General features: G+C 43.8%; 221 protein-coding genes, 1 tRNA gene and 1 other RNA gene (2 of these 223 only partly in view). 92 read left to right on the forward strand and 131 right to left on the reverse strand.

Annotated elements, in window-relative coordinates:
- The 5 genes from EO131_RS15755 to EO131_RS15775 all read left to right on the forward strand — a co-directional run.
- A protein-coding gene (locus EO131_RS15755) for a SusC/RagA family TonB-linked outer membrane protein (RefSeq protein WP_127024430.1) crosses the window boundary here: on the forward strand, positions 1 to 379 show its 3' portion. 2,702 nt of this gene lie to the left of the window's left edge; the window shows 379 of its 3,081 coding nt (coding positions 2,703–3,081); its start codon lies off the left edge, out of view; the stop codon is at positions 377 to 379.
- A gap of 10 nt (positions 380 to 389) precedes the next feature.
- Positions 390 to 1,940: a RagB/SusD family nutrient uptake outer membrane protein gene (locus EO131_RS15760; RefSeq protein WP_127024433.1), complete on the forward strand. Its 1,551-nt coding sequence runs from the start codon at positions 390 to 392 to the stop codon at positions 1,938 to 1,940.
- Positions 1,941 to 1,954: 14 nt separating this feature from the next.
- Entirely contained in the window at positions 1,955 to 3,355 is a 1,401-nt protein-coding gene (locus tag EO131_RS15765) for a SusF/SusE family carbohydrate-binding protein (protein ID WP_127024436.1), read from the forward strand.
- A 75-nt stretch (positions 3,356 to 3,430) separates the two neighbouring features.
- Complete coding sequence (locus tag EO131_RS15770; RefSeq protein WP_127024437.1) at positions 3,431 to 6,796, forward strand: alpha-amylase family glycosyl hydrolase; 3,366 nt, start codon at positions 3,431 to 3,433, stop codon at positions 6,794 to 6,796.
- Positions 6,793 to 7,500: a fibronectin type III domain-containing protein gene (locus EO131_RS15775; protein WP_127024442.1), complete on the forward strand. Its 708-nt coding sequence runs from the start codon at positions 6,793 to 6,795 to the stop codon at positions 7,498 to 7,500. The genes EO131_RS15770 and EO131_RS15775 overlap by 4 nt, the downstream gene beginning before the upstream one ends.
- A 66-nt stretch (positions 7,501 to 7,566) precedes the next feature.
- On the opposite strand, the gene purU is transcribed toward EO131_RS15775, so the two are convergent.
- A complete protein-coding gene (gene purU / locus EO131_RS15780; protein ID WP_127024445.1) occupies positions 7,567 to 8,415 on the reverse strand; it encodes a formyltetrahydrofolate deformylase in 849 nt (282 codons plus the stop codon).
- Positions 8,416 to 8,556: 141 nt separating this feature from the next.
- Between purU and EO131_RS15785 the strand changes: the two genes are divergently transcribed.
- Positions 8,557 to 12,015: a methylmalonyl-CoA mutase family protein gene (locus EO131_RS15785; RefSeq protein WP_127024448.1), complete on the forward strand. Its 3,459-nt coding sequence runs from the start codon at positions 8,557 to 8,559 to the stop codon at positions 12,013 to 12,015.
- A gap of 5 nt (positions 12,016 to 12,020) precedes the next feature.
- Here the strand turns inward: EO131_RS15785 and EO131_RS15790 are convergent, their stop codons facing one another.
- Positions 12,021 to 12,422 carry a hypothetical protein gene (locus tag EO131_RS15790; RefSeq protein ID WP_127024451.1) on the reverse strand — a complete coding sequence of 134 codons (402 nt, stop codon included), beginning with the start codon at positions 12,420 to 12,422 and terminating at the stop codon, positions 12,021 to 12,023.
- Between the two features lie 122 nt (positions 12,423 to 12,544).
- Here EO131_RS15790 and EO131_RS15795 point away from each other — a divergent pair, with 122 nt between their 5' ends.
- From EO131_RS15795 to EO131_RS15805, 3 genes are all read left to right on the forward strand, one after another.
- Positions 12,545 to 12,997: an Lrp/AsnC family transcriptional regulator gene (locus EO131_RS15795; RefSeq protein WP_127024454.1), complete on the forward strand. Its 453-nt coding sequence runs from the start codon at positions 12,545 to 12,547 to the stop codon at positions 12,995 to 12,997.
- Positions 12,998 to 13,058: 61 nt separating this feature from the next.
- Positions 13,059 to 14,474 carry an alpha/beta hydrolase gene (locus EO131_RS15800; protein WP_127024457.1) on the forward strand — a complete coding sequence of 472 codons (1,416 nt, stop codon included), beginning with the start codon at positions 13,059 to 13,061 and terminating at the stop codon, positions 14,472 to 14,474.
- Positions 14,475 to 14,504: 30 nt separating this feature from the next.
- A complete protein-coding gene (locus EO131_RS15805; RefSeq protein WP_127024460.1) occupies positions 14,505 to 15,140 on the forward strand; it encodes a DUF1684 domain-containing protein in 636 nt (211 codons plus the stop codon).
- Between the two features lie 55 nt (positions 15,141 to 15,195).
- Here EO131_RS15805 and EO131_RS15810 read toward each other — a convergent pair whose 3' ends face one another.
- From EO131_RS15810 to EO131_RS15830, 5 genes are all read right to left on the reverse strand, one after another.
- Entirely contained in the window at positions 15,196 to 16,254 is a 1,059-nt protein-coding gene (locus EO131_RS15810) for a porin (protein ID WP_127024463.1), read from the reverse strand.
- Between the two features lie 116 nt (positions 16,255 to 16,370).
- Positions 16,371 to 17,654 (reverse strand): ammonium transporter, encoded by a 1,284-nt coding sequence (locus EO131_RS15815; protein WP_127024465.1) that lies wholly within the window; start codon positions 17,652 to 17,654, stop codon positions 16,371 to 16,373.
- Between the two features lie 37 nt (positions 17,655 to 17,691).
- The gene (locus tag EO131_RS15820) at positions 17,692 to 18,030 is read right to left on the reverse strand and encodes a P-II family nitrogen regulator (RefSeq protein WP_127024468.1); all 339 of its coding nucleotides are present in this window, start codon (positions 18,028 to 18,030) and stop codon (positions 17,692 to 17,694) included.
- Positions 18,031 to 18,299: 269 nt separating this feature from the next.
- Positions 18,300 to 18,674, reverse strand: a complete 375-nt coding sequence (crcB, locus tag EO131_RS15825) for a fluoride efflux transporter CrcB (RefSeq protein ID WP_127024471.1) — start codon at positions 18,672 to 18,674, stop codon at positions 18,300 to 18,302.
- Between the two features lie 16 nt (positions 18,675 to 18,690).
- On the reverse strand, positions 18,691 to 18,870 hold the full coding sequence (locus tag EO131_RS15830) for a hypothetical protein (RefSeq protein ID WP_127024474.1): 180 nt from the start codon (positions 18,868 to 18,870) through the stop codon (positions 18,691 to 18,693).
- 347 nt (positions 18,871 to 19,217) lie between these two features.
- Between EO131_RS15830 and EO131_RS15840 the strand changes: the two genes are divergently transcribed.
- Positions 19,218 to 19,604 (forward strand): pyrophosphohydrolase domain-containing protein, encoded by a 387-nt coding sequence (locus EO131_RS15840; RefSeq protein ID WP_127024480.1) that lies wholly within the window; start codon positions 19,218 to 19,220, stop codon positions 19,602 to 19,604.
- A gap of 49 nt (positions 19,605 to 19,653) precedes the next feature.
- Here the strand turns inward: EO131_RS15840 and EO131_RS15845 are convergent, their stop codons facing one another.
- Positions 19,654 to 20,721, reverse strand: coding sequence for a branched-chain amino acid aminotransferase (locus tag EO131_RS15845; protein ID WP_127024483.1), 1,068 nt, complete (start codon positions 20,719 to 20,721; stop codon positions 19,654 to 19,656).
- A gap of 154 nt (positions 20,722 to 20,875) precedes the next feature.
- Between EO131_RS15845 and EO131_RS15850 the strand changes: the two genes are divergently transcribed.
- The 10 genes from EO131_RS15850 (at position 20,876) to EO131_RS15895 (ending at position 30,315) form a co-directional block, all read left to right on the forward strand.
- Positions 20,876 to 21,298 (forward strand): DUF4920 domain-containing protein, encoded by a 423-nt coding sequence (locus EO131_RS15850; RefSeq protein WP_241243877.1) that lies wholly within the window; start codon positions 20,876 to 20,878, stop codon positions 21,296 to 21,298.
- A gap of 2 nt (positions 21,299 to 21,300) precedes the next feature.
- Positions 21,301 to 21,963, forward strand: a complete 663-nt coding sequence (gene mnmC2 / locus EO131_RS15855; RefSeq protein ID WP_127024488.1) for a tRNA (5-methylaminomethyl-2-thiouridine)(34)-methyltransferase MnmC2 — start codon at positions 21,301 to 21,303, stop codon at positions 21,961 to 21,963.
- Between the two features lie 135 nt (positions 21,964 to 22,098).
- Entirely contained in the window at positions 22,099 to 23,061 is a 963-nt protein-coding gene (locus tag EO131_RS15860; protein WP_127024491.1) for a TIGR01777 family oxidoreductase, read from the forward strand.
- 134 nt (positions 23,062 to 23,195) lie between these two features.
- Entirely contained in the window at positions 23,196 to 23,768 is a 573-nt protein-coding gene (locus EO131_RS15865; RefSeq protein ID WP_127024494.1) for a nucleotide exchange factor GrpE, read from the forward strand.
- Positions 23,769 to 23,774: 6 nt separating this feature from the next.
- Positions 23,775 to 24,890 carry a molecular chaperone DnaJ gene (gene dnaJ, locus EO131_RS15870; protein ID WP_127024497.1) on the forward strand — a complete coding sequence of 372 codons (1,116 nt, stop codon included), beginning with the start codon at positions 23,775 to 23,777 and terminating at the stop codon, positions 24,888 to 24,890.
- Between the two features lie 182 nt (positions 24,891 to 25,072).
- Positions 25,073 to 26,011: an ABC transporter ATP-binding protein gene (locus EO131_RS15875; RefSeq protein ID WP_206512908.1), complete on the forward strand. Its 939-nt coding sequence runs from the start codon at positions 25,073 to 25,075 to the stop codon at positions 26,009 to 26,011.
- Positions 26,001 to 27,341: an ABC transporter permease gene (locus EO131_RS15880; protein ID WP_127024500.1), complete on the forward strand. Its 1,341-nt coding sequence runs from the start codon at positions 26,001 to 26,003 to the stop codon at positions 27,339 to 27,341. The genes EO131_RS15875 and EO131_RS15880 overlap by 11 nt, the downstream gene beginning before the upstream one ends.
- Before the next feature lie 6 nt (positions 27,342 to 27,347).
- Positions 27,348 to 28,235, forward strand: coding sequence for a mechanosensitive ion channel family protein (locus tag EO131_RS15885; RefSeq protein ID WP_127024503.1), 888 nt, complete (start codon positions 27,348 to 27,350; stop codon positions 28,233 to 28,235).
- Positions 28,236 to 28,280: 45 nt separating this feature from the next.
- On the forward strand, positions 28,281 to 29,141 hold the full coding sequence (locus EO131_RS15890; protein WP_241243878.1) for a DUF6268 family outer membrane beta-barrel protein: 861 nt from the start codon (positions 28,281 to 28,283) through the stop codon (positions 29,139 to 29,141).
- A gap of 10 nt (positions 29,142 to 29,151) precedes the next feature.
- A complete protein-coding gene (locus EO131_RS15895; RefSeq protein ID WP_127024510.1) occupies positions 29,152 to 30,315 on the forward strand; it encodes a sigma-54-dependent transcriptional regulator in 1,164 nt (387 codons plus the stop codon).
- A gap of 3 nt (positions 30,316 to 30,318) precedes the next feature.
- Here EO131_RS15895 and EO131_RS15900 read toward each other — a convergent pair whose 3' ends face one another.
- Positions 30,319 to 31,029 (reverse strand): hypothetical protein, encoded by a 711-nt coding sequence (locus EO131_RS15900; RefSeq protein ID WP_127024513.1) that lies wholly within the window; start codon positions 31,027 to 31,029, stop codon positions 30,319 to 30,321.
- A gap of 256 nt (positions 31,030 to 31,285) precedes the next feature.
- Here EO131_RS15900 and EO131_RS15905 point away from each other — a divergent pair, with 256 nt between their 5' ends.
- The 3 genes from EO131_RS15905 (at position 31,286) to EO131_RS15915 (ending at position 34,003) form a co-directional block, all read left to right on the forward strand.
- Positions 31,286 to 31,660, forward strand: a complete 375-nt coding sequence (locus EO131_RS15905; RefSeq protein WP_127024516.1) for a hypothetical protein — start codon at positions 31,286 to 31,288, stop codon at positions 31,658 to 31,660.
- Positions 31,661 to 31,724: 64 nt separating this feature from the next.
- Complete coding sequence (locus EO131_RS15910; RefSeq protein WP_127024519.1) at positions 31,725 to 32,609, forward strand: PPK2 family polyphosphate kinase; 885 nt, start codon at positions 31,725 to 31,727, stop codon at positions 32,607 to 32,609.
- Positions 32,606 to 34,003, forward strand: coding sequence for a M20/M25/M40 family metallo-hydrolase (locus tag EO131_RS15915; RefSeq protein ID WP_127024522.1), 1,398 nt, complete (start codon positions 32,606 to 32,608; stop codon positions 34,001 to 34,003). The genes EO131_RS15910 and EO131_RS15915 overlap by 4 nt, the downstream gene beginning before the upstream one ends.
- 4 nt (positions 34,004 to 34,007) lie before the next feature.
- Here the strand turns inward: EO131_RS15915 and EO131_RS15920 are convergent, their stop codons facing one another.
- From EO131_RS15920 to EO131_RS15945, 6 genes are all read right to left on the reverse strand, one after another.
- Positions 34,008 to 34,571 (reverse strand): PepSY-associated TM helix domain-containing protein, encoded by a 564-nt coding sequence (locus tag EO131_RS15920; RefSeq protein ID WP_127024525.1) that lies wholly within the window; start codon positions 34,569 to 34,571, stop codon positions 34,008 to 34,010.
- Positions 34,572 to 34,679: 108 nt separating this feature from the next.
- A complete protein-coding gene (locus EO131_RS15925) occupies positions 34,680 to 34,967 on the reverse strand; it encodes a hypothetical protein (protein WP_127024528.1) in 288 nt (95 codons plus the stop codon).
- Between the two features lie 112 nt (positions 34,968 to 35,079).
- A complete protein-coding gene (locus EO131_RS15930; protein WP_127024530.1) occupies positions 35,080 to 35,505 on the reverse strand; it encodes a VOC family protein in 426 nt (141 codons plus the stop codon).
- A gap of 15 nt (positions 35,506 to 35,520) precedes the next feature.
- Entirely contained in the window at positions 35,521 to 35,970 is a 450-nt protein-coding gene (locus EO131_RS15935; protein WP_127024533.1) for a PH domain-containing protein, read from the reverse strand.
- 90 nt (positions 35,971 to 36,060) lie between these two features.
- Complete coding sequence (locus tag EO131_RS15940; RefSeq protein WP_127024536.1) at positions 36,061 to 36,420, reverse strand: DUF2200 domain-containing protein; 360 nt, start codon at positions 36,418 to 36,420, stop codon at positions 36,061 to 36,063.
- Between the two features lie 35 nt (positions 36,421 to 36,455).
- On the reverse strand, positions 36,456 to 37,982 hold the full coding sequence (locus EO131_RS15945) for a carbon-nitrogen hydrolase family protein (RefSeq protein WP_127024539.1): 1,527 nt from the start codon (positions 37,980 to 37,982) through the stop codon (positions 36,456 to 36,458).
- 290 nt (positions 37,983 to 38,272) lie between these two features.
- Between EO131_RS15945 and EO131_RS15950 the strand changes: the two genes are divergently transcribed.
- Entirely contained in the window at positions 38,273 to 39,205 is a 933-nt protein-coding gene (locus EO131_RS15950) for a peptidylprolyl isomerase (RefSeq protein ID WP_127024542.1), read from the forward strand.
- A 433-nt stretch (positions 39,206 to 39,638) separates the two neighbouring features.
- Here EO131_RS15950 and EO131_RS15955 read toward each other — a convergent pair whose 3' ends face one another.
- Positions 39,639 to 39,833, reverse strand: coding sequence for a cold-shock protein (locus EO131_RS15955; protein ID WP_127024545.1), 195 nt, complete (start codon positions 39,831 to 39,833; stop codon positions 39,639 to 39,641).
- Positions 39,834 to 39,916: 83 nt separating this feature from the next.
- Complete coding sequence (locus EO131_RS15960; RefSeq protein WP_127024548.1) at positions 39,917 to 40,555, reverse strand: peroxiredoxin; 639 nt, start codon at positions 40,553 to 40,555, stop codon at positions 39,917 to 39,919.
- Between the two features lie 156 nt (positions 40,556 to 40,711).
- Between EO131_RS15960 and EO131_RS15965 the strand changes: the two genes are divergently transcribed.
- Positions 40,712 to 41,254, forward strand: a complete 543-nt coding sequence (locus EO131_RS15965; RefSeq protein ID WP_127024550.1) for a YfiT family bacillithiol transferase — start codon at positions 40,712 to 40,714, stop codon at positions 41,252 to 41,254.
- On the opposite strand, the gene EO131_RS15970 is transcribed toward EO131_RS15965, so the two are convergent.
- The 4 genes from EO131_RS15970 to EO131_RS15985 form a co-directional block, all read right to left on the reverse strand.
- Positions 41,255 to 41,797, reverse strand: coding sequence for a GNAT family N-acetyltransferase (locus tag EO131_RS15970; RefSeq protein ID WP_127024553.1), 543 nt, complete (start codon positions 41,795 to 41,797; stop codon positions 41,255 to 41,257). It lies immediately after the preceding gene.
- A gap of 16 nt (positions 41,798 to 41,813) precedes the next feature.
- Positions 41,814 to 42,368 (reverse strand): thioredoxin family protein, encoded by a 555-nt coding sequence (locus EO131_RS15975; RefSeq protein ID WP_127024556.1) that lies wholly within the window; start codon positions 42,366 to 42,368, stop codon positions 41,814 to 41,816.
- A gap of 81 nt (positions 42,369 to 42,449) precedes the next feature.
- Positions 42,450 to 42,821 carry a PUR family DNA/RNA-binding protein gene (locus EO131_RS15980; RefSeq protein ID WP_127024559.1) on the reverse strand — a complete coding sequence of 124 codons (372 nt, stop codon included), beginning with the start codon at positions 42,819 to 42,821 and terminating at the stop codon, positions 42,450 to 42,452.
- Positions 42,822 to 42,896: 75 nt separating this feature from the next.
- Complete coding sequence (locus EO131_RS15985) at positions 42,897 to 44,651, reverse strand: ABC transporter ATP-binding protein (RefSeq protein ID WP_127024562.1); 1,755 nt, start codon at positions 44,649 to 44,651, stop codon at positions 42,897 to 42,899.
- 179 nt (positions 44,652 to 44,830) lie between these two features.
- Between EO131_RS15985 and nusB the strand changes: the two genes are divergently transcribed.
- The 4 genes from nusB to EO131_RS16005 all read left to right on the forward strand — a co-directional run bounded on the left by nusB (position 44,831) and on the right by EO131_RS16005 (position 48,044).
- Positions 44,831 to 45,778 carry a transcription antitermination factor NusB gene (gene nusB / locus EO131_RS15990; protein WP_127024565.1) on the forward strand — a complete coding sequence of 316 codons (948 nt, stop codon included), beginning with the start codon at positions 44,831 to 44,833 and terminating at the stop codon, positions 45,776 to 45,778.
- 38 nt (positions 45,779 to 45,816) lie between these two features.
- Positions 45,817 to 46,311 (forward strand): DUF1573 domain-containing protein, encoded by a 495-nt coding sequence (locus tag EO131_RS15995; protein ID WP_127024568.1) that lies wholly within the window; start codon positions 45,817 to 45,819, stop codon positions 46,309 to 46,311.
- 6 nt (positions 46,312 to 46,317) lie between these two features.
- On the forward strand, positions 46,318 to 46,608 hold the full coding sequence (yajC, locus tag EO131_RS16000) for a preprotein translocase subunit YajC (protein WP_127024571.1): 291 nt from the start codon (positions 46,318 to 46,320) through the stop codon (positions 46,606 to 46,608).
- A gap of 86 nt (positions 46,609 to 46,694) precedes the next feature.
- Positions 46,695 to 48,044, forward strand: coding sequence for a Gfo/Idh/MocA family protein (locus EO131_RS16005; protein WP_127024574.1), 1,350 nt, complete (start codon positions 46,695 to 46,697; stop codon positions 48,042 to 48,044).
- Between the two features lies 1 nt (position 48,045).
- On the opposite strand, the gene EO131_RS16010 is transcribed toward EO131_RS16005, so the two are convergent.
- The 7 genes from EO131_RS16010 to pepT form a co-directional block, all read right to left on the reverse strand.
- Positions 48,046 to 48,588, reverse strand: a complete 543-nt coding sequence (locus tag EO131_RS16010) for a hypothetical protein (protein ID WP_127024577.1) — start codon at positions 48,586 to 48,588, stop codon at positions 48,046 to 48,048.
- A gap of 214 nt (positions 48,589 to 48,802) precedes the next feature.
- The gene (locus EO131_RS16015; RefSeq protein WP_127024580.1) at positions 48,803 to 49,540 is read right to left on the reverse strand and encodes a DUF6090 family protein; all 738 of its coding nucleotides are present in this window, start codon (positions 49,538 to 49,540) and stop codon (positions 48,803 to 48,805) included.
- Between the two features lie 72 nt (positions 49,541 to 49,612).
- Entirely contained in the window at positions 49,613 to 50,362 is a 750-nt protein-coding gene (locus EO131_RS16020; RefSeq protein ID WP_127024583.1) for a hypothetical protein, read from the reverse strand.
- A gap of 101 nt (positions 50,363 to 50,463) precedes the next feature.
- Entirely contained in the window at positions 50,464 to 50,943 is a 480-nt protein-coding gene (locus tag EO131_RS16025) for a hypothetical protein (protein ID WP_127024586.1), read from the reverse strand.
- A gap of 308 nt (positions 50,944 to 51,251) precedes the next feature.
- On the reverse strand, positions 51,252 to 51,605 hold the full coding sequence (locus tag EO131_RS16030) for a hypothetical protein (protein ID WP_164731718.1): 354 nt from the start codon (positions 51,603 to 51,605) through the stop codon (positions 51,252 to 51,254).
- 199 nt (positions 51,606 to 51,804) lie between these two features.
- The gene (locus EO131_RS16035; protein WP_127024592.1) at positions 51,805 to 52,395 is read right to left on the reverse strand and encodes a YdeI/OmpD-associated family protein; all 591 of its coding nucleotides are present in this window, start codon (positions 52,393 to 52,395) and stop codon (positions 51,805 to 51,807) included.
- 1 nt (position 52,396) lies between these two features.
- The gene (pepT, locus tag EO131_RS16040) at positions 52,397 to 53,626 is read right to left on the reverse strand and encodes a peptidase T (RefSeq protein WP_127024595.1); all 1,230 of its coding nucleotides are present in this window, start codon (positions 53,624 to 53,626) and stop codon (positions 52,397 to 52,399) included.
- 95 nt (positions 53,627 to 53,721) lie between these two features.
- On the opposite strand from pepT, the gene EO131_RS16045 reads away from it, so the two are divergent.
- Genes EO131_RS16045 through EO131_RS16060 form a run of 4 tightly spaced genes read left to right on the forward strand, consistent with a single transcriptional unit; the run spans position 53,722 to position 56,780 of the window.
- Entirely contained in the window at positions 53,722 to 54,141 is a 420-nt protein-coding gene (locus EO131_RS16045) for a hypothetical protein (protein ID WP_127024598.1), read from the forward strand.
- 54 nt (positions 54,142 to 54,195) lie between these two features.
- Positions 54,196 to 55,236, forward strand: coding sequence for a quinone-dependent dihydroorotate dehydrogenase (locus EO131_RS16050; RefSeq protein ID WP_127024601.1), 1,041 nt, complete (start codon positions 54,196 to 54,198; stop codon positions 55,234 to 55,236).
- Between the two features lie 3 nt (positions 55,237 to 55,239).
- Positions 55,240 to 55,896, forward strand: a complete 657-nt coding sequence (locus tag EO131_RS16055; protein ID WP_127024604.1) for a LysE family translocator — start codon at positions 55,240 to 55,242, stop codon at positions 55,894 to 55,896.
- Positions 55,897 to 55,916: 20 nt separating this feature from the next.
- Positions 55,917 to 56,780: a hydroxymethylglutaryl-CoA lyase gene (locus EO131_RS16060; RefSeq protein WP_127024607.1), complete on the forward strand. Its 864-nt coding sequence runs from the start codon at positions 55,917 to 55,919 to the stop codon at positions 56,778 to 56,780.
- 48 nt (positions 56,781 to 56,828) lie between these two features.
- Here EO131_RS16060 and EO131_RS16065 read toward each other — a convergent pair whose 3' ends face one another.
- Positions 56,829 to 59,051 carry a TonB-dependent receptor family protein gene (locus tag EO131_RS16065; protein ID WP_127024610.1) on the reverse strand — a complete coding sequence of 741 codons (2,223 nt, stop codon included), beginning with the start codon at positions 59,049 to 59,051 and terminating at the stop codon, positions 56,829 to 56,831.
- Between the two features lie 244 nt (positions 59,052 to 59,295).
- Here EO131_RS16065 and guaB point away from each other — a divergent pair, with 244 nt between their 5' ends.
- Positions 59,296 to 60,768 carry an IMP dehydrogenase gene (gene guaB / locus EO131_RS16070; protein ID WP_127024613.1) on the forward strand — a complete coding sequence of 491 codons (1,473 nt, stop codon included), beginning with the start codon at positions 59,296 to 59,298 and terminating at the stop codon, positions 60,766 to 60,768.
- A gap of 21 nt (positions 60,769 to 60,789) precedes the next feature.
- Here guaB and EO131_RS16075 read toward each other — a convergent pair whose 3' ends face one another.
- From EO131_RS16075 to lysA, 3 genes are all read right to left on the reverse strand, one after another.
- Positions 60,790 to 61,305 (reverse strand): thioredoxin family protein, encoded by a 516-nt coding sequence (locus tag EO131_RS16075; RefSeq protein ID WP_127025183.1) that lies wholly within the window; start codon positions 61,303 to 61,305, stop codon positions 60,790 to 60,792.
- 69 nt (positions 61,306 to 61,374) lie between these two features.
- Positions 61,375 to 61,788, reverse strand: a complete 414-nt coding sequence (locus EO131_RS16080; RefSeq protein ID WP_127024616.1) for a DUF3995 domain-containing protein — start codon at positions 61,786 to 61,788, stop codon at positions 61,375 to 61,377.
- Position 61,789: 1 nt separating this feature from the next.
- Positions 61,790 to 63,028: a diaminopimelate decarboxylase gene (gene lysA, locus EO131_RS16085; protein WP_127024619.1), complete on the reverse strand. Its 1,239-nt coding sequence runs from the start codon at positions 63,026 to 63,028 to the stop codon at positions 61,790 to 61,792.
- A 167-nt stretch (positions 63,029 to 63,195) separates the two neighbouring features.
- Between lysA and EO131_RS16090 the strand changes: the two genes are divergently transcribed.
- The 5 genes from EO131_RS16090 to EO131_RS16110 all read left to right on the forward strand — a co-directional run bounded on the left by EO131_RS16090 (position 63,196) and on the right by EO131_RS16110 (position 66,884).
- On the forward strand, positions 63,196 to 63,834 hold the full coding sequence (locus tag EO131_RS16090; RefSeq protein ID WP_127024622.1) for an LON peptidase substrate-binding domain-containing protein: 639 nt from the start codon (positions 63,196 to 63,198) through the stop codon (positions 63,832 to 63,834).
- Between the two features lie 107 nt (positions 63,835 to 63,941).
- On the forward strand, positions 63,942 to 65,135 hold the full coding sequence (sucC, locus tag EO131_RS16095; protein WP_127024625.1) for an ADP-forming succinate--CoA ligase subunit beta: 1,194 nt from the start codon (positions 63,942 to 63,944) through the stop codon (positions 65,133 to 65,135).
- A 352-nt stretch (positions 65,136 to 65,487) separates the two neighbouring features.
- Positions 65,488 to 65,823, forward strand: a complete 336-nt coding sequence (locus EO131_RS16100; protein ID WP_127024628.1) for a hypothetical protein — start codon at positions 65,488 to 65,490, stop codon at positions 65,821 to 65,823.
- Positions 65,824 to 65,940: 117 nt separating this feature from the next.
- Positions 65,941 to 66,342, forward strand: coding sequence for a tellurite resistance TerB family protein (locus EO131_RS16105; RefSeq protein WP_127024630.1), 402 nt, complete (start codon positions 65,941 to 65,943; stop codon positions 66,340 to 66,342).
- 116 nt (positions 66,343 to 66,458) lie between these two features.
- Positions 66,459 to 66,884: an Hsp20/alpha crystallin family protein gene (locus EO131_RS16110; RefSeq protein WP_127024633.1), complete on the forward strand. Its 426-nt coding sequence runs from the start codon at positions 66,459 to 66,461 to the stop codon at positions 66,882 to 66,884.
- Positions 66,885 to 66,981: 97 nt separating this feature from the next.
- On the opposite strand, the gene uvrB is transcribed toward EO131_RS16110, so the two are convergent.
- The 3 genes from uvrB to EO131_RS16125 form a co-directional block, all read right to left on the reverse strand.
- Positions 66,982 to 68,970, reverse strand: a complete 1,989-nt coding sequence (uvrB, locus tag EO131_RS16115; protein WP_127024636.1) for an excinuclease ABC subunit UvrB — start codon at positions 68,968 to 68,970, stop codon at positions 66,982 to 66,984.
- A gap of 146 nt (positions 68,971 to 69,116) precedes the next feature.
- Positions 69,117 to 69,947 (reverse strand): ABC transporter permease, encoded by an 831-nt coding sequence (locus tag EO131_RS16120; RefSeq protein WP_127024639.1) that lies wholly within the window; start codon positions 69,945 to 69,947, stop codon positions 69,117 to 69,119.
- Between the two features lie 11 nt (positions 69,948 to 69,958).
- Positions 69,959 to 70,855, reverse strand: a complete 897-nt coding sequence (locus tag EO131_RS16125) for an ABC transporter ATP-binding protein (RefSeq protein WP_127024642.1) — start codon at positions 70,853 to 70,855, stop codon at positions 69,959 to 69,961.
- A gap of 78 nt (positions 70,856 to 70,933) precedes the next feature.
- Between EO131_RS16125 and EO131_RS16130 the strand changes: the two genes are divergently transcribed.
- Complete coding sequence (locus EO131_RS16130) at positions 70,934 to 72,010, forward strand: hypothetical protein (RefSeq protein WP_127024645.1); 1,077 nt, start codon at positions 70,934 to 70,936, stop codon at positions 72,008 to 72,010.
- Here EO131_RS16130 and EO131_RS16135 read toward each other — a convergent pair.
- The 11 genes from EO131_RS16135 to EO131_RS16185 form a co-directional block, all read right to left on the reverse strand.
- A complete protein-coding gene (locus EO131_RS16135) occupies positions 72,007 to 73,065 on the reverse strand; it encodes a nucleoid-associated protein (RefSeq protein WP_127024648.1) in 1,059 nt (352 codons plus the stop codon). The two genes, EO131_RS16130 and EO131_RS16135, sit on opposite strands and share 4 nt — an antisense overlap.
- 64 nt (positions 73,066 to 73,129) lie before the next feature.
- Positions 73,130 to 73,633 (reverse strand): IS1096 element passenger TnpR family protein, encoded by a 504-nt coding sequence (locus EO131_RS16140; RefSeq protein WP_127024651.1) that lies wholly within the window; start codon positions 73,631 to 73,633, stop codon positions 73,130 to 73,132.
- Between the two features lie 43 nt (positions 73,634 to 73,676).
- Entirely contained in the window at positions 73,677 to 74,690 is a 1,014-nt protein-coding gene (locus EO131_RS16145; RefSeq protein WP_127024655.1) for a COX15/CtaA family protein, read from the reverse strand.
- Positions 74,687 to 76,117: a CCA tRNA nucleotidyltransferase gene (locus tag EO131_RS16150; RefSeq protein ID WP_127024658.1), complete on the reverse strand. Its 1,431-nt coding sequence runs from the start codon at positions 76,115 to 76,117 to the stop codon at positions 74,687 to 74,689. Before EO131_RS16150 ends, EO131_RS16145 begins: the two co-directional genes overlap by 4 nt.
- 3 nt (positions 76,118 to 76,120) lie before the next feature.
- Complete coding sequence (locus tag EO131_RS16155) at positions 76,121 to 76,690, reverse strand: L-threonylcarbamoyladenylate synthase (protein ID WP_127024660.1); 570 nt, start codon at positions 76,688 to 76,690, stop codon at positions 76,121 to 76,123.
- A 2-nt stretch (positions 76,691 to 76,692) separates the two neighbouring features.
- Complete coding sequence (locus tag EO131_RS16160) at positions 76,693 to 77,466, reverse strand: glycosyltransferase family 2 protein (protein WP_127024663.1); 774 nt, start codon at positions 77,464 to 77,466, stop codon at positions 76,693 to 76,695.
- Positions 77,456 to 78,544, reverse strand: a complete 1,089-nt coding sequence (locus tag EO131_RS16165; protein WP_127024665.1) for a glycosyltransferase — start codon at positions 78,542 to 78,544, stop codon at positions 77,456 to 77,458. Before EO131_RS16165 ends, EO131_RS16160 begins: the two co-directional genes overlap by 11 nt.
- Positions 78,544 to 79,656: a glycosyltransferase family 4 protein gene (locus tag EO131_RS16170; RefSeq protein WP_127024668.1), complete on the reverse strand. Its 1,113-nt coding sequence runs from the start codon at positions 79,654 to 79,656 to the stop codon at positions 78,544 to 78,546. The genes EO131_RS16165 and EO131_RS16170 overlap by 1 nt, the downstream gene beginning before the upstream one ends.
- A gap of 105 nt (positions 79,657 to 79,761) precedes the next feature.
- On the reverse strand, positions 79,762 to 80,850 hold the full coding sequence (locus tag EO131_RS16175; protein WP_127024671.1) for a glycosyltransferase family 4 protein: 1,089 nt from the start codon (positions 80,848 to 80,850) through the stop codon (positions 79,762 to 79,764).
- A 71-nt stretch (positions 80,851 to 80,921) separates the two neighbouring features.
- The gene (locus tag EO131_RS16180; protein ID WP_127024674.1) at positions 80,922 to 81,776 is read right to left on the reverse strand and encodes a glycosyltransferase family 2 protein; all 855 of its coding nucleotides are present in this window, start codon (positions 81,774 to 81,776) and stop codon (positions 80,922 to 80,924) included.
- A 235-nt stretch (positions 81,777 to 82,011) separates the two neighbouring features.
- Positions 82,012 to 82,827: a 2,3,4,5-tetrahydropyridine-2,6-dicarboxylate N-succinyltransferase gene (locus tag EO131_RS16185; protein ID WP_127024677.1), complete on the reverse strand. Its 816-nt coding sequence runs from the start codon at positions 82,825 to 82,827 to the stop codon at positions 82,012 to 82,014.
- 100 nt (positions 82,828 to 82,927) lie between these two features.
- Between EO131_RS16185 and ruvX the strand changes: the two genes are divergently transcribed.
- Genes ruvX through EO131_RS16200 form a run of 3 tightly spaced genes read left to right on the forward strand, consistent with a single transcriptional unit; the run spans position 82,928 to position 84,436 of the window.
- On the forward strand, positions 82,928 to 83,338 hold the full coding sequence (gene ruvX / locus EO131_RS16190) for a Holliday junction resolvase RuvX (RefSeq protein ID WP_127024680.1): 411 nt from the start codon (positions 82,928 to 82,930) through the stop codon (positions 83,336 to 83,338).
- Positions 83,339 to 83,341: 3 nt separating this feature from the next.
- Positions 83,342 to 83,932: a peptide deformylase gene (def, locus tag EO131_RS16195; RefSeq protein WP_127024683.1), complete on the forward strand. Its 591-nt coding sequence runs from the start codon at positions 83,342 to 83,344 to the stop codon at positions 83,930 to 83,932.
- 54 nt (positions 83,933 to 83,986) lie between these two features.
- Positions 83,987 to 84,436 carry a DUF5606 family protein gene (locus EO131_RS16200; RefSeq protein WP_127024686.1) on the forward strand — a complete coding sequence of 150 codons (450 nt, stop codon included), beginning with the start codon at positions 83,987 to 83,989 and terminating at the stop codon, positions 84,434 to 84,436.
- A 3-nt stretch (positions 84,437 to 84,439) separates the two neighbouring features.
- Here the strand turns inward: EO131_RS16200 and EO131_RS16205 are convergent, their stop codons facing one another.
- From EO131_RS16205 to bglX, 3 genes are read right to left on the reverse strand one after another with little or no spacing between them, the layout of a single operon-like run.
- Positions 84,440 to 86,014, reverse strand: coding sequence for a family 20 glycosylhydrolase (locus EO131_RS16205; protein ID WP_127024690.1), 1,575 nt, complete (start codon positions 86,012 to 86,014; stop codon positions 84,440 to 84,442).
- A gap of 13 nt (positions 86,015 to 86,027) precedes the next feature.
- Positions 86,028 to 86,672 (reverse strand): GDSL-type esterase/lipase family protein, encoded by a 645-nt coding sequence (locus EO131_RS16210; protein WP_127024693.1) that lies wholly within the window; start codon positions 86,670 to 86,672, stop codon positions 86,028 to 86,030.
- 7 nt (positions 86,673 to 86,679) lie between these two features.
- Positions 86,680 to 88,935, reverse strand: a complete 2,256-nt coding sequence (gene bglX, locus EO131_RS16215; RefSeq protein WP_127024696.1) for a beta-glucosidase BglX — start codon at positions 88,933 to 88,935, stop codon at positions 86,680 to 86,682.
- Between the two features lie 106 nt (positions 88,936 to 89,041).
- On the opposite strand from bglX, the gene mazG reads away from it, so the two are divergent.
- Positions 89,042 to 89,815 carry a nucleoside triphosphate pyrophosphohydrolase gene (gene mazG, locus EO131_RS16220; RefSeq protein WP_127024701.1) on the forward strand — a complete coding sequence of 258 codons (774 nt, stop codon included), beginning with the start codon at positions 89,042 to 89,044 and terminating at the stop codon, positions 89,813 to 89,815.
- A gap of 38 nt (positions 89,816 to 89,853) precedes the next feature.
- Here mazG and EO131_RS16225 read toward each other — a convergent pair whose 3' ends face one another.
- Positions 89,854 to 90,414 carry a hypothetical protein gene (locus EO131_RS16225; RefSeq protein WP_127024704.1) on the reverse strand — a complete coding sequence of 187 codons (561 nt, stop codon included), beginning with the start codon at positions 90,412 to 90,414 and terminating at the stop codon, positions 89,854 to 89,856.
- 81 nt (positions 90,415 to 90,495) lie between these two features.
- Positions 90,496 to 91,071, reverse strand: a complete 576-nt coding sequence (locus tag EO131_RS16230; RefSeq protein ID WP_127024706.1) for an outer membrane beta-barrel protein — start codon at positions 91,069 to 91,071, stop codon at positions 90,496 to 90,498.
- Between the two features lie 256 nt (positions 91,072 to 91,327).
- On the opposite strand from EO131_RS16230, the gene EO131_RS16235 reads away from it, so the two are divergent.
- Genes EO131_RS16235 through EO131_RS16250 form a run of 4 tightly spaced genes read left to right on the forward strand, consistent with a single transcriptional unit; the run spans position 91,328 to position 95,184 of the window.
- Positions 91,328 to 92,695 carry an MATE family efflux transporter gene (locus EO131_RS16235; protein WP_127024709.1) on the forward strand — a complete coding sequence of 456 codons (1,368 nt, stop codon included), beginning with the start codon at positions 91,328 to 91,330 and terminating at the stop codon, positions 92,693 to 92,695.
- Positions 92,696 to 92,732: 37 nt separating this feature from the next.
- Positions 92,733 to 92,960 carry a hypothetical protein gene (locus tag EO131_RS16240; RefSeq protein WP_127024712.1) on the forward strand — a complete coding sequence of 76 codons (228 nt, stop codon included), beginning with the start codon at positions 92,733 to 92,735 and terminating at the stop codon, positions 92,958 to 92,960.
- The gene (locus EO131_RS16245; protein ID WP_127024715.1) at positions 92,960 to 93,529 is read left to right on the forward strand and encodes a phosphatase PAP2 family protein; all 570 of its coding nucleotides are present in this window, start codon (positions 92,960 to 92,962) and stop codon (positions 93,527 to 93,529) included. Before EO131_RS16240 ends, EO131_RS16245 begins: the two co-directional genes overlap by 1 nt.
- Positions 93,526 to 95,184, forward strand: a complete 1,659-nt coding sequence (locus EO131_RS16250; protein ID WP_127024718.1) for an ArnT family glycosyltransferase — start codon at positions 93,526 to 93,528, stop codon at positions 95,182 to 95,184. Before EO131_RS16245 ends, EO131_RS16250 begins: the two co-directional genes overlap by 4 nt.
- Here EO131_RS16250 and EO131_RS16255 read toward each other — a convergent pair.
- From EO131_RS16255 to meaB, 3 genes are read right to left on the reverse strand one after another with little or no spacing between them, the layout of a single operon-like run.
- Positions 95,172 to 96,053, reverse strand: coding sequence for a lysylphosphatidylglycerol synthase transmembrane domain-containing protein (locus EO131_RS16255; protein ID WP_127024721.1), 882 nt, complete (start codon positions 96,051 to 96,053; stop codon positions 95,172 to 95,174). The two genes, EO131_RS16250 and EO131_RS16255, sit on opposite strands and share 13 nt — an antisense overlap.
- Positions 96,034 to 96,996, reverse strand: coding sequence for a glycosyltransferase family 2 protein (locus EO131_RS16260; protein ID WP_127024724.1), 963 nt, complete (start codon positions 96,994 to 96,996; stop codon positions 96,034 to 96,036). Before EO131_RS16260 ends, EO131_RS16255 begins: the two co-directional genes overlap by 20 nt.
- 35 nt (positions 96,997 to 97,031) lie before the next feature.
- Complete coding sequence (gene meaB / locus EO131_RS16265; protein ID WP_127024727.1) at positions 97,032 to 98,075, reverse strand: methylmalonyl Co-A mutase-associated GTPase MeaB; 1,044 nt, start codon at positions 98,073 to 98,075, stop codon at positions 97,032 to 97,034.
- 209 nt (positions 98,076 to 98,284) lie between these two features.
- Between meaB and EO131_RS16270 the strand changes: the two genes are divergently transcribed.
- From EO131_RS16270 to EO131_RS16285, 4 genes are all read left to right on the forward strand, one after another.
- The gene (locus tag EO131_RS16270; RefSeq protein ID WP_127024730.1) at positions 98,285 to 98,710 is read left to right on the forward strand and encodes an Ohr family peroxiredoxin; all 426 of its coding nucleotides are present in this window, start codon (positions 98,285 to 98,287) and stop codon (positions 98,708 to 98,710) included.
- 150 nt (positions 98,711 to 98,860) lie between these two features.
- The gene (locus tag EO131_RS16275; protein ID WP_127024733.1) at positions 98,861 to 99,397 is read left to right on the forward strand and encodes an RNA polymerase sigma factor; all 537 of its coding nucleotides are present in this window, start codon (positions 98,861 to 98,863) and stop codon (positions 99,395 to 99,397) included.
- On the forward strand, positions 99,387 to 99,989 hold the full coding sequence (locus tag EO131_RS16280) for a hypothetical protein (RefSeq protein WP_127024736.1): 603 nt from the start codon (positions 99,387 to 99,389) through the stop codon (positions 99,987 to 99,989). The genes EO131_RS16275 and EO131_RS16280 overlap by 11 nt, the downstream gene beginning before the upstream one ends.
- Positions 99,961 to 101,400 (forward strand): hypothetical protein, encoded by a 1,440-nt coding sequence (locus EO131_RS16285; protein ID WP_127024739.1) that lies wholly within the window; start codon positions 99,961 to 99,963, stop codon positions 101,398 to 101,400. The genes EO131_RS16280 and EO131_RS16285 overlap by 29 nt, the downstream gene beginning before the upstream one ends.
- Before the next feature lie 107 nt (positions 101,401 to 101,507).
- On the opposite strand, the gene msrA is transcribed toward EO131_RS16285, so the two are convergent.
- Positions 101,508 to 102,200, reverse strand: coding sequence for a peptide-methionine (S)-S-oxide reductase MsrA (gene msrA, locus EO131_RS16290; protein WP_127024742.1), 693 nt, complete (start codon positions 102,198 to 102,200; stop codon positions 101,508 to 101,510).
- A 387-nt stretch (positions 102,201 to 102,587) separates the two neighbouring features.
- Here msrA and EO131_RS16295 point away from each other — a divergent pair, with 387 nt between their 5' ends.
- Positions 102,588 to 102,824, forward strand: a complete 237-nt coding sequence (locus tag EO131_RS16295) for a hypothetical protein (protein ID WP_127024745.1) — start codon at positions 102,588 to 102,590, stop codon at positions 102,822 to 102,824.
- Positions 102,825 to 102,987: 163 nt separating this feature from the next.
- Here EO131_RS16295 and EO131_RS16300 read toward each other — a convergent pair whose 3' ends face one another.
- The 7 genes from EO131_RS16300 to EO131_RS16330 all read right to left on the reverse strand — a co-directional run bounded on the left by EO131_RS16300 (position 102,988) and on the right by EO131_RS16330 (position 112,596).
- Entirely contained in the window at positions 102,988 to 104,208 is a 1,221-nt protein-coding gene (locus EO131_RS16300; RefSeq protein ID WP_127024748.1) for a sensor histidine kinase, read from the reverse strand.
- 165 nt (positions 104,209 to 104,373) lie between these two features.
- Complete coding sequence (gene secA, locus EO131_RS16305) at positions 104,374 to 107,736, reverse strand: preprotein translocase subunit SecA (RefSeq protein WP_127024751.1); 3,363 nt, start codon at positions 107,734 to 107,736, stop codon at positions 104,374 to 104,376.
- Between the two features lie 135 nt (positions 107,737 to 107,871).
- Positions 107,872 to 108,096 carry a DUF2795 domain-containing protein gene (locus tag EO131_RS16310; RefSeq protein ID WP_013551418.1) on the reverse strand — a complete coding sequence of 75 codons (225 nt, stop codon included), beginning with the start codon at positions 108,094 to 108,096 and terminating at the stop codon, positions 107,872 to 107,874.
- 125 nt (positions 108,097 to 108,221) lie between these two features.
- The gene (locus EO131_RS16315; protein ID WP_127024754.1) at positions 108,222 to 108,779 is read right to left on the reverse strand and encodes a cob(I)yrinic acid a,c-diamide adenosyltransferase; all 558 of its coding nucleotides are present in this window, start codon (positions 108,777 to 108,779) and stop codon (positions 108,222 to 108,224) included.
- A 236-nt stretch (positions 108,780 to 109,015) separates the two neighbouring features.
- Positions 109,016 to 109,513, reverse strand: coding sequence for a hypothetical protein (locus tag EO131_RS16320; protein ID WP_127024757.1), 498 nt, complete (start codon positions 109,511 to 109,513; stop codon positions 109,016 to 109,018).
- A 23-nt stretch (positions 109,514 to 109,536) separates the two neighbouring features.
- Positions 109,537 to 111,408 (reverse strand): ABC-F family ATP-binding cassette domain-containing protein, encoded by a 1,872-nt coding sequence (locus EO131_RS16325; RefSeq protein WP_127024760.1) that lies wholly within the window; start codon positions 111,406 to 111,408, stop codon positions 109,537 to 109,539.
- A gap of 18 nt (positions 111,409 to 111,426) precedes the next feature.
- A complete protein-coding gene (locus EO131_RS16330) occupies positions 111,427 to 112,596 on the reverse strand; it encodes a lipoprotein N-acyltransferase Lnb domain-containing protein (RefSeq protein ID WP_127024763.1) in 1,170 nt (389 codons plus the stop codon).
- A 101-nt stretch (positions 112,597 to 112,697) separates the two neighbouring features.
- Here EO131_RS16330 and EO131_RS16335 point away from each other — a divergent pair, with 101 nt between their 5' ends.
- A complete protein-coding gene (locus tag EO131_RS16335) occupies positions 112,698 to 113,447 on the forward strand; it encodes a CDP-alcohol phosphatidyltransferase family protein (RefSeq protein WP_127024766.1) in 750 nt (249 codons plus the stop codon).
- A 2-nt stretch (positions 113,448 to 113,449) separates the two neighbouring features.
- On the opposite strand, the gene lptB is transcribed toward EO131_RS16335, so the two are convergent.
- The 4 genes from lptB to EO131_RS16355 are packed head-to-tail and all read right to left on the reverse strand — an operon-like array spanning position 113,450 to position 116,395.
- Positions 113,450 to 114,190 (reverse strand): LPS export ABC transporter ATP-binding protein, encoded by a 741-nt coding sequence (gene lptB / locus EO131_RS16340; protein WP_127024769.1) that lies wholly within the window; start codon positions 114,188 to 114,190, stop codon positions 113,450 to 113,452.
- Positions 114,191 to 114,247: 57 nt separating this feature from the next.
- Complete coding sequence (locus EO131_RS16345; protein WP_127024772.1) at positions 114,248 to 114,598, reverse strand: carboxymuconolactone decarboxylase family protein; 351 nt, start codon at positions 114,596 to 114,598, stop codon at positions 114,248 to 114,250.
- Positions 114,588 to 115,430, reverse strand: coding sequence for a twin-arginine translocase subunit TatC (tatC, locus tag EO131_RS16350; protein WP_127024775.1), 843 nt, complete (start codon positions 115,428 to 115,430; stop codon positions 114,588 to 114,590). Before tatC ends, EO131_RS16345 begins: the two co-directional genes overlap by 11 nt.
- Positions 115,430 to 116,395, reverse strand: a complete 966-nt coding sequence (locus EO131_RS16355) for a KpsF/GutQ family sugar-phosphate isomerase (protein WP_127024778.1) — start codon at positions 116,393 to 116,395, stop codon at positions 115,430 to 115,432. Before EO131_RS16355 ends, tatC begins: the two co-directional genes overlap by 1 nt.
- 183 nt (positions 116,396 to 116,578) lie before the next feature.
- Between EO131_RS16355 and recQ the strand changes: the two genes are divergently transcribed.
- Positions 116,579 to 118,780 carry a DNA helicase RecQ gene (recQ, locus tag EO131_RS16360; RefSeq protein ID WP_127024781.1) on the forward strand — a complete coding sequence of 734 codons (2,202 nt, stop codon included), beginning with the start codon at positions 116,579 to 116,581 and terminating at the stop codon, positions 118,778 to 118,780.
- Here the strand turns inward: recQ and EO131_RS16365 are convergent.
- The 3 genes from EO131_RS16365 to EO131_RS16375 are packed head-to-tail and all read right to left on the reverse strand — an operon-like array spanning position 118,777 to position 119,757.
- The gene (locus EO131_RS16365; RefSeq protein WP_127024784.1) at positions 118,777 to 119,088 is read right to left on the reverse strand and encodes a CCC motif membrane protein; all 312 of its coding nucleotides are present in this window, start codon (positions 119,086 to 119,088) and stop codon (positions 118,777 to 118,779) included. The two genes, recQ and EO131_RS16365, sit on opposite strands and share 4 nt — an antisense overlap.
- Positions 119,089 to 119,097: 9 nt before the next feature.
- The gene (locus EO131_RS16370; RefSeq protein ID WP_127024787.1) at positions 119,098 to 119,424 is read right to left on the reverse strand and encodes a CCC motif membrane protein; all 327 of its coding nucleotides are present in this window, start codon (positions 119,422 to 119,424) and stop codon (positions 119,098 to 119,100) included.
- Positions 119,425 to 119,436: 12 nt separating this feature from the next.
- Positions 119,437 to 119,757 (reverse strand): DUF2752 domain-containing protein, encoded by a 321-nt coding sequence (locus EO131_RS16375; RefSeq protein WP_241243879.1) that lies wholly within the window; start codon positions 119,755 to 119,757, stop codon positions 119,437 to 119,439.
- A gap of 70 nt (positions 119,758 to 119,827) precedes the next feature.
- Here EO131_RS16375 and EO131_RS16380 point away from each other — a divergent pair, with 70 nt between their 5' ends.
- Entirely contained in the window at positions 119,828 to 120,376 is a 549-nt protein-coding gene (locus tag EO131_RS16380; RefSeq protein ID WP_127024790.1) for a Smr/MutS family protein, read from the forward strand.
- Here EO131_RS16380 and EO131_RS16385 read toward each other — a convergent pair.
- Positions 120,373 to 120,894 (reverse strand): hypothetical protein, encoded by a 522-nt coding sequence (locus EO131_RS16385; protein ID WP_127024793.1) that lies wholly within the window; start codon positions 120,892 to 120,894, stop codon positions 120,373 to 120,375. The genes EO131_RS16380 and EO131_RS16385 overlap by 4 nt on opposite strands.
- 110 nt (positions 120,895 to 121,004) lie before the next feature.
- Here EO131_RS16385 and EO131_RS16390 point away from each other — a divergent pair, with 110 nt between their 5' ends.
- A complete protein-coding gene (locus EO131_RS16390) occupies positions 121,005 to 122,153 on the forward strand; it encodes a cysteine desulfurase family protein (protein ID WP_127024796.1) in 1,149 nt (382 codons plus the stop codon).
- Here the strand turns inward: EO131_RS16390 and EO131_RS16395 are convergent, their stop codons facing one another.
- Together EO131_RS16395 and EO131_RS16400 are read right to left on the reverse strand one after the other, a co-directional pair.
- On the reverse strand, positions 122,154 to 122,804 hold the full coding sequence (locus EO131_RS16395) for a hypothetical protein (protein WP_127025189.1): 651 nt from the start codon (positions 122,802 to 122,804) through the stop codon (positions 122,154 to 122,156).
- 121 nt (positions 122,805 to 122,925) lie between these two features.
- Positions 122,926 to 124,617, reverse strand: coding sequence for a M23 family metallopeptidase (locus EO131_RS16400; RefSeq protein ID WP_127024799.1), 1,692 nt, complete (start codon positions 124,615 to 124,617; stop codon positions 122,926 to 122,928).
- A gap of 167 nt (positions 124,618 to 124,784) precedes the next feature.
- Here EO131_RS16400 and EO131_RS16405 point away from each other — a divergent pair, with 167 nt between their 5' ends.
- The 4 genes from EO131_RS16405 (at position 124,785) to rny (ending at position 127,171) form a co-directional block, all read left to right on the forward strand.
- Positions 124,785 to 125,075 (forward strand): hypothetical protein, encoded by a 291-nt coding sequence (locus tag EO131_RS16405; protein ID WP_127024802.1) that lies wholly within the window; start codon positions 124,785 to 124,787, stop codon positions 125,073 to 125,075.
- Positions 125,076 to 125,088: 13 nt separating this feature from the next.
- Entirely contained in the window at positions 125,089 to 125,382 is a 294-nt protein-coding gene (locus EO131_RS16410; protein WP_127024804.1) for a cell division protein ZapA, read from the forward strand.
- Between the two features lie 54 nt (positions 125,383 to 125,436).
- Positions 125,437 to 125,546, forward strand: a non-coding RNA gene (ssrS, locus tag EO131_RS16415) — 6S RNA.
- Positions 125,547 to 125,599: 53 nt separating this feature from the next.
- Positions 125,600 to 127,171, forward strand: coding sequence for a ribonuclease Y (rny, locus tag EO131_RS16420; protein ID WP_127024807.1), 1,572 nt, complete (start codon positions 125,600 to 125,602; stop codon positions 127,169 to 127,171).
- A gap of 8 nt (positions 127,172 to 127,179) precedes the next feature.
- On the opposite strand, the gene EO131_RS16425 is transcribed toward rny, so the two are convergent.
- The gene (locus tag EO131_RS16425; RefSeq protein WP_127024810.1) at positions 127,180 to 128,439 is read right to left on the reverse strand and encodes a DUF7477 domain-containing protein; all 1,260 of its coding nucleotides are present in this window, start codon (positions 128,437 to 128,439) and stop codon (positions 127,180 to 127,182) included.
- Between the two features lie 247 nt (positions 128,440 to 128,686).
- Between EO131_RS16425 and EO131_RS16430 the strand changes: the two genes are divergently transcribed.
- Positions 128,687 to 129,106: a CBS domain-containing protein gene (locus EO131_RS16430; RefSeq protein WP_127024813.1), complete on the forward strand. Its 420-nt coding sequence runs from the start codon at positions 128,687 to 128,689 to the stop codon at positions 129,104 to 129,106.
- Positions 129,107 to 129,184: 78 nt separating this feature from the next.
- Here EO131_RS16430 and EO131_RS16435 read toward each other — a convergent pair whose 3' ends face one another.
- From EO131_RS16435 to EO131_RS16495, 13 genes are all read right to left on the reverse strand, one after another.
- Entirely contained in the window at positions 129,185 to 131,254 is a 2,070-nt protein-coding gene (locus EO131_RS16435; RefSeq protein ID WP_127024816.1) for a DUF349 domain-containing protein, read from the reverse strand.
- 144 nt (positions 131,255 to 131,398) lie between these two features.
- Positions 131,399 to 132,151, reverse strand: a complete 753-nt coding sequence (locus tag EO131_RS16440) for a shikimate dehydrogenase family protein (RefSeq protein ID WP_127024818.1) — start codon at positions 132,149 to 132,151, stop codon at positions 131,399 to 131,401.
- On the reverse strand, positions 132,105 to 133,142 hold the full coding sequence (locus tag EO131_RS16445) for a DUF368 domain-containing protein (protein WP_127024821.1): 1,038 nt from the start codon (positions 133,140 to 133,142) through the stop codon (positions 132,105 to 132,107). Before EO131_RS16445 ends, EO131_RS16440 begins: the two co-directional genes overlap by 47 nt.
- A gap of 19 nt (positions 133,143 to 133,161) precedes the next feature.
- On the reverse strand, positions 133,162 to 134,079 hold the full coding sequence (locus EO131_RS16450; RefSeq protein ID WP_127024824.1) for a polyprenyl-phosphate transporter: 918 nt from the start codon (positions 134,077 to 134,079) through the stop codon (positions 133,162 to 133,164).
- Between the two features lie 23 nt (positions 134,080 to 134,102).
- Complete coding sequence (locus tag EO131_RS16455; protein WP_127024827.1) at positions 134,103 to 135,503, reverse strand: tetratricopeptide repeat protein; 1,401 nt, start codon at positions 135,501 to 135,503, stop codon at positions 134,103 to 134,105.
- A gap of 86 nt (positions 135,504 to 135,589) precedes the next feature.
- Positions 135,590 to 136,786, reverse strand: a complete 1,197-nt coding sequence (locus EO131_RS16460) for an aspartate aminotransferase family protein (RefSeq protein WP_127024830.1) — start codon at positions 136,784 to 136,786, stop codon at positions 135,590 to 135,592.
- Complete coding sequence (locus EO131_RS16465; RefSeq protein ID WP_127024833.1) at positions 136,787 to 138,502, reverse strand: OstA-like protein; 1,716 nt, start codon at positions 138,500 to 138,502, stop codon at positions 136,787 to 136,789.
- A 162-nt stretch (positions 138,503 to 138,664) separates the two neighbouring features.
- Positions 138,665 to 140,773, reverse strand: coding sequence for a glycoside hydrolase family 97 protein (locus EO131_RS16470; protein ID WP_127024835.1), 2,109 nt, complete (start codon positions 140,771 to 140,773; stop codon positions 138,665 to 138,667).
- A gap of 107 nt (positions 140,774 to 140,880) precedes the next feature.
- Positions 140,881 to 142,149 carry an adenylosuccinate synthase gene (locus tag EO131_RS16475; RefSeq protein WP_127024838.1) on the reverse strand — a complete coding sequence of 423 codons (1,269 nt, stop codon included), beginning with the start codon at positions 142,147 to 142,149 and terminating at the stop codon, positions 140,881 to 140,883.
- Between the two features lie 12 nt (positions 142,150 to 142,161).
- Complete coding sequence (locus tag EO131_RS16480; RefSeq protein WP_127024841.1) at positions 142,162 to 142,620, reverse strand: Fur family transcriptional regulator; 459 nt, start codon at positions 142,618 to 142,620, stop codon at positions 142,162 to 142,164.
- Between the two features lie 41 nt (positions 142,621 to 142,661).
- Complete coding sequence (locus EO131_RS16485) at positions 142,662 to 144,866, reverse strand: RelA/SpoT family protein (protein WP_127024844.1); 2,205 nt, start codon at positions 144,864 to 144,866, stop codon at positions 142,662 to 142,664.
- Positions 144,867 to 144,910: 44 nt separating this feature from the next.
- Entirely contained in the window at positions 144,911 to 146,143 is a 1,233-nt protein-coding gene (locus EO131_RS16490) for a M48 family metallopeptidase (protein WP_127024847.1), read from the reverse strand.
- Positions 146,144 to 146,146: 3 nt separating this feature from the next.
- Positions 146,147 to 146,947, reverse strand: a complete 801-nt coding sequence (locus EO131_RS16495; RefSeq protein WP_127024850.1) for a TrmH family RNA methyltransferase — start codon at positions 146,945 to 146,947, stop codon at positions 146,147 to 146,149.
- A 69-nt stretch (positions 146,948 to 147,016) separates the two neighbouring features.
- Here EO131_RS16495 and EO131_RS16500 point away from each other — a divergent pair, with 69 nt between their 5' ends.
- Positions 147,017 to 147,808: a DUF6503 family protein gene (locus EO131_RS16500; RefSeq protein WP_127024853.1), complete on the forward strand. Its 792-nt coding sequence runs from the start codon at positions 147,017 to 147,019 to the stop codon at positions 147,806 to 147,808.
- Between the two features lie 56 nt (positions 147,809 to 147,864).
- Here EO131_RS16500 and EO131_RS16505 read toward each other — a convergent pair whose 3' ends face one another.
- From EO131_RS16505 to EO131_RS16530, 6 genes are all read right to left on the reverse strand, one after another.
- Entirely contained in the window at positions 147,865 to 149,163 is a 1,299-nt protein-coding gene (locus EO131_RS16505; protein WP_127024856.1) for an amidohydrolase family protein, read from the reverse strand.
- 10 nt (positions 149,164 to 149,173) lie between these two features.
- Positions 149,174 to 152,113, reverse strand: coding sequence for an amidohydrolase family protein (locus tag EO131_RS16510; protein WP_127024859.1), 2,940 nt, complete (start codon positions 152,111 to 152,113; stop codon positions 149,174 to 149,176).
- Positions 152,114 to 152,164: 51 nt separating this feature from the next.
- A complete protein-coding gene (locus tag EO131_RS16515) occupies positions 152,165 to 153,247 on the reverse strand; it encodes a DUF3810 domain-containing protein (RefSeq protein WP_127024862.1) in 1,083 nt (360 codons plus the stop codon).
- A gap of 84 nt (positions 153,248 to 153,331) precedes the next feature.
- Complete coding sequence (locus EO131_RS16520; protein WP_127024866.1) at positions 153,332 to 154,438, reverse strand: peptidylprolyl isomerase; 1,107 nt, start codon at positions 154,436 to 154,438, stop codon at positions 153,332 to 153,334.
- Positions 154,439 to 154,448: 10 nt separating this feature from the next.
- Positions 154,449 to 154,997, reverse strand: a complete 549-nt coding sequence (gldI, locus tag EO131_RS16525) for a gliding motility-associated peptidyl-prolyl isomerase GldI (RefSeq protein ID WP_127024869.1) — start codon at positions 154,995 to 154,997, stop codon at positions 154,449 to 154,451.
- The gene (locus EO131_RS16530) at positions 154,994 to 156,010 is read right to left on the reverse strand and encodes a DHH family phosphoesterase (protein WP_127024872.1); all 1,017 of its coding nucleotides are present in this window, start codon (positions 156,008 to 156,010) and stop codon (positions 154,994 to 154,996) included. Before EO131_RS16530 ends, gldI begins: the two co-directional genes overlap by 4 nt.
- 74 nt (positions 156,011 to 156,084) lie before the next feature.
- Here EO131_RS16530 and EO131_RS16535 point away from each other — a divergent pair, with 74 nt between their 5' ends.
- Both EO131_RS16535 and EO131_RS16540 read left to right on the forward strand, forming a co-directional pair.
- On the forward strand, positions 156,085 to 157,119 hold the full coding sequence (locus EO131_RS16535; RefSeq protein ID WP_127024875.1) for an alkaline phosphatase D family protein: 1,035 nt from the start codon (positions 156,085 to 156,087) through the stop codon (positions 157,117 to 157,119).
- Positions 157,120 to 157,170: 51 nt separating this feature from the next.
- A complete protein-coding gene (locus EO131_RS16540; protein ID WP_127024878.1) occupies positions 157,171 to 157,590 on the forward strand; it encodes a nucleoside-diphosphate kinase in 420 nt (139 codons plus the stop codon).
- Positions 157,591 to 157,644: 54 nt separating this feature from the next.
- Here EO131_RS16540 and EO131_RS16545 read toward each other — a convergent pair whose 3' ends face one another.
- The 3 genes from EO131_RS16545 to recF are packed head-to-tail and all read right to left on the reverse strand — an operon-like array spanning position 157,645 to position 159,447.
- Positions 157,645 to 157,941 carry a DciA family protein gene (locus EO131_RS16545; protein WP_127024883.1) on the reverse strand — a complete coding sequence of 99 codons (297 nt, stop codon included), beginning with the start codon at positions 157,939 to 157,941 and terminating at the stop codon, positions 157,645 to 157,647.
- Positions 157,941 to 158,363, reverse strand: coding sequence for a hypothetical protein (locus tag EO131_RS16550; protein ID WP_127024886.1), 423 nt, complete (start codon positions 158,361 to 158,363; stop codon positions 157,941 to 157,943). The genes EO131_RS16545 and EO131_RS16550 overlap by 1 nt, the downstream gene beginning before the upstream one ends.
- 4 nt (positions 158,364 to 158,367) lie before the next feature.
- Positions 158,368 to 159,447, reverse strand: coding sequence for a DNA replication/repair protein RecF (gene recF / locus EO131_RS16555; RefSeq protein ID WP_127025192.1), 1,080 nt, complete (start codon positions 159,445 to 159,447; stop codon positions 158,368 to 158,370).
- Between the two features lie 125 nt (positions 159,448 to 159,572).
- Between recF and EO131_RS16560 the strand changes: the two genes are divergently transcribed.
- From EO131_RS16560 to EO131_RS16590, 7 genes are all read left to right on the forward strand, one after another.
- Positions 159,573 to 160,334: a tetratricopeptide repeat protein gene (locus EO131_RS16560; RefSeq protein ID WP_127024889.1), complete on the forward strand. Its 762-nt coding sequence runs from the start codon at positions 159,573 to 159,575 to the stop codon at positions 160,332 to 160,334.
- 3 nt (positions 160,335 to 160,337) lie between these two features.
- Entirely contained in the window at positions 160,338 to 160,820 is a 483-nt protein-coding gene (gene ribH / locus EO131_RS16565) for a 6,7-dimethyl-8-ribityllumazine synthase (RefSeq protein WP_127024892.1), read from the forward strand.
- A gap of 140 nt (positions 160,821 to 160,960) precedes the next feature.
- Positions 160,961 to 161,245, forward strand: a complete 285-nt coding sequence (locus EO131_RS16570; protein WP_127025195.1) for a riboflavin synthase subunit beta — start codon at positions 160,961 to 160,963, stop codon at positions 161,243 to 161,245.
- Positions 161,245 to 163,092 (forward strand): DNA mismatch repair endonuclease MutL, encoded by a 1,848-nt coding sequence (mutL, locus tag EO131_RS16575; protein WP_127024895.1) that lies wholly within the window; start codon positions 161,245 to 161,247, stop codon positions 163,090 to 163,092. The genes EO131_RS16570 and mutL overlap by 1 nt, the downstream gene beginning before the upstream one ends.
- Positions 163,093 to 163,890 (forward strand): rhomboid family intramembrane serine protease, encoded by a 798-nt coding sequence (locus EO131_RS16580; RefSeq protein ID WP_127024898.1) that lies wholly within the window; start codon positions 163,093 to 163,095, stop codon positions 163,888 to 163,890.
- A 3-nt stretch (positions 163,891 to 163,893) separates the two neighbouring features.
- Positions 163,894 to 164,751 carry a rhomboid family intramembrane serine protease gene (locus tag EO131_RS16585; protein WP_127024901.1) on the forward strand — a complete coding sequence of 286 codons (858 nt, stop codon included), beginning with the start codon at positions 163,894 to 163,896 and terminating at the stop codon, positions 164,749 to 164,751.
- Positions 164,752 to 164,753: 2 nt separating this feature from the next.
- A complete protein-coding gene (locus tag EO131_RS16590; RefSeq protein ID WP_127024904.1) occupies positions 164,754 to 165,791 on the forward strand; it encodes an endonuclease/exonuclease/phosphatase family protein in 1,038 nt (345 codons plus the stop codon).
- On the opposite strand, the gene EO131_RS16595 is transcribed toward EO131_RS16590, so the two are convergent.
- The 11 genes from EO131_RS16595 to udk all read right to left on the reverse strand — a co-directional run bounded on the left by EO131_RS16595 (position 165,780) and on the right by udk (position 176,073).
- On the reverse strand, positions 165,780 to 166,088 hold the full coding sequence (locus EO131_RS16595) for a DUF6122 family protein (protein WP_127024907.1): 309 nt from the start codon (positions 166,086 to 166,088) through the stop codon (positions 165,780 to 165,782). The genes EO131_RS16590 and EO131_RS16595 overlap by 12 nt on opposite strands.
- On the reverse strand, positions 166,081 to 166,713 hold the full coding sequence (locus tag EO131_RS16600) for a WbqC family protein (protein ID WP_164731719.1): 633 nt from the start codon (positions 166,711 to 166,713) through the stop codon (positions 166,081 to 166,083). The genes EO131_RS16595 and EO131_RS16600 overlap by 8 nt, the downstream gene beginning before the upstream one ends.
- A 20-nt stretch (positions 166,714 to 166,733) precedes the next feature.
- On the reverse strand, positions 166,734 to 168,476 hold the full coding sequence (gene lepB, locus EO131_RS16605; protein WP_127024910.1) for a signal peptidase I: 1,743 nt from the start codon (positions 168,474 to 168,476) through the stop codon (positions 166,734 to 166,736).
- A gap of 47 nt (positions 168,477 to 168,523) precedes the next feature.
- Complete coding sequence (gene dapB / locus EO131_RS16610) at positions 168,524 to 169,225, reverse strand: 4-hydroxy-tetrahydrodipicolinate reductase (RefSeq protein ID WP_127024914.1); 702 nt, start codon at positions 169,223 to 169,225, stop codon at positions 168,524 to 168,526.
- A gap of 3 nt (positions 169,226 to 169,228) precedes the next feature.
- Entirely contained in the window at positions 169,229 to 169,873 is a 645-nt protein-coding gene (locus EO131_RS16615; protein WP_241243881.1) for a DUF5683 domain-containing protein, read from the reverse strand.
- Entirely contained in the window at positions 169,866 to 170,774 is a 909-nt protein-coding gene (locus tag EO131_RS16620) for a ParB/RepB/Spo0J family partition protein (RefSeq protein ID WP_127024917.1), read from the reverse strand. Before EO131_RS16620 ends, EO131_RS16615 begins: the two co-directional genes overlap by 8 nt.
- Positions 170,775 to 171,548: a ParA family protein gene (locus EO131_RS16625; RefSeq protein ID WP_127024919.1), complete on the reverse strand. Its 774-nt coding sequence runs from the start codon at positions 171,546 to 171,548 to the stop codon at positions 170,775 to 170,777.
- A 135-nt stretch (positions 171,549 to 171,683) separates the two neighbouring features.
- Positions 171,684 to 173,756 (reverse strand): methylmalonyl-CoA mutase, encoded by a 2,073-nt coding sequence (gene scpA / locus EO131_RS16630; RefSeq protein ID WP_127024922.1) that lies wholly within the window; start codon positions 173,754 to 173,756, stop codon positions 171,684 to 171,686.
- Positions 173,749 to 175,137 (reverse strand): methylmalonyl-CoA mutase subunit beta, encoded by a 1,389-nt coding sequence (locus tag EO131_RS16635; RefSeq protein ID WP_127024925.1) that lies wholly within the window; start codon positions 175,135 to 175,137, stop codon positions 173,749 to 173,751. The genes scpA and EO131_RS16635 overlap by 8 nt, the downstream gene beginning before the upstream one ends.
- Positions 175,130 to 175,462: an FtsB family cell division protein gene (locus tag EO131_RS16640; RefSeq protein ID WP_127024928.1), complete on the reverse strand. Its 333-nt coding sequence runs from the start codon at positions 175,460 to 175,462 to the stop codon at positions 175,130 to 175,132. Before EO131_RS16640 ends, EO131_RS16635 begins: the two co-directional genes overlap by 8 nt.
- Positions 175,453 to 176,073 (reverse strand): uridine kinase, encoded by a 621-nt coding sequence (udk, locus tag EO131_RS16645; RefSeq protein ID WP_127024931.1) that lies wholly within the window; start codon positions 176,071 to 176,073, stop codon positions 175,453 to 175,455. Before udk ends, EO131_RS16640 begins: the two co-directional genes overlap by 10 nt.
- A gap of 177 nt (positions 176,074 to 176,250) precedes the next feature.
- On the opposite strand from udk, the gene EO131_RS16650 reads away from it, so the two are divergent.
- The 3 genes from EO131_RS16650 to EO131_RS16660 are packed head-to-tail and all read left to right on the forward strand — an operon-like array spanning position 176,251 to position 179,747.
- Entirely contained in the window at positions 176,251 to 176,751 is a 501-nt protein-coding gene (locus tag EO131_RS16650) for an acyl-CoA carboxylase biotin carboxyl carrier protein subunit (protein ID WP_127024934.1), read from the forward strand.
- 6 nt (positions 176,752 to 176,757) lie between these two features.
- On the forward strand, positions 176,758 to 178,200 hold the full coding sequence (gene accC / locus EO131_RS16655; RefSeq protein ID WP_127024937.1) for an acetyl-CoA carboxylase biotin carboxylase subunit: 1,443 nt from the start codon (positions 176,758 to 176,760) through the stop codon (positions 178,198 to 178,200).
- A gap of 5 nt (positions 178,201 to 178,205) precedes the next feature.
- Positions 178,206 to 179,747 (forward strand): acyl-CoA carboxylase subunit beta, encoded by a 1,542-nt coding sequence (locus EO131_RS16660; protein WP_127024940.1) that lies wholly within the window; start codon positions 178,206 to 178,208, stop codon positions 179,745 to 179,747.
- Positions 179,748 to 180,057: 310 nt separating this feature from the next.
- Here the strand turns inward: EO131_RS16660 and EO131_RS16665 are convergent, their stop codons facing one another.
- Both EO131_RS16665 and EO131_RS16670 read right to left on the reverse strand, forming a co-directional pair.
- Complete coding sequence (locus EO131_RS16665; RefSeq protein ID WP_127024943.1) at positions 180,058 to 180,378, reverse strand: GIY-YIG nuclease family protein; 321 nt, start codon at positions 180,376 to 180,378, stop codon at positions 180,058 to 180,060.
- 93 nt (positions 180,379 to 180,471) lie between these two features.
- Complete coding sequence (locus EO131_RS16670; protein ID WP_127024946.1) at positions 180,472 to 181,533, reverse strand: Gfo/Idh/MocA family protein; 1,062 nt, start codon at positions 181,531 to 181,533, stop codon at positions 180,472 to 180,474.
- 188 nt (positions 181,534 to 181,721) lie between these two features.
- Here EO131_RS16670 and EO131_RS16675 point away from each other — a divergent pair, with 188 nt between their 5' ends.
- On the forward strand, positions 181,722 to 182,933 hold the full coding sequence (locus tag EO131_RS16675; RefSeq protein WP_127024949.1) for a multidrug effflux MFS transporter: 1,212 nt from the start codon (positions 181,722 to 181,724) through the stop codon (positions 182,931 to 182,933).
- Here the strand turns inward: EO131_RS16675 and EO131_RS16680 are convergent, their stop codons facing one another.
- The 4 genes from EO131_RS16680 to nagB form a co-directional block, all read right to left on the reverse strand.
- Positions 182,934 to 184,016, reverse strand: coding sequence for an anhydro-N-acetylmuramic acid kinase (locus tag EO131_RS16680; RefSeq protein ID WP_127024952.1), 1,083 nt, complete (start codon positions 184,014 to 184,016; stop codon positions 182,934 to 182,936).
- Positions 184,013 to 185,623 (reverse strand): glycoside hydrolase family 3 protein, encoded by a 1,611-nt coding sequence (locus EO131_RS16685; RefSeq protein WP_241243883.1) that lies wholly within the window; start codon positions 185,621 to 185,623, stop codon positions 184,013 to 184,015. The genes EO131_RS16680 and EO131_RS16685 overlap by 4 nt, the downstream gene beginning before the upstream one ends.
- On the reverse strand, positions 185,589 to 186,893 hold the full coding sequence (locus EO131_RS16690; protein WP_127024955.1) for an MFS transporter: 1,305 nt from the start codon (positions 186,891 to 186,893) through the stop codon (positions 185,589 to 185,591). Before EO131_RS16690 ends, EO131_RS16685 begins: the two co-directional genes overlap by 35 nt.
- A gap of 135 nt (positions 186,894 to 187,028) precedes the next feature.
- Positions 187,029 to 188,939 (reverse strand): glucosamine-6-phosphate deaminase, encoded by a 1,911-nt coding sequence (gene nagB, locus EO131_RS16695; RefSeq protein ID WP_127024958.1) that lies wholly within the window; start codon positions 188,937 to 188,939, stop codon positions 187,029 to 187,031.
- A 191-nt stretch (positions 188,940 to 189,130) separates the two neighbouring features.
- Between nagB and EO131_RS16700 the strand changes: the two genes are divergently transcribed.
- Both EO131_RS16700 and murQ read left to right on the forward strand, forming a co-directional pair.
- The gene (locus tag EO131_RS16700) at positions 189,131 to 189,880 is read left to right on the forward strand and encodes a DeoR/GlpR family DNA-binding transcription regulator (protein WP_127024961.1); all 750 of its coding nucleotides are present in this window, start codon (positions 189,131 to 189,133) and stop codon (positions 189,878 to 189,880) included.
- 3 nt (positions 189,881 to 189,883) lie between these two features.
- A complete protein-coding gene (gene murQ / locus EO131_RS16705) occupies positions 189,884 to 190,699 on the forward strand; it encodes an N-acetylmuramic acid 6-phosphate etherase (RefSeq protein ID WP_127024964.1) in 816 nt (271 codons plus the stop codon).
- A 7-nt stretch (positions 190,700 to 190,706) separates the two neighbouring features.
- On the opposite strand, the gene EO131_RS16710 is transcribed toward murQ, so the two are convergent.
- The gene (locus EO131_RS16710; RefSeq protein WP_127024967.1) at positions 190,707 to 191,825 is read right to left on the reverse strand and encodes a PQQ-dependent sugar dehydrogenase; all 1,119 of its coding nucleotides are present in this window, start codon (positions 191,823 to 191,825) and stop codon (positions 190,707 to 190,709) included.
- Between the two features lie 157 nt (positions 191,826 to 191,982).
- Here EO131_RS16710 and EO131_RS16715 point away from each other — a divergent pair, with 157 nt between their 5' ends.
- Complete coding sequence (locus EO131_RS16715; RefSeq protein ID WP_127024970.1) at positions 191,983 to 200,289, forward strand: T9SS type B sorting domain-containing protein; 8,307 nt, start codon at positions 191,983 to 191,985, stop codon at positions 200,287 to 200,289.
- An 89-nt stretch (positions 200,290 to 200,378) separates the two neighbouring features.
- On the forward strand, positions 200,379 to 200,837 hold the full coding sequence (locus EO131_RS16720; protein ID WP_241243884.1) for a DUF2267 domain-containing protein: 459 nt from the start codon (positions 200,379 to 200,381) through the stop codon (positions 200,835 to 200,837).
- 34 nt (positions 200,838 to 200,871) lie between these two features.
- Here EO131_RS16720 and EO131_RS16725 read toward each other — a convergent pair whose 3' ends face one another.
- Positions 200,872 to 201,507: a phosphoribosyltransferase gene (locus tag EO131_RS16725; protein WP_127024973.1), complete on the reverse strand. Its 636-nt coding sequence runs from the start codon at positions 201,505 to 201,507 to the stop codon at positions 200,872 to 200,874.
- A gap of 6 nt (positions 201,508 to 201,513) precedes the next feature.
- A complete protein-coding gene (locus tag EO131_RS16730) occupies positions 201,514 to 202,152 on the reverse strand; it encodes a dienelactone hydrolase family protein (RefSeq protein ID WP_127024976.1) in 639 nt (212 codons plus the stop codon).
- Positions 202,153 to 202,428: 276 nt separating this feature from the next.
- On the opposite strand from EO131_RS16730, the gene EO131_RS16735 reads away from it, so the two are divergent.
- Together EO131_RS16735 and EO131_RS16740 are read left to right on the forward strand one after the other, a co-directional pair.
- Positions 202,429 to 202,502, forward strand: a tRNA-Pro gene (locus EO131_RS16735).
- A gap of 222 nt (positions 202,503 to 202,724) precedes the next feature.
- Complete coding sequence (locus EO131_RS16740; protein ID WP_127024979.1) at positions 202,725 to 203,999, forward strand: site-specific integrase; 1,275 nt, start codon at positions 202,725 to 202,727, stop codon at positions 203,997 to 203,999.
- A gap of 126 nt (positions 204,000 to 204,125) precedes the next feature.
- Here EO131_RS16740 and EO131_RS16745 read toward each other — a convergent pair whose 3' ends face one another.
- On the reverse strand, positions 204,126 to 206,303 hold the full coding sequence (locus EO131_RS16745; RefSeq protein WP_127024982.1) for a TonB-dependent receptor: 2,178 nt from the start codon (positions 206,301 to 206,303) through the stop codon (positions 204,126 to 204,128).
- Between the two features lie 67 nt (positions 206,304 to 206,370).
- On the reverse strand, positions 206,371 to 206,700 hold the full coding sequence (locus EO131_RS16750) for a hypothetical protein (protein WP_127024985.1): 330 nt from the start codon (positions 206,698 to 206,700) through the stop codon (positions 206,371 to 206,373).
- Positions 206,701 to 206,943: 243 nt separating this feature from the next.
- On the opposite strand from EO131_RS16750, the gene EO131_RS16755 reads away from it, so the two are divergent.
- Positions 206,944 to 208,740, forward strand: a complete 1,797-nt coding sequence (locus tag EO131_RS16755) for a ParB/RepB/Spo0J family partition protein (protein ID WP_127024988.1) — start codon at positions 206,944 to 206,946, stop codon at positions 208,738 to 208,740.
- A gap of 129 nt (positions 208,741 to 208,869) precedes the next feature.
- Here the strand turns inward: EO131_RS16755 and EO131_RS16760 are convergent, their stop codons facing one another.
- The 10 genes from EO131_RS16760 to EO131_RS16805 all read right to left on the reverse strand — a co-directional run bounded on the left by EO131_RS16760 (position 208,870) and on the right by EO131_RS16805 (position 217,829).
- Positions 208,870 to 210,417, reverse strand: coding sequence for a Fic family protein (locus tag EO131_RS16760; protein WP_127024991.1), 1,548 nt, complete (start codon positions 210,415 to 210,417; stop codon positions 208,870 to 208,872).
- A gap of 154 nt (positions 210,418 to 210,571) precedes the next feature.
- Positions 210,572 to 211,384 carry a DUF4138 domain-containing protein gene (locus EO131_RS16765; RefSeq protein ID WP_127024994.1) on the reverse strand — a complete coding sequence of 271 codons (813 nt, stop codon included), beginning with the start codon at positions 211,382 to 211,384 and terminating at the stop codon, positions 210,572 to 210,574.
- A 2-nt stretch (positions 211,385 to 211,386) separates the two neighbouring features.
- A complete protein-coding gene (gene traM, locus EO131_RS16770; protein WP_127024997.1) occupies positions 211,387 to 212,307 on the reverse strand; it encodes a conjugative transposon protein TraM in 921 nt (306 codons plus the stop codon).
- Positions 212,288 to 212,914, reverse strand: a complete 627-nt coding sequence (locus EO131_RS16775) for a conjugal transfer protein TraK (protein WP_127024999.1) — start codon at positions 212,912 to 212,914, stop codon at positions 212,288 to 212,290. Before EO131_RS16775 ends, traM begins: the two co-directional genes overlap by 20 nt.
- A 12-nt stretch (positions 212,915 to 212,926) precedes the next feature.
- Positions 212,927 to 213,766, reverse strand: coding sequence for a hypothetical protein (locus EO131_RS16780; protein WP_206512909.1), 840 nt, complete (start codon positions 213,764 to 213,766; stop codon positions 212,927 to 212,929).
- The gene (locus tag EO131_RS16785; RefSeq protein ID WP_241243885.1) at positions 213,766 to 214,371 is read right to left on the reverse strand and encodes a conjugal transfer protein; all 606 of its coding nucleotides are present in this window, start codon (positions 214,369 to 214,371) and stop codon (positions 213,766 to 213,768) included. Before EO131_RS16785 ends, EO131_RS16780 begins: the two co-directional genes overlap by 1 nt.
- Positions 214,368 to 216,779 carry a TraG family conjugative transposon ATPase gene (locus EO131_RS16790; RefSeq protein ID WP_127025005.1) on the reverse strand — a complete coding sequence of 804 codons (2,412 nt, stop codon included), beginning with the start codon at positions 216,777 to 216,779 and terminating at the stop codon, positions 214,368 to 214,370. The genes EO131_RS16785 and EO131_RS16790 overlap by 4 nt, the downstream gene beginning before the upstream one ends.
- Positions 216,772 to 217,050: a hypothetical protein gene (locus tag EO131_RS16795; protein ID WP_127025008.1), complete on the reverse strand. Its 279-nt coding sequence runs from the start codon at positions 217,048 to 217,050 to the stop codon at positions 216,772 to 216,774. The genes EO131_RS16790 and EO131_RS16795 overlap by 8 nt, the downstream gene beginning before the upstream one ends.
- A 1-nt stretch (position 217,051) precedes the next feature.
- Complete coding sequence (locus EO131_RS16800) at positions 217,052 to 217,339, reverse strand: hypothetical protein (RefSeq protein ID WP_127025011.1); 288 nt, start codon at positions 217,337 to 217,339, stop codon at positions 217,052 to 217,054.
- A gap of 277 nt (positions 217,340 to 217,616) precedes the next feature.
- Positions 217,617 to 217,829 (reverse strand): hypothetical protein, encoded by a 213-nt coding sequence (locus tag EO131_RS16805; RefSeq protein WP_127025013.1) that lies wholly within the window; start codon positions 217,827 to 217,829, stop codon positions 217,617 to 217,619.
- A 399-nt stretch (positions 217,830 to 218,228) separates the two neighbouring features.
- Here EO131_RS16805 and EO131_RS16810 point away from each other — a divergent pair, with 399 nt between their 5' ends.
- The 8 genes from EO131_RS16810 to EO131_RS16840 all read left to right on the forward strand — a co-directional run bounded on the left by EO131_RS16810 (position 218,229) and on the right by EO131_RS16840 (position 226,119).
- Positions 218,229 to 219,260, forward strand: coding sequence for a nucleoid-associated protein (locus EO131_RS16810; RefSeq protein WP_127025016.1), 1,032 nt, complete (start codon positions 218,229 to 218,231; stop codon positions 219,258 to 219,260).
- The gene (locus EO131_RS16815; RefSeq protein WP_127025019.1) at positions 219,238 to 220,632 is read left to right on the forward strand and encodes a hypothetical protein; all 1,395 of its coding nucleotides are present in this window, start codon (positions 219,238 to 219,240) and stop codon (positions 220,630 to 220,632) included. The genes EO131_RS16810 and EO131_RS16815 overlap by 23 nt, the downstream gene beginning before the upstream one ends.
- A gap of 699 nt (positions 220,633 to 221,331) precedes the next feature.
- On the forward strand, positions 221,332 to 221,676 hold the full coding sequence (locus tag EO131_RS16820) for a single-stranded DNA-binding protein (RefSeq protein ID WP_127025022.1): 345 nt from the start codon (positions 221,332 to 221,334) through the stop codon (positions 221,674 to 221,676).
- Between the two features lie 64 nt (positions 221,677 to 221,740).
- Positions 221,741 to 222,190: a JAB domain-containing protein gene (locus tag EO131_RS16825; RefSeq protein ID WP_127025025.1), complete on the forward strand. Its 450-nt coding sequence runs from the start codon at positions 221,741 to 221,743 to the stop codon at positions 222,188 to 222,190.
- 60 nt (positions 222,191 to 222,250) lie between these two features.
- Positions 222,251 to 222,406 carry a hypothetical protein gene (locus EO131_RS17230; protein WP_164731720.1) on the forward strand — a complete coding sequence of 52 codons (156 nt, stop codon included), beginning with the start codon at positions 222,251 to 222,253 and terminating at the stop codon, positions 222,404 to 222,406.
- Positions 222,407 to 222,915: 509 nt separating this feature from the next.
- Positions 222,916 to 223,503 carry a BfmA/BtgA family mobilization protein gene (locus EO131_RS16830; RefSeq protein ID WP_127025028.1) on the forward strand — a complete coding sequence of 196 codons (588 nt, stop codon included), beginning with the start codon at positions 222,916 to 222,918 and terminating at the stop codon, positions 223,501 to 223,503.
- 2 nt (positions 223,504 to 223,505) lie between these two features.
- Entirely contained in the window at positions 223,506 to 224,525 is a 1,020-nt protein-coding gene (mobB, locus tag EO131_RS16835; protein WP_127025031.1) for a MobB family relaxase, read from the forward strand.
- A gap of 16 nt (positions 224,526 to 224,541) precedes the next feature.
- Positions 224,542 to 226,119 (forward strand): type IV secretory system conjugative DNA transfer family protein, encoded by a 1,578-nt coding sequence (locus EO131_RS16840; RefSeq protein WP_127025034.1) that lies wholly within the window; start codon positions 224,542 to 224,544, stop codon positions 226,117 to 226,119.
- 249 nt (positions 226,120 to 226,368) lie between these two features.
- Here the strand turns inward: EO131_RS16840 and EO131_RS16845 are convergent, their stop codons facing one another.
- The 4 genes from EO131_RS16845 to EO131_RS16860 are packed head-to-tail and all read right to left on the reverse strand — an operon-like array spanning position 226,369 to position 228,311.
- Positions 226,369 to 226,983, reverse strand: a complete 615-nt coding sequence (locus EO131_RS16845) for a MarR family transcriptional regulator (RefSeq protein WP_127025037.1) — start codon at positions 226,981 to 226,983, stop codon at positions 226,369 to 226,371.
- 53 nt (positions 226,984 to 227,036) lie between these two features.
- Positions 227,037 to 227,300, reverse strand: a complete 264-nt coding sequence (locus tag EO131_RS16850) for a DUF2024 family protein (RefSeq protein WP_127025040.1) — start codon at positions 227,298 to 227,300, stop codon at positions 227,037 to 227,039.
- 4 nt (positions 227,301 to 227,304) lie between these two features.
- Entirely contained in the window at positions 227,305 to 228,027 is a 723-nt protein-coding gene (locus EO131_RS16855) for a hypothetical protein (protein ID WP_127025043.1), read from the reverse strand.
- A gap of 50 nt (positions 228,028 to 228,077) precedes the next feature.
- The gene (locus EO131_RS16860) at positions 228,078 to 228,311 is read right to left on the reverse strand and encodes a thioredoxin family protein (RefSeq protein WP_127025046.1); all 234 of its coding nucleotides are present in this window, start codon (positions 228,309 to 228,311) and stop codon (positions 228,078 to 228,080) included.
- Positions 228,312 to 228,875: 564 nt separating this feature from the next.
- Between EO131_RS16860 and EO131_RS16865 the strand changes: the two genes are divergently transcribed.
- Positions 228,876 to 230,686: the start of a RecQ family ATP-dependent DNA helicase gene (locus EO131_RS16865; protein ID WP_127025049.1), read on the forward strand. It continues 2,995 nt past the right edge of the window; 1,811 of the gene's 4,806 nt are visible here — the first part of the coding sequence; it begins with the start codon at positions 228,876 to 228,878; its stop codon lies off the right edge, out of view.

Consider the following 230,686-nt stretch of genomic DNA (forward strand, 5'->3'; position numbering starts at 1 on the left):
AGGCCAGGTATACAATTCCAGAAGATTGACCTCTGGATGGGTGGACAAGGCCATTCCGAACAACTCGAACAGCCTATCCAATGTGCTCGACTTTTACAGTGGTGCCGCCAATTTCAATTTTGTGAACGTGCAGGGTAATGTGCCTTTTTCGGATTATTTCTTGGAAGACGCCACTTTCTTGAGATGTGAGAACATTGTTTTGGGGTATCGATTGGATAATGCGTTGCCCAATGTTTCCATGCGTTTCTACGGTGCGTTGAACAATCCGTTCATCATCACCAAGTACGATGGTCAAGACCCTGAAAATTTCAATTCAATTGACAATAATTTTTACCCAAGGCCTCGATCCTTTACAGTTGGGGTGAATGTGGACTTTTAAGATATTCAACATGAAAAAAATAACAGCTATATTTCTATTGATAGTTCCCTTGGTAGTTTTTATCCAGGGATGTACCAAGGATTTGGACACTGAGCCAAGAGTGGAGCTCACTTTGGACGAGTTGCTGAATCAAGACCCCCAGGCCGTTAATGGTATTTTGTCCAGATTGTACGCTTCTTTTGCGCTTTCTGGACCAGACGGGCCCGGTAGTTCGGATATTGACGACGATGCTGGGGAATCCCCATTTTTAAGGGGGATCGTCAACCTTCAGGATTTTACGGCAGATGCCATGAAAAACAGATGGGGTGATGATGGTCTGGACCAATTGACCACCACTTCCAACTGGGATGAGAACAACAAGTTTTTCCGTTACCTCTACAACAGGATTTACTATACAATTCCACAGGCAAACAACCTGCTATTGGTTTTGGGTGCTGTCGATCTTGAAGGTAAGGATGGTATACAGGGTGAAGTGCGTTTCATTCGTGCATTGGCTTACTATTACTTGATCGACTGTTTCGGCAAGGGCGTATTGGCCACCGAAGAGAATTATGGGGCTTCGGACCCCCTACCAGAAGTGGACCGACAAACATTGTTCGCTTATGTGGAAAGCGAATTGTTGGCCGCAGAGGAATTGTTGCCCGATACCAACGAATATGGTAGGGCCAATAAAACTGTAGCAAGAATGTTGTTGGCCAAATTGTATATGAACGCGGCCGTTTATACCGGAACACAACGTTTTGACGATGCCGCAACCTATGTTACAAAGGTCATAGATCAGGGGAGCTATTCTTTGGACCCCGATTTTGTTGCTATTTTTTCCGGGGATAACAATTTGTCCAATGAAATTATCTTTCCGCTTATTGCAGATGCACAAACCAGCCAAAGTTACGGGAACACTACCTACATTGTAAACGGTAGTTTGGGAACCGAGACCATGACCCTTAGTGATTATGGAGCTGAGGAAGGATGGAGTGGCCACCGATCTACAAAAGCCTGGTATGGATTGTTCAATGATGGCGATTTGGCCAATAGTACCGATGTTAGGGCCTCCCTATTCTGGACTGAGGGCCATAGCTACGAAATGACAGATTACAAAAAATGGACGGATGGTTATCCTGCCATAAAATTTAGGAACACTAACTTTTACAGTGCTTCCAATCCAACCAGTTTTTCAAGTACTGATTTCCCATTGTTCCGATTGGCCGATGCCTATTTGATGTATGCAGAATGTGCTATCAGGGGAGCCGCGGGAGCCAGTATGTCAACCGCCCTAGGCTATGTAAATGCGGTTAGGACCCGTTCCAATGCATCTACGGTGGCACAGGCCGACCTTACCTTGGATTTCATTTTGGACGAAAGGGCAAGGGAACTCAATTTTGAAGGACACAGACGAAGCGATTTGATTCGTTTTGGCAAGTTTACCGGTGGCGATTACCTATGGCCATGGAAGGGCAATACCTTAAACGGCACTTCCATACCGGATACCTATAATTTATTTCCAATACCATTGACCGCCTTGGAGGCCAATGAAAATCTAACTCAAAATCCAGGATACTAATTAAAACGACTCTCATGAAAAATATAAAAACACTTATAGCACGAGTTTTAGGGGTGGTAATGGCCCTGACCGTTTTTTCAGCATGTGAAAATGATGACCTCGTTCCCGAGTTTACGGTGCAACCCGCTTCGGAGAACATAGCATTCCAAAATCAATTTTTAACGGACTATCTACTTTCCAAGGAAACGTCTGCGAATATCGCTGAACGCTTTGTTTGGAACCCCGTTGATTTTGGTGTGCCAACCGAAATTTCCTATCAATTGGAAGGGTCCATTTCCGAAAATTTTGATGCAGATCCAGAATTCGAATTTGATTCCGGAGCTTTGTCAGAGACCAATGCCTCGGTTTCCGTAGATCAATTGTTGGATATGGCAGCAGGTTTGGAATTGGACGATGATCCATCCACAACGGATTCTTCAGGAAAGCCAAATAATGTGGGAACCGTTTATTTTAAGGTTACTGCCTTTGCTGGAAGTGGCCAAGGAACCGATGCCACATCAACAACATCAGATGTTGTGGCGTTGACCATTAATTTGGTGGAAAAAACTGTCGAAGCTGGAACAGCGACTGAAATCTCCACTTGGGGAGTTGTTGGCTCTGGATATAACGATTGGGGTGCGTTTGCCGACGCTCCATTCTATACTACAGGTACCGATGGGGTATATGTGGCCTATGTAAACCTATTGGATGGTGAAATCAAGTTCCGTGAAAACAACGATTGGACCAACAACTTTGGGGATACCGGTGCAGACGGAACTTTGGATGCCGGTGGCGACAACATTGCGGTTACAGCTGGAGATTATAAAATCACTTTGAACTTAAATGACAATACATATACCATTGAAGCCTATACTTGGGGTGTGGTTGGTTCCGGATATAACGATTGGGGTGGCGCAGGACCAGACGCCAAATTCTTCTACGATTATACCACCGATACATTTAAAGTTGGCGTGGAGTTGATCGATGGAGAGATCAAATTCCGTTTGAACAACGATTGGGGTACCAATTTTGGTGATACCAGTGCTGATGGTACTTTGGATAATGGAGGTGATAACATTGTTGTAACGGCAGGTTATTACATGATTACCTTGGATTTCAATGCAGGCACCTATACTATGGAGCCCGGAAACATTTACGGAGTTGTGGGTAGCGGTTACAATGATTGGGGCGCAACCAATGATTTTATGTTCACCGAAGTGAACCCTGGAATATGGATTGCCGAAAATGTAACATTGATCGATGGGGAAATCAAGTTTAGGGTCAATGAGGCATGGGATATAAACTATGGTGATACCGGTGCTGATGGTGTGTTGGATGCCGGTGGCGATAATATCGCTGTAACGGCTGGAACCTACATCATTACATTGGATTTTACCGATGAGGCTTCCCCGACCTATTCACTTATCGCACGATAAGGTAAAAGTCATTTTTTTTGGATTGAAACAAGGGGGAACGGCATGTCCATTTCCCCTTGTTCATAAAAGTATGATATGAAAAAAGTGTTGTTTTTGTTGGGAATGTTTTGGTCCCTTACCACCATGGCCCAGGTTACCATTGAACCCTTTCCCTTTTCGGTGGGGGAAGCGATAACCGTTACAGTGGATGCCACTAGCGGCGATACGGATTGTAATGGTTTTACTGCCCCTTCAAAGGTATATCTGCATTCGGGAATTGGTACCGATGTTGATCCATGGGGTTATTCCGTAGTTGGAAACTGGGGACAGGACGACGGTATGGGACAGATGACGGATAATGGAAATGGCACGTGGAGCATCACCTTCACGCCAGAAACCTATTATAATCTTTCACCAACACAAGCTGCAAATGCAACCAAAATGGGAATGGTTTTTCGCAATGAATCCGGTTCCCAGGAATTAAAAGATAATGGTTGTTCCGATTTCTTTTTCGATGTAGGCAGTTTTCAATTGCAACTTAACAGCCCTACTGAAAGCCTTACCCTATTAACATCCGGACAAACACTATCCATTTCAGCGACCACATCACTTTCTGCGGATTTCACATTGACGGCAAATGGAAACCTTTTGGATTCCGCAAATGGTACCACCACATACACATTTGATCATACCAACATCACAGAAAATACCCAATACACGTTGGAGGCTACCAATGGGGTCGATGTGGTTTCACGGAATTTTATGGTGGTTGTCGATGTGGTGGAAGAACCCGTTCCCGTAGGTATGTTGGATGGAATCAATCTAGATCCTTTGGATGATACGAAGGCCACCTTGGTATTTTATGCCCCTGGAAAGCAAGTGGTGCATTTGATCGGGGATTTCAACAATTGGACCATCGATAATACCTATTTATTGAAAAAGGATAGTGGTCAAGACCGTTTTTGGATAGAGCTCACTGGTTTAACACCGCAAACCAACCATATGTATCAATATGTGGTGGATGGGGAAATTACCGTGGCAGACCCGTATTCCACTTTGATATTGGATGAATACAACGACGTCTACATCGACAACATAACGTATCCTGATTTGCCCACTTACCCAACCGGACAGACCAACCATGCGGTTACGGTACTCCGAACAGGGGATGCAGCATACAGTTGGACCAACTTAAACTATACTATTCCCACCAAGACCGATTTGGTGATTTACGAACTGTTGATCCGCGATTTTGATGAGCTGCACAGTTTTGATGCCGTTCGTAACCGTTTGGATTACTTGCAGACCCTTGGGGTAAACGCCATCGAGTTGATGCCCGTTTCAGAATTTGACGGAAATGAAAGTTGGGGCTATAATCCTTCTTTCCACATGGCTTTGGACAAATACTATGGAACGGCGGATGCCCTAAAACAGTTGATAGATGAATGCCATGGAAGAGGGATGGCCGTTATTTTGGATGTAGTGTACAACCATGCTTCCGGCCAAAATCCATATTACCGTTTGTGGAATACCGATAATGGTGGTTATAATGGTCAGGCAAGCAACGATAGTCCCTTTTTTAATCCAGTGGCCACCCATTCCTATAGTGTGTTCAACGATTTTGACCATAGCCAACAACCAACCAGGGATTATGTAAAACGTACTGTGCAGTATTGGTTGGATGAATTCAAATTGGATGGTTTTCGTTGGGACCTCACCAAAGGATTTACCCAAAATTGTACACCTTCAGATGAAGGTTGTACAGGCAGCTATCAAGCCGATAGGGTAGCTGTGCTCAAAGAATATGCAGATTATCAATGGGAAGTGAATCCCGACTTTTATGTGATTTTTGAGCATTTGGGTACCGTAGCAGAAGAAACCGAATGGGCAGAATACCGACTTGATGAAGGTAAGGGCATTATGCTCTGGAACAATCTGAACGGTCCGTACAATGAGGCGACCATGGGTTGGAACGATTCTTCCAATTTCTCACAGGTTTCCTATTTGGAGCGAAATTGGACAGTGCCTTCCAATATATCCTATATGGAAAGCCATGATGAGGAACGGTTGATGTACAAAAACCTAAATTTTGGAAATGCCTCTGGTGATTACAGTACACAAGACTTGGCGACAGCTTTAGATCGTTTGGAGTTGGCGGGTGCTTTTTACTTTACCGTGCCCGGACCCAAAATGATATGGCAATTTGGGGAATTGGGATATGATATCTCCATTGATTATAACGGTAGAACCGGGAACAAGCCCATTTTATGGGGCTATTTTGATCAACCCGATCGAAAGGCCGTGTACAATACCTGGTCCGATCTGAACAAATTGGCCGTAAACGAGCCCATATTTGAAACAGCCGACTTTAGCTTGGATGTTGCAAATTCCAACGGATTGAAAACCATTCATTTAACTGACCCCTCTGCCGACGCAAATGGTATTGGATTTGTGACCATAGTTGGGAATTTTGGAGTAGAGGAACAATCCATAGATCCAGCTTTTCAGGAAACAGGGGTATGGTATGAATTTTTGGCGAACAATCTGAAACATATCGTCACCAATGTTAATGAACCTTTGGTTTTGGCACCCGGTGAATTTCGCATATTCGGCAACAATCCAACCAGTCTGTTTCCGAACGACAATCCGCCCGATGCGGATTCCGATGGCGTGGTAGATGCCAACGATTTATGCCCCGATACCCCTTTGGGAGCTACCGTGGATGTTGATGGATGTGAAGTGTTTAGTTTGCCCGAGGATAATTTTAACGTTCTTGTCGAAGGTGAATCGTGTAGGGGCAGTAATAATGGCAGTATTCAAATCACGGCCCTCGCCGCACTATCCTATACGGCAAGTTTGACCGGATCGACCAACGAGTCCAAACAATTTACAACCAGTACTTCTTTTGAAGGATTGGCTGCTGGAAATTATGATTTGTGTATTACCGTTGCCGGACAAGCTGGGTATGAACTGTGTTATTCAGTAGTGGTTTCCGAACCTTTACCATTATCGGTATATGCCGACCTGTCAGGTACAAATCTGGTGACCTTAGAGTTGGAAGGCGGGAATTGGTATACCATCCAATTGAACAATAAACAATACGTAACGGACAAAAGTTCGATCACGCTGAAGTTGGAACAAGCCTTGAACAGGGTTGTGGTGACAACCGATAAGGAGTGTCAAGGGTTGTTTGAGGAAACGTTCAAGTTAAGCGACAAGGCTTCTGCATATCCCAATCCCATGGTGTATACCAATGTTGTCTCCATCGATTTGGGAGTGGAGACAGTGGAGACTTTGGAGGTCCAAATCTACGGTCTAAATGGAAAATTGCTTAAATCGACCACGAAGACTTCAGTGTTCGGAAAATTGGAGGTTGACCTGTCTTCCTATGCAAATGGGATGTATCTGGTCAAGGTTATTGAAGGAGCAAATTCCCATGAATTCAAAATTATAAAGCAATGAGATGTTTGAATAGTTTTTTGGGCTTATCCATGACATTGTTATTGGTGTCATGCAGTGGAGGAGGGGATGATCCCACACCAACCCCACAACCTGAAGTGCCGGCACCAGTGGCTACAACACTTGTTTTTCCAGCCAATAATGAGGAATGTAACGAAGGTGCCATCATTTCGGATACTGAAAGTCAGGTAGTATTTCAATGGGCCGCTTCCGAGAATACAGATTCCTATACCTTAAAGTTGAAAGATTTGGAGTTGGGGTCAGAAATTACCCTAAACACTACCAACACCCAATTACCTGTCGATATACTGCGCGGCAATGCCTATGCATGGTCCGTGGTTTCCAAAGCAAATGGCACCAACCAAACCGCAGAAAGCGATACTTGGCGATTTTATAATGCAGGCCCTGGGGTTCAAAATTATGCCCCATTTCCTGCTTATGATCCCACACCTGCCATGGGAGTAGCCATTGCGGCAGGTGAAATAACCTTGAGTTGGAAAAGCAGTGATTTGGATGGCGACCCCCTCAGTTTTACCGTTTATTTGGATACAACCTCGCCGCCTTTGACATTACTGGGACAAACAAACACAAATAGCTATACAACTACTATTAACGCTAACACCATTTACTATTGGAGAGTTGTTGCTTCCGATTCGGCAGGCAACTCTTCACAATCCGAAATTTTCGAGTTCAGGACCAATCCATAGCATTACGAGGGCTATTGGTCTTTGAGGTTTGTAGTTAGGAAAATAGGGGCAATTGCCCCTATTTTTTTATGAAAAAATAACCGTTTTGTTATTGTAGACCATGGTTTTGCGAGCCACATGCAACTGTACGGCCCGGGATAGCACCAAACGTTCCAAGTCCCGCCCCTTTGCGATAAAATCATGTACCGAATGAATATGTGAAACAGCGGTTACATCCTGCTCAATAATGGGACCTGCGTCGAGTTCCGAGGTAACATAATGGCTTGTGGCACCAATGATCTTCACCCCGCGCTCAAAAGCCGCATGATAGGGTTTGGCGCCGACAAAGGCAGGTAAAAACGAATGGTGGATGTTGATGATTTTCTGGGGATATACATCAATGATCTTAGGGGAAACAATCTGCATGTACCGTGCCAACACAATAAAATCTATTTCATGTTGCTGCAATAATTGCAGTTGGGTTTCTTCAGCCTCCATTTTGGTTTCTTTAGTAACCGGTACATGGTAAAATGGGATGTCGAACTGTTCTGCCACATATTCCAAATCGCGATGGTTGCTCAATATAAAGGGGATATCCACCTTCAGCTCCCCCGATTTGTATCGACTCAATAGATCGTAAAGACAATGATTGTATTTGGAAACAAAAAGGGCCATTTTTGGGCGGTATTCATCCGTGTGGATATCCCATTCCATTAGAAAAGGTTTACCCAATTGTTCGCCAAATTGTTTTCGAAAATCATTTAGGTCCAATTCAGCATCGAACTCACTTTGAATACGCATAAAAAAAACACCGGCCTGCTTGTCCACATGTTGATCCAAGTAAATGACATTTCCCTTCTGTTCGTGTATAAAAGTGGTCACGGATCGTATAATACCCGGTTGATCGGCACAATGGATGAGCAAGGTAATTTTCATGCAGTAAATTGAAGGGTTAAAATTATGGTATTCAAAAAAGGAACCCCAATGACTGCAATGTTTTTGTAAAATTCTAATCAAAAGATAAAATGAGTTGCATTTTCTGTAAATTGCAAGGCAAAATCAGACCTATTATTGCAGATGGAACAAATTCAGCCCTATAAGCCCAAGCATAAAATCCGGATTGTTACCGCGGCTTCCCTTTTTGATGGCCATGATGCGGCCATAAATATTATGAGAAGAATCATTCAAGCCACTGGTGTTGAAGTGATTCACTTGGGCCATGATCGCAGTGTGGCCGAAGTGGTGGACTGTGCCATTCAGGAGGATGCCAACGCTATTGCTATGACATCCTACCAAGGCGGACACAACGAATATTTCCGATACATGTACGATTTGTTGCAGGAAAGGGGCGCTGGGCACATAAAAATATTTGGTGGCGGTGGCGGTGTTATACTTCCTGAGGAAATCAAAGAATTGATGGATTATGGAATTGAACGCATCTATTCTCCAGATGATGGCCGTGAAATGGGGCTGCAAGGCATGATCAATGATTTGGTGAAGCGATGTGATACGGCTGTTCCTGATTTGGATTTGCCTGAAAAGGGGACTTTGACTTCATTGCTCGATGAAAGAAACCCCAACACCTTGGCGCGATTGATTTCTTTGGCCGAGAATCGTCATGATGCCTATGAAAAATTTGTCCAAGAAATTGCGGACAGACAGGGCGATATCCCAGTTTTAGGTATTACGGGTACCGGTGGGGCCGGTAAATCCAGTTTGGTGGATGAATTGGTCCGCAGGTTTTTAATAGACTTTCCTGAGAAGCACATTGGGATTATTTCAGTAGATCCCTCAAAACGCAAAACTGGTGGAGCTTTGCTCGGGGACAGAATCCGAATGAATGCCATCAACAATGAAAGAGTTTACATGCGTTCCTTGGCTACGCGTCAATCCAACCTGGCCCTATCCAAACACGTGGCAGAAGCGGTAGAGGTGTTAAAAGCAGCCAATTACGATCTTATCATTTTGGAAACTTCAGGAATTGGGCAATCCGATACTGAAATTTTGGAACACAGTGATGTTTCCCTCTATGTGATGACCCCCGAATTTGGTGCGGCTACCCAGTTGGAAAAAATTGACATGCTGGATTTTGCCGATATAGTTGCCATCAACAAGTTCGATAAAAGAGGGGCATTGGATGCACTTCGAGATGTGAAAAAACAATATGCCCGCAATCACGGATTGTGGCATACCAACGAAGATGAATTGCCCATTTTTGGTACCATTGCCTCCCAGTTCAATGATCCGGGGATGAACAGCCTGTACAAAAAGGTGATGGACACTTTGGTGGAAAAAGCGGGATCAAAACTAATCTCGAATATGGCGGTGAGTCGGGAGATGGCTGAAAAGATTTATGTGATTCCACCGGCACGCACAAGATACCTTTCCGAGATTTCAGAAAACAACCGGGCTTACGATGCCAAGTCCAAAACACAGTCGGAGGTTGCCCAACGATTATATGGCGTATTTCTAACCTTGGCCTCGGTAGTGGGCTTGGATGCCGAGGAGGCACAGGAAAAACTGTTGCATAAATCGGGTCTTGATGAATCCACCCTAAAAAATTTAACGAAAAGCAACGAAACTGCGGCCCTGGTCGATCTGCTCATCAAGGAGTTTGATAAGGTCAAAATGCAGTTGATGCCCCAACATTGGGATGCCCTGTTAAAATGGAACGAAAAGGTGAACCAATACAAATCCGAAATGTTTGTGTTCAAGGTACGGGATAGGGAAGTCAAGATTAAAACCCATACCGAATCCCTGTCGCACAGTCAAATTCCGAAAGTGGTGTTGCCCAAATACAAGGCTTGGGGCGATATTTTGCAATGGATCCTTCAAGAAAATGTGCCGGGCGAGTTTCCTTATACGGCCGGGATTTATCCGTTCAAAAGGGAAGGCGAAGATCCTACCCGAATGTTTGCTGGTGAGGGAGGGCCAGAGCGAACCAACAGACGTTTTCATTATGTGAGTATGGATATGCCCGCCAAACGGTTGTCCACAGCGTTCGATTCGGTGACGCTCTACGGAAACGATCCGGACCATAGACCCGATATTTATGGAAAAATTGGTAATGCAGGCGTTTCCATCTGTTGTTTGGACGATGCAAAAAAACTCTACTCTGGATTTGATCTTAGCGACCCGATGACCTCAGTGAGTATGACGATCAATGGGCCGGCTCCAATGCTTTTGGCCTTTTTCATGAATGCGGCAATCGACCAAAACTGCGAAAAATACATCAAGGAAAATGGACTCGTAGCTGAGGTTGAGCAAAAAATCAAAGCCTTGTACCAAGCAAAGGGTGTTGAGCGACCCAAATATCTTGGTGAACTCCCACCCGGTAATGACGGATTGGGGCTGTTTTTGCTCGGGGTAACAGGTGATCAGGTTTTGCCTGTCGATGTGTATCAAAAAATCAAGAAGGAAACCCTGAGTCAGGTGCGCGGAACGGTACAAGCCGACATTTTAAAAGAAGATCAGGCGCAAAACACCTGCATTTTTTCAACCGAGTTTGCACTACGTTTGATGGGCGACGTGCAGGAATACTTCATTGAAAATAATGTCCGCAATTTCTATTCGGTTTCCATTTCTGGCTACCATATTGCCGAGGCTGGGGCGAATCCCATTACCCAGTTGGCATTTACGCTCTCCAACGGCTTTACTTATGTGGAATATTACTTGAGCCGCGGTATGGATATCGACAAATTCGGTCCAAACCTTTCGTTCTTCTTTTCCAATGGGGTGGACCCCGAATATGCAGTTATCGGCCGGGTGGCCCGAAGAATTTGGGCAAAGGCCCTCAAAGAAAAATATGGCGCCAATGCGAGGGCACAAATGTTAAAATACCACATTCAAACCTCAGGCAGGAGTTTGCACGCCCAAGAAATTGATTTCAACGACATCCGAACCACGCTCCAGGCCCTTTATGCCATTTACGATAACTGTAACTCACTGCATACCAATGCTTATGATGAGGCCATAACGACCCCAACGGAAGAATCGGTACGTAGGGCCATGGCCATCCAATTGATCATCAACAAGGAATTGGGATTGGCCAAAAATGAGAATCCGATGCAAGGATCTTTCATCATTGAAGAATTGACGGATTTGGTGGAAGAGGCCGTGTTGATGGAGTTTGATCGAATCACCGAACGTGGCGGTGTTTTAGGCGCCATGGAAACCATGTACCAACGTTCCAAGATCCAAGAAGAAAGTTTGCATTATGAAACACTGAAGCACTCGGGGGAATATCCCATCATTGGTGTGAACACCTTTTTGAGCTCCAAAGGTTCGCCTACCGTTTTACCGGCGGAAGTAATCCGCGCCACGGAAGAGGAAAAACAACATCAGATCAATACCCTTCAAAATTTACATAAAAGAGAAGCGGAAAAAGCCAAAACACAGTTGGACGCGCTGCAACAAACGGCAATCAACAATGAAAACCTCTTCGAAAAATTGATGGAAGTGGCCAAATATTGTTCCCTAGGTCAAATAACAGAGGCTTTGTTCCAAGTGGGAGGGCAATATCGAAGAAATATGTAGTGGAATCAGTCGTTCCTATTGATCAGTGATTTCCGCCATTTTTTAAAGGAGACGCGGAATATCCGAATTTCACGACGCAATAGGTTGAGGTACTCCTTTTCCTTTACACCATCCCGTTCCAGGCCGTTGCAATAGGCCAAAATGTTACGGGTCATGATGTTTACATAGGATAGGCTGCGCATGCGAACCGAATGGGAATTGCTCAAGGCGGCCTGCTCCACCTCTTTGGTGATTAAATGGGCATCGGCCAACAACGATTTGGAGATGTCATCCCGGAAACAATCGATCTTGCGAAGTGACAGGATTTCCCTATTCTCGGAAAAATAGGTAGCCACTGCTTCACTCAAATCGCGGAGCGCCAAAGATTTGCGGTATACAACCAAAGAATTTAGGGAGTTTCTCTCCATTTTTCAAAAGCAATTTTGTACTATAAAATTACGGACGAAACAAAAATTCTTACTTTTGTTACTAAGGCGGAATTGCAATTTTGCTTTGGATTATAAAAAATAACATCATTTTTTCTTTGTAAATGAAAATAGATGAGTTGAATTGGCAGATACTGGGGCATTTGCAGCGAAATGCAAGGGAATCCTTTGCCAATATTGGCAGAAAGGTAGGTCTTACCCCTCCGGCTGTTGCCGAGCGCGTAAAGAAGATGGAAGACCTGGGTATCATAGAAGGATATAGAGCCAGTATTTCCTACGTCGAAGCTGGCCATCAATTGAAGGCAATCATAATGCTACGGGCTTTTATGGGTAAATTGAAACCCTTTTTGGATAAAGTTAAAACCTTCCAGGAAGTGGTAAACTGCTATCGGATCACAGGTAACGAAAACATCATCATGGAAGTGGTGCTGCGTGATCAGTCCCATTTGGAAAAATTTATTGACGAACTGATCGTTTATGGAGAGTGTAGAACGCATATTGTGTTGTCCAATGTGGTGGCCAATGCACCGATAAAAAATAATCGGGCCATCAAATAAAAATGGATTAATTTTAATGTGGTCGGCCACATTTTGGCCAGATTTTTGTGAGATGATTGCTATGAAAAACACATACCTCCCGTTACTCCTTTTTGTTGCATCGATAACCACCGTTTTTTCACAACAATTGGTTTTGAAGAAAGGTGAGATAATTGATTCGCTGCCCGTTCAGGATTCCACCAACACTACCTATTCACTGTATTTACCGACCAACTTCAATACTGAAACCAAATGGCCCTTGATGGTGGTTTTTGATATGGATGGCAAGGAAAAACAGGCGATGTCGATGTTTGTGGTGGCTGCTGAAAAAGAGGGGTATATACTTGCTTCACCAAAAATGATCGATTCATTGTCTTTGACGAAAAATGTGCTGGCCAGCAGTAGGGTTGTTGAAAAGGTGGCTAATCTTTTTCCTGTGGACCCCAATCGGGTGTATACCGCCGGTGCTGCAAAAGCGGGTCGATTTGCTAGTTTAATTCCAGTGCTTATGGATGGTGTCAAAGGAGTGATGACCATTGGGGCATCCTTGGCCAATAGAGAGTTGTTGAATATTAAGGAGCCATTTCATTTTATCGGCATGGTCAATAAGAACGACTTTAACTACACCTCCATGCTCACAGATGCCAAATTGTTGGATAAGCTCAAGTTTCCGAACCAAGTTTTGTTATTCGATGCCAACGGAGAATGGCCGGGTGTGGATTATATTCAAAAGGGGATGCAACTTTTTACATTGGATGCCATGGGAAGAAGTTTGATTCCCAAGGATTCCATATTTATTTCGAGTTCCTTTAAAAAAGACCTTGACAAGGTCAATCAATTGAAGAATAGGGGTGACCTGCTTTGGGCCGAACAATACTTGACCGAAATGATGTCCATCTACGGGGCCCATAAAAATTTGGATTCGTTGCGAAATGTGCAAAAGGAGCTTCGTAGGGACAAACAATATAGGGAGATGAACCGTGCCGAAAATGCTGTGTTTTTAAAGGAGTCCATCCTTAAGGAAGACTTTCAATATTATATGGAAGAAGATTTCTACACCCATAATTTCAACAATTTGGGTTGGTGGACATATCAAATTAGTGAATTACAGAAATATATAAACAGTGCCAAACCCCTCGAGCAACAAATGGGGCATCGGTTGTTGGGTTTTGTAAATGCCTTGGCCGAAGATAATATCGATTTGGTACTATCTGAAGCTGCTTTGGATGAGGATGCCCTGGCGTTTTTGTACATGCTCAAAACCATTTTGGAACCGGACAATTTCGAATATTATCTAAATACCATTTCCCTGAGCGCCAAAAACGAAGATTTTGGAACTTCATTGTTCTATTTGGAGGAGGTCTTGAAGAAGGGTTTTAAGGATAAGGAAAAATTGTATGGTTTGGAAGGCACGGCTTTGCTTCGCATTACCCCTGAATTCAATGAATTGGTCGCCAAATATTTGGACGATGCCCGTTACCTGATCGAAAAAAACTGATTTCCCCTATTTTTGTAGCAAATCAATTTTATGCGCTACGGTTTGCTTTTTATGTTGCTTTTGGCCATTTCCTGTGGTCAAGGCAAAAAGTACCACGATGAAACTACTTCGGTAAGTACCTCTGGCTTGGTTGCCGACATTGTGGAGTTTCAAGAAGAGTTGAACGAAAGTTTCCGAGATCCGGATACTTCTCCATTGCCGGATAAATATAGAAAAGACTTTGAGGGGCTCGAATTTTTTGAGCCGGATACCAGCTATGTAGTTGTTGCCCAATTTGTGCGTACCCCCGATGCCATTCCCTTTATGATGCCAACCACTACCAATAGGGAATCGCCAGAGGTCGTTTATGGGATTGCCCATTTTATGCTCAATGGAACCGAGCACCAATTAGAGGTGTACCAAAGTCTGGATTTGATGGACCAAGAGGAATATGTGGATTACCTTTTCTTGCCTTTTTTAGATGAGACAAACGGGGAAGAAACTTATGGAGGTGGTCGTTATATTGATTTAACGATTCCTGAAGGGGATTCAATCGTTATTGATTTCAATAAGGCGTATAATCCCTATTGTGCCTATAACAAAAAGTACTCCTGCCCTCTAGTGCCAAGGCAAAATTATTTGAGAACTAGGGTGAGAGCAGGAGTGAAAAATTTTAAAAAAGACTAAAAAAAAGCCTTGATCCCGAAGGAAAAAGGCTTTGTTGGTGTCCACGCTACAAATTCTAGAAAGAGTAGATTGCAGCGAAAAGTACAGATGCCAAACTTTTGGTCGGTGCCAGGTCGTTATCGATGAAAGCTTCCTCTGCGGAGCTGTCCAATCTGATTTCAGGCTTCAAGATCAAATCACCAATGGTAGCACTGCCGGTCAAAGTCAATGCCAATACACTGCCGTCGCCATCAATATCGGAACCGATTCCGGTAGCGTTGCCCAAGAAGTCATTGGTCATGAAATATTCACCACGAAGACCAAGGCTGAACGTTTCAGAAACCGCGTATTGTGGATAAAGGGCCACACCGGTAAAAGAACCGCCATCGTCCTCTACGCTGAAATGCGCGGCATTGATTCCCAAGAAGAATTCTTCGGAAACATCAAATCCACCTGTAAAGTCGATTTCAAAGCTACCTTGACTATACACAAAGTTCAAGAACTGGCCAGAGTAGCCCAATTGTGCCCCAACGGCATAGTCCCCGGTTGGGTTGAACTCGGTAAGGTCGGTTGGGTTCATAACGGCCAACATGGCAGACCATTCGTTGCCCAAATCAAAATCGGCCTTTAAACCTGTGTGGCTAAAAGGTCCGTAAGAGAATAGGTAAGAGGTGCTGTAGTTGAAGTTGGATGCGGGAGAGATCACTTCATAACCCAAGAAGGTGTTGAAGTTACCAAAGGTCAAGGTCACATCATCACTAACACTCCAGTATACATACAATTGGTTTACAATGTTACCGGTGGCGGAATACATGGGAGAGGCGAAAACTGCATCAGTACCCCGTGGACCGAATACCAAATCGGCAACAAAACCTACTTTTTCACCTTCATAGGCCGCAATTACGTTGGCCATACCCAAGGAAAAACCGGGTAGGTTGGCAAACGATGATCCAGGAGCAATGGCCTCCTCGTCATTGGGCGCAGTAAGGTTGGCGCGGTAATACGCATCAACAGATCCACTTAAGCTAAATTTTGGTTTGGTTTCCTCTTCTTGCGCAAAAGCAGAAATTGATAACAATGAAACCATGGCAATAGCCAAATTTTTTCCGAAATTTGTTGTTATAATCGTTTTCATATCATAATCATTTTGAGTTGTCCTTTTGGGACAATTTGTTGTTTAAATTGTGAGTTTGATTGAAAAGGTTACTAACGGAGCGTTTGGCAGAACGCTCCGTTTCCTTTTTTGTGAGTTTAATTGTTTTGTGATGAAATATGTTCTGGGTAGCATTCTACCCCGTGCTCATGAAGGTCAAGACCATCAATTTCCTCTTCTGCGGAAACACGTAGTCCGATGGTTTTCTTCAGGATGAAAAGTACCACGAATGTGGCCAATGCGGCCCAAACGATATAGGCAAGGGAGCCATAGGTCTGCACCCAAAGCAATTTACCGCCACCACCGTAGAAAAGGCCACCGTCCAGAGCGAAGAAACCAATCAATACCGTACCCAAGAATCCACAAACCCCATGTACGGAAATGGCACCCACAGGATCATCGATCTTCAATTTTTTGTCGATGAATTCAATGGACAATACTACAACTACACCGCAAATCAATCCAATGGCCAAACTACCAAGTGCGCTAACGGCTCCACATCCGGCCGTAATACCCACCAAGCCGGCCAAAGCACCGTTCAGAGTCATGGAAATATCCGCTTTACCATACTTGAACCACGTAAAGAATAGTGCGGCGATGGCGCCTGCTGCAGCAGCGAGGTTGGTGTTGATGATCACGCTGGTAGCGCCAACGGTATCGTCACCGCCCCAAGCCAATTGGGAACCTCCGTTAAATCCGAACCAGCCCAACCAAAGGATAAATACCCCAAGGGCGCCGAACATCATATTGTGGCCTGGAATGGCCTGTGCCTTACCGTCCACATATTTTCCAATTCTGGGTCCGACCAAGATGGCGGCAACCAAGGCGGCGGCACCACCTACGGCATGAACCACCGATGAACCGGCAAAATCGATGAAACCTGCTGTGTTCAACCAAGCATCGTCATCAAAAGGCCAGTACCAGCTACCGGAAATAGGGTAGATGATGGTTGTTAAAACCGCAGAGAATATCAAATACGTTGAAAATTTGGTCCTTCCTGCGATAGCTCCTGATACAATCGTGGCAGCGGTTGCACAGAAAACGGTTTGGAAGAAAAGGTTGTACCAATCCGATGCGCTGAATAAGAAATACCCTTGATCGGCAGGGCTGGTCCTGAAAAATCCACCGGCAACCACTCCGCTACCGTACATAATGCCGTAACCTACGGCCCAAAACATGACCGAGCCAATGGCAAGGTCCATAAAGTTTTTCATAATGATGTTACCTGAATTCTTACTACGTGTGAATCCAACTTCCACCAATGTGAATCCTGCTTGCATGAAGAAAACCAAAACAGCGGCAATGGTGATCCATAGAGCACCCATATCGCCTGTGATGGCCTCAACAGCTTTATCTATTGCTTCTTGTTCTTGTAAAATCATAATCTAATTTTTTGAGTTGTTTTTTGGTTAATCGTTTTTAGTTGATTCCGGCGTGGCCGCTTTCCTTGGTTCGGATCCTGTAAGCTTCGATCATGTCGGAAACGAAAATTTTTCCATCTCCCACATTACCGGTGGATGCGGTGTCCAATAAAACATTCACGGTTCTTTCCAGGAAGTCATCGGATACCACGATAACCAAATACCTTCTCTGTATATCACTTGTGCTATACGAAATACCACGATATACATGTCCTTGTTTCTCATTGCCAACCCCTGTTACGTCCCAGTAACTGAAAAAGTTGACCTCAATTTGATGGAGGGCTTTTTTAACCTCATCAAACTTTGATTTTCTAATAATTGCCTCGACTTTTTTCATAATTAAGTAGTTAATTGATGTGCCAAATATATAGGAATTGATAAAAGACCACCCAATTGAAGGGGTTATATGTTTTATTTTTATGGCTATAAAAAAAATACCCCTAAAAATTTAGGGGTATCTGATTTTAAAGAAGTTTTTGTTGTCTTTTTGTTGATTAATATTTAACAATGACGTAAAACGGATGAAGTTTATTCATCAAAAAGGTTTTTTTGAATGAATAATGTTTAAGAATTAACAAAAATTAACTGAAAAAATGTAAAATGTAACTAACCCATTTGTTTGGATAGCCAAAGACCGAGAATAACGGCCAAAACACCTACGATGATACTGGAAACCATATAAATGGCAAGATTAAGGAAGTCTCCATTTTTTAGGAAATGATGCTTTTCAAAGGCAAATGCGGAAAAGGTGGTGAAGCCGCCACAAAAACCGGTGGCAAGAAATAAGGTGTTGTTGTAGGATAGCACATTGCCTTTTGAAGAAAGTCCAAGTACAAACCCAATGAGCAGACAGCCAATAATATTGACTAAAAACGTGCCAACAAAAAAGTTTTGGGATAAAGCATTCATGGGTTTGGAGATAAGAAAGCGCAATACGCTACCGAATCCTCCGCCCAAAAAAACAAGAAAGGCCTGTTTCATCCCCTAAAGGTACAAACTAAACCGCTTCCTTGTATTTGGTTTCCGAAGTCTCTCTGGGGAGCATTTTGGTAATGGAGCTTCCTGATATTTTTCGAACTTGTTTGGTGTTCCGTTCTTTGGCACCATTGACACTGAAGAGCAATAACACGGCATTGACGGCAAGTAAAATGAAAAATAGACTAAGAAATGTGGTCATTTGTCAAAACTGGTTAGGTTCGATGCAAAAGTACGTATTTTCTTATGTTAAGCGAATCAAAGTGAACCTAATGTTGTGAATATGAGCATTTTTGTGGTTAACACAATTTACCTGTTAATTTTTGAGAAAATGCTTGATCAGGAACAATATAATTATGAAAGAAATAAACGAAATCAAGATCCATTTTGAAGAACCTTTATAATTGCGTTGGTGCAACTTTTTGTCTTTTTGATACGAAAGAACAATGACAATGACAAAGGCCACAAAAAAGAGAATGGCAAAAACGAGCTGTCCCGTACTGAACATATTTTATATTTTTACGCAAAGCTAAATCAAAAACTTAGGGAATGGAAAGAAAAATACGGGCTGTGGAGCTCTTCCACCATTCATTTGGTCTCGGGGTAAACCATGAACCCATAGCTAATTTGGGTGCGGACAAAAACAAATTGCGTTTCGATTTGATGGACGAGGAAAACCAGGAATACCTTGAGGCGGCCAATAATGGTGATCTAGTGGAGGTGGCCGATGCCTTGGGGGATATGCTCTACATTCTTTGCGGCACCATTTTGGAGCATGGCATGCAATATAAAATTGAAGAGGTGTTTGAAGAAATCCAACGAAGCAATATGAGTAAGTTGGGCGCCGATGGAAAACCCATTTATCGAGAAGATGGCAAAGTGTTGAAGGGCCCCAATTATTTTAAACCGGATATCCAATCCATTATGCACAAATAAAAAAGCGCACCCATCGGTGCGCTTTTTTATTTGAGTACTTACCATAATTTTATTCAACAGGATAACGCCAACCGAATTTGTCTTCGGCCCGGTTATATTGGATATCGGTAATTCGCTTTTTCAACTGGTCTGCATAACTGTTGGCCACTTCGGGCAGTTCATAGTCCTTGCCGTGGTAACCAAAACCGGAAATGGGTGAAACAACCGCAGCGGTCCCCGCGCCGAACATTTCTTTGAGTGTTCCATTATTCGCGGCTTCGACCAATTCATGAACGGAGATTTTGCGCACTTCTGTCTTGATGCCCATGTCGTTGGCAATGTCAAGAATACTCTTTCTGGTGATACCATCCAGAATACGATCGCTGGTGGGTGCCGTCATCAAGGTGTCGTTTATGCGAACAAATACGTTCATGGCTCCGGCCTCCTCAATAAATTCATGGGTGTTGTCATCGGTCCAGATTACTTGTTGGTAACCCTTCTCCGCGGCCAATTTGGTAGGGTAGAACTGACCGGCATAGTTACCACCCGCCTTGGCGTAACCTACACCGCCGTTTGCAGCACGTGAATAGGTTTCTTCAATAAGCACTTTTACCTTTCCTGAGAAATAAGAACCGGATGGGGCGCAAGCGATAATGAACTTGTATTCATTGGCAGGGGATGCGTGAAAGCCTTTCCCCGATGCAAACATAAAAGGTCTTATGTATAAGGAACTTCCTGGGTTTTGTGGTACCCAATCGCTTTCCAAATTAATAAGGGCCAATAAACCATCCATAAAATGGGATTCGGGCAATTCGGGAATGGCAAGTCGTTCAGCAGATTTATTGAATCGTTTAAAGTTTTCCAAAGGGCGGAACAACCATACTTTGCCATCCTCATCCTTGTAGGCCTTCATTCCTTCAAAAATGGATTGGCCATAATGGAATATTTTAGCGGAAGGATCTAGCGTAATGGGTTGGTAAGGGACAATCTTTGGGGTCATCCACTTCCCATCTTTATAATCGCAGACCAACATGTGGTCAGTGTACACACTTCCAAAAGATAGATTGTCAAAGTCAACATCATGTATTTTGGAATTCTTTACCTTCTCTATTGCTACATTGTTCAACGTTGTTTCCATATGATTAACATTTCGAATGTTAAAATTAGCTATTTATTGTTAGTTTTGAGGCATGTACAAATCTAAATATCATACTTAATCTACAAACATTTAAATGTTATTAAAAATGAAGCATTTTAACACTTTTGCTGTTGTATTACTAGTTTTTCTAGGAATGATCTCTTGCAAGGAAGAGACCATGAAAGGGGATTTTTATGGACAAGAGTTCGAGGTATCCCGAAAAGCCGACAAAACGGCCGAAACGTATACGAACCTTTCCGCCAAGGATTCGGTCCAGACCCAATTGATCGGGGAGATAACCGAAGTCTGCCAGTCCAAGGGCTGTTGGATGAAAGTAAAATTGGATGCCGATAATGAGGTTTTTGTAAGGTTCAAGGACTATGGTTTCTTTGTGCCAAAAGATGCTGCGGGTAAAAAAGTGGCCATGAACGGCGCTGCTTTTTTGGAAGAAATGTCGGTGGAGGACCAAAGACATTTTGCAGAGGATGAAGGTGCATCGGAAGATGAGATAGCCTTGATCACGGCACCCAAAAAAACCCTTCGTTTTGAGGCAGATGGTGTGTTGATCTCCAACTAATTTTGAAACGCAGGATCATCGTGACCGGGGATGGTTCAAAAACCATCCAAATTGAGGATTGGGACGAACAGTACCACTCCAAGCATGGGGCCGTCCAAGAAGCCTACCATGTGTTTATTGAACACGGATTACGATTGTTTGCCGATCAGCGGGTGCATATCCTTGAAATTGGTTTCGGCACAGGCCTGAATGCCCTGATCACTTATTTGGAAGCCCCAAAATTGAATGTTACCATCGACTATGTGGGCGTTGAAGCCTTTCCAGTTTCCATGGAAGAAGCGTTGTGCTTGGATTATGGAAAACAATTGGATTTGAAAGGCTCCAATGCGATTTTTGAACGTTTGCATAGTTACCCATGGGATGAAAGGTTCGATATTTCCGATGATTTTGTATTGACCAAACAAAAAAAGGATTTCAGGGACATTCAAGACCAAAATTTGTTCAACCTCATTTATTTTGATGCTTTTGGTGCCCGTGTGCAGCCTGAATTATGGACCGAAGAAGTTTTTTCCATCATGTTTAAGGCGCTAAAAAGTGGGGGTGTACTGGTCACCTATGCCGCCAAAGGCAGTGTGCGCAGGGCAATGCAAGCGGTAGGATTTTCAGTTGAACGATTGCCGGGTCCACCAGGAAAGCGGGAAATGCTTCGCGGAATTAAAGAATGAACTTCCCAAAAATTTGTTAACCAATCAATTATGTCCAGTCATAAATTGTTTTAAAGTTTGAACATTTGTGTTAAACCTAAATTAACGTCTCACAAACGGGGGTCCAATAGATTAAATTTGTGGTAAATTGGTAGTATGAGAGTGTTGATTACAGGAGCGACCGGATTGGTGGGGCAAGAGATAACAAGCCTCCTACAAGAAAAAGGCATCCCCGTAAATTATTTGACAACCAGTAAGGAAAAAATTACCAAGGACAACGACTACAAAGGGTTCTATTGGAATCCGTCCAAAGGTAAAATAGACCTCGATTGTTTCGAAGGTGTGCAGGCCATTATTAATCTTGCGGGAACCACAATTGCTAAAAGATGGACGCCAGCCCACAAAAAAAAGGTGCTTTCAAGCAGGATCAAAAGTATAAGCACCCTTAAAAAAGGATTGGAAGAATTCGGGGCAAGCGATGTGGAGTGTTTTGTTTCCGCATCGGCAATTGGTATTTATCCAGACTCACCCTCCAATTTTTACGAAGAAGATACAAATCAAGTTGCCAATGGTTTTTTGGGGGAAGTGGTAGAAAAATGGGAAGCTGGGACAGATACCCTAAGCGAATTGGATATGAAAGTGGCCAAAATTCGAATAGGTGTGGTGCTTTCCCGTGAAGGTGGTGCCTTGCCCAAAATGGCAATGCCCATCAAGAATTTTGTGGGGGCACCCATCGGTCATGGAAATCAGTGGCAATCCTGGATACATATAAAGGATTTGGCCCAAATGTTCGTGTTCATTGTGGAGAACAACCTGAGTGGCGTTTATAATGGGGTTGCACCAAACCCTGTCACCAATACCAAATTGACCAAAGAGTTGGCCAGGGTGATGGACCGTCCGCTGTGGATGCCCAATGTACCTGCGTTTGTCCTAAAAGCACTGCTTGGAAAAATGTCCCAGTTGTTGTTGGCGAGCCAAAGGGTAAGCAGCAAGAAAATAGAGAATGAAGGTTTTACATTTCAGTTTGCCAACATTTGTACCGCATTGGAAAATTTGTACCACAATGCCCATGCAAACGAAATGGCCCCAATGGAGACTGCAGAAAACGAATTGGTATAGCCAATTTTTCTGGGTATAATAAGTAACAATCCGCCTTTGGCGGATTTTTTAATGTTTTGTGGTGACATTTTGACATTTTTCCACAATTGGCAGTACTTTTGCCGTTTCAAATCGGTAACAAAATAAACGAGCATATGAGCGATAAGAGTAAGGTTGAGGAAATGGAGGAGCCAACAAATGGCCAAGCCTCTGAAAGTACTGAGCTGAACGGGGATAACAACGAATCTGGAAATTCCGGGGATGGCATGGAAGAACTTTCTGTGGAAGAACAACTTCGCGAAGACCTTGCCAAGGAAAAGGACAAGTTTTTGAGACTTTTTGCCGAGTTCGAAAATTTTAAAAAGCGTACCTCAAAAGAGCGTATGGATCTTTTTAAAACCGCTGGTCAGGAAGTCATTGTGGCACTATTGCCGGTTATGGACGATTTTGATAGGGCCCTTAAAGAACTGTCCAAATCCGAGGACACCGAAATGTTCAAAGGTGTGGAGTTGATCAGCAATAAATTCAAGGAAACCCTAAAGAACAAGGGGTTGGAGCAAATCGAAGTGCAGGCTGGCGATGTTTTTGATGCCGAGGTACACGATGCCATTACCCAAATACCCGCTCCCGATAAAAAAATGAAAGGTAAGATCATAGATGTGGTTGAAAAAGGATTTAAATTGGGAGACCGCATTATTAGACATCCTAAAGTGGTCGTTGGAAACTAATTGTGTATGAAGGAGGACTATTACGACATATTGGGTGTCTCCAAAGGAGCATCCGAAGCTGAAATCAAAAAAGCCTATCGAAAGAAGGCCATAGAATTTCACCCCGATAAAAATCCCGGTGATGCCAAGGCCGAGGAAATGTTCAAGAAAGCAGCCGAAGCCTATGAGGTATTGAGCGATCCGGACAAACGTGCCAAGTACGACCGGTTTGGTCATTCCGCTTTTGATGGTAGCGGCGGTTTTGGTGGCGGAGGTATGAACATGGACGACATATTCAGCCAGTTCGGTGATATTTTTGGTGGTGCCTTCGGTGGTGGATTTGGTGGATTCGGCGGATTTGGTGGTGGTCAACGCCGCATGAAAGGAAGCAATCTGCGAATCCGCGTGAAACTTACGTTGGAAGAAGTGGCCAATGGGGTGGAGAAAAAGGTTAAGGTGCGCCGAAAGGTACAGGCCGATGGGGTTACCTATAAAACCTGTCCGACATGTCATGGTACCGGTCAGATTACTAAAATCACCAATACGATATTGGGTAGAATGCAAACGGCCACGGCATGTACCAGTTGTGGTGGTTCGGGCCAGACCATCGATCAAAAGCCCCATGGTGCCGATGCACAGGGATTGAAGGTGGAAGAGGAAACCGTATCCATTAAAATTCCGCCAGGTGTAGAGGATGGCATGCAGTTGAAGGTTGCCGGAAAGGGTAACGAAGCCCCAGGAAATGGAGTGCCCGGCGATTTGTTGGTTGCCATAGAAACCGTGGAGCACGAAACCTTGAAACGAGAAGGGGACAACCTGCATTATGATTTGTACATCAGCATATCCGAAGCGGTTTTGGGCAGTTCCAAAGAAATTGATGCCGTGGGCGGAAAGGTCCGCATCAAATTGGAACCCGGAATCCAGTCCGGAAAAATATTGCGCTTGCGGGGTAAAGGTATCAGCAGTTTGAACGGTTATGGAAGCGGGGACCTTTTGGTTCATGTAAACGTATGGACCCCAAAAGTGACCAGCAAGGAGCAACGGGAGTTTTTCGAAAGAATGCAGAACGATGAAAATTTCGCGCCAAAACCCGAAAAATCCGACAAATCTTTCTTTGAAAAAGTAAAAGATATGTTCTCTTGAGCATAAAATTCTTGCTGTTTAAATAAAAAACGTATATTTGAAACTGATGTTGGGTGACCGATATCTAATTTTCTTTTTCATAGCAATTTTTTTCCCATCCTTAAATTTTTTGAGGGTGGGTTTTTGTTTTTAAGGAATTCACTGGTAACTGTCAAATACATATCTTTGAAAAAATAGTTTACATGGATCATATCCTTGTTGCCAAAAATGTTTCCAAAACCTATGGGGACTACACTGCATTGAGCAACATTTCATTGGAAATCCCGAAAAATTGTATTTACGGTCTTTTGGGCCCGAACGGGGCAGGGAAGACCTCCTTTATACGCATCATCAACCAGATTACCCATCAAGATGCTGGGGAAATTTTGTTCAATGGCGAACCCTTGGGCCCGGAACATATTGCCCAAATCGGATATTTGCCCGAAGAGCGCGGACTGTACAAAAGCATGAAGGTAGGGGAGCAGGCCCTCTACTTGGCGCAATTGAAGGGGTTGCCCAAGCAAGTGGCCAAGGAACGCCTAAAATATTGGTTCGATAGGCTTAATATCGGTGACTGGTGGAACAAGAAAATCCAGGAACTTTCCAAAGGAATGGCGCAGAAGATACAATTCATCGTAACCGTACTGCACGAGCCCAAGTTGCTGATTTTCGACGAACCTTTCAGTGGATTCGATCCCATTAATGCCAACATCATCAAAGATGAAATTTTACAGTTGAAGGAAAAAGGGACCTCTATCATTTTTTCCACACACCGCATGGAATCGGTTGAAGAACTGTGTGAATACATTGCCCTGATCCATAAATCGGAAAAAATATTGGATGGAAAACTTTCCGATATCAAAAATGCCTACAAGAACAATATGTACAGTATTGGTATGCATGTGGATGGGGACATTCAACCACTAATTGCCCAACTGAATGAAGAAGCGGAAGTGATCACCTCCAATTTGGATATCAAGGACAATCAATGGGACCTAAAAGTTCAACTACCCTCCGAAGATACGGCTACCATCCTATCCAAGCTGACCAAAATGGGAAATGTGAACCGATTTGACGAGTTGGTGCCTTCGGCAAACGACATATTTATACAAACCGTAAACAACAAGGAAAATGGCAAGTAAGCTGGGACTCATCATTAAACGGGAGTATTTGGCCAAGGTGCGCAACCGGTCCTTTATTGTCATGACCATTCTGAGCCCTTTGTTGATTGTGGGTATGATCGTGCTGATCGCCTATTTGGCCAAGGTCAACGACGAGGACGTACGTGTGGTCACTGTTTTGAACGAAAGCGATTTTTTTCAGGAGGATTTTACACCAACCAAAAGCGTATCATTCGTAAACTTCCATAACCTGAACTTGGAACAGGCCAAGGATTCCACGAATGCCTTGGAATATTATGGTTTGTTGTACCTGCCTAAAGGAGCAAGTTTGGAAGAAGTGGCCCATCAAAGTTATCTGTTTACCAAGAACAACCCCAATACCACGGTGACCCAACAGCTGGAACGTATTTTTCAGCGGCAGTTGCGCCAAGATCGATTAAAAAGACTGGGCGTATCGTCGGAACAGTTTTCCAGTGTGGAAGAGCCATTCGAGATCAATCTTTCCACCTTTGAAGGCGAAAGGAGCATGAAGGGCATCAACGAACTTAAGGCCTTTATCGGTGGTGGGTTTGGCTATGCGATCATGATGTTCATTATCATTTATGGTGGTTTTGTTATGCGCAGCGTTATTGAGGAGAAGACCAGCCGAATCATTGAGGTGATCATTTCTTCCGTTAAACCATTTCAATTGATGCTGGGCAAGATCATTGGTACCTCTCTGGCCGGATTGACCCAATTTGCCATTTGGATCGTTTCCGCTTCGGCCCTTTTGTTGTTGGTGGTGATGCTTTTCGGAGTGGATATTTCGGCCCTTTCCCAAGATCCAAATATGTCGGGAGCATCCATGCCAGGCATGTCGCAACTGGCACCCATGGATAGCGATATGATGTTGTATGCCAAGGAAATTCTGGACATTCCATGGGGGTTGATGATCTTCTCGTTCTTGATCTATTTTGTACTGGGCTATTTAATTTATAGTTCCATTTATGCTGCCATTGGTGCCGCAGTGGACAATGAAACGGATACGCAGCAATTTATTTTTCCCATAATTTTGCCCTTGATGTTGGCCATTTACGTGGGCTTTTTCTCGGTTTTCAGCAATCCCCATGGACCCATTGCCGTCGGGTTTTCACTGTTTCCGTTGACCTCGCCCATTGTTATGCTGATGCGATTGCCGGGTGGAATTGGAGAAGGTGCAGTACCTTTATGGCAGTTTTTGTTGTCCATATTCCTATTGATCGTTACCTTTTTAGGGATTGTAACGCTGGCGGCAAAAGTGTATAGGGTCGGTATCTTGATGTATGGCAAAAAACCGACCTACAAAGAATTGGTAAAATGGTTGAGATATTAAGTTAAGATGCAGGAAGGCACCGAAGACATCAAAGAGATCATCAAGGAAGATATCTGGGGCTCCATTAAGAATTTTTTGGATATCGGTTTCCATATTGGTGAAGGTGACAAAACCATCAATCTAACGTTGGGGTTGTTACTGTTATTGACCGTGGCATTGATTGGTACCAAATTCTTGTTGAAATGGTTGCGCCACATCATCACCCGAAAAATGGAGCAGGAAGACAAGCAAAAATTTACCAGTGTCTTCAAGTTCAGCAATTATGTGGTGTATTTGGTTGCCGTGCTGATCACCTTGAGTGCGGCAGGGGTAGATATCACCTTGGTCATCACCGCTTCCGCGGCATTATTTGTGGGGTTGGGCCTTGCCTTGCAAGAATTGTTCAAGGATGTTTTGGGTGGAATTTTCATCATTATTGACAAATCGTTGCAAGTGGGCGATGTGGTTGAGGTGGATGGTAAAGTCGGTAAGGTGTTCGAGATCAAATTGCGTACCACCCGTGCCATCACCCGAGATGATAAGGTGTTGATCTTGCCCAATCACAAGTTCATCAGCGATATTGTGTACAACTACACCCAAAACCATAAAACCACTCGGGAAAAAGTGGATGTCGGGGTAGCTTATGGTAGCGATGTGGAATTGGTGACCAAAATATTGATGCAGATAACCACGGAACAAAAAAATATATTGAAGAATCCAAAACCGTTTGTACTTTTTGAAGATTTTGGAGATTCCGCACTCTTGTTTTCCATCAATTTTTTTACCAATGACAGTTTCAGGGACCCAAGGATCAAAAGTGAGCTCCGATATAAAATAAATGCCAAGTTCAAGGAGAACAATATTACCATTCCGTTCCCTCAGCGCGACGTACATATTATTCAGCCAAAACCGTAGAAAGCAATAAAAACCTCGACACACCATATTGCAATTTGGAAACCCTTGGTTTTCATTGTAATTCTCTTTGGCCAAGTGGGATGGGCACAGAGCACGGATATTTTTCGAATAGAATACCTGAACATTCCAGAGAATGATACCGGGATAATGACCCAACGTTATAAGGGACTGTTCAACCTGCCCATCAAATTGAACGAAAAAAAGGATTACCTCATTACGGGTCTGGAATATAACCGGTTCGATATGGGCTATTCGCGAAATCTCCCCTTCGATAAGAGTGAACTGATCCGGTTTCATATCATTGATTTGAATGTGGGACTATTGACCAAATGGAACGAAAATTGGAACTTGGTCGGTATTTTGACGCCCCGGTTGGCATCCAATTTTATCAGTGGTGGCGTGGCCACCGAAGATTTTTTCATGAATGCCACGGTAACCTTTTGGAAAGAGCGCATGGATGCGGATAGACCTTTTCGGTTGGTACTGGGGTTGACCTATAATAGTACAACAGGTCTTCCGGTACCTTTGCCCTTGATCAACTACTACCGAAGGTTTCACCCCGATTGGTCGTTTACCTTAGGCATACCGAGAACGGACCTGAGACGATACTTTGGCAAAAAGCATTTTGTGGAATTGGCACTGTTCTTGGATGGATATTTCATAAATCTCCAAAATGATATCCCCATGATGAATGGTGAATTGGCCTCAAAAATATCGTTGACATCTTTGTATGGCGCTTTTGGGTATCAGTACAATGTGTCCAAAAAAATGGCCTTTTTTGCCATGGTGGGACGGTCCATTGTACAGGAAGGAAAGTTGAGGAACAACGACCAGGGAGATGTTTTTTTATTGAATGACGAGTCAAATCTTTATATTCGGACTGGGTTCAAAATTGGAATATTTTAAATAAGGTACTATGTCAAAAATTTTGGTAATTGAAGATGAGTCGGCCATTAGAAGGGTCTTGGTAAAGATATTAAGTGAAGAAAGCGATACCTATAATGTGCAGGAGGCCGAAGATGGTTTGGCTGGCATGGAAGTGATTAAAAAAGAAGATTTTGATCTGGTTCTTTGTGATATTAAAATGCCCAAGATGGACGGTGTGGAAGTTTTGGAGGCCGCCAAAAAAATCAAACCTGAGATTCCGTTTATCATGATTTCCGGTCACGGAGACCTTGACACGGCCGTAAACACCATGCGCATGGGCGCTTTCGATTACATCTCCAAACCGCCGGATTTGAACCGTTTGTTGACCACGGTCCGAAATGCCTTGGACAAAAAGGAACTGGTAGTGGAAAACAAGATTTTGAAGAAAAAAGTCTCCAAAAACTATGAAATGGTCGGTGAAAGTGAGGAGATCGGGACGATAAAGGAAATGATTGAAAAGGTGGCCCCGACCGATGCCAGGGTGTTGATCACAGGGTCTAACGGAACCGGAAAGGAGCTTGTGGCCCATTGGTTGCACGAAAAAAGTCCAAGATCATCAGAGCCCTTTATTGAGGTGAACTGTGCCGCCATTCCTTCCGAGTTGATCGAAAGTGAATTGTTCGGCCATGTAAAGGGGGCATTTACCTCTGCGGTAAAAGATAGGGCCGGTAAGTTTGAAGCGGCCAATAAGGGAACCATCTTTTTGGATGAAATTGGCGATATGAGTCTTTCTGCACAGGCCAAGGTGCTTCGTGCCCTGCAGGAAAACAAAATTTCAAGGGTTGGATCTGATAAGGACATCAAAGTGGATGTGCGCGTGTTGGCGGCCACGAACAAGGACCTGAAAAAAGAGATTGAAGATGGAAAATTCAGGGAAGATTTGTACCACCGTTTGGCGGTGATACTCATTAAAGTTCCGGCGTTGAACGACAGACGCGACGATATTCCGTTGTTAATCGACCATTTTTCCAAAAAAATTGCGGAAGAGCAGGGTACCGCCCAAAAGAATTTCTCGAAAAAAGCCATCGATATGCTCAAGAGCTACGATTGGACCGGAAACATACGTGAGCTTCGCAACGTGGTGGAACGATTGATCATTCTGGGCGGAAAGGAAGTCTCCGAAGAGGATGTAAAACTGTTTGCCAGCAAATAGAGTCTAGGGATTACAATCGCCCAACTTTTCCAGGGCTTCTTGGGACAATAGTTTAACCCGATTGTGATACTCTTTTTTGTGGGGCGATAGGCCGGTGTTCAATAAAATGAGCCGGGATTCTTCGTGAATATTGGTGATGAACCGTCGCGCATCCTCGCAATCGACCTCATTGATTGCTTTTTCCAACGAAGATTCAAAACCCAATAGGCAACTGTGTACCTGCCTTTTTACCTCTTTTTCATTGGTTTGGAACATTGTAGCGGGATCCGAAAGGGATTCCTTGGTATTGAGCACCAGTACCTCATTGCCAAAGTCGTTGGCATTTTCCTGTTCAAACACTGCAAGTACTTTCATGCCGATCATGGTACTTTCCAGGGCACGGTGCAATTCAATTTTGGATGCCTCCAAAGTTTCGGCCCGGGTTGCCGATTTTAATTCGATCAATGCAGATTCCAAACTTTCAATAGTGCCCTCGCAACCGCAATCCTCAAAGTTTTTCCGGGTTTTTTCAATGCCATTTAACGCTTTGTAGGCATGGTACTTTGCCATTTTAAGGTCTTGGGCCACTACGGCCGACTCAATTTTACTTTTGATGTACTCCAGATTGGAGCTGGCATACGCACAGGCATTGTAGGTCGAAAAAGAAGCCATCAACCATAGGCCGAGCACGCCTAAGATGAAGACTATGAACAAGATAATCTTTCTGTTTTTCATAACGCTTAACGATTTGGGACAACGCGTCAATCATTTTCAACTAAGTTACTTGTAAGGTATTTTGTACAGGAAATTATTCGATAAAACGATCAGCAAACGCTATAAGTCGTTCAAAATACCGATGAAAAACACTTTTTGGGAATGGAAGGAATGCGCAAAAACATGTATATTCAAGCCTATGGGGAAGAGTCTCGAATTCTTAAGAGTTTGAGAGTCGATTTTAATAAAGAAATGAAAATGTAAGTTCAAATAAACGATGAAAATATTCGGGAAAGCTAAAAACAATATTGATTCTAAAAAGGAATTCTTTTTAAAAATTGAAAGAAAACTATTGGATTTGGCCAATGGCAAAGTTCCCTATCAAACTATAAATGAATTATGCGAGCATCTGACCGAGATACTCTATGATTCCTACAAGCATGCTAGAAAGAAATATCCCAAGTCAAAACTTAGATATTCAAAATTAAGGATTGAAGACTTGAATAATCCATATTACCAATACCTAATTTTTGATTTTCTAAGGAATAAAAATGATACGTTATTTGTGCCCTACACTAGGCAATTATTAAACTTGACTGAAAAAGAATTTAATGAATTTAGAGTTCGAAAAAATCAATTCGAAAGTATGTAGAAGCATTTTATGAATCTATTCTTTTTAAAATTCCTATCTTAAAATACTAAAGTTCAAACAACCAATGCAAAACTTAAACGCGGATAACTATCGAGTGAAGCAGTCCGTTGCCCTTTCAACGGTGGATACCTATGATGACCTCGGCGCTTCAGAAAAACAACTGAAAAAACAGCTAAAGAAAATCCGAAAGGACCTGGGCGAGTTTCAGGACACCATGTATGCCCATGCCAAATATGGGGTGCTGGTCTGTTTGCAAGGTATGGATACGGCAGGAAAGGACAGCCTTATTCGGGAGGTGTTCAAGGATTTCAACGTGCGGGGTGTGGTGGTCCACAGTTTTAAGGTGCCCTCAACCTTGGAACGCAAGCACGATTATTTATGGCGCCATTATATCGCCTTGCCGGAACGGGGTAAGTTTTCGGTGTTCAATCGCACCCATTATGAAAATGTATTGGTGACCAAAGTGCATCCCGAATACATTTTGGGCGAAAATTTACCCAGGGTCGAATCCGTGGCGGACATCAACGAGGATTTTTGGGCCAAACGCTACCAGCAGATCAATGAGTTCGAGGAACATGTGGCCCAAAATGGCATCATCATTTTCAAGTTTTTCCTGCATTTATCCAAAGAAGAACAGCGCAACCGCCTGTTACGTCGCATTGAGTTGAAACAAAAGAACTGGAAATTCTCTCCTGGTGATTTGGAAGAAAGACAACTATGGGGCAAATACCAAGCCTGTTATGAAGAAGCTTTGGCAAAGACTTCCAAGGACCATGCCCCTTGGTTTGTGATTCCAGCCGACAATAAGGAGGCGGCCCGGGTGATTGTGGCCTCGATCATGTTGGAAGCGTTAAAAAAGTACAAAGATATTGAGGAGCCAGAGTTGGATGATGAAATAAAAGCTAACTTAGAAATCTTTAAACAAGAACTGGAAAAAGAATCCAAATGAGACTAACCCTATTATTGGCCTTTTTATTGGTCAGTACCCCATTTTTTTCACAATCCGAAGACGAAAAGCAATTAAAGGCCATTTACGATAAGGCCCTCACCGACGGTAAAGCCTACGATTGGCTCAATTACCTATCTAACCAAATCGGCGGTCGACTTTCAGGTTCGGTGCAGGCACAGGAAGCTGTTGAATATACCAAGGCCCAATTGGAATCCTTGGGATTGGACCGTGTTTGGCTGCAACCGGTCATGGTGCCCAAATGGGTAAGGGGCATTCCCGAATTTGCCTATTTTGAGACCAAACCTGGATTGACCACCAACGTGCCGATATGTGCCCTTGGAGGATCTGTGGCCACGCCCGATGGCGGATTAAAGGCCAATGTGGTGGAAATCCAGGGCATTGAAGATTTGGAAAAACTTGGCAGGGCCAAGATTGAAGGGAAAATCGTGTTCTACAACCGACCGATGGACCCTACATTGATCAATACATTTGCTTCCTATTCCGGTTGTGTGGACCAACGCTACTCCGGCGCAGCGGAAGCTGCCAAATTTGGAGCAAAAGGGGTGATAGTACGTTCCATGAACCTCCGATTGGACGATTATCCACATACGGGATCCATGGGTTATGGGGATACTCCCGTAAATCAACGCATTCCAGCCGCGGCCATAAGCACCAAAGGAGCGGAATTGTTGAGCACTACCCTAAAATTGAATCCAGATACCAAGTTTTATTTTAAACAGAGCTGTAAACAATACGAAGATGTGCAATCCTACAATGTGATCGGGGAGATCACGGGAAGCACCTATCCCAATGAAGTGATGGTCGTTGGCGGCCATTTGGATTCTTGGGACTTGGGGGATGGCTCGCACGATGATGGTGCCGGTTGTGTCCAGAGCATGGATGTGCTTCGGTTGCTGAAGGAAACAGGCTATCGTCCAAAACGAACCTTACGGGTAGTCTTGTTCATGAACGAAGAAAATGGCATGCGGGGCGGCAATAAGTACGCCGAAGTGGCCAAAAACAATAACGAAACCCATGTGTTCGCACTCGAAAGTGACTCGGGCGGATTTACGCCACGCGGATTTTCCATCGATGCCTCGGATGAAAACATTGCCCAAATTCAAGGATGGCGAGACCTGTTTGAACCCTATTTGATCCACATGTTTTACAAAGGCGGCAGTGGGGCCGATATTGGCCCGCTTAAGGAAGAAGGCATGGTGTTGGTGGGCTTACGACCCGATACCCAGCGCTATTTTGATCATCACCATGCCGAAAACGATACCTTCGAACACGTGAACAAACGCGAACTGGAACTTGGTGCTGCCACCATGGCCAGTTTGGTCTATCTGATTGACAAATACGGAACGGTTCCGGTTAAAAAAATAAAGGGGTAGGGTCCTAGCTTTTCCCTGCTTTGCGCATGCGCTTTGGGCCGTACCATAACCAAAAACCGGTAATGGTGAACACCAACAGCGCAATGCCCATAACATTGGTATAGATCAATTTAATATAGCCACCTGTACCCAAGTATCGGTCCAGAATGGAACCGTCGTGCACATGTTCAAAAAAATCGGAATGCCGTTGGCCAATGGACAACACGGAACCGGTTGCCCCATCCAATTGCACCTCATAAAAGTGGTCCACAAAAACAAACTTCACCGAACCTTTTTCCTTACGGACATCGATACGGTCAAGTTCCAAGGAATAATCCGATGAGACTTTATCATGCAGGGTGTAGCAAGCAATGGTATGCAAACTGTCAAGGGGCAACCATTCCTTTAAATCGGCAGTGGTGCCTTTTTGGGTTTTGGGCAAAATAACACCGTTGGAATTCTTTTTCCAGCCCAAAATCAGTCCCGTAACCGAAACAAAAAAGAAAAAAATGAACAATAAAGCTCCTGTGGTACGATGGATTTTCCTGAAAATACGTAGTGTTTTGGCCTGTTGTTTTCGTTTGCCCATTTCGATGGATTAAAAACCCTAAAGATCATCAAAAATTAGGAGATGCCAAAGTGGAACCAACTTGGTTGCACTGCGGACTTTGATTTGGATTTTTAGGTGGTCAATGGTTTAACTTCCGGCAATCGGGGAACCAAACAAACCGACTGCGATTTCTACCCAAATGAGAAGGAATAGCAAAGCTATGGCTGCAATCAAAAGGAATCTACGATTTACCGATTTTGTTTTTCTGATGACAAAGTCAATGGCAAATCCGGTAATGGTCAACATGCCACCGGCGACCACAAAGTCAAAAACGGACCAGTGTACCTCATTGGAAATTTGCATGCCAATGAAGGGAATCAACAATAAAAGGGCAATAATGGAAAGAATGATCAATGGTCGTCTAAGGGTCAACATGAGTGCTATGATTTCTACCTCTAAAATAGGTAATATTCAGTGCTTTAAAAAGATTTGCAGATAAGTTTAACAAACCGGAGGTTGATTTATTCGGTTTTCTCAATGGTGGCGATCAACCCCTGTAAAACGAATCCGCATCGACCATTAAGGTGGTCAGTTCCACCACATGCCCATCCGGATCTTTGGTATAAATGGATTGGAAATAATGGTGGTCTTGGATGTTGTACTCTAACCCAAGTGCATGGTATCGATTTTTTGCCTTTTCAAAATTTTCGTTCGTAACGTTAAAGGCAAAGTGGTCGATTTTTACGTTTCGGGAGTCCCTATCCAACTTGGGATGGTCCAAATGGGCAGGGAATAAGGCAATCCCGCTCTTGCCCACAAACATAAAAATGGGAAAATCGCCCCATTCGGGCAGCTGATATTTCTTTAGGCCAAGCACCTTTTGGTACCAAGCAATCGACGCTTCCATATCGGCAACCCGTATGGCCACATGGTCCAAAAATGCTATTGAGAATTCTGTTTCACGTTGCTCCATGAGTTTTTTTGTTCGTTATTCGCTAATGATGATATCAGGTTTCAGTTCCAAAATTTTGGCAATAAAAGCTTCATTGGTCTGCGGGCTGATATAAATTTCATTGAACTTATCGAACTTTAGGATCAACCCTTTCCTCGAGGTGGCGGGTCGAAATCCGACCCATAACGTTCTGCCCTTTACGATTTCCCGAATTCTTTCCAGGGCAATGGACCCCTTAATTGGGCCACATTGGTAGAAAAGCCTTTCCGATGACAGCTCGTACTTGGTGCCAAAAAACATCCAAAACAAGAGGATGACAACCCCCAGGACCAAGGGGACCACCCAATACAAATGGGTATTGGCATTGCCCTTGGATATCCCATAACCAACAATGACGAGGATAAAGATATTTGTCCCAAAGATGGCCAAGGTAAAGAGAAGATCCTTGCGACTTGAAAAATTAGTTTGTCCATTGAGATCGTTCAAAGTGTGCAAATTTTATAAAGGTTGAAGCATTGATTCTTTTGTATCAAATCTTAAGGCCAGTGATAATGGAAAAGATATCCAACATTCGCCTTACCTTAAAATTTTTTCCATTTTCCTGCCTTTGGCCAGTTCATCCACCAACTTATCGAGGTAGCGAACTTTTTGGGTCAATGGGTTTTCAATGTCCTCAATGCGATACCCGCAGATGACCCCTTTGATCAATTCAGCATGCGGATGCAACGAAGCTTCCTCAAAAAAGCGTTCAAAAGTGGCTTTTTCGTTGATGAGCTCCTGAATTTTTTGGTCGTCAAAACCGGTAAGCCAGGTAATCACTTGATGCAATTCTTCCTTGGTCCGGTTCTTCTTTTCCACCTTGGTCAGGTAATGGGGGTATACCGATCCAAAAATCATTTTTGCTATGCGTTCGTCTTGTTTGGAGGATGGGTTCATTGGACGTTGTAGTTAGCGGATTATACTAGGTAAACCTATCTTTTTTTCAGTTCGAAAATATCTTTTCTACGGTCACGAAGGTTGCGCACGCTACCAAACTGGTGCAGTTCCCTCAACAGGTCGATGTCCACATCGGCAATCAAGATCATTTCCGTGTTCGGAGTGGCCTCGGCTTTTATGCCATTGGTCGGGAATGCGAAATCGCAAGGGGTGAACACCATGGATTGTGCAAATTGGATGTCCATGTTATGCACATTCGGCAAATTGCCCACACTACCGGCAATGGCCACATAGCATTCGTTTTCAATGGCCCGGGCCTGGGCACAGTTACGTACCCTTGAATAACCGTTTTGGGTATCCGTTAAAAACGGAACAAATAATATGTCCATGCCTTCATCGGCGAGCAATCGGCTCAATTCAGGAAATTCCGAATCGTAACAGATCAAGACACCAATCTTACCGCAATCGGTGTCAAATACCTTAAGTTCCTGGCCTCCCTGCATGCCCCAAACCTTGGCTTCGTCGGGGGTAACATGCAGTTTTTCATAGCGTTCGATAGTACCGTTCCTTTTGCACAGAAAGCCCACGTTGTACAGTTTGCCATCCCTAATTTGGGGCATACTCCCCGCTATGATGTTGATGTTGTAGGAAATGGAAAAATCGGAAAACCGTTGAACGATATCATCGGTGTGCTGGGCCAGTGCCCTAATGGCTTCGGCCTCACCCAAATGATTGTTTTGGGCCATCAGCGGCGCATTGAAAAATTCCGGGAAAAGGGCAAAGTCCGATCGGTAACCGGATACGGCATCGATAAAGTATTCGGCTTGCTGCAACAACGATTCAATGTCACGGTACGGTCGCATCTGCCACTGAATCAGTCCTAATCGAACCACTTTCTTTTTTATTGCCGCTTTTTTAGCCGGTTTTTCGTAAAAAATGTTGTCCCATTCCAACAAAACGGCAAATTCCTTGGATGCCACATCCCCTTCCAAGTATCCTTTAATGATTCTAACGGGATGGAAATCATTGGATATCTGAAAATTCAGTACAGGATCGTGGATTTCCTTTCGCCTAACTTTTTCGATGTACTCCTTTGGGGTCATTTGTTGGGAATATTTGTGGTAATTGGGAATTCGACCTCCAAATGCAATGCCCTTGAGGTTCATTTTTTCACAAAGTTCCTTTCGATAATCGTACAATCTTCTACCCAGCCGGAGACCCCTAAATTCGGGCTTAATGAATACATCGATCCCATATAGTACATCCCCATCGCTTTTATGGGATTCGAAGGTATAATCCGCCGTGATTTCCCGATAGGTGTGGTTGTCCTCAAATTGGTCGTGGTCGATTATGATGGAAAGGGCACATCCTGCAATTTGGTCATTGACTTTTATCACCACCTGGCCCTCTGGGAATTTTTCAAGTAAAGATTTTATGTGATGTTCTTTCCAATAGGCTTCGGGCATGGATGTATAGGCGGAAACCATTACATCTTTTAACTCCAAATAATCTTCGAATTGGAAATATTGCAATTCAATTTTGTCGATATCGCTTAGTTTCATCAAATAGGTTTTACCGTTGGGATTGATTAATTCTTAATTATTCTTATCCTTTAAATTTACGGTAATTTTAGATCAATCCATTGTTGGGCTTGTTGGGATGACCATGTAGTTCAATGTTGCCATGGTGTTATTAACGGAATACAAGCAGTTGATTTAACTATGGGGGATAGGTGCTTTGTTTGCCTTCAAATTCCAGTTACCTTAAGGTATTGCCCCATAAAACTCCTACCTTTGCATTTTTATAAAAATCAAACTTTCGAGAAATCGAATAACCGTTTAAACACAAAAACATGCAAGACGGAATCTACGCAAAGTTCAATACCCCAAAAGGGGAAATATTGGTAAAGCTGACCCATGATAAAACCCCGGGAACCGTGGGCAACTTTGTTGCCTTGGCAGAGGGCAATATGGAAAACAGCGCCAAACCACAGGGTAAACCTTATTACGATGGACTGAAGTTCCACAGGGTAATTGCCGATTTTATGATCCAAGGAGGGTGTCCTTTAGGTACGGGAACGGGTGATCCTGGGTACAAATTTGACGATGAGTTCCATCCCGAACTGCAACACAGTGGCCCCGGAGTACTTTCCATGGCCAATGCGGGTCCAGGTACCAATGGCAGCCAATTTTTCATTACCCATGTGGCAACCCCTTGGTTGGACAACAAACATACCGTGTTCGGTAATGTGGTGGAAGGCCAGGATGTTGTGGATGCCATTGCCCAAGGTGATACCATCGAAAGCTTGGAAATCATCAGGGTAGGGGACGATGCCAAAAACTGGAATGCCATAGAAGCCTTCCGCACCTTCGAAGGAGCTAGGGAGAAGCGCATTGCTGAGGCCAAGGCCATGGCAGAGGCGCAAATGGAAAAATTGGCCGCTGGGTTCGATAAGACCAATAGTGGACTTCGTTACAAAATCATCCAAAAGGGTAGTGGACCCAAAGCAGAGAAAGGAAAAACGGTTTCCGTGCATTACGAAGGTGCATTGGACAACGGACAAGTTTTCGATTCCTCCTACAAAAGAAACCAGCCCATAGATTTTACACTGGGTATCGGACAAGTGATCCCGGGTTGGGATGAAGGGATAGGTTTGTTACAAGTGGGAGATAAGGCCCGGTTTGTGATTCCTTCACATTTGGCCTACGGCAGTACTGGTGCCGGCGGGGTTATTCCACCAAATGCAACCCTGATCTTCGATGTGGAATTGATGGGTGTGAAATAAACAATAAATACTTCTTGAAATAAAAAAAGCTCCTAGAAATGGGAGCTTTTTTTATTTGGACCGGTTTACGCTGATCAAAAGGAGAAAAGCGTTCAAGGCCAATAAAACGATTAACGTGCCGAAAAAGGTATTCATGATAATGGTGTGTTTCTTGTATAACAATCCAACGGTAAAAAACCCTACCTATTGCCCAAATAATGGAAAATTCTCACTTTTTGGAATTGTTCACGCTCAAAACCAGCAATAGTGCATTAACAATCAACAAAAATGTAAGTAGGCCAAAAAAAGTATTCATGTATGTACGGTTAAACAGTTTTGGGGAACGTGTTTATAGCTTAGATTGTGATTTCGCAATTGGTTGCGTGGAGAAAAGAAAAAAATAAAAAGCCTGAGTAAAAACTCAGGCTTTCGTATAAAAAAGTGTGCTGTTTACTTAGTCTAGTACTTGTACATTAACCGCGTTCAATCCTTTTTTACCTTGCTGTAGTTCGAATTCTACAGCGTCACCTTCTCTAATTTCGTCGATTAAACCTGAAACGTGTACGAAGTGATCTGTGTTTGAACCATCTTCAGTGATAAAGCCGTAGCCTTTGGAATCATTGAAGAACTTTACTGTTCCTTTACTCATAATAAAAATTAAATAATTAAATAAGCCACAAAGGTACGGCTAATTTATTGGGAAACAGCATTTTTGATTAAAATAATCAAAAATTAAGCCGTAGGGTCCGGTGTCAACCGAAGATAAGGTTTGATTTCTTCCACCCCTTTTGCAAACATACCCTTGGCCTGTTCTGTTGGAATTGAAGGACTTACCACTACCTTTTCACCATGTTGCCAGTTGGCAGGGGTAGCTACTTTATGGTGTGCGGTCAATTGAAGGGAATCCACAACGCGCAACAATTCATAAAAGTTTCTACCAGTGGAAGCCGGGTAGGTAAGGATCAATTTAATCTTTTTATCCGGGCCGATGATAAATACGGAACGAACCGTAAGGGTGTCGTCGGCATTGGGATGAATCATATCATACAAGTCTGAAACCTTGCGGTCCTCATCGGCAATGATGGGGAAATTCACCGTGGTGTGCTGGGTTTCATTGATGTCCTTGATCCATTCCTTATGGGAAGCTGCGCCATCCACGCTCAAAGCCATCATTTTAACATTGCGTTTGTCAAATTCGTCTTTGAACTTGGCCGCTGTACCCAGTTCAGTGGTACATACCGGCGTAAAATCGGCAGGGTGTGAAAACAGAATGCCCCAACCGTCGCCCAAATAATCATAAAAATTAAGGGTGCCCTCGGAAGTGACCGCTGTAAAATCGGGGGCAGTATCGCCCAATCGTAGAGTTGCCATATATTTTGATTTTAGGATGAATAAACTATCCTACAAAAGTAATGGATTAAATGGGTTGTATGATTATTTTAGGTTAAAACTGTTTTAAAGTTTAGATTTCACTTATTGAATGGTATTAAATGGGTGCATTATTACCAAAACCATGTAATTTTGAATATGGAAAAAGATAACTTGGAACAATTACGGTATCCCATCGGAAAATTTGAAGTACCCAAAACCATCACCGATGCCCAATTGAAGGAATGGATCTCGGTACTTGAAGAGTTGCCCAAACGCTTGGAATTGATGGTGACCCCTCTCACGGCAACACAATTGGAGATCCCATATCGTCCGGGTGGATGGACCGTTCGTCAATTGGTGCACCATATTTCCGATAGCCACCATAACAGCTACATCCGGTTCAAATGGGCATTGACCGAGGATAATCCGGTCATAAAACCGTATGATGAAAAGGCGTGGGCCGATTTGTTCGATACCCGTATAGCACCCATTCAGCTTTCATTGGACCACCTAAAGGCCGTCCATGCCAAACTGGTCTATTTGTTGCGTGGCCTTTCCAGCGAACAATTGAAGCGCACATTTGTACATCCCGATGGCAATACCCTTTCTACCTTGGAAGATAATATTGGCAGGTATGCTTGGCACAGCAACCATCATTTTGCCCATATCGCCAATTTGATTCGTCGAGAAGGCTGGTAGTTACAAAGCTTTGGTCAAAATCCACATGGGTTTCTCTTCGGGCTTGGCATTCGGTAGCGTTACCTCGCTCTCCCTTTTAATGACATATCCGTTCTTTTGGTAGAAGAAGATGGGGTTTCCCCTTTGCATGGTATCCAACCAAATGTATTTTTTGCCGTTATCACGCGCAATATCTTCAATAAATTGAAGCACCTGTTTCCCATAGCCCTTTCCGGAATGCTCTTTTAGGAAGTAAATTTTTTCCGCTTTTAGGGCTTCTTCATCGGTCAATTCGTCTATACCACAATCCTTGACCAATTTAAGAATGCCCACGGTGGTATTTTCCTGATTGATCAAATAATTCAGGGCGTTGGAATTTGCGATTTCTTGCAAAACCACTTCTTTGGTCAAACCATGGTTGATGTAGGGCGATGGGTCTTCATTTTCCCAAAGGTGCAAGTAATGTTGACAATAGGAAGTAGTGCCCACCTGAAGATAGGTTTCCAGATTTTCAGGACTTACTGGTACCAAATCTATTTTTTGAACAGATAATGCGGTTGACATGGATGTGGGATTACGTTTATTTCCATTTTATGTTGCACCCCAAGCTTGGTTTTTGCTCTGGGTCGATTGCCGTTCCTGTCAAAAGCGCATCCATGGCCTTTCTGAGATCTTCGCCAGTTAAGGGGAGCCCGTTTCCGGGTCGTGAATTGTCCAATTGGCCACGGTAGACCAGTTTCAAATCGGCATCAAAAAGATAAAAATCGGGTGTACAGGCAGCATCATAGGCCTTGGCCACTCTCTGGGTTTCATCATAGAGGTATGGGAACGGGTATCCTTCTTCCTTTGCCTTTTCTTTCATCAAATGCGGTGCATCCTGGGGGTAATTTTCCACATCATTGCTGGAAATGGCGATAAAGCCGATTCCTTTGTCCTGGTATTCCCCTGCCAAACGCGTAATCTCTGGATTTACATGCACCACAAACGGGCAGTGGTTGCAGATAAACATGACCACGGTCCCTTTGTTACCTTTGATCTCCTTCAAAGACAGCTTGTTGTCGCTTATCGTGTCCAATAGTTCAAAATCGGGTGCCGTGGTGCCCAAAGGAAGCATGTTACTGGGGGTTCTTGCCATGGTGTTACTGCTTTTGTTCTATACAAAAATAAAAAACGGCCTGCTAACAAACAGGCCGTTTCAATTATTTTGGAACTTGGATTAAATGTCATCAAAATCCACATCGGTAAAGTTGCCCGTTGCGGATCCGTTTTCACTAAAACTGGTTTCTTCCTTTTTAAAATCTTTTTGATGCCGTTCAGAAATCACTTCTTGTCCTTTTTCGTCGATGATGTAATCCATCATTTCTTCCATTATTTCCTTAAAAGCGGTGAAATCTTCTTTATATAAATAGATTTTGTGCTTTTTGTAATGGAAAGACCCATCATCATGGGTGAACTTTTTGCTTTCGGTTATGGTAAGGTAGTAATCACCGGCCTTCGTGCTTCTAACGTCAAAAAAATAGGTTCTTCTCCCTGCCCGTAAGACTTTAGAATAAATCTCTTCCTGGTCCATTAAATCTTTCTCTCCCATATGGTCTAGTGTATTTGGTATAATGTTGAATTACGCTACCAAAAATGTAAAAAAAATGCTAATTCAGCAACTTTTTTATGATTCTTTACCCGAGAGCTGGTTTAGATAAAGCTCTTTATAATAGCCTTCTATGTTGTTCAACTCTTCGTGGGTGCCCTCTTGAATGATGCGCCCCCTGTCCAAAACAATGATCCTGTCCGCATTTTTGGCGGAGGATACCCTGTGGCTTACGATCAAGGTGGTCTTGCTTTCCGATACTTTTTTTAGATTGTTCAATATTTCTTCTTCGGTTTCGGTATCAACGGCGGAAAGGCAATCATCGAACAAATAGATCTTGGGGTCCTTTAATAGGGCACGGGCAATGGAAACCCGCTGTTTTTGCCCTCCACTAAGCGTTATTCCCCGTTCGCCAAGGATGGTATCGTATTTTTTGGCAAAGCCTTCAATATTTTTGTGTACCACCGCTTTTTTGGCTACGGCCACAATGTCTTCAAATGTGGCATTTTCGTTGCCAAAACGGATATTGTTCTCAATTGTGTCCGAAAAGAGGAACGCATCTTGGGGTACAGCCCCTATCGCTTGACGTAGGCTATCAAGGTTCAGTTGTTGCACGGGAACGCCATCAACCAAAACTTGGCCCGAAGTGGTATCGTATAAGCGTGCCACAAGATCCAGAATGGTGGATTTTCCCGCCCCCGTTTTTCCCAAAATGGCTACGGTTTCCCCGGCATTTACCTTGAACGAAACGTTATTAAGGGCAGTGATATTGGTGTCCTCGTAGGTGAAAGTCACATTCTTGAACTCGATATCGCCGGTAATGGGTGTTGGTTTGGTAACCACATTTTGAATGGACGGTTCCTCTTGTAAAAACTCATTGATCCGTTTCTGGGAGGCTTCCGCCCTTTGTATGATGGAAGTTAACCAACCCACAATGGCCACGGGCCACGTAAGCATGTTCACATAAAGGATAAACTCGGCAATAATGCCCACGGATTCGATATCTCCATTGATGTATTGGCGTCCTCCGATGTAGATTACAAAAATGTTACTGATTCCGATCAATAGGATCATTAAAGGGAAAAACCAAGCATTTACCTTGGCCAAGGCCATACTGGTATCCTTTCCTTCATTGGAAAGGTCACGAAGTTCGGCATTGATCCGTGGTTCTATGCTATACGCTTTGATCACCGATATCCCCGAAAAGGATTCTTGGGTGAACGTAGACAATGTGGACAAAAATTCCTGGACTTTGGTACTGCGCTTATGGATCACCTTGCTGATTTGATAAATCAACACCGATAAAATGGGCAAGGGCAATAGGGTATAGGCTGCCAATGTGGGTGCCTTAATAAACATAAGGGGAATCAAACAAACAAAGAGGGTCAAGGTCTGAATACCGTACATAATGGCTGGACCACCGTACATCCGAACTTGACTGACATCCTCGCTGATACGGTTCATCAGGTCGCCAATGCGGTTTTTCTTATAAAAATTGAGACTCAGCAATTGGTAATGATCGAAAACCTCATTTTTAAGATCGTATTCAATGTAGCGGGATACGTTGATGATGGTCTGCCGCATCAAAAAAGTGAAAACTCCCGATAAAATGGCCGTTCCCACAATAATGAGGATGTATTGCAGCAGCATATCCTTGGCCTCGGTCAACGAAATGGCTTTGGACATAAACGACTCGATAGCTTGTATCGATTTGTTTACATAAGAAGGCATAACCAACGAGAAAATGCGCGCTACTATGGTGATCAAAATACCGACAAGCAATTTTAACCAGTATTTTTTGAAGTATTTGTTCAGGTGTTTGAGTTCCTTCATAAAAGGGAAAGGTGGTTTTTGACGGTCCTTTTTTGGTGGACAATCCAGCAAATATATACCATTGCCCACAAAGTAAATGTTATAAAACTGATAAGAAAGCAACTTTGGTGGGCAAGATTGAAATATAAGATTATTTTTGCGGAGTGAAAGCCAATCAACGACTTTAAAAGTTCTTTAAAATGCTTACCAGAAGGCATATCAGAGTAAAGGTGATGCAATGCATTTATGCATTGGTCCAGTCCAAGGACGATTCCTTGGCCAAACAGGAGAAATTCCTAAGAGTAAGTATGGAAAACATGTATGTGCTGTACTTGCTGATGTTGAGCCTTTTGGTGGAACTCCACAAAATGGCCGTAATGCATGTGGGGCATGCTTCCAAAAAATACTTGGCCACGGCCGATGACAACTTTCCCGACCGTGAAAAATTCATCAAAAACCGTTTGTTGCTCCAAATAGCCAACAACGAATCCCTGAACAATGAACTTGCCAAAAGGAAATTGAACCAGTGGTACCTTAATGAGGAATATATCAAAATCATTTATAAGGCCGTTGTGGCCAGCGATGTGTACCAAGCGTACATGAACAATGGCAAGGATAGCTATGAGGATGATCGGGATGTGGTACTGCACTTGTTCCGTGAAATTATAGCCCCGAATGAAAAACTGTATGAATTCTTTGAGGACGAAAAGTTGACCTGGGTTGATGATCTCCCCATTGTGAACACCTATTTGGTGAAACGTTTGAAGAAGGCCAACGAAAATTCTGGGGAGCGATTTTTCCTCCCAGCATTGTTAAAGGATCAAGCAGATATGGATTACGCCAATGAACTGTTGACCAAAACTTTGCTCAACGACGCCAAATGGGAAAAGGAAATTGAAGGAAAGACCCCAAACTGGGACAATGACCGAATTGCTGAAATCGATTCCATTATCCTTAAAATGGCCATTTGTGAATTGTTAAACTTCCCTTCCATTCCCGAAAAGGTTACCCTAAACGAGTATCTTGAGATTGCGAAGGAGTACTCTACCCCCAAAAGTAGTATTTTCATCAATGGGGTTTTGGACAAGCTTGCCAAGGAGTATAAATCCACGGGAAGGCTGCAAAAAATCGGAAGGGGACTTCAATAAACATTTTTGTATTATTTTTGGAAAAACAAATTTTTATCATGAAAAGAATACCAACATTTTTTAGTTTGATCTTGGCCGTTGCTCTTGTTGGAGTGTCATGTAAGGACAAAGCCTCGAACAAAATAGTTGCGGACAATGTAGAAAGTGCCACCGTTAGGGATGAAGCACAAAAAATGGTACCCGTAATGACTTTCGAAAAAGTAGAGCACGACTTCGGAACCATCGAAAGGGGAACTCCTCAGGAAACTGTATTTAAATTTACGAATACCGGCAATGCACCTTTATTGATTACCAGTGCAAAAAGTAGCTGTGGTTGTACGGTTCCAAACCCACCAAAAGATCCGATTGCTCCAGGAGAGACGGGCGAGTTGTTGGTGAAATTCAATGGTTCTGGACAAAACCAAGTGACCAAGACCATTACGGTAACGGCCAATACAGCGAAGGGATCGGAGATATTGAGGATCAAGGCATTTGTGAACTCACCTGATGGAGCACAGGCCGCCCTGCCATCAATCCCACTTAAAAAGTCATAATACTTAATGGAAAACCTAGGACAGTTTTTACCACTGATCATGATTTTTGCGGTGGCGTACTTTTTTATGATACGCCCGCAGATCAAACGTCAGAAGGATGAGAAAAAATTTGCATCGGAGTTAAAAAAGGGAGATAAAATCATAACCAAAAGTGGTCTGCACGGTAAAATCGTGGAACTCAATGACAAGGATTTTTCCTGTGTTATTGAAACCATGGCCGGTCGCCTCAAGTTTGATCGTTCGGCCATTTCCATGGAAATGAGCAAAAAATTGAACGCTCCAGAGGAGAAAAAATAAAACTCCAACATACAATTTTTAAACACCCCTTGAAGATTCATTTTTCAAGGGGTGTTTTTTTGTAACTTATCCCAAATTCCAAAAGCATGAACACTCGTAGGCAATTTGTAAAAAGAAGCTCCTTGGGAATGGCTGGACTAGGGGCCACCTTCCTGTTCCCGACCGAAATGTTGGCCATGGTGCGCAAGACCGTTAGTGCGAACGATAAAATCCAAGTGGGGCTCATTGGCTGCAACGGGATGGGATTTTCCGACTTGAATTCCATGCTGCAGAATAGTGAAGTAGAAGTGGTTGCCCTCTGTGATGTGGATGAAAATGTATTGCGTGAGAAAACGGCAGAACTGGAAAAAGGGGGCATCAAAAAACCCAAATGGTACACCGACTACCGAAAAATGCTCGAGGACAAGGATATTGATATTGTGATCATAGGTACACCAGACCATTGGCATTGCCTACAGTTGACGGATTCCATTGACGCAGGTAAGGATGTGTACTGTGAAAAGCCCATTGCCAACTCCGTAGCCGAGAGCGAGGTGATGTTGGCCAAAGTGAATGCCAGTGACCGTATGGTACAAATTGGGCAGTGGCAACGTAGCGAGCCCCATTTTGTGGATGCCATCAATTACGTACACTCGGGTAAACTGGGACAGATACGATTGGTAAAAGCTTGGGCCTACCAAGGATGGATGCAATCCGTTCCTGTGGTGCCCGACAGTGCCGTGCCCGCAGGGGTCGATTACGAAATGTGGTTGGGACCCGCACAAAGCCGGCCGTTCAACAAGAATAGGTTTCACTTTAACTTCAGGTGGTTTTGGGACTATGCGGGTGGACTAATGACGGATTGGGGCGTGCACTTGATCGATTATGCCCTTTTTGGCATGAAAGCATCCACTCCCAAATCCGTAATGGCCATGGGCGGTAAGTTTGCCTATCCCGGAGATGCCGCCGAAACACCGGATACGTTGCAGACCGTTTACGATTTTGGTGACTTTTCCCTGCTTTGGGAACATGCTACGGGCATCGATGGAGGTAATTATGGACGAAACCATGGCATTGCCTATATCGGCAACAATGGAACCTTGGTGTTGGATCGTGGCGGTTGGGAAGTAATTCCAGAACATGACAGACCCCACTGGAGCCAAGACTTGGGGCCAAAAATAGAAGCGGTTCCCTTACAACCTGGAATAGGGCAAGGGTTGGGATTGCACACCCAAAATTTCTTGGAAGCCGTAAAAACCCGTGATGCCTCTATCTTAAAAGCACCCATCAAAGTAGGTTACGATGCCGCAATGGTGAGCCACTTGGGCAATATTGCCTATAAAACGGGTGAACGGTTGTTCTGGGATGCAGCAAACAAAAAGTTCAACCACGCGGCCGCAGATGCTTTGTTGGCCAATGCTTACCATAATGGTTGGGCTTTTCCTAAAATAGGTTAGTCTATTCTAATTTTATAAGATTTCTACGCTTTCCATATAAGGGGTGGGATCCAAGAATGGCATCATTGGTGGTTTCATCAACAAAACCGCTTTCTTGTCCGGCCATTTTACCATCATATTCAAAGTAGGTGATGGTTTTGGGCAGGTTGAACCGTTTCTTGATTTTTTCGGCATCAAAATAGCAATCGTAATAAACCATTTCGCCACAAATACCTTCTCGGTCGTTTTTGCTTCTACTTAACTCTTTAATTAAACGCTTTTGGCAGTATTGGTCCAGTTTGATGAGATGTTCCGAAGTTATTTTTGGTTTTAACCCAAAAGACCCAACGCTCAATGGATTGGTTTGAAAATCTAATTGGAAAGTTTCCCCACAACTACTGCATTTGAAAATCTTGAAGTATATATCCGGATTTTTGCTTAGATCTTGCTCAAGAATAAAACTGCCTCGCTCCATTAACCAAGAAGTTAATTTTAAAAACTGTTGTAACTGTTTTTTGGTGGTAATGTATTCTCGGCAGGCATACGCTTGGCATTTGCAGTTCATTTTAAGCTTAATTTTATATATGTCCCAAGTTGAAATTATAGGTTCAAAAATGAAGTTCAAAAAATGAATTGAATAAAAAGCAGGAGAATTGACCAATGTATTAAATGGATTGGTGGATGTTGCAAAGGGTACCACAATGGGCGGGTGTTCCCAAAAGTGAGGTAAATAATTCGTCTGTGGAATAGTTTTTGATCTTTGGCTTAGGCTGGCTAAATCAATGCAAGTTGGTTTCCTGCAAGATTTTATTGATTAAGACCTTTGCGCGTCCGTAGTCGTTTTTCGCTTCGATAAGAACATATAACTTATCATCAATATAATTTTCGAATTGTAGGTTTTGTAAAAGGAATGTGTTATCGATTTTGAGTTGGGAGGGTGCATAATCAAAAGCCTTGGATTGGATGTCAATGTTCCGCAGCGACCCATTTTCCCTAATAAACCCGATCAGGTTGATATTCGTTTGTTCCAGCTGGGCCATGGTCTCTTGCAGCTCTTTGAAGAAACGGGACCATTTGAACAATTGCAGTTTAAGTTTCTTATTGTTTAGTTTGGAGAGTCCCCCAGAGTTTTGAAGGTCGTTCAGGACAAACTCACTTGGTTTCCAAGAAGGACTTTCAATGGCCAGTTGCAACAAACTATCAATATCTGTGTATGCTTGGATCGGTTCTTCTTGGATCCTATTAAAAATCTTTTGGGTTGCCCCAATGGTATGCAGCAGAATGTCATTTACCGAATCCAAATCCCGTAAATTCTCACGAAATTCGGTATTCAGGTTTTGTATAACGACCTTTTCCTGGTTCAATGCCAAGCGTTCCTCGTTCCAATTGTTTATTTGAAGGGCAATCAAAATCCCGATGACCACAAGAATGATTTCTCCAATAGCGTAGGCAACGTATTTTCTGAATTTATTTTCGGTAAGCAATCGTTCACGAATTTTTCTAAAGAATTTGATCATAGGTTTTTGGTTGGTCCTTAGTGCTACATCTGAATTGCACAAAAGCAGGTGCTTGAAATGGTCGTAGTAAAATCATGGTCGTTTACTTTGCCCGTCAATTTGTTCTATAAGCTTTTCGGTACTTTGTTTAAGCGTTTTCCAATAGGATTCGTTTACAGAATTATAGTTGTAAAATTCAGCTAGTCGTTTTCTGTTTTCTTCATCGTTTTGAAGATATTCAATAAACCGTGGGTCATATATGCCCAAGGCCCAGTTTTCAAACCATGCGTATTGTTTGTAGTCCTGAATATTTCGCTTGGATAACTCAACAGTCACTTTGTTATACTCTGGAAGAACGGTTTTTAACTGTGTGTAATAATTCATGATACTGTTGGTCAAGGAGTCGTTCACCAACTCTTTATTGTTGAGTGCTGTAAGTAGGTCGTAACCTTTGGTGTTCGGTAAAAAGGCCACAAAATCAGTGCATAAACTTCTTAAGGGTCTAACATCAGCATCATCATAGGTTGTTTCGTTTATAGCAGTGTAAAAGGAATCGGGAATTTTGTTTGCAAGGATATCGATGATGTAACGATTGGTGGTTTCTATTTTCTTGATATCAATGCCCAACTTAAAGCTATCGTTGACCAGGTCTTTTCGTATTTGTTCAAAAATACTGAGGGTATATTGCTGTTGTTGAAGTTCTTCCCTGCTGGTATTGATATACAATGCAATTAAAATTCCAATTACAACCAAGATAATTTCTCCCACGGCATAGACCAGATATTTACGGAACTTATTTTCGGAAAGTAATCGTTGCCGAATTTTTCGGAAGAATTTGAACATAGGAGGTTGGTTTTTCTAAAGATAGCACTTTTAACCCATTGGAAATTAAGGAATAATTCCCTGGAGGAAGGTGCTTGCCCAAAGAGGCTAATCTAAAATCCCTATGAACGTACAAAAATGAAATGGATGGTACATGCCTCAAAATCTCCATCATTGTCAAAATCGTATTCCCCAGAATCCGGGCCTCCGTTAATGCTTAAGGTGGTGCCATCGTACGTGTGCCCGAAGGTGTCCCAATCATTGGGTTCATCGTCCCAGGTTACGGCAAAATAGTAGGTTCCCTGCCATTCTTCCCAGAAAATCTCCCCACTAACCGTGTAGGCATCACGATCTATGGGGTCTAAGGTCAAAGTAAATCGACCGCTCGATTGTACGGTCATGGTTACGGTGCCCCCATCGTCCACCACATCCACTGATGTGGAACTTACACTGAATTTGGCCTTGGTAGCTTCCCAATTTCCGCTTAGTTCACTGATGGCGAATGGTCCCTCCTTGGTCAGAACATCCTCGTCGTCTTCCTTGCTACAGGCAACATTCAAGGAAACTAATCCGATCAAACAAATAAAGAACAACTTTTTCATGGCGATAGATTTTTGAAAGAGGGGAATACTTCCAACTTTCTGTTTTTCACCATAAATTATTTTGATCTAAAAGGGTATGCAATGACGCGGGGCATTCGACTTTAAGAAATGATTTAAAACAGGAATTGGTTGGTTTTTCTATGGTGTTGTGGTTTTGGGATTGCACTTATCGGTCTCGGCTATGATTTGTGGCGGCGTTGGAAATCGTCAGATTTTCAGCTGTGGCAAATCCAGCTGTTGATGGCTTATGGGTTTCAAGTTAGCGAAAAGAAGCTATAAATTATAGCCAATGTTGTGTATAGTATTTTTTAACTCATTGGCATAATAGTGGCCCAAACTGCATGATCAAATTCACTACGGGTATAACTACTTTTATTAAGCGAAATCTTTGGTAAAAGCACATGAACATCGATTCGTTTTTTTGATCCGATATATCTAGCATAATGCCTTTCTTTAACAATCAGCGTTTTGAATGTATTTCCGTCATAGTTGAAAAAATCTTCCAGTTCCAGAGTGAAGAAAGTCCCATTGTCAATTTTTAATTTGCTTTTTATAATTCCAGTTTTTGGAAAAATAGACTGGAAAATTGTATTATGATCTGCGTAATCTACGGTTACCTTCTGCCCAATTGCATTCCTGTGCTGGATAGCTTTTTTAAACATTAAAAAGACAATTTGAATTATTACAATCCCAATTATAGTATAAATCCAATTCATTTTTCAATATTATGCACAACGGTTAACTAAACATCGTTTCAATGATTTTTAGCGTACGATACCTGCCTTTCGGCAGACAGGAGTGAAGTGTTTTTTTCGGGTTAAAATGCCTTTGTTCATTGATAATTGGATATTGTTCATTGATTTACCGATACCCATCATTCAACCCAACACCCTTTTCGATCATGGGCAGGATTTTCTCCAATCGCCGTAATTGGGTCTTTTCTTGTTTGGCCTCGGCGATATATTCGCAGAATTCTTTTTGCTTGTAGGGCGTAAAGGAGGCAAAACCGCTTTTTAAAACACCGTTCTTGTCCAGTTCCACTTGCAGTAACGCCGGAATGTGCACTTTTTTGGTCTTTTCGGCTTTTACCTCGAGCCCTTTCTCTTGGTTGGCCAACGCTTCCAACATATAAGCCAACACTCCCTTTTCATCAATGTCATCCACCGAATGGAACTTCCAATGGCGCATGCCCTTGGTCTTGCCTTCTTGGGCATTTTCCAACACGTTTTTGGGGTCCTTCAAAAACACCCCGTTAAAAAACCATACCCCAAAATGGTTCTTGAACTTACAGATGCCGAACACATTTTTGCCTTGGTAGGTATACACAGGAAATTGCCATTTAAAATCCTCCTGTGCGCCCGATTGCAAGGCCAATTCCCGCAATTGGGCAATGCCATCCCTAAAGGGATGTTCGGCATCATAATACGCATGCAGTTTTTCGGATTTTTCCACCTTACCGGATTTGACTAGCAGTAAGTTCGCAAATTTTTACGATAACCTGTACCGCTTTTTGCATACTTTCCAAGGGAACGTATTCGTACTTCCCATGAAAATTATGGCCACCGGCGAATATGTTGGGGCAGGGCAGACCCATAAAGCTTAATTGGGAGCCATCAGTACCACCACGAATGGGTTTTATGATCGGTTCAATGCCCAAGGACTCCATGGCTTCTTCGGCTATCTCCACGATATGGAACAATGGTTCCACTTTCTCGCGCATGTTACGGTATTGGTCCTCGATTTCCACCTGCACATAATCGCCATGCTTTTGGTTCATTTTATCAGCAATGTCCTGAATGAGGGATTTTCGAGCTTCAAAATGAGTGGCATCATGATCACGGATGATCAGCTCCAAGGTCGTTTTTTCAATCTCTCCTTTTATTTTGTGTACATGGAAAAAGCCTTCGATGCCCGAGGTGTGTTCGGGGACTTCCCGTGGGGGCAACAGGCTCAGGAACTCATTGGCCAAACCAATGGCATTCACCATTTTGTTCTTGGCATAACCGGGGTGCACACTTTTTCCAGTTACGGTAACTTCCGCTTTGGCCGCATTGAAATTTTCATATTCCAGTTCACCTACTTGGCTGCCATCGATGGTGTAGGCCCATTCGGCCCCAAATTTTTCCACATCGAACTTGTGGGCGCCCCGCCCGATTTCTTCATCGGGGGTAAAGGCTACCCTAATTTTACCGTGTTTGATTTCAGGTTGTTGGATCAAATATTCCATGGCAGTAATGATCTCGGCAATACCCGCTTTGTCATCGGCACCCAGTAGCGTGGTGCCGTCCGTGGTAATTAAAGTTTGCCCTTTGTATTGTAACAGGTCTTCAAAATAGTCGGGGGACAATACAATGTTTTTTTGCTTGTTCAGGATAATGTCCCCGCCATCATAATTTTCTATGACCTGTGGTTTTACGTTTTTTCCGGAGAAATCCGGAGAAGTATCAAAATGGGAAATAAAACCGATGGTGGGCACTTTTTTGTCCATATTGCTGGGCAGGGTGGCCATGATGTAGGCATTCTCATCAATGGACACCTCCTGCATGCCTATTTGGTGTAGTTCCATGACCAGTTTCTTGGCCAGGTCCCATTGCTTTTCTGTACTCGGGGTGGTTTTGGAATAAGGATCGCTTTGGGTGTCGGTGGTTACATATTCCAAAAAGCGGGACAGCAATTTTTCCATTTTGTTTTTTTTCAAAAATAGGATTTATCGCTTGGTCAAGTTCTATCCATTTCCTGAAAAACGGTATCTTTCACAAACTTTTAAATCAACCGCAATTGAAAAGAGCCATCTTCTTGTTGTTCCTCCTGTCCGGATATGCCGCATTTGCCCAATTGGAATGTATTTTGGGAGTTGGAGGGAAGGATAATGAGGCCATTACCAAGGTGTTTGAACTCACGGAAGAACAACAGGAAAATCTGAAGAATTGGAGCGCGGAGCTCAAGGTGCGAAATCAGTGGTTGGAAGACAAGGCAAAGTACCTCATGAAAAAGCATGAAGAAAGTTCCCCGGAGATCCTGGTCACGGTTTCTGAGGAATACAAAAGGCTTATTGACAGCATGAGGCAGAACATTCGAATGATAGATAAGCGGCTGCTGGGTACCTTTAATGAAGTGCAATACGAACGGTACCTTAAGATATGCAATCAAATGTCCCTGCTCCCTATCCATGTTAATAGGTCGGTTGACGAAAAATGAAGGAAACACCCATTCCTGGAACCAGAGTTTTTATTTTTGTCCAAAATCTTTTGAATGTACAAAATCCTTATCCGGCCGATACTTTTTTTGTTTGATCCAGAAACTGCCCATCATTTTTCATTTTGGGCCATACGATTGCTAACAAGGTTGGGCATCAATCGGATTTTTAGGGGATTATTTGCCCAAAACGACCCAAAATTGGAACGCGAGGTTTTTGGGTTGAAATTCAAGAATCCCGTGGGTCTTGCGGCAGGTTTTGATAAGGATGCGAAGCTATTCAATGAGTTTTCCGATTTTGGTTTTGGATTTGTGGAAATAGGGACCGTTACCCCAAAGCCCCAACCGGGAAATCCCAAAAAGCGATTGTTTCGGTTGGTGCAGGACAAGGCCATCATCAATCGTATGGGCTTTAACAACAAAGGTGTTTATGAAGCAGTGGAACAGCTGATGAAAAAACACCGTGTCATCGTAGGCGGTAACATTGGTAAAAACAAGGTCACCCCAAACGAAGAGGCCATCAAGGATTATCTGATCTGTTTTGATGCCCTTTTTGCGCATGTGGATTATTTTGTAGTCAATGTAAGTTCGCCCAATACACCAGGGTTACGGGAGCTACAGGACAAACAGCCCTTGACCCATCTGCTCAAAAAACTGAAAAAGGAGAATGCCAAACAGGCGAAACTGCACAAAGGCAAAGAAAAGCCCATCTTGTTGAAGATAGCCCCAGACCTTACCGATGCACAGCTTTTGGACATTATCGAAATTGTGGACGATACTAAAATTGATGGGGTGATCGCCACCAATACGACCATAGAAAGAAAAGGGTTGAAGTCGCACTTGATACTTACCGAAGAACAGGGTGGGTTAAGTGGTAAACCCTTGCGAGAAAGAAGTACCGAAGTAATTCGGTTTTTGGCGGAGAAAAGCAATAAGGCATTTCCAATCATTGGTGTGGGAGGGATTCATTCCGCCGAGGATGCTTTGGAAAAGTTGGATGCCGGTGCCGATTTGGTGCAACTGTATACGGGCTTCATTTATGAAGGCCCCGGTCTCATCAAGAAAATCAACAAAGCGGTTTTGGCGCGAACCACCTAACCCATGGAGAGTTTATTCATGCTGGCATCGGAGACCATTAAATACCCCATTTTGATCGGGTTTTTTGTTTCTTCCCTGGCATTGGCCATTTCGCCTGGACCTGATAATATCTTTGTGCTCACCCAAAGCATCAGCAACGGGGTAAAATCGGGATTGGCAACCGTTTTGGGACTTGTGAGTGGCTGTTTGGTGCATACGACCCTGTTGGCGTTCGGGGTATCCGAAATCATTAAAAGAAGCGATACCCTTTTCTTTGCCATCAAACTTTTTGGTGCGGCCTATTTGTTGTATTTGGCTTACAAGGTTTTCAAAAGTGATGCTTCCATTGTATTGAGCAGCGATAACAGCTCAAGGTCTTCCAAAAAATTGTTTTGGACTGGCTTTACCATGAATGTGTTGAATCCAAAGGTGACTATTTTCTTTTTGGCCTTTTTCCCCGGGTTTTTATTTAGCGATACCTTGAACACAGTGCTTCAATTTTACATTTTGGGCCTCTTGTTCATGTTTTCCGCCTTTTTGGTATTTGGCACCATTGCCGTGCTTGCGGGTAAAATATCTTCCTATTTAACCAACCACCAAAGCGCGGGATGGTGCCTGAAATGGGTGCAGATCATCGTTTTTGTAGGCATTGCTATCTATCTGGTCATATCGGATAAATAGTACTATTTTTACCACTGCCTATGTCCAAGATCAAGCTCATAGAATGTCCACGGGATGCCATGCAGGGCATAAAGACCTTCATTCCTACGGATGAAAAGGTCAAGTACATCCAATCCTTGTTGGGCTGCGGTTTTGATACCATCGATTTTGGAAGTTTTGTATCCCCCAAGGCCATTCCCCAAATGCAGGATACCGCTGAAGTATTGGCCAAATTGGACCTGTCGCGGACCAAAAGCAAACTATTGGCCATCGTGGCCAACGTACGTGGGGCAGAAGATGCCTGTCAGTACCAAGCCATTGATTATTTGGGATTCCCTTTTTCCATATCCGAAAACTTTCAAATGCGGAACACGCATAAGACCATTGCCCAATCCGTGGAAACATTGAAGGGCATTTTGGATTTGGCCAATGCACACGATAAAGAGGTGGTGACCTATATTTCTATGGGATTTGGCAATCCGTATGGGGATCCCTGGGATGTGGACATTGTAGGGGAATGGACCGAAAAATTGGCGGCCATGGGCACCAAGATCTTATCCCTCTCCGATACCATTGGCAGTTCCACACCTGAAGTGATTGATCATCTGTTTTCCAACCTGATTCCCAAATATCCCGATATTGAGTTTGGGGCGCATTTGCACACCACACCGACCAAGTGGCACGAAAAAGTGGATGCCGCCTTTAAGGCGGGGTGTCGTCGTTTTGATGGCGCAGTTCAAGGATTTGGCGGTTGTCCTATGGCCAAGGATGAGTTGACGGGCAACATGCCCACCGAAAAAATGTTATCCTACTTTACAGCCGAAAGGGCAGATACCGGGGTCAATTGGATGGTATTTGAGGCCGCCTTTAACAAGGCCACCGAATTGTTTACCGTCTACCATTAAAAAAGGGCACCTTTTTGAGGCACCCTTTAATCACTTCACAAGTAAAGATCAATAGCGAATCTCTATTCCGGCATATACACCAAAGGGATGTCCTGGTCGAAGACCTGCGGGCACTCGGGCCACAGCATAGGTTTCATCCAATAGGTTGATGGCATTTGCTGTAACGGCAATGTGGTCATTGAATTTGTAGCGGCCACCCAAGTCGATGATGAAATTGGAAGCAACCTTTTCGTCAGCAGGTATGGTCCCATTGCCCGCCATGGTCCTGAAGGCACCATTGTAACGACCGCTTAGGTTCACTTCAAATTTTTGATGCTCCAATGACAAGGAGGCATTGAACTGGTGCTTGGCAATATAGGGCAGTTCGTCACCGGCGGTTACTTCACCCCAAATATCATTTTCACTGCCAAAGCTGTTCAAGAACTCAGTGTCGGTCAACGTGTAACCAAAAGTAAAGGGCAGTTGAAAACTGTCGTTGTTCTCCAAAAAGTTATAATTGAGCAGCAATTCCACTCCTTGTACCTTAACTTCACCGGCATTGAATTGATCCAAAGAACCTGTTCCACCGGTTGCAGCGAGATCACTTCCCAAAAGGTTGCTGTAATCGTTGTAAAAACCAACTACTTCACCCGAAATACCGGCAAAAGAGAAACGGCTACCCAACTCATAGTTGATGCTTTCCTCGGGATTTTCGCCAGGCTGGTTGCTTGGCGGTGAAAATCCTTTGTGCACACCACCAAAAATGGACAGGGCATCAAAATTATAGTTGAAACCGATACCGGGGATGAACACATCCACTTTGTTTTGTCTTTCGGAAAGGTTGCTTCCGGTGCGGTCCACATCGTTGGTACCGTAATCCAAACGTTCCAACGTAATGTTTTCATAACGAAGGCCAGGGGTCAAGGTAAGTTCGTTGATTTTTAATTTGTACATGGCATAGGTGGCAAAGGCTTTTGCGCTGCTAACTCTGTTGGCGTTGGTGCCGGGAATACCAGCGTTGACCAATTGCAAGTTTCCATTCACCATGGCGTAATCGTCCAACCACTGAAAACGGTCCTCTTCATCATAATGGTATCGGAGGCCCACTTCCAGATCATGATAGGTATTTTCGCCATTCCAGTGGTAATCCAACTTGGTCTGTACTCCGGTGGAAAGATAATCCCGGTTATTGTTTCTCGCATTTAGGGTATCGTCGGCACCACTATTGGTGGTTCCTTTAACCAAATCCAAGTAAGGGGCATAGGTTGTTGGGTCACCGAAAATGGTGCCAATTCCTTGTCGTTCGCCATTGATGGTCACAAAATCGACTTTGTACCAGTTTCGGCTAAAATCGTTGAGATAGCCCACGGTGGTAATCTGGAATTGATCACTGAATTTTAAAGCGTGGGTTCCCATGATCTGGAAATGATCGGCATTCATTTGGTCGTTTTGGGAGCCGGCATAACGGCTGAAGGGATTGGCATCAAAATCTTCCTGGGTCAATCCCAAGTAGGTTTCATTGGAAGTTTCGTCGGAGTATTGAAACTTGACCTCAAACTCTTGCCCGATTTTGGCCTCGGGATTGGTGTTCACCTTGAATTTGGCCACCAAGTCGTTCTTATCGAAACCGGTATTGGCACCATTTTCAAGGTTTTTAAAGCCATTGGAATTGTAGTTGAGGTATTCCACGGAATACCCAAAATTTTTACGGCTATCACCCAATTGTGCATGGATGCGACCACTTTGGAAACTACCATAGCTACTGTTCAAGAAAATTCCAAAATTATCGGGAATCTCGGTGGAGATCATGTTGATGGCACCACCCGTGGTATACGGACCAAATTGCACCTGGCTGCTTCCTTTCAAAATTTCAACAGCCTGCATACGGGCAATGGTTGGAAAATAGTAGGCAGAAGGGGCACTGTAGGGTGCCGGAGCGATAAGAACCCCGTCCTCCATTAAGGTAATTTTGGAACTCCGTTCGGGTGATGTACCTCGCAAACTGATGTTCGGGCGAAGACCAAAACCATCTTCCTCATACACGTTGACCCCAGGTACTGTGCGTAAGGTTCGGTTGATATCGGTGTAATTGAATTTTTTGATTTCCTCGGGGGAAAGGTAGTAGGAAGAACCGGTTCGGTTTTTGGCGACAAACTTGCTTCCAAAAATTACTTTGGCGGAAAGAACCACCTCATCCAACTTGATCAAGGAAGAATCGTTGCTGATCTGATTTTGTTGTGCAGAAAGAAACAGGCAACTAAAAAGGGCTGTTAGTAAAGTATATCGTTGCATTGTATTAATTAAGACTGATTACAAATAATGAATTAATTTTGCTGCAAATGTAGGGTGTGGAATCAATAATTCAAATTTTATTTAGAACAAATAAAAATAAAATTCACGAATTTATTGATTGTCAACGGGTGGGGTGTATAAATTTGTGGGGGGTAAGGAATTACTAATTATGCAGAAAGTAAGTTGCATGCCATACATTGATTAAAATAGTGGTATATTTGCACGCAATTAATCGGTAATTGCAATGGAAGCCCACCTTAACAAAATTGTTGGCGAAGGACTTACTTATGATGACGTTCTTCTTGTGCCTGCTTACTCAGAAATTCTTCCCAGGGAAGTAAACATCCAATCCAAATTCACCAGAAATATTACGATCAATGTGCCCATTGTCTCTGCGGCCATGGATACGGTGACCGAATCGCGTATGGCCATTGCCATGGCACGTGAGGGAGGTATTGGGGTGCTGCACAAGAACATGACTATAGAGCAGCAAGCGCTTAAGGTAAGAAAGGTGAAACGTGCCGAGAGTGGTATGATCATGGACCCCGTGACACTTCCGTTAAATTCCACAGTTCGCGATGCCAAGGCAAGTATGAAGGAGCATAGTATTGGTGGAATTCCAATTGTGGATGATAAGAAAAAATTGATAGGTATTGTCACCAACCGGGACCTACGTTTTGAGAAGGACAACGATAGACCGATTTCCGAGGTGATGACTTCGGAAAATTTGGTAACAGTGGCTGAGGGGACTTCCTTGGAACAAGCTGAAGTGATCTTGCAGGAAAACAAGATTGAAAAACTCCCGGTGGTCAATGATAACGACGAACTTATCGGATTGATCACATTTCGGGATATTACCAAATTGACCCAAAAACCCATTGCCAATAAAGACCAATACGGCCGTTTGCGGGTAGCCGCAGCCATCGGGGTTACTGCCGATGCGGTGGAACGTGCAGGTGCCTTGGTAAATGCAGGGGTTGATGCCATTGTTATAGATACAGCCCATGGTCATACAAAAGGAGTAATCAGTATTTTGAAATCGGTCAAAAAATCCTACCCTGAGTTGGATGTGGTAGTGGGGAACATTGCCACCGCGGAGGCTGCCAAATATTTGGTGGAGGCCGGTGCCGATGCGGTGAAGGTGGGTATTGGACCAGGTTCCATTTGTACCACACGTGTGGTAGCAGGTGTTGGTTTTCCACAGTTTTCTGCGGTTTTGGAAGTGGCTGCAGCCATTAAGGGCAGTGGTGTTCCTGTTATCGCTGATGGTGGTATCCGATATACCGGTGATATTCCCAAAGCCATTGCAGCAGGTGCCGATACGGTAATGCTGGGCTCATTATTGGCCGGTACCAAAGAATCACCAGGTGAAACCATTATTTACGAGGGAAGAAAATTCAAATCGTACCGGGGTATGGGTTCTGTGGAAGCCATGAAAGAAGGTTCCAAAGACCGTTATTTCCAAGATGTGGAAGATGATATCAAAAAATTGGTACCAGAAGGCATTGTGGGCCGAGTGCCGTACAAAGGTGATCTTTACGAAAGCATGCACCAATTTATAGGTGGACTGCGTGCTGGAATGGGTTACTGTGGGGCGATGGATATTGCTGCATTGAAAGAAAAAGGGCGTTTTGTGAAGATTACCTCAAGTGGTATTCACGAAAGCCATCCACATAATGTGACCATCACCAAAGAAAGCCCGAATTATAGTAGATAAATAAGGGTTGGAAGAAGCCTGTTATTTGCCGGCGTAGCTCTGCCAGTCCTTGTCCTTGTAGATGTTATCGCCAAAATATTTGGCAATCTGCAAGAATGGACCCACTTGCTGGTATCCGGGTACCGGGGACAACATGTTCATTTCCTCATCCAAAAAAACCACGGTAGGGTAGCTCATTTTGCCTTGCAATAGGGCTGCGGCCAACTCATGGTAGCCTCTTCGGCCAGAGGGAACATACTTGAATGTATTGCCTTTGTATTCAATGGGGTCTTTTCCTTCTGCATCCATTTTCACCATGTAGAAGTTCTCTTGCATGTACTTGGCCACTTCAGGATGTTGAAAGGTTTCCTTATCCATTTTTTTACACCATCCACACCAGTCGGTATAGACGTCGATAAACATCTTTTTGGGTTTGGCATCGGTTTGGGATAGCTGAACAGCCTCTTCCCAGGATAACCATTTTATGTCTTGGGCACTGGCCTGTGAGCCAATAAGAAGTAGAAAAAATAAGCTGATTTGGGTAATTGTTGCGCGCATCATCTCGGTTTTGGACATAATAGTCGTTCGTTCAATACAAATCTAACGAAAATTGTGCCAAAATAGTATTCAGCCCCACAGCTCCAAAGCCAAAATTAAAAGGCTGACAACCAATGCTAAGGGAGCATAGTACCTTTGGTCCATTGTTGAAAATCGAGTTCCTTTAATGGATTTAAAAAAGCCCACATACTTAAAATCCCCAATGGACCGCAACAAAAACAAAATTCCGATACCCGTTGAAATGTATTGTAATCCATCAAAATGAAAGAAATTCAACACCTTATTCAGGTAAATGGAAGCGAAAAATGCCAGAAATAGGGCAACCAGTATTGTTCCCAATTTACCAGGTCGCATCTTTAAGCTTCCATCGGTATCGGCAGGAAGTACCGATGCCGGGTCCTTTAAACCAAAAAGGGCCCAATACAAATGGAGCCCTGATAAGAAAATGAATATGATGGCAAGTATCAAGGAAATCACTTCCATGCTACTTTACGGTTTCTGTTTTTGTTGTTTCGAAAAGTGCTTTTTGATCTACTTGATTTTTGATAATGTCATCAAAGGTCTCACGCTCCCGAATCAAGTGCGCCTTTCCTTTGTACCACAAAACTTCTGCAGGTCGGTACCTGGAGTTGTAATTGCTGGCCATGGTAAAGCAATAGGCGCCGGCATTTTTAAAACAGAGGATATCGCCTTCGGATATCTCATTGATTCTTCGGTTGCTGCCAAACGTATCGGTTTCACAGATATAACCCACAACGGAATAGTAGCGTTCGCGGCCCTCCGGGTTTGAAATGTTCACGATTTCATGACTGGAACCATACAACATGGGTCGAATTAAGTGGTTAAATCCTGAATCCACACTGGCAAAAACAGTGGATGTGGTTTGTTTTACCACATTTACCTTGGCCAAAAAATACCCTGCCTCACTTACCAAAAATTTTCCGGGCTCGAAGGCCAAGGTCAGATCTTTGCCATATTCTTGACAGAACTCGTTGAATCTGGTTGTCAACTTTTTACCAAGCTCCTCCACATTGGTCTGGATATCACCTTCTTTGTATGGAACTTTAAAGCCACTTCCAAAGTCGATGAACTCAAGGTCTTTGAAATTTTTGGCTGTTTCGAACAGAATTTCCGAAGCATACAAAAAGACATCGATGTCCAGGATATCACTTCCCGTATGCATGTGGATGCCGTTGATGTTCATCTTGGTCAATTCCACAATGCGCAGCAAATGGGGAATTTGATGAATGCTGATCCCAAACTTGGAATCGATATGTCCCACAGAAATTTTCGTGTTACCGCCCGCCATCACGTGTGGATTGATACGGATGCAAACAGGAATGTCCGGATGTTTGCTGCCAAACTGTTCCAAAATGGAAAGATTGTCAATATTCACCTGAACCCCAAGCGATGCAGCTTCCTCGATCTCTTCCAAGGAAACGCCGTTAGGGGTAAAAATGATGGATTCCGGTTTAAAACCGGCCATTAGCCCAAGTTTTACCTCTTGAATCGAAACCGTGTCCAGGCCACTGCCCAAACTGTTCATCAATCTAAGAATGCTAATGTTGGAGAGTGCCTTCGCGGCATAGTTCAATCGTAAATGGGGTACACCTTCAAAAGCCTTGGTCAATCTTTTATATTGGGAAGTAATCTTATCCGCATCGTACACATATAAGGGAGCGCCAAATTGCCCAACAAGTTTCAATAAATCCTTGGAATTCATGCTATATCAGTCTTAAAACAACAAAACTAAAGGATGTTGGGCTGTTACACAAGAATAAAAAACAAATAATATATTTATTTAACATTAAGTTGTATATATAACATTGTTCTTTTGTGGAGGCTTGGTGCTTTCGGGTCAGCATTGTATTTTTAAGCAAATTGTTGAACATGAAACTGCCGTTATTTCCATTGCAATCTGTTTTTTATCCGGGAGAAACTGTGCCGCTCCACATTTTTGAGGAACGTTATAAACAGTTGATAAACGATTGCAGAAAAGAGGCGCTTACCTTTGGGATTCCAGTTTTTATAGATAATGGGATAAAATTTGGAACGGAAGTACAATTGGTAGAGGTGGTGAATACCTATCCCAACGGAGAAATGGATGTTGTCTGTGTGGCGCGCCAAATTTTCAAGGTACGCTCCTATGAAAGGCAGATGCAAGGAAAATTGTATGGTGGTGGTGAAGTAGACTTTTTGGATATGGAAAACGATGCTTCGGATGAGCTCCGTTTGGAAGTGCTCCAAAAGGTGGAAGAGCTATATGATTTAATGGACGTACCCTTCACCAGAACACCGCCCAAACAATTCAACAGCTATTCATTGGCCCATAAAATGGGTTTGTCTTTCCATCAAGAATACGAATTGCTACAAATGCGCAGGGAGTCGGATCGGTTGATGTTTATCAAAAGCCATTTGGAAGCCACTGCCCATGTGTTGACAGAGGTAAACCGAACCAAGACAGTCATCGAAATGAACGGTCACTTTAAAAATTTTGACCCCTTGGACTTCCCAGATTTTAAAATATAGTACCGCTTGGGCGAAATACTGCCTTTAATTGGTAATTATTCATTTATCGACTTCAATTTGTCGGCGTTGTTTTCTATTTTTGTCGGCAAACAAAAGTAAATTCACAGATGAACCTTCACGAATATCAAGGAAAAGAGATTTTAGCCAGTTTCGGAGTAAGGGTGCAAAGAGGAATCGTTGCCCGAAATGCCAAGGAGGCGGTGGATGCCGCAAAACAGCTCACCCAAGAAACCGGTACCGGATGGCACGTTATAAAAGCCCAGGTACATGCAGGAGGCCGAGGAAAGGGTGGCGGTGTAAAGCTGGCCAAAAACTTGAAGGAGGTCGAGGAGTTGGCAGGTAGCATTATTGGAATGAACCTGGTAACACCACAAACTTCCGCTGAAGGCAAAAAAGTACATCAAGTTTTGGTGGCCGAGGATGTGTATTATCCCGGTGATAGTGAAACCAACGAATTTTACATGTCCGTGTTGTTGAACAGGGGCACTGGAAAAAATATGGTCATGTATTCCACCGAAGGGGGAATGGATATTGAGGAAGTGGCCGAAAAAACACCACACTTGATTTTTACAGAGGAGATAGACCCAGGGCTGGGACTTTTGCCATTCCAGGCCAGACGCATTGCCTTTAATTTGGGCTTGTCCGGAACAGCTTTCAAGGAAATGGTAAAATTCGTTTCTGCCTTGTACAGGGCTTATGTGGAGAGTGATGCCAGCCTTTTCGAAATCAACCCGGTTTTGAAGACTTCTGACGATAAAATCATGGCCGTTGATGCCAAGGTGACCATAGACGACAACGCATTGTACAGAAGAAAGGCTTATGCCGAAATGCGCGATCTTCGGGAAGAAAATCCAATCGAGGTGGAAGCTAGGGAAGTTGGATTGAATTATGTCGATCTTGATGGTAACGTGGGCTGTATGGTAAATGGAGCCGGTTTGGCCATGGCAACCATGGACTTGATCAAAATGGCCGGTGGTGAGCCAGCCAACTTTTTGGATGTTGGAGGAACAGCTGATGCCAAAAGGGTAGAGGAAGCTTTCAGGATCATCCTTAAAGATCCCAACGTAAAAGCCATCCTGATCAATATTTTTGGTGGTATCGTTCGTTGCGACCGTGTTGCCCAAGGTGTTGTGGATGCCTATAAAAATATGGGAGATGCCATTAAAGTGCCCATCATTGTAAGATTGCAGGGTACCAATGCCGAATTGGCCAAGGAAATTATCGACAACTCTGGATTGGCGGTACACTCTGCAGTGCAATTCCAAGAAGCGGCTGATAAAGTAAAAGAAGTATTGGGATAACTAACAATCCTAAAAAAATAACACTTAAAGGGTGACATTTTTTAATGTCGCCCTTTTTTTTTTTTTTTGATATTTTTTCGGGGCTAAACCATACAATAATTTAGTTAAAAAATTGAAAAATTATAAAATTCCTCAACTTTCCGGGAAAATGTTAAATAATTCGCAAACGCTAAATTTGACGGGCATTTGAACAGATCCACCCTAAAAACAAGATCGTTAAACTTCGGTTAAATCCGATTTGACCTGTAACAATTCATTTTTTTTCCAGTCTTATAATTGTGAAGTCATTTAAATCAATGCATTTTTTTGACAGAACAACAAATCATTCATCAATACATCAAAAAACAAAATCATGAGAAAAATTAAAGCTGTAATGGTAGCTGCCATGCTATTTGCTGCCGTAGGTGTGTTTGCCAACATGGGCAACGAAGAAGTTCCAGTAAAAAGCCTATCCTCACAAATTTATGAGATGCTGAAAAAGAATCAATTCAACGTGGAAGCGGATGAGTTGAAAGCAGAAGTGCGTTTTATCATTAATGAAGACGCCGAATTGATTGTACTTTCTGTCGACACCAAAAATGAAACCTTGGAAGGTTTTGTTAAAAATCGATTGAACTATCAAAAAGTTGAATTGGATAAAATTGTACCTGGCAAAGTTTACGAAGTGCCGGTACGAATCACTGAATAATTGTAAAAATTATTCGAATTAGCTAGTAAGGCCTTGGAACCCCAAGGCCTTTTTTGTGCACTAAAATGAAGGTTTTGGAGTTATGTATTAGAGGAACGTCTTCCAAAACAAAGATTTATGAGCACCTACGAAGAAAAGTTGAGCATACTTTCTGAGATGATTGCCTTTGCCAGGGTGGACCATACGTTAAAACAATCCGAGTATGAATTTTTGCTCAAGGTTGCGAATAACCTTGGGGTTGATGAGGCTACTTTCGAAGGTCTTCTCAGGCAAAAATCACCCAAAGTGCCCCTCAAGACCCAAGCGGAGCGCATTGTACAGTTCCATAGGTTGTTGTTGTTGATGAATGTAGACCAAGAACAACATAAAAAGGAGATCAATACCCTTTACAATATAGGGCTTAAAATGGGCCTTCCGCCTGTTGCCATTGGCCAGGTTTTGGAAGTGATGCACAAATACCCAGACAACGTGGTTCCGCCGGATGTGCTGATTGACATCTTCAAAGCACATTACAATTAATGTCAAAATGACATGTTTTTTTCTTTCTATAAATGCCATAAAGGCAGTTTAATGGTATTGGTATGCCTTTTGTCCTATACAGGTTGATTTAAATGTTTAACTAAAATTGAATCGCCATGAGTATAGTAAAAAGAAACAACCTGTTTTTTCCATCCTTGATGAACGAGTTTATGGGTCCTGATTGGTTCGGTGGAACGGAAAAGTGGAATACTTCTGTTCCTGCGGTCAATATAAAGGACAATACCGAAAATTTTGAATTGGAACTTGCAGTTCCCGGTATGAAAAAGGACGATTTCAGCGTAGAGATCGATAATGATGTATTGACCATTTCCAGTGAGGTCCAGACCGAGAACGAAGAAAACAAGGACAATTACACACGTAAAGAATTTTCATTCACTTCCTTTAAAAGAGCTTTTACCCTTCCCGATACAGTGGATGGGGCAAAAATTGATGCAAAATATGAGGATGGTATTTTGAGATTGACATTGCCCAAAAAACAAGAGGCATTGCCCAAACCAAAGCGAATGATTGAAATTGCTTAAGGTAAAAATACACCAACTATAGGTGTTTCATGATGGTTGGATTAGTTGGTTAGTTTGATGGCGCCCTCCTGCAGAAATGTTCGGGGGGCGCTGTCTTTTATTCCTTTTCCTGCAACATTTTGATTTCGTCCCTTAGCTTTGCCGCTTCCATAAAGTTGAGTTCTTTGGCCGCTTTCTCCATGGCCTTGCGTTTTTCCCGAATCAATTTTTCTTTTTGATCCTGGGTCAAATAGGCCAAATCCGGTTCTGCGGCACGCAATTCTTCCTTTTGAAAATGATAGGTGGACACCGAATTCCTCGCCAGGGCATTGTCCAAGTTTTTGTTCAACGCCTTGGGTGTAATACCGCGTTCTTTGTTATAGGCCATTTGTTTGTCCCTTCGGTAGTTGGTTTCATCAATGGTTTTTTGCATACTATCCGTAATGGTATCGGCATACATAATGGCTTTACCGTTCAAATTTCGGGCTGCCCTGCCCACGGTTTGGGTCAACGAGCGATTACTGCGTAAAAAACCTTCTTTGTCCGCATCCAGAATAGCTACCAACGAAACTTCGGGCAAATCTAGTCCCTCCCGTAACAAGTTAACCCCTATCAGGACATCAAAAAGGCCCTTTCGCAGATCCTGCATGATCTCTACCCGCTCCAACGTATCCACATCACTATGGATGTAGCGACATCGAATATCGATTCGGGTCAGATACTTGGTCAGTTCCTCGGCCATCCGTTTTGTCAGGGTGGTCACCAAGGTCCGTTCATCCAATTCCACCCGTTGCTGTATCTCCTCCACCAAATCATCAATTTGATTGGCACTGGGCCGTACCTCGATGATGGGGTCCAACAATCCGGTCGGTCGGATCACCTGTTCCACATAAACCCCTTGGCTGAGTTCCAGTTCGTAATCAGCTGGTGTAGCACTCACATAGATCACTTGGTTCTGAAGTGCTTCGAATTCCTCAAACTTAAGGGGGCGGTTGTCCATGGCAGCGGGCAAACGAAACCCATATTCCACCAAATTTTCCTTCCGGGAGCGGTCCCCGCCATACATGGCATGTACTTGGGGAATGGTCACGTGGCTTTCATCGATGACCATCAAATAATCGTTCGGAAAGTAGTCCAATAGGCAGAACGGCCGTGTCCCTGGCTCCCTGCCATCCAAATACCTGGAGTAATTTTCGATACCCGAACAGTAGCCGAGCTCCCGAATCATTTCCAGATCAAAATTGGTGCGCTCCTCCAAGCGTTTGGCTTCCAATGGTCGGCCTATTTCCTTAAAGTAGTCCACTTGTTTCACCAGATCATCCTGAATTTCCCGAATGGCATTTTGAAGGATGTCCGGCGAGGTAACGAACATGTTAGCTGGATAAATGTTCAACGAATCATATACTTCAATTACCCTATTGTTGAAGGGGTCAAGAGCTTCTATTTCTTCGATTTCATCGCCAAAAAAATGAATGCGGAAGGCGTGGTCGGCATAGCCCGGAAACACATCGACCACATCACCCTTTACCCTAAAATTCCCATTTCTGAAATCTGCCGTGGTCCGGGAATAAAGGCTTTGTACCAGTTGTTTCAAAAATTTGGTACGCGCTATTACTTGATCTCGGTGGATCGTGATCACGTTCTTTTGAAACTCTATCGGGTTCCCGATACCATAAAGACAGGATACCGAAGCGACCACCAAAACATCCCTTCGTCCGGAGAGCAAAGAAGAAGTGGCACTCAAACGTAACTTTTCAATATCCTCATTGATGGACAGGTCTTTTTCAATATATAGGCCACTGGCCGGAATATAGGCTTCCGGTTGGTAGTAGTCATAGTAGGATACAAAGTATTCCACCGCGTTGTTCGGGAAAAATTGCTTGAATTCCGAGTACAACTGGGCGGCCAAGGTCTTATTGTGGGCCAGCACCAATGTAGGCCGTTGTACTGTTTCCACCACATTGGCCACCGTAAAGGTTTTACCGGAACCTGTAACCCCCAATAAGGTTTGATGGGGTACACCACCTTCAATACCTTCGACCAATTGCCGAATAGCCTCTGGCTGGTCCCCAGTGGGCTTAAAATCCGATACTACCTGAAATTTCATTCGGTAAAAATACTAAAGGGATCAGCCAAAATGAAACAAAGGGAATACAATTAATGCCAAGGAGAAAAGAGCTTTACATTACTTGTTACATCATCAAGAAAAATGAAGACCGATCTGTTAAGTTGTTTTGCGTACTCGATAGCGTACTACAAATCACGCTTTTTCAACAAGGCATAGGATAAATAGATGAATAATGCCGTCCAAACCAAGACAATCAAAAATTCATACCAATGTGTTGAATAATCTTTAGTGAAGTTTTCACCTATTTGTTGTGCAACTGATTGTACAGCATTAAAACGTGTAAAAGGCTCCTTTATAAGATTTGCCATTGATTCCAAAGGTAGAAACGGCATAACAGATTCTGATGATTTTTGTCCGAATAGCCACCATACCAAAAATCGAATGCCTAAATTCTCCATTATATACCAAAGTATCAAAAAACCCAATGCAAAAGCAGAGCGTTTTACCCAGATACCTAAAAAAATACAAAAGCTGAAGAACGCAAATATTTTAATGAAATAACTCAGAAGATAATATAAATCTGAAAAAATTATCGAGGGTTGGTTGTAGTCAGAATATATTAATCCTAAAATCAAGGTCACCAAAAAAACAAATAAGGTAGATATTATTGAAAAGGCAAATACCATTGAAAGTTTTGATTTTAAAAACTCTTTCTTAGATAGGCCATCGATCAAATTTTGTTTAATGGTCTTGTTACTGTACTCGTTGGATATCATGGAGACAATAACAATGGCAAAAAATAACTTTAATAGAGATGCAATGAAGGTATTTAAATGCCATATATATGGGAAATTAAAAATCCCTAAATCTGCAAGTCTAATGCCTTCGCCAAAGGGAAATTTTATTACAGATATAAGTGCGATACAGCATATCAGAATGAAATAGGAAAAAATTAAAATTTTGCTTGCCCTGTTGTTCCAGAGTTTAATGAATTCTATTTGAAGGAGACGTAACATTCGTTTTTTGATTAGTTGTTTTTGGTCAGGGTTAGGAATTGTTCTTCGAGGCTTTCTTTACGTTTTACCAGATGGGACAGCACGATACCTTTTTCAAAAAGCATTTTGTTCAGCGATTCGGCATCCATTTCCTCTTTTAAATAGGCGGTAAGCGTACCATTGAAATTTTCGATTTTCCCAAAACTGGCATTTTTTTCCAACAGTTCCTTCAGTTTGTCGAGGTCGCTACAGCGCAGCTCAAAGAAACCGTGACTGGCCAGCATGCTTTCCACAGGACCCGAATACAGGTTTTCCCCTTTGCGAAGGATCACTACATGGGAACACACTTTTTCCACTTCATCCAAAAGGTGGGAAGCGAGCAGAATGGTAGTGCCCTGACTTGCAATTTGTTTAATTATTTCCCTGATCTGGTGGATTCCTTGCGGATCCAAACCATTTGTAGGCTCATCCAAAATCAAGATTTCTGGGTCGTTGAGTAGGGCAGAGGCAATGGCCAAACGCTGTTTCATACCCAACGAATAGGTTTTGAACTTACTGTTCCGACGATCCCAAAGTCCGACCAACTCCAATTTCTCCTGAATTTTGGTATCCGGCACTTCCTTGATCTTACATACCAATTTTAAATTTTGGATGGCGGTCATGTACGGATAAAAGTTGGGCCGTTCTATTATGGCCCCAACTTTTTTGAGTGCTTCGTGGGTGGAGGTGTTGCCATCGAACCAACTAAAATCGCCCGATGTGCGATTGACCACGTTGAGGATGATTCCCAAGGTTGTGGATTTACCACTACCATTTGGCCCCAAAATGCCATAGACATTTCCTTTTTCAATGGTGAAGGAAAGGTCCTTAACGGCGGTGAGGTAGCCAAATTTCTTGGTGAGATGGTTTACGGTCAGAATTGTTTCCAAAGGATGCTGTCGTTTTTTTGAATGGTTTATACTAACTTGACGATGTTTATACCGATTTGTTACAAAAAGTCCCATACAATGTCCGAAGAAAAATTGATGTCCAAAAAAAAACCGGCGTATCCGATAAGTAAAGAGCTGGATGAATATTTGGATTATTACAATCGAAAAATTGAGATTCCCATCCATTACGAAGACCTGCTTCGGTTTTCGGGCAGTGTGGCGGTATATGACGCTGAGGACGAAGATACCCTTTGGGTACGTGTGTATTATGCCGAATACGATCGGGACGAGATCGACCTGGCACTTAAACGGGTATATTCCATTTTCGTATCCGATGGTAGCGATACCATTTTGCAGTATTTGAACGTGGATTATGTGGATTATTGCACCTTTGGGAACTCCAAACCGTTCCGGATCAAGGTCAGGAACATCCTCAACGATAACTATACTTTGCTTTATGTAAAGAAAACAGATGCTTCTCGGGTGTACGGACTGGAACTGGAACACATGCTTTCGCCTTACAACCTCAACTTCGTGATCTACGAGAATACCCTTATTGAGGAACATATTGTGGGGATACCGGGCGATGTCTTCATCAAAAAAAACCTGCCCGAACTCTCAGAATTCGATAAAGCCCAGATTGCCAAGGAATTTGTGAAGTTCAATGAACGGAGCATGATACGTTTGTTGGGCGACATGCGCTCCTACAATTATGTGGTGGTGCCTACCCACGATTTTGATAGCGTGGTCTATAAAATACGTGCCATCGATTTTGACCAACAGTGCTACGAAGGCAAATTAAAGGTATACCGACCCCAGTTCTTCAAGGAGAACAAGGTTATGGTGGATATGGTGCAGAATAAATTAAAATTGGACTCGGTGAACCAATATATAGTTGAGGAACGGTCCATTATTGCCAAGCGGATTTTGAGCTGGGGACAACGGTTGTCCGCCCTGTTGGAAGCCTGTCGCAAAGATGTTATTTCCACTCCCGAAAATATTGAACTACTAAAGGCCCAACTATTGGAACTTACGGGAGACATCAATTTTCGTGACAGCAAGAACATGGGCGAAATATTGACCTATGCCCTCGATTTTGTTAAACGTAACTATGAGGATGTCAGCATGAAACAGATCATCGAGAAAAAATTCTAGCTTTTCTGCTCCTTGTTGAAATAAACCAGGTAGTAGTACATCTGTCGCTCCTCATCCCAACCTTTTTCCACAAATTTTTCGGCAGATTCCGGGTTGATGAAATCCAACTTGATCTGAATATTGGTATCGAGGTTGATCACATTCTTGATTTTCCTTCGGGCATCGCTCACGGCCTTGTTGGCAATATCAAAGTTGGATACATCCTCAATACTGTATTTGGGACCCTTCTCGACCTTATAATGTTTGAACTCAGGAATTAAATCGGGGTTTTCCATCACCTCGTTCAAAAATGAGGTTTCCTCAAAGGCATCGTTCTTGGCAAAATGGTTCACGGCCCGGTTCATGAACAACACCTCTTGTTGTTTGTCCTCGGCCGGTAAAACCACATCTTTCGCGAAATTTTGACAGAACTTCAGGTAATTTTTGGTGTAAAAGTTCTCATCGGTCAACGGAACCAAACCTAAAAAGTTTTCCAACCAATATTTGGCATCGTAGCGGTTGCTGTCCACCGATAGCACTTTATAGCCTTCTTCCTTTTCCAGATTGAAGACAATGCAGCCCTTGTCCAATTTGTTGATGTTGATGCCTTGACGGATCAATATCTCCAAATTCTGCTCGGTTTCCTTAAACTGAAGAAAATCGTGTTTCAACTCGCTCTTGAAGATCCCAACAGCATCTGTTTTTTTGTTGTCGACGACCATGTCGGTAAAATGCACCACATACACCTCACCACTTTTGATATGCGGATGGTTAGATTGTTCAAACAAATGGGTGGTGATTTTTTTGGAAAGTTCATGTCCCTTGGATGGATTTTCAAAAAGCTCGGCAACCGACTTGAAGACCTCATTGAACTCTACATCCACATCATTTGCAAAACGGTAATAGTTTTCCTCTTTTTCCCGAAAGGGTTTAAAAAAATATTCCTTAAGCAATCCAGACATTTCATCGTTCAACGTAAAAGGCTCCGCAGACAAAAAGGCGGTCTCGTTCTTGCTCTTATTGCCGACACGGTGCAATGAAATACTTTCAATTTGGGCGTTGTATAGGTTTAGCATTTTTGGGTATAAGGTATTGGGTTAATGGCAAAAGGTTAATGGTGAAAGACTTGGAAAAATATGTTCAATTCCAGTTTTCGTCGAAATCCATATCGTCGTAGTTGTCGAGATAATCATCAAAATTCTCATCTTCCTCGCCGGGTTCGGCTTCAAATTTTTTCTCAGGTGGCGAATCCGGGAGTTCACCAAAACTGAAGAGTAGGTCCGGATAAACTTTTCCATCTTCTTTTTCAACGATATCGGCCAGTTCCACAAAAAAGGTCCACATGCTGAAAAAATCGTACACATAGATCATTTTGGGATTTTCCTCACTCAACACATCTTCAATTGTGGTCTCGTTCATCAGTCGGATATCGGACCCATTCTCGCTCATGTCGAACAACGCAATTTCCTCTTCTTGGTTCCATTCCTCGTCACACGTATAAAATGAGGCCATTTCACCGCCCCCAAAACCGAAGGATTGCGTAATGGCATTGTGGAAATCTTCCAAAGTATTGTTGTCCTCTATCGCAATATCCCGAAAAATATCTTCCTCAGCATCAAGTATTATCCTGATTTTATAAATCATCCATTAAATTTTTGAGTGGGCACAAAGGTACAATAAATAGCCCTTATTTGGTGAATCGGTGCAGGGTAAAGGTCATGGCCGCCAAAAGGAAAAATGCACCGATTTGGTGTGCAATGCCCAACCATAAGGGCACGGCATAGATCAAAGTGAGCACGCCCAATACAAACTGCACAAAAACGAGAGCCAAAAGCATTTTCAATCCTTTTTCTTGGAGGGCCGTACGTTGTGTTTGTCCTGTCTTGAACCAGATATACACAATGATTCCTACAACCACATAGGCTAAATAGCGGTGGATGAACTGTACCCCGCTTTTCCCTTCAAAAAAGTTTTTGATTACGGGCTGATGTTCAATAAAGACCGTTTCGTGGATCAATTTACCATCGCTCATCAATGGCCAATGGTTGTGGATAAAGCCCGCATCCAATCCGGCGACAAAGGCGCCCCAGATAATTTGGATGAGCAAAACGACCAATCCAAAACGGATGAGGTTTCTGATTTTAGTATTCACTTCTTTTTTATCCGGATAGATCAAATCCAGAGCCACCCAAAAGCTATAGGCAAAAGTGATAAAGGCCGTGGTCAAATGGGCTGCCAATCGAAAATGGGAGACATCTGGCCGATCTACCAGGCCACTTTTGACCATATACCAACCCAAAAAGCCCTGAAAACCACCCATGATCAATAGGATAATGGCTTTTTTGGTGGTTGGTCCGTCCAATTTTTTGGTGAACAGGAAATATAGGAAGGGTACAATAAACACGATTCCGATAAACCTGCCGATGACACGGTGGAGCCATTCCCAAAAATAGATGTCCTTAAAATCTTCCAAATCAAAATGATTGTTCAATTTTTGGTATTCGGGATATTGCTTATACAGCTCAAAGGCCTCTTGCCACTCCTGTTCGTTCATTGGGGGCAGAGTGCCATGGATCAATTTATAATCCGAAATGGATAGTCCGGAATGCGTCAATCGGGTGATTCCACCGACTAGGACCATGATAAAAATAAGTGCACATCCCGTTAACAACCAATACACTACATATTTGTTTTTTTTCATTTTGAATGGACTTTTAAATTCATGGATTTGCCCTTTTCGAGCATAAATTGATGGGCCGCTTCGTACTCGTTCGGAATTTCACCTTCCAAAATGGCCTCTTTAATGGCCTCTTTTATGATACCGATCTCTTTGGAAGGTTTCAAATTGAAGGTTTGCATGATCTCCTCACCCGATACTGGCGGTTGAAAGTTTCGTACATGATCTCGTTCTTCAACCTCCACAATTTTTTGCCGAACAATCAAAAAGTTGTTCTTGTATTTTTTCTGTTTACGTGGATTTTTGGTAGTAATGTCCGCCTCGCATAGCGTCATCAGGTCGTCCACATGGTCCCCGGCATCAAAGACCAAGCGGCGTACCGCAGAATCGGTGACATGGTCTTCCGAAAGGATGATCGGACGGGAGCTCATCAACACCATTTTCTGTACAAACTTCATTTTTTCGTTCAAGGGCATCCGTAACCTTTTGAAGAGTTTGTACACCATTTTTGAACCCACAAATTCGTGGCCGTGAAAGGTCCAACCGATTTTCTTATGGAATTTTTTGGTCGGTGCCTTGCCAATATCATGCAAAAGGGCGGCCCAACGCAACCAAAGGTTATCTGTGGCCTCCGAGATATTATCCACCACTTCCAAGGTATGCCAAAAGTTGTCCTTATGGCGTTGGCCTTCCACTTCTTCAATTCCCTGCAGGGCTGTCAATTCCGGTAAAATAATAGGCAGCAATCCCGTTTGGTGCATGAGTTTAAATCCCATGGAGGGTTTGGGACTCAACAAGATTTTATGGAGTTCGTCCACAATTCGCTCCTCGGAAACAATCTTGATCCGCTCCTTATTTTCAGTTATCGCTTGGAGCGATTTCAGTTCAATGGTAAAATTCAACTGGGTGGCGAACCGGATGGCACGCATCATACGCAAAGGATCATCGGAGTAGGTAATACCCGGTTCCAATGGGGTGCGGAGGATTTGTTCATGCAAATCGGAAATGCCATCAAAGGGGTCAAGAAGTTTACCGAACGTATCCTTGTTCAGGGTAATGGCCATGGCATTTATGGTAAAATCGCGCCTGTTTTGATCGTCTTCCAAAGTACCGTCCTCCACTATGGGTTTACGGCTATCACGATGGTAACTTTCTTTTCGGGCACCCACAAATTCAAGTTCCAGATCATGGTGTTTGATCATGGCCGTGCCGAAATTTTTAAAAACGGAAATCTCGGGTTTACCCTTCAATTTGGAAGCTACTTTTTTGGCAAGTTCGATTCCACTTCCGATAGCGACAATATCAATATCCTTGGGCGTACCCCGTTTCAAAAAATAGTCGCGGACGAACCCGCCGATCACATAGGCATCCACACCCAACTCATCGGAGGCTTCACCAATCAGTTTAAAAATGGGATGTTGTATGGCTTCTGTATGAAACTCCTGCGTCATGTTTTATTCCCGGATTACCTTCACCTGGCCATCGTTGCCCAGTTTAATGATCGAGGATGGCGAAGGATCTTTATTTACGTCCGGCAAATTTACCACATAGTCCACTCCTTTTAAAATTTCGGGGGCGATATCCGCAAATCGTTTTGGGGTTGGCTCTCCCGATATGTTGGCGGAGGTGGATACAATGGGTTTGCCAAACTTGTTGATGAGGTATTGGCAGAACTTATCCGATGCTACGCGAATCGCAAGCGTGTTGTCTTCCGCAATCAGATTTTTGGCCACGCCTTTTGGATCATCAAATACAATGGTGGTGGGTTTGGTGGCAAGATCAATGATATCGTAAGCCACATCGGGAACCTCTTGCACATGGCGTTCCAACATGGCTTGGTTGCCCACCAAACAAATAAGGGCCTTGGTATCTTCACGGTTTTTGAGCTGATACACTTTTTTTACAGCCTCTGGGTTGGTGGCATCGCACCCAATGCCCCAAACGGTGTCGGTGGGATATAGAATTAGGCCACCATCCTTTAGTACAGCATAACATTGATTGATTTCGTGTTGAAATGTATCCATGATCAGTCTTGTTTGTTCAATCGTTTTAATTCCTTGAATTTCGCATGTACGCCGAGGGCATTGAGATAACAGATGATGATGCCTTTTTTGCCATCCAAAAACCCAAGCCGCAGAATATAGTGGTTAAAAAATTTATAAGTTGGTCTAAAAACACTGTGGAACCAACTGCCTTTCTTCCCTTTCTTAAACTCATCCCGAGCCTTCATGGTGCCATATTTGATCATTTTGCCTTTATAATCCTCATAGCTGGAGTAAGAGTAGTGGATCAAGCGGTTTTTTAGGGTTTTCGACTCCCCATCGACCACCAAAGTTTCATGCACAATACGATTCTGGGCAAAATGCACTTTACTTTTTCTAAAAAGGCGGTAGTTTTTATCCGTTTGCCAACCACTGAAGCGAAGCACTTGATCTTGGAACATGAAAGTTCTTAGAAAATAGTAGGCTGATGCTGTTTCCGTTTCAGAATTTACGATGTCCAGGATTTCATCTTTTAGTTCCGGGGTTACACGCTCATCTGCATCAAGAAAAAGGATCCAATCATGGGTGGCTTGTTCCATGGCAAACCCCTTTTGATCGGTATAATTTTTAAAGGCTCGTTGTATGAGTTTGGCCTTTCCGTTTTCCTTCACTTTTTGTGCGGTACTATCTGAACTGAAAGAATCCACAACAATGATCTCATTGGCAAAACTCAGATTATCCAAGATCTCCTCCATGTTTTTCTCCTCGTTCAGGGTAATGAGCAATGCGGATATTTTTTGGGACTTTTTATGCACCATTTATCAAGTAAGCTTCAATTTTTTTGATTTGTTTCTTTTTGTCAAAATGGGTGGTTATGTGTTGATACCCTGCCTCACCCATTTTGGTTCGCAGGTCAGGTTGGTTGTAAAGGGTAATCACTTTGTCGGCAAAGGAATCCAGATCGTTCAAGGGCACCAAAAAACCTGTTTTTTGATGGACAACGAGTTCTGGATTGCTACTGATATCAAAAGCGATTATCGGTTTTTTACAGAGGGCGGCTTCGGCCAGCACATACCCGAATCCTTCCCAAAGGGACGACAGTAAAAAAACATCACCTTTTTGCATGAAAGGGATGGGGTTGTCAATAAAACCTGCCAGTTCAACGGTGTCGGTCACTTCAAGTTGTCGGACTATATGCTCCAACTTTTCTTTTAGTCTGCCAGCACCCCCAATGATCATTTTATGGGGAACATTTTTATCTTTCAATTTTTTGGAAAGCCGCACCAAAAACTCCTGGTTTTTTTGAAATTCCAGTCTGCCCAGGTTTACCAATTTGATTTCTTTTTGCTGCGAAGAATCTTCGTTTGCCGCAGTTTGATTTATGGAGTCAATATCGATTCCGTTATAAATGACCTTGATTTTATCCGCCGGAAACAATTTTGGGTTGTTTTCCAAAATGGTCTTTTTGGTCGCTTCGGAATTGGCAAGTACCTCGGTCAGTATATTTTTGAAGTAATGGCGGTTCAAAATGGTGTTCTTAATCGGGATGGCACTGCCCCGTCGGTAAATGATCCTGGCAATATTGACTTTTTTGGCGCAGGGCCCGGCAATTTTGATGTCACGGGAAAGATTCATCACTATGGTTTCGAAATTCCCCTTTTGTAACATTTTTTGGATGGACCACCGTTTGAATGGGTTCAAAAAGCTCAGGTTGGTAATGTGGACGCCTTCTGATGGAATGCCCGCTTCTTGGAGGCGTTGGAGCAAAACACTATCCTTTCGGGCAAAAACTTTTACATTATGTCCTTTTTGATGCAGGTAACTGCTCACCTCAAAATGCCATTTTTCGCCTCCGCCCCAAGCCTTTGCCGTATTGAAAAAACAAATTGCCCCCACTATAGCACTTTTTGGTAAACTTCCATCAGGTTTTGCGCTACTTTTTCGTCGGAGAAGCGCTGAACATAATCATATCCCTTTGCTGCAATTTTTGCCCGCTCCTCTGGGTCATCAAACAATTTTTCAATCTGGTTTCTGATGTCCACGGGATCGTTTGGATCTATATAAATGGAATTGGGCCCCGCCGCTTCAGGAAAGCAGCCATCTTTTGTGGTAATGACAGGAACCCTACTGTACAATGCTTCGATGATCGGAATCCCAAAACCTTCACAAAATGACGGATAGCAAAATACCGTGGCATCTTGATAAATGGCCACGAGTTGCTCCAAATTGGCATCCTTAATAAAAGTAACCTGCGATTGGAGTTGGTACTGTTTCACATAAGCATACAGCTTTTGCGCATATTTCTTTTCCTTGCCCACTAAGACTACGTGTTGTTGGGTACCATGAATGGCCTTGATCAGGTTCAAGGCGTTTTTGCGGTCTTGGAGCGTTCCCACATACAAAACATACGATTCCGGGAGATTGTATTTTGTTTTGACCTCAAGTTTCTTTGAAGACGCCATTGCCGTTTTGAATAGGGCATGGCAGCCTTGGTATACCACCGATATTTTGTTTGGATCAATCTTAAAATATTTGACGATCTCCTTTTTTGTCTGTTCGCTTATGGCAATGATATGGTCGCTGATCCTGCAAGCGTACCGGAATTTGAGTTTATATATGATTCGGTCCCAAAGGTTGTAATAATGAGGGTGGCTCAAGAAAATAAGGTCATGGATAGTAACCACTCTGGGGACCCTGTTTGTTTTGAAACTGTATGGAATCTCCCCCGATAGACCATGGTACAAGTCCAAATTGTTTTCGTTGATTTGTTTCCATTGGCCCAACAAACGCCAGAGGGAAGGAATTTTTTTCCAAAGCCAACCTTTCGGAAAAACAATGGTCGCTTTGTCCATTGGGACGGCGTTCTCCCTATTCGATTTTTTAGTATTGAACAGAAAAAAATGCGAAATGTCGTTCCGTGAATTTAGAATTCGCACAACATCCCTACCATAGTTTCCAAGTCCCGTGGAATTGTGAAAAATACGCTTGGCGTCGAAGCCTATTCTCATGTTCGATTGACTTTCTTGGGGGTTCGGTCAAAAATAAGACAAAAATGACGACCCACTGCCGAAAGGCCAATATTCTTGGCCGACAAACCTTCAACCGTAACCAAATCAGAGATATTGCTTGTAAACATCCACGGTCATTTGCGCCGTTCGTTGCCAGGTATGTTGCTCTGCATAGGATTTGGCCGATTTCAATCGATTGGCGTCCAAAGTGTCCAGTTGGTCAATTCCATCACCAATATGTTCAGGGCTGAAGGGATCGACCAATATGGCATGTCCCCCCGATGTTTCCGGTGCGGCTCCTGTTGTGCTCGTCAGAACCGGTAATCCGTGGTGCATGGCTTCCAAGATGGGTATGCCAAAACCTTCATAAAATGTTGGGAAAAGAAAAGCCTTGGCATGTGAATATAGGTCTTGCACCGCTCCTTTTTCGAGGTAATTGGTAATGATCACATCTTCTTCAAGGTTGTTCTTGGCAATAAACTCCCTTACTTTTTGCCCACAGTCATCCTGAATTTTTCCGGTAATGACCAATTTGAAATCGTTCTTGGATTTTGAAAAATGGTACCCTTTTATCAAATTGAGGGTGTTCTTGCGCAAGGAGACACCTCCAACAAATAGGAAATATCCTTTATCCGTTAATCCAAATCGATTAAGAATCCCATCGGAAGCAACAGTTGTTGTCGATATGCTGAATTTGGAGGGGGCCAAGGGCACGGCGTGGATTTGCTCTTCAGGGTAATCGAAAAAACGTAAAAAATCGCTTTTGGTTGCCTCGCTCACTGTGATGATGGCATCCGCTTTCTTGGTAAATTCTTCAAATAGTTTGAATCGTTTGTCCTTAAAATATGGACTCGCAAAATTATACGAATCAAATTCAGGGAGATGCACGGCTAGGTCGTGGACGGTGGCCACTTTCAGGGAGCCCTTCAAATTGAGAAATGGCGTATGCAGGGTATGTGCAACCGCTGCCTTTTGATAAGGTATCAGCAAATTGTTCACGTACCAAACATGTGGATGACCCAAAAGTTCTTTGAGGGGGTCACTTTTCTTTTTGAAAAGATTTTTAAGTCTAAATCCCAAAATTGGATCAACTTCCTTATGCTCCAAAAGTGCTCGGTGTAGGTTGAGGATGTAAAATGGAATGCCGGTATATTCCTTAAAAAATAAGGAGGAACTTTCTAGTACTACTTTCATGTTATCAAAACCCTATTGCTAAAGTATGATAATTTAGGGAGGAAGTGGTTGCCTGTTTTAGAAAAGCAGATTTATTGGGAAACCAAAGTTTTCTTATCGCCACTGAGCAATCTTTTGGATTTTGAATATCCTTTGAAATTGATGGCTTTTTTGAACTGTTGTTCCAAAAAGTACAAGTGTTGGTATCGAACAGCGACACTCAAGGCGTTCAAATAACAAACTGAAACACCCTTTTTTAAGTCCAAGAATCCCAGACGAATGATATAATTATGGAAAAATTTCCAAGCTGGTTTAATGGCTAATTTGAGATAGTTGAAACTTTTTCCATTAATGAATTCCTGTTGGGCCTTTAATTGCCCGTAGCTAACCATTTTGCTTTTGTAGTCCTGATAATTCTTGAAACAATAGTGGGTCAGTCTCTCTTTGAAAATGCCAGAGGTACCCTGAACCTCCAATGTCTCGTGCACCAATTTATGTTTGGCAAATCGAACTCTGCTTTTGCGGAACAATCGATGGTTTTTATCGGTTTGCCAGCCACTGAAATGTAGCGGTTGGTTTTGGTACATGAACTTTCTGTAAAACCAGTACGCTTCATGTGCAAATGGATTGTTTATTGTTGCCAGAATCTCTTTTTGGAGCATTTCGCTCACCACTTCATCGGCATCCAGAAAAAGCACCCAATCATGGTTGGCCTGTGCCAGGGTAAAGGATTTTTGTGCTGTAAAATTTTCGAACGGATGTTGGATTACCTGAACTTTTGGGTGATTCTTAAGATATTCGAAGGTGCCATCAGTACTGAAAGAGTCCACTACAATAATTTCATCGGCAAAGGTGATGGAATCAATGCATCGCTCAATGTAACCCATTTCGTTGTAGGTGATGATGAGTGCTGATAATTTTTGCTTTGGGGTGCTCAATTCAGCCATATTTTTTTGGTATCGTGTTTACTCTGGCATTTATTATAACATCAAAAAGGGTTGAAAATTGTTCTGAGGCCTATATTTCTTATAACAATCCAAACCTTAAATTCCCTACCCGATTCGTGTTAAATTCCAATAATCGTATTGGTATGTACCCACTAGAGTACAAAAATAAAATAGGGTTGCTTCATTTTAACAAAAAAAGTAACCCTATTCTTACAATAGTATAATAAACGAAAATTTAAACCGCTACATTGTGTTCCCTAAGTGCATTGTTCAGTGAAGTTTTTTTATCGGTACTTTCCTTTCTCTTACCAATGATCAAGGCACATGGTACCTGATATTCCCCTGCAGGAAACTTTTTGGTATAGCTGCCAGGGATTACAACAGATCGAGCGGGTACCCTTCCTTTAAGTTCTATAGGTTCGTCTCCGGTAACGTCGATAATTTTGGTTGAAGCGGTCAATACCACATTGGCACCCAAAACCGCTTCTTTTTCGACACGAACGCCTTCCACAACGATACATCGTGAACCGATAAAGGCATTGTCTTCGATGATTACGGGCGCAGCTTGCAAGGGTTCCAAGACGCCACCAATACCCACACCACCACTTAAGTGCACATTTTTTCCGATCTGTGCGCAACTACCAACCGTTGCCCATGTGTCCACCATGGTACCTTCATCCACATAAGCGCCAATGTTCACGTAACTCGGCATCAAAATCGTGCCACTGGATATGTAGGCTCCATGACGTGCAACCGCGTGGGGCACTACCCGCACTCCCTTCTCCTTATAGCCCTTTTTTAAGGGAATTTTATCGTGATATTCAAAAATTCCAGCTTCCAAAACCTCCATTTTTTGGATCGGGAAGTATAGTACCACTGCTTTTTTTACCCATTCGTTGATCTGCCATCCATCACCTTTGGGTTCGGCACAGCGAAGTTCACCCATATCTATCAATTCGATCACTTCGCGGATGGCCACTTGGGTCCGTTCTTCTTCCAGGAGGGCTCTGTTGTCCCACGCTTCTTCTATCAGCGTCCTTAAATTGGTCATTTTTCTTAAATTTTGCACAAAGATACGCCCCCCTTCAGAATATTGACTGCCAATTTTAAGGCTATAACATTTTTAGGGTTATTTTTGCCAAAAAAATTTCTTGGCTAGAATTTTGGCGTTGGATTATGGAACAGTAAGAACCGGAATCGCAGTAACCGATGAGTTGCAGTTGATTGCTTCCGGACTTACCACGGTGGAGACCAAGGAGCTCATCCCTTTCCTTGATAATTATTTGAAAAAGGAATCGGTGGAACGCATTGTGGTGGGCCTACCGAAACAAATGGACAACACCGCATCCGAATCGGAGGAGTCAATCCAGGAGTTTTTGAAAAAGTTGGAGGCCAAGTTTCCTTCCATGCCATTGGAACGACAGGATGAACGCTTTACCTCCAAGATGGCATTTCAATCCATGTTGGACAGTGGCATGAAAAAGAAAAAGCGAAGGGACAAGGCCTTGGTGGACGAAATTAGTGCCACCTTGATTTTACAGGCATATTTAAATAGAATTTGATTTATGATTTTACCCATAGTGGCGTACGGTGACCCCGTATTGCGGAAAGTGGCAAAGGATATTGGAACGGATTACCCCAAGTTGAACGAATTGTTGGAAAATATGTGGGAGACCATGTACAATGCCCATGGTGTTGGTTTGGCGGCTCCGCAAGTTGGCCTGCCCATTCGGGTTTTCGTGATCGACACCACTCCGTTTTCGGATGATGATGACCTAACCGAGGCCGAACAAAAGGCGTTGAACGGTTTTAAAAAAGTATTCATCAATGCCAAGATAGAGGAGGAGAGTGGAAAAGAATGGGAATTCAATGAAGGATGCCTTAGTATTCCCGATATTAGGGAGGATGTAAAACGCAAGCCGGAAATTACCATTAGCTATGTGGATGAACACTTCAAGCCCCATAAGGAAACCTATGACGGGCTTTTGGCACGGGTAATTCAGCATGAATACGACCATATCGAAGGCGTTTTGTTCACCGATAAATTGTCGTCCCTAAAAAAACGGTTGCTGAAAAGCCGTTTGGAGAAAATTTCCAAGGGAAAAATTGACGTGGATTACCGAATGCGTTTCCCGAATGTCAAAAAAGGGCGTTAAAAAAATCGCGGTTTCCTAGAAAAACATATTTTTGCGCGCATAAATTGATATTGCATGGCACTTGACAAGATTTTATCCATTGGAGGTAAACCTGGACTTTACAAATTATTGACCCAGACCCGAAGTGGTTTTGTGGGCGAATCCCTTTTGGATGGCAAGCGGGTAACCGTTGGTATCCGAAGCAATGTAAGCGTATTGTCCGAGATTGCCATTTATACCTTGGAGGAAGAAATGCCGCTCCGAGAAGTGTTCCAAAAAATCAAGGAAAAGGAAGATGGCAATAAGACTTCCATTAGCCACAAGGCCGAAAAAATAGAATTGGAAGAATATTTCTTCGAAGTATTGCCGAATTATGATGAGGATAGGGTGTATGCCAGTGATATCAAAAAAATCATCCAGTGGTACAACATTCTTGTGGACAATAATATCACTGAATTTGTTGAGGTAGAAGTAAAAGAAGAAGAGGCACCAGCTGCCGCCGATGCCTCTATTGAGGAAGAATAATTCTTAATCCTTTTTCCAGTCGATCAATTTACTTGGGTAATAATTGATGTTCATTTTCTCCAGATAGGCAGCCTGTTTGGCCAACCTTTCTTTATAGTCTTCCCAATTCAAATGCTCGGTAGGGGACCAGCCCAGTTCGGCATAGCCAATTAATCTAGGGAACGCCAAGTATTCCAGTTCTGCAATGTTACTAATGGTTTCTGACCAAAGTGGGGCTTCAATGCCCAAAATACTTTCCTTCGGTAAATTCTCCACTATGGTTTCGGGATCCCAATTGTATCCCACGTCAACAGGAATATAGGAGGCCCAATGTAATCCAAACTTGGTTAGGGAGTCGTATTGCATGTCCAAGTAGGCTTTGTGTGCAGGCGACATGATTATTTTTGAGCCGTTAGCTGCCGCATTTTCCGCATCCTTTGGATTGCTCCAAAGTTGGGCAATGGTAGATGGGTCAATTTTAGCCTGGGCAATTTCGTTCCATCCAACCATTCGCTTGCCGTGTTTTTGGACTATTTTTTCCACTTTTTCAATGAACAGTATGTAATCACTTTTTTTGGTCACATGGCTTTCGTCCCCTCCAATATGGAAATAAGGGCCCGGAGACATCGCGGCAATTTCACCGATTACATCATCCAAAAAGCTGTACACCGTATCTTTTTGCGCATCAAAGGTGCTGAATCCTACTTGAGTTCCGGTGTACGGTTCTACTTTTTTTCCATTTCCATTCAAAAATGGATAGCTTACCGAAGCTGCATTGGTATGGCCGGGCATATCAATTTCCGGAACAATGGTGATGTGGTGTTTTGCCGCGTAGGCAACCAAATCCTTATAATCCTCTTGGGTATAAAAACCGCCCTCACCACCACCAACTTCGGTAGCCCCACCAACTTCGGTGAGTTTTGGCCAGGATTTGATCTCGATGCGCCATCCTTGGTCATCGGAAAGGTGAAGATGTAAGGTATTCATTTTGTAGTAGGCCATGGCATCGATATATTTTTTAACCTCGTCCACGGAAAAGAAATGGCGTGAAACATCGAGCATGCTACCGCGATAGGCATATTTTGGAGCATCCATGATCTTACCTGATGGAATCACCCAAAGCGGATGGTCTGTCAAGGTATCGTTGCTTTGTTCGGGAATCAATTGTCGTAGGGTCTGGATTCCCCGAAATGCGCCTTCGGCTGTTTTGGCGTTCAGTAAAATGGAGTCCTTTTTAATGTACAATTGATAGGATTCCGGGGTGGCCAAATCGGTGCTGTCGGATTGGTTGATAAAGATCAACCGTTCCACAGTAGCATCCGAAGTATTGTTCACAGCAAGATCCAAACCGGTTTTGCCCTTTATTTTCTCGGACAAAAATTGCCCCACTGCTTCAAAAGCTGGGTCATTGGTCGACGTATAGATGGCTGTTTGTGCATCCAAACCAAAAGCACTTTGGGTAGCAATGGTTTTAACGGGTTTCGGAATCAGGGGTGCCGCCACCAAATCCGTTTTCGGATAATTGATTTCTTTTTTTTGGGGCTGGCAAGCTGCCAAAGCGATGATGGCAACAAATACGAATAGGGTTCTGTAAATCACGGTTGTTTAATTTTTATTGTACATAATCTTTAATGACATCGTACCAGATGTCATATCCTTTTTTGTTCATGTGAAGGCCATCTTCCACAAAGATATCCTGTTTTACCTTGCGCTTGTCCAGCATGGGGTACCAAACATCCACAAAATCGATGCCTTCGGTTTCGTGGGCCAATTTTTCCAATTTACGGTTCAAACGACGGTATTTTCCGCGAAATTTCCATCGGGAAATACTTGGTTTGGCAGATATCAGGACAATTTCCATTCCAGGGCTTTTTTGCTGTAATTGCCCCAGAATTTTTTGGGCCGTTTTCAAGATATTTCGGGGTCGTTTTTTGGAAAAAATGTCGTTGTCACCTTCATAGATGAACACTTTTACCGGTCTGTAATCCAATATCAACTCATCCAGATAAAGAGCAAGGTCGGAAAATTGGGAGCCCCCAAACCCCGTGTTCAATACTTGTTGCCTCGGAAAGCGTTCTTGGATATCTTTCCAAAACCGAATGCTGGAACTTCCGGTGAAAACGATGGTTTCCTTGCTTTGGTCCCAAATGGACCGGGTGTGTTGTTCAATTTCCTTCACTTCTTTTGCAAAGGGAAGTTGTTCCTGTGCACAAAGTGTGCCCAAGCCAATAAGAAAAATCAGAAAATATCGAATCATTTTTACATCAATTTAGGGTAAAACTGCCCTGCAGACCCAACTGGGAATTGGTGCCCACCATTATGTCAAAGGTACCCGATTCCACAACAAACTCATAGGCATTGTTATAAAATCCCAATTCCTTGTCGGTTAGATTGAACTGGACCTTTTGGGATGCTTTGGGAGCCAGATTGATTTTTTGGAAGCCTTTCAATTCTTTGACCGGTCTCACTATACTGGCCACCTTGTCGTGGATGTATAATTGGACCACTTCTTCACCTTCCCTTTCCCCCATATTGGTTACGGTGACCTCAACCTTTATGTTGTTTTTGTCACTGGTGTCAATTTTAAGGTCGGAATAGGCAAAGGTAGTATAGCTTAGACCATATCCAAATGGGAACAGGGGTTCATTCTTTTCATCACTGTAATGGGACCAAAACACATTGGGTTGGGGATTTGGTCTACCAGTACTGTTGTGATTGTAATAAATGGGAACCTGTCCTACGCTACGGGGAAAGGTCATAGGGAGTTTACCGCTGGGATTGTAATCCCCGAAAACTACTTGGGCTATGGCGTTCCCGGTTTGTGTGCCCAATTGCCACGTTTCCAAAATGGCCGGTATGTTTTCGGCTTCCCATTCTAGGGTCAGCGGCCTTCCGTTCATAAGCACCAAAACTGCATTTTTGTTTACTTTGTAAACTTCTTGCAATAGTTTTAATTGAAGCCCCGGCAATCCCAATTTGGTACGACTTCGTCCTTCGCCACTTTGAAAACCGTGTTCGCCCAGTACAATCAATACAACATCGGATTCCTTGGCCAAAGCCACGGCCTCATCCATCCCTGTCTCGTCTGATTCGTTGATTTTTACGTGGTTCAGAAAACTGGCTTCCGGGTCAAATACTTTTGGTCCTCTGGCATAGGTTATGTTGGAAGAAAACTTTTTTAAGCCTTCCAATACAGAAACTGCCGTGTTGTTGTCCGATCCCAAACGCCAACTGCCCAATGGACTGTTATTGTCATTTGCCAATTCCCCAATGACTGCGATTTTGGGTTGGTTCTTTTTGATGGGTAACAAATTGCCCTCATTTTTGAGCAGTACGATGGATTTTTTGGCCATATCCAGGACACCGGCATGGTGTTCCTTGTGGTTCAAACGTTCCTTTTCACGTTGTGCGTTGCAATAGCGATAAGGGTCATCAAAGAGGCCTAGCTCATATTTGACGGTCAAAATACGGCGTACAGCATCATCAATGTGGCTTTCGCTAACCTTTCCCGCTTTAACTTTATCCGCCAAATGGGTCACATAAGCGGTGGCTTCCATATCCATATCGGAACCAGCATTTGCTGCAATTTCGGCCGCTTGGGCCAAATTTTCCGCAAATCCATGAGGCACCAACTCACCAATCGAGGCCCAATCCGAAATCACGAAGCCATCAAAGCCCCATTTTTCTTTTAAAATATCCCGTTGTAAATAGCTATCACCAGTAACCGGAACCCCATTGAGCACATTGAATCCATTCATAACTGTTTTTACATCGGCATCCACTGCTGCCTTAAACGGTGGGAGTACTGTGTTGAACAGTGTAGAGGTACCAAAATCTGCAGTATTGTAATCCCGTCCTGCTTCTGCGAAGCCGTATCCGGCAAAATGCTTGGCACAGGCTGCAATGGTATTGTTGCTGGTCAAATCATCACCCTGAAAACCCTTTACACGGGCCTTAGCGATTTGCATTCCGAGGTAGGTGTCCTCACCCGCTCCTTCCATGACCCTTCCCCAGCGTGCATCGCGGGATATATCGACCATGGGGGCAAACGTCCAGTTGATACCCACAGCTGCAGCTTCGTCGGCGGCAATTTGGGCCGATCTTTTTATGGCATCCAAATCCCAACTGGCGGCTTCCGCCAAGGGAATGGGGGCAACGGTCTTGTATCCATGGATTACATCAAATCCAAAAATTAAAGGAATGCCCAATCTTGATTCCTCAACCACCAGTTTTTGAAGTTTCCGAACATTTTCCACTCCGGTAACGTTGAGCATGGAACCTACCCAGCCTTTTTTCAAATGTTCGTATTTAATGGCTGCATTTCCTTCTTCAGGAACAGGTCCCGTAACATCCCAAAAACCGTTGTACTGATTCATTTGACCCACTTTTTCCTCAAGGGTCATCAAGTTTAACAAGGAGTCCACCTTTTGGGTAATGGTTTTGTTTTGGGCCATGTTAGGTATGCTATACAATGCAAAATAGGCAAGAAATACCAACGAATGCTTTAAACGAGGTTTCATATTAGCTTTTGGTGTTAAAAAGTTGGTTGTAAGTCTTCTAAATTAAGCCAAAATTCCCTCATGCCCTAATAAGTGATCTTCGTACTTTTGAACAAAATAAAATTCGATGAATACCCGATCAGAACAATTGGCCGCTTTCGATAGGTTGTTAACCATTATGGATGAGCTCCGTGCACAGTGCCCATGGGATAAAAAGCAGACCATCCAAACACTCCGTCATCTTACTATTGAGGAAACCTATGAATTGGGCGATGCCATTTTGGACAATGATCTGGATGAGGTGAAAAAGGAACTCGGCGATTTGCTGCTCCATATTGTCTTTTATGCCAAAATAGGTTCCGAGACCCAAGATTTTGACATTGCCGATGTGGCCAATGGGATTTGCGAAAAACTCATCAACAGGCATCCCCATATTTATGGTGACGTAAAAGTCGAGAATGAGGAGGAAGTGAAGCAGAATTGGGAAAACATCAAACTGAAGGAAGGCAAAAAAAGTGTACTGGAGGGAGTGCCCAACAGTTTGCCGGCCTTGGTGAAGGCCAACCGAATACAGGAAAAAGTAGCCGGAGTGGGGTTTGATTGGGAGCATCCGGAACAGGTATTTGAAAAATTAAAAGAGGAACTGGGGGAGCTACAAGATGAGGTGAAGCACCAAAATGCCGATAAAATGGAGTCTGAATTTGGCGATGTGTTGTTTTCGATGGTGAATTATGCCCGTTTTCTCAAGATCAATCCGGAAAACGCTTTGGAACGCACCAATAAAAAATTTATCGGAAGGTTTCAGTATTTGGAAAAAAAGGCAAAAGAGTTGGGCATGAGCCTTAAGGAAATGACCTTGGCTGAGATGGATGTTTTTTGGGAAGAGGCCAAAATGCAATAAATTAATTCTTATTCATGAGATATTGTTCATTTGATTTTTTAGAGGTGTTCATTTATGCAATTGGCTCCTTTGTAAATAGCTTTTATTTTTTTCTTACTTCTTTTATTTTTGGCGGATATGTCAACAAATTCCATCGCATCTGTGTCAGGTATTCTTATAATTTCAATTTTTGATTCTGCCAGTTTTTTTAGCTCCTCATTTGTCAAAATGAAAGCAAATGAATAGACTGTATATTTTTTTGCATTTGATATTACTATTCCACTTCCAAAACCACCATATAGATTAGTGGAAGAATTCTGTTCTTCAATTTTAGGAAGTGATTTCCGTATGGTTTTTAAAGCAAGTTTGGTTCCATTTTCTAGCTTAATTTGAATTTCAGTTTTTTCTTCAAACTCCTTGTTTCTTTCTCCCCAATAATTAAATAATATTTCAAAGAAAATTCTCTCTCCTTTCTTTTGAAAGAAGACGGTTTGATAATCATAATTATAGGAAACCGTTTCCTGATTAGTAAAAGGGTCTTCTTCTACCGTACATTCTTGTGCTTTTACTGCTAAAAATGTTAGGAAGATTAATAGAAAGAAGAATGTTGGTTTGTTCATTCAAATTTGGTTTTAAGTTAAGATAGATTGCAGGCCTTACTATTATTAGGGATTTTTAAATTGGCTAGATGGGTCAACTTTTCAAAATCTGTATCCCAATCCAAATTTCAGTCGATTTATATTAAAACCGTTTTTCTCTTCCAATAGGAAATCGTCAACATATGATCTCATAAATTGAAAAGTTCCTTGAATGAAGAAATTCTTAAAAATGTGATAAGCTCCACCAAAATTTATATTAAATCCTCCAATATTATCCTTTTCAGTATTAGAAACCACTGAACCTGATTGTCCGAAAATGGATTTGGTTATAAAAAAACTTTGCAAAGAATACCCAACTCCTAATGAGGACAATAATGTTTTGGACGAATTCAATGGTACTTCCCCGAATAAATTAAAATGATGGGATGTAAATGACTCTTTTTTATTTTCAAAGGTTACGTCACCTGTCAATAAATCAATGGAATATGATGTTCCAATGCTGAATGATTCCGTATCCCAAAACCTATACTTTATCCTTGAATTTATAATTCCAGTTAATCCAGATGAATTCCCATCTGACAACTCTAATGGATAACTAATCTCTAGGCTAAAATTCTTTTTTTGGGAAAAAGTGTTGGTAGATGCGATGAGAAAAGCCAGAATGATAGTTTTGTTCATCTTTTAATATTTGATAAAGTTCACGTTACAGATTATATAAATGCTTGTCTCTCAAATTATGGGTGAAGGTTAGGAAATTTAGCATAAATCTTGTACCCGAATTGATGGATGTAGGTTATGGATTGATGTATACAGATGTACTTGAATACTTATTTCGGTTTTGGTTGCATTTGCAGCGAACAAAAGTGAATTTCTTTTTTGGGACTGTTCGCAAAATTTAGAATCCATCTATCTTTGTCGTTTTTAAATTGCCGTTTTGTTTCAACAGTACACCAAAGAGTTTGCCTATAATTTAAAATTGTCCTATCCCGTCATTTTGGGGATGTTGGGACATACCTTTGTGGCTTTTGCCGACAACATTATGGTGGGGCAATTGGGAACTGCCGAACTTGCAGCGGTATCGTTGGGCAACAGCTTTGTGTTCATTGCCATGTCGTTGGGTATTGGTTTTTCAACGGCCATAACACCGTTGGTGGCCGAGGCAGATGGCGCTGGGGACCAAGCTGCTGGCAAAAAGGCCTTGAAACATGGTTTGGTGTTGTGTACCCTATTGGGATTGTCCCTTTTCGGGATCATATTGCTCAGTAGACCTTTGATGTACCACATGGAACAGCCGCCCGAGGTGGTGGAATTGGCAATGCCCTATTTGGAGTTGGTGGCCTTCTCCTTGGTGCCCTTGATCATTTTTCAGGCATTCAAACAATTTTCCGAAGGACTTTCCCAGACCAAATACCCCATGTATGCCACTATTTTGGCCAATGTGGTGAACATTACGCTGAATTACCTGTTCATTTTCGGTTCTTTTGGATTTCCAAAACTGGGCATTGTGGGTGCAGCGATCGGTACCTTGGCCTCGCGGGCAATCATGGTACTTTATATTTGGTATTTGCTGAAGCGAAAAGATAAGTTTAAACCGTACGTGACCCATTTCAATTTTAGGACCATTGAGGAAAAGATGATCAAAAAGATCATCAGCCTTGGTTTCCCATCCGCACTGCAAATGTTTTTTGAAGTGGCCATTTTTACAGCGGCCATTTGGTTGAGCGGCGTGTTGGGCAAAAATGCCCAGGCGGCCAACCAGATTGCCCTCAACCTGAGCAGTATGACCTTTATGGTGGGTATGGGACTCAGTGTAGCGGCCATGGTACGGGTCGGTAATCAAAAAGGGTTGCAAAATTTCAGGGAATTGAAACGAATTGCCGAATCCATTTTCTTTTTGACCTTTTTGTTGGAGGTGGTCTTTGCCCTTCTCTTTTTAGTGGGGCGCTATTGGTTTCCTACCATTTATTTGGATGTGGACGACATTGTTAACCAGGCAGATAATACCGAAGTGATACTAATTGCGGCCAAACTGTTGTTGGTGGCTGCCTTTTTTCAGATTTCCGATGGCCTTCAGGTAGTGGTATTGGGTGCCCTACGCGGCTTACAGGATGTTAAAGTGCCCACGTTGATTACCTTTGTGGCGTATTGGCTCATTGGTTTTCCCACCAGTTTTTATTTGGGACTGTACACCGATTTGGCCAGCACTGGAATTTGGATCGGGCTGCTTTCGGGGTTAACAGCATCTGCGGTAATGTTGTATCTTCGATTCCGGTTTTTGACCCAAAAATTGATCACTCAATAATCAGCATTCCAAATTTTGGAACAGAATTAAGGAACATATGGAACTACCTAAATTTTTATTGGCGGACAACACGGATTATCCCGAGGCCATTTTTATTGTCCATACCGAATTTCCACGCTTCATCATCAATCTCGAAAATGATGAGGTGGAATGGCTGGAAGAATTTTCCAAAGAGGATGAGACCGATTTAATGGAAGAAACAGAAAGCTTGATAGAAGCCGCCACGGCATTTTACGATCGCGAAGTCTCAAGATACGATGCCTAATGTTGGATCAACTCCTACAACTGGATAAAGAACTTTTTCTCTTCCTGAATGGGATCGGGACCGAAACCTGGGACGGTTTTTGGATGTTCATGACCACTACCCGCAATTCGGCACCACTTTATCTGTTGCTATTATACCTCACCTATCGCCATTTTGGTTGGAAAAAGACTGGAATTGTATTGGTCGCCATCGCTTTACTGATTACCTGCACCGATCAATTGTCCAACTTTTTTAAATATGGGGTTGGCCGTTTACGACCATGTCATGATCCCGAAGTGAGTGGGGTCATGCGTTTGGTGAAAAGCTATTGTGGTGGACAGTTCGGCTATTTTTCGGCCCATGCTGCCAATTCCTTTGGTCCGGCCATTTTTTTTACGGTCCTATTTCGAAATAAGGTGAAATACATCTCCCTTATACTTATTATTTGGGCTTGCCTTGTGGCGTACAGTAGAATTTACATCGGCGTGCATTATCCCTTGGACGTGTTCACGGGTGCTTTGGTGGGGTCGCTCTTTGGGTGGTTGTTTGCCAAGTTGGCTATATTTGCTTTTCAAAAAATAGGAACATGATTTCTACTGCCAGATACTGGTTTTTTATTTGCCTGATTGTTCTGGTGTACATCATGGGCATGTTTGTAACCCTGTTTGAAAACGATTCCGCCCAATTTGCCGTGATGGCCATGCGGATGGTGCAGGAGAATGATTTCCTCAGCCTTTTCAAAGGCCCCGAGGAATATCTGGACAAGCCCCACATGCATTATTGGCTGGCGGCGATTTCCTATAAAATTTTTGGCATTCACGATTGGGCCTACCGAATTCCTGGAATTTTGGCCACATTATTGGGGGCATACAGTTGTTTTGGCCTCGGAAAATTGCTCTACAATAAAGAGGTGGGTCGATATGCTTCATTGATTTTTATGACAGCCCAGACCATTGTACTGGCCAATATCGATGTCCGCACCGATGCCGTGTTGACTGGCTTTGCTATTTTCGCTATTTGGCAATTGGTAGCGTTTATTGAAAAGGATTCACTTAAGAATATTGCTCTGGGCGCTTTTGGTGCCGGAATGGCTTTTTCCACTAAAGGGCAAATTGCTTTGGTAGTGATTGGGGTGTCGTTGTTATGCCATTTAGCCTATACCCGAAAATGGCAACGATTGCTCAGTTGGAAATTGTTCGTGGCCCTATTGGTCTTTGCCATAACAATTTCACCCATGCTGTACGCCTATTACCATCAATTTGATTTGCATCCAGAAAAAGTGATTCGTGGGAAAGATCACCGAAGTGGCATCTTCTTTATTTTTTGGGAGCAGAGTTTTGAGCGGATGAGTGGGGAAGGTGTAGGGAAGAACAGTAGCGATTTCTTTTTCTTCTTTCATACTTTTTTGTGGGTGTTTTTACCTTGGACGGTTTTGGCTTTGATAGGGTATTGGAACCAACTGAAGATATTTTGGCAAGCCAAATTTGCCTACAAACCCAACCTGGAGTTTTTGACTTTGGGCGGGATTTCCATCCTGTTTCTACTTATCAGTTTTGCGCAGTTCAAACTGCCACATTACATGAATATTTTAATGCCTTTGTACGCCATTCTATCGGCTGCTTTCCTTTATACATTGCACCAGCAGGAAAAATTGAAAATGGCCAAGGTAATCTTGGGCTTTCAATATTTTATATTGGGTCTGGTGATGATGTTTGCAGTGTTGGTCAGTTTTTATGTGTTTCCGTTGGGACATTGGTATGGTTATGCGCTTTTGATTGCGGCTTTGTTGTTGGTGCTCTATTTCATCATGAAAAAGGATGCGACCTACGCTAAAATTGCCACTGTGGCCGTCCTCAGCTCTGTGTTGCTGAATGGGGTGATGAATACCCAATTCTACCCAAAACTGCTCGAATACCAAGGCGGTTCCTCGATGGCGGAAAAGGTGAAGGAAAATAATATTCCTGTGGATAATATCTACAAAATCACCACAAGGCATACTTGGGCTTTGGATTTTTACAACCAAAATCCCGTAAATATCATTTCAGTAAACGATTTGAAGGCCAAAAACGATGTTTGGGTATATGCAGATGATCAAGAATTGGAGCAATTACAGAAAAATGGCATTGTTTGGACCGACCAGATTACAGTAGATCAGTTCCGAATCACACGACTTCAGATCAAATTTTTGAATCCGGATACCCGTCAGGATAAACTGAACCAAATGCATCTGGTTCATTTGGAATGATCCACGGATTCCAAATCGGGCTTTTTGAAATGGTACCAAATCCCAAAGAAGGAGGTGAGCGCTGTGATCATAAAGAATGTAAAACTGATACTGATGGAGAAGTTTTCATTCAATCCCAACCACTCAGCACCATATAAAAAAGTGACTTCCCGACTTCCGATGCCCCCGATGGTCAATGGAATGACCGATACAATGGAGGATACCAAGAATACAAACAAATATTCCAAGGTGTCAAGCTCAATGGAAAGCGCGTTCAAAATAAAAAGCACACAGCCCAATTGGGCCAATTGTACCAGGGCCGAATACCCAAACGATTGCCAAAAAACCGGTAGGACAGTGGGGAAAAACATTTTGTTCACAAACCAAAACACGATCGCGCTCAATGGGATGGCAGCTAAGAACAACCAAAAGAAGGGCTGGAGAAAACTGTTTTCGGACAATAAGGCCAGGCCACAGGCATACATAAATAACAACAACATGCCACTTAAACGATCCAACAGCAGACTGGAAACCACTTTTTTGGTACCGGGCTGATAGGCTTTTTGCACCACATACCCTTTGTAGGCATCTCCTCCAATGCCACCGGGCAGAAACAAATTATAGAACATGCCGAGCAGATATAGTCTTAGGTTGCTCAAATGGGAAAGCTTGGCCCCGATTTGATGAAAATAACCGTTCAATCGAAAGGCGGCAATTAGTTTTGAGAGTACAAAAAACAACAAGGCTAGGAAAAGATAAAGAGGGTCACTTTTCTTCAGCGTTTCCCAAACATCTTTAAAATCAATTTTGGTGAAAATAAAATAGATCAGTGCGGCACTGATTATGATTTTTAAGGCCGTGATGGCCTTTTTACGCCCCTTTTCCGTCACCTACAGTTATTTTTTTGATGCGATAAGGGCGTTTCTGCTGGGATTCGTAGTAGGTCCTGATCAGCAGTTCCATCACAATCCCAATGGTGAACAATTGGATACCGCCCAAGATGAACATCACCCCAAAAATCAATAAGGGCCGTGTTCCAATGTCCTGACCGAATCCAAGTTTTACAATAAGCAGATAAATGTTGATGAAAATACCCAGGATGACCAACAAGACCCCGAAGATGCCGAACAGATGGATAGGTCGTTGAAAGTATTTACGGATGAAGAGCAACAACATCATGTCGGCTACCACCTTGAAAACCCGTTCCAAACCATATTTGGAGACCCCGGCATGGCGGGCATGGTGTTTTACGGGTACCTGCTTGATCTGGGCGCCTTCCAAATACGCCAATAAATTGATGAATCGGTGCATTTCACCGTAAAGGTTCAATCCCTTGGCAATATCCTTGGTGAACACTTTGAGGGCACATCCATTATCCTTAATGTCCAGTTTGGTAACCCTTCGTACCATAAAGTTGGCAATCTTGGAAGGGATTTTCTTTACAAGGGAGTCCTTTCTTTTCTGTCGGATGCCCGTTACCACATCATACTCACCACTAACTGCATATTCCAACATGTGGGGGATGTCCGAAGGGTCGTTTTGCAGATCTCCGTCCATGGTGATGATGTATTCCCCCTCGGCATAATCCAAACCTGCAGCCAAGGCAAGACTTTGCCCATAATTCTTTTTCAGTTCAATAAGATGGACCTTGTCATCGTCCATAGCCTTGACCTTCTTTCTTGTGGCATCGGTGGAAAAATCGTCGATGTAAACAATCTGGTAGTTGTAGCCCACAAGGCTCTCATGGATTTTTTGGGTCAACAGGACCACGTTGTCCTCTTCGTTGTACAAAGGAACCACAATGGATAAAAGGGAATCGGTGACGGTGCTCATTCAGTATAAAATCTGTGCAAATTTATCGCTTTTATTTAAAGTTCCTTGGTTATGTGCCCCAATAGGATTTTGGCCGCGTAAAAAGGGGATATTTTGCGCTCCTCCACATCGGTTAAAAGTTCCGCTTTGGCCTTCTGGAACGAAGGCCTTTGGTAAAAAAACTGTTTGATATGTTCATCCACGGTTTGAAGGAACCAATTTTTGTTTTGTGTTTTCCTGTTTTCTTCAAAATAGCCATTTTCCTTGTTCTGCCGGACAAATGCTTCCACCATGTGCCAAATCTCCAGAATACCAATGTTTTCGGTAGCAGAGCATTTCATCACCTTGGGCGTCCAGCCATTTGCTTTGGGAGGGTATAAATGCAGTGCCCGTGAAAATTCGGTCACTGCAAGTTTTGCCTTTTCGAGATTGCTGCCATCGGCCTTGTTGATGGCTATGGCATCGGCCATTTCCATGATGCCCCTTTTGATGCCTTGCAGTTCATCACCGGCTCCGGACAGTTTCAGTAGGAGGAAAAAATCCACCATACTGTGGACGGCGATCTCACTTTGGCCGACCCCTACGGTTTCGACCAAGATCACATCATAACCCGCGGCCTCACATAAAATGATACTTTCGCGGGTTTTTTGTGCAACACCGCCCAATGAAGTGCCGGCGGGCGAGGGACGGATAAAGGCATTGGGATCCTTGGATAAGGACTGCATTCTTGTTTTGTCGCCCAAAATGCTGCCCTTGCTCAGGGAACTGCTGGGATCTACCGCCAAAACCGCTACCTTTTTTCCGAGGGAGGTAAGGGTGGTTCCCAAGGTTTCAATAAATGAACTTTTTCCGACTCCCGGCACCCCTGTGATGCCCAGCCGGATGCTGTTGTTAGGTTGTGCCAGGCATTTTTCGATCAGTGCATTCGCCTTTTCAAAATGGGTGGGCTGCGTACTTTCCAGTAGGGTGATGGCCTTGGCCAATAAAGCTTTGTTGCCGTTCACAATACCATCGGCAAGCTCCTCCACGGAAAGTTCCCGCTTACGAAGTGCTTTAATTTTAGAAATGGTGTTGCTGGGTCTGTTTTTTTCTGCTGCCAAGTGAATGTATCCTTCAATTCATCACTAAGGTAAAAAGTTTTTATGGGTTATGGTGAAGAAGCAATGGCGGTAGTACTGTTTTGTCTTGCCTTTTCACATAAATTTAATAGCGGATTTGATGGTGTTCCTAAATCAAATTGGTATTTTCCCATAAATGTTGAGTTGTTTTTGAACAACTGGAACAGACGAACCCTTTAAACAATCACAAGATGAAAACTATTTTTGAAGCCAAAGCTACAAATACGGGAGGTCGTTCGGGCCACGTGGAAAGTGAGGACGGAGTATTGGATTTTCCAATTTCCATGCCTTCTTCCAAAGGAAAGAAAGATCCTAAGTCCACCAATCCGGAAGAACTCTTTGCTGCGGCATATTCCACCTGTTTTGCAGGTGCCTTGGAGGTTATCGCCAAAGAACATGGTGTTACCGATTTGGGCGATTTCAGTGTAACGGCTACGGTTTCCTTCAATACAGAGGATGATGGCGCTTTTTTGGAAGCGACCTTGGATTCTTATTTGCCGACTGTGGACAAGAAGATGGGGGAAAAAATCATCAACGGTGCCCACGAAATCTGTCCGTACAGCAAGGCAACAAGGGACAACATCACGGTTCATTTGAATTTGTTGTTGGACGAATAAAAGGTGTAACTGCTTATAAATGAATCCCGTCGAATTCAATCGGCGGGATTTTTTTGTTAAAAAGCATGAAATTTCACGCTAATTTGCAACGATGCATTTTTTGTATCGTCCTTAAGATGAACAACTAAAAAACCAAGCATAGAACCAAGTGTGTTCCATATCGAACTGGTAGAGCAGTGCAAGGCCAACAATCGACAGGCACAGCTTCAACTGTACCGTCAATATTGTGACGGAATGTTTGCCGTTGCCATGCGCTTTCTAAAAAATGTGGATGATGCAGAGGATGTGCTGCAGGAAGCCTTTATAAAAGCATTCCAACGCATAGACCAGTTTCAGGGAGAGGTAACTTTCGGTGCTTGGTTAAAACGAATAGTGGTAAACGGTAGTATCGATTTCTTGAAGTCGAAACACCAGCGGACCGTTGAGTTGGATGAAACTTACATGCATGTGGCCGATGATGAGGATTGGAACGTGGAACCGGGTATTTCGCTGGACCAAGTGAAAAAGGCCATTGAGGAACTGCCGACCAAATATAAATATGTAGTACAGTTGTTCTTGGTGGAAGGATATGACCATGCGGAAATTTCCGAAATATTGGGCATTACGGAAACTGCCTCACGAACTCGATTGTTGCGGGGCAAAACACAATTAAAGGAAAAACTAAAAGATTTGGCTTATGGCACGTGATCTTAGGGAATTGTTCGAAAAAGAAAGGGAGCAAAAGCGCTTTCAGATGAAAGAAGGGCATGAGGACCGGTTCCTATCCAAGCTGGAAAAGGAGCTGCCCACGAATGCACCCAAAAAGCATAGACCCATTTGGTGGTTGCAGATAGCGGCCTCTGTTGTAGTGGCCGTGGGTCTAGCAATATATTTCATTGCATCGGGAAACGGCAATGAGGTGCCGGATGAAAAAGTGACTCTAGTAGATCGGGACAATCCCAGTGTACAGCCTCAGAGCATTTCTTTGGGCGATTTATCGCCAGACCTTAAAAAAATAGAGACCTATTATACCACAAACATCAACCTGCAACTGTCCGATCTGGAAATTGATCCGGATAACAAGGAGCTAATGGACAGCTATATGGATCGTTTGGCAGAACTGAACAAAGAATACCAACGGTTGAACCAGGAGTTGAATCAAATGGGCCCCAATGATCAAACGATAGGTGCCCTGATAAATAATCTACAGCTTAGGCTGCAGTTGTTGCAAAAACTAAAAACAAAGTTGAATCAATTAAAATCATCAAAAAATGAACAGGAATCGTCTAATATTGTGTAGCGGTGTGCTTACCGTTCTGGTGGCATTCGCTTCACACGCACAGGAAAAGTCCAAGACGTACAAGGAAACCTACGTTGTAAACAAGGACACGGAACTCAACATCAATACCAGCTATGCCGATATTGAATTTGAAACTTGGGACAAGGATCAAGTGGAAATCACAGCTACCATTGAACTTGAAGGTGTGGAGGATGAAGAGGCCAAGGCCTATTTTGAAAAGGATCGTGTAAAAATCATGGGCAACAGCCGGGAAATCGAGATCAGTACCGAAGGTGCAGGACCGTATGTCTACGAATTTAAAGGAATCGATTTTGAAGTGCCCGAAGTTCCCTCGGTGGCAGAAATCATGGCCAATGTGGAGGTGTTGGAGTTTCCCGAAATTGCTGTACTTCCCGAAATTGCAGAGATGTCGGCGATGCCGCCCATGCCTCCAATTCCCATGATTGATTTTGATTACGATGCCTATAAAAAGGACAGCGAAAAGTACATGAAGGAATGGAAGAAGAAATTCGACAAGTCCTTTGATAAAGAGTATAAAAAGCAGTTTGAGGAATGGGGCAAGCACATGGAAGAAATGGCCAAAGAGCGTGAAGAGCGCAGGGCAGAGCTACGAAAGGAAAGAGAGGAGATGCAGAAGGAGCGTGAGGAAATGCGCAAAGAAATGAGCGAACAAATTAGAGCCCAGCGAGAAGAACTCCGAAGTCAGCGAGAGGCTGTGAGGCAACAACAACGGGAGGTGCTCAGAGCTGCACGTGTGAGCCCCAATGTATTCTATTTTTCCTCAGACGGAAAAAATAAGGAATACAAGGTGAAGAAGCGCATCAAGATCAAAATGCCCAAGTATTTGAAATTGAACATGAACGTGAGGCACGGAGAGGTCAAATTGGCCGCCAATACCAGAAATATAAATGCAAGCTTGTCCTACGCAAGCTTGCATGCCACTACCATTGACGGTGTTCATACCGATATCCGTGCGGCCTATTCGCCAATTGAGGTACAGCAATGGAACTATGGCACACTAAAAACGGATTATTCCGAAAATGTGCTTCTTAAAGATGTGAAGGAACTGAAGTTGAATTCAGTTTCTTCCAATGTGGTTATTGGAAGGTTAGCGGGCAAGGCTTTGGTGACCAATACCTTTGGCGCACTCAGCATAGATTCGGTGGCCGATGGATTCAATACCATTGACATTACCGTTGAAAATGGGGAATTCAATTGCAAGTTGCCCTCAACAGCCTATGTGATTTCCGTTAACGAGACCACCTCTGGTTTTCAATACCCCAATGCTCTCAAATTGGTGTCCACCACAAACCATGGAACCATTTTGCACAAGGGTTATAACATCAATAAAACCGATGGTAGGTCCATCAAGATCAACTCCAAATACAGTGAGGTGGTGCTTCAAAACTAGCATTGCAACTACTTGCCAGTCCCAAAACACCACCTCCTACTTTTTAGGCCCAACTCTTCTACAGGGCCGAACAACCTCCTAATAATTACTTCACTTGCTAAATCCCTTTAATGGGCATCTTCTTTCAGGAACGATTTGAAGTTTTGTTTGAATCGATTCAATCTGGGAATGGAAACGTTTCTGATATAACTGTTGTTGGGATGCAGTCGTTCATAATCCTGATGATAATCTTCGGCTTTGTAGAAGACATCAAACTTTTTCACTTCGGTTACAATGGGCCTACCGTACACGTTTTCAGCTTCCAACTTGGCCATATAATCCTCAATGATTTTTTTCTCCCGCTCATTTTTATAAAAGGCAATGGAGCGGTATTGGGCTCCTCTATCCGGTCCTTGTCGGTTTAAGGAGGTCGGGTCGTGCGATCCAAAGAACACCTGCACCAATTGTGTGAAGGAAATTACCTTTGGATCATAGAAAACTTCCACCGCCTCTGCATGATGTGTTCTGCCATAGGATACTTCCTCATATGTCGGATTCTTTTCTGTACCACCGGAATAACCGGAATATACTTCCTTAACCCCTTTTACACTTTCAAAGATGGCTTCCACGCACCAAAAACAACCACTGGCAAAATAAGCGGTTTCATATTGCTGTAAATCTTTGGCGCTCGGTTTTTCGATTTTAATGGGCTCGGTTGACTCCTTTTGGGCCAAAACGGTTTCATTGGATTTTACCTCTGGTCGACAACTCGTGGATGCCAACGCCAAAATGGATAATAGAAATAATCTCATGTTGGTCATGTGTTTTCTTTCTTAGTTGGGTTAAGTTACGAATGATTACTGGCAACGCTGTTAAAAATTGTTAAGCATCCTTTTCCTCGAATTGTAGGGGGTCGAATTTACATCAAAACCTACAAAAATTCCTACAACAGCAGGTTTGAGTATAATCTAATTCTTACAAAATATTCGATTTTCATCACTGCTCGGAAACAAGCATATACCTTTCATGATCGATGAAATGCACTTGCTTTCGTTAAGTTGATTTTTACCCCAAAAACGTTCGTCGACGATAAAATGCACTTCGCCCAAGAAAAGTTTTTATACCGAAAAAAAAGGGTCGTTGAGCGACACAAATCTGATCTAGGGTAGGTGCGAAGGTAACTTTACATCGTAATAAAAACCCAAATCATGAAAGCAATCTTTACCATCATCACCGTAGTTTTTTTCGGAACAGTGGCCATGGCCCAAGAAAATTCGAAAGAAGTGAAGGTCGATACGATCGCTGCAGGTGTAACCCTTAACATAGATGTTCAAAAGACCATCAAAAAGGAAGGTGAAGTGGCAAGGTTGTACAAATTCAAAAATTCTAGGGTTAAGAAGGAACTTTCTTTCGCTACCAAAAACAATAAGGCCAAGTTGGCTTAATAACTGGAAAGATGTTAGGTTTTATAGTTCCTTTTACACTTTTTTTGAGCATTTCATTTGTGCTGTCTTCGATAGCATTTTCGATGCGGGAACGAAAATTCAAGAAAATCAAGGTTGATAGTGGGATATAGATTGAAAGAAGGCCGGTTTTACCGGTCTTTTTTTATTGGTCCACCGAATTGAACTCTTCGATTACTTCTTCGAACTCAATACGGTAATACGTGCCCGGTTTGTTGTAATCCCGGCTTATAGTACCCCTTAGTTGACGGGCCAGGTTGTAGATCAACTTCAGTCCAAGCGAATTGGAGGTCTTCGGATTGATATCCTCGGAATAGCCAACACCATTGTCCCCCAGGTACATCTCGAACCGGTTTTCACCAATTCGGTGCACAGAAACATGGATTTCCCCAGCGGTTCCTTCCTTAATTCCGTATTTAAGGGCATTGGTAATGGTTTCGTTGATAATAAGCCCCAAGGGAATTACGGTATCAATGCTGAGTTTATGGTCGTCTATATCCAAATCCAGTTTCACATTGCTATTGCTGCCCTTAACGGAACGAACCAGATAATCACAGAGTTCCTTTACGTAGGGCTTTAGCTCAATCTTGGACAAATAATCGTCGCGTTTGTACAACATTTCGTGTACCATGGCCATGGAGACCACCCTATTTTGGCTGCTTTTGATGATGTTGCTGATTTTGTCATCGGCAATCGACCGTGATTGCAGGCTCAACAGGCTGGAAACGGTCTGAAGATTGTTCTTTACCCTGTGGTGTACTTCCTTCAACAAGGTTTCCTTTTCCACAATGCGCTCCTGGATCTCGTTTCTAGATCGATAAAGCTTATGGTGTGCCCGCAACAAATTTCGGCCGAACACCCCACCGAGCAGGTAAATGGCAAAACCAGTGCTTAAAAAGGCGAACCAGTTTTGGGATGCTTCGGGTACCGTGTTTTCGGATATTCTGAAATCGCCGGTCTCGTACAAAAACAGTATGGCAATAATGGATAGGTTGATGATCAAGTAGATTTGCCCGTACACCATTGTGGTCACATATCCTGCAAAAACAATGATGGCCAATATAAAAATAAAGGGGCTTCGGATACCTCCCGTGAACAATGTGATCAAAATGGCACTGACCATCGACAAAATGGAGGTCATGTTGTAGGTTAGGGCCACATTTTTGTGCCATTTATACAGCACCGTGTTCAACAGGTTCAAGGCGGCAAACCCAAAAAAAGTAAAAGGAACCACCCCTTGAATGTTCAAAAAGAACATGCATACGATACCAAAGAGTAGCGCAAGTAAAGAAGAGTTATAGTTGACCTTTATAATCAAATCGACTTTGTCTTGTAAACGATATTTATCCTTAACAGGAATTTTCATATACTGCGCTGGTTGAGTTCTCCCCTGTCACAGTCAAGGTTAAGAATTTTGTGACAAGGCAGGCTATATGGGGTGTTTTACGGTGTAAATCTAACTATGTTTTTGATATAAAAAAAGTGACAGCTATAAATAACTGTCACTTCGAAGTTTATCGGGTTCCGATGTTTATTCGTCAACCAACACCCATTCTCCCTTGTCGATCATGGGTTCGGCCTGTTTATATTTTAACGTCTTGCTCTCGCCGGACATCACATTTTTAATGGTGACCTTATCGTTTCTGCCAATCTTTGGTTTTTCGCGAATTACGGTCTCTGTAATCTGTTGACGTTGTCCCTGGGTTTGTCCCGCGGCCCTGTTCTGTGCTGCCAATTCATCACTGTTAGGGATTTCCTCTTTGGAGGTCTGTAGGTTCTCCTTGGGTCGTCTAACGGATCTGGCTTCTTGGATCTGGCTGGTGTTCTCAGTGGGCAGTTCCCCTTTGAAAAGGAACGAAATCACCTCCTTGTTCACCTTGTCTATCATTTCCTTGAAAAGCTCAAATGCCTCGAACTTGTAGATCAAAAGGGGGTCTTTTTGTTCGTGTACGGCCAATTGCACCGATTGTTTCAATTCGTCCATCTTGCGAAGGTGCGTTTTCCACGAATCATCAATGATGGCCAAGGAAATGTTCTTCTCGAAATCGGTGATCAATTGTTTGCCATCGGTGTTATAGGCCTTTTCTAAATTGGTGACCACATTCAGGGTCTTGATGCCATCGGTAAAGGGAACCACAATGCGTTCAAATTTGTTCGCATCGTCTTCGTATACCTTTTTGATAACCTGAAAGGCGATGGTGGCACTGCGTTCCATTTTTTGTTTGTAGAAATCGTAGGCCGCCTTGTAAATGGTGCCCGCTATTTCTTGGAAACTCATTTTTTTGAACTCCTCTTCGCTGATAGGGGAGGTAATGGAGAAATACTTGATCAGTTCGAACTCGAAGTTCTTGTAATCATCCGCCATTTTATTGGTTTCCGCGATAACCTCACAGGTATCGTAAATCATATTGGCAATGTCCACTTTCAAACGTTCGCCCTGAAGTGCGTGTTTTCTTCGCTTGTAGACCACCTCTCTTTGGGCGTTCATTACATCATCGTATTCCAACAAACGTTTACGGATGCCGAAGTTGTTCTCTTCCACCTTTTTCTGGGCACGTTCGATGGATTTGGTCATCATGGAATGTTGGATTACTTCACCTTCTTCCAAGCCCATGCGGTCCATCATTTTGGCCACACGGTCCGATCCGAACAAGCGCATCAAATTGTCTTCCAAGGAAACATAGAATTGTGAGCTTCCTGGATCTCCTTGACGACCGGAACGACCTCTTAACTGACGGTCCACCCTTCGGGAGTCGTGGCGCTCGGTACCAATAATGGCCAAACCGCCGGCTTCCTTCACCTCGGGGGTCAATTTGATGTCGGTACCCCTACCTGCCATGTTGGTGGCAATGGTTACCACACCTGCTTTACCCGCTTCGGCAACAATGTCGGCCTCCTTTTTGTGCAACTTGGCGTTCAATACGTTATGTGGAATCTTCCGTACGCTCAATAATTTGGACAGCAATTCGGAGATTTCAACCGAAGTGGTACCGATCAATACCGGTCTGCCCGCATTGGCCAATTGGGTTACTTCCTCGATTATTGCGTTGTATTTTTCACGTTTGGTCTTGTAGATCAAATCGTGTCGGTCATCCCTTGCGATGGGTCGGTTGGTCGGGATTTCCATCACATCCAACTTGTAGATTTCCCAGAATTCACCTGCTTCCGTAACCGCAGTACCTGTCATACCGGCCAACTTGTTGTACATACGGAAATAGTTCTGAAGGGTGATGGTCGCAAAGGTCTGGGTCATGGCCTCGATCTTTACATTTTCCTTGGCTTCAATGGCTTGGTGCAAACCATCGGAATACCTTCTACCGTCCATGATACGACCAGTCTGCTCATCCACAATGAGCACTTTGTTGTCGATCACCACATATTCCACATCCTTTTCGAACAGGGAATAGGCCTTTAACAACTGGGTCAAGGTATGGATGCGCTCACTTTTTATGGCAAAGTCCTTGAAGAGGTCTTCCTTAAGTTCCGCTTCCTTCTCGATTTCCAGGTTTTGGTTCTCGATCTTGGCTATTTCACTACCGATGTCGGGCATCACAAAGAAATCCCTGTCTTGATCCCCAGAGATGTATTCCACCCCCTTATCGGTCAACTCGATCTGGTTGTTTTTCTCATCGATCACAAACAACAGCTCTTCATCCACTTTGGGCATTTCGCGGTTGTTGTCCTGCATGTAGAAGTTCTCCGTTTTTTGGAGCAACTGCTTTACGCCCTCTTCACTCAAGAATTTGATCAACGCTTTGTTCTTGGGTAGACCACGGTGCACCCGAAGCAATAAAAATCCACCTTCCTTGGTATCACCTTCCTTGATCAAGCGTTTGGCCTCTGCCAAAACCCCCGTTAAATATTGACGTTGTTTTTGAACAATGTCGGCAACCTTTGGTTTGAGTTCGTTGAACTCATGTCGATCACCTTCTGGAACGGGCCCAGAAATGATCAAAGGAGTACGGGCATCATCGATCAATACGGAATCCACCTCATCCACAATGGCATAATGGTGGGGGCGTTGTACCAGGTCGTCTGGCGTATGGGCCATATTGTCCCTCAGGTAATCGAAACCGAATTCGTTGTTGGTTCCGTAGGTGATATCGGCATTATAGGCAGCCCTTCTTCCATCGGAATTGGGTCGGTGCTTGTCGATACAATCCACGGAAAGTCCATGGAACTCGAATATAGGGGCCATCCATGCGCTGTCCCTTTTCGCAAGGTAATCGTTTACGGTAACCAAGTGGGCACCTTTCCCAGCCAAGGCATTCAAATACAGTGGAAGGGTGGCCACCAAGGTCTTACCTTCACCGGTCTGCATTTCAGCAATCTTTCCTTGGTGCAAGGCGATACCTCCGATAAGCTGGACGTCGTAATGTACCATATCCCAAGTGACTTCCTTTCCAGCGGCGTCCCAAGAGTTGTTCCAAACGGCTTTATCCCCTTCCAGGGTTACATAATCCTTGTCACCAGAAAGTTTACGGTCGAACTCCGAGGCTGTTACGGTCAGGGTCTCATTGGCCGCAAAACGTTTGGCGGTTTCCTTTACCACGGCAAAGGCTTCGGGCAATATTTCGTTTAGGGTGTCTTCGGAAATTTTATAGGCCTCCTCGTTCAGTTTGTCGATTTCCGAATAGATTTCTTCATTGCGGTCAATGTCTGTCGAGTTATCCACCTCTTCTTGAAGGGCAGCGATCTTCTCGTTGATTTCCTTGCAGTTATCCGCTATACGTTGTTTGAAGGCAACGGTTTTTTGTCGTAATTCATCGTGTGACAATCCTTCCAATTGCTGTTCGAAGGATTTTATTTCTTTTACCAAAGGCTGGAGCGCTTTTACATCTTTCTCCGATTTATCTCCAACAAATACCTTTAGTACGGAATTGATAAAACTCATGAAATAATTTTTCGTTAGAATGGCAAAAGCTGTTCCATAGATGGGATTGCCTCGGAATTCTTTTGCTGGGCTGTCAAAATTACATAAAAAAAAGCCTCAAATGAGACTTTTTAACTTGGTTTGTGCAATCAGATTTTAATATTCATCCTCATTCCAAAGGTAATCTTCCTCTGTTGGATAATCTGGCCAGATTTCTTCGATGGATTCGTATATCTCGCCGCCCTCTTCTTCCATGGACTGCAAATTTTCAACAACTTCCAACGGCGCTCCCGTACGAATCGCATAATCTATAAGTTCGTCTTTGGTGGCTGGCCAAGGGGCATCACTTAAATATGAGGCTAGTTCTAACGTCCAGTACATAGTAACGGTTTGATTTTAAATTTTTTGCAAAAATAATTTTTAAACCCAATTTGTCAAGTAAAAACAGGATTATTTGAAAATTATTTTATTGTTGACAAAACTTTTGGCTCAAAAAAATGATTTTGTCAGTCCAATTTCTCAGGAATCCACTTGACTTCATCGGCCTTTAGGTCGAATGACAATTTCCTTGCCAATACAAACAAGTAGTCGGAAAGCCGGTTGATAAATGACAGTACGGTTTCGGGAACGGGCTCATTTTCGTGCAAAAAGGCAATAATGCGTTCCGCACGACGGCAAACCGTTCTGGCAATATGACAGTATGACACGGTGGTGTGCCCCCCTGGAAGTATAAAATGTGTCATTTCAGGCAATTTCTCGTTCATTTGGTCCATTTCCTGTTCCAAAAGTTCGATATCCGCATTGGAAATCCGAGGAATCTTCAACCGATTGTCCTTATCCGGTTCGGTGGCCAAGATGGAGCCTACGGTGAACAACTTTTCTTGGATCAACATTAGGGTTTGTTTGGCATGTGGGTCCATATCCTGATCCCGCAACAATCCTAAATGGGAATTCAGTTCATCGATGGTGCCGTAACTCTCGATTCGGATGTGGTGTTTGGAAACCCTTCTTCCCGTAAATAGTGAAGTGGTGCCCTTGTCACCGGTTTTGGTGTATATTTTCATCTTGTCAGTAGTCAGTAGGTTGATAGGTTTTATTGTTTATTGGTAATTGCAAATTGTTCATTGTCAATTGTCCCTTTCATGTTTGCGTTTTCCTTCCATAAACCGTCTCGATTTTCTTCGTCGGGTGGCTTTTTTGTTCCGAAACAAAATAACAAGGTAAATCAGCCCCAATACACCGAGCACGTACCAAATTGTGTTGTCTGTCGCTAAATTTTCCATAATCTAAAATTACCGTTTTAAATCCGAATGGTGAAATGCTCCTTGACCTGTTCACGTCGAATAAAGAGGGCGCCACAATAAAACATATCGATGCTCACGGTGATTTCTGGCAATGTGATCAACTCCTTCCATTGTTGCCAAGTTTTGGGATTGTTATGGATACCATTGATCAAAATCATGCTATCATTGTGCAGTCTTCCTTCCAAAAATAGCTTTTTGAATTGCTGCTTATGTAAATCATCTGCGTAGATCAGATCAAAAATGGACGATTCGAATGTTATCGCAGGAAATTTCGATTTCACATGCTGTTTTACCTCTAAATTGTGAGCATGGATATTTTTGAAATTAAAATGGGCCATGCTTTTCAACAATACATCCATAGTCTTGTTCTTTGGATATTGCTTTTTTCCGTAAAGACATTGGGTCACATAATTGAAAACAAAAGGGGAGTGGACTCCGTGTTCGTTGGTGGATTTCCAAAGGAATTGTAGATATGATTGTGTTTTGTAAAACATGATGCTATCAACTCAAAGGCAATTTATCCTTCCAATATGGCAGAAAGTTCGAACCAACGTTCTGTTTTGGCATCAATGGCATCCGTGACTTCCTTCAACTCAATGGAAAGTTGGTCTATGGCATTACCATCCAATTCAGGATCGGCAAACTTGTTTTGAAGGGATTCCTTTTTTTCTTCCAATTTTTGAATGTCCTTCTCCAACTGTTTGTATTCCTTTTGTTCGAGGTAAGACAATTTCCCACCGCTGGTATCGCGCCAGTTATTTTCCTGTTTTTCAGTGGAAGGGGCCTTGTTTTCACGCTCCTCTTCAATTCTACTGCTTTCGTAAACGCGGTAATCTGTATAGTTGCCTGGAAAATCTTCGATGACCCCATTGCCTTTAAAAACAAACAAGTGATCCACAATTTTATCCATAAAATAACGGTCGTGGGATACCACGATCAAGCAACCGGGAAAATCCAACAAGAAATTCTCCAATACGTTCAAGGTGACGATATCCAAATCGTTGGTAGGTTCGTCCAAAATCAGGAAATTGGGATTTTGAATCAAAACGGTACACAGATACAACCGCTTGCGCTCACCGCCGCTCAGCTTTTCCACAAAATCGTATTGTTTTTTACGGTCGAACAGGAAGCGCTCCAAGAGTTGTTGGGCCGAAATCTGTTTTCCCTTTTTCAATGGGATGTAATCGCCATATTCGCGGATCACATCGATTACTTTTTGTCCTTCCTTTACCGAAATGCCCTTTTGGGTGTAGTAACCAATTTTTAGGGTGTCGCCCACTACCACCTTGCCGCCGTCCACATCTTCCTGTTGGGTGATGATGTTCAAAAAGGTGGATTTGCCCGTTCCATTTTGGCCGATGATGCCCATCCGTTCACCTTTGGTGAAATTGTAATCGAATTTGTCCAGGATAACCTTGTCACCATACGATTTGGAAATGCGGTGCAGTTCCAAAATCTTGCTGCCCAATCGCTCCATGTTCAGCTCCAGCTGTACCTCGTGTTCCTGTCTGCGCTGGTGGGCCCGTTTCTTGATCTCATTGAAATCATCGATCCGCGATTTGGATTTGGTGGTCCGGGCCTTGGGCTGTCTGCGGATCCAATCCAACTCCTTTTTATAGAGCAGTTTGGATTTGTGCTGTTCAACGGCCTCACGTTCCATGCGAGCCTCCTTTTCGTTCAAATAGTAGGTATAGTTGCCTTTGTAGGTATAGAGTTGGTTGTTGTCCAATTCTATGATTTCATTGCAGACACGATCCAAAAAATACCGATCGTGCGTCACCATAAACAGGGTGATATTTTCTTTGGCGAAATAGGCTTCGAGCCATTCGATCATCTCAAGGTCCAAATGGTTGGTGGGCTCATCCAAAATCAATAGGTCCGGTTTGTTCAATAGGGCGTTGGCCAGTGCCAATCGTTTTCGTTGACCACCCGATAAGGTTTTTACCTTGGCATCGAGTTGGGTCAACTGTAATTTGAACAGAATCTGTTTGTACTGGGTCTCAAAATCCCAGGCATGGTGACGTTCCATGGCCTCGAACGCTTTTTGGTAACGCTCGGTGTCGTCCGGATTTTCCACCGCTTTTTCGTAGGCGGCAATCACTTTCAAAATTTCGTTGTCCGTGGTAAAAATGGTTTCTTCCACGGTAAGGTTGGGGTCCAAGTTGGGTTCCTGCTCCAAAAATGAAATTTTGATTCCTTTCCTGACATTCACCTGACCCGTTTCCGAAACATCCTTGCCCGACATAATATTGAGGATGGATGTTTTACCACTTCCGTTTTTGGCAATAAGGGCAATTTTTTGATCCTTGTTTACCCCAAAGGAAATATCGGAGAACAATACCAGTTCGCCATACGATTTCGAAATATTTTCAACGGTCAATAAATTCATGGGTTCCGTTTCTGAAGCTTATAATTTGGAATAGCGGATGAGGTAGAGGTAACGCAGGGACAATGTGCCAAAAAGCATTAGGATCATGGGCGAAAACACCTGCACTTTAAAAATCCATAGGACCAAAGTCAACAGCATGAGTGCTAGCAGTCCCTTGAGATAATTTGAACCCCATTTTGGCAGTTTTGCCGGTAACGCAATAAGAAATGCGACTACGGCATTGGCAGGGAAAGCCCAAAGAATATTAAAATTATAGGGTGTCGATGTATGATCGGCTGCAACCCAAAGCAAGAGTAAAAGGGTGCCGGCCACTCCGGTTATGAAAAATAGGGAAAAATCCAACCAGCGGCTTCGGGTGTGGTGCTTGTGATCGAAATAGGTGATGACCCCGGTAAATGCCAAAAGGAGCATAAACCAGAACCCAGGGGTCAACGGGAAAAAGGTTTCGTGGGTGTGTTCGTTGTAGTCCAATATGGTGCGTTCCCGTTTAACCATTGGTTTGCCATTTAAGGTGGTGTGATTAAGCTGCTCCATGGCATAATATGGTAAGAACATATGCTCCTGCACCGTCGCTTTCCTATCAACAGGCGATCCAAAAGCAAGATCGATTCCGAACATGGACCACGAATTGATATTCAAAAATTGGCGGACCAATTGCCTGAAAGTGTATTGTTTATCCAGATAGGATCCGTCAAATACCAAGGCATCCCCATATTGGTCCTTTAAAATGGTGCCGGTAATACTGGAGCAATTGTTCAAAAGAGGATCGTACAGGTAATCGCGGTTCTGGGGCAGATAATTTTCTTCGAAAAAGGCCAACAAAACATTGCGCTGCTCTAGGTTGATATCCAAGATTTGTTCCTTTACCCATCGCTTTTCCAATTCATATTCGAACAGGAAATCATCGAAACTTCTGCGAGAAAGGGAATAGATCATGCGACCCTTGGTGAAGTTGAGATAAAAATTGGGCTGTTTAAAATCAAAGGTACCATAATTATATACCACATCGATGCCCAATACGGGATCCTGGACCCTGAAGGCACTGTGTCCAAAAGCCGTATAAATTTCATCACCGGCGGCACACGTGATCAAACTGATCTGCGATTTTTCACTTAGTTGGGGTGCCTGGGCCTTTGCAGGTAGGAATACCGAAAGAACCAATAGGAACAAAAGGAATTTGTGCTTCATTTTGGAGTTTATCAAAGCAAATATCAGAATAAATCTGTCTCGAAGACCATCTTAACCCGATCAGTTTGTTTTTTCCCTTATTTTTACCAAAATCTTAAGGCATGAAGTCCTACATACCCAATTTTTTGACGCTTTTGAACATTTTGAGTGGCTGTATCGCCACTGTATTTGCAGTATTGAACCAGTTGGAATGGGCCGCATTGTTTGTCTTTATCGGCATTTTCTTCGATTTTTTCGATGGTTTGGCGGCAAGGGCACTGAACGTACAAAGTGAAATTGGGGTGCAATTGGATTCCTTGGCCGATGTGATCACCAGTGGATTGGTGCCCGGTGTAGTGATGTTCCAATTGTTGAACATGTCGCAATCCGGCGGATGGAACTTGGCTTTCGGCCATGAGGTGACCGAATCCATGGCATGGTATGGGGGCAAAATCAACACCATATCCTTTTTGGGCTTTGCCATTACGCTGGCCTCTGCCTATCGCTTGGCCAAATTCAATGTGGATGAAAATCAGGTCTCTTCTTTTGTGGGGTTGCCAACACCTGCCAATGCCTTGATGATTCTTTCACTTCCCCTCATTTTAATGTACCACAACAACGAATTCTTGGGAGGTATTATCCTAAACCCTTGGTTTTTGGTCGGACTAACGGCCCTCAGTGCCTATTTGTTGAATTCCCCGATCAAATTGTTCGCGTTGAAATTCAAGAACTGGAGCTTTAAGGAAAATGGGGTGCGTTATCTGTTTTTGATTGGGAGTTTGATCATGTTGTTGACCTTGAAGTTTTTGGCAATACCCTTGATCATTATATTCTACATTTTGGCCTCTTTGTTGATGCCTTCGGAGAAATAGTCCTAGAAATCGAGCTTCTTTTTTCGGAGCTCGAAGTTTTGTCCGAGATATACTTTACGCACCATTTCGTCCACGGCCAATTCTTCGGGAACACCCGCTTTTAGGATTCCGCCCTCGAACATTAAGTAAGATCGTTCCGTAATGGCCAACGTTTCTTGAACGTTGTGGTCGGTGATCAGGATTCCGATGTTCTTGTTCTTCAGTTGGGCCACAATACGTTGAATATCTTCCACGGCCACAGGATCCACACCGGCAAAAGGTTCGTCCAATAAAATAAATTTGGGGTCAGTGGCCAGTGCACGTGCAATTTCGGTTCGGCGTCGTTCCCCACCGGATAATAGGTCGCCACGGTTCTTACGGATGTGTCCCAAACCAAATTCGTCAATGAGCGATTCCATTTTCATGTGCTGCTCCTTTTTGCTCAATTTGGTGAGCTGCAATACACTCAAAATGTTTTTTTCGATGCTCAGTTTACGGAAAACAGAGGCTTCTTGTGCCAAATAACCGATGCCATGCTGGGCGCGCTTGTACATGGGAAAACTAGTAATATCGGTACTGTCCAGATAAATATTGCCACCATTGGGCTTGATCAACCCGACGATCATGTAGAATGAGGTTGTCTTCCCGGCACCGTTCGGGCCCAAAAGCCCTACAATCTCACCTTGATTTACTTCGAGGGAAATCCCCTTTACAACTTTTCGGCCTCGATAGGCCTTCATGATATTTTCTGCGCGTAGCTTCATACAAACGAGCCAAAACTAAACATATTCTTTCTCTACTATGGCCTCTTTTGGATTTTTTTAAGCATCCTGCTCCTCAAGTGCTTCCCAAAATTCGTAGGCCCTGCGCAAATGGGGCACCACAATGGTACCGCCGACCAAGGTGGCAATACCAAGGGTTTCCATTACTTCTTCCTTATTGGCTCCGGCTTTTTTGGAGCTTTCCAAGTGATATTTTACACAATCGTCGCAACGAAGTACGGCCGAGGCCACCAAACCCAACAGTTCCTTGGTTTTCACGTCCAAGGCACCGGCCATGTACGCATTGGTATCCAAATTAAAAATACGTTTGATGAGCTTGTTGTTATCCGCAAGCAATTTTTCGTTCATCTGGGAACGGTAGGCGTTGAACTCTTCTACTTTATTTGGCATTTTTTCGAGCTTTTTCTTTTTTCTCTTCCCTTTTAACCACAATCTTGGAGATATAAATGCTTATTTGATATAGAATAAGCACCGGAATGGCCACTACAATCTGACTGGTGATATCGGGAGGGGTAATTATCGCCGATAAGATCAACACAATGACCAGGGCTATTTTTCGATATTTTTTCAAAATTTCCGGGGTCACCAATCCGACTTTGGTCATAAAATAGATGACAATCGGCAATTCGAACATGATCCCGCATGCAATTACGGATGCCCTTACGGTACCCACGTAGGAAGATAGGTCGATTTCATTTAGTACCTCTTTACTTACCTGATAGGTGCCCAAGAAGTTGATGGAAAGCGGCGCCACCACAAAATATCCAAACAACACGCCCAAAAAGAACAGGAACGATGCGGTAAGGATAAAACCTCTGGAATGTTTTCGTTCTTTTTCATACAGCCCCGGACTGATGAATTTCCAAAGCTCGAATAGAATATAGGGAAAGCCCAAGATCACACCGGCCCAAATGGAGGTCCAAATGTGGGCAGAGAACTGTCCGGCCATCAATCGGCTTTGAATGGTAAAGGGCAGGGAATCGCCACAGAACTCCGAGGTAACCCCAAAAAAGGTCGCAATATTGCAAAAGAACCTGTAGGTGGGGAAATCCATGTTTTTGGGCCCGAACAGGATCGTATCGAATATGAACCCTTTAAATACAAAGGCGAAACAGGCAATGATCACAATTGCCAAGGTAGATCTGATCAAATGCCAGCGTAACTCTTCCAAATGGTCCAAAAAGGACATTTCATCCGGATTTTTCTTTTCTTGTTTTGCCATTATAGGATACCCTCGTTTATAAGGTTATGGATGTGGACCACTCCGGCATAGGAATCGCCATCAAAAGCCAACAATTGGGAAATGTTCTTTTCCTGTAGCACTTTTAAAGCCTTGATGGCCAAGGTATCGACTTCTACGGATTTGGGATTGGAGGTCATGATGTCCTTGGCGGTTAGTCCACTGATATTGTCGTACTTGCTCAACATTCTACGAAGGTCACCGTCGGTAACGATACCGACCACCTTATTGTTTTCCATTACTGCGGTCACTCCCAACATTTTGGTGGAAATCTCAACGATCACATCCTTTACACTGGTGTTGATGTCCACCAAGGGCTTTTCGTTGTTCACTACAATGTCGGCAACGCGCAAATATAATTTTTTACCCAACGCACCCCCTGGGTGGTACTTGGCAAAATCGGCACTGCTAAAGCCCTTGAGCTCCAAGAGACAGATGGCTAGGGCATCGCCCATGGCCATTTGTGCCGAAGTACTGGTAGTCGGAGCCAAATTGTTCGGGCAAGCCTCCTTTTCCACATAGGTGTTGAGCACATAATCGGCTTGTTTGGCCAAAACGGAATCCATATTGCCCGTTATCCCGATCAGTTTGTTCTTTCCGATCTTGATCAGGGGCAACAAGGCTTTTATTTCGGGCGTATTCCCACTTTTGGAGATACAGATCACAATGTCATTTTCTTGGATGGTGCCCAAATCCCCGTGGATGGCATCTGCCGCATGCATGAAGATTGCAGGCGTACCGGTGGAGTTGAAGGTGGCCACTATTTTGGAAGCGATTATGGCACTTTTGCCAACACCGGAAACCACCACTCTTCCCCGCGATTCCAAAATGTATTGGACGGCTAGGGCAAACTGCTCATCAAGCAGGTTGGTAAGGTTGCCAATGGCCTCACTCTCGATTTCAAGAGTGCGTTTGGCAATGGATAAAATGGACTGAATGTCGTTCAAGGTAATTAACGGATTATCTAATTGTATTCCTAAAAGAATATCTTATCTTTAAGATTACAAAACTAATCAAACTATCTTTTTCAGACCATTATGGAATGCATAATAGTTTTGGGAAGGGATAAATGATTTTAAAAATGCGTCAACGGCCTTTTAGGTTGCTTGTAATAAATTGAAAATGCGGAAATGAGCCTAATGAATACCGATTTGCATTCTTCACTCAAAAAGTATTTTGGTTTTTCAAAATTTAAGGGTCTTCAAGAGCAGGTGATCCAAAATGTGTTGGATGACAAGGACACTTTTGTAATTATGCCCACTGGTGGCGGTAAATCATTGTGCTACCAATTGCCTGCCATTATGAAAGAAGGTACGGCCATTGTGGTGTCGCCCCTAATTGCATTGATGAAAAACCAAGTGGATGCCATTCGTGGCATATCCGAACAAAATGGGATTGCCCACGTGTTGAATTCCTCTTTGACCAAGACCGAGGTAAAGCAGGTGATGGAAGATATTTCCAATGGGATTACCAAATTATTATATGTGGCACCGGAATCCCTAACCAAGGAAGAATACGTTGAGTTTCTAAGGTCGGTAAAACTTTCATTCGTTGCTGTGGATGAAGCCCACTGTATTTCGGAATGGGGACACGATTTTAGGCCAGAATACCGGAACCTGAAGGGCATCATCAACCGATTGGGCGATGACATTCCCATAATCGGATTGACAGCTACCGCAACACCCAAGGTTCAGGAGGATATCATCAAAAACTTGGGCATGAATGATGCCGAGGTCTTCAAGGCCTCCTTCAATAGGCCCAATTTGTTCTACGAGGTGCGCCCCAAGACCCAAAATGTAGATGCGGACATCATTCGTTTTGTAAAGCAGTACCAAGGCAAATCGGGCATTATTTATTGCCTTAGCCGCAAAAAAGTGGAAGAATTGGCCCAGGTACTCCAAGTAAACGGCATTAGTGCTGTTCCCTACCACGCAGGATTTGACGCCAAGACGCGCTCCAAATACCAAGATATGTTTTTGATGGAAGAAGTGGATGTGGTCGTGGCTACCATTGCTTTTGGAATGGGCATTGACAAGCCCGATGTTCGCTTTGTGATCCATCACGACATTCCCAAAAGTATCGAAAGCTACTACCAGGAAACCGGTAGGGCAGGACGCGATGGGGGCGAAGGGCACTGTTTGGCCTTTTATGCCTACAAGGATGTGGAAAAGTTGGAAAAATTCATGTCGGGAAAACCCGTGGCCGAACAGGAAATAGGGAATGCCCTCCTGCAGGAAATTGTGGCTTATGCCGAAACCTCCATGTCGCGGCGCAAGTTCATCTTGCACTATTTCGGGGAAGAGTTTGATGCAGTGAATGGGGAAGGAGCTGATATGGACGACAATTCCCGAAATCCAAAACCCAAGGAAGAGGCCATGGAAGAAGTGGTTAAACTACTGAGTGTGGTCCGCGAAACCAAAGAAAAATTCAAGGCCAAGGAAATCGTTCGGATTTTGGTGGGCAAGACCAATGCGATGATCTCCTCCCATAAAACGGATGAAAAACCCTTTTTTGGAATTGGCGCGGAAAAGGACAAGGCCTATTGGATGGCGTTGGTGCGCCAGGTTTTGGTGGCCGGTCTCCTAAAAAAGGAAATTGAGCGTTACGGTATCCTACATCTAACGGAAGCGGGCCAGCAATTTTTGGACAAGCCCGAATCCTTCATGATGACCAAGGATCATGTCTATTCAGAAGCAGTAAACGATAGTGCTGTCTCAGCTGGAAAAGCCGGAGGTGCAGCAGCAGACGATACATTATTGAAATTGCTCCGGGACCTTCGTAAAAGGGAGGCCAAAAAATTGGATGTACCCCCTTTTGTGGTGTTTCAAGACCCCTCCTTGGAGGATATGTCACTAAAATATCCCATTTCCATGGATGAATTGTTGAATATCCAAGGTGTTGGGGAAGGCAAGGCCAAAAAATATGGGAAGCCCTTTATCGACCTAATATCCAAATATGTTGAGGAAAACGATATTGTGCGTCCAGACGATCTTGTGGTAAAAAGTACCGGGGCCAATTCCGCTCTAAAATTATATGTGATCCAAAGTATCGATAGAAAATTACCGCTAGATGATATCGCCTCGGCCAAAGGACTGGAATTGGCAGAACTGATCAAGGAGATGGAGCAAATCGTCTTCAGCGGCACCAAATTGAACATAGGGTACTGGATAGACGAAATATTGGATGAAGATCAACAGGAAGAAATCCACGATTATTTCCTGGAAGCGGAAACGGATTCCATTTCACAGGCCATTGAAGAGTTTGATGGCGACTATGAAGATGAGGAATTACGGTTGTACCGACTCAAATTTATAAGTGAAGTGGCGAATTAATATTCGCCACTAAACTCTCCGGCAGTAATCATTGCCACTATAAATCCAAAATACAGGATAAACAAAACCAAGTAGATCAGGGATAGGGCCAAGCCAATATAGGCTAGGATTTTTCCTGTCTTAACATTGCTGTAATCCGTATAATTTTCTGGGGTTTGCAGGTACAATTGGTTGGCGGTCTTGGCTTTGACCAATGCAATAATGCTGAAAATGGCACCGAAGGGCCCGCAGCAAAACAAGGTGCCGACAATGGATAAAATACCCATCGTCAGCACTGTACTTGCACCCGGCAAGGGTTGTTGGCTCATAAAACTATCTTATTGATATTGTTGAAGGATTTCTTGCATTTTTTCAGGATCCTGAAGGGCATCCCATCCGAATGTACTGATTGCCCAAATGGACATCAATAGGTAAAGCACGTTCAGTACAATACCGATAATTGCCAATATTCTTCCAGTTTTTACGGTTTGAAGGCCTTCGTACATGTCTGGATTTTCGGCGTGCAGTTTCATGGCCTTGTTGGCCAAAACCAATGCAACGACACCGAAGATCAAACCAACAACACCATAACAGCAACAGGTGATGATGGAAATGATCCCGAATACCATGATCAGGGTAGCATTTGGTAATTTTTGTTGTTCCATAATCTAAAGTTTTTAATTAAAAAGGTTATTCATTTTTAGGATATAACTGACTATGATGGTGCCAGCGGTGATAAGCATCAGTGCGAATTTGATCTGTTGTGCAAATTTGAACTTCACAAAAGAGCTTGTGATCAGAAAAATTAACAGAAGCACAATGGGATAGATGCCCGGATACATTTGAAATGCGGCCAAAAATTCCCCGTGGAGCAAAAGGTCGGCCGAGCGCTGCATGCCACAACCTGGACAATCCAGTCCCAACAGTTGTTTGTTGAGACAGGGCAGCATGTAATCCTTCAAGCTGAATGCCAATATGGTTGGTTGTAAGTACATCATAGTTAGTGACTGCTGAAAAATACTATTATTTTTGTTCACGGGATAAACTTTGATCCCATTTTTATTGACAATGGACAAGGATAAATTTTCAGTTGGGGATAAGGTAGAGGTATTGGATGAGGCCATTTCAGGTGTGGTCGAACAAATTGATGGCACCCTAATTACCCTGGTGACCAAGGAAGGTTTTCCAATGAAGTACGATCAAAAGGATTTAGTAAAGGTGAGGGGAGTCATCCCTGTCTCCAATTTTGAGATAGCACAGGTAAAAAAGGAAAAGGAGCTTCCCAAACGTCGAAAATCAAACGTTGTAAAGCCCAAAGAACGTAACGCGCCCAAGATGGAGGTGGACCTGCACATCCATCAATTGGTGAAATCGACCAGAGGGATGAGCAATTACGATATCCTTAACATTCAAATGGAAACGGCCAAACGACAATTGGCTTTTGCCATGGAAAAACGTATTCAAAAAGTGGTTTTTATCCACGGGGTAGGTGAGGGCATCCTCAAAGAAGAGCTCCATTATCTCTTTAAAAAGTATGACAACCTAAAGTACTACGATGCCGATTACCAAAAATATGGTTTGGGCGCCACCGAGGTGTACATCTATCAAAATGGCTAGGGTGCAGGAATCGCCGTAGTGACCTCACCAAAGGTGCTCACGCTCAAATTGGTGATACGCTCACCTCTTTCCGTAATAAAGGAGATTTCGTTTAAAGTAATGGTGTGCACAAAATTGCCATTGGCTTCATCGGCAGTCGTCGAAATGGTCACAAAACCATCTTCGGCCTCCACTTCGTCAATAACAACGGCCTCCGCGGGGGGAATGTCGTCACAAAAATAATTTTTAGAGACATCATCTGAGAAAATACGGTAGGTCAATTGGGATTGGTTGGAAATTGCACTTTGGGTGACAACCGTCTCCCCGACAACACCCTTATTGAGCACCCCACTTTGCAATTCCAAAATAAGGGCTTCGGTATTGTTGATCTTGAACAGAATGTTTTTTTCCGTGGCCGAAGGTGTGGTGCAAAATTGTAAGGTTACGCTATCAAAGTCGATGGTCTCGATTTCCAAGTCGCCATCGCCACATGAAAACAACAGACAGAATGTGATACACAAAAAGAAATATTTTCTCATGCACCAAATTTAAAGCAATTCCATTTTAATAGCCCAATACTAAGGGTCACTTTAAAAGAAATTAACTTTATTTCCCGTACTTTTGACCCTGTTAAAATTACAACCGAACCATGCAAAAAGTGTACTTGGACAATGCAGCGACCACACAGGTAAGGAGTGAGGTGATCGAACGGATGCAAGAAGCCTTGGCCGTTCATTATGGCAACCCTTCGTCGACCCATAGTTTTGGGCGATCGGCCAAAACCGCCGTGGAACAGGCCAGAAAAACCATAGCCAAAACCTTGAATGCCCAACCTTCCGAGATTATTTTTACTTCGGGTGGAACTGAGGCAGACAATATGATCTTGCGTTGTGCGGTTCGCGATTTGGGTGTGCAGACCATTATTACCACGAGAATCGAACACCATGCCGTTTTGCATACGGTGGAAGAACTGGAGAAGGAATATGGCACCCAGGTTTGGTATGTGGAGTTGGATGCAGATGGAAATCCAGACTTGCAGCATTTGGAGCAATTGCTGAAAAAGGACGATTCCAAAAAACTGGTCAGTTTAATGCACGTGAACAATGAAATCGGAAACATCACCGATATTGCAGCGGTTGCGGAGCTTTGCAAGGAACACAATGCCCTTTTTCATTCCGATACGGTACAGTCCATTGGGCATTATCCCTGGGATGTACAGGAAATCCCCATCGACTTTATGACGGCGGCGGCCCATAAATTTCACGGTCCAAAAGGTATCGGGTTTGCATTTATCCGAAAAAATTCAGGTTTAAAACCTTTGATTGTCGGTGGTGCACAGGAGCGCGGATTTAGGGCCGGCACCGAACCCTTCCATAATATTGTGGGGCTGGAGGAAGCTTTTATAAAAGCCTACGAACATTTGGAAGAAGAGACCAAAACCGTCAAAGAATTGAAAAGGTACTTTATCGAAAAGGTACAACAGGAAATTCCGGATGCCGTATTCAACGGATTGTCGGGCGATATGGAAAAAAGCACCTACACGCTTGTCAATGTGCGCTTGCCCTTTGATGCTCAAAAAGCCTTGATGCTTTTATTTCATTTGGATATGAAAGGCATTGCCTGTTCCAAAGGCAGCGCTTGTCAATCGGGCAGTGATCAAGGTTCACATGTGTTGTCACAACTCTTGGAAGGTGAAGAACTGGAAAAACCATCCTTGCGATTTTCATTTTCCATGTACAATACCAAGGAAGAATTGGATTATACGGTGCAAGTGCTCAAAGAGTTTGCGGCGAGTTGATCAATCCCTGTTCTTTTTCTTTTTTTCGCGGTCGTAGGGAAATTTACGTGATGCGGTTTTCATCATTTTATCGATGAGTTCCGTGGTGTTCTTGCCAGTTTTCTTGGTGATCTCGTTTTCGTATTTCCAAAGCAGTTTACCGGTTTGTCCGTCGCTGATCTTCAATCCGATGCGGCCGTAATTGGCGTCACCACTGAAGTAATCCAAAATACTGAAGTCTGTTGGCACACCTTCAGATAACAAAATATTGAGGCTCAGATTACCGCTAACAATACCATCTACCTCCAATATTTTGCACAACTCTTGTGTAGTATAAGTGTCAATGTTATGGTACTCAACACCGTTCTGGGCCAAAATGGCATTGGTATTGGCAATATTCTGAAAATCCACATTGAACTTTTTTCGCTTTTTCCGTTTGGAAAAATAGGTTTCCAATGCATTCTGAACGGCATAACCTTCTTTCTTGGCCAAAACCTTAAGCTCATCGTGGTCCACTGTCTTTTTGAGCTCCAAGTGGGCAATGAACGGTACAATGGCCAATACGGCATGTCTTTCGGTCATTTCATCAAACCGCGGGTTCTCATAAATGTTTTTTTGGCCAAAAGAGGCCATGCTGGTAAGTAGAACAAGAACAAGGGTTATTTTTTTCATTACAATTTTCTTCATCAAACCTAAACAGTTGTAATCTTGACTTGGTAAAAGGTCAACTTTTATCGGTTTGGTCGGATTATTCCGCTTTAAGCATTAAATAAAAGCGGTTGCAAAAATAGGGCTAATTCCTGAAAAAAGTGGTGGTATAGGTGGTGGAATTCCCAACATTGTCCGTTACCGTGAGTTTGAGTTCGTTTTCGGTGGCCTTTACCCGTTCATCATCAAAATCGTAGGTCAGGGTATTGGTCTTCGGTTCATATTCCATCAAGATCCATTCCCCGTTCAATGTGGCCGAATAGGTATCAATACCGCTGAGGTCGTCGGTAATGACCATGCTGAGGTAGTTGTAATTGCTCAACCATTGTTTTTCCTTAAAATTTTTGGGTCTGATCTCTGGGGCCACACTGTCCCGAACCAAGGTATAAGTGCCCAGTGTTCTTGTTCGCGTGGTGAAGGCGCCATCCCTTTTGTACGTTTTGGAATGGGATGGGCGGTAATCTTCATCCAAATGGGCGATGAAAAGTTGTTTTCGCTCCTCCTCATTATATTTGGAAGGGTCAAAACTAATGGTGAAGTTGCGGTGTGCGGCCACACTGTTGTCATGGATGGCCACGGTATCCGATCCTTTTTCCAGACGGATGTAAAAATCTTCGTAAAAGGTATTTGCAGGAAAATAGACCTTGGCGGCACCCAGATCAAAATTGTTGGGCTTGTCGGCTAGGATGAAATTTTCCGTTTTGCCTTCATCCTTCGGGATTTTCAAAGGTTCCCTTTTACCCTCCACAGGGATCACCAACCTGGTCGTATTGCCCGCAACATCGGAAATGGTAAGCTCCACATTGTACGATAGGCCTTCCTCAATATCAACTTCCCCATTGTTGTACAGGGTCTTGTAAATGCCTAAATGGTTGAAGGGCTCCTTGAATAATTTTTGGACACGTTGTCTATGTTTATAAAAATGGGCGTAATCAATCAGAGTATTGATGTACCGGGTTTCGCCGAACGAAAAAGTTTCAAAGTCAAATTCGGAGTACACCCGTCCGTTTACGGTTTGCTTCACTGCATACACACCATTTTTATTGGCGGCCATATCTTGACGGTCGAACGTATTGATGCCGAACCCTATGGTGCCAATGGCAGTCACTTTTTCTGCCAGGAAAGAACCATCGGCCTGTCGGCTGTAATTGAGCTGTATTTTTTCACCACTCTGGTTTATTTGTGCCCCGTCGCTCAATGGATACCCATAAAGGCTGACCAAGGTCGGATCTGTGGCATCGCGCACTTCATAGCCGTAGAGGAGGGGGTTGGTCGGTTTTTCGGAAACACTGCTGCGTATTTCAAAGTGTAGGTGGGGACCTGCCGATCCACCCGTATTTCCTGAAAAGGCGATGGTTTCCCCTTTGGTCACTTTTAATTCGCCATAGTCGGGAAAGAGCTCCACTTCATAGGATTGTTTGGCATACTGTGCCTTTTTAACATAAGCCTCAATCTCTGGACTGAATTTTTGTAGGTGACCATAAACCGAAGTGTACCCATTGGGATGGGCAATGTATAGTGCTTTACCGTATCCCCAGTGCGACACTTTTATTCGGGTAATGGTGCCATCGGCAATGGATAAAACCCGAAGTCCCTCGCGTTGTTGGGTCTTGATGTCGATGCCCGAATGAAAATGGTTCGATCGCAGCTCTCCAAATGTTCCTGCCAAGACCAAAGGAATCTCCAGAGGGGATTGAAAAACATCTTGTGGGTAATTTTCTTGTGCGTAAAGCAACGGGGCGATTGCAAAAAGAACCAGAAAAACTGTAAGGCGCATACGGACTTTATAATTACTTACGAAAGTAACCAATGTTTTGTTTTATGAAAAAGATTTATTGTTCAGATGGGCGGGTCCGTAAAGCGTGGTGAGAATAAATTCCAAAAGTATTGCGAGGTTGACCAAGGTTGGTTAACTTTGTGTAGTACGCATTGTTGTTTGCATTTATGAGCGAACTTGTTGAGATTGTGGATTCTTTGGAGAACAAGGTGAGCAAACTGCTGCACAAAATGGAGCTGTTGCACCAAGTGAACACCAAGTTGAAAGAAGAAATTGGCTCCTTGCAAGAGGAAAACAGACTCAAGGAGGAGGCTCTAGGGGAATGGGAAGAAAAATACAATTCCCTGAAAATGGCGAACACGATGCTGGGTAGTAATACGAGTAAAACTGAAGCAAAGCTCAAGATAAATACATTGATCCGAGAACTGGATGTTTGCATAGCCAAGTTGGCGGATTGATGATTCAAAAATTATGGATGAAAAGCTCAAAATAAAGCTTTCCATAGCCGATAGGGTATATCCACTTACGATAGATCCCAAACAGGAGGAAGGTTTGCGCCGGGCGGCGAAGAATATCGAAAGTCTGGCCAAAAAGTTCGAGCAAAACTATGCGGTACGCGATAAGCAGGATGTCCTGGCCATGTGTGCCCTTCAGTTTGCATCCAAAATTGAGCAAGGAGGAATAGACCGGTCCGAAAATGCAGAGGCTGCCATAGAGCGACTCAAAGCATTGGACGAACTGGTACATTCACAGCTGGGGGAATAAGTTCTTTTAAATAAAATATTGTTACTGCCCACATTGGTAAATATTTTTTGACAAACTCAACGTTATTATAATTAAAAAGGGTGAGTTTAGGTTGTAAAAGCAGGCCCTACCTGTATAGGGATCCTTGATCAGCCTGTTAGCCCTAAACCTGTAATCAGGAGTTTGTACAAAACTTCAATCAATGTGGGCTTTTTTTTTAAACTAAACACTATCAAAAATGGATAACATCATACTAGTGGTCGTGGCAGCCGTTGTAGGGCTTGCCATTGGATTTGCCATCGCAAAGACCATTGAAAAGGGCAAGGCTTCCAAAACCATTGCCAATGCACGTAAAGAGGCCGAGGATATCATCAAGGAGGCCAAGAAAGAAGGAGAGAACATAAAAAAAGATAAAATTTTCCAAGCCAAGGAAAAGTTTTTGGAACTAAAGGCCGAGCACGAAAAGGTCATCATCAATAAGGATAAAAAGATAAACGAGGCCGAAAAAAGGACCCGTGACAAGGAATCCCAAGTGAGCAGTGAACTCGCCAAAAGCAAAAAATTGAACGACCAACTCCAAGACCAGATCAAGGATATGGAGTACAAGGCCGAGATCTTGGAGAAAAAGCAGGCCGAGGTCGAAAAATTGCACAAAAGCCAGGTTCAGCAATTGGAGGTTATTTCAGGATTGTCCGCGGAGGATGCCAAGGCCCAATTGATGGAATCGCTCAAGGAAACGGCCAAGTCCGATGCCATGGCCTATTTGCAGAATACGCTGGAAGAAGCAAAGCTTACCGCACAACAAGAAGCCCGAAAGATCGTGATCAATACCATTCAACGCATCGGTACGGAAGAAGCGGTGGAAAACTGTGTCTCCGTTTTCAATTTGGAATCCGATGACGTTAAGGGTCGTATCATCGGCCGTGAAGGACGTAACATTCGTGCCTTGGAAGCGGCTACAGGTGTGGAGATCATTGTGGACGATACCCCAGAGGCCATTATCCTTTCCTGTTTCGATTCCGTTCGAAGGGAAGTGGCCCGATTGTCATTGCACCGTTTGGTGACCGATGGTAGAATACACCCTGCCCGAATCGAGGAAGTAGTGAAGAAAACCGAAAAGCAGATCAACGAGGAGATTGCGGAAATCGGAAAACGTACTGTTATCGACCTGGGTATCCATGGTCTTCATCCCGAATTGATCAAAGCAGTGGGTCGAATGAAATATCGTTCGTCTTACGGACAAAACCTGTTGCAGCACTCCAGGGAAGTAGCCAAACTTTGTGGCGTTATGGCCGCCGAATTGGGACTGAACCCGAAACTTGCCAAACGGGCAGGACTGCTGCACGATATCGGAAAGGTGCCTATGGCCGAAGTGGAGGTGGAGACCCCCCACGCAATTTTAGGTATGCAATGGGCCGAAAAATACGGAGAGAAGAAAGAAGTGTGCAACGCCATTGGTGCCCACCACGACGAAATAGAAATGACCACCCTCATTTCCCCTATTGTGCAGGTTTGTGATGCGATCAGCGGAGCACGACCAGGGGCCAGAAGACAGGTGTTGGATTCCTACATACAGCGTTTGAAAGACCTTGAGGACATTGCCTTTGGATTCCATGGGGTGCAAAAAGCCTACGCCATTCAGGCAGGTCGGGAATTACGGGTTATTGTGGAAAGTGAAAAAGTGAGCGACGACAAGGCCGCAGAACTTTCCTTTGAAATTTCCCAGAAAATCCAAACGGACATGACCTATCCGGGTCAGGTTAAAGTGACTGTTATTCGGGAGACCCGTTCGGTGAATGTCGCCAAATAATCGGTAGATCAGTTGGCATTTTTAATGATCCAATCCACAGGAAGGTCATTGTAATATGTGGTTGACCTATTGGAGGAAATATACCCTCCTTTGGACATGACCACAAACCACATGTTGTTGCCGTAGGCTATGGTACTTATGGAATAACCTTCTTCGGATTTTTCGCGAATCCAATCAATCGGATAGTCGTACTGTGTCCGCCATGTTTGTGTACCCAAACTGGAATTGGAACTCATGCACAGTGCCCAAAGTCCATTACCGTACGTTACTGAGGTAATGGCGTAGTCCTCGTCCCAGCTTTCTTTGATAAAATCTTTGGGAATTTCATATCTGGTTCTCCATCGTTGTCCCGAAAAGCCGGTGTTTTTATCCATCACTACGTACCATTCTTTGCCATCATTGACCATCGATGTAATATGATAGCCCGCATCCCATTTTTCGGTTACCCAATCTTTAGGGAAGGCACTCTCCTTTTTCCAGGATTGGGGAACGGCCGCACTTCTTTTACTCATGATCACTACAAATTTCTTCTTAATGGTATCGTAGGCCATGGTAGTGATAAAGTAACCTTTGTCCCATTCCTTTTTGATCCATTCGCTGGGAAAACTGCTCGATTCCTTAATGCTTTGGCCCGTATAGGCCTTGGTGCCCAAATCGCTCATAACCACCGACCAAATGCCATCGTCATAACCTTCATCGCTGCTCAATCCGTAGGTTAACGTATTGACTGCTGTAAAAGAGGTGTTATAAACGGCTTCCCCATTGGTGAAAAAGTCCAACAATTGGAACAGCGGTTCGTCTGCATCGAAATAATCATCCAAATACCCTTTCGTAACGGCTTCAGGGTTCAACTTCACCCAGTACAGCATGGGTTTCATGTATTGTGTAATATCTCCACCATTAAAACCATTGTCGTCCACGGTATAGGCACTGTAGGTGCCATCGCCTTTTACTTTTAAATAAAAGTTGTCGGCACTGTAACTGGAACCCGAAGGTCCCCTCACAATAGTGGCATCGGTTCCGTTCAGGAATCTGTCCTTGGTTCCATCTGTCTTTGTGAACTCTTGATAAGAGCAGTTAAACCCAGCAAGCTTATCAGCTCCGTTGTTGTAGTATTTTACCCGGACGATGGCATCGTTTACATCATAGAAAACCACCAAGGCGGTATATTTTACTCCATTGCTGATCCAACTGGTCTCGAAATAATCTTGTGCTGATCCTTTTGGGAAGAATAACAACAGGGCAATAACGAAGAAAAACTGTTTCATAATCGGGGGTTTGGTTGTTTGGTTTTGGTAACACAATATTCTCCATAATTTTTCAAAACGCAAAAAAATGGGATGTACAGTCAAATTCCATCAGGGAATGGAATAAATTCATGGGAATAGGATTCAAATCCAAATGGTTATGGGGTGTCTCCGAGTTCATAAATGAAACTGGTTTTCTGATTTATATCATACTTTGCCATAAGATATCAAGGTAACTTCATTGTGGGATTGATTAAAACATGCAACGATGAAAAATAGCACACCTGTTTCCGAAATAATGACCAAAAAACTGGTCACTTTGAGCCCAAAAGATGATTTGGTCACTGCTGAAAGGCTTTTCAAAAAGCATCATATCCGTCATATACCTGTTGTGGAAAAAGGATATATAAAGGGAATGTTGAGTTATACCGACCTGCTCCGGATCAGTTTCGCCGATGCCATAGACGAACACGAAGAGTATGTGGATACCATCGTGTACAATATGTTCAGTATCCCCCAAGTTATGGTGAGCGACGTGGTAAGCGTTACCTCCGATACTTCCATAAAGGATGTGGCCAAGCTATTGGCAAAAAGGGAATTTCATGCCCTGCCCGTGGTCGATAATGAAAAGTTGGTCGGCATCGTGACCACCACAGATTTGATCAAGTACATGTTGAAAATGTTTTGATGCTGGACGAACGTTTCCCAATCCTGACCTTTAAAATTTAAACAGGTGGTGTATAGAAACCTATGTTGAAATCAAGGACTATTCTTCTTCTGTGCTGTCTTCGTCGTTTTCCTCTTCTGCTTCCTTGTTCAGTTTGTGTTCAAGGATATTCAGTTTTTTCAACTTTTCCTTCCAAGTTTGAAGGGACTCTTTTTGTTTGTTGATGTTATTGATGACCTCTTTCACCAATGGGTTGTCCTCGGAATCATCAGAGAAGAACTGAAGGTTGTTTTCCAACTGCCGTATCTCGGATTTGCTCTCATCGATTTTGCGTCGGATGAAAAGCCGTTCGTTGCCAATGGCCACCTCATCTTCCGTTTTGGCCAGTTCCTGTACCTTATTTCCGTATTTGAGCAATTCGGATTCCTGTTTGCTCACCCCTAATTTTTTCAACAGTGCATCAATGATCTTGTTGAATTTGCCATTGATGTGTTTTTTATTGTACGGGATACGGCCATATTTTTTCCATTCCGCCAAAAAGGCCTTGATGTCTTCCAAGTCCTTCTTTTTGTCGCCGCTCAGTTGAAAATCCTTTAAGCGGTCTAGACAGGCATTCTTTTGTTCAAAATTTTCATATTCTTCCTTGTGGGCCTCGTTCTTGCCTGCGTGCAAACGATCAAAATAGTGGTTACAGGCTTCTTTGAACTCATTCCAAATCTTATCAGAATATTTTCTGGGCACATGGCCTATCTTTTTCCATTCACTTTGGATACGTTTCATTTCCGGTGTAGCAGTATCCCAGTCTTCGCTATCTTTTAGGGAGATGGCCAAATCCAGAAGGGCCCTTTTCTTATCCAAATTGGTTTGTTGATCCCGCTTTTGGTTTTTGTAAAAGGCGTTTTTGTTTCGGTTGAACTTTCGGACAGCTTCCTTGAAACTGCTCCAAGTTTCTTCATTCACCTTTTGCGGGACCTTCCCTGCCTTGAAAAAAGAATCCCGAAGCACCTCAACTTCCTTGATTTGTTGCTGTATGGCCCTGTGGTTGTTGGCCACATGGTCCGCAATCTTGGCTATGGAAGCAATGATTTCTTGTTTCTTCTCCAAGTTTTTCTCGTAACCCTTTTCAAGCTCTTGGAAATGTTCCTGTCTGCGTTGGTGCATGGCCTTGGTGGCATTGCTGAACCGTTCCCATATTTCCTCTCGGTGTTCTTTGGCAACGGGGCCAATGTCTTCTTTCCAGATTTTGTGCAAGGTCTGTAGTTCCCGGAACGCTTTTCCTAAATCGGGTTCATCGGCCAAAGCTTCTGCCCGTTCCGCCAATTTTTGTTTTTCCTCCAGATTGTGTTTAAAATCCAGGTCACGAAGCTCCCGGTTCAAGTGTAGGAAATCATAGAAAATTTCCATGTGATGGTGGTAGGTGCGCCACACATCGTTATAATTGGCCCGGGGTATGGGGCCTGCATTTTTCCATCGTTCCTGAAGATCCTTGAAATTGTTATAGGTGGTATTGATGTCTTCTTCAACATCGATGAGTCCCTTCAACTCTTCAATGATCGCCAATCGATTTTGAAGATTGGTTTTCAGGTTCTGCTCCAGCTGTTTGTAGTACTGGTCGCGTTTCTCCCTATATTCCGAATAAACTTCGTTGAACTGTCTTTTGGCCACGGAGTTGTAGCGAAAATCGATTTCATTTCCACCTTTTTCCACAAACTCTTCCTTCTTGTGCTCTATAAACTCCTGGAACTTTTGATCGAACTCATATTTGATGGCACTGACATGTCGGCCAATGGCCTGAACCTTTTCATTTTTTACCAAACGTTGGAGTTCACCCACCAAGTTTTCCATGGGCATGGAGTGGTAATCCAACATGGGGATATAATGCCGCTTTTCATTCTCGGTATCCTCTGCGTCTTCGGCGTTGGATTCGTCGATTTCATCTATGGGGTCATCGGACGACTCCTCTTTTTGTTTTGTTTCGCTGTTTTCGGGATTGGATTCGGATTGGGTAGTGGTTTCTTCGGTATCTAATTTTTCTGTTTTTTCAGCAACATGTTCCTCCTTTACCTCCGGCTCGGATTTGGGGTTCTCCTCCAGGGGTGCATTCTTAGATTCCAAATTTTGCTCTGTTCCACCTTCAGCTTGCTGAAGTTTACGATCATTTTCCTGCATTAGTAGTCTCTTTTCCTGTTGATTGATGATATTCTATAGCCAATTTAACAAATTTAAATCGTCTAACAGCAAAAGTACCCATTCTTCTTTAGGGCCGGCGCAGGGATGTATGAATAGTGGATTTTGTTATATCGATACCTGTTTTCAGGGCATGGTCCATATTTCCCATGCCTTCTCTGCTTGAAGAACCAACATTTGATGTCCGTTGTAGATGGAAGCCCCTTGTTTTTCGCCCAGGGCCAGAAAGGTGGTCTTAGCAGGATTGTATATGAGGTCGTACAAGAGATGGTTCTGGGTGATAAATTGATACGGAATATCAGGTTTGGCGGCGATATTTGGGGTAGTACCCAAAGGCGTACAATTGATGATCAGGGTATGCTCCGCAAGGATATTTTGATCTAGGTCTGCATAGGTGAACTGTCCTTTTTTTTGATTTCGGGAGACATAGGTAGTTGCGATTCCCATTTCCTCCAAAACAAAACGAACAGCCTTGGAGGCGCCTCCGGTACCAAGAATCAAGGCTTTGGTATGGTGTGGTCGCAAAAAGGGCTCCAGTGATTTTTGAAAGCCGTGGGCATCTGTGTTGAATCCCTTCAATCCATTGTTGGTGATTTTGATGGTGTTGACCGCTCCTATTTTTTCCGCCATGGGGTCCAATTCATCCAAATAGGGGATGATCTGTTCCTTGTAGGGTATGGTCACGTTCAACCCTTTGATATGGGGCTGTGCAAAAACCTGGGTAACCTCTTCAATGCTTTGGATATCAAAATTTTCATAGCTGTGGTCCGTAAGACCCAACGCCTTGAATTTTTCCGTGAAGAAGCCTTGTGAAAAAGAATAGGAAATATTCTTACCGATTAGCCCGAACCTGTTTTTTATCTTTTCTGTTGTCTCCATACCAATCCAAAATCAATAATACCAAAATCCCCAGTACAATAAAAACAATGGCCCACAGGGTTTCCCCGTTCGATACATCGGGAAGGTATCTTTGGTAATTGCGAATGATCTTGTCGCCATTGGAATCCAAAAGGGCGTTGCCGAACTCGTCCAACTTGAACATGGTCCGTTTCCAAGGCCAAAGCACGCCCAAAGAGCCTGTGATAAACCCCAAAATAACTGCAGTGGTGGTGGCCTTGTAATGTTTGAGTACGTAGGTCAACAAATGGGAAAAGGTGACCAATCCCGTAGCGGAACCTAAGGTGAAAACGGCCAAAATCTTCAAGACTTCCATGCGTTCGGTATTGTTGACAAAGCCAAAGTCACCCGAAAAAATTTCGGAGAATGTATCGTACAGGGCATTTACCGAATCAACCAGAAGCAGGACGTAATTCCCCAATAGGATCAAAATAAAAGAACCGGATAGGCCGGGGAGGGTCATGCCTGAAACACTGATAATGCCACAAAAGAAAATGAAAACAAGATTGTCGTTTTCCCTGGCCGGGCTTAAAAAACTGATGGAAACCCCAATGATCAAACCGATGAGGCCAGCAGGTATGGTCTTACGGTTCCACGGTCTAAAATCCTTGCCGATATGGTAAATGGAGCCAATGACCATGCCAAAAAAAGTGGCCCAAACATAGGTTTCGTTGTGGTCCAAAAAATAATCCAAGATTCGGGAAACACTGAAATAGCTCACCAGCATCCCAAAGATCAAAAGGCCCAAAAATTGGGCATTGGTATATTGGTAAAAACTTTTGAACCTACCATTGAAAAGCAGTTTCAGTGCCTTCGCATTCAATTTTTGAAGGGAATAGATGAACTCTTCATAAAAACCCGCCACAAAGGCCACAATACCCCCAGAAACCCCGGGCACCTTGTTTGCAGCACCCATGCACAGCCCTTTTACGACCAAAAAGAAATTGTCCAGAAATGTTCTAGTTTGTGCCATGGACCGGTTTGGGTTGTTCTTATTTTTTGGTGGCTGCTTTTTCCAGGATAAAAATAAGGGAAAAACCAATGATGGCTAGGATAATTGCCAGCATTAACTGATTATCACCTTCAAAAGCCCACGGCAGTACATTTTTATCGGCCACAACCACGGTCTTGTCCCCAAAGGTTTGGGTTTCCAATACCTTTTTCCAAGGCCAAATCTTATTAAGGGAGCCTAAAATAAAACCGGTGAGCAGGGCCAGTGTGGTGTTTTTATAATGGCTGAACATCCATTTGAGCAATCGGGCAAAACTTAAAAGTCCAAATATAGCGCCAAGTGCCACTGTGATAACGATTTTCAAATCCCGCTCATGCACGGCATCCAAAATGGTTTTGTACGATCCCAACAGTACCAAAATGAAGGCCCCGGAGATGCCGGGCAAGATCATGGCACAAATGGCCAATGCTCCCGACATGAAGAGATAGGGTAGGCTATCGGTATTTTCACTTACCGGCAGCTCGGTGATGAAATAGGCCAAAGCGGCACCCAGAACAAGTATGGTGATTTTGCCCAGGTTCCATTGTTTGATTTCCTTGCCCACAAAAAAGATGCTGGCGACCACCAAACCAAAGAAAAAAGACCAGAGCAAAACAGGTTCATTCTCCAATAGCCAGCTCAAAAATTTGGCAAGTGATAGTACACTGATAAAAATGCCAATAAATAGGGATACGAGAAAATTACCATTGATTTTGTTCCAGACCGCTTTTATCCCATCTTTTTTGAAAATTCCAATCAGGGACAAATTGATGTTGTTGATGGAGGTGATCAATTCTTCATAGATGCCCGAGATAAAGGCTATGGTGCCCCCGGAAACTCCTGGAACCACATCGGCGGCTCCCATGGCCATTCCCTTTAGGGTAATAAAAATGTAGTCCAATATGCGGCGCTCTTTCATGGATTTGGGCTAAGGTGTTAAGATTACTTTGCTGTTTTCTTGATTTTGGAAATCATGTCCTTTATCCACTTAACCTCTGCGAACTCTGGAAATTCCTTTTCAAACAACTGCAGTTTTGAACTGTTTTTTTGAAGTGTTTCCCCAAATACCTTTTTGGCTTCTTCCAATTCCCTGTTTTTGAGGTAAATCCCAGCCAATTTGTAGTTCAAGACAGCACTTTGTGGATAAAATTCAATGCCTTGGATCAACACTTGGATACAGGAATTGAAATCCCCGATGCGTTTGAGCACATCGGCCCAGTTTTTCCAGGTTTCCAATTCATAGTTGCCCAAATCTACAGCTTGTTTGTAGGCAAAGTCCGCCTCATCAAAATTCTCCAGTGCAAAATAAATTTTGGCGGCTTTTTTCCAGTACAGTGGATTTTCCCCATCAATGTTTATGGCCTTATTGATGTAGTAAAGGGCTTTTTCATAGTTTTTTTGTCGATAATGAAAATCGGTAATGGCCAACCAACCTTTGTCCAATAAGGGATCCTCGTGTACGGTGTGGTAAAAATAGTATTTTGCCATTTCGTAATTGCCCAATTTTTCATGGCATTTGCCCAATCGTAAGAAGGCGTGGGAAGTAGGGTCTTCTATGGAAATGGTGGATTCATAATTTTCGATGGCCTCATTGTAACGCCCCAGTTTTTCCAATACTTTGCCCTTTTCAAAATAGGCGCCAATGAACGTATCATCTGAAATCACCGCAAAATCAAAGGCTGTCAGAGCTTCTGGGAACATATCCATGGCGTAATACATTTTTCCCAATTGGTGCCAAGCGACTTCGCAATAAGGGTTCCGTTCCAAATAATCGTTGAGGTAATGGACGCCTCCATCAAAATCCTCCAAAAACTCGAAGCAATAGATGACATTGTAAAGGGAGGAGTAATCACTGTCATCCATTTCCACACATTTCATGAAACTGCGCTTGGCCTTTTCGTAGTCGTCCATGAACAGGTATTCCATACCCAACAGGGAATGGATATCAAAATTGTCATCGGTCAAATGAAGGGCTTCGGTAAGCAGATTTACCGCCTCTTGATGGTTGTCTTGTTTGGATCGTATGTTGGCCCGTTGGATGTAAATCTCCTCATTGTGGGCATCGATGTTCTGTATTTCGTCCAAAAGCCTTTCTGCAGCCTCAAATTTGTCCTCAAAAGCCAATACTTCAACCTGTAATAATTTTAATTCCAGGGAGTTGGGGTGCTGTTCCAGACCAATTTGAATGGCTTTTTTTCCTAAGGACATCTTACCATTGTTCAAGTAATGGTGGATGATTTCCTCAAAGTCCTCCGCATCAAAGAAATAGACGTCATCCGTCTTGAGCATGGACTCAAATTTGCTTATGGATTTATCAGGATATTCGTTAGAATCTAACGCCATAGGAACGTTTTTGGTTTAACTATGGACTTAAAATTAACCCTTTGCCTTTCGGTTTAAGTCCAAAAATGGGGTATGTTATCAACAAATTAGTTAACAGTACTGGGTCGGTAACTGTTTAAAATGGTAATGATTTGGTCGCAACCGGCTTCAATTTCTTTCATCGAAATGGTCAGCGGTGGTGAAATTCGGGCGGCCCGAGTCTCGAACAATAGCCAAAATAGAATCAGTCCGTTTTTGGCGGCTTCCAAGATCAGGTAATCTGCTATATCCTTGGTTTTCAATATCAGGGCAAGCATAAGTCCCTTGCCTCGGACTTCCTTGATCAATGGGTGTACCAACAATCTTCGGAACAATTTTTCTTTCTCCAGGGTATCGGGTATCAACGTGGTTTCCAATAGTTCGTTCAAAGTGGCCAAGCTGGCGGCCGCTATCACCGGATTTCCTCCAAAAGTGGTAATGTGTCCCAATTTGGGATTGTCCTGCAAGGTGGCCATCATTTGATGGGAGGCTGCAAATGCACCAACTGGCAAACCGGATGCCATGCCTTTTCCGATCACCAATATGTCCGGCACACAGTTGAAATGCTCAAAAGCGAACAATTTACCAGTGCGGCCAAATCCAGGCTGGATTTCATCCAAAATTAAGAGGGCTCCAACTTCATCACAACGTTTTCGGACTTGTTCCAAATAGCCTTCCTTTGGAAGAATGAAGCCTGCGCCGCCCTGAATGGTTTCCAACACCACAGCCGCCGTTTTTTCTGTAATTCTTTGCAAATCGCCCTCATCATTGAAATTGATGAATCGGATATCGGGCATCAAGGGCCTAAAAGCACTTTTGCGCTCCTCGTAGCCCATAAGGCTCAAACTGCCAGTGGTATTGCCGTGATAGGCATGGTTGGCCGCAATGAGCTCGGAACGTCCCGTAAAGCGTCTCGCCAATTTCAGTGCCCCTTCCATGGCTTCCGTACCCGAGTTGACCAAATAGGTGGTCTCCAAATTTTCGGGCAATTGTGCGGCCAATAGTTTGGTGAATTCCACTGCGGGTGACTGAATGTATTCCCCGTACACCATAACGTGCATATAGCGGTCCACTTGGTCTTTTATGGCCTTGGCGACTCTTGGGTGACAATGTCCCAAGCCACAGGCAGAAACCCCAGCTACAAAATCCAAATGGGCTTTGCCGTTGGCATCGAAAATATAACTGCCTTTCGCGTGCGAAATCTCCAACCCCAAGGGATGTGGAGTCGTTTGGGCCTGATATTTGAAAAAATCGTCCGTTGCCATTTATGGGTTTTGCTCTTTCTTGGTAAGCACTGGTTTTTTAGGTTTGGTGGCCTTGGTATTGGGTTGGGCTACCACTTTGTTCAGAGGATCGTTCTCGTTGTTCTGTCGTTCATTCTCCTCGGCATCAATATCTATGGGATTATCGATGCCCCGAATCTTGACCAATTGGATATTATTGTCGTCTTCATCGAATATTTCATCCTTGGACATAATGCGTTCATCACCACGCCAGATAAACCCCTGTAGCTTTTGTGATTGTTGGCTCCATTGGTCCTGCGGAAAAATATCACCATCGGGCTGCACGAAGAAGGTAATGTCCTCAATATCGTTATTGGCCATTTCCAGCCTAATTTTACTGCACTTACTTTTATTGACACCGATCAATTCTTGGTCATCGTTGTAAATGTAGTAGACCAATTCCGTGTTCTTGACCAAGTCGATGATCTTTAGTTCGTTTTCAATGAATTTGCCATACAAATTGATACCCTTGGCTTGGTTGTAGCCAATTCCACCAATAGTGTCCAAGGAGATGATGAATGCATTTTCAATCACTTTCAACGAATCCAATTTTTCGGTTTCCATGTCGGAAATAAGGTGGATGCTATCGCCAGTGATCTGGTTCTCCACATTCCAGATAATGGGATCTTTGATCAATTGGGTAATGCCCGTGGTTTCATCAAAATGGATGGAATCACATTTCCCGCTCAAATCGGTTTTGTAAAACTTCGCATTTCGGAACGCCCTTAAAATTCGGGATTCGGCCTTTCCGGTCACCATCAAGGTGTCTCCGTGCATGTAAAGGGAATCTTTCTCCACCAAACTGATGGAAACTGCTCTTTTGGTAGCAAAAACCGAGTCTTTGGCCTTGTGCACTTCCGCATAGTGCGCCCGAATCACCCCATTGTTGATGGTGTCCGTAATCTTGATGTTGTTGGTGGCCGATGCGAATTCAGAAGCCTTGTCAAAATAAAGGCTATCCCCTTCAATAATCTTGTTGTCGTAATCGATTCGGGTGTTCTTGATGCCGTATCCCTGTTCGATCTTGGTGTCATAGAAACCGCGTTCACAATATATTTTATATTCCTCCCCCGTTATGGTCGAAGGACCGTACATATAGGCATTCTTGGATGTGGTGTAGTAATCAAGTTGTTCCGAATCGATAATGTAATCGGGATTGTCGATATGCACCTGCCTTTGAAACTGATATTTCTTGGGTGTCATAAAATAGGTGCCAATCTTGCTGGTGAGCACATTGGCGGAATCCACCACCTTGCCCCCTGAATTGTAGTAGGCTTTTTGGTTTTCACGATCAAAATAAAGGGTATCTGTGGTCAGGGTCATTTGGCCGTTGGTCAAATCGACCTTTTCCCATGCTTTGGCCAATTTGGAATTGCCATCATAATCCATTTTGCCGCTGTTCATCTCAATGGAATCCCCTTGTTGCATTCGGATGTTGCCAATGGCCTTAAGCCTATTTTCTTCAGCATAAAATATGGCGATATCACACCAAAGGTCGGCACCCTGGTGCTCAAATTGCACTTGTCGTTCATCGTCCCGGCTAAAAATGGAAGCACCCGGAAATTGGGCCTCATCCTTCGTAAAGTTGGCTCCGTACACAATATTGATCTGCCTCCCTCCTTTGGACGGTGGTTCTTGTGCCCATGACAAAACACAGGAGAGGAACAGAACTATGCTCGCTAGTTGTTTCAAATGCATGAAATTTTGCCCAAAAGTAGGGTTTTTGGGCAAAGTGTCATAAACCGTTTAGAAAGGTTTGGGATTTACTTCTATGGTGCTATGGATTTCGATATGCACAATACCTAACCGCCAACTTGTCTTAAGCTCAAATGGATTCTCTTCCGATTGTGCACCAACACGCTATTTTTTCAGCAAACTTATGGCAAAACCACCACCTTCGGCCAAATCTACGGTCAAGGTCGAACCTTTTGCCACATCCAAGCTTTCAATGGCAATGGCCGTGGGATTGTCCCTATAATGGGCATCGGCAGCATCCTTGTAGATGACTGCCTCATACGAAACTCCTTCATCCAAAAAATCGAAATCAATGGTCAATTCCCGACTGTTTTCATCCGTAATACCGCCAACAAACCAGTTTCCGGTTTCCCTCTCATTTCGGGCAATGGTGACAAAATCGCCCACTTCGCCGTTTAAGACAACGGTTTTGTCCCAGTCCACGCCCACATCCCGAATAAATTGGAAAGCAGGTTGGCCTTCGTAGTTTTCTGGCAGGTCGCACGCCATTTGTATGGGACTGTAAATAACCACGTAGAGGGCCAATTGCTGGGCTAGGGTCGTATTGATCTGGTTGTCGGGTTTGGTGGGCAGCGCAATGTCAAAAACACCGGGGGTAAAATCGATGGGGCCCGCCAACATTCGGGTAAAGGCAACGATGGGCAAATGCTCCGGAGGGTTGCCGCCATCGGTTGCCCAGGCGTTGAATTCTTGACCTCGAAGTCCTTCCCTGGCGATCACGTTCGGATAGGTCCTGCGGAGACCAGTGGCCTTGATAGGTTCGTGGGCATTGATAGCCACTTGATATTTAGCGCCCATTTCCACCACTTTTCGGTAGTGGTTCACCATCCATTGGCCATGGTGGTATTCGCCTTTAGGTATGATTTTGCCCACATAGCCGGTCTTAACGGAATGGATACCCAGTTTGTGCATCAACTGGTAGGCGGTATCCAACTGTTGCTCGTACGTGCGTGGGGCAGCCGAAGTCTCATTATGCATGATGATCTCCACTCCCTTGTCCTTGGCATATTGGGTCAATCCTTCCAAATCGTAATCGGGGTAGGGGGTCACAAAATCGAAAACCCCTTCGCGGTCCTCGAAACCGATCCAATGTTCCCAACCGGTGTTCCAACCTTCCACCAACACCCCTTTAATGTTGTTTTTGGCGGCAAAGTCGATATATCTTTTGGTATTTTCGGTGGTCGCGCCATGTCTTCCTGTGGGATTAAGTTTTTCGATGAACGTATTCATGTCTTGGGAACCGGCGTAGTCCCAAGTGGATTTACCGATATGCATTTCCCACCAAATACCCACATATTTTTTGGGTTCGAACCAACTCACATCACCTAGTTTGTTCGGTTCGTTCAGGTTTACGATCAATTTGGAATCGATGAGTTCGGTGGCTTTGTCCGCAATTTGAACGGTTCGCCAAGGAGTTTTAAAAGGCAGTGCCCGTTTTACTTTGTATCCCAATCGGTCCGATCCCACCAATTCGCTCGTTAATTGATAAGTTTCATTGTCCACTTTTAAGGTCATCCCGGCATAATCGGTCAGATTGGCTTCGTGAAAACTGAGGTGCAATCCATTTTCACCACGCATGGTCACTGGGGTGTTCACGGCATTTTCAGGGATGTTGGTCTGTGCGAGGTCTTGGTGGTTTCTTTTGGAAATGGCATCCAAATCGGACAACTTGGACGTGTTGTACAGATGTTCGTAAATGTCCCAATCGCCGGGTATCCACCAAGTTGTATAGTCTTCGGTGAGTTGGAATTCCGTATTCTCATCCATAATGATGATGCTGTCGATACCTTGTTGCGGAAGGAATTCGTAGCGGAAACCAATGCCATCGTCATAGGCCCTAAAATAGATGTTGAACCTACGATGGGGTGCAGTAGCTTCTTCCAATTCCACCACAAGCTCGTTGTAATGGTTGACAACTTCCCTTTGCTCGCCCCAGGGCATTTCCCAGGTTTCGTTCAAGCTATGGGTAGTCGCGTTCAAAATAGTAAGGTTCTCCTTCAACGATTTTTGATTTTGGAAATCAAAACTCATATACGAAGTGTCTATAACGGTGCCGTTGTTGTGTAGCACCCTGTAAAAGGCTTCACCGTCATCGTTCAATTGAAAGTCGATACCATTGTTCCCGCTTGGGGAGATTACGGAAAGAGTGTTGGGTTCTTGGGTACAGGACATGAACGTCCCGACCAAAAAAAGGAGGGTCAGAATAGATTTCATCTTACTAATTTTGGACAATTTACAAAGCGGGGTATTCCGCAAAACAAAAGATTTTCCTTTACGATTTTATCCCTAAAAGATAGTGAAAATTGCCCAAAAATTGAAGGCTATCGGTGGATTGTTTGCACCCTGTCCGGACCTACGGAAACAATTTTGATCGGCACTTGCAACTGCTCCTCCAAAAATGAAATATAGTCGTTTAGGGCAGGTGGAAGCTCCTCGGCCTTGGTCAACTTGGTCAGGTCCTTGGCCCAACCTTTCATTTCGGTGTAGATAGGAGTAACGTATTCACTTTCAATATTGTAGGGCAAGTGTTGAATGTGTTCTCCCTTGTACTCGTAGGCAGTACAAACCTTTATGGTTTTGAAGCCACTGAGCACATCGGCCTTCATCATCATCAGCTCGGTTACACCGTTGATCTGCACGGCATATTTCAATGCGACCAAATCCAACCAACCGCAACGTCTGGGTCTTCCCGTTGTTGCTCCAAACTCGTTTCCGACACGGCCCATGGTGGCCCCATCCTCATCAAAAAGTTCTGTTGGAAAAGGTCCACTGCCCACTCGGGTGGTATAGGCTTTAAAGATGCCCAATACCTTTTCAATTTTATTGGGGGCCACACCCAATCCGGTGCAGGCTCCTGCAGCTGTTGTGTTAGATGAGGTTACATATGGATAGGTTCCGAAATCAATATCCAAAAGGGAGCCTTGTGCACCTTCGGCCAAGATTTTCTTTCCTTCGGCCTGGGCCTTGAAAATAAATTCCTCACTATCGATAAAGGTCAATTTTTTCAAGGTTTCAACCCCTTCGCAGAATTCGGCTTCCAATTCTTCCAGATTGTATTGGATATCCACATCATAAAAATCGATCATGGCCTCGTGCTTGTCCGCCAAAGCTCGATATTTGGTCTTCCAATCATCAAATTCCAGGTCTCCCACACGCATGCCGTTACGGCCGGTCTTGTCCATATAGGTAGGGCCAATGCCCTTCAATGTAGAACCAATTTTTGCCTTGCCTTTGGATGCTTCTGATGCTGCATCCAACAAACGGTGAGTGGGTAGAATAAGGTGTGCTTTTCGGGATATCAGAAGTTTGGCGACAAAATCGATGTTGAACTTCTCCAAGTTGTCCAATTCCTTTTTGAAGATAACGGGATCGATGACAACCCCGTTGCCCACAACATTGATGGCGTTCTTATGGAAAATTCCGGATGGAATCGTATGTAAAACGTGCTTGATACCATCAAACTCCAAAGTATGGCCAGCATTTGGCCCCCCTTGAAATCGGGCGATGATATCATATTCCTTGGTCAGTACATCAACAATTTTTCCTTTTCCTTCGTCTCCCCATTGGAGTCCAAGCAATAAATCTACCATGAAATGAGTGGGTTATTCAGTTAGGTTTTCTTCTTTTTTGTTTCGTGTTCCGTAGAAATAGAGTGAGTGGTTGGTGATTTTGATATCAAAAACCTCTTCGATTGTCTTTTTTATGGATTGGATACGGGGATCGCAGAATTCGACCACTTCCCCTGTGTCCGTTAGAATGACATGGTCATGCTGACGGTCAAAATAGGATTTCTCGTACTGTGCCTGGTTTTTTCCAAATTGATGCTTTCTGACCAATTTGCATTCCAACAACAGTTCGATGGTATTGTAGAGGGTTGCACGACTTACCCGATAGTTTTTCGTTTTCATTTTGATATAAAGGGACTCTACATCAAAATGATCGTCACTTTCATAGATTTCTTGTAAAATTGCGTACCGTTCAGGTGTTTTTCTGTGTCCTTTTTCCTCGAGGAAAGCGGTGAACACATTTTTTACAATCTCTTGATTTTTGCTGTTGTCCATGGTATCGTACCTATCCTAATACGCAAAGGTACAGTTAAAAATTAAATTCTGTTCACTTTGTCGATACCATCAACTTGCTTTAGGTTGTCGATGAGTCGTTTAAGGATATTGTTGTTTTTTACGACCAGTGTTATTTTCCCCTTGAAAGTGCCCCCGTCCGCACTAAAGTTAAGATTACGCATGTTCACGTGCATGTTGTCCGATATGATCTTGGTGATTTCCTTCACCAATCCCAGGTTGTCGATACCGGTAAGTTCAATATCCACAGAAAACTCTTCCTGGGAAGAATCGATCCATTTGGCACTCATGATCCGATAGGCGTAATTGGATTGCAGTGCTATGGCATTGGGACAGTTTTTTTTATGGACCTTAATGCCATCATTTACACTGACAAAACCAAAAACATCGTCACCAGGAATTGGGTTGCAGCATTGGGAAAGTTTGTAGTTCAACCGTTCTTCTTCCTTACCAAAGACGAGCATGTCGTATTTTACGGTGATCTCATCCTTGTCCACATCTTTGGGAACAGGTGTTTTTCGAATTCGGTTTTTAAAGAAATTGATGAAGGCATTATGGTAGGAGGATGAAAAATCCTTCAACTTTTCATTGTCGATCACACCGATGCCTACCCGATAGAACAGGTCCAAACTGGTCTTCAATTTAAAATAGTTCACCAATTTGTTGACGGTATCCTCATTCAGGTTGATTTTTTGCGCTTTTAGTTTTCGGCGCAAAATTTCCTTGCCCTCGGCAGCGACCTCTTTTTTCTCCTCGCTCAAGGAGGATTTGATCTTTGCCCTTGCTCTTGCCGTTTGGGCATAGTCCAACCAACTCTGCGAAGGTTTGGCACTATCCGAAGTAATGATCTCCACCTGATCACCACTTTTGAGCACGGTGCCCAAGGGGACCAATTTTCCATTTACCTTGGCTCCTCTGGTTCGCATACCGATCTCCGTATGGATGTTGAAGGCAAAATCCAGGGCCGTAGCGCCTTTGGGCATGGATTTTAGATCACCTTTTGGGGTGAACACAAAGATTTCCTTGGCATAAAGGTTGAGTTTGAACTCTTCCACAAAGTCAACGGCATTACCATTGGCAGATTCCAAGGCTTCCTGGAGTTTGTTCAACCACTCTTCAATGCCTTGTTCCTTTTGTGCTCCATGCTTGTATTTAAAGTGGGCCGCATACCCTTTTTCGGCAATTTCGTGCATCCGTTCACTTCGAATCTGAACCTCGACCCATTTGCCTTTTGGCCCCATCACGGTAATATGTAAGGCTTCATAACCTGTGGATTTAGGTGAGGTGATCCAATCACGCAAACGAATTGGGTTGGGGGTAAAGTGATCCGTAACTATCGAATAGATTTTCCAAGCCAGGAATTTTTCATTTTTCCGATCGGACTTATAGATGATACGGATGGCAAATTTATCATAGACCTCATCAAAGGAGACGTTTTGTTGTTTCATCTTCCGGCGAATGGAAAAGATGGATTTCATCCGTCCTTTAATGTAGTAGTTCAGGCCTTCCTTGTCCAAGGAGTTCCGAATTACGTCTGCAAAAGACTCAATGTACGCCAAGTTCTCCTCCTCGGTATCCTCAATCTTGCCCAAGATATCATTGTACACCTCCGGTTCCGTATACTTTAAAGCCAAGTCCTCCAATTGGGTCTTGATATTGTACAAACCGATCCTATGGGCCATTGGCGCATAGATATAGAGGGTTTCTGATGCAATCTTGACCTGCTTGTGCTCGGGCATGGAATCCATGGTGAGCATATTGTGGTAGCGATCCGCAATTTTGATGATGATCACTCGAACGTCATCATGCAGCGTCAACAACATTTTTCGGAAATTCTCCGCTTGTTGACTTATGTCCTTGTCCTTTTTTAGGTGGGCGATTTTGGTAAGGCCATCCACGATTCGAGCCACGGTTTCCCCGAACATTCGCTCGATATCGTCCAAGGTGTACGGCGTATCCTCGACCACGTCATGGAGCAGGGCAGAGGCAATGGAAACGGCATCCAGTCCAATTTCAGAGGCTACGATTTTTGCCACTGCAATCGGATGGAAAATATAAGCCTCCCCGGATTTGCGACGCTGGTCTTTGTGGGCATCAACGGCCACATCAAAGGCAGAGCGTATCAACTTTTTGTCCTCATCGGTCAAAGTTTGATAGCTGATGCGAAGCAATTCCTTGTACTGCTTGGCAATCTCCTTGTTTTCTTTTTCGATAGCAGCCTCTGTCATACTATTTTAAAATTACTACAATCTTGTTAGGTAAACAACAAAAACTATGCCTTAAGGTTTCGGATGCGTTCCACCAAAGGCGGGTGCGAGTAATGCACAAAAACATAGGCCGGATGGGGGGTTAGATTGCTCAAACTGTTCTTGGACAATTTTTTCAGCGAGGTGACCAAGGGCATGGCCGCGAAGGTAGTTTTCGCAAAGTCATCCGCTTGGAACTCAAACTTTCTGGAAAGATAGTTCATGGCCAACCCAGTAATCTCCGAAATAGGGCTGTACAGCAAGGCAAAACCAACCAAGGCAGCATGAAAACTGGGTGTGGAAACGCCTATGGCTTTGGATATTTCCGGATGGTTGATGAACAGGGAAAGAATATAAAGGGTCAACCCTGTCAAACTCAACGAAAGCACCAAGTTGAAAATGATATGCTTTCTTTTGTAATGACCAACCTCGTGTGCCAAAACGGCCACAATTTCCTCTTCGTCAAGGTCATGGATCAAGGTGTCGAAGAGGGTGATGCGTTTCTGCTTCCCAAATCCGGAAAAATAAGCATTGGCCTTGGTGGAGCGCTTGGAACCGTCGATCACGAAGATGTTCTTAAGCTCAAAGCCCACATTCTTTGCATAATTTTCGATGGCGTTCTTCAAGCTTCCCTCTTTTAGTGGGGTTTGCTTATTGAAAATGGGAACGATCAACCGACTGTAAAAAAGGTTGATGAAGAGAATGAACACACCCACCAATCCCCAGGCATAGAGCCAAAAATTGGTTCCGGTCCATTCGTAAAAGAGAATAAACAGGGCCATGATACCGCCACCCAAAAGGGCGCCCAGGATTCCACCTTTGATTTTATCGATAAAAAAGAGGCTTTTTGTGGTCTTGTTGAAGCCGTATGCCTCTTCGATCACAAAAGTGCGATAATAGGAGAAGGGCATACCCAAAATGGCACTTCCAAAGGTTATGATGCCAAAGAAAACCAAGGCCATGGGTATGGTTTTATCGGTTATGGAACGGGTAAGTTGGTCCACCCATTCAAAACCGCCCAATACTAAAAATCCAAGGGTCAAAACCAAGGAAAAACCATCTGAGAAAAGCCCAAACCGGTAATTGGCCTGCTTGTATTTTTGGGATTTTTGATATTCGGCATCGTCAAAAACATCGGAAAGCTCGGTGGGAACTTGCGATTTAAAACGCCTGGCGTTGAGATATTCCAGAATCTGATGGACCACATATTGGACAATCAGGATGACCAGAATGACATAAAACAGTAGATTTTTTTCCATAGCTTAAAACCCGCGTTGCCGCCTTGCTTCAAATATAAGTATTGCCGCGGATACCGAAACATTCATGGAATCTATTTTCCCTTGCATCGGAATAATGATGTTTTGGTCGGAATTTTGGAGCCAGTCCTCCGTCAATCCGGTGGATTCCGTACCCATGACAATTGCTGAAGCACCTGTAAAATCACATTCCACATAGTTTTTGGAAGCAGATAGGGCAGCGCAGTAAATTTTGATTTGGTTCGATTTGAGAAATTGAATGATCTCTTCGGTGGTGCCCATGCCAATTTGGTTCGTAAAGACACAGCCCACACTAGATCGCACAATGTTTGGGTTATATAGGTCTGATTTGGGATTTGCTATTAAAACGGCATCCACTGCCGCGGCATCGGCGGTACGCAACAAAGCGCCGATGTTGCCCGGTTTTTCGGGAGCTTCGGCTACCAAAACCAAAGGTGTATCGGTCTTAAATTGGATGCTGTCCAGTCCATGCTGTTTACTTTCCATTATGCACAGGACGCCTTCTGTAGTACCCCTGTACGCCAGTTTTTCATAAACGGGTTGGGTGATATGTACCACCTCCACGCCGGATGGAAAATGAAAGGAAGCAACGTTCAAGGACGGATTCACCTCCGGACAAAAAAGGCATTGCTTGGGAACGTAGCCTCCCGACAGGGCCAGTTCCAGTTCCTTTTGTCCTTCCACAACAAAGCGCCCGGTTTTTTTTCGCTCACGGGATTTGTCCTTTAAAAGCAGGATTTGTTTAACCAAAGGATTTTGGGCGCTGCTTATCAATTTGGGTTCCATCACAGGGTAAAAATAGCGTTTCTTGTAATGTGACAAAGTGGTTTTCGACCAACTGACAAAATTTAATCCATGAAAAAATCAACCATGCTACTGGCCCTTTTGGCCGTTTTTGCCTGTAAAAAGGCACCTGAAAAATCTCAAAATTCAAACCCAGAACCCGTAACCGAGGAAAAGGCGGAACCAAATTTTCCGGAATCCTTGACCAAGGTGTTGGACGCCCACGGTGGGTTCAACCATTGGAAACAACAACGGACCCTATCCTTTGTACTGCCCGGAAATGGCACTCCTGAAACGCATACCGTCGACCTTTGGTCCAGAAGGGACCGAATCGATACCGATGCCTTTACCATGGGGTTTGATGGTAACCGTGCCTGGCTGTTGGATACGGAAAAAGCCTATAAAGGGAATGTGATGTTTTACCATAATTTGATGTTCTACTTTTATGCCATGCCCTTTGTGTTGTCCGATCAGGGTATCGTGTATAGTGAAACAGAAGATTTAACATATGAGGGCAAGGCCTATCCGGGGTTGAAAATAGGATTTCAATCGGGCGTAGGTGCCTCTTCCAACGATGAGTATTTCCTCCATTTTGACCCAGAAACCCATCAAATGGCTTGGTTGGGGTATACCGTTACCTTTGGAAGCGAGGCCACTTCGGATAATGTGCGTTGGATTCGCTATCACGATTGGCAGAAAGTGAATGGTATCCTATTGCCCAAATCCATTTCATGGCACAAGTATGAAGGTAAAACCATTATGGAGCCTCGAAATACCTTAACCTTTGAAAAAGCAAAATTGTCGGGCAAGCCAATGCCTGATAACTTTTATCAGAAACCGGAAAACGCTGAATTTGTCAATTGACACTCTTGCTCAAATAAAAAGCGGCGCCCCTTGGAGCGCCGCTTTTTGTATGGGGATTATTGTCCCGCTTTCTCTCTTTCATATTTGCCCATATATCTGTGCCAAAGTTCCGTTTGGTGGGTTTCCAGCGAAACGTCCCTTCCGTCGATATATGCTTTACTGATCTTATTGGTACGCATGTCCAGTGCATCTCCTTCCGAAATGAAAAGGGTTGCACTTTTACCCACCTCCAAGGTGCCGTATCGATCATCAATGCCCAATATTTTTGCCGTATTGCTGGTCAAAAGTTTTAAGGCTGTCTCCTTGTCCAATCCTTGGGCCACTGTTTGTCCGGCATAAAAGGCCATATTTCGCGTCTGGAAATTGGCGGCATCCTCATTTTGCAGACCGACCAACAATCCCGCATCGACCAATAATTTGGGCAATTTATAGGTGAAATCGTAGTCATCATCATCGTATTGCGGCAAAGAATGCGTCCTTCCCACCAAAACGGCTACGTTATTGGATTTAAGGAAATCCGCAATTTTATTGGCATGATAACCTCCAACGATCACGACATGCGTTACACCGGCATTTTTGGCCATGATCACCGCATCTGTCATTTCCTTTTCGCCATCGGCATGGATGTACAAACGTTTGGAACCATCGAATAGTCCTTGCATAGCGGCAAACGGCAGGTTTTTTACCTTTTCGGTGGCTTTGCCATAGGCGCTGGAATTCTGGAAGAAGGTTTTGATTTTACCCACTTGTTCGTCGTAATCTTTATTGGGTACAAATCCTCTGGCTTCACCCAGCCACCATCTACCTCTCCTAAAGAAGGAAGGCCAGTTCATATGAATGCCATCGTCGGTTTTAACCGCCGCATCTTCCCAGTTCCAAGCATCGAACTGAACAATGGAGGAAGTTCCTGAAATCGTTCCTCCCTGTGGCGTTGCCTGACCGAGCAATACCCCGTTCGGACGCATACTTTCCACCACTTTGGACTCCGCATTGTAGGCAATGATACTGCGTACATGGGGAATCATTTCCCCGATTTCATCTTGGTCATCACTGGCCCTAACGGCATCCACTTCCACCAAGCCTAGGGATTTGGCTGGGGCAATAAAGCCAGGGTAAACGTGCTTGCCTTTGGCATCGATCATGGTGCCAATGGTGGTCGCCATTAGATCGGCACCGATGGCGGTGATTTTGCCGTCCACAAAAATGATGGTGCAATTTTCTATGACTCCCCCATTGCCAACGTGGGCTGTGGCACCTATTATGGCCACTTGCTCAGATTGCGGTGGGGCAGGGGTCTGCTGTGCGTTCAATGTAGCCCCGAATATGATTGCTATTGCTATTAAATACTTTTTCATGATTTCTGGTTTATTCGGTTTCACATTCAAATCGTTCTTTCTTGTTCTGAACAGGAGTTCGGGTCTTGCCTCCTTTTTTCTTCTCGTTGAGCATCATGCCAATCAGTTTATTTCGTTCTTTCTTAACTGACTCACGTAGCATTTTGTCTTTCTCCAGATCAAAATAGACCTTACCTTCAATTAACGTCTTTTCTGCCTTGGCATACACGGAAAGGGGATGGTCGGACCAAAGGACCAAATCGGCATCCTTTCCTTCTTCTATGCTGCCTACGCGGTCGTCCAAGTGCAACAATTTGGCAGGGTTGAGGGTCACCATTTTCCAGGCTTCCAATTCGGAAACACCACCATATTTAACCGTTTTACCCGCTTCTTGGTTCAATCTGCGGGACATTTCGGCATCATCACTGTTGATGGCCACGGTTACCCCTTGGCTGGCCATGATGGCAGCGTTGTACGGAATGGCATCGTTCACCTCATATTTGTAGGCCCACCAATCGCTGAAGGTGGAACCTCCCACGCCATGTTCGGCCATTTTATCGGCGACTTTGTAACCTTCCAAAATGTGGGTGAAGGTATTTACGCGGAAATTGAATTTCTCTGCCACCTTCATCATCATGTTGATCTCACTTTGTACGTAGGAGTGGCAGCTGATAAAGCGCTCACCATTCAAGATTTCGGCCAAGGTCTCCATTTCTTCATCATAACGGTACGGCTGGCCACTTTTCTTTTTGGCATCATATTCCTTGGCGCGTTGGAAGTAATCGGTGTACACCTGCTCAACGCCCATACGTGTCTGTGGGAAACGGGAATTACTGCCCCAGTTGGACTGTTTTACGTTTTCACCTAAGGCAAACTTGATGAACTTGGGCGAATTTGGAAAAATAAGCCCATCTGCATTTTCGCCCCATTTAAGACGAAGAATGGCCGAGCGTCCACCGATCGGGTTGGCAGAACCATGCAGCAATTGGATTGTGGTCACCCCACCGGCCAAATTTCTGTAAATGTCCATATCGGTCGGGTCGATGACATCCTTCATGCGGACTTCTGCTGAAGAGTTATGACCGCCCTCGTTGATGGCCAAAGCAGCGATGTGGGAGTGTTCGTCAATAACGCCAGCAGTAAGGTGCTTGCCGGTCGCATCAACCACCGTTGCGCCACTGGCCCGAAGGTCTTTCCCCACTTTGGAAATTTTTCCATTCTTCACCAAAACATCCGTGTTTTCCAATATGCTTTCACCGGTCCACACGGTGGCATTTTTAAATAGAATGGTTTCTTGTTTGGGCTTGGTTTTGTAGCCATACCCTACATTGGGATAGGTAAGCTCCACCAATTCTGGGGACATGGTCTCGTCATCCTCCGATTTTTCTTCAAATGCCTTGGTTTTGGTCAAGGTTGCCTTAGCTTCATTTCCTGTGGGAAGTACCATATTGCCGGTAATGGTCTCGGAACCGGGCATGGCATGTGCCACCATGCGGTACGAAGTTTCACCATCTTCGGTAAAGGAAAGGTTCAACCAATCGGAGGCGTACTCCAATTTGGCATCCAATTTCTCGTCCCCTTTTTTGACCTCGACTTTGGGTTTGTCGATATCGCCGGTAACGGTAACGGTAAAGGTGCTGCCACCAGCGGCCAAATTATAATCACCGCGGATGTCCACCAAGTCCATGGATTGGATAATGTTCTTGCTGCCTTGCACCCAGTTTTCATACAATACGGTGCCTTTGTCAAAAATACCACCAGAGGTGATCAAAAAGTTGGCATAGCTTCCGGGTTGTAGGGAGCCAATTTCATTGGATTTACCCAAAATGGCAGCAGGAACCGTGGTCAACGCTTCCAAAGCCTTGGTTTTGGGAAGACCATAAGTGATGGCCTTCATCAATTTTTCCTTTAAATCCTTTGGAGATTTCAAATCGTGCAGTGTGATGGAAAACTCAATACCGTTTTCTGCCAACACCTTGGGATTGGAGGGCGCCAAATTCCAGTGGCGCATATCTTTCAGTGCAATGTAATTTGCTTCGTATGGATTGGACACATCATAAGCATCCGGGAAATTCAACGGTAAGATCAATTTGGCGTTGGTTGCCTTGATATCGTCTATACGTTGATATTCGTCCCCGCCACCCAAAATGGCATATTGGATGCCAAAGATATCCCCAACCTTATCAGCTCGCACTACATTGCCATTGTCTCCAGCAGCAAAAATTTGGGTAAGCCCTTTGTTGGCGATCAAGGCTTCCAAAGAACGGTCCTTGGTATCCACATTGCCCTTGCTGTACCAGTCCATATCGTAGTACATTTGACGTAACAGGGCCATGGCACCCATTAGCGAACCAGGGTAGGATTGTCTTTTGGCGATACTTTTGCTAAAGGAGAAGTACTGCGCCGATTTGTCGGAAAGGATCCGTTGGGCTTCGGAACCTTCATCGTTTAAAGCGACCAAAAGACCTGTGCCTCGGGCAATACCATCCTGAATGTGGGCATTTACTGTACCAAAACCGGCCTTGCGCAGTTCGTCTGCCTTTTTGGAGTCGTAACTGAAACTGTTTATGGCACTGTTTTCGGGCATCACATGGTCGTTCCAGTAAAAACCTTCACGTTCCGGTTCGTACTGGGCCGATCTTCCGCCGCCAGCAGCTCTTTTCGGAAGTTCCACACCAAAATCGGAGAACACATCGATAAAGGAAGGGTAAATGGATTTCCCGTTCAAGTTTTCTACCACGGTGTTTTTCGGAATACTGACCGATTTACCGACCTGAACCACTTTACCGTTTTGTATCAGTAGGGTTCCATTTTCGATAACCTGTGTAGGGGTTACATAGATCTTGGCATTGGTAAATGCCGTGTAATTATTGTTCTCTGTTTTTACACCATCATTTTTTGGAAAATAATCTTGCGCAAACAAAGAAACGCCACCCAGGAGGAGGGTGAGGGCCAAGAGTTTAATTTTCATACGGTTTGTAATTGAATTAGTTGGCTTAAATATAGCCTATGTGCAAGTACCTCACAAGTTTGGCTTGTTGCCGATTTGCTGTTTTCGGTGGTTGATCATGAGCCCCACGACCGAATTATAACTTTTTATGCCTTCCTTTTGGTTGTTCACCTTTAAAAATGTGTTGAACACGGATTTGAACACCGGCTCCAACGGATTTTCATATTTTTTCCAAAAATCCTGTAGTTCCTTAAAATTTGCTTTCACTCCTGCGTTGATCGAGGGCAATATTTCGGTGTAGCGCGATTCGTTTTTATTAAAAAGATCATTGAGGCAATAGCCCAATGCATGGTGGTATGCAGCGTACTTAAAATAGGGGTCTTCACTTTCCAAAGTGACCAAATGTCCGATGAAATTAGTGGCATCTTCAGCGGAATAGCCCAATTGATGTCCCACCTCATGGCCGCTGACCACGGGCATTCGAAACAAGGGGGTCAAACCGTTTACTTGGGCTTCGTTGGTAAAGGGGTTGAGATAGCCCCCATAGCCCATGACTGTCAAAGGAAAGCTGTAAAGGGATGATTTTAAACTGGGGTGGGCGTAGGCAAAATCGGGATAGGTATTTTGAAGCTGTTCGTAAGCTTGAACCGTCTTATTAAATATTTCACTTCGCGAATAGTGAATATGTACCGGGGAAATGCTATCGCCCGTCAACTCCATTTGAAGTTGGTTGGATTGTGCAATGAGGTATTGGGTGAACTCCATCAATTCCGCTTCGGTGTATTCCCGGTCAATACCCAATTTCCAGGTGATGGGTTGTCGGTAATAATTCATTCCCCAAAGCATGTGAAATGCAAAATACACCATGGACAAGGCTGCCAAAATGCTTTTAACAAACGACCAGGGTTGCCCTTTGATGGACTTCCATTTTCTGAATATATATCTTCCGGCCAATAGAAACAAGAGCGTGTAGAGTACATCCCCAAAGGAAAAGGGAAGCCATCCGAAGAGGATCCGTAAAAAGGAAGCAATGTACGGATACAGCCCTTTACTGTAATAGGTTTCCACCACATCGGGATACTGGGCCAACCATTGCACCATTATAATCTGTATAGGCAAGGTAATCGCTAAGGCGTTTTTAAGTTTCGGTTGCATATGTGCTGTTGGGAAATGATCTAATGGTCCATAAAAAAAAGCCGAACTGAAAAGTACGGCTTTTTTAGTTTTATGTCTAAGTGATTATTCGGCGATTCCCACCACTTCAATATCAAATACCAAGGTGGAGCCACCTGGGATGGGTCCGTAATCGTAGTCACCGTATCCCAAATGCGGTGGAATGAACAAACGGAACTTGTCCCCAACCTTCATGGTCAAAAGACCTTCCCTAAAGCCTGCAGCCAATTGTGCATCTGGACTGTAATCCATGGGAAAGGGGGTGTAACCGCCTTGGTCCCGTCTGCCTGGGTTCAATTGGTTGAACTTGAGCGCAATTTCCTCGATGTTGCTATCGAACAACTCCCCGTTGGACAACCAACCGGCATAGTTTACTAAAACTTTTTGACCGATTTTTGGTTGTTCACCATTGGCTTCTGTCAATTTTAAGATTTTCAGTCCAGAAGCGGTTTCTTCTGCAGTGGCCATTTGCGCTGCAAATTCTGCAGCAAGGTCTTCCTTCATTTTGATAAACTCGGCTTCAGCCAATTTTGCTTCTTCAAAATAATCGGACATTACCTTAACGGCGTCAAATTTTTTGGCTTCACGACCATTGCGAACAATTTCCACATGGTTCATGACCACATCGACCTCGGGTCTGTCCCGAGCTGCGGTTTTGGTATTGGCGATGGAATCCACCACGTCCATTCCCGAGACAACCTCACCAAAAACGGTGTGCTTGCCATCCAACCAGGGCGTTTCTTTATGGGTGATGAAGAATTGACTGCTGTTGGTCTTTGGTCCCCTGTTGGCCATTGAAATGATTCCTTTTTTGGAATGGCGTAGCGAATCGTTGATCTCATCCTTAAAGGTATACCCGATATTGCCACTTCCTGTGCCGGTAGGATCACCACCTTGGATCATAAAGTCCTTGATCACACGATGGAAAACAATGCCGTCATAGAATTTTTTGTTTTTGTATTCTTCGCTAACGAAAGGGTTGTTCCCTTCGGCAAGGGAAACAAAGTTGGCCACCGTTACCGGTGTTTTTTGGTATTCCAATTTAACGATGATATCTCCTTTGCTGGTTTGGATATCGGCAAAAATACCATCGCCCAAATCAGCATATTTACTGGTTTTGCACCCTAGAAAGGCCAAAGTGGCCAAGGTCAGGATATAAAGGGATTTTTTCATTTTTGTTTATTTAGTTTATACTGTCTTTATTGATGATTATGGTATGTAATTCCACGGATGCTTTCAAAGGCGTCATCGGACCAATGGCCTTATTGTCCCCTTGATAACCGTAGGCTTGCAAGGATGGAAATATAAAGGTTGCCTTTTCATTTACCTTCAACAATTTCACCGCATTTTGAAGGCCGGGAAAGAGCTGTTGCTTATCGATCACGAAAGAAGTGGGTCCAATTTGCTCAGCGGTATAAATGGTATCGTTATCCAATCCTATCAAGTTATAGGAAAACAAAATCTGGTCTCCGGTCTTTGGCGCATAGGTTGCTGTGTCGTTCTTGGTTTCAAAATAGTACCAAAACCCGTTTGGGTTTGATTGGTAACTGTGTGCGGTATCTTTTGCTATAATTTCCTTGATAAGGGCTTCTTCCTTGGCAATCAATAATTTGTTTCGCTCAATGGATTCCTTATAAAAGCTTCCGGATTTTACCTCGACAGGTCTTCTGGGTTCCGGTCCGCCACAATTCACCACCAGCAAAGCCAGCAAAAGGATCAAAACTAGTCTCATGGATTCAATTCACTTTTATAGTTTGTCAGGATTTCTTGGAATCGGGCAACGGTCTCGTCCATACTCAAATCACTTCTTCCTCCTGCAGCGTTGGTATGTCCACCACCATTGAAATGTGCTCTTGCAAACTCGTTTACCGAAAAATCCCCTACCGAACGCAACGATATTTTGATGATGCCTTCTTCCCTGTTTTCAATGAATATGAGCGCAAAAACAATATTCTCCAAAGTAAGTCCGTAATTCACAAAACCTTCGGTGTCTCCTTTTTTATAATCATGGGCATCCAACTCATCTTGTGTCAGGGTAATGTAGGCTGTACGGTATTCCGAAAGAATGACCATATTGCTCAAAGCAACACCTAACAAGTGCAACCTGGAAGGGGAATTGGTGTCGAAAACGTGCTGGTGTATTTCCATATTTTCGGCCCCTTTATCAATCAATTCGGCGACCACGCGATGCGTTTTGCTCGATGTGGACCGATATTTAAAAGAGCCCGTATCCGTCATAATACCGGTATACAGGTTGGTGGCTATCGCTTTGGTGATGTTGTCCGTTTCACCCAAAAAATCAATAAAATTATACACCATCTCACAGGTGGAGCTCATGGAAACATCCGAATAGGTAACCTTGGCATAATCGCCCGGTTGCTGATGGTGATCGATCATGATGAAATCGGCAGAAGCTTCCTTCAATGCCGTTTCCATTTGTCCGACCCGGGACAGATCGTTGAAATCCAAAGTGAAAATCAAATTAGCCTCCTGTAGCAATTGTTGGGCCTTTTGATTTTCCCTTTCAAAATTCACCACATCGTCATTGCCGGGCATCCATTTCAGGAATTTGGGATAATCGTTGGGGGAAATCACGTTTGCCTCATGGCCTTTGTCCTTCAAAAAGGCATACACTGCCAAGGCGGCACCCATAGCATCACCATCAGGGTTTTTATGGGGTATGATGGCAATTTTTTGGGGTTGGGAGAGTAACGACTTTACGGTAGTGATGTCCTCTGGATTCATGCGGCCAAATATACAATAATATCATAGAGTGCTTACCTGCAATATCCGTATTTTTGGAACACTAAATATAAACCATGAAGTATTTTACCCTTTTGTCGATTTGCTTTTCACTTTTGTTGGGATGCAAATCGAAAACAGAACCAGCGGAAGCACCAACTCAAGAAAGATTCCCAGATTTGGTGGTGGCTTTTGGATCGTGCAACATGCCCGAGGAAAACAATCCTTTTTGGGACGATATTTTGGCAGAAAACCCCGACGTGTGGATTTGGGGCGGTGATATCGTTTATGCGGATACCGATGACATGGACCGACTACGAACCATTTATGCCAAACAAGATAGCGTACCGAGCTATGCCAAACTAAAAGCCAAAATTCCCATTATCGGTACCTGGGACGACCACGATTTTGGCCTAAACGATGGCGGTGCCGGCTTTACTGTAAAAAAAGAAAGCCAGCAGGTATTTTTGGATTTTATGGGCGTACCGGCCAACAGCGATCGAAGAAATAGGGAAGGGGTCTATGCCGCCCATACCTTGGAGACATCCAAGGGTTCGGTAAAGATCTTGGTCCTGGACACGCGGTATTTTCGAAGCGACCTGATCAAGGATGAGGATCCCAACAGGCGTTACAAGCCAGATACTTCGGATTCGGCAACCGTGCTGGGAGCGGAACAATGGGCGTGGCTAAAAAACGAATTGGATTCCTCCCAGGCCGATTTTAACCTGATCATGTCCAGTATTCAAGTTTTGTCCGGGGAGCATGGTTTTGAGACCTGGGGCAATTTTCCAAAGGAAACCGAAAAATTGGAAACCCTGATTGCACAATCGGGCGCGAAGGGGGTTTTGATACTTTCCGGAGACCGACATATTTCCGAATTTTCGAAAAAAGAGGTATCGGGCTTGCCTTATCCGTTGATTGATTTTACCAGCAGTGGTCTCACGCATTCCTATTCAAGTTTTAACGGCGAACCCAATCAATATCGCGTGGGGGAGGTGGTATCCGATAAAAGTTATGGTACGGTTTCCATCTATTTTGATGAGAAAGAATTGGATCTAAAGATGATGGGTGATAATGGGACCGTGCTCCAAGAGTTAAAACAAACCTATTAAACCTTGCCCGTTGTTCGAAAAACTGTACTTTTGCGCAAAATTTTTTAAGAAATGACAGGAAACAGAACGTTTACCATGATTAAACCAGATGCCGTTGAAAACGGGTACATCGGTGCGATTTTGGAAAAAATAACAGCTGCCGGTTTCAAGATTGTGGCCATGAAGTATACCCAATTGAGCAAGAGGGATGCCGAGGAGTTCTATGCCATCCACAAAGAGCGTCCGTTCTTTGGTGAGTTGGTCGAATTTATGACCCGTGGTCCCATTGTGGCCGCCATTTTGGAAAAAGACAATGCGGTTGACGATTTTCGTGCGTTGATCGGTGCCACAAATCCTGCTGAAGCTGCAGAAGGTACCATCCGTAAATTGTATGCTGCCAGCATTGGTGAAAATGCCATTCACGGTTCCGACAGTGATGATAATGCAGCCATTGAAGGTGCTTTCCATTTTTCAGGAAGGGAAATTTACTAGGTTAGTGCTTAAAACAATACGGAGAAGCCACTTAAATTGAGTGGCTTTTTTTGTTTACCGAAGCACCAGCTTTTTGACCAATTCCCTTCCCAATTCCTCATTGATCATCGCAATGATCTTTGTCTTGCCCAAGCTCAGTTCTTCACGGAGCACGGAGGAGGATAGGGAAACAAAAAGCGTTTCGTTTTTGAGTTCCACCGCCGTGGTGTAATTGTTCACCCCGTTGCCCATCAAATTGGACCATGCTTCGCGGGCATCCACTTTATCCATGCCCTTTTGCAGTTTGTTTTCCTTGATAAATTCGCTCAAGGCTTCACTCAATGGCAAATGGGAATTTTGTCGCTTGGCCATTACTGTGGAATTTTGATGGGTTCAAAACGCTTGTAGGTATACCGGACACCTTCTGGATTGGTCACGGAGAAGGTCATGGAATCGATGTGTACCAATTGCTCTTCCCACTCGCTAAAATCACTTTTGTAGTGTAAGACAACCTCATTTTCAGTGGTTGTTAGCGTGAAATATTCCATATCATTGGAGGTGTCAAAAGAGCCATCAAACTTGGGCTGTAGTTTTTTTCGATAGCCTTCGCCATTTTCCAAATAGATAAAATCGATATTCTGGTTGAGGCCGTATGTCTTTACCGAACCATCGGGAAACTCCACTTCGGTTATTTCCCAATACCCGTTCAAAAAATGGACATCGGCTTCGGAAACGCCGTCAATTTTGCAGCCTAAGATCAGAATCGCGATAAAAAGAGGAATCAGCTTTTTCATGGCACTACAAGGTAAATATTTTATAGCTCTGATGAATGTTCTTCACCACATTTTCTGTTCGTTCTGCATGGGTATCACTGATAAATATCTGCCCGAAATTGTCGTTTTTCACCAGCCCAACAATATGCGACACCCGGTTTTCATCCAGCTTGTCAAAAATATCATCCAACAACAAAATGGGAGTGGTTTTGGCCTGTTCCTTAATGAAATGGAACTGGGCCAACTTCAATGCGATCAAAAAGGATTTTTGTTGCCCTTGGCTTCCAAATTTTTTAATGGGATGTCCGGCAATGGAAAAATCCAAGTCGTCCTTATGGGTCCCGACCGATGTATACTGCAGTGCACGATCCTTGTCCACGTTGGCCTTCAATAAGTCCAATAGGTTGCCCTCGGATAGTTGACTTTGGTACGAAAGCATGATCTGTTCATCCTTATCTGAAATATGGTGGTACTGTTCCTTGAAAATGGGTAGAAAAGCATTGATGAACTCCACCCTTTTTTCGTAAATCTGTGTTCCCAAACCGTGCAACTGTTCGTTGTAAATGGCCAGGGTGTCGGGGTCGAAGGTATGGTTGGCCACAAAGTACTTCAAAAGCGAATTCCGCTGGGTGAGCACCTTGTTGTATTTGATCAGGTTTTGCAGGTACCCCTTATCGGATTGGGAAATGACCCCATCCATGAACTTGCGCCGGGTTTCGCTGCCTTCCAAGATCAGGTCGCGGTCCGAAGGGGAGATCATCACCAATGGTAAAAACCCGATATGCTCGGAAAACTTTTCATAAGGTTTTCCGTTGCGTTTGATTATTTTTTTGGTCCCTTTCTTAAAACTACAAAGGATCTTTTCCGATCTACCTTCCTTTTCAAATTCCCCTTCCACCACAAAAAAATCGGTATCATGCTTTATATTCTGGGTGGCCACGGGATTAAAGTAGCTTTTACCAAAGCACAGGTGGTAAATGGCGTCCAAAATATTGGTCTTTCCCACACCATTGTCACCCACCAAGCAATTGATGACGGGGTCGAATTCCAATTCTTTGGAGTCAAAGTTTTTATAATTGACTAAGGCTAAATGTCTTAAAAACATAAAGGGATTGAGAAATATTTTGTTCAGTGGGTTTTGTCCCATTTGGGCGATTCCAAAAATAACGAATAAATTACCTTTTGGTTTTGGATAAAAACTTTATTTTTGCGCGACCAATTAAATGACGGATGGCAACATACAAGAAGAGAGGCTTTAAGCCAAAAAACAAGGCTGAGGAAGCTCAAATAGAAGAACACGACAGTACAACTGCTGAAGTTTTCAATACATTGGATGAAGGTGCTTCCAAGACGGAAGCGTGGGTCCAAAAGAACCAAAATTATATTTTGGGCGTAATTGGGGCCGTTGCAATCGGTGTTTTGGCTTATTTGGGTTACCATCAGTTCATCCAAAAACCAAAGGAAGCTGCTGCAGCGAACGAACTTTTTTATCCACAACAATATTTTGACCAAGCGTTGGCCAGTGAGGCTGAACGTGATTCATTGTTTACTTTGGCCTTGAACGGGGCAGAAGGTAAGTATGGTTTCTTGGACATCATCGAGGAATACAGCGGTACCAAAGCGGCCAACTTGGCCAAATATGCTGCGGGTATGACCTATTTGAACTTGAAACAATACGATCAGGCCATTTCCCATTTGGAAAGTTTTTCATCGGATGACGATATCATGGGTGCAATGGCAAAAGGAGGTATTGGGGATGCTTTTTCCCAATTGAACCAGCCAGAGGATGCCTTGGATTATTACGAAAAGGCCATTGCCCATAGCAACAACGATTTTACAGCACCCCGATTTTTGTACAAGGCCGGTGTATTGGCGATTGAAATGGGACAAAAGGGCAAGGCACTTGACTATTTTGAGCGCATCAAGGAAGAATATCCGAATTCCCAGGAAGGCAACAATATTGATGCCTTGATCGGGATGGCCCAAAACTAAACCATGGCCACAGCGAACAAAAACTTATCAGCTTACGATAAAAATGCAATCCCAAATGCGAAGGACCTTCGGTTTGGGATTGTTGTTTCAGAATGGAACGGAGAAATCACCGAAGCCCTTTTTGAAGGTGCACGGGAGGCACTCTTGGATTGTGGGGCCCTACCGGAACACCTACTGCGTTGGAACGTGCCTGGAAGTTTTGAACTTACCTATGGCTGTAAAAAAATGATACAGACCCAATCGGTGGATGCCATCATTGCCATTGGTAGTGTCATTCGAGGGGAGACCAGCCACTTCGATTTTGTATGTAGTGCAACCGCCCAGGGCATCATGGATCTTAATGTAAACTACGATGTGCCCGTAATTTTCTGTGTGCTAACGGATGATAACATTCAACAATCCAGGGACAGAAGCGGCGGCAAACACGGCAATAAGGGAGCCGAGGCGGCCATAGTCGCCATTCAAATGGCGGTTATAGGAAAGTAATTGGACCCACGAAAGGTCCAATCCAACGATTCTAGTTATCCTATTGCTCAACTTTCCTTTACTGTTAACATTTTTTGGGAGGTGTTCCCGACCCTTTTTTTCTATTTTGAGTACCTTTGAGACTATTGGATAAGGATATCATGCGAAACCCTTTAAAACTGAGGAAAAATAAGAGCTTTGATTATGCCCCGCGCTACTATAAAGGCGAAGGCAATCCTTATAAAATTGAACATAAACTGGATAAATTCCGAAGTACGGCCCAACCCAACCGGGGACTGAAAAACAAGTTCCGGTCGGCAATGGATGATTTAAATACAGAGGGCGATAAGAATATGAAGCTGCGTTTTGCAATCATAATTGCCGTTTTGGTGCTATTGTTCCTTTTCATCATCGACTTCGATTTATCGATATTCCTGAATCCATAATGGCGGATATCATCAAACTTTTACCCGACCATGTTGCCAACCAGATAGCAGCAGGGGAGGTGGTCCAACGACCAGCCTCAGTGGTCAAGGAGCTTTTGGAGAATGCCATTGATGCCGGGGCAACGTCCATTAAATTGATCATAAAGGATGGGGGCAAGACCCTTATTCAAGTGGTGGATGATGGTAAGGGAATGAGTGAGACCGATGCCCGATTGTCTTTCGAGCGGCACGCTACGTCAAAAATTTCTTCCGCTCAGGACCTTTTCAATTTACATACCAAAGGTTTTCGAGGAGAAGCCTTGGCTTCCATTGCCGCTATTGCCCATGTGGACATGCAAACGCGTTTGGAGGGCAGCGAGGTGGGCACCCACATCAAAATAGAGGGCAGTAAAATTGTTTCCCAGGAAGTGGTCGCTATGCCCAAGGGTACATCCATCTCCGTAAAGAACTTGTTTTTTAATATTCCAGCCCGCCGCAATTTTTTAAAATCCAACCAAGTGGAGCTGCGCCATATTACGGATGAGTTTCATCGTGTGGCTTTGGTACACCCGAACATTGCCTTTCATTTTTACAATAATGGGTCCGAGATTTTTAGTCTGCCCAAAACCAAACACCGCCAGCGCATCGCCCACATTTTTGGCAGTCGAATGGAAGATCGTTTGGTACCGGTGACGGAGGAAACCGAAGTGGTAAAAATATCTGGCTTTATCTGTAAACCGGAATTCTCGAAAAAGAGTAGGGGCGAGCAGTTTTTCTTTGCCAACGATCGCTACATCAAAAGTCCGTATCTCCATCATGCCGTGGTGGCCGCTTTTGAGGGGTTGATCAAAACAGATATGCATCCCGGGTATTTTTTGTATTTGGAGGTTGACCCTTCTTCCATCGATATTAATATTCATCCGACCAAGACTGAAGTTAAGTTTGACGATGAAAACACCCTTTATGCCATTCTGCGTTCGACCATAAAGCATAGCTTGGGACAGTTCAATGTGGCCCCGGTCCTCGATTTTGACCACGATCCCAACTTGGACACCCCTTATGCCTATAAGGAAAAGGATGTGGTTTTGCCCAAGGTCACCGTGGACGCTTCCTTTAATCCTTTTAAGGAGACGGGAACAGTGAGCAGGGTCTCCAGGTCATTTCAAAAACCGAGCACCAAAGGTTGGGAGGGACTTTATGAAGGGTTGCAATCGGATGCGGAAGGGGACACCTTCAGCAGTGTGGTGATCGAATCGGAGGGCGAGGAACAGGGCACGTTGTACAGCGAAGATGAATTGGCCGAACACATGGCCACCACATTCCAATTACGTAGAAAATTTGTGGTGAGCACCGTTAAATCCGGCATGTTGGTCATTCATCAGAACCGGGCCCATGAACGCATTCTCTTTGAAAAGTTTTTAGGGGAAATCACAGTGAAAGAGGGGGTGAGCCAACAATTGTTGTTTCCGTTGGAGCTTACTTTTAATAAGCAGGATTTGGGCATACTGAACGAGATACAGGAAAGTTTATCCAATATTGGTTTTGCATTCGAAAGTTTGGAACACGAAACGGTAAAAGTGACAGGCATGCCCTTGGCGGTGCCCGAGAGCGGAATTGGCACAGTATTGGACCGATTGATCTCGGATTACAAGGAGGGCTTTTCGGATGGTTCCCTATCCCAGGCCGAGGTCTTGGCCAAGGCGCTTTCCAAAAATTTGGCCGTGAAAACCGGCGATGTGCTGGACCAGGAATCGCAGTTGGCCTTGGTGAACAATTTATTCGCTTGCAAGGAACCGACCCTGAGCCCGTTCCAAAAATTAACGTATACCATTATCTCCGAAGGGGATATCGATAAAAAATTCAGTTAGATGGGTAGAATGACAGAGGCAGTAAAACATTTGTTGATCATTAACGTGATCATGTTTTTTGCCACACAATTGTATGGGGATCAAATGTTCCAATGGATGTCGCTTTGGTTTCCCAAAAATGTCAACTTTAGATGGTGGCAGATTATCACCCATATGTTTATGCATGGGAGTTTGATGCACATCGTCTTTAATATGTATGCCTTGTGGGCGTTTGGTACGCCTTTGGAGCGAGTTTGGGGACGAAACAAGTTTCTTTTCTTTTATTTCTCGGCAGGTTTGGGCTCTGCAGCTTTGCATATAGGAGTGAATTTTTACTATGTGCAGGAAGCATACAGTTCAATTAGTAATTTTATTTCCAAGGACATTTATTATGAAATTCTGAATGTCAATAGCCAAGTGGGAAATCAATTTGTAGGACAGGTATTTTTTGAGAATGCGGCATCTGTTTTAAGAAGTAAGGGAATCGATCCTCAGTTTTTAAATATTGATTTCCCTGCTCTTTTTCATGCACATACAAGTCTAAAGATTCCTGCAGTTGGCGCATCCGGTGCCATTTACGGTATTTTGGTGGCTTTTGCTTTTATGTATTCAGAAGCCAAATTGATGCTGATATTTTTACCAGTACCCATCAAGGCCAAGTATTTTGTTCCGATTTTGATTGCAGTGGATCTGATCTTTGGTATCGGAAACGTGAATACAGGAGTGGCCCATTTTGCCCACATCGGGGGTGCATTGATCGGTTTTATAATGATGTGGTACTGGAAAAAGAACCAGTTCAATAACAAAAGGTGGGATTAATATATGGCTAACGGAGGATTACGATACCAATTTGCGCGGTTGAGCATTGCTGAAAAGCTCATCGTGGCCAATATTTTGGTCTTTTTGGTGGATGGTCTGCTGAAAGCACTCATGGCCTTTTCATTGTCCAATTGGTTTTTGCTTCCCAAGGATTTTATCGAGTTTATCGGACAACCTTGGTCCTTGGTGACCTATTCCTTTTTCCATGCTGGGTTCATGCATATTTTTTGGAACATGGTCATGCTCTACTTTTCCAGCAGGATTTTTCTAAACCTGTTTGATGGCCAAAGGTTCCTCAATGTCTACTTTTTGGGAGTTATTGTTGGCGGATTGGTATTTCTGTTCAGTTACAATGTGTTTCCGACCCTTTTGAACACCAACACCGCCTTGATCGGTGCTTCCGCAGGGGTGACCGCGGTGCTGATCTTTGTTTGTACTTATATTCCAAATCAAGAGGTGCGTGTATTCTTTTTCAATGTGAAATTGTGGTATATAGGGGCATTTTTTGTGCTGGTAGATCTCATTCAAATCCCCTACGGTGGAAATATTGGAGGACGGTTGGCCCATTTGGGTGGAGCCTTCCTCGGGTACATCTATGCTCGACAGTTGATGAACGGCAAGGATATTGGTGGGGGATTTGCCAAGCTCATGAATGGCATCGCCAATTTGTTCAAACCCAAGAAAAAGTCCCCCCTTAAAACAGTGTACAAAAAACAGAGTGCCGATAGTAAGGCAGCATATGATCGGCAGGCCCGACAGCGTAAGATCGACACCATTTTGGATAAGATCAGCAAATCGGGTTACGAGAGCCTGTCCAAGGAAGAAAAGGACTTTTTGTTCAAGGCTGGTAAAGAAGACTGACTATGAAAAAGCTTTCATGGTTTAACAGGGTAGTTTTTGCAATCAATGTGTTGGTTGCCTTCTTCCTTTTGTTGATAGGTCTGTTTTCGTTTTTACAATTTCAGCCCATCCCTGCTTTGGCGGTTTTGAGTTTGTTCGTTCCCATCTTGTTTGTTTTGAACGGACTATTCGTTATTTATTGGCTCGTATTGAGGAAAAGAAAGTTTTTATGGTCGTTATGGGCCATTATTCTGGGTTACATTGTTTTTGGCTCTTTTTATGGCCTAGGAAGTGATGCAGTGGAGTCTGGTGAGAACCATCTAAAAGTTATGACCTATAATGTTTGGGGTTTCAATAAAAATGGTTGGATCAAGGAACCTAATATTGGAGATCGGATAATAGATTTTGTTAAAAAGGAGGATCCGGATATTTTGTGTTTTCAAGAGTACGATAGATCAAAAGATGATCAAATGGTTGAGTTCAAGTTCAAATCAGTAACATTGTATAAAAAGTCAACTCCAAAAACAACACAAGCCATTTTTTCCAAGTTTCCAATTGTAGGCAGTGGTTCATTGGATTTGCCGGGAACCATTAATAATGTCATCTATGCCGATATAGTTACGAAAGGGGATACGGTTAGGGTCTATAATGTGCACTTACAATCTTTCAACATTGTGCCCAGTGCGGCTGCAATCTCGAATGGTGAAAATTCAGAACGAACTTATAAGAGATTGGTGAACACTTTTACCAAACAGTTGGAACAGGCCAAGCTGTTTAGGGAACATCTGGGAAAGAGCCCGCACAAAAATCTTGTCTGTGGGGATTTTAACAATACCCAATTCTCCAATATTTATAAAATCATTAAAGGCGATTTACAGGACACGTTCAGAGAACAAGGAACCGGATTTGGCCGTACCTATGATTTGTTGAAGTTTCCTATACGCATCGATTATATTCTTGCCGACCCGGATTTTGAAGTGCTGTCCCATCAAAATTTCAATATAAAGCTGTCCGACCATTATCCGGTAATGTCCACCCTCCGATTACAATCACATCAATAAGCAATCCAAAAGATCCGCAAAAATGTGGAGGAGCAATGCTAAACCCAAGATACGTGTGGGCTTAAATAAAGGCAGTAGGGCGTACGCCATTATGGCCAAATAGCTGTGCAATGGATGGTAGCCGATACTACAACGACCAGGGTCGAACAAAGGGGTGGCAAACAGGTGGTCCAAATCAATTAAAATCCCCGCCAAAAGCAAAAGCGCCACTTTTCTCCAATCATTTCTAAAGAAATAAAGCGCAATGATGATCGGCACCAAAAAATGAATGCCATAATGGAGCAGGTGCCTAAGCATCTTTTGTGTTGATGGATTGTGATTTCAAGTAATCCAATGTCTGGGTACCCTCGTTGAACAAAAGGTCCAAAATGCTCAAATTGGCAATAAAGCCATGGCGTTCCTCAAACACTTGGGGGTAGGGTTCCAAACCAAAATCCTTCTCATTCTTCGCATTGACCAAAAAGCGCAGGTCCGTTAATTCGGAAGGTTCGAGATCATAGGATGTTGTCTTTTCTTTTGGAATTTCGATTCCCAAACAACCGCCAATAATTTCGATTGTTTTCATATTAAAATCGAACAAAGATTCCTCTTCACCTTCAAATAGGGGTTTGATATCGTCCTCGAAAAATTCAAAAAATGGAGAGGTGCGATAAGCGGTTTCCAAGGTGCGCCAGTGTATTTTCTTCCAGCCATAACTGTTGTCCATGCGTACATCGACATACTTTTGTCGCCCTTCTTCACCCCCTACATGTTGTATGGGGATATTAAGCATATGCTTGCCCTTATCGGTACAGATATAACAACGGTTTCGATACGTTTGTTTTTGAAAATTATCATGTGCCTCCCAAACCACCTCGTGCTGCACCAACATCGCAAAGGTGGCGATACTTGGAAAATAGGTGGGATGAATCAGCAGCTCCAAGAGATGTATATTTTAGAATGTTAGGCTTTTTTCTTTTTGCGTTTTCTAAAGAAATCAAACACAAACCAACCGAAAAGTACTGCAATAAAATATTTGAAGTAGGAAACTGGTTCGCCACTTCCGCTCACTGTGGTGAAGACTCTATCCCAGCGGACTCGCCAATTGGCAATCCCTTCCCTGAAATTATCGAAACTCATCCACAAAAAAACCGGTTTGCCCACAATATGGTCCTCGGGGACATAACCCCAGGTTCGGCTGTCCTCGGAATGGTCCCGATTGTCACCCATCATCCAATAGTAGTTTTGTTTGAAGGTATACGAATGGGCTTCCTGACCATTGATCAACACTTTATCCCCTGTTACTTTTACATCATTGTGCTCGTAGTCACGAATGATTTTTTTGTACAACGGAATCGTCTTGGCATTGATTTCCACAGTGGTTCCCGCTTTTGGAATATAAATGGGTCCAAAATTGTCATTGTTCCAAGGATATAAATTGGGTTTTTGAGGAAAAATGTTATACCCATAGATCCCTTTGGGTTCTTCTGTTTGCACCACGGAATCAATGGCTGGGTTGGCACGCAGCTTTTCCACCATTTCAGAAGTCATGTTGGCCATTCTGGATAATGGCTTCTCTTCTGTAAGGGAAAGACGCAGTTGTCTGATTACTTCGGTGGGAATGCCTTTTTCATTGGTATACAGTTCAATTTTGCCATCCGCAGTGTTTTTGGCACCTGAAACGTACGGGGCCAAGGCATTGTATTGTGTTTCGTTGATATTGGTGGCAATGTATTTTCTGTAATAATCCGCTGCATCCACTTCCTCCAAATACCGGGTCGATACTCCAGTTTTGGCATAAATATCATAATTGTACATGGTTTTGGCCCGATCGGAGAGCTGTAATTGCTTTCCATTGATATACACATAGCCGTGGATCACTTCCAACGAATCCCCTGGAGTGCCCACACAACGTTTCACATAGTTGGACTTTTTGTCGATGGGTTTTCGAACTGCTTTTTCGGCCTTAAAGAATTGGTACAGCGTATCGGCGGGAAGGCTGAACACTACAATATCATTCTTTTTTACACTTTCAAAACCGGGTAAACGCATATAAGGCAGTTGGAGTTTGTTGATCCAACTCTTCTCGTAGGTATCTGGATTCACATCGGCCAAATACGATCTTGTATGCAGAACAGGAAGGGTGTCGTGCACCATGGGGGCGGCCAAGGTGGTCATGGGAACCCTGGCGCCATAGTGGAACTTGCTAACGAACAAGAAGTCACCAATGCGCAATGTTCGCTCCAAGGACCCGGTCGGTATCACATAAGGCTGAATAAAATAGGTGTGTACAAAGGTGGCGGCAACAACCGCAAACACAATGGAACTTACCCATTCTCCCAATCCAGTGCGTGGTTTCAGACTTCTGTCCTCAATGTAGCTTACGTCTTCCACATAATTGATGTAATAGATGTAGAAGCCTAGGGTTAAAATCACCAACCAAGTATCCAAAAGGGAGTGCTTTCCAAAACTTCTGATGGTCTCCACCCAAACAACGGGAAACATCAGTAGGTTGATAATGGGAACAAACAGCAAGAGTACCCACCACCACGGCCTCTTGATGATTTTCATTAGGATGATGCCATTGTATACGGGTATCGCGGCTTCCCAAGCTTTACGTCCTGCCTTCACATAAAGTTTCCAGGTGCCCAAAAAGTGGATGACCTGAATGATCAATATAAAAATGATCCATTGTGTTCCGTCCATAGTAAAATTTCTTTGTTAGACTCTCCGTCTATCGCGTTGTTACTTATTTAGCTTAGGTTTAACACATTTTTCATAGTGAAAACCCCAGTTTTTCCCCGAAGCCATTCTGCAGCGATAACCGCGCCCAAGGCGAATCCTTCCCTGTTGAACGCCTCATGTTTGATTTCAATTTTGTCCACAGCGCTTTCATAGGTAATGCTGTGGGTGCCTGGCACCGAACCTTCCCGAATGGAGGTAATGGGTATGGTGCGCTCGTCCGCATTATCCAATTCCCATTTCGCGTAATCGGAATTTTGTATGATTCCTTCGGCCAATGTGATTGCGGTACCGCTTGGCGCATCCAGTTTTTGGGTATGATGAATTTCTTCCATCGATACGTTGTACTCCTTCAGTCCGGCCATCATTTTGGCCAACTGTGCATTCAGTTCAAAAAAGAGGTTCACGCCCAAGCTAAAGTTGGAGGCATAAATAAAGGCACCTTGGTGTTTTTCACAGATTGCAACTGCTTCGCTATACCTGTCCAGCCAGCCTGTGGTTCCGCTGATTACGGGCACCCCGTTTTTAAAACAACTGGTAATATTGTTGTAAGCGGCATCTGGCATACTAAAATCTATGGCCACGTCCATGGCCGTATAATCAATTTGTTGGGCATCCGCATCTATTTTGGCAATAATGGAGTGGCCTCTTTCTTGAGCGATGCGCTCAATCATTTTTCCCATTTTCCCATATCCAAAAAGACCGATGTTCATTGTTTAAAATTTTACGACCAGTGCCATGCCATAGTTCGGTCGGTTGGTCAGTGGGTTAATATCTAGATAAGGTTTAAAGTCAATGGCCAGATCATCATCCACATTGTACTGTTTTAAATGGGCATCGACATTGGCATCGATAATATTAAGGGCGTAAAGGGCAATGGTGATCACAAGGGCGAGGTCACGGTCCCTTTGGGTGCTTTCCTGTGCTTCTTGTAGAGCCTCATCCGAAATGATGACTGTACCATCCTCCCTATAAAATTCATCATCTTTGAATCCGGCCAATCTTCGTTTAAAGGCATTTCTGGCACGGTGGTATTCGGTATTGTTGAAGGAGTAGACATAGATTCCAGTGCCGATGGCACCCCAAACAATGGGGGCTTTCCAATATCGCTTGTTGTAAATCTGTCCCAATCCTGGTAAAACGGCAGAATAGAAGGCAGCCTTGCTCGGTGCCAATGGATTTACTTCCTGCTTTTTATGGACTTCCTCAAAGGTGATGCCCTTGCCTTGAAAATCCTGTTTTATGGAATCGGTCTCTTGGGTCTTTACAGCCTGCTTTGTGGGTTTATTTTCTTCCTCTTGGGCAAAACCAACGTGCAGACCAAGGAGGGCCAAACCTAAAAGGATAAGGTTTTTATTCACCTGTCAACAATTTTTGAATACGCTTGAACTCCTCCTCCGAATGGAAGGGAATCACAATTTTACCCTTTCCATTTTTGGATGCGGTAATATCCACTTTGGCCGCCAATCTCTCTTTTATGGCCGTAATACCATCGGAAACAAAGCTGGGTACTTCTTTTTTGCTCTTGGCAGATGAAGTTCCTGAGGCAGAGGTTGGTTCTTTGAATTCCTTCACCATGCGTTCGGTCTCGCGAACGGAAAGCCCGTCGGACACCACTTTTTCATAAATCGCTATCTGATCTTTTTTCTTTTCGATGTTGATCAGTGCCCTGCCATGACCCATACTGATAAAACCGTCCCGCATACCTGTTTGTATGATGGGGTGTAGTTTGAGCAAACGCAAATAGTTGGTGATCGTAGATCGTTTTTTGCCCACTCGATCACTCAATTTTTCTTGGGTGATCTGTATTTCATCGATAAGACGCTGGTAGGAAAGTGCAATTTCGATGGGGTCCAGATCCTGCCGTTGAATATTTTCCACCAAGGCCATTTCCAAGGACTCTTGGTCGTTGGCAATACGGATGTAGGCCGGTATCGTTTCGAGACCAACCAATTTGGAGGCTCGGAACCTTCGCTCCCCTGATACCAATTGGAATTTGTTGAAATCCAATTTTCGAACGGTAATGGGCTGTATGATGCCCAACTCACGAATGGAGCTGGCCAATTCCTCAAGGGCTTCGTCGTTAAAATTGGAACGCGGCTGAAAAGGATTTACCTCAATGGAATCGATGTCCAATTCCACAACATTGCCTATTACCTTGTCCGCATTCTTGTCCGCAACGGATTGGATATCATTGTCGGGATCTTTTAAAAGAGCGGACAGGCCTCTTCCTAAAGCCTGTTTTTTTGTTGCTTTCGCCATTTAAACTTTCTCCTTGTTTTTCTTCAAAATTTCGTTGGCCAAGTTAAGGTAATTGGAAGCTCCCTTGCTGCTCGCATCATATTTTATAATGCTTTCGCCATAACTGGGTGCTTCACTTAGCCGCACGTTTCGCTGGATGATGGTATCGAACACCATATCCGCAAAGTGTTTTTTCACTTCTTCCACCACTTGGTTGGAAAGACGCAATCTGGAATCGTACATCGTCAACAACATGCCCTCGATATCCAGGTCGTTATTGTGTATTTTTTGTACACTTTTTACGGTATTGAGCAATTTGCCCAACCCTTCGAGCGCGAAATATTCACATTGGATGGGAATCATCACCGAATCTGCTGCGGTCAATGCATTAAGGGTCAATAACCCCAAAGAAGGTGCACAGTCGATCAGCACAAAATCATAGCGATCTCCCAAATCCTTCAAGGCCTCACGGAGCATGTACTCCCTATTGTCCTTGTCCACCAATTCAATTTCGATGGCCACAAGGTCGATATGTGCCGGAATAAGGTCTACGTTGGGGGAATCGGTCTGTACAATCACATCGTCTACCTGCATGGTATGCTCCAAAAGCTGGTAGGTGCCATGCTCCACGGAATCCACATCGATACCAAGACCGGAAGTGGCATTTGCCTGGGGATCGGCATCAATCAAAAGCACTTTCTTCTCCAAAACACCGAGGGAGGCTGCGAGGTTCACCGTGGTGGTGGTTTTGCCTACTCCGCCCTTTTGGTTTGCAATAGCAATAATCTTGCCCATTTCATAGTAAGTTAGGCGTTAAAAATACGATTATTTAAGACGCTAAAAAATGTAATTTGTTAACATGGGGTGAATAACCCCGGGTTTCGGCGTTAAAGTAAGTTAAACTTATAAAGGGCAGCGTGTTATACCTGGTCAGTCCATTAAAATCTCCAGGATCTGTATGGCTGCCTCGGCTATTTTGGTGCCTGGACCGAACACTGCCACAGCACCATGGTCCAACAGATGCTGGTAATCCTGTTTGGGGATGACACCACCCACGATAACCATAATATCTTCGCGACCGTATTTTTTCAATTCTTGGACCACTTCGGGGACCAAGGTCTTGTGTCCACCTGCCAAAGATGAAATACCTAAAATATGTACATCGTTTTCCACAGCTTGCTTGGCCACCTCGGCCGGAGTCTGGAACAAGGGTCCGATATCCACATCAAAGCCCAAATCGGCATAGCCAGTGGCCACTACTTTGGCACCGCGATCATGCCCGTCCTGGCCCATTTTTGCTACCATAATCCGGGGTCTTCGCCCTTCCTGCTGTGCAAAGTCATCGGCCATTTTTCGGGCCTTGCTGAAACTCTCGTCGTTTTTGATTTCTTTGGAATACACTCCGGTAAAGGATTGGATTTTGGCTTTGTACCGACCAAAGGCACTTTCCATGGCATCGCTTATTTCGCCCAGGGTAGCACGTTCTTTGGCGGCTTTTACGGCTAAAGCTAGCAAATTTCCTCGGTCGCCCGTATTTTCCATGGCTTTTTTGCTTGCGGTGCGAATCGCCTCCAATGCTTGCTCCACGGCTTCTGAATTGCGGGTGGATTTGATTTGTTGAAGTCGTTCCATTTGTTGTTTGCGCACCTTGGCGTTATCCACCTCCAAAATCTGAAGGTCGTCCTCATTTTCCAGTTGGTATTTGTTCACGCCCACGATCACATCCTGTCCGCTATCGATTCGGGCTTGTTTTTTGGCCGCTGCCTCTTCAATGCGCATTTTGGGTATGCCGGCTTCGATGGCTTTGGTCATACCCCCCAATTTTTCCACTTCTTCGATTAATTTCCAAGCTTTTTCTGCAATTTCGTGGGTCAGTTTTTCAACTACATGGCTACCTGCCCAAGGATCAACCGTTCGGGTGATGTTGGTTTCCAATTGCAGATATAGCTGGGTGTTTCGTGCAATACGGGCCGAAAAATCGGTCGGCAATGCTATGGCTTCGTCCAAGGCGTTGGTATGCAGGCTTTGTGTGCCTCCAAAAGCGGCTGCCATGGCTTCAATCGTAGTTCGTGCCACATTGTTGAACGGGTCCTGTTCCGTTAAGCTCCATCCACTGGTCTGGCTGTGGGTGCGAAGCATAAGGGATTTGTCGTTTGAAGGTTCGAACTGTTCCACCAATTTGGCCCACAACATCCGTCCGGCCCTCATTTTGGCTATTTCAGAAAAATGGTTCATTCCGATACCCCAAAAGAACGAAAGGCGTGGCGCAAAATCATCGATTTTAAGTCCCGCCTTAATGCCTGTTCGGATGTATTCAATACCGTCGGCCAACGTATAGGCCAACTCCATGGCAGCTGGTGCTCCCGCTTCGTGCATATGATAGCCCGAAATGCTGATGCTGTTGAATTTGGGCATGTTTCGACTGGTGAACTCAAAAATATCGGCAACAATCTGCATGGAGGGTGTAGGCGGATAAATGTAGGTGTTGCGCACCATGAATTCTTTCAAAATGTCGTTTTGAATAGTGCCAGCCAACTTTTCCATGGGCACGCCCTGTTCCAAAGCCGCCACAATATAAAAGGCCATAATGGGGATAACTGCCCCGTTCATGGTCATGGAAACCGACATTTGATCTAAGGGGATCCCATCAAACAAAATCTTCATGTCCTCAACCGAGTCGATGGCCACACCTGCCTTGCCCACATCACCCACGACCCTATCGTTGTCGGAATCGTACCCACGGTGGGTAGGGAGGTCGAATGCCACGGAAAGCCCTTTTTGTCCGGCTTCCAGGTTACGACGGTAAAACGCATTGCTTTCCTCAGCGGTTGAAAATCCGGCATATTGACGAATGGTCCAAGGTCGTCGAACATACATGGTAGAGTAGGGCCCTCGCAAGAATGGGGAAATGCCTGCCGCAAAATCTTCGTGTCCGTATGTTTGTGTCTTGACTGCCCTTGATTGGTCAGCCAATTCTAGGTGTTGAAGGTCTTTTCTACTCATTGTCCAATCTTTTTTGTTCCGAGGCTTCGGCCAATCGTTTTTCGATGATGGGCTCCACAAGGGTTTTACGGGGTTGGGTTTTCACGAACGGATACAGTTCCAAATCATCTTTCATGCGATCCTGGGGATTGGGGTATTTATTGGTCCCCAGTGCGATGATCTTTCCTGTGTCAAAAAGTTCCTGTTCCTTTTGGGCACTTTCCTTGATTTTTTGTTGGATGGTGCCTTTTTTCAAGGCAGCTAAAAATCCACCGGAGGCTTCAATTTGTTTGAACAAGGCCAGGGCTTTTTCAGCAAATTGCTGGGTAAGGGACTCAATATAATAGGCACCTTCCGAAATTTGTGAAGCTTCTTGGAAATAGGCTTCTTCCTTTAATAATAGTAGTTGGTTTCGAGCTATGCGTTCCCCAAATGCATTGTCTTTGTGGTAGATGGCATCATAAGGCAGATTGCAAACCGTGTCGGCGCCACCCAGAACAGCCGACATACATTCGGATGTGGTGCGCAGCATATTCACGTTGTAATCGTACAAGGTTTTGTTGCGTTTGGAAGGCAAGGCCCAAATGTGGCAATCATTGTTCAGATCATAGGCGAGTGTTAGGCTTTTCCAAAGCCAGCGCAGCGCCCTCAATTTGGCTATTTCAAAGAAATAGTTGTTGCCGATGGCTACTTTAAAGGTAATATTGAACGACTTTTCGATTGCGCCCGTGGTTGCCAAATGATTGAGGTATTCATTGGCATGTGCCATGGCATAGGCCAATTGTTGCACTTTGTTGGCGCCGGCATTTTCATACAATGCTAAGTCTACCGATACCGCGGATTCAACGCCATGACTGTTGGCCAATTGAAGGATATTCGCCAAAATACGATGGTCTTCCTCTAGATTATGATACCAGTTACCCTCTTGGGCCAAATTTCCGATCAGGTCAATGTTGAGGTACATCTTCGCTTGTTTGCCTTTAGTGAACGCCAATAATTTCTGAATCGGCTCAATTGCCAAAAATTGAAACTGAAAATGTAACGGTACCTTGGCTAAATCGATTTCGTGCAGTAGCACAGAAAAATCAATGGATTCGTTGGGAATGATCAAAAGTAGACTCTCCACGCCTTTTTGAAGGATTTCTTTGGCTTTGGCATTGGCTTTTTGCGCATCCCCACAGAAAATAGATTGGGCAATTTTCCATGAATGTCCTGCGGATGTTGAAGGCAGAGCGGTTTTTAAATCCTCCCCATTATAAAACGGTTTTACCTTGATGCCTTCCAGCGATTCCCAAACAAGGGCCTCGTTATAATCGGCGCCTTTCAGGTCATATTGGATCTGTTGTTTCCACTGTTTCGCGGAGATTTTGGGAAAATGTTCAAAAAGGCCGGTGTTACTCATCTTGTTTTTGCTTTAGGCTGTCTTCGTATTCGATCAGGAATATTTCTTCCTTGTCTTTTTTCATGTAATATTTTTCCCTGGCGAGTTTTTCAAGCTCCTTCTCATCCGACATTTTCTTGAGGACCTCGCGATCCTTTTCAATCTCTCCCTTTAAAAAATCCTTCTGCTTTTCCAGCTTCTTGATTTCGTTGCGCAATTCCATATGGATCAAAAGTGAGTTGGTATCGAAAAAGGCCATCCAAATCACAAAAATTGTAAGGACCAACACATAGGTATTGGTCATCACCTTGAACCATTTTTTTTGTCGGAGTGCTTTTAGGCCCATTTTTCAGCCAGTTTATTGTTGATGATGGTTCGGACAATGTCGATGGCCACCGTGTTGTAATGGTTGTTCGGGATAATGATGTCTGCAAATTCCTTGGATGGCTCTATAAATTGTTCGTGCATGGGTTTCACAGCGGTCTGGTACCGGGTCAAAACCTTGTCCAGGTCATGTCCACGCTCCCGAATATCCCTTTGTAAACGGCGTATCAAACGTTCATCAGAATCGGCATGTACATAGATTTTGATATCGAACATATCCCGTAATGAAGGGTTGCTCAACACCAAAATACCTTCCACGATCATCACCTTTTTGGGCGAGGTGGATATGGTTTCGTCCAATCGTGTCTCCTCCACAAAGGAATAAATCGGAGTTTCTATGGTTTGGCCCTGCCGCAATTGTTCCAAATGGGCGATCAAAAGGTCAAAATCGATGGAATTGGGATGGTCAAAATTGATTTTTGCCCGCTCTTCCCTGCTCAAATGGGAAAGGTCGTTGTAATAGGAATCCTGTGAAATGACCGCTACTTCGTTTTCTGGAAGTTGGTCCACAATTTGGTTGACCACCGTGGTTTTTCCACAGCCCGTTCCGCCAGCAATCCCTAAAATCAGCATAGATGAAAATTTACCCCAAAAATAAACATTTGATTAGATCTGAACGCTTGTTAACAGAATACATAATTAGGCATGACCCAATTCATAAACCATGATCATTATCATAACCTTGCCAAGTTAAAGGCCATAGCTTTGTGGAATTCTAATGCTTTCGTCTTATCTTTAACCAGCTAACCTGTGGAAACACTATTTATGGACAATTTATTTTCGGTCAAGGTCGACCATGACTTTGATTTTAAACTTTCCAAAGACCAAATTTCTTCCTTGGATTTGATTAAAACCGGCGACCATGCCTATCATTTCTTGAAGGATGGGGTATCCTATCACATCGAGGTTTTAAATGCCGATTTTACGGAGGGAACCTATACCATCAGCATCAATGGGAGTGAATTCGCCACTAAGATCCATACACCTTTGGATGAACTCATTGAAAAGATGGGATTTGCCTCCAATTCCAATAAGAACATCGACACCATTGAAGCACCCATGCCGGGATTGATTTTGGATATTCTGGTACAAGAGGGCCAAGAGGTGAAAGAGGACGATCAATTGGTGATTCTGGAAGCCATGAAGATGGAGAACATCATCACATCGCCCCGAAACGGAGTCGTCAAAAAAATTGGGGTGAAACAAGGCGAGGCAGTTGACAAAAAACAATTGTTGATCGAATTTCAATAAAACAGCATGAAAAAAATATTGATTGCCAACCGTGGTGAAATTGCAGTGCGGGTAATGAAAACGGCAAAAAAGATGGGTATTCGTACCGTGGCCGTTTTTTCAACGGCAGACCGAAATGCGCCCCACGTCCAGTTTGCGGATGAGGCCGTTTGCATCGGTGAAGCGCCCTCCAACCAATCCTACTTGCGGGGCGACAAGATCATAGCGGTGGCCAAGGAATTGAACGTGGATGGGATCCATCCGGGCTACGGATTTTTGAGTGAGAATGCAGATTTTGCCGAAGCTGTCGAGAAGAGTGGTATTACGTTCATCGGTCCCAAGTCCAAGGCGATTCGGATCATGGGTAGCAAATTGGCGGCCAAAGAAGCGGTTAAAGCCTATAATATTCCTATGGTGCCCGGTATCGACGAAGCCATTTCGGATGTCGAAAAGGCCCGTGAAATTGCCAATGAAGTGGGCTATCCCATTTTGATCAAAGCATCGGCCGGTGGGGGAGGAAAAGGTATGCGGATCGTGGAGAAAGAGGCCGATCTCGAATCAGGAATGAAAAGGGCCATCAGTGAAGCCACTTCCGCTTTTGGTGATGGATCTGTTTTTGTGGAAAAATATGTGAAATCCCCACGACACATCGAGGTGCAGGTCATGGCAGATACCCATGGCAATGTATTGCACTTTTTTGAACGGGAATGTAGCGTGCAACGTCGTCATCAAAAAGTGGTGGAAGAAGCCCCTTCCTCTATTTTAACGCCCGAAAAAAGGAAAGAAATGGGTATTGCCGCAACCAAAGTGGCCAAGGCTTGCGATTATATCGGGGCAGGTACCGTGGAGTTTCTTATGGATGCCGATCATAATTACTACTTTTTGGAAATGAACACCCGATTGCAGGTGGAACATCCGGTGACCGAACTGATCACCGGTGTCGATTTGGTGGAACTGCAGATTAAAGTCGCCCGTGGTGAAGAACTGCCCATGAAACAAGAAGACCTAAAAATTAAAGGACATGCCGTGGAACTCAGGGTGTATGCCGAAGACCCATTGAACGATTTCCTTCCCAGTGTGGGGAATTTGGAAACCTACCAACTTCCTGTGGGAGAAGGTGTTCGGGTGGACAATGGTTTTGTGGAAGGCATGGACATTCCCATTTATTACGATCCCATGTTGTCCAAGTTGATCACGTATGGGCAGACGCGTGAGGAAGCCATCGAACTGATGCTCGAGGCCATCAACAATTATAAAGTTAAAGGGGTGCAGACCACTTTGCCGTTCGGAAGTTTTGTTTTTGCCCATGAGGCATTTCGTTCGGGGAATTTTGACACTCACTTTGTAAAAAATTATTATGCTCCGGAAATGATTCACGAGGCCAAGGCCAAGATGGCCGAGGTGGCAGCTCTAATGGCGCTTCACCAATTTCTGGAAGACCAAAAAATAGTACGATTACCTTCAAATTGAACCCAATGGAACCCAAGATAAAAGCACTTCAGGATAAAATAGCCCAAGCACACCTTGGTGGTGGTGAAAAGCGAATCGAGAAGCAACATCAAAAGAAAAAATTGACCGCCCGTGAACGTATCCTTTATTTTTTGGATGAAGGCTCGTTCGAGGAAATGGGAATTTTAGTCACCCACCGTACCACCGATTTTGGGATGGACAAAGAAGTCTATTACGGTGATGGTGTGGTTACGGGCTACGGAACCGTAAACGGTAGGTTGGTCTATGTGTATGCCCAGGATTTTACCGTTTTTGGAGGTGCATTGTCCGAAACCCATGCCGAAAAAATTTGCAAGGTGATGGACCTCGCCATGAAGGTGGGGGCTCCGGTCATCGGATTGAATGACTCAGGGGGTGCCCGTATTCAAGAAGGGGTGCGATCTCTGGGTGGCTATGCCGATATTTTCTATCGCAATGTTCAGGCTTCTGGGGTTATTCCCCAAATATCTGCCATAATGGGCCCATGTGCGGGCGGGGCGGTGTATTCGCCAGCGATGACAGATTTCATCATCATGGTGGAGGAGACCAGCTATATGTTTGTTACCGGTCCGAACGTGGTCAAAACGGTGACTAATGAAGAAGTAACGTCCGAGGAATTGGGAGGCGCCAGTACCCATGCCGTTAAATCCGGGGTTGCACATCGAACGGCTGCGAACGATGCTGCTTGTTTGGACGACATCAGAAAATTGTTGGATTATTTACCACAGAACAATACCGAACCCCCTGCTTTGAAACCCTATATTTTGGGTGATGAGATTCGGGAACAACTCTCCGGTATTGTTCCGGACAATCCGAACAAGCCATACGATATGCACGATGTGATCAAGGGCATTATCGATGCGGATTCCTTCTACGAAATCCATAAGGATTATGCCGAGAACATCATCACAGGTTTTGCCCGATTGGGAGGTCGAAGTATCGGTATCATTGCGAACCAACCTATGTTTTTGGCGGGAGTGTTGGGAGTAAAAAGTTCAAGAAAAGCCGCACGGTTTACCCGTTTCTGTGATGCTTTCAATATTCCGTTGTTGGTATTGGTCGATGTGCCAGGCTTTTTGCCGGGGACCGACCAGGAGTGGAGCGGTATCATTATGCATGGCGCCAAATTGCTGTATGCGTTGAGTGAGGCTACGGTGCCACGGGTAACGGTGATCACCCGAAAAGCCTATGGAGGGGCTTATGATGTGATGAACTCCAAACACATTGGTGCGGATTTCAACTATGCTTGGCCAACTGCTGAAATTGCGGTAATGGGAGCAAAAGGTGCCAGTGAAATCATTTTTAGGCGTGAAATTGCTGCGGCTGACGATCCTGAAGCCAAATTGAAGGAAAAGGAGAACGAATATGCTGACAAGTTTGCCAACCCCTACCGGGCGGCCCAACGAGGGTTTATCGATGAGGTAATTTTGCCCAAGGAAACCCGTAGAAAGCTATTGAAAACCTTTGCCATGCTCGAGAAGAAACAGGTACAGGCGCCCAAGCGAAAGCACGGGAATATTCCGTTGTAATAGAACTTCTTTGAATGGGAATCAATAAAGGACTTGTTTGTTGGAATTTTAAATGATTACCCAATTGCTACTGGAATTTATTTAATCATTTTGGGAATATTATTGCTATTGTATCGATTGGGCAAGAAAGATTCCTTTAAAATGAAAGATTATAATATCTTTTCTTGGAAAGTGTTGGTTAATACTTGGGCGGTAATCATCATTATTTTAATGATGGGCTTGTTTTTATTAACAAGAAATATAAGTTTTTGAGCAGAAGCGAGGATTTGTCATGTCGAGCGCGGTCGAGACATTTTATACAGTCGAGCCCTCATTCATGTTTCGGTTTATACTTATAATGTGAGGCATTTCTACATTCCGATAGAATTTGCAATAGATTTAAATTGCCTTCTGCGAGAGCAAGCTTCTTTTTGGCACTCCACTTTTTTATCTTCTTTTCGAAATAGATGGCTTGTAAAACATCGTTGAATTCTTGCTGAAAAATCAGTTGGACAGGTCTTCTTTTGTACGTGAATGCGGTTTTGTTCAAACCGTTTTGGTGTTCCGAGAACCTTCTGGCCAAATTATCCGTAATGCCAGTATAGGTTAGTCCATCAGCACATACAAGTATGTAAACATAATACTGTTTCATGATTTGGTAGTGTCTCGACTGCGCTCGACCTGACATCAAACATAACAAAGTTTTTAGAACAGGTTTCGAAATCGCTCTACCTGACAGTAATTTCTAAAGAAGAACTGTTTTCCCAGTCTTGACTGATTTGTCTGCGGCCAGCACAATTTTTAGGCTGTTCACGGCATCATTTAAATGATGGGTGAGATCCCTATCATTCACAATGGCATCGTAAAAATATTCCTGTTCCAACAAACACAGGCCATCGTGGTCGGGTTCATCAGCCGTGCTTATGATTTCATCTTTTTGGGTGAAATGGCCATTTGCATCCAAATGGCTATGATGCAGTTTTAAACTGCCCGTTTTGGAATGGCCTTCAATATCATCTGAAGCTCCCTTGTCTTGATCACTGATGGAAACACAGCCCTTGGGTCCGATCACATCCTTGATGAAAAATGCGGTTTCGCTCATCATGGGCCCCCAACCGGCTTCATACCATCCCACGGAACCATCTTCAAAGCGAACCTGAAGTTGCCCATAATTGTACATGTCGACAGCCACTTCATCCGACAATCGAGCGCCAATGGCCGAAACACTGATGGGTTTGGAGCGTGTCATGGAGCACATCACATCCACGTAATGCACACCACAGTCCACAATGGGTGACATGGACTGCATCAACTGTTTGTGGGTGTACCAATGCTCACCGGAACTCTGTTGGTTCAGATTCATGCGCATGACCAAGGGTTTGCCCAAGGTTTGGGCAATTTCAGTGAACTTGGCCCAAGTTGGGTGTACTCGTAAAATATAGCCGACAACCATTTTACGGCCCATTTTGTGGGCTAGATCCACTAAGGTTTGCGCCTCTTCAACCGTCAATGCCAAAGGCTTCTCCACAAAAACATGGGCATTGGCATCCAAGGCCATTTTCACATAGGAAAAATGGGTGTCCGGATAAGTATTGATGGAAACCACATCAGGTTGGGTGGCATTCAAGGCTTGTGCATAGTCTGAAAACGTTGGGACTCCATCCAGCTCTTTGGATAACCGTTCCCGACTTTTGGCACCTCTACTGACCAATCCAACGAGATTAAATCCATCCAATTTGTGGTAGGCGCGGGCATGGGAAGTTCCCATATTGCCACAGCCTACAACCAACGTTTTTAATGTGCCCATGGTTATGCTTATTTATCCCTTAAAGATACGGCTAATCAAAATTTTGAATAGGTCAAAAACAGGATTTGTTGCTTGCAGAACAAGTAAAACCGGACACAATCACAAACTATAACGTTGGAAGTGTTTCCATAACATTAAAGCTTTCATAAAAGCTTTAATGGTCCAAGGGGTATGCCTATTTTTGCACCATGCAAAAAACAGCCCAGAAACCCAATTTTGAATTTGTGGCCCTGATGGCCGCTTTGATGTCCATTGTGGCATTGGCCATTGATGCCATTTTGCCCGCCATTTCCAACATTGGGGAGGCCATCCATAGCTATGATTCCACGGATAACCAATTGTTGGTAACGATGATTTTCTTGGGACTGGGTGTGGGACAACTCTTTTTTGGTCCCATTTCGGACAGTTTTGGGCGAAAACCAGTTGTGTATTTGGGTTTTTCCATCTTTTTGGTGGCCAGTATCATCTGTTTGTTTGCACCATCCTTGGAAATTATGGTGGTTGGACGGATATTACAGGGTATTGGACTTTCCGCGCCACGGACCATTTCCATTTCCATAATACGCGATACATACCATGGTGATTATATGGCCAAGGTCATGTCGTTTGTGACTGCATTTTTTATTTTGGTGCCTGTTGTGGCTCCTGCCATTGGCAAATTGATTTTGGACGCCGCCGGCTGGCAAGCCATCTTTTATGTGCAAATGGTCTTTGTGTTTGTGGTGGCCCTATGGTTTTGGAAAAGACAGGAAGAAACACTTCATCCTGAATATAAAATACCCTTTACAAGGCATGTTTTTGTGGATGGCCTCAAGGAGTTTATGAAGTATAGGGAAACCATCGCTTTTACCTTGATTTCTGGGTTGGTGACTGGTGCGTTTTTGGTGTATTTGAGTTCCGCTCAGCATATTTTTGAAGATCAATATGCTTTAAAGGAAGTCTTTCCCTACATTTTTGCTGGGTTGGCCATTTCCATCGGGTTGTCCACTTTTTTGAATGGTACCCTGGTGATGCGATTTGGCATGCGAAAATTGTCTTTGATGGCCACTATTGTATTCTGTTTGGTGGCTTTGACCTACACGCTTTTGTTCTTGAATTCGCCCAATCCCAGTATTTATATTTTGGTCGGCTTTTTATCGATCCAATTTTTTTGTTTGGGATTCATGTGGGGTAATTTCCGTTCCATTGCAATGGAGCCCATTGGGCATATCGCGGGAATTGGTGCAGCCATCAATGGTTTTATATCAACTGTGTTGTCCATTCCCATAGCTACCTTCATTGGTGAGTTCGTGAAAAACAGCGTATGGCCCCTGTTTGCAGGTTTGGCCATTTGCGGTATGTGTGCGTTGGCTATTTTTCTTTTGGTGCATCGACCCAAAAAGAAAATGGCTACGGCGTGATCAATTTCCTTCTGGGAAAAATACTTCACCACTACAGGAATCTTCAATGGCTCCCGTAACCGATGATAATACATTGATTTTGCCTTTTAGGCGCAAGACTCCCATCAGGGCAAATACCAAGGCTTCTTTGTAGGCAACCAAGGTTGTATCGGGCACCACGACCGTAATGTCAGTTCCCAATTTATCTTGCAGGGTTTCCATAAAATAACCGTTCAAGGCTCCGCCACCGGTGGCCAATATCCTTGATTGGGGTTTTGTGGCATAGGTATGGGCCACGGCTGCTATCTGTTCGCAATTATGGTGAATGAAGGTATTCAAAAGGTCCACATTCGTAGCTTTCGAGGCTTCTATCAGTGGAATAATTTTGGCAGTAAACCACTCATAGCCTGTTGATTTCGGATAAGGAAGGGCGTAGTATTTCAACCTATTTAGTTGATTGAGCAAGCCTTGGTCCAAATTGCCCGATCGGGCCAATTGGCCATCGTCATCATAGGACAGGCCCATTTTGTGGGTGATGAAGTTTAGGGGCATATTTGCCAATCCGATATCGAAAGCAATACGTTCTCCTTCCTTTTCAAATGAGATGTTGCTTATACCGCCCAAATTGAGGCAAAATTCGTAATCGTGGAAAAATAACCGATCTCCAATGGGAACCAAGGGGGCACCTTGTCCCTTTAGGGACACATCCTTTGTTCTAAAATCACAGACCACCTGTTTGCCACTGGTGTTGGCCAGGACTTGGCCATCACCCAGCTGAAAAGTGATGCCCTCTTTAGGGCGATGGTGAGAGGTATGGCCATGACTGGCAATGAAATCCACCTCTTCACCCAATTCTTCAATAAATACTTTAGCTTGTTCCCCCAGCCAAACCCCATAGTCCTTATGGAGTTGTGCATGATCTTCCTCGGAGAGATAGATGGCATTTTTAAGATAGTCCCTCATCTCATCAGTGTACGAAACATCCTTGGTGTGTTTTATGGAAAAGTGCCAATGATCGTTATCTTCCCAAATATGGCAATAGGCCATGTCCAATCCGTCAAGGGAAGTGCCGGACATCAACCCTAAAACTTTATAAGTCCTCATACGGTAAATGTTTTTAGAGCAATGGGTAATTTTCCTTTCGCCGAAATTTGATTGTCAAAATGTTTAAACGCCGCTTCCTGAAATTCGGGGAAGTCTTGATAGACCACCACCACATTGGAGGATGGTTTTAGCGCAAGGAGGTCCAAAACATACGGGTTGCCAAACAAGTAGAGCAACACATTATTGTTGGCAATGATTTGTTGAATGGCCTCCAAAAGTTTTGGATCAAATCCGAAGTGATCTTTAGGTTTGACCGCAGGTGGAAAAATGCTCAAAACCACTTTCTTGTTCCGGGGTAGTTCCTTTTTTTTCAACTCCAACTCCACGGAGGAGAGGCCTAGTTGGTTTTCCAATTGTTGGGCAAATAAGTTGGGCTTGGTATTGTTGACGGTTATATGGAGGGCATCCTCCTGCTTGCATACCAAAATGCCATCGGGATTTCCGTAGAGTTCTGTTAAGGTGTTTTCAGCAACGGAACCGTTCAACTCACTTTGTTGCTGAGGTGTAAGCGTTTTTAAGTCAGGAGTTGGGGCAAAGGCGCGTTCCTTTAGCTTCCAAATGCGTTGAAAACTAGCTTCGATGCGCTCTGGGGCTGCTGTTTTCAGAATTTGCTGTATGCCTTCTTCCACATGTTCGCTAAAGCAGAGTACATCCAAACCGGCCAAAAAAGCTTCACATTCCAATTTTCCTTTTTCGGAGTAGGCTTTGGATACGGCATGCATGTTTAGGGCATCGGAAATAACAACACCGTTAAAACCCAACTGTTTTCTCAACAGTTCTTGGATGATGATAGGGGAAGTTGTGGAGGGGTTATGGGCATCCAATTGTGGGAGCGATAGGTGTCCAACCATAACGGAATCCACACCATGTTTGATCAGTTTTTGAAACGGGAACAATTCATTTACCAACAAGTCATCCAATGATTTATCGATAACGGGAAGCCCTAAATGGGAATCGGTGGCCGTATCGCCATGTCCGGGAAAATGTTTGATGGAATTCAAGGTTCCGCTACTGGCCATGCCATCCACAAAGGCCTTTGCTTTTTGAAGCACCATCGATTTGTCATCTCCAAACGACCGATAACCGATTACCGGGTTTTCGGGATTGTTGTTGATGTCCACCACCGGTGCCAAGTTCCAATGAATGCCCGCTTCCCTGCAATCGAGCCCGATGGCCCTTCCGACCTCTTGGATAAGCGCCAAGTTGTCTTGTAAGGCGCCCAAGGTGATCGCATAAGGATATTGTGGCGTGTTCTCAATGCGCATAGCGAGGCCCCATTCGGCATCTATGGCCACCAATAAGGGTATTTTTGCCACTTTTTGATACCGTTCGATTAGTCCTTTGAGCCGCTCGAGACTTTGTTCATTGTAAACGATTTTTTTCTTCCCCTCAAAATTGGTGGCGGCACTGGCCCGACTATGAAAGAAGCAAATGGAACCCACTTTGCCGGCTGAAATCAGTTGTTCCATTTTTTGGACTTCTTCCTCAGAATCGTTGATGAAAACAGCGGGCATGAACAATTGTCCCACTTTTTCTTCCAGGGTCAAATCTGGTTCGGGAAGGGTATGCGGTTTATTGGCCATCGGTTTCCATCGTTTTTTTGCCATAATCGGCCGGATAATTCAAATAACGAAGCACGAGAAAGGCAGGTAAGGCGGCGATGACCACCCAAATGAAAAAGCCATCATAGCCCAACCATTCTTGAATATAACCACTCAACATGCCGGGGAGCATCATCCCCAGCGCCATAAAACCTGTTGCAATGGCGTAATGTGAAGTTTTTGATGCCCCTTCTGCCACATAGATCAAATACATCATAAAAGCAGCAAAGCCAAAGCCGTACCCGAACTGTTCCAACACCACGGTTCCGACCACTGCATAAATGCTAGTGGCTTGTGTTACGGCCAAAACCGCATACAGGGCATTCGGAAGATTTAATGCCAAAAGCATCGGCAGCATCCATTTTTTAAGGCCATCTCGAGAGATTACGATGCCCCCGACAATACCTCCAAGCGAAAGCATGATGACCCCGACGGTTCCATAAATGGTACCTACCGCTTCAGTGGAATACCCCAGTCCGCCAACTTCCAATTTGTCCAATAAAAAGGGGGAGGCCATTTTCACCAACTGGGATTCTCCCAATCGGTAGGTCAGGACGAACATAAGGGCCAATCCGATTTGCTTTTTGCGAAAAAAGGAGGCGAACACTTCCCAAAAACTTACCGGTTTTTCACCTTTCTGTGGTATTGCTTCTTCAAACTTGGGTGCCGCAAAAAAGTTGGCCAAAGTAAGTATGATCATCAGTACAGCAGCACTGATCATGGTCATGGACCAGGCTTTGGTGTTATCTCCATATGTATTTTCCAAATAGCCGGCAAAAATCACCAACAATCCCTGACCCGTTATCATGGCTAAACGATAAAAGGTACTCCGCAGCCCAATAAAAAAGGATTGTTTTTTTTGGGTAAGACCAATCATATAATACCCATCCGAGGCAATGTCATTGGTAGCGGATGCGAAAGCGGCCATCCAAAAGAAAGCCAAGGTAATGGTGAAAAAAGCATTGGAGGGCAGAAAGAGGCCAATTCCCAAAAACGCAAGGGCCACGACCAATTGCATGGACAAGAACCATTTACGTTTGGTGCCATTGATATCCACCAAAGGGCTCCAAAGTGGTTTTAAGACCCAGGGAAGATACAGCCAACTGGTGTACAGGCCAATTTCGGCATTACCGATTCCGAGGCGCTTGTACATGATCACCGAAACCGTTACCACGAGAATATACGGAATGCCTTGGGTGAAATAGAGAAAGGGGATCCAGAGCCAGGCGTTTTTGTCTTTTGGTGTTTTGTGGGTCAATTCCAAGGGTTCGGTCATAAAATCTGGTATTTCAAGGGTTGGGTTTTCAGCAACGCCTTTTCAAAATCCAATAAAAAAGGTCTACTTGTGCATTAAATGTAGACCTTTTTATAGATTGATCAAAACAACAATTAGTTCAAAATTTGTTTTTGATTAGATAAAATGATAGCGAACAAAACCTTCCATTGCTTCATATTCGGCCATTCCAAGTGCGTTGTAACGGAATGCCGTTTCCTTGTTTCGTTGTTCGGCGCGTTGCCAGAACTCCCTTTCATCGTTTCCAGGGAACATGGCGCTATCCTTTTGGGATTGGTGCTTGAAGATGGCGTTTTTCTTACGGGCCATATCCTTGGGTCCAATCGGAATGGCCATTTCCATATCCGCAATGTCCCATTCTTGCCAAGCACCTCGGTATAACCATACGTAGCAGTTTCGAATCCATTCGGCCCGATCATCCACCAAGCGTTGCAAGGCTTTAAAAATAGATTCCAAACACACGCGGTGGGTACCGTGTGGGTCAGAAAGGTCACCCGCTGCAAAGATTTGATGGGGTTTCAATTTATTGAGGAGGTCGTAGGTGATTTGAATATCCTCCTCGGAAAGTGGTTTTTTCCGAACCGCTCCGGTTTCATAAAAGGGAAGGTTCAAAAAGTGGGCATTATCTTCATTGACGCCACAGTACCTGCAGGCTGCCAAGGCTTCTCCTTTTCGAATCAGCCCTTTGAACTCTTGAATTTCGGGACTGTCCACATCGCCTGGCTTTTTATTGGCCAGGAATTTGCGCACCTCTTTGAACTTTTTCTTGAGCTCTTTGTTCTCTTGTTGAATGTCCGTGGCAAAGTCCAGGAATCGGATTACTTCATCATCAAAAACGGCAATGTTTCCTGAAGTTTGATAGGCCACATGAACGTTATGTCCTTGGTCTACCAATCGGAGCAAGGTTCCACCCATGGAGATTACATCATCATCTGGGTGTGGACTGAAGATCAAGGATGTTTTTGGGTAGGGCTCTGCTCTTTCAGGTCGTTGGCTATCATCGGCATTGGGCTTGCCACCGGGCCATCCGGTTATGGTTCGTTGTAGTTGGTTGAACACTTTTAGGTTGATTTGCTCCGCAGATCCAATCTCGGCGATCAAATTTCCCATCCCGTATTCGTTATAGTCCTCGTTGGTAAGCTTTAGGATGGCTTTGCCCAATTTTTCGGACAACCAGATGGTAGCAGACTTGATCAATTTGTCGTTCCAGTCGCATTCCGTTACCAACCAAGGTGTTTTCACCCGTGTCAAGGATGATGCTGCAGCGCCGTCCAACACAAAATCACAGTTTTCATGGTGCTGTAGGAAGGTGGCGGGTACGGATTCCATGATTTTACCTTCAACGGCTTGATGGATAATGCTTGATTTACCTTCGCCCCATGCCATCAAGATGATCTTTCGTGCACTCATAATGGTGCCGACCCCCATGGTTATGGCTCTTTTGGGAACATTTTCTTCCCCAAAAAAGTCACTGGCTGCATCCAATCGGGTAACACGGTCCAAACGGATCAAACGGGTTTTACTGTTCAGTGTAGATCCAGGTTCGTTGAAACCGATGTGACCTGTACGTCCGATTCCCAATATCTGAATATCGATTCCCCCGACGTTCTTGATTTTCTCCTCATAATCCTCACAGAACTTACGTACTTGATCCATGGGCAGGCTTCCATCGGGAATGTGCACATTTTCTGGGTCAATATCGATATGGTCGAACAGGTGTTCGTTCATAAAACGTACATAACTATGGATGGAGTCTGGTTGCATGGGAAAATACTCGTCCAAGTTAAAGGTGATTACATTCTTGAAGCTCAATCGTCCTTCCTTGTGAAATTGCACCAAATACTCGTACACTTTGGTGGGAGTGGAGCCAGTGGCCAAACCAAGAACTGCTTTTTTGCCCTGTTCTTGTTTTTGTTTGATCAAACTCGCAATCTCATTGGCAACGGACAATGAGGCTGAGTTTGAATCTTCATGGATTAGGGTGTGGATTTTTTCGAATCGTAATTCTTCCGAATAGGGTTGATACATAACTTTTCAATAAATAGTCAGCAAAAAACTGAAGAGTGAATTGCAAATGTAGGCAAAAAACAGCATTAACTGCATTTTAATGCAATAAAATTAGAATAATTTGTTAAAACAGCATATTATTGCATAATAATTGCAATTTTTTGCTGTTTTGTGAAGTGATGAATGCAATTGGTTAATTTTGTCGCCTGCATATGTTAAAAGAAGAAAGACATCAATATATCCTGAACGAGGTGGGCATCCACAATAAGATTCTATTGTCCGATATTGCGGATCAGCTCAAGGTTTCAGTCGATACGGTACGACGTGATATCAAGGAACTTCACGACGCCAAACAATTGAAAAAGGTACATGGTGGTGCCGTTTCGTTGGGATTCAACAATTTTAATCCTACCGGAAAAAACATTTATTCCCTCGAAAAGAAGTCCCAGATTGCGGACAAGGCGTTACAATTGATCAAGGATGGACAGGTGATTCTATTGAGTGGGGGCACCACCAATCTGGAATTGGCCAGAAAACTTCCGCCCAAGATGAAACTGACCTGTTTTACGCCAAGTTTGCCCATTGCCACCCAATTGTTGGGAAAAAGCAATGTGGATATCATCTTTATTGGTGGGCATGTTTCAAAGGATTCGCAGATAACGGTAGGTGGCAGTGCCATCAACACGCTTTCCGATATAAAGGTCGACATTTGCTTTTTGGGAACCAATTCCATTCACCCCAATGAAGGTTTGACCGAGTTTGATTGGGAAATTGTGCAAATGAAAAAAGCCATGATACAAAGTGCAAGGCAAGTGGTTTCTCCATGTATTTCTGAAAAAATCGGATCTTTACAGCGCTATAAAATTTGTGATGTGGAGGAGTTGGACGTCTTGATCACGGAATTGGATCCGTGGGATGTGAAACTCGATGCATTTCGAAATAGGAACATACAATTAGTGTAGGCAGTGACAAACAAGCATAACAAAATTACCGAAGCACCGTCCTTGTACGATCACTTGGAACAAATGGAAACCTTGGAAATTGTTTCCAACATCAATAACGAAGATAAAAAGGTGGCAGATGCCGTTGCGTTGGTACTCCCCAAAATTGCCCAAGTGGTGGACGAAACAGCCAAGCGGTTCGAGAACGGTGGACGGCTTTTTTATATAGGGGCCGGAACCAGTGGCCGGTTGGGGATATTGGATGCTTCTGAAATACCGCCCACCTTTGGCATGCCGCATGATCGGGTCATCGGATTGATTGCCGGTGGCGATAGGGCCATTCGAAAAGCGGTTGAATTTGCCGAGGATGATACCCAGCAAGCCTGGAAAGATCTTAAAGAATACGACATTAATGATAACGATGTGTTGGTAGGTATTGCAGCTTCGGGCACCACGCCTTATGTGTTGGGGGGTATTGAAGATGCGAAGGCACATGGGATTCTGACAGTTGGCATTACCAACAATCCTGGGTCGCCTTTGGCACTGCAATCGGATATTCCCATTGAGGTAAACGTTGGGCCGGAGTTTTTAACCGGAAGTACCCGGATGAAAAGTGGCACAAGCCAGAAAATGGTGCTCAATATGATTTCAACAGGGGTGATGATACGTATTGGCCGTGTGAAGGGCAACAAAATGGTGAACATGCAATTGAGCAACACGAAATTGGTGGATCGCGGTACCCGTTACCTTATGGAGGAACTTGGTTTGGATTATGAAGCCGCTGAAAAAGCCTTAAAACAATATGGCTCTGTAAAGCTGGCCATCGATGCTCTAAAATAGGACCAATTTACTTCGGGACCAATCGGTAAACGCCTTTTCCCTCAACACCCACATAAATATATCCATCGGGTGCCTGTTGTACATTGCGTACCCGACCTATCTCATCCAATAACTTTTCACGATAGACGACGTTGTTATTTTTAATTTCCAGGCGTTCCAAATATTGAAAGACCAATGAGCCTACCAACAAATTACCTTTCCATTTTGGATATTTGTCCGAAGTCACAAAACACATGCCCGAAGGTGCAATGGAAGGGGTCCATTGGTAGAGCGGCTGTTCCATACCAGGTCTGGAAGTTTCATCTGTAATCTTGGTGCCACTGTAATTGATGCCGTAAGTAATGATGGGCCAACCATAGTTTTTACCTTTCTGGATGATGTTGATCTCGTCACCACCGCGAGGTCCATGCTCGTGCTCCCAAAGTTGGCCTGTTTCGGGGTGAAGAGCCAATCCCTGTGGATTGCGATGACCATAGCTAAAGATGGCTGTTTTCGCACCATTCTTGCCAACAAAAGGATTGTCGGTGGGTATTCGACCATCATCGTGTAGGCGATAGATTTTGCCCCCATCCCGGGTGATATCCTGTGGATTCACGTCCCTGTCGCCCCGTTCACCAATGGAAAAATAGAGGTATCCCTCGCGGTCAAATTCCAATCGGGAGCCAAAATGTTGTCCCCGAGTAGTATTGGGAGTGGCTTTGTAGAGTAATTCTTTGTTTACCAGTTTATTATCGGATATTTTGGCGCGCATGATGGCTGTATTGCCCCCTTTGCCGTCACCTTCACTGGAAGCATACGAAAAATAGATCCACCCGTTTTTGGTATAATTGGGATGGAGTTCAATGTCCATCAAACCACCTTGGCCCCTGTTGTAGACTTCGGGTAAATTATTGATTTCAATAGTCTTATCTGATTGGTATAGGTATAGTTTTCCAGACTTTTCGGTCACCAAAATACCTCCATCTGGTAGAAATGCCATGCCCCAAGGGTTTTGGATGCCACCAATGACCAATTCCTCAGTAAAATCAAGAGTTTTGGGAAGATTTATGCCCGAATCGGACCTCTGAGCACAAGATGTACTAAGCAGTACAACGAAAAAATAAGGAAATAAGGTACTTTTTTTCATAGTTTTACGTTGAAATAATAGATTTTATAGATAAACGGTCATTTTTTTATCGACCGGGTGTAATGAATATAAAGAGAATTATATAAGAATAGATAATTACTATAAAAGAATATTACGAGCCCAAATCTGACATATTCTTCTTAACAAGACTTAACCTATGCTACCACAAAAAACAAGGCATGTATTGTATGTCGTGTTGTTGGTGTTCATATCTATCTTCGGTTCAACAGTATTGGCAAAGACAGCGGTCAAACGAATTTTGACCGATATGGTTTCCACAATGGTTGCGCCGGAAAAAGAAGAAGAGGTTGAAACCAATTCCACAGTAATCCCAATCGCGGAAGAAACCTTATTTGCGTCCAGCGCCATGTTTGCCACCATCATTGTTGGGGCGAACGAAGAAGTGGTGTGTCCCAATGATGGAAGTACCCTTGCCAAATTCTTTCTATGTGGAACCAGTGATATCCGTACACTTTCCCTGAGTCAAACGGGAAGCAGTTATCAATGGCAAAAATTAGATCCCAATACCTGTGCACCCACAGTAGTGGATGATTGCCCCACCATAAATGGTGCTTGTACCTGGAATACGGTGGGTACGGGACCAACTTACAATCTATCGTCATCGGGTGAATTTCGTGTACGGGTCGATTCTGGCCAGTATTATTATTTCAAGTCCACCCTAAACCCACTAGATCCACAACTGATCAAAGAGGATATAATCTGTGGGAATTCGGGTAGGGTAGAGGTGACCAACGTGCCTGCAGGCTATGAATACAGTTTGAACAGTCCTTCCGGACCCTACCAAGATGCTCCATTCTTCGATATAACATCACCAGGGGATTATAGGGTATATGTGCGGTTGAAAAATGTATCGGCCAGCGCCTGTGTGTTTCCTTCCAATATGGTGACCGTTGGCGATTTGGACATTAACGTGGATGTAACCGCCAATGATATTCTTTGTAGTGGCGAATTGGGAAGCATTGATGTACAGGTCTCTGGTGTACCCGGTTTTTATACGTATCGTTTGGTGAAAAATGGAGTTACCGTGGATACTTTTGGTCCCAACGGCTCCGATACCTACACTTTTGCCAATGTTAGCCCGGGTACTTATAGTATTCGTGTGGAGACCAATAATTGTTCGGAAACCGTCACTACCGATATTGACGGGGATCCTATACAAATAGGTAACGGTATTGCTCCCCTGGCCGTATCGGCCACAGCATCCGACAGTTTTGGATGTGGTGCCTCATCCGTAAATGTGAATTTATCCACTACAGGTGGAACGGCTCCGTATCGCTACAGTGTTGATGGCGGTGCGTTTAGTGCCCCTTATTCCGGAAGCACAACCTTTGCCGTTACCACTGCCGGCACCTATTCCATTTTGGTGGAAGATGCCAATGGCTGCCAACGTAGTGCTGCAGTAGATGTACAGGATATTCCTCCACCAGTTTTCAATTTTACCGAAGAAGATGCCAATTGTGGGGGTGCCAATGATGGACGCATCAACATTAACGTGACCAACGGATACGGTTATGAAATTGTGTACAGTATCAACAATGGTGCGACCTTCCAAGTGAGCAATGTTTTTTCCAATTTGGCTCCCGGCAACTACGATATTGTTTTAAGATATGAGCAGGATTCATTTACCTGTACCACAGCACCACAAACCGCAACCATTGGTACACCATCTACAATAACAGCTATAGCAACACCCAATTCTGTGCCTACCTGTACCAATGAGAATGGAGGTCAAATTACCATTTCTGGAGTTGCCGGGGGAACGGCACCTTATGAATACAGTATTGGAGCAGGTTTTGGAACCAATCCGGTTTTTCCAAATTTGGGAGTTGGATCATACACTCCTATGATTCGGGATGCCAACGGATGTGTTCAGGCACTTCCCGATATCGTATTCAATGCCTTGAACAAACCAACAGATATTGCATTCAGTATTTCAAGCCTGGATTGTATCACTACAACAGCATCACTGGATTTGACCATTGCAGGAGGGACAGGTCCGTATACCTATGAAATTATCGCGCCTGCTGCAAGTGCAGTGAACAATGGCAATAACAGCACTTTTTCTGGATTGGGATTGGGAACCTATACGTTTAGGGTTACCGATTCAGAAGGATGTTCCTACGATGAAAATTATGCCATCACGGATATCAGTTCCATAGGCGTCCAGGCCCAACAAACAAGGGTGGTAACCTGTGTTGGAGATTCGGATGGTGAAGGACGTTATTTGGTGGATGGATTTAACACCACATATAGCTATAGTATCGACTCTGGGCCTGTATTTACTGGCCAAAGTAGTGGTATAGTGCCTTTGACCGGATTGGCTGCGGGGAGTTATGTTATTGCTGTGACCGATGAGGAAACCAATTGTACCGATACGGCCACATTGGTCATCGAAGAACCTGCAACAGCCTTTGCCGTTTCAAGTTTGGATGTGACCGCCATGAGTTGCCAGAATGGAAATATCGGGGCAGTCCGCATCAACACTGTTGGAGGTTGGGGTGGTAACCGATATACTTTGACCCAACCCGATGGTTCCACAAGAGGACCCAAGAATGGCAGTACGTTTTCCAATCTTTCACAAGATGGTCTGTACCAAGTTTCGGTAACCGATGCCAATGGCTGTACCGTGACGGATAGCTTTACCTTGACCCGATTGGATGCACCAACATTGACTTTGGACAATGGGGCTTCGGATTTCTGTTATGATAATTTTACGGCGTCCACTTTGGTGGTGAATGCCGCTGGTGGTTTGGCTCCGTATCAATATCGAATCAACAATGGGGTGTTGGGGCCGAGCAATACTTTTGCTGGCTTAACACCAGGAACCTATACCATTGAGGTGGTAGATGCCAATGATTGTAGGGATACAGTAACTGCAACCATTGAACCGCAAGTAATTGCCAATACCACAACCATTCAGGAATTGGATTGTGCCGGTCCTCCTGGACAAATCCAGGTGAATATATCCAATGGGTATACCTCAGGGGGCAATTATGATATTTATGAGGTAAGTATCAACGGGGCTCCATATACATCCGATAACAACAACATTACCGGGAATTCATTTGTGTACAGTATTCCCAATGATGGTTCCATCATTACGGATACCACCTTCCAGTTCTTGATTACGGACAGTAGGGGTTGTACAACCCAAACCAATGTGGTGACCATTTCGCCACCGGAGACCATTGCAGGGTCAGTGGTTGCGACCGATACCCAGTGTGGTGACAATACCAGTGGCATTGTAGAATTGATTCCGGATACTACACAAGGGGTGCCGCCATATCAATTCAGTAATGATAATGGTGCCACTTTTGGCAATCAAAATATTTTCTCCGGATACGGACCGGGTACCCACGGTGGATTCGTGATCCGTGACAGTCGTGGCTGCGTTAGCCCTGCCTATGATGTGACTATTGCACCCAGCGCTCCATTGGATGCTACGGCAACACCTACCAATGCAGTTTGTTCCGCTGGATCTGTAAACGGTTCCATTTCAACAACCATAAATAATGGAGTGGCGCCTTTCGATTACATTCTGTTGGATGTGGCCGGTAATTTGGTGGCTTCATCAACCGGAACCGCCAGTACAACGGTAAACTTCCCGAATTTGCCTTTGGGCAATTATACGGTGGTGACCACCGATGCCCAAGGATGTCAGGATAGAGATGAGGTTATCATCGATCAAAATGTTTTGGATTTGATTCCTTTGGACCCCAATCCAGCTATCTGTTCTGATACTACCTTCCCATATCGGGTTCAGGCCACAGGAGGAACGGGCCCCTACGAATTCCGATTGGTGGGTGAACCTACTTTCAATCCGGCCACTTCAGGTGGTGATACATATGATTTTACTGGGCAAGTGGTGCCAGGAGTTACCTACTTTGTGGAGGTAAGGGATGCTTTGGGTTGTACCTATATTGAAGAAATAGACCCCATCGGGCCTTCCAACCCTGTTGCGGTCACCGCTACATCAACGGCAGCATCCTGTAATGTTTCGGGTAGTGGTTCCATTGACTATGAAGTTTCTGGAATTTCTGCCGGTGATTTTACTATTACCCTTCAAAATACAGATACCGGAGCAACGGTTGCTGGTCCCACATCGTTGACGGGAGAAACTATTCCTTACAATGGAACTTTCACAGGTTTGGCCCCTGGCAATTATCAAATTGTGGTTAGGGACGATACAAACGGCTGTAGCGGCAGTACCTTGGTATTCATCAGCTTTAGTTCGCCGACCATCGCCATCGATAATTTTGTGGAAGCCACGTGTAATGCTGGGGCATTGGTAACCGTTCGTGGCTTTGGAAGCACCGAACCTTATAATTACGCTTATGTGCCAGCAGGAAGTCCTGCTCCAACCACTTTTGCGCCCACAACCACGTTTGAAATTCCAGGACCGTATCCGTCAGCTTATGATTTCTATGTACAGGATGCCAATGGGTGTACCGCTTTGACCACATTGACAGTGACGCAAGAAGCTGGTGTGCCCTCTCCCACAATTGATGTGGTGAATCAATGTACGGCCACCAGTGGATATCAAATTAATATGTTGTCGCCTTTGAGCACTGGTTCTGGTTTGCCGGAAGAAACGTTTCAATATGATATCGGTAGTGGCTACCAAACAGGTTCCACGTTTATTGTTCCCAATCCTGGATCTTATGTGATCACTGTGAGGGATGGCAATGGATGTACCAATACCGTAACTGCGGAGGTATTCGATTTCTTCTCGATTTCTGCCGATGCCACTTCATTTCCTACCTGTAATGCAGGGGATGGGGTGATTACCGTAAACACCACCGGGGGAAGTGGCAATTTTGAATACCAATTGCGGGATGCTGGTACTTTGGCCAATATTGGTCCAGCGCAATATACCAATGTGTTCAACAATGTGTTGCCCGGTGACTATAACATTTTAGTAACCGACTTGAGTTCGAACACCTCACCATTATGTTCCGATGAGGCGATTGTTAATGTGTCAACTGTGAATTCACCGATCATTACGGCGACACCCAGCAGTGATGTGACCTGTTTTGGAGCCGATAATGGAACAATTGCCGTGGAATTACAGCCAGGAAGTGATACGGATACCCCATTGAGCTATATTTTGTACGTCGGGTCCAGTTCAACTATTTGGGCAGGACCACAAGGTTCCCCAGTATTTGATGACCTTCCACCCAATACCTATCAAGTGGAGGTAGTTTCGGATAGGGGTTGTACCGATCGTACGACTGATATTATTATTGGTGAACCGACCCAACTGATGGTGAATGCCATCAATACCGATTTTAGCTGTAATCCTTCCAGTAACCAGTTCAGTACGGCAACCATTACCATTTATACCGATACCAATGGTGATGGCTCCGGCACCTTAACGGGTACAGGTCCCTATACCTATAGTATGAACGATGGTACCCCTCAATTTGATGGGACCAACTTCCAGACCAGCAATACTTTTGAGGTGATTGATAATGGGACCAATCAGACCATAACATTGACTGCACGCGATCAAAACGGTTGCGAGGAAACAGCTACGGTGACCATCAATACGCCAACGGATATTACCTTTAGTTACAATGTAAATCCATTGACCTGTGATGTTACGGGAACAGGGGTAAGCCCAGGTTCCATTGACATCATCATCAATGAAGGTCCGGGCAACTACGAAGTGGAAATTTTGCCGTTGGGCTCGGAACCCGCCAGAAATTCAGGTGGCTCGGATAGAGTAACCTGGGACATAACTACTCCCGGTGACTATATTTTTGCCGTAACGGATATAGGCAGTGGTGGATGTTCTTATTTGACCACCACCATCAATATGCCCGAGTACAATACTATTGAAGCAACCATTGCCGAAGTGGCACCTGTGACCTGTTTCAACGGTTCCGATGGGGTTATCAGTCTGGCCATCAACAATTACAGTGGTCAGTACAATTACGAAGTGTTCAGCCGCGACAACGCAGGGGTTGAAACGTCTACAGGTGTTACGGGTAGTTTTGATACCAATGCACCGATCAACACCCCAGAATTGATCAACAATGTGCCTGCCGGTAACCTTGTGGTTCGTATCGAGGCCCTGGATAGCCCGTTCTGCGATGTAGTGAGTAATGTAGTCACGGTTCGTTCTCCAGATAGGGCTTTGACGGTAAATGCCGTACAAACATCCCCGGTAACCTGTAATGTGCCCGGTTTGGGTGAAATCACGGTTGCAGGAGATGGCGGTTGGGGTACTTATGAGTACCAATTGATCGCCCCTGATGGATCTACGGTATTGGTGGATTACCCAAACACCAATCCTGTTTTCCAAGATTTATCAACGGGAATGTATACGGTAAATGTGCGTGATGTTAGAGGATGTGAGTCATCGACAACCATAGATTTGCCGTTGCCAACACCTATTTCGGCGGATATCCGGATAGTTAACCCGTTGGCATGTAACAATGACAACGACGGAGCCATAGAAGCATACAACATGGCCGGAGGTCAAGGTCCGGGCAATTATTTGTTCCAATTGAACCGATTGACCGATGGTACCAATAGTGGCCTTCAGACTACACCAACCTTTGCGAATCTTTCAGCAGGGGATTATACCATCACCATTTTTGATGGCTGGAATTGTAGTTTTACAACAGTGCCCATCACGGTCCAAGACCCAGAAATTGTGGTTGCCGAATTGGTGGAATTGCAACCACCAGGATGTGGGGATCTGGGTCGGATGGAATTGACAGTGACCAATCCAGAGCCTGGGGTGGATTATTTCTACCGTAGGGCAGGAACCACAGATCCTTTTGTGCCTTTTGGTACAGGGATGACCAGTGTGGAAATCACTGCCGATATTACCTTGGACCCAGGACCCTTCCAGTATGATGTTCAAAATTCCAATGGTTGTCCGTTTGAAAAATCCAACCAAATTTCGTTGGATCCTGCCGCACCATTGGTGATTGCGTTGGATTTGACCAATGCCACCATCAACTGTGCCGGTGAAGCGACGGGTATTATCCGTTCCGAAGCTTTTGGAGGCATCGGTAGCTATGTGTACACTTTGGTGAACTCGAACACCTTGCCACCGAGTGCGGCCACTATTGTACGCCCTGCGCAGAGCTCCGGTATTTTTAGGGAATTGCCACCAGGAACGTATTATGTCTTCGCCCAAAGTGGTGGTTGTGAGGCCATTTCCGACCCCATTGTTATTGATCCGAAACCACCTTTGGTGTTGGATTATTTGGAGGCAGTACCTGTGGTTTGTGCCGGCGATGCCAACGGACAGATCATTATTGAGGCCAGTGGAGGTTCCGGTTCCATCCGGTATTCTATTTCGGATAATTTAAGTGAGTTCTTTGAAGGGAACGATCCCATGAATCCGAACCGAAGGATATTCACCGATTTGGCACCTAGGACCTACGATATTATTATTCAGGACGATTTGGGCTGCACCATTACCCGAACTGTGGAAATTACACAACCCATGGAGTTGGTGGCAGGGGTTGCCTCTACCACACCAGAAACCTGTATGGGCGATGGGGATGGCACGTTGACCTTGAATGTTTCAGGAGGAACTGCACCGTACTTTACCAGTGTCAATTCTGCCGATGATGCCGATTTTGTGCAAAATGATACCATGTTCTTCGATAACCTTCAAGGTGGGGAGACCTATGTCATCTTTGTGCGCGATGCCAACGGTTGCCAGACCAATGTGGTGGCCGAAATTGGAATCGGGGTGGATGTACAGGCCGAACCGATTGTGGAATATGGCTGTGATGGTATCTTCCCGAATAGTACGGCCACTGTTGCCATAGGGGATAGTTCACAATTACCACAGTTATTGTTCTCTTTGGATGTGGACGATATTCAAATGGCGACAGAGCAGCGAACCTTTGGAGATCTGCCTGCCGGAGAACATACCGTTTACATTTACCATGAAAATGGCTGCGTCACTTTTGTGGAGTTTGAAATCGAGGATTACCAACCGTTGACCCTGGAAGCCATAAAATCCGGTCCGAATGAAGTTACCGCAATGGCAACCGGTGGCTTTGGAGGCTATGAATATTTCTTCCAAGGGGAATCCTATGGAGAAGAGAATATTTTCAATATCACGTTCGATGCCAATATCAACATCATGGTCCGTGATCAAAATGGATGCGAGGCCAATTTGGTGATGCCGTTCAATTTTGAAGGTATGCCCGAAATGCCAAATTTCTTTACGCCGGATGGCGACAACCTGAATGATTACTGGTATCCAGAAAATCGGGAATTCTTCCCCAATATCGAAGTGATCATTTACGATCGTTATGGTAGGGTAGTGGCCCGATTGGACCAAGTGAAAAAATGGGATGGCAATTACGAGGGCAAACCATTGCCTACCGGTGATTATTGGTATGTTGTGAATGCCAACGACAATGAAAAGCAACAGTTTGTGGGTCACTTTACCCTGTATCGGGAATAGTGGACGTTCCTAATATTGACCAACAGTGATTTAGGTCATTTCATTGCAGAAATTTTAGTGTCATTTTTATTCATTAACCCTTAAAATTAATGATGATGGCACTGGATTTTAATCAATACGCAACCGAGGGGAATACGTTCCTTAAGGATTATGCCAAGCATTTGGAAGTGGGGCAGGATCTCGACAAAGCGGGCCGAATATGTATTTCGATACTGCATGCGCTCCGCGAGATCATTTCTGTGGAGGAGTCCATGCAGTTTATGGCCCAATTGCCCATGTTTTTGAAAGCCGCCTACGTGAATGGGTGGAACCCCAAAAAAAGAAAGGAAAGGGTCAAGAACATGGAAAAATTTGTTGAACTGATCAAGGAGTTTGATGGCAAATCCGCAATCAACGACTTTGGGTACGAAAATGACCTGGCCGAAAGGTACATTTATCAAACATTCATCTACCTGAGAAAATATGTTTCCATGGGTGAGTTGGAAGATATTAGGGATGGTCTGCCCAAAGGGTTGAAAGGTATCGTTTCCATGAAAATAACCGTTTAACGATACCATTGATTTATTCGAAAATCGAGGTTTTTTATGAGGAGGACATTTTTCTTGATGCCTCAAGAATTTGAATGGCCTCTTGGTCGGAAACTTCTCCGAATTCACGGTAAAACTGACCTACGGCATAAAAGTTAAAAGGGCTTTCCAGACAAATCACCTCGTCTATGTAGTCCGAAGATTCCATGTTTTTTACAGCTCCCCATGGGGCAACGGGAATGGCCACAATGGTTTGTAGTGGTTGACTTTTATTTACCATTTGGGCTGTTATTTTAATCGTATTCCCCGTAGCAACCCCGTCATCAACTATAATCACTGTTTTTCCCTTCAGGTTCAATGGAGCACAATTTTGATAATATTGGTCATATCTTTTTCGGAGTTTTTCGCGCACGCGAACTGTTTCTTCTTTGATATAGGCTTCGCTAATGGAAGGAATATCGTTAAGGATAATGTCGTTCAAACTAACAGCGCCAATGGCGTACTCTTTATTGAAGGGGTGGCCAATTTTTTTGGAAAGGGCAACATCCAATGGGGCATTGAGTGTTTTGGCCACAATGGCGCCCAAGGGAAGTCCACCTCGGGGAATGGCAAGGACCACCAAATTTTCAAGTGGCAATTTTTGCAACTGTGCAGCCAATTTTAGGCCTGCATCCGTTCTGTCTTGAAACATTTTACCTCACTTTTGATCAAACCATTTCTCAAACCAGTCAGTAGCAACATTGGCCGCCTCCCGTAATTTCCCGGGTTCCTCAAAAAGATGGCTGGCCCCGGGTATAATTTCCATTTTCTTTTGGCACTGGAGATTATCAAGTGCTTTTTGGTTAAGCCGGATTACCTCTGTATCAAAAGACCCCACAAGTAATAGGGTAGGTGCCTCGACCCCGTGCAATTCGCCAAGAGCAAGATCGGGCCGGCCGCCACGTGAAACAACCGCCTGAATTCCATTTCCAAAAAAAGCAGCGGCCCTAAGCGCGGAGGCGGCACCTGTACTGGCCCCAAAATAACCCAAGGCCAAGTTGTGTATATCTTTTTGGCCCTTTACCCATTGGGTAGTTTCAATGAGTCGTTGTGTAAGTCTGTCGATATCGAAGCGATTTTCATATAACATGTCCTCGGAACGTGTCAATAGGTCGAACAGTAAAGTGGCCATACCGTTTTGTTGGAGTAATCGAGCAACATAATTGTTTCTTGGGCTAAAGCGACTACTGCCACTTCCATGGGAAAAAATGACCAAGCCCTTGGGGCTGTCTGGAATCACCAAGTTTCCATCCAAGGTGACATCCTCTAGAACAATTTGAACTTCTTCTTTAAGCATTTTAATTGCTTTGTTTTCCCGTAGGATGCCCTTAAGCTAAATACTTGGAACGGTACGGGCAATGACGCAGATCATTCAAAAAAGGGTTGTTTGTAAATTAAATATTGGGCTGAGGTTTAGTTGTTTACATCAAGTTTCCTTGAACATGCCTCCAATATTTTTTTATATGGGTAGATATTGGTTAACACAGAATAACTTTTAGGGATTAAAACAAGAAAAGATTTAGGGAGTCTGTGTTTATTTTTCACCAAAATTCCTATTTTTGCAGTCCGTTTTCGGGATGTGGCGCAGTCTGGTAGCGTACACGCATGGGGTGCGTGTGGTCGCTGGTTCGAATCCAGTCATCCCGACGAACCTTGGTTTTATGGCACTAAGTAAAACCTTAAATAATTGAAAACCAGAAAATTAATTTTTTCTGGTTTTTTTTATTTCCATCTGATACCATTGGTGAGGATGTCCTATAGAGTGTCCTATTTTTGTCGGGGAAAATTCCCTAAATTGTACTTCCATTATTGATTTTTCGTGTGATTTGACTTTCGCTTCATCCAATGTTTCACTTAAAGCGAGAACACATGAATACCTCTAACTCCTTCAGTATCAGTTTTTGGCTGAAAAAATCAGGAAGAAAAAAAGATGGACGGTTTCCAATTTATGTCCGGATCAGATGCAAAGGGAAAAATGCAGATCTCAGTGTCCATAGATCAACTTTTGAAGAACGATGGTGTCCTATTTTGGGAAAAATGGACCATAGGGCCAGTGAATCCGTTGTTGTAAACAAGTATCTGGACGACGTCCGTGCAAAGTTGCTGGAATGCCATCGGCAACTCAGTGCCGAGAGCAACTTTATAACGGCACAATCCATCAAGCTTCGATATCTGGGAAAGGACAAGGTGATGCTCACCCTATTGGACCTTTTGGAGTACAACCGAACCTATGAGTTACCCAAACTGGCAAAGGGGACGGTCAAGAACTATTCCTCCACCGAGACCTACCTGAAACGCTTCATTGCCAAAAAATATCGGGTACCCGATATTGGGCTGGCCTCGATAGACTATGCCTTTTTGATCGAGTTTGAAAACTTCCTGCGGAACTGCGAACCCATCAAATCGTTCCAGACATTGAACAACAACGGCATCATGAAACATATGCTGCGGTTCAAGAAATTGGTGACCATGGCCTATAAATTTGATTGCATCCCCAAGAATCCCTTCAACCTCTATAAAGTGAAAATGGAGGATTATGACAGTGCTTTTTTGGAAGAGGAGGAAATCCTGGCACTGGACCAATTGGAATTCGAGGAAAAGGGCATGGAGCTGGTCCGTGATATTTTCCTTTTTGCCTGCTACACGGGATTAAGCTATATAGAGATCAAACTACTTAAATCCAATGGTATCGTATCTGGTATTGATGGAGAACTGTGGATCGATGTAAAGCGACAAAAGACCAAGACCGAGGTCAAGGTGCCCCTTTTGACCAAGGCCAAGCAGATACTGGAGAAGTATGAGGATTTCCCCAAAAATGAAAATGCTTTGCTACCAGTGTACTCAAATCAAAAGGTGAACAAGTATTTAAAGGCTATTGCACAAAGGGCCAATATAGATAAACACCTTACATTCCATGTGGCCAGACATACTTTTGCGACAACGATTACCCTCATGAATAATGTACCCATTGAGACTGTTTCCAAACTTTTGGGGCATACCAAGCTGTCAACGACTCAAAAGTATGCCAGGGTTGTGGAAAAGAAAATTAGTAAGGATATGGCTCAATTGAAAAAAATCATGGATAAAGACAATCAAAAAATACAAGATCCAAGGAAGATTCCTGGATTGAGAATTGTCCGTTAGCGATATTCAACCCTATTTTTTACAATGCATTTTAGAAGCGATTAGTGATATCAGGACCTTCAATCCTGACACCCCACAGAATCCGAAGTTGGTTGCTAGGATTGTAATATTTGCATTCTTAAAGAATCATAGCCTTAACTTGAATCCACCATTAATCACAAAACCATCAACGGGGGCATAGATGTCCAAAAACTGAGGATCACTTATGTTTCCGGTATAGATAGTGCCGAAGCGGGTCTGTCGGGTGTCCAAAAAATTTTCAAAGTTTAAGAAGATCGAAAACTTTTCCCCGAGCTTCTTTTCGCTCATCAGCCCAACAATCCAATAGGATTGTCCAGTTTTCCCGCTGCCTAATTTTTGTGGACTGTAGTAATAGGACTCAAGGCCCACCCAAAGGTTATCTTCCTTTTCAAACATTAACACATTGTTCAAACGGTGCTTGGCCACCAATGGAAAATCCGATACCGTCCCATTTTCATGTTGTTTTACATTGGCATGGGTATACCCGGTAAAGAGTTTAAAATCCCCATATTTTATCTTGAGGTTGACCTCGGCACCTCGGGTGTCCACATAGCCTCCATATTGTTGAAACTCATAAAAGCCATTACCATCCGGCACCAATGACATGGGGTCATCGATTTTCGTATAGAAAAGGAGCGTATTGATGGACATCGTCATCCCTGGTAGTGGGACCCATCTATAGTTCACATCGAAATTGCCGCCCAAGGAACGCTCCAAGTCAGCCTCATCCGTATTGATGGGCAGCACGTTTCTGAACTGTAACCGCTCCGCATCCTCGGTGAACACCGTGGGGGTCTTGTATCCCATACCACCACCCAAACGGAAGGTCAAAGCACCGGTGGGTTCATAGAGGACCGACAATCTAGGAAGGGCCATAGCTCCATAATCAGAATGGAAATCGGTCCGAAGTCCGGTCTCCAATGACAACATTTCATCAATGGGCCAAACATTTTGGGTGAACAATCCAAAAATCCGGTAGGATTGGTCCAAGGCCCCTGTCTGACCTTCTCGGGTATCGTTGAAAAATTCCGTCCACAGATTCGCCCCGAAGACCCATTCCACATCATCTTCCGAATTGGTTGAAAAATTAAGTTCACTAAAGGAGGAACGTTGATAGCCCGAAAAGGTGAAGTCCGGAATCTGAATGGTACGGTCATAAAAACTGAAACTGTTCTTGACCTCGAATCGGTTACGGTCATTAAAGGCATGTTTGAAGCCCAATTGGGTAGATACCCGCTGGGTTTCGTTGGACTCAAAGTAGGGATTGGTCACGGCATCGCCTTTCACAAAATCCATGTTTCCCCCAAGGCGGTCCTCCCAAATGGCATTGATACCCAATAGTAGTTCTGTATCCTCACCGGGATAGAGGTACAATTTGGGGTTAAGGGTAAAGCGATCAAACTCTGGAATCGCCGTCAACCCGATATCCGCAGGGTCATAAGGTGTCCCCAGATTGTAGGAGGCGAACATCGTGGCGCCCACTTTGTCGGACTTTTGTGAATAAAAGCCACTGAGGTCCAGACCAAGGGCCGAGGTACCGTTGGCCATAAAACTGAGTTCGGGTTCATCTTCCGGTGTTTTGGAAATCAGGTTGACCAAACCGGCAATGGCCCCTCCTCCATAAAGGGTGGAGCTTGACCCCTTGATGACCTCCACTTGTTTCAAGTCCAAGGGAGCGATCTGCATGAGACTGAGCCCACTGGCAAATCCGGAATACAATGGAAACCCGTCCCTGAGGAGCTGGGTATACTTTCCATCCAACCCTTGGATACGGATGCTGGAATTATAACTGGTGGCGGAGGTCTGCTGGGTACGGATACCAGTACTCTCGTTGAGCAGCATCCGTATATCACCTGGTTTCATGTTTCCCTTTTCGGAGAGTTCCTCCCCGGCAATGACCTCGACCCGGGTAGGGATATCCTCAATAGTGCGACTGCTCCTAGTAGAGACGAGGGTTACCTCTTCAATCTCCTCTGTCTGGGGCATCAGTGAAATGGTCAATCCCTGTGGCGTTTTATCCAAGGGAAAAGTAAAGATGCGTTCCACTGTGGCATAACCGATATAGCTCAACCGCAGTTGGAAGGTCCCATTGGGGATATCCTCCATGTGTATTTTTCCTTCTTCATTGGATATGGTTCCTTTGTTCAGAGGCACCAATACCGCAGTGACCCCAATCAGGGGCTCACCACTATGGGAATCCTTGACCGTAAGGTCAAAGGTATTCTGTGCAATAACGGAAACCATCCCGAAGAGGGATAGCATCACAAACAATCGTAATTTCATTTAATTTGTTTTGAAGTATGATATTCTCGACCCGATAAATGGCCAAGCGTTAAATTGAACTTGTTACCTATACTTCAAACGAGCGAGGCGGTTTCAAAAAATGGGAATACACCTCTTTGGGTTCAAATTCCAGATAAGGAACCAGAATTGATTTAAGGTCAATTTCTATTATGACAAGGTCAATAAACTTCCCATAGGTCAATGTAAATCCTGAACATTGACCACAGGTATAAAAGGGTGAACAGGGGCCGTCTTTTTCATGTGGCACCTTTTCCGAATCATCATGTCCACATTGATCCACCTGCAATGTTTCGTAACAGGAACCATTATCCTCGCAACATGGAAATGATGATAGGAGCAAAGTGAATATGGATAATAATACTACAAGGATTTTCATGATTCAAAGATAAAGAATTGCCAGCAAGTTCTGAGGTTTTCGGGGATGATGATCCATATGGGACAAAATTGATTATTTGATGTATACCAATATTCCCGAAAGTTAAGCTCGCAATATTTTCTCGGACAAGGGACGGCATAAAGCCGTTTCATTCCTCACTTTTTATTCCGTTTCCTTGCCGCTCCAAAATTCTGTCTTCCGCTTGGTCACGCGCAAATATTGTTTAACCAAAATCCAAAAATCATGGAAACACAAGCAAAGCAAGGAGTGGCCTGTAAGAAAAAAAATGGGCAAGGAACAAATGCAAAAAAAAACAAAGCTGTAGTAAAAGCGAAATCCTTTCAACAAATACAGATGCTGGACATCAGCTCGGTTTTTCCCGATCCCAAACAGCCTAGAAAAACCTTTGATGAAAAAAGTTTGCAAATGTTGGCACAGAGCATCGCCGAACATGGGGTATTACAACCCATTACGGTACGAAAGGAAGGGGATGGACATATCATTGTGATGGGGGAACGTCGGTTTCGGGCCTGTAAATTAGCAGGACAGCCGACCATTCCAGCCATCTTAAAGGAGTATGGGGAGCATGAGATCCTCGAGGTCCAGATTATTGAAAACCTACAACGCAGGGATGTGGAACCCACAGAAGAGGCCGAAGCCATTCAATTTCTGTTGGAAAGATATGGACCCACTGAGATAGCCAAACGATTGGGTCGTTCTGAAAACTATGTCAGACAGCGCATCAAGCTCGCAGGATTGATCGAGGGATTCAAACAGTTTGTGCGGGATGGGAAAATGACCTTGTCCCTAGGGATAGCCGTGGCCCTTTTCGAACCAGGGGAGCAACGAATGCTATTGGAAAGCCTTGAAGGGGATTTTCAAGAACATCGGATCAAACGGATGGTCGAAAGCCGGACCTTTGACCTGACCAAATCCTGTTTTGATGTAACTGACAAGACTTTGGTACCCAAAGCAGGGTCTTGTGACGTCTGTCCCTTCAATGCTGCCAATCAGGGCAATTTGTTCGGAGATGGCAAGATGGTCTGTACCCGAACGGCCTGTTTTGAGAACAAAAAGGCAAGGACTTTTATGCAACTCCTGAAAAGGGTGAAAAAGGATGGGTTGAGACTGGTGCCCAACGTCAGTAAATACTGGGTGGAAGAGGAACAGAACCAATGGGTCATGGCCCAAATGGAGAATCAGGGTCTTGAGGTGCATTTGACCAATGAACTGGATATTTTGAATGAACCGGTCAAGCCAACCATGGAACGCATTCGGGAGGAACATTGCCATTTTGAATATACTGAGGAAGAATTAGGTGAATTCCTGGCCGAGGCCTTGGAATCCTTTACAGAGGAAAAGGAAGCATGGGACAATGCGCTGGACAATGGCTTTGACAAAGGCATTCTCCTAGATACGGATACCTATTTGACCCACACTATTTTTGTAAAGGTCAGGGAAGTGGTCACTGGTGAAAGTTCGGGTGTCCGGTCTCTGGAAAAACGAAGAATGGCCGAATGTACTCCGGAGGAGCAAATTGTGAAAATCAATACACGGGAATTGCGGAAAAAGGAAATCGAGAACAACAACCAGTTCAAAGAAGTAGTGGATATGATCAGGGAGACGGATTATATCGATAGGAAGACATCCTTGACCGTGGATGAAATGGTGGCCATTTCCGTCTCGATGTTTGAGAACAATATTGGGTTTCACGACCAACGGAAACATTTTGAAAGATTCCTTGGGAATGACGCCATGTTGTCAAAAGAAGAACTGGTAAAACAGTTAAAACGAGATTTTAAGAAGGAAATCTTTTATAGGCTGATCAGGTTCCTGTTGACCCGACAAGTACATCTCGGAGAAAGTAATCATACCAATAATCTGACCAACCAGACTTTCTATACGGCCATGAAGCCCTATTTTAAGGAGAAAATAGTGGCCATTGAAAAGACCTATGCGGATAAATGTCAAAAGCGGGAGGCCAGGATCAAGGAAAGAGTCAAGGCCTTGGAAGAGCAAGCCAACGCATTGAAAGGCTAATCGTTTGACTCCCTATTTTGGAAGGGTTCGGGAAACCGAACCCTTTTTTTATTTGGTCCATCCGTCGAGAGGTAAAACCAAGGGAATTATCTCATCGTGAAGAGGATCGAAACAAATACAATAAACGTATCATCCATTAAAAATATGTTGGAAGGCAACTTCCAATTCCTGTACTTCCCCATCCGTCAATTCCTCAAATTCCTTTTCCCTTCTTTTCTTTGACAATCTTCCATTGTTTTGATCGAGAAATTTTATCAAGAGATCCACCTTGGTATCCGGTAGGGTCACGAGGGTATTGACAAATTGGGTCATACGGTCATATTTTTCCAAATAATCCAATTCTTCCGGTATGATCCTTTCAATGGTCTCTTCCACACATGTATACAGGAATTCAGCATGTCTGGTCAGATCAAAGTACCGGTATAGGTCAATGGTTTCGTTTAGGATTTTGATGTTATGGTCGGGTGTTTCCTCCCATTCGATCAGATCGACCCTTGGAGAGGAAAAATGCTCCAGGATATCCTGATATTCGTCTATCCGTTCTAGAATGGCAGAGGATATGGGAAATATCATCCCTCGTTTGGTATAGCCCATCCGAGTGAGCAAATGGTGGATGATATATCGGTGTATCCTGCCATTACCATCGGATAGGGGATGGATAAAAACAAAGCCGAAAGCAATGGTGACCGCGGCCAATACCGGATTGTAACCGGCTTGCTGCAACAGTGCGTTGGTATCGAGCAACCCTTGTATCAACAAGGGCAGGTCCGTGGCCTTGGCGGAAATATGGTCGGGCATGGGGGATAGGGTTTCCCTATCATGTTCGCCTATAAAGCCTTCCCCGGTCCGTATGCCCATATGCCTTAATTTTTTGCTTCCGATGACAATGTGCTGCAACCGTTCGATCTCTTCTATGCTCAAAGGGGATTTTCCCGATTGCCCGATGGCCTTTCCCCAATTTCTGGCCCGCATGCTTGGGGGATGCTCCCCTTCAATGGCAAATGATGCCTTGGAATCTTTCAACAATAAAAAGGCAGCGGTCCTTCGTATGAGATCCTTGTCCCGCTTTCCCAATCCCTTTTCTATGGTTTCGGAAAGATCTTTTTCAATATACCCCTCCAGTTTCTCAGTCCTGCGAATCATTGGACAGAATCCCGGAACCCCGGGCAAGTTGTTCTTTACACGATGCCGGGTGGAATTCTCGGGGTGGCCCGCATATTGCAGTGAAGGGTCCACCACCTCCACATATGTGCCTCTGTTCAGGTTGGGAACATCGAGCGTGTTCCCGGTCAACCATTCATATAAAAACCATGCCCTTCGGGTAAATTGACCGGTAGGCTCTTCTTTCAACATTTGGTGTATGATGGCATCACCGGTCAACTCGAAAATACTTTTCAGTATATATAGGTCCAAGGGCTCGTATTTAAGAGCAAAGACCAAATGACTTTTCAGGTCTTCCTTGGGTTTATGCCTAATGGTAAACACCTGCCATTGGTCAGTGTCGTAGCGTTGGTGCTTTTCTGTTGCCATGGCCATTATATCGGGCAGGGGAACTACCGTGCCATATTGGTTTCCAATGACTGAAATCAATAGGGAATAGCCGACCAGGTAACCTTCCTCAGGTAATTTACGTCCGTGAAAAACAGTTACTTTATGTGAAAAAGAATTACTTTTCATTTTTTTGCATGAAAAACAGTGACAAATATACCATGAAAAATGATTACTTAACGTGAAATATGATTATTTATCATTATTTTTTATGAAAAATTGTTATTTTTTAATTGGGTTTTTGGTGTTATTTTTATCAAATATCGGAAATTGAGGTTAGTAATCAGTGTCTTGCATACTTGAGGTCAATGGTGCGACTGCCTCTATTTTCCCATAACTGTATCCTTAATGTTTCCTCGTCTCCCAAGACAAACTTGGGTGTCACACAGACAAAGTGTTCGTGATTTCCCGTTCGAATGATACTTGGTTTTTTATGAATGTAGGTCACATCCAATGGTATTTCTTGGGAGGAAGCTCTTCTTTTTTTACTGCCATTGGTGACAGTTATGGCCAAATGACCCAATTCGAAATCAATGGCCGATTTGTTTTTGATATCAATAACCAAGTACACTTCATTGCCATGATAGGTCATGGATTCCAAGCGTAACCGAAGTCCACTTTTTCGTTTGGTCACTAAATTTTTTGGGTTGTGTTCCAATAGATATGAACAGCGTTCCTTGTATGTTTTCTGCTGCTTTGTAAGTGAATCCACGACTTTTGAATCAAGTTTCTTATTGTTTAGTTTGGGTGGAAGGTTCCCTATGCTTTGTTCTGTTGTTATAAAGTGGTTGTAACGCTGAAGTGTCTTTGCATATGCCAAATGGAAGGAGTAGACCTTACCACTGGTAGTCATGACCAATAGATTGCTCGGTCTTCCTGGAACTGCCTGTAACAAACCAAGGTGTTCTTCCTGTTCCATGTTGTAGGTGAATACAAAAGCGGGATGCCCCGTAATCGCTTTTTGCACGGGACTGGGAAAGAAAAAGGCCACGTTATGGTGTTCATTGGCATAAATGGTGTCCATGGCTGGTTGGCCATGTGCCTTTATCGATATCGTTGAAATGATGATGAGTGTGTAGAGCTGCTTTAAATACATGATTAGGGTTTTAATAGGAATTGATAGTTATTGGAGATTTCCACCTTGATGGCGCGATTGTCCTTACGGAAGATATTCTTGATGCCGCCCAATTGGGGGATCCCGGGGATATTGACCTCCCTGATGGTCTCATCCAGCCCTTGGTTTACAACGGCTCCCTTAAGATGATTTTCCACATAGATCCCTTCCTTGCCATCTTGCAGGTCATACGCTTTCAGTGATACGGAATGATCATCAATTTGGGAAACTTCCACCATGACACGGTTGGGACGAATCTTGACAAAACCGTATATGCGGGTATACTTGGGAAAATGGATGTCATTGATGGTGATGGCCGAAGTGAGCATCAAGTCCAAGCGATGCCCCTCTCTTATCCGTTGGCTACCGTTGACCCTTACCATTGGTATTTCATTATAGAGCTTGCTATCGGAATTAGGTTTCAAGGCAAAGAAAAGTTCGTGTTCCAGCCCGAGTGCTTTGGGATCAATGCTTTTGGTTACTGGAGTGGAATTGGAAATCATTGGGATTTCGCTTTCCGGTTTGGGGGTAACAGGGGACACTGTGGATTGTTTTGGTGGCAATGGCCGATCATACTTGTCCTGTCCTGCTAAATAAATACTATCGATGATACGCTGTTTTTCATATTCCATGTAATCAGGGTTGAAGTAGCCTTTGTCGTCCACCATATGTTCGGGATACATAGGAGGTGCAGTGGTTTCACGTCCCTCTTTGATGGCCTCCAGGGCCTCCAGTTTGGAATTATATTCCACGGTGTTCCCTTTCAGGTCCGGTAGTGGGATTTGATCGGGATTCAGTTCTTGATCTTTGTCCTTGCCAAAGGTGAGTAGGGAATACGCGGTGATGAACAATACCACGCAGACCAGTACCAGTACAAATACGATTTTACTTTTCTGTAGTTTCATTTTCTTCTAGTTTACGGAGGGAGTTTTCAAAAAAATCAATGATCAACAACCCATGGGGATTATGGGGGAAATGGCGCTCCACAGACATCAGTTTGCCTGAAGTGAGCAATTCATAGGTGTCTGTGACACTACCTCTGTTGATGTTGAAGACGGTTCGGGTCTCGAAACGGTAGGGCTCAGTTGTGATATCGATCTTGGAATCAATGCGCTTCACTTGTTGGACCAAGGAATATTGCATTAGGCGATTATAAAAACCATCGGCCTTTTTCTGCCTATAAAGGGCATCCACCGAGGCATTGCCCAACCAGAGGGCCTTTTCCATATGTACTTCATAACTGGCTGCATCCACTTCATAGAACCACCGATGGAATTGCTCCAAATGTGCCAAGGCCTCTACTTCAAGATTCTCCCGTTGGTCGATGAGTTTGAGTGGTATGACATCGCCGGAGTCATTGACCACAAAGGCCCTGTTGAGGATATTTTGGTGCATTCGGATTACCATGGTTATGGAAATTATACAGACCAATCCCGAAACAAGTACCACCGAGAGGACGACCCAACGGTTCAATCGCAGTTGTTGTTGTATGTTCTTAAAAGGTGTTTTCATTTTCTATTCAGTTTATCCAGTGAACAATCGAAGGGTAAAGCTGGTGGCTTTTCTATATAGTTTGAACTTGAGCAGTACGATGAACCCGATAGATCCAAACTCGATGATTGGGGCAAAGAACTCGCTGCCCCAATCCGTCCCAAAGAGGCTGCCCCAAAAGTTGGTGTTGATCTCCGTGTAGAGGTTGTTGACAAAGACATTGACCAGAAAAAAGGCAGGAACCAACATATAGACCCCTGCGTACAACTTGAAATAGGTATAGGCCAGGCTACGAAACTTCTCAAATACCGATAAGCTGATCACCAGGGGAAAAAAGGCCTGCAAGATCCCCAACAGGAAATACCGTTCCGCTAGGAAGAGTGGATAGATGAAGATATCGAGCAACCATAGGATCACCCCGATGATAAAGGCCAACATTTTAAGTCCGTACAAGGGCGTGACCAAGGCCTCATATAGGATGGCCATGGCTTTTTTGGCGGCTTCCAAGGCACCCACGTCCCGTTCCAGATCTACATCCTGTAGCTGTAAGGGGAGGAGTGCAGGAGCCGTGTCCCGGTATTGGGATTCAATGGCCACAAGTATGCCATCGAAGACTCCCAACACCTGTGTGGAGAAGATGACCAAGAGCACGATCAGAAAGTTCTTGGCCAGTTCTGTGGGGGTAAGCCCCCAGGTATGGCCATCGGTCGAGGAGATGCCCTCATTGTATTTTTTGAGGATATTAACCAAGAACAATAGTAGGGCCAAGGTCTTCATCCCCACAATGGTATATTGGGAAAAGTAACTGTCCTTGATGGTCTGAAAGACGGCATCCACATATTCCAATCCTATGCCCAAAAAGATTCCCGCCATCAATACTCCTTTTCGCGATTATTGATAATGTCCTGCATCTTCCTAAAGGAGATGATTTCCCGATAGCGACGGGTCTTGACCTCCAGTTCTGCCACCATTTCCTGGGATTGTGTTTTCTTTTCCATCAAAATGGCCATCCGTTCGGCATCCGTCATTTTCAAAAAATCACTGGAGAGAATCTGGTTGACAAAATCTAGATCGTCGATGGCCGTGTCCATGATTGCTTCAAAGGAATCCGCTATTTGTGCCACTTCATCGGCCTTGATATAGGAAGAGTTCAAGATGTCCCTGAGGTCATTTTGTACGGTTCGGAACAAGATCTCATTGTTCTTGGCCAGTTCTTTGACCGCTTTGAGTTGTTTGATGGTATTGTTCACCTTGACTATGTTCTCCTTTTGTTCCTTTAGAAACTCAACGGTCTTTAAGAGTTCCGAGGTCTGTTTGGCTGATTCCAAGAGTGACTTGGTCATACTGATAAAGTTTGTATTGTCATATACCGGCATCCCCTGGGCCGTAGCACGGCCGGGTAGATAAATGGCCAAAATCAGTGTGAGTACCAAAGCCTTGGAATTGGTATAAAGTGTGCGTTTCATGTCTTTTTTCATATCATTTTCTTTTGCTGGTTCATAAAGGCTGTGATGGCTTGCTCCATATCATGGGTCTGTTCATAGAGCTGCATGATATGTTCATTTTCACTGCCATCGGTCAAATAGGCGGCATACACCTCGGGGGGTACCTCCAATCGGAACACATTGCTTTCCTTTCCGATTTTGATAAAGACCTCCGTATACTTTCGGTCCCCGGTCAGGTTGGTTCGAATCGATTTGAGTTGGTTCAAGTCGTGACCGGATAGGCTCAGTCTATTCTTTAGGGCCTCATACCCTTTCTCGTTTTTTAGGCTATAAATGACCTGAGTGTTCTCCAGGATACTGGCCGAAGTGGAGTTGTCCGGCAATTGGTTGATGGACTGGAGGATAATGCCGATGGCCCCGTTCTGTTTTCGGATGGCCTGATAATAGAATTCCACGCTTTCCAGCACATTGGGAAACTTCAATTGTTTGGCAAACTCATCAAAAAGGATGATGCCCCGTTCCGATCTGTTCCTCCAAATGGTACGCTGTATGGCCGATTTGATCAATTTGAGCATTACGGAAAGGATTTCTTTATTGTCACGTACCTCGTCCAGCTCAAAAACAATCAAGCGTTTGTCCTCGATCTTGTAAGTCTGATCCTTTTCGACATGGAACAGAAAACTGTACAGCCCCCCTTCCACATATTCGGAAAGGATGTGCAAAAAACCATAGACATTGAAATCGGATTCTTGCATACAGGTCTCATCGATTAGGGTGTCCTTGTATCTGTCCACGAAGTGATATAGGGAAGCTAGGGAATGCCCTTCTTTGATCTTGCCATAGTAGTACAACAATACCTTTTTCAAGGCCACTTCTTTGGATTTGGTCACCTGGCTTTCGGCCAAGAGTTCCAAAAGAAACAAGGCTAGATCTTCCAAGCGTTCAGGGGTCAAATCGGACGGATCGGCAATATAAAAGGGATTGATACCCAAGTTCTTGCCTTGCTCATAGCGAAGGACCGCATGATTATCGGGATACAATTGGGCAAATTTGGCATAGGAACCCCCAAGATCGATAATGACCAGCCGCACACCCGCCTCGAAGTACTGACGTAGAATGTTATTGGCCAAGAAGGATTTGCCTTCCCCGGTCGGGGCGAATATGGCAAAGTTCCGGGCCTTGATCCGTTTCTTATTGGCGTCCCAGACATCCTTGAGTACCGGAATATTGTTCTGGCGGTCGTTGAAGATGATCCCTGTGCCATCGGATTTGTAGTTGGTGTTATTGATATATAGGCATAAGGCATGTTTCAGGTCGGAGACATACAGGTCTTCATTGGAGAAGTTGGAGGCATGACAGGGATGGGAGTTTAAAAAGTAGTGTTTACGTTCTTCCCCGTTAGGGTGGTAGACCACCATGTCAAGTTCCTTGAATTCAGCCTTGATCTTGGAGGCAATCTGCTTTAAATAGTGTTGTTCTTGGTGCCAGAAAATGATGTTCAGGTGTCCGCGTACAATCCGGGAACTATCATCTTGATTGATCTGGTCCACAATTTGCCGGATTTTTTTAAGGACCACCTTGTTTTGAGTACCGAAATTTGAGCTTTTGGAAAGCTCCTCGATTTTTTTGTCCAAGACCCTGCGCCATTTTTGCCTGTCATCCAGATACAGGATGTGGTTGACGATATGGTTCTCCTTGAGGTCCAATCCCAAACCGTCCAAAAAACCTTGGTGGAAGGTAAAGTCATTTGTGGTAAACCTAGCATTTGAGATGCTACTTTGTACCGATTCCCCAAAGCAGAGTTCACTGTTGATGGCCATGGTATCAAAATAATGGTCCCCGATTTCGATTGCGTTGTTTTTCAATAGGATGTCGGTATCAAAATCCAGGTTGAATCCATTGAAATGATCATGGGTATGGGCCAAAATATCCTGAGGTTTCATAGGAAGTAAGACTATGTGCCTTGAGTTGTTGATATAGGAAATAGCATCATTAATTGCAGTGATGAACTCAGCCACCTGTAGGTCCAATTTTCTATGGTACCCTTTTGCTGTTTTACGAAAGGGATTCACATACTTGGAGGCATTGAGTACTTTGTCCAAGGGGAGTACGAAGAACAGGTACCCTTTGTGTTTTACATATGCCCTGCCTTTGAAGTAGTCGTGGGTGGCCTTTTCCAAAAAGGTGTTGTTGTTAAGTTGCTCGGTTGTATAGCCCTGTTCTTGGTAGACATCCTGTTTATGGATAATCGTGCCCTTGGGCAAGGATTTAAAAGCTTGGAACCAGGTCCCGTGGAGTTCCTCAAAATCCCTTTCGGAAAGGGAATACACCTCGGGCAGGTCGATTGTGTAGCAAAGGACCACATTGCCGTTGCTGGCAAAGACGATATGGTTTTGGATATCGAGAATGGGATGATGGGCGTTCAGGTTGATCTTAGGCATGGGACAAAGGGCTTAGTCGTTTATTGCTGATAGTACTGGGAAAGTTGTTTTGAACCTGAAAGGTAAAGGGCCTTTTGACCCACCGGCCCAATGCCCCATAGAACAGGGCATTGAACAACAGTAGGCCCACGATGACACCAAATTGGAATGAAAAGATGATGATCAAAAGGGAACCGATGACCGATACCATCTGTAGGGCAAACAAGGATATGGGGAGTCCCATGATCATGGCGCGTTTTCGGATGTTACGGTATGTGGGGTACTCTTTCATCCTAGACCACGATTCCGATGAGATAAGTGAAGATTCCGACAACGGCCCCTGCAATCAACACAAATACCAAGACCCGGGTGATGCCTTTTTTAAGATCGGCGTTCTCCCCGAAGAAATGACCTGCATTGAACAAAAAACCCACCAAAAAGATGACCCCCAGAATAATGGGAAAAATGGCCCGGATGGTATCGGAAATGTCATTGACCGAATCCTCAATCCCACCAATCTGAGCTAATGCGGCACTAGAGGTAAAAAGCAATAGCAGAGTAATGAAGAAAGATTTTCGCATATCGTAAGCGTTTAAAAATTAGACGATTATTGATATGTGAAAAGTACTGTATTAATTCATTAAAATATTGAATATCAGTATTTTGTGAATATTATTTTGGTTAATTCAATATGGGGCCAAAAGCTTTGAATTGATGTCAACGGATATGAAATAATGATGGGAGCTGTTGATAACCTAATTTTTAAGGATGACAAATTGGAGTCAAAACGTCAAATTGGAATCAAGGAAGGATGATTTCGACAGTGGGTCGAAAAGTGGAAAAGGTCTATGGAGTAGGTTATTGAGCTCCTTTGATACGCCGGTAATTATCGATCAATGCCTCAGTAACGATTTTGGCCTTTTCATCACCTATCCCATTGAAATTGATGGTATGTGTGGAAATATAGTTTTTCAGTAGTATATCAACATCGCTTTTATCCAGATGGCCATTATCGCATAGATTCCCTAGGATGGCACTGTACCGATTTGATTTGAATCCATCATCCAACATTGTTTCTGGTTTTTTTTGTTTTTAATATTGAAATCTACCAACAAAATAGCATTGTTTAATGGGTATATCCATGTGGGCTTCGAGAATGTCACTAATGGAATTCATCATGTCTCCAATTTTGATTGTCTGAGTCTAGATTGTAAATGCCGGAAATGTAATTACTGAACAATTAAAGGTTCTGAAGATAATGAAATGTTTCGTTTTATGCGATTGAATAGTGATGAAAAAGGGTTGATTGAATATCATGCCAAGGCATATCAAAAACGCTCCATCACCCATAACCCAAAAAATCATCCAAATTGGGGCTTGAAAAACAAAAATCTTATTAATTTACGTCAGTAATTTCTTTCCCCTATAAAATAGTAATCAATCATTTTTAGAAAAAAAGCAAACTTACCGATGCCATATCAAAATTTAATCATTCACAGTATTGAAAAAGAACAACATTCTGATGAAGTAACAATCATTAAATCTGAATCTACCATAGAGATAGTAGGAGAGCCTATTGAAAATTTTTGTGCATCTCTCATTGATGCCTATAGGAATGACAAGCGGATCAGTAATACCAAGTTTAAGGATGACAGTCGATTCAAGGTGCTTTACGGGAGGTACAAGAATGGTGAAATAGGATTTGTTGAAGCCACTAGGGAGTTGATTGATCAAATGGGAATTATTCTACAGAATAAAACAGCGGCCAAAGGGGGAAAATTTGCCTTTATAGAAGAGGACATAAATGGCAATAGCTTTTTTTATGCATTTCTTATCCGGGATAGAAAGGGAGGCCAAATCCAATACTCGGAGGAAAACTCAAAGTATATTTTAAATTCTGTCGAATATGCGGATACCAATAATTTGGCAATGGCAGCTCGTGTAAATCATAATATTTTTTTAGATATCAGTACGAACAGTTTGCTCAATTACCTTTCCTTTACCTATAGTGGTACAAAACAAAGTGAAGTTTCAGATTACTTTTCAAATTGGTTGGGAGCGGCCGAGTTGCACAAAAATTCAGAATATGCCAAGGACTTGAGTAAGGCTATTCTAAAAATTGGGGATTTTGATGAAGAAGGTTACGCGGGAACGGCAACTGAAAAACTACAGTTGGTCTTAAATTACGCCCAATCCAATAATGATGATATTATCAATCTTTATGCCCTTAGCGAATATTTGTATGGACCTGACAACCGAAATCTTATCAGAGAGACCTGTGATGCCCATGATTACATTTTCACAGAAAAATTCAAGTTGATATCGACCAGTAAAAATTTGTTCAAAAACATATCAGTGAACGTAAGTGGAATTAAACTGCAATTTCCCCGAAATTTATTGGACAACGATATTGTGAAGGTGGAAGAGGGAATGGTTGTGATCAATGATGCCGTATTGGCAGCTAAAATCCTTAGCGACTATGAGTCCCAAGCAGAATCTTGAATTGTTGGTTGATTTTTTTCAGAATCATTCCTTCACGGTAACCGATACATTAAATGAGTTGATATTGGTTGCGCCGGAGGGAGCGGTTCGGGAACTGTTGGGCAAATCAAATGGCAATCATGATTTTGATTTAATGTTCGCATCAACCGGAGAAGGGGATAGTTTTCGTTTGGCAGGAAGCAGGAATATTTTTGGAATAGATATTTTTGACTCCAGATCTAATTTTTCCAAGGCGTACAAATCCTTGGATTCCTCTAAAAACTATCTGATTTTTGATAATCAATCCAAGCAATTTATTTCTTGGGTGGAGGGCAATGTTTATAAATCAAATGACCGTTCATCGGACGAGTTCTTTTTCAGCAACATCTTTAACTTCAAGGAATTTGAAAAAAAGTGGATTGAAATTGGTAAGGAAGCCAATCTATCGGACGAGGATTTCTCATTCATAGATTATTATAACATTCAAAGAGAAACCTTTTTACTTTCCACGATATCGAACAAAATTCAGGTAAAACAACCCACTTTCTTTCCGGAAACAGATGAAGATCTTTCCAACCGATTGGATTTATTTCACAGTTGTTTCAACATTGATTCCAAAAAACAGTTCCCTAAATTCATCAAAAAGAATCTTATTGAATCGATTAGCGAATACGGTAGCGAAGAAAGGCTAATACAGTCCTTTCTGAAATTCGATAAAATTTATGAAAAAGCCGATCTTGACTTCCAGGTTTATTTAAATGACATCTCGATTGATAAGCTAAGGGATGAATATGAAGACTTTAAAAGAGAATCGTTAATGCCATTCTCCGAGATCACCTCAAGTTTGACAATCAAAATCCTTTCTGTGCCGATCGCCTTTTCGGCCATCCTATTTTCCTTGAGTAGGATATCAAACCCCGTACTACAAATCGGTGTGATTTTCTCATTGCTGTTGTCCTCCATTATTTTGAACTTTTCATTAAAAAATCACTTTTCCGATTTAATAGCTATCTACAGATTGTTTGGAAAAAAAGTCAAAAAAATAGGTGAGCACAATTTCTTTGTCAAAAATCCTCGGGAGAAATCTGAAATACGTGAAGTAATCACCCATATAGTTGAAAAGGTGCGATACTCCCAGAGATTTATCTGGTCATATTTTATAATTTCCTCGTTACTTTTTTTATTTGTCTGTGTGTTTTTTCTTTGGCCCATTATTAAAACCATTGATTTCACAAGTGACTTTGATAAAGAATTGTTCGATGCTCAATATGTCATAGTCCTGGTTTTAGCACTACTTTTTCTAGTTGTTACATGTGTACAAGGGATTGTATTAAAAAAGGACGCAACCACTTTAAAAGTTATTGGTAAGGACTATTCGCTTGAAAAGTTTTAACAGGCCAAGTACATTGCTATGAAATGGGAATGATTTCTTTAATCAATGCATCTTTGGGATGTTATTTTGTCCTAATCCCGGGAATCAAAAAAAAAGCGAAAGTTAATTTCATCCAATGTTTACTCCTGTTAAGTCCAGTAAAAGGGCTACAGTAATAAAATAAATGATGTTGGATGGATTTCCAATGGAAAACGATGATAAACAAATTACCCGGAAAATAATTGCTGGACGTCTGCCAAAGATTTCCTCTACAAAGACTTCTTGTGTCTTTGCGATGAAATCCTTTACGTCCACGGTAGGGTAAAAATTTTAAGGGGTCTATAATAAAAGAAGCCTGGGTTGTTTTTCGGGTCATCGAAAAACAGGGCAGGACCTAAGGACTTCCTATCAGGACACCACTTCCTTTACTCGCTTAACTTTCCGTACGCTCACTTGCAACTGGGTCAGATGGAATTCCTAAGGCCCTTATCGAACCTGTCAAGGCCAAGACAGGTTTTGCCCGAAAATAGGGTTTCCATTTCCTTGAAAACCCTTGGGTTTTCTACGTCACGGACCCTCCCGATTTTCTTCCAAAAGCCTTGACAGAACCCCCTTCTTTTATTGTGCTGCGCACGTAAGAAGCAAACAAACGCCCCTTAAAATTTGGGAAACAATGACCAAAAAAAAGGGAGATTTTATTAACCTTTTAAAGCTTTTATCATGAGTACATTAAGAAACAAAGTACAGTTGATCGGGAACGTGGGGCAAGACCCTGTAATCACGGATTTGGACAGTGGAAAACGTGTGGCACGGTTTACCTTGGCCACCAATGAGCACTACAAGAACAACCAAGGGGAACGGGTGACCAATACCGAATGGCATACCCTGATCGGTTGGGGCAAGCTTGCCGACATTATCGAGGGTTTTGTGACCAAGGGCAAGGAGATTGCCATTGAAGGGAAATTGACCTCCCGTTCCTATGAGGACAAGGAAGGGAACAAACGCTATGTGACCGAAGTGGTGTTGAGTGAAATCCTTTTGTTGGGAGGAGCCAACGAAGGGTAAAACCCTAGGGTGTCCAAATCCATATAAGGACACCCTATTGTTTTTCATCATCAAAACAATGATCATGGAACATCAAGTTAATGAAATACAGATCAGTTATCGGGAAAAGCTCAGTACCTTGAAATCCCTATCCATAACCAACTCCAATGAAGTGGCAAAACTGTTGTTCAAGAATTGGGACAATAAGACCATTGGACTTCATGAGACTTTCAAGATTGTGCTGCTGAACCAGTCCAATAAGGTCAAGGGTATCTATCCCTTGTCCCATGGTGGCATCACGGGAACCTTGGTGGATATGCGCATCCTTTTTGCCATTACCTTAAAGACCCTTTCCGTGGGAATCATCCTCGCCAATAACCACCCCTCTGGACAACTCAAGGCAAGCGAACCCGATAAGCAATTGACCCGGAAGATCAAACAGGCTGCACAGCTTTTCGACGTCAAGATATTGGACCATATCATCCTGGCACCCGATGGCCGATATTACAGTTTTGCCGATAACGGGATTTTATAAGCTGCAAGCTTTGGATGGAATTTTAAATGAATAATGAAGAAGCCCAAAAAATCAAGAACAATGGAAACACGTATCAGAAAATCATTGGAGATTCCAGCTAGAAAACACCGAGGATCTCCAACCGAAAAGGAAACCAATGCAGAGAAGATCTTTCTGTTGGTCATCAACCTTTGGATATTTCGATTTGAATATATCAAGGAACAGAACAAATCTTGAATCATTTTAGGAAATTTTAAATCAGGAAGACCCTTGTAAAAGGGTCTTTTTTTTAGTCATTCCTGTTACATTTGACGTTTTGGATAGCCTGTAAAGGAAAATACATTTAATTCCATCACAATTGCACACAATCATCAAGGTTTTGTGTTTTCAATTTACCTCCAAAGTGTTTATATTTAAAGAAGGATATTGTACCCATAGATTGGTGCTGTGACCATTTTGATCTGCCTCGGCAAACTGTTTGACTTTCCACAAGACTAGACCGTCCAATTTGACTTTTAGAGAATACGCAACTGGGTTTTGGACCCTGTTGTGCAATTCATTTTTGTCCCTGCGGGACGGAAAGGAAGAGCAAGAGGATAGCGTGCTCACGCAACGCTACCGATCATAGTTGCTCCGCAAGGCCTCTGTTTATGGGGTTTTACGGCAATATTGAAAATAATGGCTTGGTAATTTTTAATGGAAAAAAACACCGGGCCCAGTAAAACTCTTGAATTTTTAATGGAAAAATGGACAAAGGATACGAAAATGAACGGTTTACCTGTCTGAGCATCAAGATTACGATCGCCAAAAAATATCGAAGGTTCTGTAGGACCCAAGGAAGGTCCCAATCCATGACCTTACTGTCCATGGTGGAGTTCTTTGAACAAAATGGCATCTCCCCGGATGAGCGGATGCACGAGACAGTGGCCAGCCTTAAATATCTGATCAAAAGACGCTTCAATGCCATGGTCGCCATTATGCGAAGTATCGAGAAGGAACAGACCCTACCCACGGTCAGCATGATCCAGGCACTCTTTGAACAGGAATTGGAATCCGAGGACGGAGATGGGTGGGAAGGGGATTTCGATTTTTTTGAGGAACAGTTAGCTGAAATCAAAAAGCCTGTCGAACCTGAATTGTTGGATACAGAGATTACGGTTCCCAAGATTCGATACGATCGATTAAAAGAACAGATGGAAGAACTGAAGCAGGATTTTGTATATGTCCTCGACCATGTGCAACCTATTAAGAACCGGTTGGGGAAAGACCATCTCCGTTTGGATCTCCATCCCGGTGCCGTTGAAAAATATCGTACAAAAATCAAAAACCTATAAGCATGTACATCGCCATCACACGCCAACAATTGGGTGACAACCATCGGGGCAGTGCCCGGGATTTTGTCAATTACCTCGGGAAAGAGAACGAGGGGAAGGATCGGGAAGGTCAAGAACTGTTTTTTAACCAAACGGAAAACAATATTGATGCCGAGCGGGTCATCTCCGAGATCGACGCCAATACATCCAAGTTGGGCAAAAAGGATCCCAAGTTCTATTCCATTGTGGTAAGTCCCTCGCAAAGGGAGTTGAACTCTATTGGGAATGACCCCGAGAAACTGAAACAATACACCCGGGAACTCATGAAGGCGTATGCAGCTTCATTCTATCGGGATAGGGAAGTGACGGTAAGGGATGTGCTGTATTTTGCGAAGTTGGAGCGGGAGCGTACCTATTCCGAAAAGGACAGGGAGATTAAAGAAAACCAGGTGTTTGCCAGTAAGATTTTGCAACTCCAACATCAGGTAAGGGCCATCAAAAGGGGAGAGGAGCATGGGGATATTGGTAAGCTTGAAGAAAAGATCCAAGTTTTGGAAAGGGAAGCCCCGCACAAACAACAGGGCAAACGTATCGTTCCCGGTATGGCCAAGGAAGGTCATCAGAGCCATATCCATATTATTGTCAGCCGTAAGGATGTGACCAATTCCCATAGCCTGTCCCCTGGTTCCAAGTACCGGACTTCCGAGACAACCCTCAATGGAGAGAAAGTGAAACAAGGTTTTGATCGGGATAAGTTCTATCGTGCTGCTGAGGTGACATTCGATAAACAGTTTGGCTACCGCAGGAACTTTGTGGAGACCTACCATGCCCGCAACTTATTGGACAAGGATCCCAAACGCTTCTTTTCGGCTCTCTTGGGACTTCCCTCGAATGAACGGCAGGCTGCTAGAAAACTGTTGTTCAAAGCAGGGGTGAACGTGCCCAGTATACCCACCAACAAGGCTGAACTGGCCTATAAGGCCTTGATGCAATTGAAAAAAGGAATTGGAAAGGCCTTGGAATCGGGATCAATCGGAATATAAAGTGTTGGTTAAGGGAATGGATTGGAAGCTCGTTGTTTTGGGATTGTTGTTGGGAATCTGGATTTCCTATCTCCTCATTCGATTTGTAAAGTATGGGTTTGTATGTATGGCATCTTTTATTGTAGTGTTGACCTTGATCTTGGGCTTTGTTTGGGATTGGGATTCCTTTTTGAGAGGGGTACTGAACCTTTGGTTACCCTTGTTGTTTGTTCATGTCATTGTCTATGGTTTAGTGGACTATCATAAGGATGCCATGAAACCATCCAAGGTTTTTGAGGTTCGATTTAAGGTCCGGGGCAGGAACCTGGTACTTGGAAATATTCGAAGGGGAGTATCCGTTATGGCCTCGGCGGGCAGTGGAAAGACAGAAAGTGTGATCTATGGTTTTTTAAGGCACTTCCAAGAGCAAGGGTATTCCGGGGTCATCCATGATTACAAGGATTTTGAGATTACGGAAATGGCTTGGCCCCTATGGACGGATGAAAAGGTTCCCTTTCGAATTGTTTCCTTTGGTCCCATCTACCATAGGGTCAATCCCATAGCCCCCCGGTACCTTCCCGATGAGGAAAGTGTACACGAGGTGTCCCGGGTGCTGCTGGAGAACCTGATGGAACACCGGGATTCCGATGAGAACAGTACCTCCCGTTTCTTCAAGGATGCCGCCGAAGGCCTGATCAGTGGACTTATATGGCGGTTGAAGACCGATTACCCGGATATTTGCACCCTGCCCCATTTGATGGCCCTGTTCCAGCAGTTGGCCACCAAAAGCCTGATCAAGTTTTTAAGGGGAAACATGACCTCAAGGGCCATGGCGGATGCCTTTATCAGTGGAGTGGGGTCCGAAAGGCAGACCGCAGGGGTGCTCAGTACCTTGGCCAATGCCATTAAGAAGATCAGTACCCGGAAACTGTTTATGGTCCTATCGGCAGATGAAATTCCGTTGGATATCAATAACGAACAGCACCCATCGGTCATCACCTTGGTGAACAACCCCCAAAGGGATGCCTCCCTCTCCCCGGTGATCGCGACCATCATCCACACAATTTCCAAACAAATGGCTCAGCGACACCGAAAACCTTCCTTCATGTTGTTGGAGGAAGCATCCACCTTGCGATTGTTGAACATGCACAGGATACCGGCCACCCTGCGTAGCTATGATATTGTCAGTGTCTATGTGCTTCAGGACAAGGTCCAGAACGATATGATGTATGGGGAGAAGGCCAGTAAGGCGATACTTTCCAATCTGTCCTATCAGTTCTTTGGAAAGGTCAATGACCCGGATACGGCCAAATACTATGAACGCTTTTTTGAGTTGGTAAAGATTCCCACTCGGAGTGTGAGCAAGAGTTCCGGATTGAATTTGGAACATAGGATCACGGAAGGGGAGAAGGAGGTCTCCAAACGAAGGGCGGAAGTGTTCTTTCGGTTGCGACAGGGGGAGTTTGTAGTGTTTGCGGACGGGAAGGACCGAAAGGTTCGTTTTCCAAAGCCGGATATTCAAAGGGGGTTGCCCAAGCCATTGAAGATTACCGAGGGGGATTTGGAGCAGCATTATGTAAAAGTGCACCGGGAGGTCCGTTCGATTTTTAAATGAACACGATTGGATAAGTGGACTTGGAATCGATGTGGGTGTTCTTGATTTATGATAAGATGAAGCCAACAAGTAACACGAACATGATTTGGATACTTCCAAAGGATACCGGGAAGTGTCCCTTTGAACCCCATCATTTTACCCTAGGTGGATAAGGGTTCATTCCAGCGTTGTTTTCCGTGGTTGTAGCTCCATTAATGTTCCTTTCTTGTCGAGCCTATAAAATTATCGGTACAGGGTGTCCCGTATTGGTCAGCTATGCGAAATCCTTTCTTCAAATTCGGGGCAGTCCAGACGAATATCCTCACCGACCAGGTCCTTTTCCAATAGGTTGCAGTAGTCGGTCCCGGCCCGTTTCGTATAAAATTTACAACCATAACAAGTCCTTTGGACACTTAAAATACCATGCCTGTTCAACTTGTAGATCAACTGGCCCAATACATCAAATAGTTGGATCAAATCCTTCGTGGAAAAATCATCCACCTGTTTTTTTAACGGTTCTGAAAAATCATAGGTCTGGGCAACGATTTCTGTCCCCTTTTCAGAAAGGGACAAGGAATAACTTCGGCTGTCCGAGGATGAAAAGGTTTTGGTAATCAGGCTTTTTTTGTCCAGCATCCGTACCGCATCGCTGATGGTTGGTTTGGTCACGTTGAATTCCTTGGCCAGATGGCTGACATTGCAAAGCTCCTGTTTGTGGAAAGCGATGAATATCAGGATTTGGATCTGGATCGGGCTCAGACCGACCAATTTCGCCTTTTCCCATAGCAAGACCTTGAATACTTCTGAAATACGTTCCAGACCTGCAACGATCTTACTTGAAATATCCTTCTGCTGTTGTTCTGGATTGAAGGTGCTTTCGTTCATAAAAAAACCTGCCGGAGAACATCCGACAGGCAAAGTTAGCAATCCTAATCAAATTAGGTGCAGTTTTCCATTTCTATGATGGCATAGCCCTTCCTTTCAATGGATAGGGCCATTTCTTCCGTGGCCGTTTCAATGTGACAGAAACGACAGTGCTGCGTGGCCAAATGATGTGTTGCAAAGGATTTGGTCCTTAGATAATCCCTTCCATAATCCAATACAATCGATTCATCCGTTACACCACTGGGCACTAGAATGTCAAAGTGCATGGTCTTTCCGTCCCCTCTTTCAATATAGGTATCCCAGACTTCCAGCTGCATCACCTTATTTTTTTACGGTGAAGGGAAGGGACAGGTTCCCACTTGCCACACCAAAGACCTCATAGACCCCCAACATGGGCAAATCCCCATTACTTGTGTTCACTTTTAAGAAGGCAGTGACCCCATCGTATTTGAAATCTGTTCTGTTGTTCATCCGATAGGCCGGTACCACTACCTTGATGGTCCTGTTTTTGGCGGTAACGGGATAGCCTGGGGAGTCCATGTACATGGGCATGCCCGGATTGGTGGGCGGCAGGACTACGGTTTCATCCGCTTTCTTGAATTGTTTGACCGATAGGCCACCACCCACGCGATCATCCTCGACAAGAATGACCCAATGGGGATGCCATACCACACCATCATTGTCATAGAGCCGATCGTTGTTCTCGTCCCATAAAGGGGTGTCATCAAAATCTGGATGGGATGTTAGTGCAAGGGTAACGATCCCATCAGTGGGGTTGAACCCTACGTCTGAGGAATGTAGTGTGGTGGGGAATACATACCCCAATACCGGTGCCCCGTCCAATTGACCTGCTTTTACCGGTGTTATTTTGCCTGCGGTACCCTTTACCGAGATTTCCCAGACGATGATGCCCAGGTCGGCCTTATGGGTTACATTGACCTTGTTGATGTGAAAATCATCGTTGTCATATCCACTTCCCTGGGCTATCGATATTGAGGTCGAGAGGCCTAGGAGAGTTGTCAAAAAGATACATAGTGGTTTCATAAGACATAATTGAATTAAAATTTAAAAGAAAGGAATCCTAACTATAAAGGTCACGACTTGACATCATCCATGGATGCCCCAAAATTGATATGTAGGACGTTGCCATTGGGAGTGACCAAGGCGGGAACTGATTTTACACCGGCGTTTTCCGCTTCCTGGATCCTATCCCTTTTTTCCCCGATATGCACTACTTCGATTTTGCCCTCCCCAATGAGTTCAATTAGGTCGTGTTCTGCGCTGACACAAACGGGACATCCTGCATGATAAAAAATAGACTTGTTCATTTTTTTAATATTAAAGTTTATGGCACTATTGCCGATCAAATATAGTAAGGAATCCTAACAAAATCAAATTTAATTTATTTTATAAGATTGATTCTCCACCCTACGTGGTTTAAAATAACGGATGTTAGGTAGGATTATCCAATTTGTCTTTCGTTCGATGGATAGTTTCTTTGGGCGTGCCTCAATGGGACCGGGGCTTTTCGTTGCAAGGCCACCCTATTTGGGTCAAGGACGAGCTTTCCAATGCAATCCCTCACGCGGCGAAGGAGGAAAAGCAACGGGATGGGACAGGGACTATAGCTCAGATTTTCCCTAAGAGGGAAATGAATTATGGTTTGTGTTTCCAGTATAGTTTGGGAATTATAAAAAGATTTTGGAAAACCGTAAATTGAAAAAGAAAAAATGATGCTCAAAAAAAAAGAAAATGCACCAAATTCAAAAGATGAAACCATGACTTAGCTTTGAACGGGGCCAGTTCATATCCGCTTGAAGGCGTACTGAAAAAATAATCATGTTTAATGGTTCAAGTACGATGGGGCGGACTAGGTGAAACCAAATTATAGTATGCAAAACATCCTGTTTTTAGACATTGAGATCAATCCTAAAACCGACACAATAAAAGATTATGGAGCTACTTTTAAGGGACAGGAATTGCATGAACGAAATAGCAATAGACTGGAGCAATGGATAAAGGAGGCCAAATACATTTGTGGTCATAACATTATCAAACATGATGTTCCAAAGCTAAAAAGTAAGCTAGGAGACGAGATTTTCTTAGGGAAGAAACTTATTGATACCTTATTATGGTCACCCATTTTATTTGTAAAGCGGCCAAACCATAAGCTTACCAAAGGGTACCATATTGTCAATGCATCGGAAGTCAACAACCCACTCTCGGATTGTAAATTGACGGAAGACTACTTGATCAAAGAGTTGAACAGGTTCAATGAATTAAATATAGAGGAGCGAAGTGTATACTATAGCTTGCTAAAGAACGATCCCAGCTTTAATGCTTTTTTTGATATGGCTGGTTTTGATGAATCCAAACTAGTTAAAACACACATTGGCCGGTTAATTGGAGAGGGGATATGCTATGGTGTTGATTTGGATTGTATTTCAAGGCAGTTTCCTGTTGGTCTAGCTTATGTGTTTACCTTACTAAAGTTAGGGGATAACGATGCGGTTTTGCCACCTTGGGTCAGGCATGAATATCCGGAAACAGAAAAAATATTGAATGACATCCGATTTAACTCTTGTGATGATCCCGGGTGCTCCTATTGTTCGAATAAGTTAAATCCCAAAAAGGCCCTCTTTGATTTCTTTAATTATAGGGATTTTAGAAAGTTTGAAGAACACAGAATAATTAGTTTACAGGAAGAGGCCGTAAAGGCAGGTTTGCAAAGAAAATCTTTTGTGGCCGTGTTTCCCACAGGCGGAGGAAAGTCACTGACCTTCCAATTGCCGGCATTGATGCGAGGTGCTTCCACAAGGCATTTGACCATTGTCATCTCACCTTTGATATCCCTTATGAAAGATCAGGTCGACAACTTACGAGACCGTTTTGGGATAACCAAGGCGGTTGCAATCAATGGTTTGTTGTCGCCACTTGAACGTCAGGAGGCATTTGAAATGGTATCTGATGGAAGAGCAGATTTACTGTATTTATCCCCAGAATCCTTAAGATCTCCATCAATTTTTAGGTTGATATTGACGCGGTCCATAGGCCGGATAGTCATTGATGAGGCCCATTGTTTTTCAAGTTGGGGGCAGGATTTTAGGGTCGATTATCTGTTCATAGCGGATTTTATAAAAAAAATAGAATCTGAAAAAAATGTATCGCAGATACCGGTGTCATGTTTCACGGCCACTGCAAAGCTTCAGGTAATCAAGGACATCAAATTTTATTTCCAAGACCGATTGGGCTTGGAGTTGGACGAGTTCATTACGAATAAAGGGAGGTCCAATCTGTCCTATGAAGTGATCAACGTGGAAGAACCCGAGCGCAAAATGGGTTATTTGCTACGGGTACTTGAAGATTGTGAAAAGCCGGCAATTGTCTATGCCTCCAGAACTAAACAGGTAGAAAGCGTTTGTGCTTTGCTAAATGAAGCTGGTTTTAGTTCCACTTTTTTCCATGGAAAACTGGACAAGGATACCAAAAAGACAAACATGGATGCCTTCATGGGGGAGGAGCATGAAATCATTGTGGCCACTTCAGCTTTTGGGATGGGAGTCGACAAGGATAATGTGAAGACTGTCATCCATTATAATATTTCAGACTCACTCGAAAATTATGTCCAAGAAGCGGGCAGGGCCGGAAGGGATGAAAAAATCAATGCCAAGTGCTACATATTGTACAGTGAGGAGGATTTGAA

This window comes from Flagellimonas beolgyonensis (genome assembly GCF_003992615.1).
In the GTDB taxonomy this organism is placed as follows: Bacteria; Bacteroidota; Bacteroidia; order Flavobacteriales; family Flavobacteriaceae; genus Flagellimonas; species Flagellimonas beolgyonensis.

What these genes read in the sequence shown, in the direction of transcription:
- EO131_RS16280 (WP_127024736.1), top strand. Translation starts at nt 99,387, where the DNA reads ATGGCACGTGATCTTAGGGAATTGTTCGAAAAAGAAAGGGAGCAAAAG.
- EO131_RS16475 (WP_127024838.1), bottom strand. Translation starts at nt 142,149, where the DNA reads ATGGTAGATTTATTGCTTGGACTCCAATGGGGAGACGAAGGAAAAGGA.
- EO131_RS16545 (WP_127024883.1), bottom strand. Translation starts at nt 157,941, where the DNA reads ATGGCCAAGCGACAAAATTCCCATTTGCCATTGAGTGAAGCCTTGAGC.
- EO131_RS16620 (WP_127024917.1), bottom strand. Translation starts at nt 170,774, where the DNA reads ATGGCGAAAGCAACAAAAAAACAGGCTTTAGGAAGAGGCCTGTCCGCT.
- EO131_RS16365 (WP_127024784.1), bottom strand. Translation starts at nt 119,088, where the DNA reads ATGAGCCAACAACCCTTGCCGGGTGCAAGTACAGTGCTGACGATGGGT.
- EO131_RS16080 (WP_127024616.1), bottom strand. Translation starts at nt 61,788, where the DNA reads ATGGAAGTGATTTCCTTGATACTTGCCATCATATTCATTTTCTTATCA.
- EO131_RS15980 (WP_127024559.1), bottom strand. Translation starts at nt 42,821, where the DNA reads ATGGGAGAGAAAGATTTAATGGACCAGGAAGAGATTTATTCTAAAGTC.
- EO131_RS15815 (WP_127024465.1), bottom strand. Translation starts at nt 17,654, where the DNA reads ATGATTTTACAAGAACAAGAAGCAATAGATAAAGCTGTTGAGGCCATC.
- EO131_RS16330 (WP_127024763.1), bottom strand. Translation starts at nt 112,596, where the DNA reads ATGAAGCACAAATTCCTTTTGTTCCTATTGGTTCTTTCGGTATTCCTA.
- EO131_RS16715 (WP_127024970.1), top strand. Translation starts at nt 191,983, where the DNA reads ATGCTACCACAAAAAACAAGGCATGTATTGTATGTCGTGTTGTTGGTG.
- EO131_RS16285 (WP_127024739.1), top strand. Translation starts at nt 99,961, where the DNA reads ATGAACAGGAATCGTCTAATATTGTGTAGCGGTGTGCTTACCGTTCTG.
- EO131_RS16790 (WP_127025005.1), bottom strand. Translation starts at nt 216,779, where the DNA reads ATGCCTAAGATCAACCTGAACGCCCATCATCCCATTCTCGATATCCAA.
- EO131_RS16685 (WP_241243883.1), bottom strand. Translation starts at nt 185,623, where the DNA reads ATGGCAAAAAAACGATGGAAACCGATGGCCAATAAACCGCATACCCTT.
- EO131_RS16820 (WP_127025022.1), top strand. Translation starts at nt 221,332, where the DNA reads ATGAGTACATTAAGAAACAAAGTACAGTTGATCGGGAACGTGGGGCAA.
- bglX (WP_127024696.1), bottom strand. Translation starts at nt 88,935, where the DNA reads ATGAAACCTCGTTTAAAGCATTCGTTGGTATTTCTTGCCTATTTTGCA.
- EO131_RS16140 (WP_127024651.1), bottom strand. Translation starts at nt 73,633, where the DNA reads ATGATTTATAAAATCAGGATAATACTTGATGCTGAGGAAGATATTTTT.
- EO131_RS16315 (WP_127024754.1), bottom strand. Translation starts at nt 108,779, where the DNA reads ATGAAAATATACACCAAAACCGGTGACAAGGGCACCACTTCACTATTT.
- EO131_RS16665 (WP_127024943.1), bottom strand. Translation starts at nt 180,378, where the DNA reads ATGAAACAGTATTATGTTTACATACTTGTATGTGCTGATGGACTAACC.
- nusB (WP_127024565.1), top strand. Translation starts at nt 44,831, where the DNA reads ATGCTTACCAGAAGGCATATCAGAGTAAAGGTGATGCAATGCATTTAT.
- EO131_RS16805 (WP_127025013.1), bottom strand. Translation starts at nt 217,829, where the DNA reads ATGTTGGATGATGGATTCAAATCAAATCGGTACAGTGCCATCCTAGGG.
- EO131_RS16065 (WP_127024610.1), bottom strand. Translation starts at nt 59,051, where the DNA reads ATGCAACGATATACTTTACTAACAGCCCTTTTTAGTTGCCTGTTTCTT.
- EO131_RS16595 (WP_127024907.1), bottom strand. Translation starts at nt 166,088, where the DNA reads ATGCTTAGGCACCTGCTCCATTATGGCATTCATTTTTTGGTGCCGATC.
- EO131_RS16225 (WP_127024704.1), bottom strand. Translation starts at nt 90,414, where the DNA reads ATGAACAAACCAACATTCTTCTTTCTATTAATCTTCCTAACATTTTTA.
- EO131_RS16335 (WP_127024766.1), top strand. Translation starts at nt 112,698, where the DNA reads ATGAAGTCCTACATACCCAATTTTTTGACGCTTTTGAACATTTTGAGT.
- EO131_RS16590 (WP_127024904.1), top strand. Translation starts at nt 164,754, where the DNA reads ATGAAAAAGCTTTCATGGTTTAACAGGGTAGTTTTTGCAATCAATGTG.
- EO131_RS16240 (WP_127024712.1), top strand. Translation starts at nt 92,733, where the DNA reads ATGGAACTACCTAAATTTTTATTGGCGGACAACACGGATTATCCCGAG.
- EO131_RS15930 (WP_127024530.1), bottom strand. Translation starts at nt 35,505, where the DNA reads ATGGAGCAACGTGAAACAGAATTCTCAATAGCATTTTTGGACCATGTG.
- EO131_RS16750 (WP_127024985.1), bottom strand. Translation starts at nt 206,700, where the DNA reads ATGAAAATCCTTGTAGTATTATTATCCATATTCACTTTGCTCCTATCA.
- EO131_RS16730 (WP_127024976.1), bottom strand. Translation starts at nt 202,152, where the DNA reads ATGCTTAAAGAAGAAGTTCAAATTGTTCTAGAGGATGTCACCTTGGAT.
- EO131_RS16100 (WP_127024628.1), top strand. Translation starts at nt 65,488, where the DNA reads ATGAGAAAAATTAAAGCTGTAATGGTAGCTGCCATGCTATTTGCTGCC.
- EO131_RS16460 (WP_127024830.1), bottom strand. Translation starts at nt 136,786, where the DNA reads ATGGCAACGGACGATTTTTTCAAATATCAGGCCCAAACGACTCCACAT.
- EO131_RS16395 (WP_127025189.1), bottom strand. Translation starts at nt 122,804, where the DNA reads ATGAAAAAAATAACCCTTGTTCTTGTTCTACTTACCAGCATGGCCTCT.
- EO131_RS16425 (WP_127024810.1), bottom strand. Translation starts at nt 128,439, where the DNA reads ATGAAACAGTTTTTCTTCGTTATTGCCCTGTTGTTATTCTTCCCAAAA.
- mazG (WP_127024701.1), top strand. Translation starts at nt 89,042, where the DNA reads ATGAATACCCGATCAGAACAATTGGCCGCTTTCGATAGGTTGTTAACC.
- EO131_RS16510 (WP_127024859.1), bottom strand. Translation starts at nt 152,113, where the DNA reads ATGAAAATTAAACTCTTGGCCCTCACCCTCCTCCTGGGTGGCGTTTCT.
- EO131_RS15875 (WP_206512908.1), top strand. Translation starts at nt 25,073, where the DNA reads ATGGATCATATCCTTGTTGCCAAAAATGTTTCCAAAACCTATGGGGAC.
- EO131_RS15800 (WP_127024457.1), top strand. Translation starts at nt 13,059, where the DNA reads ATGAAAAACACATACCTCCCGTTACTCCTTTTTGTTGCATCGATAACC.
- pepT (WP_127024595.1), bottom strand. Translation starts at nt 53,626, where the DNA reads ATGGAAAAATTGCTGTCCCGCTTTTTGGAATATGTAACCACCGACACC.
- EO131_RS16175 (WP_127024671.1), bottom strand. Translation starts at nt 80,850, where the DNA reads ATGAAAGTAGTACTAGAAAGTTCCTCCTTATTTTTTAAGGAATATACC.
- EO131_RS15950 (WP_127024542.1), top strand. Translation starts at nt 38,273, where the DNA reads ATGCAAGACGGAATCTACGCAAAGTTCAATACCCCAAAAGGGGAAATA.
- EO131_RS16755 (WP_127024988.1), top strand. Translation starts at nt 206,944, where the DNA reads ATGGAAACACAAGCAAAGCAAGGAGTGGCCTGTAAGAAAAAAAATGGG.
- EO131_RS16015 (WP_127024580.1), bottom strand. Translation starts at nt 49,540, where the DNA reads ATGATCAAATTCTTTAGAAAAATTCGTGAACGATTGCTTACCGAAAAT.
- EO131_RS16135 (WP_127024648.1), bottom strand. Translation starts at nt 73,065, where the DNA reads ATGCTAAACCTATACAACGCCCAAATTGAAAGTATTTCATTGCACCGT.
- secA (WP_127024751.1), bottom strand. Translation starts at nt 107,736, where the DNA reads ATGAGTTTTATCAATTCCGTACTAAAGGTATTTGTTGGAGATAAATCG.
- EO131_RS16585 (WP_127024901.1), top strand. Translation starts at nt 163,894, where the DNA reads ATGGCTAACGGAGGATTACGATACCAATTTGCGCGGTTGAGCATTGCT.
- EO131_RS16210 (WP_127024693.1), bottom strand. Translation starts at nt 86,672, where the DNA reads ATGATTCGATATTTTCTGATTTTTCTTATTGGCTTGGGCACACTTTGT.
- EO131_RS16720 (WP_241243884.1), top strand. Translation starts at nt 200,379, where the DNA reads ATGATGATGGCACTGGATTTTAATCAATACGCAACCGAGGGGAATACG.
- EO131_RS16470 (WP_127024835.1), bottom strand. Translation starts at nt 140,773, where the DNA reads ATGAAATCTATTCTGACCCTCCTTTTTTTGGTCGGGACGTTCATGTCC.
- EO131_RS16120 (WP_127024639.1), bottom strand. Translation starts at nt 69,947, where the DNA reads ATGTTACGTCTCCTTCAAATAGAATTCATTAAACTCTGGAACAACAGG.
- EO131_RS15775 (WP_127024442.1), top strand. Translation starts at nt 6,793, where the DNA reads ATGAGATGTTTGAATAGTTTTTTGGGCTTATCCATGACATTGTTATTG.
- EO131_RS16675 (WP_127024949.1), top strand. Translation starts at nt 181,722, where the DNA reads ATGCAAAAAACAGCCCAGAAACCCAATTTTGAATTTGTGGCCCTGATG.
- EO131_RS16795 (WP_127025008.1), bottom strand. Translation starts at nt 217,050, where the DNA reads ATGAAAGAGTACCCCACATACCGTAACATCCGAAAACGCGCCATGATC.
- EO131_RS17230 (WP_164731720.1), top strand. Translation starts at nt 222,251, where the DNA reads ATGGAAACACGTATCAGAAAATCATTGGAGATTCCAGCTAGAAAACAC.
- EO131_RS16060 (WP_127024607.1), top strand. Translation starts at nt 55,917, where the DNA reads ATGTCCAAGATCAAGCTCATAGAATGTCCACGGGATGCCATGCAGGGC.
- EO131_RS15790 (WP_127024451.1), bottom strand. Translation starts at nt 12,422, where the DNA reads ATGGAGAGAAACTCCCTAAATTCTTTGGTTGTATACCGCAAATCTTTG.
- EO131_RS16030 (WP_164731718.1), bottom strand. Translation starts at nt 51,605, where the DNA reads ATGTTTAAAAAAGCTATCCAGCACAGGAATGCAATTGGGCAGAAGGTA.
- EO131_RS16505 (WP_127024856.1), bottom strand. Translation starts at nt 149,163, where the DNA reads ATGAAAAAGTATTTAATAGCAATAGCAATCATATTCGGGGCTACATTG.
- EO131_RS15840 (WP_127024480.1), top strand. Translation starts at nt 19,218, where the DNA reads ATGGAAAGAAAAATACGGGCTGTGGAGCTCTTCCACCATTCATTTGGT.
- EO131_RS16300 (WP_127024748.1), bottom strand. Translation starts at nt 104,208, where the DNA reads ATGAAAATTCCTGTTAAGGATAAATATCGTTTACAAGACAAAGTCGAT.
- EO131_RS16550 (WP_127024886.1), bottom strand. Translation starts at nt 158,363, where the DNA reads ATGAAAAAGCTGATTCCTCTTTTTATCGCGATTCTGATCTTAGGCTGC.
- EO131_RS16850 (WP_127025040.1), bottom strand. Translation starts at nt 227,300, where the DNA reads ATGCAGCTGGAAGTCTGGGATACCTATATTGAAAGAGGGGACGGAAAG.
- EO131_RS16450 (WP_127024824.1), bottom strand. Translation starts at nt 134,079, where the DNA reads ATGAAAGAGCGCCGCATATTGGACTACATTTTTATTACCCTAAAGGGA.
- EO131_RS15765 (WP_127024436.1), top strand. Translation starts at nt 1,955, where the DNA reads ATGAAAAATATAAAAACACTTATAGCACGAGTTTTAGGGGTGGTAATG.
- sucC (WP_127024625.1), top strand. Translation starts at nt 63,942, where the DNA reads ATGAACCTTCACGAATATCAAGGAAAAGAGATTTTAGCCAGTTTCGGA.
- EO131_RS16800 (WP_127025011.1), bottom strand. Translation starts at nt 217,339, where the DNA reads ATGCGAAAATCTTTCTTCATTACTCTGCTATTGCTTTTTACCTCTAGT.
- EO131_RS15805 (WP_127024460.1), top strand. Translation starts at nt 14,505, where the DNA reads ATGCGCTACGGTTTGCTTTTTATGTTGCTTTTGGCCATTTCCTGTGGT.
- EO131_RS16130 (WP_127024645.1), top strand. Translation starts at nt 70,934, where the DNA reads ATGTCCGAAGAAAAATTGATGTCCAAAAAAAAACCGGCGTATCCGATA.
- EO131_RS15960 (WP_127024548.1), bottom strand. Translation starts at nt 40,555, where the DNA reads ATGGCAACTCTACGATTGGGCGATACTGCCCCCGATTTTACAGCGGTC.
- EO131_RS16150 (WP_127024658.1), bottom strand. Translation starts at nt 76,117, where the DNA reads ATGACGCAGGAGTTTCATACAGAAGCCATACAACATCCCATTTTTAAA.
- EO131_RS16825 (WP_127025025.1), top strand. Translation starts at nt 221,741, where the DNA reads ATGGAACATCAAGTTAATGAAATACAGATCAGTTATCGGGAAAAGCTC.
- EO131_RS16490 (WP_127024847.1), bottom strand. Translation starts at nt 146,143, where the DNA reads ATGGAAAAAAATCTACTGTTTTATGTCATTCTGGTCATCCTGATTGTC.
- EO131_RS16780 (WP_206512909.1), bottom strand. Translation starts at nt 213,766, where the DNA reads ATGGCGGGAATCTTTTTGGGCATAGGATTGGAATATGTGGATGCCGTC.
- EO131_RS16700 (WP_127024961.1), top strand. Translation starts at nt 189,131, where the DNA reads ATGTTAAAAGAAGAAAGACATCAATATATCCTGAACGAGGTGGGCATC.
- EO131_RS16320 (WP_127024757.1), bottom strand. Translation starts at nt 109,513, where the DNA reads ATGTTTTACAAAACACAATCATATCTACAATTCCTTTGGAAATCCACC.
- EO131_RS15945 (WP_127024539.1), bottom strand. Translation starts at nt 37,982, where the DNA reads ATGAAACTAAGCGATATCGACAAAATTGAATTGCAATATTTCCAATTC.
- EO131_RS15915 (WP_127024522.1), top strand. Translation starts at nt 32,606, where the DNA reads ATGAGACTAACCCTATTATTGGCCTTTTTATTGGTCAGTACCCCATTT.
- EO131_RS16710 (WP_127024967.1), bottom strand. Translation starts at nt 191,825, where the DNA reads ATGAAAAAAAGTACCTTATTTCCTTATTTTTTCGTTGTACTGCTTAGT.
- EO131_RS16855 (WP_127025043.1), bottom strand. Translation starts at nt 228,027, where the DNA reads ATGAAACCACTATGTATCTTTTTGACAACTCTCCTAGGCCTCTCGACC.
- uvrB (WP_127024636.1), bottom strand. Translation starts at nt 68,970, where the DNA reads ATGAAATTTCAGGTAGTATCGGATTTTAAGCCCACTGGGGACCAGCCA.
- tatC (WP_127024775.1), bottom strand. Translation starts at nt 115,430, where the DNA reads ATGGCAAAACAAGAAAAGAAAAATCCGGATGAAATGTCCTTTTTGGAC.
- mutL (WP_127024895.1), top strand. Translation starts at nt 161,245, where the DNA reads ATGGCGGATATCATCAAACTTTTACCCGACCATGTTGCCAACCAGATA.
- mobB (WP_127025031.1), top strand. Translation starts at nt 223,506, where the DNA reads ATGTACATCGCCATCACACGCCAACAATTGGGTGACAACCATCGGGGC.
- EO131_RS16310 (WP_013551418.1), bottom strand. Translation starts at nt 108,096, where the DNA reads ATGTACTGGACGTTAGAACTAGCCTCATATTTAAGTGATGCCCCTTGG.
- EO131_RS16405 (WP_127024802.1), top strand. Translation starts at nt 124,785, where the DNA reads ATGAGCGAACTTGTTGAGATTGTGGATTCTTTGGAGAACAAGGTGAGC.
- EO131_RS15920 (WP_127024525.1), bottom strand. Translation starts at nt 34,571, where the DNA reads ATGGGCAAACGAAAACAACAGGCCAAAACACTACGTATTTTCAGGAAA.
- EO131_RS16075 (WP_127025183.1), bottom strand. Translation starts at nt 61,305, where the DNA reads ATGCGCGCAACAATTACCCAAATCAGCTTATTTTTTCTACTTCTTATT.
- EO131_RS16465 (WP_127024833.1), bottom strand. Translation starts at nt 138,502, where the DNA reads ATGCATTTGAAACAACTAGCGAGCATAGTTCTGTTCCTCTCCTGTGTT.
- EO131_RS15785 (WP_127024448.1), top strand. Translation starts at nt 8,557, where the DNA reads ATGGAACAAATTCAGCCCTATAAGCCCAAGCATAAAATCCGGATTGTT.
- EO131_RS16580 (WP_127024898.1), top strand. Translation starts at nt 163,093, where the DNA reads ATGGGTAGAATGACAGAGGCAGTAAAACATTTGTTGATCATTAACGTG.
- EO131_RS16435 (WP_127024816.1), bottom strand. Translation starts at nt 131,254, where the DNA reads ATGCAGGAAAATGATCGTAAACTTCAGCAAGCTGAAGGTGGAACAGAG.
- EO131_RS16370 (WP_127024787.1), bottom strand. Translation starts at nt 119,424, where the DNA reads ATGGAACAACAAAAATTACCAAATGCTACCCTGATCATGGTATTCGGG.
- EO131_RS16230 (WP_127024706.1), bottom strand. Translation starts at nt 91,071, where the DNA reads ATGAACAAAACTATCATTCTGGCTTTTCTCATCGCATCTACCAACACT.
- EO131_RS16860 (WP_127025046.1), bottom strand. Translation starts at nt 228,311, where the DNA reads ATGAACAAGTCTATTTTTTATCATGCAGGATGTCCCGTTTGTGTCAGC.
- EO131_RS16145 (WP_127024655.1), bottom strand. Translation starts at nt 74,690, where the DNA reads ATGAAAAAAAACAAATATGTAGTGTATTGGTTGTTAACGGGATGTGCA.
- EO131_RS16680 (WP_127024952.1), bottom strand. Translation starts at nt 184,016, where the DNA reads ATGAGGACTTATAAAGTTTTAGGGTTGATGTCCGGCACTTCCCTTGAC.
- EO131_RS16430 (WP_127024813.1), top strand. Translation starts at nt 128,687, where the DNA reads ATGAAAAATAGCACACCTGTTTCCGAAATAATGACCAAAAAACTGGTC.
- EO131_RS16380 (WP_127024790.1), top strand. Translation starts at nt 119,828, where the DNA reads ATGGACAAGGATAAATTTTCAGTTGGGGATAAGGTAGAGGTATTGGAT.
- scpA (WP_127024922.1), bottom strand. Translation starts at nt 173,756, where the DNA reads ATGAGTAGAAAAGACCTTCAACACCTAGAATTGGCTGACCAATCAAGG.
- EO131_RS16445 (WP_127024821.1), bottom strand. Translation starts at nt 133,142, where the DNA reads ATGGCACAAACTAGAACATTTCTGGACAATTTCTTTTTGGTCGTAAAA.
- nagB (WP_127024958.1), bottom strand. Translation starts at nt 188,939, where the DNA reads ATGTATCAACCCTATTCGGAAGAATTACGATTCGAAAAAATCCACACC.
- EO131_RS15820 (WP_127024468.1), bottom strand. Translation starts at nt 18,030, where the DNA reads ATGAAAAAAGTCGAGGCAATTATTAGAAAATCAAAGTTTGATGAGGTT.
- EO131_RS16325 (WP_127024760.1), bottom strand. Translation starts at nt 111,408, where the DNA reads ATGAATTTATTGACCGTTGAAAATATTTCGAAATCGTATGGCGAACTG.
- EO131_RS15970 (WP_127024553.1), bottom strand. Translation starts at nt 41,797, where the DNA reads ATGTCAACCGCATTATCTGTTCAAAAAATAGATTTGGTACCAGTAAGT.
- EO131_RS16845 (WP_127025037.1), bottom strand. Translation starts at nt 226,983, where the DNA reads ATGAACGAAAGCACCTTCAATCCAGAACAACAGCAGAAGGATATTTCA.
- EO131_RS15830 (WP_127024474.1), bottom strand. Translation starts at nt 18,870, where the DNA reads ATGACCACATTTCTTAGTCTATTTTTCATTTTACTTGCCGTCAATGCC.
- udk (WP_127024931.1), bottom strand. Translation starts at nt 176,073, where the DNA reads ATGCTGATTTTAGGGATTGCTGGCGGAACGGGCTGTGGAAAAACCACG.
- crcB (WP_127024471.1), bottom strand. Translation starts at nt 18,674, where the DNA reads ATGAAACAGGCCTTTCTTGTTTTTTTGGGCGGAGGATTCGGTAGCGTA.
- EO131_RS16785 (WP_241243885.1), bottom strand. Translation starts at nt 214,371, where the DNA reads ATGAAAAAAGACATGAAACGCACACTTTATACCAATTCCAAGGCTTTG.
- EO131_RS16295 (WP_127024745.1), top strand. Translation starts at nt 102,588, where the DNA reads ATGAAAGCAATCTTTACCATCATCACCGTAGTTTTTTTCGGAACAGTG.
- EO131_RS16390 (WP_127024796.1), top strand. Translation starts at nt 121,005, where the DNA reads ATGCAAAAAGTGTACTTGGACAATGCAGCGACCACACAGGTAAGGAGT.
- EO131_RS16105 (WP_127024630.1), top strand. Translation starts at nt 65,941, where the DNA reads ATGAGCACCTACGAAGAAAAGTTGAGCATACTTTCTGAGATGATTGCC.
- EO131_RS16400 (WP_127024799.1), bottom strand. Translation starts at nt 124,617, where the DNA reads ATGCGCCTTACAGTTTTTCTGGTTCTTTTTGCAATCGCCCCGTTGCTT.
- EO131_RS16635 (WP_127024925.1), bottom strand. Translation starts at nt 175,137, where the DNA reads ATGAGTAACACCGGCCTTTTTGAACATTTTCCCAAAATCTCCGCGAAA.
- EO131_RS15895 (WP_127024510.1), top strand. Translation starts at nt 29,152, where the DNA reads ATGTCAAAAATTTTGGTAATTGAAGATGAGTCGGCCATTAGAAGGGTC.
- lysA (WP_127024619.1), bottom strand. Translation starts at nt 63,028, where the DNA reads ATGAATTCCAAGGATTTATTGAAACTTGTTGGGCAATTTGGCGCTCCC.
- EO131_RS15910 (WP_127024519.1), top strand. Translation starts at nt 31,725, where the DNA reads ATGCAAAACTTAAACGCGGATAACTATCGAGTGAAGCAGTCCGTTGCC.
- EO131_RS16270 (WP_127024730.1), top strand. Translation starts at nt 98,285, where the DNA reads ATGAAAACTATTTTTGAAGCCAAAGCTACAAATACGGGAGGTCGTTCG.
- EO131_RS16440 (WP_127024818.1), bottom strand. Translation starts at nt 132,151, where the DNA reads ATGGAGACAACAGAAAAGATAAAAAACAGGTTCGGGCTAATCGGTAAG.
- EO131_RS16185 (WP_127024677.1), bottom strand. Translation starts at nt 82,827, where the DNA reads ATGACCAATTTAAGGACGCTGATAGAAGAAGCGTGGGACAACAGAGCC.
- recF (WP_127025192.1), bottom strand. Translation starts at nt 159,447, where the DNA reads ATGTTTTTAAGACATTTAGCCTTAGTCAATTATAAAAACTTTGACTCC.
- EO131_RS16540 (WP_127024878.1), top strand. Translation starts at nt 157,171, where the DNA reads ATGACAGGAAACAGAACGTTTACCATGATTAAACCAGATGCCGTTGAA.
- EO131_RS16515 (WP_127024862.1), bottom strand. Translation starts at nt 153,247, where the DNA reads ATGCAACCGAAACTTAAAAACGCCTTAGCGATTACCTTGCCTATACAG.
- EO131_RS15955 (WP_127024545.1), bottom strand. Translation starts at nt 39,833, where the DNA reads ATGAGTAAAGGAACAGTAAAGTTCTTCAATGATTCCAAAGGCTACGGC.
- EO131_RS15845 (WP_127024483.1), bottom strand. Translation starts at nt 20,721, where the DNA reads ATGGAAACAACGTTGAACAATGTAGCAATAGAGAAGGTAAAGAATTCC.
- EO131_RS16160 (WP_127024663.1), bottom strand. Translation starts at nt 77,466, where the DNA reads ATGGTGCATAAAAAGTCCCAAAAAATATCCGCATTGCTCATTACCCTG.
- EO131_RS16090 (WP_127024622.1), top strand. Translation starts at nt 63,196, where the DNA reads ATGAAACTGCCGTTATTTCCATTGCAATCTGTTTTTTATCCGGGAGAA.
- EO131_RS16740 (WP_127024979.1), top strand. Translation starts at nt 202,725, where the DNA reads ATGAATACCTCTAACTCCTTCAGTATCAGTTTTTGGCTGAAAAAATCA.
- EO131_RS16345 (WP_127024772.1), bottom strand. Translation starts at nt 114,598, where the DNA reads ATGCCAAATAAAGTAGAAGAGTTCAACGCCTACCGTTCCCAGATGAAC.
- EO131_RS16560 (WP_127024889.1), top strand. Translation starts at nt 159,573, where the DNA reads ATGGCAACATACAAGAAGAGAGGCTTTAAGCCAAAAAACAAGGCTGAG.
- dnaJ (WP_127024497.1), top strand. Translation starts at nt 23,775, where the DNA reads ATGAAGGAGGACTATTACGACATATTGGGTGTCTCCAAAGGAGCATCC.
- msrA (WP_127024742.1), bottom strand. Translation starts at nt 102,200, where the DNA reads ATGACCAACATGAGATTATTTCTATTATCCATTTTGGCGTTGGCATCC.
- EO131_RS15760 (WP_127024433.1), top strand. Translation starts at nt 390, where the DNA reads ATGAAAAAAATAACAGCTATATTTCTATTGATAGTTCCCTTGGTAGTT.
- EO131_RS16660 (WP_127024940.1), top strand. Translation starts at nt 178,206, where the DNA reads ATGGAACCCAAGATAAAAGCACTTCAGGATAAAATAGCCCAAGCACAC.
- EO131_RS16775 (WP_127024999.1), bottom strand. Translation starts at nt 212,914, where the DNA reads ATGAAAACACCTTTTAAGAACATACAACAACAACTGCGATTGAACCGT.
- recQ (WP_127024781.1), top strand. Translation starts at nt 116,579, where the DNA reads ATGAGCCTAATGAATACCGATTTGCATTCTTCACTCAAAAAGTATTTT.
- EO131_RS15770 (WP_127024437.1), top strand. Translation starts at nt 3,431, where the DNA reads ATGAAAAAAGTGTTGTTTTTGTTGGGAATGTTTTGGTCCCTTACCACC.
- EO131_RS16250 (WP_127024718.1), top strand. Translation starts at nt 93,526, where the DNA reads ATGATTTCTACTGCCAGATACTGGTTTTTTATTTGCCTGATTGTTCTG.
- lepB (WP_127024910.1), bottom strand. Translation starts at nt 168,476, where the DNA reads ATGGACGGAACACAATGGATCATTTTTATATTGATCATTCAGGTCATC.
- dapB (WP_127024914.1), bottom strand. Translation starts at nt 169,225, where the DNA reads ATGAACATCGGTCTTTTTGGATATGGGAAAATGGGAAAAATGATTGAG.
- EO131_RS16410 (WP_127024804.1), top strand. Translation starts at nt 125,089, where the DNA reads ATGGATGAAAAGCTCAAAATAAAGCTTTCCATAGCCGATAGGGTATAT.
- EO131_RS15880 (WP_127024500.1), top strand. Translation starts at nt 26,001, where the DNA reads ATGGCAAGTAAGCTGGGACTCATCATTAAACGGGAGTATTTGGCCAAG.
- EO131_RS16155 (WP_127024660.1), bottom strand. Translation starts at nt 76,690, where the DNA reads ATGGATACATTTCAACACGAAATCAATCAATGTTATGCTGTACTAAAG.
- EO131_RS16690 (WP_127024955.1), bottom strand. Translation starts at nt 186,893, where the DNA reads ATGACCGAACCCTTGGAATTGACCCACAAAACACCAAAAGACAAAAAC.
- EO131_RS16830 (WP_127025028.1), top strand. Translation starts at nt 222,916, where the DNA reads ATGGACAAAGGATACGAAAATGAACGGTTTACCTGTCTGAGCATCAAG.
- EO131_RS16385 (WP_127024793.1), bottom strand. Translation starts at nt 120,894, where the DNA reads ATGAGAAAATATTTCTTTTTGTGTATCACATTCTGTCTGTTGTTTTCA.
- EO131_RS16260 (WP_127024724.1), bottom strand. Translation starts at nt 96,996, where the DNA reads ATGAGCACCGTCACCGATTCCCTTTTATCCATTGTGGTTCCTTTGTAC.
- EO131_RS16020 (WP_127024583.1), bottom strand. Translation starts at nt 50,362, where the DNA reads ATGTTCAAATTCTTCCGAAAAATTCGGCAACGATTACTTTCCGAAAAT.
- EO131_RS16670 (WP_127024946.1), bottom strand. Translation starts at nt 181,533, where the DNA reads ATGGGCACATTAAAAACGTTGGTTGTAGGCTGTGGCAATATGGGAACT.
- EO131_RS15995 (WP_127024568.1), top strand. Translation starts at nt 45,817, where the DNA reads ATGAAAAGAATACCAACATTTTTTAGTTTGATCTTGGCCGTTGCTCTT.
- traM (WP_127024997.1), bottom strand. Translation starts at nt 212,307, where the DNA reads ATGAAACTACAGAAAAGTAAAATCGTATTTGTACTGGTACTGGTCTGC.
- EO131_RS16815 (WP_127025019.1), top strand. Translation starts at nt 219,238, where the DNA reads ATGAGTCCCAAGCAGAATCTTGAATTGTTGGTTGATTTTTTTCAGAAT.
- guaB (WP_127024613.1), top strand. Translation starts at nt 59,296, where the DNA reads ATGGAAGCCCACCTTAACAAAATTGTTGGCGAAGGACTTACTTATGAT.
- EO131_RS16055 (WP_127024604.1), top strand. Translation starts at nt 55,240, where the DNA reads ATGGAGAGTTTATTCATGCTGGCATCGGAGACCATTAAATACCCCATT.
- EO131_RS16495 (WP_127024850.1), bottom strand. Translation starts at nt 146,947, where the DNA reads ATGGAACCCAAATTGATAAGCAGCGCCCAAAATCCTTTGGTTAAACAA.
- EO131_RS16535 (WP_127024875.1), top strand. Translation starts at nt 156,085, where the DNA reads ATGAAGTATTTTACCCTTTTGTCGATTTGCTTTTCACTTTTGTTGGGA.
- EO131_RS16010 (WP_127024577.1), bottom strand. Translation starts at nt 48,588, where the DNA reads ATGAACTGCAAATGCCAAGCGTATGCCTGCCGAGAATACATTACCACC.
- EO131_RS16180 (WP_127024674.1), bottom strand. Translation starts at nt 81,776, where the DNA reads ATGGCTGAATTGAGCACCCCAAAGCAAAAATTATCAGCACTCATCATC.
- EO131_RS15925 (WP_127024528.1), bottom strand. Translation starts at nt 34,967, where the DNA reads ATGTTGACCCTTAGACGACCATTGATCATTCTTTCCATTATTGCCCTT.
- EO131_RS15865 (WP_127024494.1), top strand. Translation starts at nt 23,196, where the DNA reads ATGAGCGATAAGAGTAAGGTTGAGGAAATGGAGGAGCCAACAAATGGC.
- EO131_RS16745 (WP_127024982.1), bottom strand. Translation starts at nt 206,303, where the DNA reads ATGAAATTACGATTGTTTGTGATGCTATCCCTCTTCGGGATGGTTTCC.
- EO131_RS15810 (WP_127024463.1), bottom strand. Translation starts at nt 16,254, where the DNA reads ATGAAAACGATTATAACAACAAATTTCGGAAAAAATTTGGCTATTGCC.
- EO131_RS16005 (WP_127024574.1), top strand. Translation starts at nt 46,695, where the DNA reads ATGAACACTCGTAGGCAATTTGTAAAAAGAAGCTCCTTGGGAATGGCT.
- EO131_RS15885 (WP_127024503.1), top strand. Translation starts at nt 27,348, where the DNA reads ATGCAGGAAGGCACCGAAGACATCAAAGAGATCATCAAGGAAGATATC.
- EO131_RS16570 (WP_127025195.1), top strand. Translation starts at nt 160,961, where the DNA reads ATGCGAAACCCTTTAAAACTGAGGAAAAATAAGAGCTTTGATTATGCC.
- yajC (WP_127024571.1), top strand. Translation starts at nt 46,318, where the DNA reads ATGGAAAACCTAGGACAGTTTTTACCACTGATCATGATTTTTGCGGTG.
- EO131_RS16810 (WP_127025016.1), top strand. Translation starts at nt 218,229, where the DNA reads ATGCCATATCAAAATTTAATCATTCACAGTATTGAAAAAGAACAACAT.
- accC (WP_127024937.1), top strand. Translation starts at nt 176,758, where the DNA reads ATGAAAAAAATATTGATTGCCAACCGTGGTGAAATTGCAGTGCGGGTA.
- EO131_RS16520 (WP_127024866.1), bottom strand. Translation starts at nt 154,438, where the DNA reads ATGAAAAAATCCCTTTATATCCTGACCTTGGCCACTTTGGCCTTTCTA.
- EO131_RS16200 (WP_127024686.1), top strand. Translation starts at nt 83,987, where the DNA reads ATGGCACTTGACAAGATTTTATCCATTGGAGGTAAACCTGGACTTTAC.
- EO131_RS15795 (WP_127024454.1), top strand. Translation starts at nt 12,545, where the DNA reads ATGAAAATAGATGAGTTGAATTGGCAGATACTGGGGCATTTGCAGCGA.
- def (WP_127024683.1), top strand. Translation starts at nt 83,342, where the DNA reads ATGATTTTACCCATAGTGGCGTACGGTGACCCCGTATTGCGGAAAGTG.
- EO131_RS16530 (WP_127024872.1), bottom strand. Translation starts at nt 156,010, where the DNA reads ATGAATCCAGAGGACATCACTACCGTAAAGTCGTTACTCTCCCAACCC.
- EO131_RS15940 (WP_127024536.1), bottom strand. Translation starts at nt 36,420, where the DNA reads ATGAACCCATCCTCCAAACAAGACGAACGCATAGCAAAAATGATTTTT.
- EO131_RS16640 (WP_127024928.1), bottom strand. Translation starts at nt 175,462, where the DNA reads ATGGGCCTAAAAGCACTCCGACAAAAAAAATGGTTCAAGGTGATGACC.
- EO131_RS16500 (WP_127024853.1), top strand. Translation starts at nt 147,017, where the DNA reads ATGAAAAAATCAACCATGCTACTGGCCCTTTTGGCCGTTTTTGCCTGT.
- EO131_RS15905 (WP_127024516.1), top strand. Translation starts at nt 31,286, where the DNA reads ATGAAAATATTCGGGAAAGCTAAAAACAATATTGATTCTAAAAAGGAA.
- EO131_RS16625 (WP_127024919.1), bottom strand. Translation starts at nt 171,548, where the DNA reads ATGGGCAAGATTATTGCTATTGCAAACCAAAAGGGCGGAGTAGGCAAA.
- EO131_RS16110 (WP_127024633.1), top strand. Translation starts at nt 66,459, where the DNA reads ATGAGTATAGTAAAAAGAAACAACCTGTTTTTTCCATCCTTGATGAAC.
- EO131_RS16050 (WP_127024601.1), top strand. Translation starts at nt 54,196, where the DNA reads ATGTACAAAATCCTTATCCGGCCGATACTTTTTTTGTTTGATCCAGAA.
- EO131_RS15965 (WP_127024550.1), top strand. Translation starts at nt 40,712, where the DNA reads ATGGAAAAAGATAACTTGGAACAATTACGGTATCCCATCGGAAAATTT.
- EO131_RS16375 (WP_241243879.1), bottom strand. Translation starts at nt 119,757, where the DNA reads ATGATGTACTTACAACCAACCATATTGGCATTCAGCTTGAAGGATTAC.
- EO131_RS16480 (WP_127024841.1), bottom strand. Translation starts at nt 142,620, where the DNA reads ATGGACAACAGCAAAAATCAAGAGATTGTAAAAAATGTGTTCACCGCT.
- EO131_RS15860 (WP_127024491.1), top strand. Translation starts at nt 22,099, where the DNA reads ATGAGAGTGTTGATTACAGGAGCGACCGGATTGGTGGGGCAAGAGATA.
- purU (WP_127024445.1), bottom strand. Translation starts at nt 8,415, where the DNA reads ATGAAAATTACCTTGCTCATCCATTGTGCCGATCAACCGGGTATTATA.
- ribH (WP_127024892.1), top strand. Translation starts at nt 160,338, where the DNA reads ATGGCCACAGCGAACAAAAACTTATCAGCTTACGATAAAAATGCAATC.
- EO131_RS15975 (WP_127024556.1), bottom strand. Translation starts at nt 42,368, where the DNA reads ATGGCAAGAACCCCCAGTAACATGCTTCCTTTGGGCACCACGGCACCC.
- EO131_RS15900 (WP_127024513.1), bottom strand. Translation starts at nt 31,029, where the DNA reads ATGAAAAACAGAAAGATTATCTTGTTCATAGTCTTCATCTTAGGCGTG.
- EO131_RS15850 (WP_241243877.1), top strand. Translation starts at nt 20,876, where the DNA reads ATGATCTCTTGCAAGGAAGAGACCATGAAAGGGGATTTTTATGGACAA.
- EO131_RS16170 (WP_127024668.1), bottom strand. Translation starts at nt 79,656, where the DNA reads ATGAGAATAGGCTTCGACGCCAAGCGTATTTTTCACAATTCCACGGGA.
- EO131_RS16760 (WP_127024991.1), bottom strand. Translation starts at nt 210,417, where the DNA reads ATGAAAAGTAATTCTTTTTCACATAAAGTAACTGTTTTTCACGGACGT.
- lptB (WP_127024769.1), bottom strand. Translation starts at nt 114,190, where the DNA reads ATGAAGCTACGCGCAGAAAATATCATGAAGGCCTATCGAGGCCGAAAA.
- EO131_RS16725 (WP_127024973.1), bottom strand. Translation starts at nt 201,507, where the DNA reads ATGTTTCAAGACAGAACGGATGCAGGCCTAAAATTGGCTGCACAGTTG.
- EO131_RS16455 (WP_127024827.1), bottom strand. Translation starts at nt 135,503, where the DNA reads ATGGCGTTAGATTCTAACGAATATCCTGATAAATCCATAAGCAAATTT.
- EO131_RS16840 (WP_127025034.1), top strand. Translation starts at nt 224,542, where the DNA reads ATGGATTGGAAGCTCGTTGTTTTGGGATTGTTGTTGGGAATCTGGATT.
- EO131_RS15985 (WP_127024562.1), bottom strand. Translation starts at nt 44,651, where the DNA reads ATGAAGGAACTCAAACACCTGAACAAATACTTCAAAAAATACTGGTTA.
- gldI (WP_127024869.1), bottom strand. Translation starts at nt 154,997, where the DNA reads ATGAGACTAGTTTTGATCCTTTTGCTGGCTTTGCTGGTGGTGAATTGT.
- EO131_RS16765 (WP_127024994.1), bottom strand. Translation starts at nt 211,384, where the DNA reads ATGTATTTAAAGCAGCTCTACACACTCATCATCATTTCAACGATATCG.
- rny (WP_127024807.1), top strand. Translation starts at nt 125,600, where the DNA reads ATGGATAACATCATACTAGTGGTCGTGGCAGCCGTTGTAGGGCTTGCC.
- EO131_RS16485 (WP_127024844.1), bottom strand. Translation starts at nt 144,866, where the DNA reads ATGACAGAGGCTGCTATCGAAAAAGAAAACAAGGAGATTGCCAAGCAG.
- EO131_RS16245 (WP_127024715.1), top strand. Translation starts at nt 92,960, where the DNA reads ATGTTGGATCAACTCCTACAACTGGATAAAGAACTTTTTCTCTTCCTG.
- EO131_RS16025 (WP_127024586.1), bottom strand. Translation starts at nt 50,943, where the DNA reads ATGAAAAAGTTGTTCTTTATTTGTTTGATCGGATTAGTTTCCTTGAAT.